Annotated in this window: 231 protein-coding genes, 1 tRNA gene and 1 pseudogene (1 of these 233 only partly in view); 107 read left to right on the forward strand and 126 right to left on the reverse strand. The window is 68.1% G+C overall.

Going from position 1 to position 222672, the window contains the following annotated elements; translation table 11 throughout:
- The first annotated feature begins 122 nt into the window (after window positions 1-122).
- The 3 genes from GT355_RS01910 to GT355_RS01920 are packed head-to-tail and all read left to right on the forward strand — an operon-like array spanning window position 123 to window position 1652.
- Window positions 123-482 carry a 4a-hydroxytetrahydrobiopterin dehydratase gene (locus tag GT355_RS01910; protein WP_160133004.1) on the forward strand — a complete coding sequence of 120 codons (360 nt, stop codon included), beginning with the start codon at window positions 123-125 and terminating at the stop codon, window positions 480-482.
- On the forward strand, window positions 479-679 hold the full coding sequence (locus GT355_RS01915) for a hypothetical protein (protein ID WP_160133006.1): 201 nt from the start codon (window positions 479-481) through the stop codon (window positions 677-679). The genes GT355_RS01910 and GT355_RS01915 overlap by 4 nt, the downstream gene beginning before the upstream one ends.
- Before the next feature lie 49 nt (window positions 680-728).
- Window positions 729-1652 carry a biotin--[acetyl-CoA-carboxylase] ligase gene (locus tag GT355_RS01920; protein ID WP_160133008.1) on the forward strand — a complete coding sequence of 308 codons (924 nt, stop codon included), beginning with the start codon at window positions 729-731 and terminating at the stop codon, window positions 1650-1652.
- 8 nt (window positions 1653-1660) lie between these two features.
- On the opposite strand, the gene GT355_RS01925 is transcribed toward GT355_RS01920, so the two are convergent.
- The 3 genes from GT355_RS01925 to GT355_RS01935 form a co-directional block, all read right to left on the reverse strand.
- Window positions 1661-2110, reverse strand: coding sequence for a universal stress protein (locus GT355_RS01925; protein WP_160133010.1), 450 nt, complete (start codon window positions 2108-2110; stop codon window positions 1661-1663).
- Window positions 2111-2139: 29 nt separating this feature from the next.
- Window positions 2140-3177, reverse strand: coding sequence for an amidohydrolase family protein (locus GT355_RS01930; RefSeq protein ID WP_160133012.1), 1038 nt, complete (start codon window positions 3175-3177; stop codon window positions 2140-2142).
- Between the two features lie 460 nt (window positions 3178-3637).
- Window positions 3638-4864 (reverse strand): HD domain-containing protein, encoded by a 1227-nt coding sequence (locus GT355_RS01935; protein ID WP_160133014.1) that lies wholly within the window; start codon window positions 4862-4864, stop codon window positions 3638-3640.
- A gap of 201 nt (window positions 4865-5065) precedes the next feature.
- Here GT355_RS01935 and GT355_RS01940 point away from each other — a divergent pair, with 201 nt between their 5' ends.
- The 3 genes from GT355_RS01940 (at window position 5066) to GT355_RS01950 (ending at window position 8622) form a co-directional block, all read left to right on the forward strand.
- Window positions 5066-5836: an SDR family NAD(P)-dependent oxidoreductase gene (locus GT355_RS01940; RefSeq protein WP_160133016.1), complete on the forward strand. Its 771-nt coding sequence runs from the start codon at window positions 5066-5068 to the stop codon at window positions 5834-5836.
- The gene (locus tag GT355_RS01945; protein ID WP_160133018.1) at window positions 5836-6831 is read left to right on the forward strand and encodes a TIGR04024 family LLM class F420-dependent oxidoreductase; all 996 of its coding nucleotides are present in this window, start codon (window positions 5836-5838) and stop codon (window positions 6829-6831) included. Before GT355_RS01940 ends, GT355_RS01945 begins: the two co-directional genes overlap by 1 nt.
- Before the next feature lie 168 nt (window positions 6832-6999).
- The gene (locus tag GT355_RS01950) at window positions 7000-8622 is read left to right on the forward strand and encodes a BCCT family transporter (protein ID WP_160133020.1); all 1623 of its coding nucleotides are present in this window, start codon (window positions 7000-7002) and stop codon (window positions 8620-8622) included.
- Between the two features lie 48 nt (window positions 8623-8670).
- On the opposite strand, the gene GT355_RS01955 is transcribed toward GT355_RS01950, so the two are convergent.
- From GT355_RS01955 to GT355_RS01965, 3 genes are read right to left on the reverse strand one after another with little or no spacing between them, the layout of a single operon-like run.
- Entirely contained in the window at window positions 8671-9720 is a 1050-nt protein-coding gene (locus GT355_RS01955; protein WP_160133022.1) for a DNA-methyltransferase, read from the reverse strand.
- A 46-nt stretch (window positions 9721-9766) separates the two neighbouring features.
- Entirely contained in the window at window positions 9767-10306 is a 540-nt protein-coding gene (gene msrA / locus GT355_RS01960) for a peptide-methionine (S)-S-oxide reductase MsrA (RefSeq protein WP_160133024.1), read from the reverse strand.
- 51 nt (window positions 10307-10357) lie between these two features.
- Window positions 10358-11194, reverse strand: coding sequence for an ion transporter (locus GT355_RS01965; protein WP_160133026.1), 837 nt, complete (start codon window positions 11192-11194; stop codon window positions 10358-10360).
- 84 nt (window positions 11195-11278) lie between these two features.
- On the opposite strand from GT355_RS01965, the gene GT355_RS01970 reads away from it, so the two are divergent.
- Together GT355_RS01970 and GT355_RS01975 are read left to right on the forward strand one after the other, a co-directional pair.
- On the forward strand, window positions 11279-12964 hold the full coding sequence (locus GT355_RS01970; protein WP_160133028.1) for a thiamine pyrophosphate-binding protein: 1686 nt from the start codon (window positions 11279-11281) through the stop codon (window positions 12962-12964).
- Window positions 12965-13009: 45 nt separating this feature from the next.
- Window positions 13010-13915 (forward strand): DUF7537 family lipoprotein, encoded by a 906-nt coding sequence (locus GT355_RS01975; RefSeq protein ID WP_160133030.1) that lies wholly within the window; start codon window positions 13010-13012, stop codon window positions 13913-13915.
- 1 nt (window position 13916) lies between these two features.
- Here the strand turns inward: GT355_RS01975 and GT355_RS01980 are convergent, their stop codons facing one another.
- The 5 genes from GT355_RS01980 to GT355_RS02000 all read right to left on the reverse strand — a co-directional run bounded on the left by GT355_RS01980 (window position 13917) and on the right by GT355_RS02000 (window position 18584).
- Entirely contained in the window at window positions 13917-15335 is a 1419-nt protein-coding gene (locus tag GT355_RS01980) for an FAD-binding oxidoreductase (protein WP_160133033.1), read from the reverse strand.
- A gap of 82 nt (window positions 15336-15417) precedes the next feature.
- On the reverse strand, window positions 15418-15822 hold the full coding sequence (locus GT355_RS01985) for a hypothetical protein (protein WP_160133035.1): 405 nt from the start codon (window positions 15820-15822) through the stop codon (window positions 15418-15420).
- Window positions 15823-16007: 185 nt separating this feature from the next.
- Window positions 16008-16799 (reverse strand): ABC transporter permease subunit, encoded by a 792-nt coding sequence (locus tag GT355_RS01990; RefSeq protein WP_160133037.1) that lies wholly within the window; start codon window positions 16797-16799, stop codon window positions 16008-16010.
- Window positions 16796-17581 carry an ABC transporter permease subunit gene (locus GT355_RS01995; protein ID WP_160133039.1) on the reverse strand — a complete coding sequence of 262 codons (786 nt, stop codon included), beginning with the start codon at window positions 17579-17581 and terminating at the stop codon, window positions 16796-16798. Before GT355_RS01995 ends, GT355_RS01990 begins: the two co-directional genes overlap by 4 nt.
- A complete protein-coding gene (locus GT355_RS02000; protein ID WP_160133041.1) occupies window positions 17574-18584 on the reverse strand; it encodes an ABC transporter ATP-binding protein in 1011 nt (336 codons plus the stop codon). Before GT355_RS02000 ends, GT355_RS01995 begins: the two co-directional genes overlap by 8 nt.
- A gap of 105 nt (window positions 18585-18689) precedes the next feature.
- Here GT355_RS02000 and kynU point away from each other — a divergent pair, with 105 nt between their 5' ends.
- Window positions 18690-19961: a kynureninase gene (gene kynU / locus GT355_RS02005; protein WP_160133043.1), complete on the forward strand. Its 1272-nt coding sequence runs from the start codon at window positions 18690-18692 to the stop codon at window positions 19959-19961.
- A 4-nt stretch (window positions 19962-19965) separates the two neighbouring features.
- Here the strand turns inward: kynU and GT355_RS02010 are convergent, their stop codons facing one another.
- Complete coding sequence (locus GT355_RS02010) at window positions 19966-20661, reverse strand: metal-dependent transcriptional regulator (protein WP_160133045.1); 696 nt, start codon at window positions 20659-20661, stop codon at window positions 19966-19968.
- A gap of 75 nt (window positions 20662-20736) precedes the next feature.
- Window positions 20737-21747, reverse strand: coding sequence for a transcription initiation factor IIB (locus GT355_RS02015; RefSeq protein ID WP_160133047.1), 1011 nt, complete (start codon window positions 21745-21747; stop codon window positions 20737-20739).
- Window positions 21748-22067: 320 nt separating this feature from the next.
- Between GT355_RS02015 and GT355_RS17915 the strand changes: the two genes are divergently transcribed.
- Window positions 22068-22241, forward strand: coding sequence for a DUF7838 family putative zinc beta-ribbon protein (locus tag GT355_RS17915; protein ID WP_192927946.1), 174 nt, complete (start codon window positions 22068-22070; stop codon window positions 22239-22241).
- A gap of 133 nt (window positions 22242-22374) precedes the next feature.
- Window positions 22375-24459, forward strand: a complete 2085-nt coding sequence (locus tag GT355_RS02020; RefSeq protein ID WP_160133049.1) for a hypothetical protein — start codon at window positions 22375-22377, stop codon at window positions 24457-24459.
- A 1-nt stretch (window position 24460) separates the two neighbouring features.
- Here the strand turns inward: GT355_RS02020 and GT355_RS17920 are convergent, their stop codons facing one another.
- Entirely contained in the window at window positions 24461-24598 is a 138-nt protein-coding gene (locus GT355_RS17920; protein WP_192927947.1) for a DUF7503 family protein, read from the reverse strand.
- Between the two features lie 260 nt (window positions 24599-24858).
- Window positions 24859-25050: a hypothetical protein gene (locus tag GT355_RS02025; protein WP_120069928.1), complete on the reverse strand. Its 192-nt coding sequence runs from the start codon at window positions 25048-25050 to the stop codon at window positions 24859-24861.
- A gap of 136 nt (window positions 25051-25186) precedes the next feature.
- Here GT355_RS02025 and GT355_RS02030 point away from each other — a divergent pair, with 136 nt between their 5' ends.
- Window positions 25187-25906: a sugar phosphate nucleotidyltransferase gene (locus GT355_RS02030; protein WP_160133051.1), complete on the forward strand. Its 720-nt coding sequence runs from the start codon at window positions 25187-25189 to the stop codon at window positions 25904-25906.
- A 4-nt stretch (window positions 25907-25910) separates the two neighbouring features.
- On the opposite strand, the gene gcvPB is transcribed toward GT355_RS02030, so the two are convergent.
- Both gcvPB and gcvPA read right to left on the reverse strand, forming a co-directional pair.
- Window positions 25911-27323, reverse strand: a complete 1413-nt coding sequence (gene gcvPB, locus GT355_RS02035; RefSeq protein WP_160133053.1) for an aminomethyl-transferring glycine dehydrogenase subunit GcvPB — start codon at window positions 27321-27323, stop codon at window positions 25911-25913.
- A gap of 115 nt (window positions 27324-27438) precedes the next feature.
- Window positions 27439-28785 (reverse strand): aminomethyl-transferring glycine dehydrogenase subunit GcvPA, encoded by a 1347-nt coding sequence (gcvPA, locus tag GT355_RS02040; protein WP_160133976.1) that lies wholly within the window; start codon window positions 28783-28785, stop codon window positions 27439-27441.
- 170 nt (window positions 28786-28955) lie between these two features.
- Between gcvPA and GT355_RS02045 the strand changes: the two genes are divergently transcribed.
- Window positions 28956-29309, forward strand: a complete 354-nt coding sequence (locus tag GT355_RS02045) for a nuclear transport factor 2 family protein (RefSeq protein ID WP_160133055.1) — start codon at window positions 28956-28958, stop codon at window positions 29307-29309.
- A gap of 26 nt (window positions 29310-29335) precedes the next feature.
- Here the strand turns inward: GT355_RS02045 and gcvH are convergent, their stop codons facing one another.
- The 3 genes from gcvH to GT355_RS02060 form a co-directional block, all read right to left on the reverse strand.
- Window positions 29336-29719: a glycine cleavage system protein GcvH gene (gene gcvH / locus GT355_RS02050; protein ID WP_160133057.1), complete on the reverse strand. Its 384-nt coding sequence runs from the start codon at window positions 29717-29719 to the stop codon at window positions 29336-29338.
- Window positions 29716-30804: a glycine cleavage system aminomethyltransferase GcvT gene (gcvT, locus tag GT355_RS02055; RefSeq protein ID WP_160133059.1), complete on the reverse strand. Its 1089-nt coding sequence runs from the start codon at window positions 30802-30804 to the stop codon at window positions 29716-29718. The genes gcvH and gcvT overlap by 4 nt, the downstream gene beginning before the upstream one ends.
- Window positions 30805-31213: 409 nt before the next feature.
- Complete coding sequence (locus GT355_RS02060; RefSeq protein ID WP_160133060.1) at window positions 31214-32653, reverse strand: lipase maturation factor family protein; 1440 nt, start codon at window positions 32651-32653, stop codon at window positions 31214-31216.
- Window positions 32654-32754: 101 nt separating this feature from the next.
- Between GT355_RS02060 and GT355_RS02065 the strand changes: the two genes are divergently transcribed.
- Window positions 32755-33543 carry an inositol monophosphatase family protein gene (locus tag GT355_RS02065; RefSeq protein WP_160133062.1) on the forward strand — a complete coding sequence of 263 codons (789 nt, stop codon included), beginning with the start codon at window positions 32755-32757 and terminating at the stop codon, window positions 33541-33543.
- Window positions 33544-33583: 40 nt separating this feature from the next.
- Here GT355_RS02065 and GT355_RS02070 read toward each other — a convergent pair whose 3' ends face one another.
- From GT355_RS02070 to GT355_RS02080, 3 genes are all read right to left on the reverse strand, one after another.
- A complete protein-coding gene (locus tag GT355_RS02070; RefSeq protein WP_160133064.1) occupies window positions 33584-33811 on the reverse strand; it encodes a hypothetical protein in 228 nt (75 codons plus the stop codon).
- An 81-nt stretch (window positions 33812-33892) separates the two neighbouring features.
- Entirely contained in the window at window positions 33893-35443 is a 1551-nt protein-coding gene (locus GT355_RS02075) for a S8 family peptidase (protein WP_160133066.1), read from the reverse strand.
- 197 nt (window positions 35444-35640) lie between these two features.
- On the reverse strand, window positions 35641-37236 hold the full coding sequence (locus tag GT355_RS02080) for a S8 family serine peptidase (RefSeq protein WP_160133068.1): 1596 nt from the start codon (window positions 37234-37236) through the stop codon (window positions 35641-35643).
- Window positions 37237-37498: 262 nt separating this feature from the next.
- Between GT355_RS02080 and GT355_RS02085 the strand changes: the two genes are divergently transcribed.
- The 4 genes from GT355_RS02085 to GT355_RS02100 are packed head-to-tail and all read left to right on the forward strand — an operon-like array spanning window position 37499 to window position 41018.
- Window positions 37499-37945 carry an NYN domain-containing protein gene (locus GT355_RS02085; protein WP_120069956.1) on the forward strand — a complete coding sequence of 149 codons (447 nt, stop codon included), beginning with the start codon at window positions 37499-37501 and terminating at the stop codon, window positions 37943-37945.
- Window positions 37946-37983: 38 nt separating this feature from the next.
- Window positions 37984-38817 (forward strand): TatD family hydrolase, encoded by an 834-nt coding sequence (locus GT355_RS02090; RefSeq protein ID WP_160133070.1) that lies wholly within the window; start codon window positions 37984-37986, stop codon window positions 38815-38817.
- Window positions 38818-38854: 37 nt separating this feature from the next.
- The gene (locus GT355_RS02095) at window positions 38855-39439 is read left to right on the forward strand and encodes a DUF2150 family protein (protein ID WP_007692146.1); all 585 of its coding nucleotides are present in this window, start codon (window positions 38855-38857) and stop codon (window positions 39437-39439) included.
- A 37-nt stretch (window positions 39440-39476) separates the two neighbouring features.
- The gene (locus GT355_RS02100; RefSeq protein ID WP_160133072.1) at window positions 39477-41018 is read left to right on the forward strand and encodes a Kelch repeat-containing protein; all 1542 of its coding nucleotides are present in this window, start codon (window positions 39477-39479) and stop codon (window positions 41016-41018) included.
- A gap of 52 nt (window positions 41019-41070) precedes the next feature.
- On the opposite strand, the gene surE is transcribed toward GT355_RS02100, so the two are convergent.
- Complete coding sequence (gene surE / locus GT355_RS02105) at window positions 41071-41862, reverse strand: 5'/3'-nucleotidase SurE (RefSeq protein WP_160133074.1); 792 nt, start codon at window positions 41860-41862, stop codon at window positions 41071-41073.
- Window positions 41863-42041: 179 nt separating this feature from the next.
- Here surE and GT355_RS02110 point away from each other — a divergent pair, with 179 nt between their 5' ends.
- From GT355_RS02110 to GT355_RS02125, 4 genes are read left to right on the forward strand one after another with little or no spacing between them, the layout of a single operon-like run.
- Complete coding sequence (locus tag GT355_RS02110; RefSeq protein WP_160133076.1) at window positions 42042-43076, forward strand: NAD(P)/FAD-dependent oxidoreductase; 1035 nt, start codon at window positions 42042-42044, stop codon at window positions 43074-43076.
- Between the two features lie 37 nt (window positions 43077-43113).
- Window positions 43114-44091 carry a flap endonuclease-1 gene (gene fen, locus GT355_RS02115; protein ID WP_160133078.1) on the forward strand — a complete coding sequence of 326 codons (978 nt, stop codon included), beginning with the start codon at window positions 43114-43116 and terminating at the stop codon, window positions 44089-44091.
- Between the two features lie 31 nt (window positions 44092-44122).
- Window positions 44123-44365, forward strand: a complete 243-nt coding sequence (locus GT355_RS02120) for a BolA family protein (protein WP_120069972.1) — start codon at window positions 44123-44125, stop codon at window positions 44363-44365.
- Window positions 44366-44424: 59 nt separating this feature from the next.
- Window positions 44425-45837: a class II fumarate hydratase gene (locus GT355_RS02125; protein ID WP_160133080.1), complete on the forward strand. Its 1413-nt coding sequence runs from the start codon at window positions 44425-44427 to the stop codon at window positions 45835-45837.
- Window positions 45838-46168: 331 nt separating this feature from the next.
- Here GT355_RS02125 and GT355_RS02130 read toward each other — a convergent pair whose 3' ends face one another.
- Window positions 46169-47032 (reverse strand): SDR family NAD(P)-dependent oxidoreductase, encoded by an 864-nt coding sequence (locus tag GT355_RS02130; RefSeq protein ID WP_160133082.1) that lies wholly within the window; start codon window positions 47030-47032, stop codon window positions 46169-46171.
- A 76-nt stretch (window positions 47033-47108) separates the two neighbouring features.
- Between GT355_RS02130 and ahbB the strand changes: the two genes are divergently transcribed.
- Complete coding sequence (gene ahbB, locus GT355_RS02135) at window positions 47109-48149, forward strand: siroheme decarboxylase subunit beta (RefSeq protein WP_160133084.1); 1041 nt, start codon at window positions 47109-47111, stop codon at window positions 48147-48149.
- A gap of 141 nt (window positions 48150-48290) precedes the next feature.
- Here ahbB and GT355_RS02140 read toward each other — a convergent pair whose 3' ends face one another.
- Together GT355_RS02140 and GT355_RS02145 are read right to left on the reverse strand one after the other, a co-directional pair.
- A complete protein-coding gene (locus tag GT355_RS02140; protein ID WP_160133086.1) occupies window positions 48291-48536 on the reverse strand; it encodes a hypothetical protein in 246 nt (81 codons plus the stop codon).
- A gap of 136 nt (window positions 48537-48672) precedes the next feature.
- On the reverse strand, window positions 48673-49863 hold the full coding sequence (locus tag GT355_RS02145) for a threonine synthase (protein ID WP_160133088.1): 1191 nt from the start codon (window positions 49861-49863) through the stop codon (window positions 48673-48675).
- A 434-nt stretch (window positions 49864-50297) separates the two neighbouring features.
- On the opposite strand from GT355_RS02145, the gene GT355_RS02150 reads away from it, so the two are divergent.
- Window positions 50298-51551, forward strand: a complete 1254-nt coding sequence (locus GT355_RS02150) for an NAD(P)/FAD-dependent oxidoreductase (RefSeq protein WP_160133090.1) — start codon at window positions 50298-50300, stop codon at window positions 51549-51551.
- Window positions 51552-51895: 344 nt separating this feature from the next.
- Here GT355_RS02150 and GT355_RS02155 read toward each other — a convergent pair whose 3' ends face one another.
- Window positions 51896-52528 carry a nitroreductase family protein gene (locus GT355_RS02155; RefSeq protein WP_160133092.1) on the reverse strand — a complete coding sequence of 211 codons (633 nt, stop codon included), beginning with the start codon at window positions 52526-52528 and terminating at the stop codon, window positions 51896-51898.
- 96 nt (window positions 52529-52624) lie between these two features.
- Between GT355_RS02155 and gatE the strand changes: the two genes are divergently transcribed.
- Window positions 52625-54499: a Glu-tRNA(Gln) amidotransferase subunit GatE gene (gene gatE, locus GT355_RS02160; RefSeq protein ID WP_160133094.1), complete on the forward strand. Its 1875-nt coding sequence runs from the start codon at window positions 52625-52627 to the stop codon at window positions 54497-54499.
- Here the strand turns inward: gatE and GT355_RS02165 are convergent, their stop codons facing one another.
- Window positions 54500-55336: a phosphatase PAP2 family protein gene (locus tag GT355_RS02165; RefSeq protein ID WP_160133096.1), complete on the reverse strand. Its 837-nt coding sequence runs from the start codon at window positions 55334-55336 to the stop codon at window positions 54500-54502.
- Between the two features lie 120 nt (window positions 55337-55456).
- On the opposite strand from GT355_RS02165, the gene GT355_RS02170 reads away from it, so the two are divergent.
- Window positions 55457-56038, forward strand: coding sequence for a J domain-containing protein (locus GT355_RS02170; RefSeq protein ID WP_160133098.1), 582 nt, complete (start codon window positions 55457-55459; stop codon window positions 56036-56038).
- Window positions 56039-56056: 18 nt separating this feature from the next.
- Here GT355_RS02170 and GT355_RS02175 read toward each other — a convergent pair whose 3' ends face one another.
- On the reverse strand, window positions 56057-56473 hold the full coding sequence (locus GT355_RS02175; protein WP_160133100.1) for a hypothetical protein: 417 nt from the start codon (window positions 56471-56473) through the stop codon (window positions 56057-56059).
- Window positions 56474-56585: 112 nt separating this feature from the next.
- On the opposite strand from GT355_RS02175, the gene GT355_RS02180 reads away from it, so the two are divergent.
- Window positions 56586-57248 carry a helix-turn-helix domain-containing protein gene (locus tag GT355_RS02180; RefSeq protein ID WP_160133102.1) on the forward strand — a complete coding sequence of 221 codons (663 nt, stop codon included), beginning with the start codon at window positions 56586-56588 and terminating at the stop codon, window positions 57246-57248.
- Between the two features lie 42 nt (window positions 57249-57290).
- On the opposite strand, the gene GT355_RS02185 is transcribed toward GT355_RS02180, so the two are convergent.
- Window positions 57291-57680: a type IV pilin domain-containing protein gene (locus GT355_RS02185; protein WP_160133104.1), complete on the reverse strand. Its 390-nt coding sequence runs from the start codon at window positions 57678-57680 to the stop codon at window positions 57291-57293.
- A gap of 263 nt (window positions 57681-57943) precedes the next feature.
- Here GT355_RS02185 and mbhE point away from each other — a divergent pair, with 263 nt between their 5' ends.
- From mbhE to GT355_RS02225, 8 genes are read left to right on the forward strand one after another with little or no spacing between them, the layout of a single operon-like run.
- A complete protein-coding gene (gene mbhE, locus GT355_RS02190; protein ID WP_160133106.1) occupies window positions 57944-60403 on the forward strand; it encodes a hydrogen gas-evolving membrane-bound hydrogenase subunit E in 2460 nt (819 codons plus the stop codon).
- Complete coding sequence (locus tag GT355_RS02195; protein ID WP_160133108.1) at window positions 60400-60873, forward strand: MnhB domain-containing protein; 474 nt, start codon at window positions 60400-60402, stop codon at window positions 60871-60873. The genes mbhE and GT355_RS02195 overlap by 4 nt, the downstream gene beginning before the upstream one ends.
- A complete protein-coding gene (locus tag GT355_RS02200; protein WP_160133110.1) occupies window positions 60870-61223 on the forward strand; it encodes a sodium:proton antiporter in 354 nt (117 codons plus the stop codon). The genes GT355_RS02195 and GT355_RS02200 overlap by 4 nt, the downstream gene beginning before the upstream one ends.
- Complete coding sequence (locus GT355_RS02205) at window positions 61224-62807, forward strand: complex I subunit 5 family protein (RefSeq protein WP_160133113.1); 1584 nt, start codon at window positions 61224-61226, stop codon at window positions 62805-62807. It begins immediately after the preceding gene.
- Window positions 62804-63361, forward strand: coding sequence for a Na+/H+ antiporter subunit E (locus tag GT355_RS02210; RefSeq protein WP_160133115.1), 558 nt, complete (start codon window positions 62804-62806; stop codon window positions 63359-63361). Before GT355_RS02205 ends, GT355_RS02210 begins: the two co-directional genes overlap by 4 nt.
- A complete protein-coding gene (locus tag GT355_RS02215) occupies window positions 63342-63641 on the forward strand; it encodes an MrpF/PhaF family protein (protein ID WP_160133117.1) in 300 nt (99 codons plus the stop codon). The genes GT355_RS02210 and GT355_RS02215 overlap by 20 nt, the downstream gene beginning before the upstream one ends.
- Entirely contained in the window at window positions 63638-64009 is a 372-nt protein-coding gene (mnhG, locus tag GT355_RS02220; protein ID WP_120070020.1) for a monovalent cation/H(+) antiporter subunit G, read from the forward strand. Before GT355_RS02215 ends, mnhG begins: the two co-directional genes overlap by 4 nt.
- Window positions 64006-65778: a flippase activity-associated protein Agl23 gene (locus GT355_RS02225; RefSeq protein ID WP_160133119.1), complete on the forward strand. Its 1773-nt coding sequence runs from the start codon at window positions 64006-64008 to the stop codon at window positions 65776-65778. The genes mnhG and GT355_RS02225 overlap by 4 nt, the downstream gene beginning before the upstream one ends.
- 1 nt (window position 65779) lies before the next feature.
- Here the strand turns inward: GT355_RS02225 and GT355_RS02230 are convergent, their stop codons facing one another.
- Window positions 65780-66124, reverse strand: a complete 345-nt coding sequence (locus tag GT355_RS02230; RefSeq protein WP_160133121.1) for a winged helix-turn-helix domain-containing protein — start codon at window positions 66122-66124, stop codon at window positions 65780-65782.
- A gap of 100 nt (window positions 66125-66224) precedes the next feature.
- On the opposite strand from GT355_RS02230, the gene GT355_RS02235 reads away from it, so the two are divergent.
- Window positions 66225-66500 (forward strand): hypothetical protein, encoded by a 276-nt coding sequence (locus tag GT355_RS02235; protein WP_160133123.1) that lies wholly within the window; start codon window positions 66225-66227, stop codon window positions 66498-66500.
- 8 nt (window positions 66501-66508) lie between these two features.
- Here the strand turns inward: GT355_RS02235 and coaBC are convergent, their stop codons facing one another.
- Both coaBC and GT355_RS02245 read right to left on the reverse strand, forming a co-directional pair.
- On the reverse strand, window positions 66509-67666 hold the full coding sequence (gene coaBC / locus GT355_RS02240) for a bifunctional phosphopantothenoylcysteine decarboxylase/phosphopantothenate--cysteine ligase CoaBC (protein WP_160133125.1): 1158 nt from the start codon (window positions 67664-67666) through the stop codon (window positions 66509-66511).
- Window positions 67667-68287: 621 nt separating this feature from the next.
- Window positions 68288-69691 (reverse strand): NosD domain-containing protein, encoded by a 1404-nt coding sequence (locus tag GT355_RS02245; RefSeq protein WP_160133127.1) that lies wholly within the window; start codon window positions 69689-69691, stop codon window positions 68288-68290.
- Window positions 69692-69802: 111 nt separating this feature from the next.
- Here GT355_RS02245 and GT355_RS02250 point away from each other — a divergent pair, with 111 nt between their 5' ends.
- Window positions 69803-70315 carry an SRPBCC family protein gene (locus GT355_RS02250; protein ID WP_160133129.1) on the forward strand — a complete coding sequence of 171 codons (513 nt, stop codon included), beginning with the start codon at window positions 69803-69805 and terminating at the stop codon, window positions 70313-70315.
- Between the two features lie 2 nt (window positions 70316-70317).
- Here the strand turns inward: GT355_RS02250 and GT355_RS02255 are convergent, their stop codons facing one another.
- Entirely contained in the window at window positions 70318-71487 is a 1170-nt protein-coding gene (locus tag GT355_RS02255; RefSeq protein WP_160133131.1) for a sodium:calcium antiporter, read from the reverse strand.
- 52 nt (window positions 71488-71539) lie between these two features.
- Window positions 71540-72673, reverse strand: coding sequence for a sodium:calcium antiporter (locus GT355_RS02260; RefSeq protein WP_160133133.1), 1134 nt, complete (start codon window positions 72671-72673; stop codon window positions 71540-71542).
- An 82-nt stretch (window positions 72674-72755) separates the two neighbouring features.
- Between GT355_RS02260 and GT355_RS02265 the strand changes: the two genes are divergently transcribed.
- Window positions 72756-74105: a D-aminoacyl-tRNA deacylase gene (locus tag GT355_RS02265; protein ID WP_160133135.1), complete on the forward strand. Its 1350-nt coding sequence runs from the start codon at window positions 72756-72758 to the stop codon at window positions 74103-74105.
- 56 nt (window positions 74106-74161) lie between these two features.
- The gene (gene ftsZ / locus GT355_RS02270) at window positions 74162-75289 is read left to right on the forward strand and encodes a cell division protein FtsZ (RefSeq protein WP_160133137.1); all 1128 of its coding nucleotides are present in this window, start codon (window positions 74162-74164) and stop codon (window positions 75287-75289) included.
- Between the two features lie 100 nt (window positions 75290-75389).
- On the opposite strand, the gene GT355_RS02275 is transcribed toward ftsZ, so the two are convergent.
- Entirely contained in the window at window positions 75390-76886 is a 1497-nt protein-coding gene (locus GT355_RS02275) for a NosD domain-containing protein (protein ID WP_240145689.1), read from the reverse strand.
- A gap of 122 nt (window positions 76887-77008) precedes the next feature.
- Here GT355_RS02275 and GT355_RS02280 point away from each other — a divergent pair, with 122 nt between their 5' ends.
- Window positions 77009-77182, forward strand: a complete 174-nt coding sequence (locus GT355_RS02280) for a protein translocase SEC61 complex subunit gamma (RefSeq protein WP_007692286.1) — start codon at window positions 77009-77011, stop codon at window positions 77180-77182.
- 1 nt (window position 77183) lies between these two features.
- Window positions 77184-77621 carry a transcription elongation factor Spt5 gene (locus GT355_RS02285; RefSeq protein ID WP_120070043.1) on the forward strand — a complete coding sequence of 146 codons (438 nt, stop codon included), beginning with the start codon at window positions 77184-77186 and terminating at the stop codon, window positions 77619-77621.
- A gap of 26 nt (window positions 77622-77647) precedes the next feature.
- On the opposite strand, the gene GT355_RS02290 is transcribed toward GT355_RS02285, so the two are convergent.
- A complete protein-coding gene (locus GT355_RS02290) occupies window positions 77648-78316 on the reverse strand; it encodes an Ig-like domain-containing protein (protein WP_240145690.1) in 669 nt (222 codons plus the stop codon).
- Between the two features lie 111 nt (window positions 78317-78427).
- Between GT355_RS02290 and GT355_RS02295 the strand changes: the two genes are divergently transcribed.
- Window positions 78428-79189 (forward strand): PHP-associated domain-containing protein, encoded by a 762-nt coding sequence (locus tag GT355_RS02295; RefSeq protein WP_240145691.1) that lies wholly within the window; start codon window positions 78428-78430, stop codon window positions 79187-79189.
- 9 nt (window positions 79190-79198) lie between these two features.
- Here GT355_RS02295 and ppc read toward each other — a convergent pair whose 3' ends face one another.
- The 7 genes from ppc to GT355_RS02330 all read right to left on the reverse strand — a co-directional run bounded on the left by ppc (window position 79199) and on the right by GT355_RS02330 (window position 87065).
- Window positions 79199-81922 (reverse strand): phosphoenolpyruvate carboxylase, encoded by a 2724-nt coding sequence (ppc, locus tag GT355_RS02300; RefSeq protein ID WP_160133140.1) that lies wholly within the window; start codon window positions 81920-81922, stop codon window positions 79199-79201.
- A 42-nt stretch (window positions 81923-81964) separates the two neighbouring features.
- Entirely contained in the window at window positions 81965-83029 is a 1065-nt protein-coding gene (locus GT355_RS02305) for a PGF-CTERM sorting domain-containing protein (RefSeq protein ID WP_240145692.1), read from the reverse strand.
- A gap of 75 nt (window positions 83030-83104) precedes the next feature.
- On the reverse strand, window positions 83105-83593 hold the full coding sequence (locus GT355_RS02310) for a metal-dependent hydrolase (RefSeq protein ID WP_120070051.1): 489 nt from the start codon (window positions 83591-83593) through the stop codon (window positions 83105-83107).
- A gap of 50 nt (window positions 83594-83643) precedes the next feature.
- Complete coding sequence (locus tag GT355_RS02315) at window positions 83644-84159, reverse strand: CinA family protein (RefSeq protein ID WP_160133142.1); 516 nt, start codon at window positions 84157-84159, stop codon at window positions 83644-83646.
- A 346-nt stretch (window positions 84160-84505) separates the two neighbouring features.
- Window positions 84506-85327: an SDR family oxidoreductase gene (locus GT355_RS02320; protein ID WP_160133144.1), complete on the reverse strand. Its 822-nt coding sequence runs from the start codon at window positions 85325-85327 to the stop codon at window positions 84506-84508.
- Between the two features lie 50 nt (window positions 85328-85377).
- Window positions 85378-86148, reverse strand: coding sequence for an endonuclease V (locus GT355_RS02325; protein WP_160133146.1), 771 nt, complete (start codon window positions 86146-86148; stop codon window positions 85378-85380).
- Window positions 86148-87065, reverse strand: coding sequence for a rhomboid family intramembrane serine protease (locus tag GT355_RS02330; RefSeq protein WP_160133148.1), 918 nt, complete (start codon window positions 87063-87065; stop codon window positions 86148-86150). Before GT355_RS02330 ends, GT355_RS02325 begins: the two co-directional genes overlap by 1 nt.
- A gap of 240 nt (window positions 87066-87305) precedes the next feature.
- On the opposite strand from GT355_RS02330, the gene GT355_RS02335 reads away from it, so the two are divergent.
- Genes GT355_RS02335 through GT355_RS02345 form a run of 3 tightly spaced genes read left to right on the forward strand, consistent with a single transcriptional unit; the run spans window position 87306 to window position 89960 of the window.
- The gene (locus GT355_RS02335; RefSeq protein WP_160133150.1) at window positions 87306-87749 is read left to right on the forward strand and encodes a DUF5788 family protein; all 444 of its coding nucleotides are present in this window, start codon (window positions 87306-87308) and stop codon (window positions 87747-87749) included.
- 13 nt (window positions 87750-87762) lie between these two features.
- Window positions 87763-89505 (forward strand): DNA polymerase/3'-5' exonuclease PolX, encoded by a 1743-nt coding sequence (gene polX / locus GT355_RS02340; RefSeq protein ID WP_160133152.1) that lies wholly within the window; start codon window positions 87763-87765, stop codon window positions 89503-89505.
- Window positions 89502-89960 carry a Mut7-C RNAse domain-containing protein gene (locus tag GT355_RS02345; RefSeq protein WP_160133154.1) on the forward strand — a complete coding sequence of 153 codons (459 nt, stop codon included), beginning with the start codon at window positions 89502-89504 and terminating at the stop codon, window positions 89958-89960. Before polX ends, GT355_RS02345 begins: the two co-directional genes overlap by 4 nt.
- On the opposite strand, the gene GT355_RS02350 is transcribed toward GT355_RS02345, so the two are convergent.
- The 6 genes from GT355_RS02350 to GT355_RS02375 form a co-directional block, all read right to left on the reverse strand.
- A complete protein-coding gene (locus GT355_RS02350; protein ID WP_160133156.1) occupies window positions 89957-90343 on the reverse strand; it encodes a rhodanese-like domain-containing protein in 387 nt (128 codons plus the stop codon). The two genes, GT355_RS02345 and GT355_RS02350, sit on opposite strands and share 4 nt — an antisense overlap.
- 84 nt (window positions 90344-90427) lie before the next feature.
- Window positions 90428-90655: a hypothetical protein gene (locus tag GT355_RS02355; protein ID WP_160133158.1), complete on the reverse strand. Its 228-nt coding sequence runs from the start codon at window positions 90653-90655 to the stop codon at window positions 90428-90430.
- Between the two features lie 112 nt (window positions 90656-90767).
- The gene (locus tag GT355_RS02360; protein WP_160133159.1) at window positions 90768-91316 is read right to left on the reverse strand and encodes an NUDIX hydrolase; all 549 of its coding nucleotides are present in this window, start codon (window positions 91314-91316) and stop codon (window positions 90768-90770) included.
- Window positions 91317-91395: 79 nt separating this feature from the next.
- Entirely contained in the window at window positions 91396-91953 is a 558-nt protein-coding gene (locus GT355_RS02365) for a DUF420 domain-containing protein (RefSeq protein WP_120070078.1), read from the reverse strand.
- A 30-nt stretch (window positions 91954-91983) separates the two neighbouring features.
- Window positions 91984-93279: a DNA polymerase IV gene (gene dinB / locus GT355_RS02370; protein ID WP_160133160.1), complete on the reverse strand. Its 1296-nt coding sequence runs from the start codon at window positions 93277-93279 to the stop codon at window positions 91984-91986.
- A 411-nt stretch (window positions 93280-93690) separates the two neighbouring features.
- Window positions 93691-93869, reverse strand: a tRNA-Trp gene (locus GT355_RS02375).
- A 115-nt stretch (window positions 93870-93984) separates the two neighbouring features.
- Here GT355_RS02375 and GT355_RS02380 point away from each other — a divergent pair.
- Window positions 93985-94386 carry a GNAT family N-acetyltransferase gene (locus GT355_RS02380; protein ID WP_160133161.1) on the forward strand — a complete coding sequence of 134 codons (402 nt, stop codon included), beginning with the start codon at window positions 93985-93987 and terminating at the stop codon, window positions 94384-94386.
- 280 nt (window positions 94387-94666) lie between these two features.
- Here the strand turns inward: GT355_RS02380 and GT355_RS02385 are convergent, their stop codons facing one another.
- Window positions 94667-94894: a DUF5795 family protein gene (locus GT355_RS02385; RefSeq protein WP_160133162.1), complete on the reverse strand. Its 228-nt coding sequence runs from the start codon at window positions 94892-94894 to the stop codon at window positions 94667-94669.
- A gap of 32 nt (window positions 94895-94926) precedes the next feature.
- Complete coding sequence (locus GT355_RS02390; RefSeq protein ID WP_160133163.1) at window positions 94927-95766, reverse strand: DUF5794 domain-containing protein; 840 nt, start codon at window positions 95764-95766, stop codon at window positions 94927-94929.
- A 761-nt stretch (window positions 95767-96527) separates the two neighbouring features.
- Here GT355_RS02390 and GT355_RS02395 point away from each other — a divergent pair.
- Window positions 96528-97154, forward strand: a complete 627-nt coding sequence (locus GT355_RS02395; protein WP_160133164.1) for a uracil-DNA glycosylase family protein — start codon at window positions 96528-96530, stop codon at window positions 97152-97154.
- Window positions 97155-97166: 12 nt separating this feature from the next.
- On the opposite strand, the gene GT355_RS02400 is transcribed toward GT355_RS02395, so the two are convergent.
- From GT355_RS02400 to GT355_RS02430, 7 genes are all read right to left on the reverse strand, one after another.
- Window positions 97167-98846: an acetate--CoA ligase gene (locus GT355_RS02400; RefSeq protein WP_160133165.1), complete on the reverse strand. Its 1680-nt coding sequence runs from the start codon at window positions 98844-98846 to the stop codon at window positions 97167-97169.
- A gap of 67 nt (window positions 98847-98913) precedes the next feature.
- Window positions 98914-99561 carry a triose-phosphate isomerase gene (gene tpiA / locus GT355_RS02405; protein WP_160133166.1) on the reverse strand — a complete coding sequence of 216 codons (648 nt, stop codon included), beginning with the start codon at window positions 99559-99561 and terminating at the stop codon, window positions 98914-98916.
- Between the two features lie 67 nt (window positions 99562-99628).
- A complete protein-coding gene (locus GT355_RS02410; protein ID WP_120070107.1) occupies window positions 99629-100156 on the reverse strand; it encodes a multiprotein bridging factor aMBF1 in 528 nt (175 codons plus the stop codon).
- Between the two features lie 50 nt (window positions 100157-100206).
- A complete protein-coding gene (locus tag GT355_RS02415) occupies window positions 100207-100827 on the reverse strand; it encodes a CDP-alcohol phosphatidyltransferase family protein (RefSeq protein WP_160133167.1) in 621 nt (206 codons plus the stop codon).
- A 19-nt stretch (window positions 100828-100846) separates the two neighbouring features.
- A complete protein-coding gene (locus GT355_RS02420; RefSeq protein ID WP_160133168.1) occupies window positions 100847-101386 on the reverse strand; it encodes an adenylate kinase family protein in 540 nt (179 codons plus the stop codon).
- Entirely contained in the window at window positions 101383-102471 is a 1089-nt protein-coding gene (gene hisC, locus GT355_RS02425) for a histidinol-phosphate transaminase (RefSeq protein ID WP_160133169.1), read from the reverse strand. The genes GT355_RS02420 and hisC overlap by 4 nt, the downstream gene beginning before the upstream one ends.
- Before the next feature lie 71 nt (window positions 102472-102542).
- Window positions 102543-103337 carry a creatininase family protein gene (locus GT355_RS02430; protein WP_160133170.1) on the reverse strand — a complete coding sequence of 265 codons (795 nt, stop codon included), beginning with the start codon at window positions 103335-103337 and terminating at the stop codon, window positions 102543-102545.
- Between the two features lie 104 nt (window positions 103338-103441).
- On the opposite strand from GT355_RS02430, the gene GT355_RS02435 reads away from it, so the two are divergent.
- Together GT355_RS02435 and GT355_RS18445 are read left to right on the forward strand one after the other, a co-directional pair.
- Window positions 103442-104548: an aminotransferase class V-fold PLP-dependent enzyme gene (locus tag GT355_RS02435; RefSeq protein ID WP_160133171.1), complete on the forward strand. Its 1107-nt coding sequence runs from the start codon at window positions 103442-103444 to the stop codon at window positions 104546-104548.
- A 57-nt stretch (window positions 104549-104605) separates the two neighbouring features.
- Window positions 104606-104731, forward strand: coding sequence for a hypothetical protein (locus GT355_RS18445; RefSeq protein WP_255409199.1), 126 nt, complete (start codon window positions 104606-104608; stop codon window positions 104729-104731).
- A gap of 20 nt (window positions 104732-104751) precedes the next feature.
- Here the strand turns inward: GT355_RS18445 and GT355_RS02440 are convergent, their stop codons facing one another.
- The 5 genes from GT355_RS02440 to GT355_RS02460 form a co-directional block, all read right to left on the reverse strand.
- The gene (locus GT355_RS02440) at window positions 104752-105522 is read right to left on the reverse strand and encodes a TrmB family transcriptional regulator (protein WP_160133172.1); all 771 of its coding nucleotides are present in this window, start codon (window positions 105520-105522) and stop codon (window positions 104752-104754) included.
- Entirely contained in the window at window positions 105513-107963 is a 2451-nt protein-coding gene (locus GT355_RS02445; protein ID WP_160133173.1) for an efflux RND transporter permease subunit, read from the reverse strand. Before GT355_RS02445 ends, GT355_RS02440 begins: the two co-directional genes overlap by 10 nt.
- Before the next feature lie 10 nt (window positions 107964-107973).
- Window positions 107974-111546, reverse strand: coding sequence for a COG1361 S-layer family protein (locus GT355_RS02450; RefSeq protein WP_160133174.1), 3573 nt, complete (start codon window positions 111544-111546; stop codon window positions 107974-107976).
- A 170-nt stretch (window positions 111547-111716) separates the two neighbouring features.
- Window positions 111717-113564 (reverse strand): DEAD/DEAH box helicase, encoded by a 1848-nt coding sequence (locus tag GT355_RS02455; protein ID WP_160133175.1) that lies wholly within the window; start codon window positions 113562-113564, stop codon window positions 111717-111719.
- Window positions 113565-113628: 64 nt separating this feature from the next.
- Window positions 113629-114003 (reverse strand): VOC family protein, encoded by a 375-nt coding sequence (locus GT355_RS02460; protein WP_160133176.1) that lies wholly within the window; start codon window positions 114001-114003, stop codon window positions 113629-113631.
- Window positions 114004-114141: 138 nt separating this feature from the next.
- Between GT355_RS02460 and GT355_RS02465 the strand changes: the two genes are divergently transcribed.
- The gene (locus GT355_RS02465; RefSeq protein WP_160133177.1) at window positions 114142-114546 is read left to right on the forward strand and encodes a CBS domain-containing protein; all 405 of its coding nucleotides are present in this window, start codon (window positions 114142-114144) and stop codon (window positions 114544-114546) included.
- A gap of 69 nt (window positions 114547-114615) precedes the next feature.
- Complete coding sequence (locus GT355_RS02470) at window positions 114616-115026, forward strand: GIY-YIG nuclease family protein (RefSeq protein WP_160133178.1); 411 nt, start codon at window positions 114616-114618, stop codon at window positions 115024-115026.
- Window positions 115027-115069: 43 nt separating this feature from the next.
- Here GT355_RS02470 and GT355_RS02475 read toward each other — a convergent pair whose 3' ends face one another.
- Window positions 115070-116263 carry an MFS transporter gene (locus GT355_RS02475; RefSeq protein WP_160133179.1) on the reverse strand — a complete coding sequence of 398 codons (1194 nt, stop codon included), beginning with the start codon at window positions 116261-116263 and terminating at the stop codon, window positions 115070-115072.
- A 119-nt stretch (window positions 116264-116382) separates the two neighbouring features.
- On the opposite strand from GT355_RS02475, the gene GT355_RS02480 reads away from it, so the two are divergent.
- The gene (locus GT355_RS02480) at window positions 116383-116886 is read left to right on the forward strand and encodes a gamma carbonic anhydrase family protein (RefSeq protein WP_160133180.1); all 504 of its coding nucleotides are present in this window, start codon (window positions 116383-116385) and stop codon (window positions 116884-116886) included.
- A gap of 6 nt (window positions 116887-116892) precedes the next feature.
- Here GT355_RS02480 and GT355_RS02485 read toward each other — a convergent pair whose 3' ends face one another.
- Window positions 116893-117162: a DUF998 domain-containing protein gene (locus tag GT355_RS02485; RefSeq protein WP_240145693.1), complete on the reverse strand. Its 270-nt coding sequence runs from the start codon at window positions 117160-117162 to the stop codon at window positions 116893-116895.
- Window positions 117163-117259: 97 nt separating this feature from the next.
- Between GT355_RS02485 and GT355_RS02490 the strand changes: the two genes are divergently transcribed.
- A complete protein-coding gene (locus GT355_RS02490) occupies window positions 117260-118201 on the forward strand; it encodes a PLP-dependent cysteine synthase family protein (protein ID WP_160133181.1) in 942 nt (313 codons plus the stop codon).
- A 47-nt stretch (window positions 118202-118248) separates the two neighbouring features.
- Window positions 118249-118542 carry a DUF7969 family protein gene (locus GT355_RS02495; protein ID WP_160133182.1) on the forward strand — a complete coding sequence of 98 codons (294 nt, stop codon included), beginning with the start codon at window positions 118249-118251 and terminating at the stop codon, window positions 118540-118542.
- 21 nt (window positions 118543-118563) lie between these two features.
- Here GT355_RS02495 and GT355_RS02500 read toward each other — a convergent pair whose 3' ends face one another.
- Both GT355_RS02500 and GT355_RS02505 read right to left on the reverse strand, forming a co-directional pair.
- Window positions 118564-119592: an endonuclease/exonuclease/phosphatase family protein gene (locus tag GT355_RS02500; RefSeq protein WP_160133183.1), complete on the reverse strand. Its 1029-nt coding sequence runs from the start codon at window positions 119590-119592 to the stop codon at window positions 118564-118566.
- A gap of 57 nt (window positions 119593-119649) precedes the next feature.
- On the reverse strand, window positions 119650-120489 hold the full coding sequence (locus tag GT355_RS02505) for a DUF502 domain-containing protein (protein ID WP_160133184.1): 840 nt from the start codon (window positions 120487-120489) through the stop codon (window positions 119650-119652).
- A gap of 109 nt (window positions 120490-120598) precedes the next feature.
- Here GT355_RS02505 and GT355_RS02510 point away from each other — a divergent pair, with 109 nt between their 5' ends.
- Entirely contained in the window at window positions 120599-121099 is a 501-nt protein-coding gene (locus GT355_RS02510) for a GNAT family N-acetyltransferase (RefSeq protein WP_160133185.1), read from the forward strand.
- Between the two features lie 335 nt (window positions 121100-121434).
- Here the strand turns inward: GT355_RS02510 and GT355_RS02515 are convergent, their stop codons facing one another.
- The gene (locus GT355_RS02515) at window positions 121435-121959 is read right to left on the reverse strand and encodes an Rrf2 family transcriptional regulator (protein WP_160133186.1); all 525 of its coding nucleotides are present in this window, start codon (window positions 121957-121959) and stop codon (window positions 121435-121437) included.
- A gap of 251 nt (window positions 121960-122210) precedes the next feature.
- Between GT355_RS02515 and rocF the strand changes: the two genes are divergently transcribed.
- Window positions 122211-123107, forward strand: a complete 897-nt coding sequence (gene rocF / locus GT355_RS02520) for an arginase (protein ID WP_160133187.1) — start codon at window positions 122211-122213, stop codon at window positions 123105-123107.
- A 323-nt stretch (window positions 123108-123430) separates the two neighbouring features.
- Here rocF and GT355_RS02525 read toward each other — a convergent pair whose 3' ends face one another.
- From GT355_RS02525 to gdhB, 4 genes are all read right to left on the reverse strand, one after another.
- A complete protein-coding gene (locus tag GT355_RS02525; protein ID WP_160133188.1) occupies window positions 123431-123631 on the reverse strand; it encodes a dodecin in 201 nt (66 codons plus the stop codon).
- A 53-nt stretch (window positions 123632-123684) separates the two neighbouring features.
- Complete coding sequence (locus tag GT355_RS02530) at window positions 123685-124941, reverse strand: Glu/Leu/Phe/Val family dehydrogenase (protein WP_160133189.1); 1257 nt, start codon at window positions 124939-124941, stop codon at window positions 123685-123687.
- 71 nt (window positions 124942-125012) lie between these two features.
- Entirely contained in the window at window positions 125013-125852 is an 840-nt protein-coding gene (locus GT355_RS02535; protein ID WP_192927948.1) for an HpcH/HpaI aldolase/citrate lyase family protein, read from the reverse strand.
- A 39-nt stretch (window positions 125853-125891) separates the two neighbouring features.
- Window positions 125892-127172: a glutamate dehydrogenase GdhB gene (gene gdhB, locus GT355_RS02540; protein ID WP_160133190.1), complete on the reverse strand. Its 1281-nt coding sequence runs from the start codon at window positions 127170-127172 to the stop codon at window positions 125892-125894.
- Window positions 127173-127349: 177 nt separating this feature from the next.
- Between gdhB and GT355_RS02545 the strand changes: the two genes are divergently transcribed.
- Both GT355_RS02545 and GT355_RS02550 read left to right on the forward strand, forming a co-directional pair.
- Complete coding sequence (locus tag GT355_RS02545) at window positions 127350-127802, forward strand: MaoC family dehydratase (protein WP_160133191.1); 453 nt, start codon at window positions 127350-127352, stop codon at window positions 127800-127802.
- A gap of 143 nt (window positions 127803-127945) precedes the next feature.
- Complete coding sequence (locus GT355_RS02550) at window positions 127946-129664, forward strand: beta strand repeat-containing protein (protein ID WP_160133192.1); 1719 nt, start codon at window positions 127946-127948, stop codon at window positions 129662-129664.
- A 122-nt stretch (window positions 129665-129786) separates the two neighbouring features.
- On the opposite strand, the gene GT355_RS02555 is transcribed toward GT355_RS02550, so the two are convergent.
- Window positions 129787-130539 (reverse strand): ribonuclease H-like domain-containing protein, encoded by a 753-nt coding sequence (locus GT355_RS02555; protein WP_160133193.1) that lies wholly within the window; start codon window positions 130537-130539, stop codon window positions 129787-129789.
- 92 nt (window positions 130540-130631) lie between these two features.
- Between GT355_RS02555 and GT355_RS02560 the strand changes: the two genes are divergently transcribed.
- Together GT355_RS02560 and GT355_RS02565 are read left to right on the forward strand one after the other, a co-directional pair.
- Window positions 130632-130904 (forward strand): AbrB/MazE/SpoVT family DNA-binding domain-containing protein, encoded by a 273-nt coding sequence (locus GT355_RS02560; protein WP_120070188.1) that lies wholly within the window; start codon window positions 130632-130634, stop codon window positions 130902-130904.
- Entirely contained in the window at window positions 130901-131323 is a 423-nt protein-coding gene (locus tag GT355_RS02565) for a type II toxin-antitoxin system VapC family toxin (RefSeq protein ID WP_160133194.1), read from the forward strand. Before GT355_RS02560 ends, GT355_RS02565 begins: the two co-directional genes overlap by 4 nt.
- Window positions 131324-131396: 73 nt before the next feature.
- Here GT355_RS02565 and GT355_RS02570 read toward each other — a convergent pair whose 3' ends face one another.
- Genes GT355_RS02570 through GT355_RS02585 form a run of 4 tightly spaced genes read right to left on the reverse strand, consistent with a single transcriptional unit; the run spans window position 131397 to window position 135044 of the window.
- Window positions 131397-133130, reverse strand: a complete 1734-nt coding sequence (locus tag GT355_RS02570) for an acyl-CoA carboxylase subunit beta (RefSeq protein WP_160133195.1) — start codon at window positions 133128-133130, stop codon at window positions 131397-131399.
- Between the two features lie 60 nt (window positions 133131-133190).
- Entirely contained in the window at window positions 133191-133346 is a 156-nt protein-coding gene (locus tag GT355_RS02575) for a hypothetical protein (protein ID WP_160133196.1), read from the reverse strand.
- Between the two features lies 1 nt (window position 133347).
- Window positions 133348-134250, reverse strand: coding sequence for a class 1 fructose-bisphosphatase (locus GT355_RS02580; RefSeq protein ID WP_160133197.1), 903 nt, complete (start codon window positions 134248-134250; stop codon window positions 133348-133350).
- Window positions 134247-135044, reverse strand: coding sequence for a class I fructose-bisphosphate aldolase (locus GT355_RS02585; RefSeq protein WP_120069290.1), 798 nt, complete (start codon window positions 135042-135044; stop codon window positions 134247-134249). Before GT355_RS02585 ends, GT355_RS02580 begins: the two co-directional genes overlap by 4 nt.
- 142 nt (window positions 135045-135186) lie before the next feature.
- Here GT355_RS02585 and GT355_RS02590 point away from each other — a divergent pair, with 142 nt between their 5' ends.
- Window positions 135187-136626 (forward strand): DHH family phosphoesterase, encoded by a 1440-nt coding sequence (locus GT355_RS02590; RefSeq protein WP_160133198.1) that lies wholly within the window; start codon window positions 135187-135189, stop codon window positions 136624-136626.
- Here GT355_RS02590 and GT355_RS02595 read toward each other — a convergent pair.
- The 6 genes from GT355_RS02595 to GT355_RS02615 form a co-directional block, all read right to left on the reverse strand.
- Entirely contained in the window at window positions 136623-136919 is a 297-nt protein-coding gene (locus GT355_RS02595) for a PRC-barrel domain-containing protein (RefSeq protein ID WP_160133199.1), read from the reverse strand. The two genes, GT355_RS02590 and GT355_RS02595, sit on opposite strands and share 4 nt — an antisense overlap.
- Window positions 136920-137261: 342 nt before the next feature.
- A complete protein-coding gene (locus GT355_RS02600; RefSeq protein ID WP_160133200.1) occupies window positions 137262-137645 on the reverse strand; it encodes a PIN domain-containing protein in 384 nt (127 codons plus the stop codon).
- A gap of 5 nt (window positions 137646-137650) precedes the next feature.
- On the reverse strand, window positions 137651-138088 hold the full coding sequence (locus tag GT355_RS02605) for a hypothetical protein (protein WP_160133201.1): 438 nt from the start codon (window positions 138086-138088) through the stop codon (window positions 137651-137653).
- Window positions 138085-138366: a helix-turn-helix domain-containing protein gene (locus GT355_RS02610; protein ID WP_160133202.1), complete on the reverse strand. Its 282-nt coding sequence runs from the start codon at window positions 138364-138366 to the stop codon at window positions 138085-138087. The genes GT355_RS02605 and GT355_RS02610 overlap by 4 nt, the downstream gene beginning before the upstream one ends.
- A 115-nt stretch (window positions 138367-138481) precedes the next feature.
- The gene (locus GT355_RS17925) at window positions 138482-138646 is read right to left on the reverse strand and encodes an HEWD family protein (RefSeq protein ID WP_192927949.1); all 165 of its coding nucleotides are present in this window, start codon (window positions 138644-138646) and stop codon (window positions 138482-138484) included.
- A 97-nt stretch (window positions 138647-138743) separates the two neighbouring features.
- Complete coding sequence (locus GT355_RS02615; protein ID WP_160133203.1) at window positions 138744-140348, reverse strand: catalase; 1605 nt, start codon at window positions 140346-140348, stop codon at window positions 138744-138746.
- Window positions 140349-140572: 224 nt separating this feature from the next.
- Here GT355_RS02615 and GT355_RS02620 point away from each other — a divergent pair, with 224 nt between their 5' ends.
- From GT355_RS02620 to GT355_RS02630, 3 genes are all read left to right on the forward strand, one after another.
- On the forward strand, window positions 140573-141127 hold the full coding sequence (locus GT355_RS02620; RefSeq protein ID WP_160133980.1) for a class I SAM-dependent methyltransferase: 555 nt from the start codon (window positions 140573-140575) through the stop codon (window positions 141125-141127).
- Between the two features lie 94 nt (window positions 141128-141221).
- Complete coding sequence (locus GT355_RS02625) at window positions 141222-141812, forward strand: class I SAM-dependent methyltransferase (protein ID WP_160133204.1); 591 nt, start codon at window positions 141222-141224, stop codon at window positions 141810-141812.
- 66 nt (window positions 141813-141878) lie between these two features.
- Window positions 141879-142658: an SDR family NAD(P)-dependent oxidoreductase gene (locus tag GT355_RS02630; protein ID WP_160133205.1), complete on the forward strand. Its 780-nt coding sequence runs from the start codon at window positions 141879-141881 to the stop codon at window positions 142656-142658.
- Window positions 142659-142664: 6 nt separating this feature from the next.
- On the opposite strand, the gene GT355_RS02635 is transcribed toward GT355_RS02630, so the two are convergent.
- Complete coding sequence (locus GT355_RS02635) at window positions 142665-143522, reverse strand: alpha/beta hydrolase (RefSeq protein WP_160133206.1); 858 nt, start codon at window positions 143520-143522, stop codon at window positions 142665-142667.
- Window positions 143523-143591: 69 nt separating this feature from the next.
- Window positions 143592-144047: a DUF7992 family protein gene (locus tag GT355_RS02640; RefSeq protein WP_160133207.1), complete on the reverse strand. Its 456-nt coding sequence runs from the start codon at window positions 144045-144047 to the stop codon at window positions 143592-143594.
- A 102-nt stretch (window positions 144048-144149) separates the two neighbouring features.
- Between GT355_RS02640 and GT355_RS02645 the strand changes: the two genes are divergently transcribed.
- The 3 genes from GT355_RS02645 (at window position 144150) to GT355_RS02655 (ending at window position 146612) form a co-directional block, all read left to right on the forward strand.
- Complete coding sequence (locus tag GT355_RS02645) at window positions 144150-144920, forward strand: NAD(+)/NADH kinase (protein WP_160133208.1); 771 nt, start codon at window positions 144150-144152, stop codon at window positions 144918-144920.
- 23 nt (window positions 144921-144943) lie between these two features.
- Window positions 144944-145393 carry a DUF7313 family protein gene (locus tag GT355_RS02650; RefSeq protein WP_160133209.1) on the forward strand — a complete coding sequence of 150 codons (450 nt, stop codon included), beginning with the start codon at window positions 144944-144946 and terminating at the stop codon, window positions 145391-145393.
- A 325-nt stretch (window positions 145394-145718) separates the two neighbouring features.
- A complete protein-coding gene (locus GT355_RS02655) occupies window positions 145719-146612 on the forward strand; it encodes an NAD+ synthase (protein WP_160133210.1) in 894 nt (297 codons plus the stop codon).
- Window positions 146613-146621: 9 nt separating this feature from the next.
- Here GT355_RS02655 and GT355_RS02660 read toward each other — a convergent pair whose 3' ends face one another.
- Genes GT355_RS02660 through GT355_RS02695 form a run of 8 tightly spaced genes read right to left on the reverse strand, consistent with a single transcriptional unit; the run spans window position 146622 to window position 151647 of the window.
- Window positions 146622-146894, reverse strand: a complete 273-nt coding sequence (locus GT355_RS02660) for a DUF7314 family protein (protein WP_160133211.1) — start codon at window positions 146892-146894, stop codon at window positions 146622-146624.
- A complete protein-coding gene (locus tag GT355_RS02665) occupies window positions 146887-147228 on the reverse strand; it encodes a DUF7315 family membrane protein (RefSeq protein ID WP_160133212.1) in 342 nt (113 codons plus the stop codon). Before GT355_RS02665 ends, GT355_RS02660 begins: the two co-directional genes overlap by 8 nt.
- Window positions 147229-147232: 4 nt before the next feature.
- Complete coding sequence (locus tag GT355_RS02670) at window positions 147233-148054, reverse strand: cytochrome bc complex cytochrome b subunit (protein WP_192927950.1); 822 nt, start codon at window positions 148052-148054, stop codon at window positions 147233-147235.
- Window positions 148054-148848: a cytochrome b gene (locus GT355_RS02675; RefSeq protein WP_120069321.1), complete on the reverse strand. Its 795-nt coding sequence runs from the start codon at window positions 148846-148848 to the stop codon at window positions 148054-148056. Before GT355_RS02675 ends, GT355_RS02670 begins: the two co-directional genes overlap by 1 nt.
- The gene (locus GT355_RS02680) at window positions 148845-149753 is read right to left on the reverse strand and encodes a ubiquinol-cytochrome c reductase iron-sulfur subunit (protein ID WP_192927951.1); all 909 of its coding nucleotides are present in this window, start codon (window positions 149751-149753) and stop codon (window positions 148845-148847) included. The genes GT355_RS02675 and GT355_RS02680 overlap by 4 nt, the downstream gene beginning before the upstream one ends.
- A gap of 2 nt (window positions 149754-149755) precedes the next feature.
- On the reverse strand, window positions 149756-150145 hold the full coding sequence (locus GT355_RS02685; RefSeq protein WP_160133213.1) for a DUF7318 family protein: 390 nt from the start codon (window positions 150143-150145) through the stop codon (window positions 149756-149758).
- A gap of 1 nt (window position 150146) precedes the next feature.
- Complete coding sequence (locus tag GT355_RS02690; protein ID WP_120069326.1) at window positions 150147-150707, reverse strand: plastocyanin/azurin family copper-binding protein; 561 nt, start codon at window positions 150705-150707, stop codon at window positions 150147-150149.
- A gap of 58 nt (window positions 150708-150765) precedes the next feature.
- Entirely contained in the window at window positions 150766-151647 is an 882-nt protein-coding gene (locus GT355_RS02695; RefSeq protein WP_160133214.1) for a DUF7319 domain-containing protein, read from the reverse strand.
- 87 nt (window positions 151648-151734) lie between these two features.
- On the opposite strand from GT355_RS02695, the gene GT355_RS02700 reads away from it, so the two are divergent.
- Window positions 151735-152220 carry a DUF7321 family protein gene (locus GT355_RS02700; protein ID WP_160133215.1) on the forward strand — a complete coding sequence of 162 codons (486 nt, stop codon included), beginning with the start codon at window positions 151735-151737 and terminating at the stop codon, window positions 152218-152220.
- Between the two features lie 191 nt (window positions 152221-152411).
- Here GT355_RS02700 and nth read toward each other — a convergent pair whose 3' ends face one another.
- From nth to GT355_RS02715, 3 genes are read right to left on the reverse strand one after another with little or no spacing between them, the layout of a single operon-like run.
- A complete protein-coding gene (nth, locus tag GT355_RS02705; RefSeq protein WP_160133216.1) occupies window positions 152412-153095 on the reverse strand; it encodes an endonuclease III in 684 nt (227 codons plus the stop codon).
- Window positions 153096-153143: 48 nt separating this feature from the next.
- Window positions 153144-153761 carry a DJ-1/PfpI family protein gene (locus GT355_RS02710; protein ID WP_160133217.1) on the reverse strand — a complete coding sequence of 206 codons (618 nt, stop codon included), beginning with the start codon at window positions 153759-153761 and terminating at the stop codon, window positions 153144-153146.
- 42 nt (window positions 153762-153803) lie between these two features.
- Window positions 153804-155375 (reverse strand): SLC13 family permease, encoded by a 1572-nt coding sequence (locus GT355_RS02715; protein WP_160133218.1) that lies wholly within the window; start codon window positions 155373-155375, stop codon window positions 153804-153806.
- A gap of 95 nt (window positions 155376-155470) precedes the next feature.
- On the opposite strand from GT355_RS02715, the gene mvaD reads away from it, so the two are divergent.
- Window positions 155471-156442, forward strand: a complete 972-nt coding sequence (gene mvaD, locus GT355_RS02720) for a phosphomevalonate decarboxylase MvaD (protein WP_160133219.1) — start codon at window positions 155471-155473, stop codon at window positions 156440-156442.
- Between the two features lie 255 nt (window positions 156443-156697).
- On the opposite strand, the gene GT355_RS02725 is transcribed toward mvaD, so the two are convergent.
- Both GT355_RS02725 and GT355_RS02730 read right to left on the reverse strand, forming a co-directional pair.
- On the reverse strand, window positions 156698-156880 hold the full coding sequence (locus GT355_RS02725) for a hypothetical protein (RefSeq protein WP_160133220.1): 183 nt from the start codon (window positions 156878-156880) through the stop codon (window positions 156698-156700).
- Between the two features lie 75 nt (window positions 156881-156955).
- Complete coding sequence (locus GT355_RS02730) at window positions 156956-159181, reverse strand: CDC48 family AAA ATPase (RefSeq protein WP_160133221.1); 2226 nt, start codon at window positions 159179-159181, stop codon at window positions 156956-156958.
- Between the two features lie 113 nt (window positions 159182-159294).
- On the opposite strand from GT355_RS02730, the gene larC reads away from it, so the two are divergent.
- Complete coding sequence (larC, locus tag GT355_RS02735; RefSeq protein WP_160133222.1) at window positions 159295-160638, forward strand: nickel pincer cofactor biosynthesis protein LarC; 1344 nt, start codon at window positions 159295-159297, stop codon at window positions 160636-160638.
- Here the strand turns inward: larC and GT355_RS02740 are convergent.
- Window positions 160635-161264, reverse strand: a complete 630-nt coding sequence (locus tag GT355_RS02740) for an NUDIX hydrolase N-terminal domain-containing protein (RefSeq protein WP_160133223.1) — start codon at window positions 161262-161264, stop codon at window positions 160635-160637. The genes larC and GT355_RS02740 overlap by 4 nt on opposite strands.
- Window positions 161261-162019, reverse strand: coding sequence for a hypothetical protein (locus GT355_RS02745; protein WP_160133224.1), 759 nt, complete (start codon window positions 162017-162019; stop codon window positions 161261-161263). The genes GT355_RS02740 and GT355_RS02745 overlap by 4 nt, the downstream gene beginning before the upstream one ends.
- 56 nt (window positions 162020-162075) lie before the next feature.
- On the opposite strand from GT355_RS02745, the gene radB reads away from it, so the two are divergent.
- The gene (gene radB / locus GT355_RS02750; RefSeq protein ID WP_160133225.1) at window positions 162076-162771 is read left to right on the forward strand and encodes a DNA repair and recombination protein RadB; all 696 of its coding nucleotides are present in this window, start codon (window positions 162076-162078) and stop codon (window positions 162769-162771) included.
- Here radB and coxB read toward each other — a convergent pair whose 3' ends face one another.
- The gene (gene coxB / locus GT355_RS02755; protein ID WP_120069356.1) at window positions 162772-163659 is read right to left on the reverse strand and encodes a cytochrome c oxidase subunit II; all 888 of its coding nucleotides are present in this window, start codon (window positions 163657-163659) and stop codon (window positions 162772-162774) included.
- A 112-nt stretch (window positions 163660-163771) separates the two neighbouring features.
- Here coxB and GT355_RS02760 point away from each other — a divergent pair, with 112 nt between their 5' ends.
- The 7 genes from GT355_RS02760 to GT355_RS02790 all read left to right on the forward strand — a co-directional run bounded on the left by GT355_RS02760 (window position 163772) and on the right by GT355_RS02790 (window position 170096).
- A complete protein-coding gene (locus GT355_RS02760) occupies window positions 163772-165238 on the forward strand; it encodes a heme o synthase (RefSeq protein ID WP_160133226.1) in 1467 nt (488 codons plus the stop codon).
- Window positions 165235-165909: a DUF7546 family protein gene (locus tag GT355_RS02765; protein WP_120069361.1), complete on the forward strand. Its 675-nt coding sequence runs from the start codon at window positions 165235-165237 to the stop codon at window positions 165907-165909. The genes GT355_RS02760 and GT355_RS02765 overlap by 4 nt, the downstream gene beginning before the upstream one ends.
- A 39-nt stretch (window positions 165910-165948) precedes the next feature.
- Window positions 165949-166182 (forward strand): Rdx family protein, encoded by a 234-nt coding sequence (locus GT355_RS02770; RefSeq protein WP_160133227.1) that lies wholly within the window; start codon window positions 165949-165951, stop codon window positions 166180-166182.
- Window positions 166183-166258: 76 nt separating this feature from the next.
- Window positions 166259-167203: an ABC transporter ATP-binding protein gene (locus tag GT355_RS02775; RefSeq protein ID WP_160133228.1), complete on the forward strand. Its 945-nt coding sequence runs from the start codon at window positions 166259-166261 to the stop codon at window positions 167201-167203.
- Window positions 167200-167946, forward strand: a complete 747-nt coding sequence (locus tag GT355_RS02780; protein ID WP_160133229.1) for an ABC transporter permease — start codon at window positions 167200-167202, stop codon at window positions 167944-167946. The genes GT355_RS02775 and GT355_RS02780 overlap by 4 nt, the downstream gene beginning before the upstream one ends.
- Window positions 167947-167976: 30 nt before the next feature.
- Complete coding sequence (locus tag GT355_RS02785; RefSeq protein ID WP_160133230.1) at window positions 167977-168792, forward strand: class I SAM-dependent methyltransferase; 816 nt, start codon at window positions 167977-167979, stop codon at window positions 168790-168792.
- 29 nt (window positions 168793-168821) lie between these two features.
- On the forward strand, window positions 168822-170096 hold the full coding sequence (locus GT355_RS02790; RefSeq protein WP_160133231.1) for an FAD-dependent monooxygenase: 1275 nt from the start codon (window positions 168822-168824) through the stop codon (window positions 170094-170096).
- 13 nt (window positions 170097-170109) lie between these two features.
- On the opposite strand, the gene GT355_RS02795 is transcribed toward GT355_RS02790, so the two are convergent.
- A complete protein-coding gene (locus GT355_RS02795; protein ID WP_120069383.1) occupies window positions 170110-170718 on the reverse strand; it encodes a DUF420 domain-containing protein in 609 nt (202 codons plus the stop codon).
- Between the two features lie 138 nt (window positions 170719-170856).
- Between GT355_RS02795 and GT355_RS02800 the strand changes: the two genes are divergently transcribed.
- From GT355_RS02800 to thsA, 7 genes are all read left to right on the forward strand, one after another.
- The gene (locus tag GT355_RS02800) at window positions 170857-171312 is read left to right on the forward strand and encodes a DUF7979 domain-containing protein (RefSeq protein ID WP_240145694.1); all 456 of its coding nucleotides are present in this window, start codon (window positions 170857-170859) and stop codon (window positions 171310-171312) included.
- Between the two features lie 60 nt (window positions 171313-171372).
- Window positions 171373-171789 (forward strand): cobalamin B12-binding domain-containing protein, encoded by a 417-nt coding sequence (locus tag GT355_RS02805; RefSeq protein WP_160133232.1) that lies wholly within the window; start codon window positions 171373-171375, stop codon window positions 171787-171789.
- Window positions 171786-172877, forward strand: a complete 1092-nt coding sequence (gene meaB / locus GT355_RS02810; protein ID WP_160133233.1) for a methylmalonyl Co-A mutase-associated GTPase MeaB — start codon at window positions 171786-171788, stop codon at window positions 172875-172877. Before GT355_RS02805 ends, meaB begins: the two co-directional genes overlap by 4 nt.
- A 93-nt stretch (window positions 172878-172970) precedes the next feature.
- Window positions 172971-174299 carry an aminotransferase class III-fold pyridoxal phosphate-dependent enzyme gene (locus GT355_RS02815; protein WP_160133234.1) on the forward strand — a complete coding sequence of 443 codons (1329 nt, stop codon included), beginning with the start codon at window positions 172971-172973 and terminating at the stop codon, window positions 174297-174299.
- Between the two features lie 111 nt (window positions 174300-174410).
- Window positions 174411-174992: a pyridoxamine 5'-phosphate oxidase family protein gene (locus GT355_RS02820; RefSeq protein ID WP_160133235.1), complete on the forward strand. Its 582-nt coding sequence runs from the start codon at window positions 174411-174413 to the stop codon at window positions 174990-174992.
- 66 nt (window positions 174993-175058) lie between these two features.
- Entirely contained in the window at window positions 175059-176051 is a 993-nt protein-coding gene (locus GT355_RS02825; RefSeq protein ID WP_160133236.1) for a glycosyltransferase family 2 protein, read from the forward strand.
- Window positions 176052-176186: 135 nt separating this feature from the next.
- Window positions 176187-177752 carry a thermosome subunit alpha gene (gene thsA / locus GT355_RS02830; protein ID WP_192927978.1) on the forward strand — a complete coding sequence of 522 codons (1566 nt, stop codon included), beginning with the start codon at window positions 176187-176189 and terminating at the stop codon, window positions 177750-177752.
- Window positions 177753-177782: 30 nt separating this feature from the next.
- Here the strand turns inward: thsA and GT355_RS02835 are convergent, their stop codons facing one another.
- Genes GT355_RS02835 through GT355_RS02845 form a run of 3 tightly spaced genes read right to left on the reverse strand, consistent with a single transcriptional unit; the run spans window position 177783 to window position 179712 of the window.
- Window positions 177783-178394, reverse strand: a complete 612-nt coding sequence (locus tag GT355_RS02835; RefSeq protein ID WP_160133237.1) for a trimeric intracellular cation channel family protein — start codon at window positions 178392-178394, stop codon at window positions 177783-177785.
- Window positions 178394-179158, reverse strand: a complete 765-nt coding sequence (locus GT355_RS02840; protein WP_160133238.1) for an SAM hydrolase/SAM-dependent halogenase family protein — start codon at window positions 179156-179158, stop codon at window positions 178394-178396. The genes GT355_RS02835 and GT355_RS02840 overlap by 1 nt, the downstream gene beginning before the upstream one ends.
- 2 nt (window positions 179159-179160) lie before the next feature.
- Window positions 179161-179712: a nicotinamide-nucleotide adenylyltransferase gene (locus tag GT355_RS02845; RefSeq protein ID WP_160133239.1), complete on the reverse strand. Its 552-nt coding sequence runs from the start codon at window positions 179710-179712 to the stop codon at window positions 179161-179163.
- Between the two features lie 167 nt (window positions 179713-179879).
- On the opposite strand from GT355_RS02845, the gene lonB reads away from it, so the two are divergent.
- Window positions 179880-181916, forward strand: coding sequence for an ATP-dependent protease LonB (gene lonB, locus GT355_RS02850; RefSeq protein WP_120069412.1), 2037 nt, complete (start codon window positions 179880-179882; stop codon window positions 181914-181916).
- 44 nt (window positions 181917-181960) lie between these two features.
- On the opposite strand, the gene GT355_RS02855 is transcribed toward lonB, so the two are convergent.
- The 4 genes from GT355_RS02855 to GT355_RS02870 form a co-directional block, all read right to left on the reverse strand.
- Window positions 181961-183202: a CaiB/BaiF CoA transferase family protein gene (locus GT355_RS02855; protein ID WP_160133240.1), complete on the reverse strand. Its 1242-nt coding sequence runs from the start codon at window positions 183200-183202 to the stop codon at window positions 181961-181963.
- Between the two features lie 177 nt (window positions 183203-183379).
- Window positions 183380-184297, reverse strand: a complete 918-nt coding sequence (locus GT355_RS02860; RefSeq protein ID WP_240145695.1) for an ABC transporter ATP-binding protein — start codon at window positions 184295-184297, stop codon at window positions 183380-183382.
- Window positions 184298-184434: 137 nt separating this feature from the next.
- A complete protein-coding gene (locus GT355_RS02865) occupies window positions 184435-185586 on the reverse strand; it encodes a FecCD family ABC transporter permease (protein WP_160133242.1) in 1152 nt (383 codons plus the stop codon).
- Window positions 185587-185597: 11 nt separating this feature from the next.
- Window positions 185598-186809: an ABC transporter substrate-binding protein gene (locus GT355_RS02870; protein ID WP_160133243.1), complete on the reverse strand. Its 1212-nt coding sequence runs from the start codon at window positions 186807-186809 to the stop codon at window positions 185598-185600.
- A gap of 245 nt (window positions 186810-187054) precedes the next feature.
- On the opposite strand from GT355_RS02870, the gene dpsA reads away from it, so the two are divergent.
- Entirely contained in the window at window positions 187055-187612 is a 558-nt protein-coding gene (gene dpsA / locus GT355_RS02875) for a DNA starvation/stationary phase protection protein DpsA (protein ID WP_120069426.1), read from the forward strand.
- Between the two features lie 61 nt (window positions 187613-187673).
- On the opposite strand, the gene GT355_RS02880 is transcribed toward dpsA, so the two are convergent.
- The 3 genes from GT355_RS02880 to GT355_RS02890 form a co-directional block, all read right to left on the reverse strand.
- Window positions 187674-187853, reverse strand: a complete 180-nt coding sequence (locus GT355_RS02880; protein ID WP_160133244.1) for a hypothetical protein — start codon at window positions 187851-187853, stop codon at window positions 187674-187676.
- 80 nt (window positions 187854-187933) lie between these two features.
- Window positions 187934-189367, reverse strand: a complete 1434-nt coding sequence (locus GT355_RS02885) for an MATE family efflux transporter (RefSeq protein WP_160133245.1) — start codon at window positions 189365-189367, stop codon at window positions 187934-187936.
- Between the two features lie 515 nt (window positions 189368-189882).
- Complete coding sequence (locus tag GT355_RS02890) at window positions 189883-190344, reverse strand: MGMT family protein (RefSeq protein WP_160133246.1); 462 nt, start codon at window positions 190342-190344, stop codon at window positions 189883-189885.
- A 94-nt stretch (window positions 190345-190438) separates the two neighbouring features.
- On the opposite strand from GT355_RS02890, the gene trpC reads away from it, so the two are divergent.
- The 4 genes from trpC to GT355_RS02910 are packed head-to-tail and all read left to right on the forward strand — an operon-like array spanning window position 190439 to window position 194173.
- The gene (trpC, locus tag GT355_RS02895) at window positions 190439-191197 is read left to right on the forward strand and encodes an indole-3-glycerol phosphate synthase (RefSeq protein ID WP_160133247.1); all 759 of its coding nucleotides are present in this window, start codon (window positions 190439-190441) and stop codon (window positions 191195-191197) included.
- Window positions 191198-191226: 29 nt separating this feature from the next.
- Window positions 191227-192465 (forward strand): tryptophan synthase subunit beta, encoded by a 1239-nt coding sequence (gene trpB, locus GT355_RS02900; RefSeq protein WP_160133248.1) that lies wholly within the window; start codon window positions 191227-191229, stop codon window positions 192463-192465.
- Window positions 192462-193355, forward strand: coding sequence for a tryptophan synthase subunit alpha (gene trpA, locus GT355_RS02905; RefSeq protein ID WP_160133249.1), 894 nt, complete (start codon window positions 192462-192464; stop codon window positions 193353-193355). The genes trpB and trpA overlap by 4 nt, the downstream gene beginning before the upstream one ends.
- 23 nt (window positions 193356-193378) lie before the next feature.
- Complete coding sequence (locus GT355_RS02910) at window positions 193379-194173, forward strand: 2-amino-3,7-dideoxy-D-threo-hept-6-ulosonate synthase (protein ID WP_160133250.1); 795 nt, start codon at window positions 193379-193381, stop codon at window positions 194171-194173.
- Here GT355_RS02910 and GT355_RS02915 read toward each other — a convergent pair whose 3' ends face one another.
- Both GT355_RS02915 and GT355_RS02920 read right to left on the reverse strand, forming a co-directional pair.
- Complete coding sequence (locus GT355_RS02915; protein ID WP_158589350.1) at window positions 194174-194347, reverse strand: hypothetical protein; 174 nt, start codon at window positions 194345-194347, stop codon at window positions 194174-194176. It lies immediately after the preceding gene.
- Window positions 194348-194414: 67 nt separating this feature from the next.
- Window positions 194415-195071, reverse strand: coding sequence for an HAD family hydrolase (locus GT355_RS02920; protein WP_160133251.1), 657 nt, complete (start codon window positions 195069-195071; stop codon window positions 194415-194417).
- An 81-nt stretch (window positions 195072-195152) separates the two neighbouring features.
- Here GT355_RS02920 and GT355_RS02925 point away from each other — a divergent pair, with 81 nt between their 5' ends.
- Window positions 195153-196340, forward strand: a complete 1188-nt coding sequence (locus GT355_RS02925; protein WP_160133252.1) for a 3-dehydroquinate synthase II — start codon at window positions 195153-195155, stop codon at window positions 196338-196340.
- 1 nt (window position 196341) lies between these two features.
- Here GT355_RS02925 and rimI read toward each other — a convergent pair whose 3' ends face one another.
- Entirely contained in the window at window positions 196342-196806 is a 465-nt protein-coding gene (rimI, locus tag GT355_RS02930) for a ribosomal protein S18-alanine N-acetyltransferase (RefSeq protein WP_160133253.1), read from the reverse strand.
- Between the two features lie 42 nt (window positions 196807-196848).
- The gene (locus tag GT355_RS02935) at window positions 196849-197166 is read right to left on the reverse strand and encodes a cupin domain-containing protein (protein ID WP_160133254.1); all 318 of its coding nucleotides are present in this window, start codon (window positions 197164-197166) and stop codon (window positions 196849-196851) included.
- Between the two features lie 105 nt (window positions 197167-197271).
- Here GT355_RS02935 and GT355_RS02940 point away from each other — a divergent pair, with 105 nt between their 5' ends.
- Window positions 197272-198237: an aldo/keto reductase gene (locus tag GT355_RS02940; protein WP_160133255.1), complete on the forward strand. Its 966-nt coding sequence runs from the start codon at window positions 197272-197274 to the stop codon at window positions 198235-198237.
- Window positions 198238-198275: 38 nt separating this feature from the next.
- Here the strand turns inward: GT355_RS02940 and GT355_RS02945 are convergent, their stop codons facing one another.
- The 3 genes from GT355_RS02945 to GT355_RS02955 all read right to left on the reverse strand — a co-directional run bounded on the left by GT355_RS02945 (window position 198276) and on the right by GT355_RS02955 (window position 200658).
- Window positions 198276-199358 (reverse strand): hypothetical protein, encoded by a 1083-nt coding sequence (locus GT355_RS02945; RefSeq protein WP_160133256.1) that lies wholly within the window; start codon window positions 199356-199358, stop codon window positions 198276-198278.
- A gap of 72 nt (window positions 199359-199430) precedes the next feature.
- Window positions 199431-200333, reverse strand: a complete 903-nt coding sequence (locus GT355_RS02950; RefSeq protein ID WP_160133257.1) for a ferritin-like domain-containing protein — start codon at window positions 200331-200333, stop codon at window positions 199431-199433.
- A 73-nt stretch (window positions 200334-200406) separates the two neighbouring features.
- Window positions 200407-200658, reverse strand: a complete 252-nt coding sequence (locus GT355_RS02955) for a hypothetical protein (RefSeq protein ID WP_160133258.1) — start codon at window positions 200656-200658, stop codon at window positions 200407-200409.
- 85 nt (window positions 200659-200743) lie between these two features.
- Between GT355_RS02955 and GT355_RS02960 the strand changes: the two genes are divergently transcribed.
- Window positions 200744-201154, forward strand: a complete 411-nt coding sequence (locus GT355_RS02960; protein WP_160133259.1) for a hypothetical protein — start codon at window positions 200744-200746, stop codon at window positions 201152-201154.
- Between the two features lie 120 nt (window positions 201155-201274).
- On the opposite strand, the gene GT355_RS02965 is transcribed toward GT355_RS02960, so the two are convergent.
- Entirely contained in the window at window positions 201275-202402 is a 1128-nt protein-coding gene (locus GT355_RS02965) for an NAD(P)/FAD-dependent oxidoreductase (RefSeq protein WP_160133260.1), read from the reverse strand.
- A gap of 133 nt (window positions 202403-202535) precedes the next feature.
- On the opposite strand from GT355_RS02965, the gene cofD reads away from it, so the two are divergent.
- From cofD to GT355_RS03000, 7 genes and pseudogenes are all read left to right on the forward strand, one after another.
- Window positions 202536-203537, forward strand: coding sequence for a 2-phospho-L-lactate transferase (cofD, locus tag GT355_RS02970; RefSeq protein ID WP_160133261.1), 1002 nt, complete (start codon window positions 202536-202538; stop codon window positions 203535-203537).
- Entirely contained in the window at window positions 203537-204319 is a 783-nt protein-coding gene (locus tag GT355_RS02975; protein ID WP_160133262.1) for a tRNA-dihydrouridine synthase, read from the forward strand. The genes cofD and GT355_RS02975 overlap by 1 nt, the downstream gene beginning before the upstream one ends.
- The gene (locus GT355_RS02980) at window positions 204316-205152 is read left to right on the forward strand and encodes a triphosphoribosyl-dephospho-CoA synthase (protein ID WP_160133263.1); all 837 of its coding nucleotides are present in this window, start codon (window positions 204316-204318) and stop codon (window positions 205150-205152) included. Before GT355_RS02975 ends, GT355_RS02980 begins: the two co-directional genes overlap by 4 nt.
- A complete protein-coding gene (locus GT355_RS02985) occupies window positions 205149-205733 on the forward strand; it encodes a DUF447 domain-containing protein (RefSeq protein ID WP_120069473.1) in 585 nt (194 codons plus the stop codon). The genes GT355_RS02980 and GT355_RS02985 overlap by 4 nt, the downstream gene beginning before the upstream one ends.
- Window positions 205734-205780: 47 nt before the next feature.
- Window positions 205781-205975 (forward strand): 30S ribosomal protein S17e, encoded by a 195-nt coding sequence (locus GT355_RS02990; protein WP_007692526.1) that lies wholly within the window; start codon window positions 205781-205783, stop codon window positions 205973-205975.
- A 68-nt stretch (window positions 205976-206043) separates the two neighbouring features.
- Window positions 206044-207078 carry an aspartate-semialdehyde dehydrogenase gene (gene asd, locus GT355_RS02995; RefSeq protein WP_160133264.1) on the forward strand — a complete coding sequence of 345 codons (1035 nt, stop codon included), beginning with the start codon at window positions 206044-206046 and terminating at the stop codon, window positions 207076-207078.
- Window positions 207079-207231: 153 nt separating this feature from the next.
- Window positions 207232-208184, forward strand: a pseudogene (locus GT355_RS03000) (AEC family transporter).
- Window positions 208185-208225: 41 nt separating this feature from the next.
- Here GT355_RS03000 and GT355_RS03005 read toward each other — a convergent pair.
- A complete protein-coding gene (locus GT355_RS03005; RefSeq protein WP_160133265.1) occupies window positions 208226-209182 on the reverse strand; it encodes a D-2-hydroxyacid dehydrogenase in 957 nt (318 codons plus the stop codon).
- A 120-nt stretch (window positions 209183-209302) separates the two neighbouring features.
- Between GT355_RS03005 and GT355_RS03010 the strand changes: the two genes are divergently transcribed.
- Entirely contained in the window at window positions 209303-210649 is a 1347-nt protein-coding gene (locus tag GT355_RS03010; RefSeq protein WP_160133266.1) for an NAD(P)/FAD-dependent oxidoreductase, read from the forward strand.
- Window positions 210650-210697: 48 nt separating this feature from the next.
- Here GT355_RS03010 and GT355_RS03015 read toward each other — a convergent pair whose 3' ends face one another.
- A complete protein-coding gene (locus tag GT355_RS03015; protein WP_160133267.1) occupies window positions 210698-211957 on the reverse strand; it encodes an RNA-guided endonuclease InsQ/TnpB family protein in 1260 nt (419 codons plus the stop codon).
- Window positions 211958-212565: 608 nt separating this feature from the next.
- Here GT355_RS03015 and GT355_RS03020 point away from each other — a divergent pair.
- The gene (locus tag GT355_RS03020) at window positions 212566-214026 is read left to right on the forward strand and encodes a ribonuclease H-like domain-containing protein (protein ID WP_160133268.1); all 1461 of its coding nucleotides are present in this window, start codon (window positions 212566-212568) and stop codon (window positions 214024-214026) included.
- Window positions 214027-214073: 47 nt separating this feature from the next.
- On the opposite strand, the gene GT355_RS03025 is transcribed toward GT355_RS03020, so the two are convergent.
- Entirely contained in the window at window positions 214074-214283 is a 210-nt protein-coding gene (locus GT355_RS03025) for a hypothetical protein (RefSeq protein WP_160133269.1), read from the reverse strand.
- A 319-nt stretch (window positions 214284-214602) separates the two neighbouring features.
- On the opposite strand from GT355_RS03025, the gene GT355_RS03030 reads away from it, so the two are divergent.
- The 4 genes from GT355_RS03030 (at window position 214603) to GT355_RS03045 (ending at window position 220257) form a co-directional block, all read left to right on the forward strand.
- The gene (locus GT355_RS03030) at window positions 214603-216936 is read left to right on the forward strand and encodes a DEAD/DEAH box helicase (RefSeq protein WP_160133270.1); all 2334 of its coding nucleotides are present in this window, start codon (window positions 214603-214605) and stop codon (window positions 216934-216936) included.
- Window positions 216937-217077: 141 nt separating this feature from the next.
- The gene (locus GT355_RS03035; RefSeq protein ID WP_160133271.1) at window positions 217078-217350 is read left to right on the forward strand and encodes a hypothetical protein; all 273 of its coding nucleotides are present in this window, start codon (window positions 217078-217080) and stop codon (window positions 217348-217350) included.
- A 101-nt stretch (window positions 217351-217451) separates the two neighbouring features.
- Window positions 217452-217619: a DUF1931 domain-containing protein gene (locus GT355_RS03040; protein ID WP_160133272.1), complete on the forward strand. Its 168-nt coding sequence runs from the start codon at window positions 217452-217454 to the stop codon at window positions 217617-217619.
- 364 nt (window positions 217620-217983) lie between these two features.
- Complete coding sequence (locus tag GT355_RS03045) at window positions 217984-220257, forward strand: DUF11 domain-containing protein (RefSeq protein WP_240145698.1); 2274 nt, start codon at window positions 217984-217986, stop codon at window positions 220255-220257.
- A gap of 177 nt (window positions 220258-220434) precedes the next feature.
- Here GT355_RS03045 and GT355_RS03050 read toward each other — a convergent pair whose 3' ends face one another.
- Window positions 220435-222672, reverse strand: the 3' portion of a protein-coding gene (locus GT355_RS03050; protein ID WP_205250425.1) for a PAS domain S-box protein. 816 nt of this gene lie beyond the right edge of the window; only the last 2238 of its 3054 coding nucleotides appear in the window; the start codon falls outside the window, past its right edge; it ends in the stop codon at window positions 220435-220437.

Consider the following 222672-nt stretch of genomic DNA (forward strand, 5'->3'; position numbering starts at 1 on the left):
TGAGGCCGCAGGCCGAACGAGCGGCCTTTTTAGTCCAGGTTTTTCAAGGAGCGGTGCGCGAAGCGCACCCGACGCAGAAAAAAGTGGGAGAGTACAAGTCGATCGCTGGCCAATCCTCCGGTATGGCCGAACCCGAACTCGCCGAACGCGAATGTGTCGCCTGCACCAGCGACGACGACCCGCTGACGGGCGCTGAGCTCGCGGAACTCGCCGAGGGGATCGACGGGGACGTCTGGGACGTCGTGGACGACCACCACCTCGAAGGCACCTACGAGTTCGCGGACTTCCGCGATGCGCTCGAGTTCACCTACGAGGTGGGCGAGCTCGCCGAGGCGGAGTGGCACCACCCCGACATCCACCTCTCGTACGGCGAGGTCGTCGTCGAGATGTGGACTCACAAGATCGACGGCCTCTTCGAGACCGACTTCGTCATGGCCGCCCGGATGGACCGGATCCACGACGACTACGAACCCGGGAAATGACGGACAGAAGCCTCGAACGGTGGCACGACGCCGCCACCGTCGGTATCGGGATCGCGGTCGGCATCGGTCTCCGACGGTGGAAGGGCGACGCGTTCGAGTCGAACCTCAGAACGCAACTCGCGATGCAGGTCGGTCTCGCCATCGGCTACTTCCTCGTCGCCGACCAGTCGACGGACGAACCGGACGCCGTCGAATGAGCCCTGCCGTCGCTCATCGCCATCAGTGTCGACCACGATATCGATCCATATGAACGAGACTCGCTACCGGATCCTCGACGCTATCGCGGAGGAACCAGTCTCGGGCCCGGAGCTCGCGGCCTCCCTCGGGGTCTCGCGCACGGCCGTCTGGAAACACATCGAGGCGCTCCGCGAGGCCGGCTTTTCCATCGAGAGCGACGGCGGTTATCGACTGACCGGAGTTCCGGAGTACGGCGGGCCCGCGATCGAGCTCGGGCTCGATGCACCCTTCACGGTCGAGTACCACGACAGCCTGCCGAGCACCAACGCCCGCGCACGTGAACTCGCCGAAGCGGGCGAGACCGACCGCGTCGTGGTCGCGAACGAACAGACCGGCGGTCGCGGCCGGCTCGACAGGGAGTGGGCCTCGCCGCCGGGCGGGATATGGTGTAGCGTGCTCTGCCGGCCCGCCCTCCCGCCGGCCCACGTTCCAGTCCTCACCCTCGCGGCGGCGGTCGCGGCCGTCGAGACCGCCCGCGAGGCCGGCGTCGATGCCGGTATCAAGTGGCCGAACGACGTTCTCGTCCCCACAGAAGACGGCGAGGAGAAACTCGTCGGCATCCTGACCGAGATGGAGGGCGAGGCCGACCGGGTCTCGTGGGTGGTCGTCGGTATCGGGGTCAACGTCCGGTCCGAGGGCCTCCCCGCGGGCGGAACCGGACTGCTGGCTCACACCGACGACCTCGACCGCCGAGCCTTCGTCCAGCGCCTCCTCGAACGGTTCGACGCGCTCCGAGGGGAACCGGAGACGGTGCTCTCGATGTGGCGCGAGCACGCGCTCACCCTCGGCAAGCGTGTTCGTATCGAGACGCCCGGCGGGGAGGTCGTCGGCGAGGCGGTCGACGTCGAGTTCCCCGGCAGCCTCGTGGTCGAGACCGACGAGGGAACACGGCGGGTTCACGCGGGCGACTGCGAACACCTCCGACCAGTCTGATCCCAGGATCAGTCGTCGTCGTCCACGTCCTCGCGCTCGACACGAACCGTGAGCACGGGCACCGACGAGGTGCGGACGACGCGTTCGGCGACGCTCCCGAGCAGCAGACGGTCGATGCCGCCGCGGCCGTGGGTCCCCATCACGACGAGGTCACAGCCCTCGCGCTCGGCGTACTCGACGATCCGCTTGCTCGGTGCGCCCTCGACCAGCACGCGCTCGACCGTCACGCCGCTCGCGAGCTCCTCGACGCGGTCGAGCGCTCCCTCGCCCTGGTCGTTCAGCATCGTCCCCAGTCCCTCGATCGCCGAGTCGGCCGGCAGGCTGGCGTAGCCGGCGGTGTTGACGACGTAGATCGCGTGGAGCTCGGCGTCGTGGACCCGCGCGAGTTCGACGGCGTGCTCGACCACGGGGTCGACTTCCGGCGAGCCGTCGGTCGGAACGAGGATACGGTCGTACATGACTCCCTCTCCTCTTCGCGGCCCGCGGCCTAATCGTTCCCGGTGGTTCGTCCGGGCAACACGACGCGCTCGATATCGGCGACGCCCGCGCGCCGGACCACCCCTCGAACCGGGTCCTGAACGCCCGCGAGGTTGTTCGAATCGCCGTCGAGCACGCAGAGCCGTGCCTCGCGTCCGGGTTCGACGACGCCCGCATCGAGCCCGAGGAGGTCGGCTCCGTTGCGCGTCGCCATCCGGAGCACGTCGCGCGCCCGGCAGTCGGTGAGCTTCGCGGTGAACTCCATCTCGCGGAACATCGAGGGCGAATCCAGCATCGCGTTGTCGGTCCCGAGCGCCACCGTCGTTTGGTCGGCGAGGCGTTCGATGGGCGGGAATCCCACGCCCGTCACGAGGTTCGAGCGGGGGCAGACCGCGACCGGGATGTCCTCCGCCGCGAGCCGGTCGAGGTGGTGGGACTCGGCGTAGACCATGTGCACGAGGAAGTCGGGGTCGAGCGCGAGCGCGGGCTCGATGTCGGTCGCGTCGCGCTCGCCGGCGTGGATCCCGAACAGCTTGTCCGCCTCGCGGGTCGCCGCCCGCTCGTCCTCGAAGTCGGCGTCGCGCGCGCCGCTCGCGCCGAACCCGTCCGCCGCCGCCATCGCCTCGACGGTCTCGCGACCGAGGACCGTCGCGTCGATGGCCGAGTCCGCGAGCGCGTCCTCGATGGCCCGGACCCCCTCGACACCGCCCTCGCGGAACTCACAGAACGCGCCGGTCCCCGACTCGACCATGAAGTCGATGGTGCGTTCCATCCCCGCGACGAGGTCCTCGCGGCTCGCCGCCCGGAGCAGGCGGTGTTTCAGGCCGTCGGGCGGCGCGACCAACTCGTCGAGGCTCAGCCCGCCGCCGGCCTCCTTCGCGATCGAGTCGCCGATGTGGGTGTGGGCGTTGACGAACGCCGGGAAGACGATCCGCGAGGAATCCGTCGCTGCCTCCTCGACCACCTCGATCCGGCCGTCCTCGACCACGACGCGTCCCTCGATCGGGTCGAAGTCGTAACCCGCGAGTATCGTGCCCTCGATCTCCATGGTCGGGGTCGGTGGCGAGTCGCCTTGAATGGCTCCGTCGATGGACGAGTCGTGTGTCTCGATTGTGGTTGAAACGGTCGGCGCGCGGCCTCCGCGCCGCCCGAGGGGCGGCGCGAAACGCCCGTGCGAGGGATGAGCACCGGAGTGAGCGAACGGAGTCGTTCGAGACGGCGAAGCCGTCTCGTGATGACGAAAGACGCGAAGCGTCTTTCGAACCACGAGCGAACGAGGAGCGCAGTCGGCTGGGGAGGCGTGTGGCCGTCGCGGAACGGTGGCGGAGCGGGAGAGTGAGGAGTTGTACCGTGAGTGAGGCCAAAGGCCGAACGAGCGGCTCTTTTTAGTCCACCGGAAGACGCGAAGCGTCTTCCGAGCCTTGCTTCGTTGCACTCAGCAAGACAGGTTTTCCTTCGTCGGGTTGGCTCGCCTCGCTCGCCAACCACTCCTCGAAAAAAGTGGGTCGCTATTCCCCGGCGAACTCGTCGAGCGTGGTGTGGACTCCGGGCCGGACGTCCGAGACCAGTGCGCCGTCGATGTCGAGCCCGAGGACGGCGGCGGCGGCGTTGCCGACGCGCTCGGCCGCGTCGTGGGGAGCGTAGACCCCGAGCCGCCACTGGTCGCGCTGGATGGCGTCGAGCGCCTCGACGAGCGTCGACTGCCGACCCAGGGGGCGGATCTCGCCGCTCACCACCACCCGCGAGGAGGACTCGGTCATGCCGGGTCGCGAGGGCACGTCGAGGATCACGTCGTCGGCCTCGACCGCGGCCCGGTCGGCGATGGTGCGTTCGCGCTCGCGGATGGTGTCGTGGTCGGCGTCCACGAGGTCGTCGGGGGTGTCCCGGAGTTCGGCCCACACCGCGCGTTTGTAGAGGTCGCGCCGGTCGAGGCGGGCGGCGTCGGCGGCGGTCGCTTCGTGCTCTCTGAGCGCCACGATGAGGTCGGCGTCGTCCATCCGTCGGAGGTCGTCGGCGGCGAGCCCGTCGTCGAGCAGGCGCTCGGCCGCGCGCCGGAGCATCGCCTTCCCGATGCGGGCGACCGGGTGGCTGTAGACCACCGGGTTCATCAGCGCGCGCGCGACCAGCAGCGACTCCGCGGTCTGGACGTTCCCCTCGTCGAGCACGAGTTCGCCGTCGAGATACCGGAGTTCGCGCACGAGACGGTCGTGGTCGATGGTGCCGTAGGGAACCCCGGTGTGGTGGGCGTCGCGCACGAGGTAGTCCATCCGATCGATGTCGAGTTCGCCCGAGACCAGCTGGCCGAGTTGGCCCTCGCCCGCGACGAGGCCCGCGATCCGCTTCGGGTCGAGGTCGTGCGATTCGAGGATCGCGGCGACCTCGCCGCCCGCGAGGAGTTCCTCGACGTCGTCGTGCTCCGCGCCCGTGTGGCGGTAGACCAGGGTTTCGAGGTTGTGGCTGTAGGGGCTGTGGCCGACGTCGTGGAGCAGCGCGGCGGCTCGGACCCGTTCGGCTTCCCGCCCTTCGATCCCGAGGTGACCGAGCGCGCGGTCGGCGAGGTGGTACACCCCCAGACTGTGCTCGAAGCGGGTGTGGTTCGCCGAGGGGTAGACGAGGTCGACGGTCCCGAGCTGGCGGACGCGTCGGAGGCGCTGGACGAGGGCGGTGTCGAGCAGGTCGCGCGCCACCCCCCCGACCTCGATGTGGCCGTGGACGCTGTCCTTGATGGTCTTCATTGGGCTCCCTTCGGCGCGTTCGGTCAAGTAGTTTCACTTCCCTGTAGTGAATCGGGTCCATCGGCGCTCGTCGCGATGGCCCACGATCTGTTACCGACGGTAAACACATCGATGGTTCAGGACAACGTCGATCACGATGGGGTTTATTAGCGCGCCATCGGTAACGGTCGATGTGATGGAACCCACCACGCGGAGGCGGCGATGACGACCGACCAGTTCAGCGTCGCGGGCGACGTCGCGGTCGTGACGGGTGCGTCGAGCGGTATCGGGCGAGCCATTGCCGAGCGCTTCGCCGAGGACGGGGCGGACGTCGTGGTCTGTTCGCGCGAACAGGCGAACGTCGACCCCGTGGCCGAGGGGATCGAGGAGTCGGGGGGATCGGCGCTCGCGGTCGAGTGCGACGTCCGCGACCGCGACGCCGTCGAGGCGCTGGTCGAGGCAACAGTAGCGGAATTCGGCGGGATCGATTGCCTCCTCAATAACGCCGGCGCGAGCTTCATGGCGAACTTCGAGGGCATCAGTGAGAACGGCTGGAAGACCATCGTCGACATCAACCTCCATGGGACCTACCACTGCACCCAGGCCGCCGGCGAGGTGATGCGCGAGAACGACGGCGGGACCATCGTCAACTTCGCGAGCGTCGCGGGCCAGGACGGCGCGCCGTTCATGAGTCACTACGCCGCGGCGAAGGCGGGGATCATCAACCTCACCTCGACCCTCGGTTACGAGTGGGCGAGCGACGGGGTCCGGGTGAACTGCATCGCGCCGGGGTTCGTCGCCACGCCGGGCGTCGCGAGCCAGATGGGTGTCACGGCCGACGAGATCGATCGGGATACCGTCGACCGGAAGATCGGAACGCCCGCGGAGATCGCCGACGTCGCGCAGTTCCTCGCCAGCCCCGCCTCGTCGTACCTCACCGGCGAGACGGTCACCGCCCGTGGCGTCCCAGACATCATGGAATCGCCCGAGTGATGGCGTGCGAGGTCTTCCTGCCGGTGGCGGCCCAGCCCAGCGTCGACGCGCTCTGCGAGCAGGCCGAACGCGCCGAGGGGCTCGGCTACGACCGGGTGTGGCTCCCCGAGACGTGGGGCCGGGACGCCGTGACGGTGCTAACGAGCATCGCCCACCGCACCAGCGAGATCGGGATCGGGACCTCGATCGTGCCGGTCTACTCGCGCTCGCCCGCGCTGATCGGGCAGACCGCCGCCACGTTGCAGGAGGTCTCGGACGGTCGTTTTCGACTCGGCCTCGGTCCGTCGGGCCCCATCGTGGTCGAGAACTGGCACGGCGTCGACTACGGCAACCCCCTCAGGCGAACCCGCGAGACCGTCGAGGTCGTCAAGCGGGTTCTCTCGGGCGAGGCGGTCAGCTACGATGGCGAGTACTTCGACCTCGCGGGCTTCCGGCTGCGGTGTGAGCCACCCGAACCCCGTCCACCCGTCGATGCAGCCGGGATGGGCCCCAAGAGCGTCGAGCTCGCGGGTCGGTTCGCCGACGGCTGGCACGCGCTCCTCCTCACGCGGGACGGGCTCCGCGACCGACTCGACGACCTCCGGCGCGGGGCCGACCTCGCGGGTCGGGATCCCGACGAAATTCGCGTCACGCTCTCGCTGACCTGCGCCGCGCTCGACGACCCCGACCGGGCGCGCGAGTCGGTCCGCCAGCACCTCGCTTTCTACGTCGGCGGGATGGGCACCTTCTACCGCGACAGCCTCGCGCGCTCCGGCCACGAGGCGACCGCGAACGAGGTCTACGAGAACTGGCAGGCCGGCGACCGCGAAGCCGCGACCGCGGCCATCGACGACGGCCTCCTGGACTCGCTCGCGGTCGCGGGCACGCCCGAGACGGCGCGCGACCGCCTCGAATCGTTCGCCGCCATCGACGGTGTGGATCGGGTCGCGGTGTCGTTCCCGCGCGACGCGAGCCTCGCGGAGATCGAAGCGACTATGGCGGCGCTCGCGCCCTGAGACGCCGATTTCGACATCACAGGGTTTACCCGTCGGAGTACGTTTAGCCGGGGCACCCGTGGCTTGGACACCGGTCGTCTCGACGACAGCGACGATGGATCGGCGCACAATCGACATTCGTGCCGAGAGGCGCTCTGGCGGCGACGGTCTCGCCGTCGGGGCGATCTGATGGGGATCGCGTACGCGTTCGGGCTCGACGACGCCGACTGGAGCGAGATCGGGCTGTTCTTCGTCACGATCTGCGCGCTGGTCGCGCTGGTCGTCGTCGGTATCCTGAACCCGCCGCTGTTGAGCAACACCCTGACCGGCACCTACGACTGGGTGATGCACTACTTCGGCTGGTGGTTCATGGCGCTCGGGGGCGTCCTGCTCGTCTTCGGGCTGTTCATGACCCTCTCCAGATACGGAACGATCCGTATCGGCGGCGAGGACGCCGACCCCGAGTTCGGTTTCTACTCCTGGATCGCGATGGTGTTCACCGTCGGGTTCGGGAGTTCGATCATCGTCTGGGGGGTGGGCGAACCGATCCAGATCGTCAACAGCCCGCCGTCGACGCTGCCGGTCGGCGGCACCACGATCAAACCCCTCTCGCTCGCGTTCATGTTCCTCCACGAGTCGTTCCCGGGGATGGCGATGTGGTACATCCCGGTGGCGCTCTCGTTCGCGCTGATGGTCTACACCGGCTCGGTCTCGGAGTACAAACTCAGCTCGATGCTCGACGTGGCGCTCGACCGCGAGGACTACGGCTGGCTCTACTGGCTCGTCGACCTCTCGGCGCTGGTCGCGATGGTCGGCGGGATCGCCACCACGCTCGGGTTCACCGCCCAGCAGCTCTCGACCATCCTGGACGTGGTCTACGGGCTCCAGGCCACCGCGCTGACCTACGGCCTCCTTCTCGCCATCGGCCTCGTCTTCCTCGCGGACGTCTGGCTCGGGCTCAGAAGCGGGATCCAGAACGCCGCCCGGGTGACGATCGTGTTGATGGTGCTCGCGGCAGCCATGCTGTTCGTAGTCGGTCCCACGCTGTTCACGCTCAACATCTGGATCGACGCCACCGGGATCTGGCTCAACAACCTGCCGCGACTCATGTTCTTCACCGCGCCCACGAGCGGCGGCGACTGGCCTCAGCAGTGGACCAGCTTCTGGTGGGGCTGGTGGGCGGCTTGGGGGCTGTTCGTCGGGAGCTTCGTCGCGCGCGTCTCGAAGGGACGCACCATCCGCGAGACCTTCTTCGCGTTGGTGGTCGTGCCCTCGGGGCTCGTCTGGGTCCAGCACGCCATCATCGGCGGCTGGGTGCTCTCGCCCGAGTACTTCGGCCCCGTCAGCACCGCGCTCTCGAACGGCGACATCCCGGCCGCGGTCGCGACCGCCATCTCGATCACGCCCTACGGCAACGTTTTGGGGCTGTTGCTCGTGCTCGTGATGGTCGGCTACATCCTCACGACGCTGGACTCGGCGGTCTTCATGCTCTCGGCGATCACCCTCGGCACCGAGGACCCCAACGCACGCAATCGCGCGTGGTGGGGCGTGCTACTCGCGTTCCTCGGCGTCATGACCCTCAACCTCCCGTCGTTCAGCGCGATGCAGTCGTTCTCGCCGGTGATGGCGCTGCCCTTCTCGCTCTACTTCCTCGTCCTGCTCTACGCGAGCTACGTCACCGCCCGCGACTACTACCACGAACACCTCATGGGTCCGGACGAGGAGCCGTTCTTCACGGTGAGCCACCGACCGGACCCGGAAGCCAGCGAGACGACCGGCGGCAACCGGGCCGCGGGCGAGAACGACGACTGACCCGCGGTCTTCGCTCGAACTGAAGCGCTGTTTTTCCCGTGCCGTGGCTCAGGAGTCGGTCGTGGCCGGTTCGTGAACCGCTCGGTAGCCCCCGTCGATCGCCTCGACCCGGTCGACGGTTCGCAGCGCCATCGAGCGCTCCTGCTTGGTCGTCACGGGAAAGTCGTAGCGTTCGGCCTCGTAGTCGAACCCCTTGCCCGTCGCCCGTCTTCGCTCGACGAACGCGCGGTGGGCGTCGAGTCGGTCGCCGACGACCCGCCGGGAGAGGGCGGGAACGTCCGCGACCCGGTCGTCGAACCCCTCGACGAGGCCGGCATCGAGCTCGTAACCCACCGAGCTCCGCCCGGCGACCATCGCGGCGAGACCCGTGGTGCCGGTGCCCCAGAACGGGTCGAGCACGGTGTCGTCGTAGACGGAGTACATGTTGATCAGCCGGTAGGGGATCGCGAAGGGATAGGCCGCCGAGCGCTCCCGCGAGTCGTCCCGATCGAGTGTCTGGCGCTCGCCCCGGACGTCGGTCCAGAGGTCCGAGAACCAGCGGTTGCGCTCCTCCCAGAAGTAGGCCGCCTCGTAGCGGCGGTCGGCGTGGGGTTCGAACCCGCGCCGTGTCGCGCCGTTCCGGAAGACCAGGATGTACTCGTGTTCGAGGGTGGCGTAGGCGTTCGGCGGGAGCATTCCGCTGCCCATGAACTTCGCGCCGGCGTTGGTCGGTTTCCGCCAGAGGATCTCGGGCAGCGGGTCGAAGCCGAGTTCCTCGAAGGCGTCGATAATTCGGGAGTGGTTCTGATAGACGCGAAAGCTCCCGTCCAGGGTGCGGGTCGCGTCGCCGACGTTGACGCAGGCGATGCCGCCGTCGACGAGCACGCGGGCCACCTCGCGCCACACCCCGTCGAGGAGGGCGTGCATCGCCTCGAACGCGCCGCGACCGTCGGCCGCCGCGAGCCGGTCGTCGATCTCGGGGTCGAGCTCGGCGAAGGTGTCGTCCCAGAGTTCGATCATGGGGTACGGCGGCGAGGTCACGACGAGTTCGACGCTGTCGTCGGCGACCGCGTCGAGATCCCTCGCATCCCCAACGACGATGCGGTGGCTGGTTTCCACTACCCGAGACAGACGGCGCGCTCGCAAGAAAGCCCCGATGGAGAACTCAGGCGGTGATCTCGCCGAACTTCTCCCTCACTTTCTCGATCTTCGGCTGGGCGTGGAACGAGCAGTAGGCGTCGCCGGGGTGCTTCGCGTAGTAGTTCTGGTGCTCCTCCTCGGCACGGTAGAAGGTGTCGAGCGGTTCGACCTCCGTCACGACGTCGTCCTCGTAGCCGCCGTCGCTGTCGAGCGCCTCGACGTAGGCCTCCGCGGTCTCCTGCTGGGCCTCGTCGTGGGTGAAGACCGCCGAGCGGTACTGGGTTCCCACGTCGGGGCCCTGCTTGTTGAGCTGGGTCGGGTCGTGGACGGTGAAGAAGACCTCCAGGAGGCGCTCGTAGGTGATCGTGTCGGGGTCGTACTCGACCTGGACGACCTCCGCGTGGCCGGTGTTCCCCGAGCAGACCTCCCGATAGGTCGGGTCTTCGGTGTGGCCGCCGGCGTAGCCGGAGGTTACGTCCTCGACGCCGTCGAGCTCTTCGAGTGCGGCCTCGGTACACCAGAAGCAGCCGCCGGCGAGCGTCGCGCGGTCCGTGTTTGATGCCATACCCGGAGTAGGGAGCGCAGCAACGAAAGCCCGTTGCTCGTGTGGACGGGTTCAATCCTCGTGGTGCGGCGGGCGGTTCGGATCACGCGCACCCAGCCGTTCCCCGCAGTGCGGGCAAGTCATAGGAGTCGCCTCGCGGTCTTCGAGGAAGCCCGAGGCGAGGATGCTCGCCGGCAGCGCGAAGAAGGCGACCCCGCCGACCATCGTGAGACCCGCCAGCGCCTTCCCGAGCGGGGTAACTGGAACCACGTCGCCGTAGCCGACGGTCGTCAGCGTCGCGATCCCCCACCAGAGGGCGGCCGGGATGCTCGAGAAGGCCTCGGGCTGGGCGTCGTGTTCGGCGTAGTAGAGCAGGCTCGACGCGATCACCAGCAGGACCGTCGCGCCCGAGAGCGCGATCGAGAGGTCCTCGCGTTTGGCCCAGATGACCCGTTCGAGCGTCTGCATCCGGCTCGAATACCGGGTGAGGCGGGTCAGTCGGAGGAGCCAGATCGGCCGCATGAGGAACAACAGGTCGACGTTCCCGAGGGCGGCCGCGAGGTAGAACGGGGCGATGGCGAGCAGGTCGATGAGCGGGTACGGCCGGGCCATGTAGCGCAATCGCCCGATCACCGGCCGGGTGTAGGTCTCGCCCGCGGTGGCCGCCCAGACCCGCGCGACGTACTCGACGGTGAAGGCCGCGATCGAGAACAGCGCGAACGCCTCGAAGAGGTGGCCGTACTGGGCGTCGAGCGACCCGACGGTTTCGAGCATCACCAGGAGTGCGTTCAGGACGATCAGCGCCATCACACACCAGTCGACCAGCTGTCTGGGGGTGCCGCCCTCGCCGGTCGCGAGCAACGTGGCGAGACGGTGCTTCGGTGGCGGGTCGTCCGTCGTGTCGTGCATACCCGATCCTCGACCAGGGGGACCAAAAATCGACGTGGGCCGGCGCTACAACACTTATGCCGACGGCCGGAGTGTGTGTGAGGGATGACCGATCCGACTCGGACGGGGGCCGAACTGTTCGTCGAGGCGCTCGCCGACTACGGCGTCGAGCACGTCTTCGGCAACCCCGGGACCACCGAGCTCCCGGTGGTGCACGCCATCGCCGACAGCGACATCGAGTATATTCTAGGACTCCACGAGGACATCGCGGTCGGGATGGCCGGCGGGTACGCCCAGACACGGCGCTATCACGCACACCACGACGATTCCGTGACGCCGCTGGGGGTGGCGAACCTCCATCTCGCACCCGGCCTCGCCCACGGTCTCGGCAACCTCTACGCCGCGAAGGTCGCCGGCGCGCCGCTGCTCGTGACCACCGGCAACCACAGCACGGACTTCCGCCACGAGGAACCCATTCTCTCCGGGAACCTCCTCCGGATGACCCGCCAGTTCTGTAAGAGTAGTCACGAAGTGCTCGACGTGGCCGCGCTCCCGACGATGATCCGGCGGGCCGTCAGAACGGCACTCACGCCGCCGACGGGCCCCGTCTTTCTCGGGCTGCCGCTCGATACGATGCTCGCCGAGACCGACGCGGCCCCCGAACGCCTCGGCCCGATCCCGACCGCCGGGAGCGGTGACCCAGTCGAACTCGACCGCGCCGCCGACCTTCTCGTCGCGGCGGATTCACCCGTGCTGGTCGTCGGCGACCACGTCGCGCGCGCCGGCGGGGTCGAGGCGGCCGTGAGGTTCGCCGAGGCCGCCGGGACCCGCGTTCACAGCGAGATCCTCGCCAGTGAGACCGACTTCCCCGGCGACCACGACCAGTGGGTCTCGCCGATCCCACCCAACGAGGACCTCGCGGCGACACTGTTGAGCGCCGACACAGTGGTTTTCGCGGGCTGTTCGACCAACACCACGCTGACACGCCACGAGCGCGAGCTCGTCGACGACGACACGACCTGCATCCACCTCACCGACGCGCCCCACGAACTCGGGAAGAACCAACCGGCCGACGCCGCCGTTCTCGGCGACCCCGGGGCGGTCTTGGACGAACTCGCGGACCGGGTTCGCGACCGGCTCGACGAGGGAACCAGGACCGAGCGCCTCGACGCGGTGGCCGCGACGAAGGAGATGGTCGCGGGGCAGATAGCGGGGATCGGCACCGGCGACGAGGAGAGCCCACACGCCTCGAAGGCCGAGCTCGTGGACGCGCTCTACGAGGCCGCCCCCGACGCCTTCATCGTCGACGAGGGGATCACCGCGAAGTACGCGATGCTCGCCCGCTGGCCGCTCGGGCCCGAACAGTACATCTCCAACAAGGGCGGCGGCCTCGGCTACGGCCTGCCCGCCTCCGTGGGCGCGGCGCTGGCCGAGTCCCTCCGGGACGAACCCCGGGACGTCATGGGGTTCGTTGGCGACGGCTCGTATCTCTACTACCCCCACAGCCTCTACACCGCTGCGCGCTACGACCTCGATCTCACCGTCGTGATCCCCGACAACCGCAACTATCGAATCCTGAAGGACAACACCCTCGACCTGCTCGGTGGCGACGAGACCGACTACGACTGGACCGACATGGAGTTCGCGCCACCGGTGGATATCCCGACGAACGCCGAGAGCCACGGCGCACGCGGGGAGCTGGTCGAGTCACCCGAGGATATCGCCGCCGCCGTCACGAGCGCGCTCGACCGGGACGGCCCGGATGTGCTCGACGTGCTGGTTCACGACTGAGACCACCACAACGCACATATCGCTGGTTTGCCGAGATGTGAACGAATGGCCCGTTCGGTTCCGGTTCTGGTCCTCGTGCTGGCGCTCGTTCTCGCGGGCTGCAACGGCTTCGTCTCCGATGACGACACCCCCACGGAGACGGTCACGCCGGTCGCGGTGCCCACCGACGAGCCAACGCCGACGCCGACCCCACAGCTCGCCCCCGGTCTCGACGAAACGGGCGTCACCGACCCCGTCGAGCTCGGCGAGGCCCACGCCGCCGTGCTCGACAACCGCTCGTTCACGGTCCACAGCGAGACGACGGTCCGCTTCGCCAACGGCAGCATCTACCGACACGACGAGCGGATCGGACGGTTCGCGGCGAACCGAAGTCGGTACCACGTCTCGTCGAACGGCTCCGGGTCGGTACCGATTCGCAACGCCTCGTGGTACAGCGTCGAAGCCTGGTCGGACGGGTCGCAGGTCCTCACCGCACAGCGGATCGACGGGGACACGTCCTACGACACGCAACGCGGTCTCGACGGGAGCCCGGCATCGGTTCGCGAGGGCTACAACGGGTTCTTCCGGTTCGAACCGGGGACCGGACAGGCGGTCTACACGGTGTTCGGCGCGACCGAGACCCGGTTCGTCGGCGAGACGCGTCGAAACGGGGATCGGTTCTATCAGGTCACGGCGACCGACGTGACGAACCCGGACGCGTTCGCCGACGGGGGCGTCGAGGAGCTCCGGTATCCCTCGCTTCGCGCGCTGATCGCGCCCACTGGCCTCGTTCGCGAGTACCGCCTCGATTACACCGCGACGCTCGACGGCTCGGGGGCCCCGAACGAGACGGGGCGAACGGTCCACGTCGACCGCTGGGTGAGCTACACCGACATCGGGACCACAACGGTCGAGCGCCCGTCGTGGTACGACGAAGCCGTCGCGAATGCCTCGACGACCACGGAATCATAGTCTACTCGGGTGGGTCGACCCACAGCCGCTCGCCGTCGAGGGTCTCGGGGAAGATCTTCCCCGGGTTGAGGGTGTCCGTTGGGTCGAGCGCGTGCTTGACCGTGCGCATCGCCTCGACGCCCGCCTCGCCGTGTTCGGCCACGAGGTACTTGCGCTTTCCCTGGCCGACGCCGTGTTCGCCGGTCGAGGTGCCGCCGAGTTCGATCGCGCGCTCGACGATGGCGTCCGAGACCGCCGTGCCCGCCGCGCGTTCGTCCGGGTCGTCGAGGTCCACGAGCACGTTGTAGTGGACGTTGCCGTCGCCCGCGTGCCCGAAACACAGCACGTCGAGGCCGTGCGCCGCGGCCTCGTCCTTCGCGAACCGAACCATCGCCGGGTAGTCGCTGATGGGGACGGTGACGTCGCCGGGTTTGACGGGTCGGCGCGGCGGGTCGTAGGCGACCATCGCTGGGGCGAGGTCGCGGCGGGCCTGCCAGAGCCGCTCCATCGCCTCGCCCGCGCCGACCTCGAACCCCGTCGCGCCGCACCGTTCGAACACCTCGCGGCAGGTCTCGACCTCGGTCCCGACACCGTGGTTCGCGTGGAATTCGAGGAAAACCAGCGGCGATTCGGGGAGATCGGTACCGGAGTAGGCGTTGGCGACCGCGGCGCTCAGCGGGTCGAGGAGTTCGATCGTGGCGACGTCGACCCCCGCTTGCATCGTCGCCGAGACCGCCTCGGCCGCGGCGTCGAGGTCGTCGAACGTCGCCCGCCCGCCGCGGACCTGTTTCGGTCGGCGGGCGAGCTCGAACGTGATCCGTGTCACCACACCGAGCGTGCCCTCGCTTCCGACGAGGAGGTCGGTCAGATTGTAGCCGCTGGAGGTCTTCTTCGCCCGACTCCCGGTCTCGATGACGGTCCCGTCAGCGAGCACGGCTTCGAGCCCGAGCACCCAGTCGTGGACCTCGCCGTACTTCACGGTCTTCGCCCCACTGGCGTCGTTCGCCACCATCCCGCCGACCGTCGAGATGTCGGCGGACTGCGGGAGCGGCGGGAGGAAGAGGTCCGCTTCGTCGACCGCGTCGTTTACGGCGGAGCCGAACACGCCCGGCTCGACGTCGACCTGAAAGTCCGCGGGGTGGACGTCGAGCACCGAGTCCATCCGCGTGAGGTCCATGCTCACGCCGCGATGGGCCGGCAGCGCGTTACCTTCGAGCCCCGTGCCCGCCGCGTAGGGCGTCACCGGAACGCCTCGCCGGGTGGCGGCCGCGAGCACCGCGCTGACTTCCTCGGTGGCCTCGGGCCAGCAGACCGCGTCGGGCATGACGTCCTCGCCGGGCGGCGTTCCCCAGTCGGCGGCGTGGTCGCCGCGCTCGTCGTCGCCGAACGAGACCCGGTCGTCCGGGAGGTGGTCGGTCAGAAACGAACACTCGTGAGTCATGCCGGTCGTCCGTCCGCCGCGGGCATAAACCTCAAGGGAGAGGTGGCGGGCGGACACCGCTCGAAACGGGCTCGGACCGTGCTCATCCCCCGAGTAACCACCGCCGGAGACGCACGAGCGCGCCACCCCGCGCCGTCGTTCGGGTCGTGAGCTCGTCGACCGCCGCCTGCACCCGTTCGACCGGGTCGGTGTCGAACACCTCGTCGGCGAGCCGGGCGAGGAGCCACTCGGTCGCCTCGACGGCGTCGGCGAGGTCGTCGTAGGAGCCCACCCTGAAGTCGTGGGTGACGGGACCGCGGTCGGCCAGGCGCATCGAGAGGTGGAGGCGGAAGACGTCCGGGCCATCCGACCCTCGCTCGCCGAGCCGAACCTCGATGGTGGTCGTCTCGGACGGCCGGTACCGATAGCGATGCCAGCGCATCCCGCCGGCCTCCAACGTCGCCGGCGTCGCCCACCCTGCCGGCGGCTCGACCCGATCGTCGACCATACCGGAGGGAACACGGCCCGTCCTTATCAAACCGATTCCCCGGTCCCCGGATGCAGCCTCGGCGACCGCGACGGGGACCACCGACGCCGATGGCTCCGACGACTGACGGGATCGTCCGATCCCAGTTTGGGTCCGTCCATACCCGGTAACCGTGCTTTCCGGTTCTGGATCGAACAGTCTCTCTCCTATCCGATGTCCATCCGTTCGAACCGAACCCGACTGGCGAGCACCAGCGCCGCCGTGATGCCGAGGAGGACCAGCGCGCCAGCGAGGTCGTAGGTCCCGCCGACCAGGATCGCGTTCGGGTCGAAGTACGCCATCGGCGCGAGGGTGCCGAGCCACGAGACGTCGGAACCCACTACGAGCGATTCGAGGAGGTAGAGACCGAACAGTGTCCCGACCGCGGCGTTGCGCGCGGTCTCGACCCGGTCGAAGACCACCGAACACCCCAGTCCGATCGCCCCACAGCAGAGCAGATACGGGATCGAGAGCAGGTGGAGCGCCGCGAGGTCGGCGACCGCGACCGGCTCCTCGACCAGCCACGACCCGGCGACGAGCACCACGGGAACCACCACGCTGGCGACGAGGACGGGAACGAGCAACGAGAGGAACTTCTCGACGAGCACGCGTGAGCGCGGGACCGGAGCCGCGAGCAGCGTCTCCATCCGGTGGGTGTCGACGTCGCCCGCGACCGACTCGGCGGCGCTGTAGGCCAGGTAGATCCCGAAGAAGAGCCCCCAGAACAGGGTGTAGTACTCGCCGGCGAGCAACCCCTCGACGCTCGTGAGGCTTTCGAGACCGAAGGCCGCCCGGAACTGCGGCGGGAGCGCGTCCGCGAGGCTCTGGACCTCGCTTCCGGCGACGATCTGCGGTGCGAGCGCGAGGAAGACCAGCCCCAGCAGCGAGAACGCGGCGCTGACGCCGAGCGCGCCTCGAACCCGGTGACGAGCCTCGTAGCGCAGGATCTCGAAGGTCATCCCAGATCCATCCTCCGGAAGCGGAGCTGACTCGCGACGACGAGCACGAGGGTAGCGGCGAGCAGGACCGCTGCGCCCCCGAGGTCGTAGGTGCCGTCGAGCAGGATCGCGCTCGGGTCGAAGTAGTGCATCGGTGTGAACCGTTCGACGACCGCGTAGTCGGTGCCGGTGACCAGGGTCCGGGCGAGGAAGGCCACCACGAGCGCGCCGACGGCTCCGCGCTGGGCGAGGCGCTCCTCGGGCAGGAACACCGAGAACGCGAGCCCGATCGCCGCACAGCACAGTAGATATGGAACGGCGAGGACGTGCAGTGCGATCAGGTTCTGGGTGTTCACGGGGTCGTCGATGAGCCAGCCACCGACGTATATCACCACGGGTGTGACCGCGTTGACCGCGAGGATCGGGACGAGGATCGAGGCGAACGACTCGGCGACGACCCGTGCCCGGGAGACCGGCGTGGCGAGGAGGGTGTCCAGCCGCCCGCTCTCGACCCCGCCCGCGACGAGTGAAGCCGTAGTGTAGGCGAGGTAGAGCCCGAGCACCAGCACCCAGCCGAACTGGTAGAGCTCGACCGACAGCAGCCCGGCGAGGCTGTCGAGGCTCTCGATCCCGAAGCCGACGACCAGCTGGTCGGGATAGCTCTCCAGGATGGCGTCGAGGTCGACGTTCGTGAACGAGGGCGTGAGCGCCACGAACATCGTGCCGTAGAAACACGCCGCGGCGGTGATCGCGCCCGCCACGACGAGCCGGCGTTCGCCTTCGTAGCGTGCGACCTCAAGCATCTCCCTCACCGCCGTTCGGTGGCTCGACCTCGCCGTAGAACCGCATGAAGACGTCTTCGAGCGGTGCGTCGCCGATGTCGAGGTCGAGGACGTCGTAGCCAACGAGCCGATCGAGGAGCGCGTTGTAGTCGCCGGTGTAGGTGAACCGGACGGTGGTTCCTGTGCGACCGCCCGACGACTCTGCTTGGCCGTCGCCTTCGACATCGGCTTCACTTGTTCGTCCCCCGTCGGCCGACGCCCCCGTCACCGACCGGTCCGTGCCGACGACCTCGACGTCGTGGGCTCCATCGAGCGCGAACGCCGCCGGGTCGACGGACTCGCTCACCCGGACCGAGACCCGCTTGCCGCCGCGGTCGAGCAGGGTCTCGACCGTTTCGAGTTCGACGAGGGTCCCGTTCCGGATGATCCCCACGCGGTCGCAGATCTTCTGGACCTCGCTCAGGACGTGCGAGGAGAAGAAGAACGTCACGCCGCGGGCCTGCTCGTCGCGGACGAACTCGTAGAAGCGCTCCTGCATCAGCGGGTCGAGCCCCGACGTCGGCTCGTCCATGACGACGAGGTCGGGGTCGTGCATGAACGCGAGCACGATCGCGAGTTTGCGCTTGTTGCCCGTCGAGTACTCGCCGATCTTCCGCTCCATCGGCGGGTCGAACAGCTCCAACAGTTCCTCGCTCCGCTGGTCGCCCTTGAGTGAGGCCTGATATCGGAGGAACCGCTCGCCGGTGACGCGCTCGTCGAAGCCCATCTCCGCCGGGACGTAGCCGAGGTGGCGTTTGGCCTCGATCATCGCGGCCTCGTCGGTCACGTCGTGGCCGAGCACGGTCGCGCTCCCGCCCGTCGGCGATTGAAACCCCATCAGCGTCCGGATGGTGGTGGTCTTGCCCGCGCCGTTCGGGCCGAGAAATCCGAAGACCTCACCCTCGCGCACCGAGAACGAGAGGTCCTCGATCCCACGGGTCTCGCCGTAGTACTTCGTCAACCCCTCGGTTCGTAGTGCGGCCATAACGACACCCGATGGAACTACGCCGGAAAATTGCATGAAGCTGTCGGGACCCCTGCACGCGAACGGGAGCGAAAGAATCCTGTCGGTCGCGGTGGGAGGGTACGCATGACGGGGTTCGACGCGACGCGAGCCGCCGCCCGGGAGCGCGACGAGGCCGACCCGATCGCCGGGTTCGCCGACCGGTTCTCGCTCCCCGACCGGCTCTACTTCGACGGGAACTCGCTCGGGCCCGCCTCCGAGGACGCCCACCGGACGCTCGATCGCGTGGTCGAGGAGTGGCGCGAGCTCGGGATCGGGGGCTGGACCGACGCCGACCCGCCGTGGTTTCAATACGGTGAATTCCTCGGCGACCGGCTCGCGCCGCTGGTGGGTGCGGGTAGCGAGGAGGTCGTCGCCGCGAACGCCACCACGGTCAACATCCACACCCTCGTCGGGACGTTCCTCGATACCCGCGACGATCCAGTCGTGCTGATCGACGAGCTCAACTTCCCGACCGACGGCTACGCCGTCCGGGCACAGCTCCGCCAACGTGGGCTCGACCCCGAGACCCACCTCGTGGTGGTCGAGAGCGACGACGGGCGCACCATCGACGAGGCGCGCGTGGTCGCCGCGCTCGAAGCGAGGGATATCGACCTGGTCTTCCTGCCCTCCGTGCTCTACCGGAGCGGCCAGTTGCTCGATATCGAACGGCTCACCGCGGCCGCCCACCGCCACGACGCGCTCGTCGGCTTCGACCTCGCGCACTCCATCGGGGTCGTCCCCCACGATCTGTCAGCTCACGGCGTCGACTTCGCGGTGTGGTGTTCGTACAAGTACCTCAATGCGGGGCCGGGAGCCATCGCGGGTCTCTACGTCGACCGGGAGCACTTCGGGACGCCGCCGGCGCTCGCGGGCTGGTGGGGTCACGAGAAGGAGACGCAGTTCGAGATGAACCCTCGATTCACGCCCGCCGGGACCGCGGGCGCGTGGCAGGTCGGCACCGTCCCGATGCTGAGCGCCGCGCCGCTCGAAGGCGCGCTCGACCTCGTCCACGAGGCCGGGATCGACGCGATCCGTGAGAAGTCGCTCGCGCTCACCGACTACCTGATCGCGCTGGTCGATACCCGCCTCGACGACGAGTTCACCGTCGGCACGCCGCGCGAGCCGTCGCGCCGCGGCGGGCACGTCGCGCTCGAACACCCCGACGCCCGCGGGGTCGTCGCCGCGCTCGGTGCCCGCGACGCGGTGGTTGACTTCCGACCGCCGGATGTCGTCCGTGTCTGCCCCGCACCGCTGTACACGAGCTACACGGACGTCTGGCGGTTCGTCGACGTGCTCGAAGCCATCGTCGCGTCGGGTGCGCACACGGACGCCGACGTCGATGGCGAGGTGACGTAGCGCCTCACTCCAGAACGGTCATCCCGTCCCCGGCGGGTTCGACGTCGGTCGGACGAACCCGGACCGCGGCGGCGATCTCGGCGGGGAGCGACACCGTCTCCTCGCGTCCCTCGGGCAGCACGGTCACCATCCCGAACGGTGCGACCTCGCGGACTTCGAGCTCTGTCTCGGGTGTGAGGCCGGCGTCCGAGAGGTACGCCAGGATCTCGGGGTCGGTGTCGGCGACCTGGGTCACGACGGCGTGCTCGCCCTCGCCGTACTCCGAGAGCGGGTCGTCGTCGGCCCCGGTGTGTTCGAGGTCCGCGGTGGGGATCGGTGCGCCGTGTGGGTCGGCGGTCGGGTCGCCGAGCACCGCCGCGAGTTCGGTTTCGAGCCGCTCGCTGATGTGGTGTTCGAGGGTGTCGGCCTCGTCGTGGACCTCCGTCCAGTCGTAGCCCAGATGCTCGGCGAGGAAGAGTTCGAGCAGTCGGTGGTGGCGGATGGTTTCGAGCGCGATCAGGTCGCCCTCCTCGGTGAGGCGGACGCCCTTGTACTCCTCGCGCTCGACCAGCCCGTGGCCTTCGAGGCGCTTCATCGTCGCCGTCACGGTCGGCGGCGTGACGTCGAGCGCGTCCGCGATGGCCGACGTCGGCACCGGCTCGTCGCCGTCGGCGAGCTGATAGACCGTTTTGAGGTAGTCCTCGGCCGTCGCGCTCGGCATACCTGTTCTACCTCATCGACCTACAAAATCGTTGCGTCGGCCCTCGATCTCGGCCTCGGGACCGCTGGAAGAAGTTTAAGCGCAGGCGGTAGGGGTGTGCTGGGCGTCGGTCTCGCCGGCCACGTCCATGAGCTCGTGGTAGCGGTTCCGGATCGTGACGTTGCTGACCTCCGCGACCTCGCTGACCTCGTCCTGGGTGAGCTTGCGGTTGGTGAGGATGCCGGCGGCGTAGAGCGCCGCCCCCGCGAGTCCGACGGGACTCTTCCCGGAGTGGATCGCCTGCTCCTCGGCGGTGGTGAGGAGTTCGCGTGCGCGTCGCTCGGTCTCCTCGTCCACGTCGAGGTCGGAGGCGAACCGCGAGAGGTACTGCTGGGGTTTCGGCGGGGCGATCTGGAGGTCGAGCTCCTGGTTGATGTAGCGGTAGGCCCGCTTGAACTCCATCTCGTCGACCCGCGAGACCGCGCCGACCTCCTCGACGCTTCGCGGGAGCCCCATCTGCCGGATCCCGGCGTAGAGCGCGCTGGTCGAGACGCCCTCGATCGAGCGCCCGGGCAGGAGGTTCTCCGAGAGCGCGCGACGGTAGATCACCGAGGCGGTCTCGCGAACGTCCTTCGGGACGCCGAGTGCGCTCGCCATCCGGTCGATCTCGCCGAGGGCCTGTTTGAGGTTGCGCTCCTTCGAGTTCCGGGTCCGGAACCGTTCGTCCCAGGTCCGGAGGCGCTGCATCTGCTGGCGCTTGCGCGAGCTCAGGGCGTTGCCGTAGGCGTCCTTGTTCTGCCAGCCGATCTGACTGGAGAGCCCCTTGTCGTGCATCATCTTCGTGGTGGGCGCGCCGGTGCGCTTCTTCTCGTTGCGCTCGGCGGCGTCGAACGCCCGCCACTCGGGCCCGTGGTCGATCTCGTTCTCGTCGACCACGAGACCGCACTCGGTACAGACGGTCTCGCCGTGTTCCGTATCGGAGACGAGCCGGCCACCACACTCCGGACAGACCTGTTCGGTCTCGTCGGTCGTGGTCTCCTCGACCGTCCCCTGGGTCGTTCGTTCGTTCGATTCGTGCGCTCGGATGCGTGTCGTGTTACCTTCCAATATCGTGTGGGTGAGCGGATGCTCGAATGGTGATGTTCGCTGGCGGTACAACGGGGGGTTTCTACAGTGTACGGTACGGGACTGAGCTATTTAAGGGATCCGGCCGTTTGCCGCCCGAAATCGGTATCGAGACGAGGTGAGACGACGATATCGGGTGTCGCGTCGACGGAAAAAGATCGGTACACGAACGGCGGCGACAGACCGGCGTGCGTTCCGCCGGTCTACGGGGGGCGCGAGCGTTTCCACGGCGCTCGTCGACCGGTCCGTCCGAATCCTGCGGAAACCAGTAGGTTGAGGTTCGGTCGGCGTCGAGCGGGTGTATGAGCCTCGAACGCGAGCACGACTGTCCCGACTGTGGCGAGCGACGGCAGTTCTATCGCGCCGCGAGCACGACGCTCCACCTCGGCGAGAAAGTGAAGTGGCGCTGTCCAGACTGTGGCTACGCGTTCGTCACCATCGGCGACGACATCAGCTCCGCGCCGGACCCGGCCTAACGACCGCCGACACCGAGTCACCCCGGCGACGAGCACGGCTCGCGGTCGGTAACAGATCTTTTTATACGCTGAGCACCAACGCCCGCCCAACGATGTACACGTGTGGTGTGGACGTACGTGCGGACGACGAGGAATGATACGGCCCTCGTTCGAACCCGTCGATACCGGCATCGCGGTCATGGACCCGATAGAGCGCCACCAGTACACGCTCTCGACGCCAACGCCGGTCACACCCGACCCCGCCGAGACGGAACCGTTCCGGTTCCCGGTCGAGACCGCCGTCTCGATCCAGACCAGCGCGTTCTCGCTGCCGAGCGTCGTCACGATACACGTTCGCGACGGGAACGGTACCCCGGTCCGGACGGCCGAACACTTCGCGGACGAGCACCTGCCCGAAGGGACCTACGGTATCGAACTGAACACGCCGGTGAAGCTCTACCTCATGGTCGAGGGGTCGGTGGACCTGACCGCCGACGCCGAACGGATGTCGATCGAGTTCGGCGAGGAAGTCGACGTACTGGTGGGCGCGCGCTCACACCACGACCGGCCGGCGGCGACGGTGACGACGACGTCGGACCCGGAGCACATGATGCAAGCGATTTCGACGTTCGGCTCGGCACTCAAGACGACCTCGCCCGAGCGCTCGTATCCCACGCTTCGAGGCCACCCGCCCACGGTCGAACTCGGCGAGGAACTCGACCTCGCGGGGCTCGAACCGCCCGACACCGGCGTGATGATCGAGGTACCCCCCGACCTCCGGTCGGTGTTCGTGGTCGCGCCGCTGGCGTACTACCTCGGTGCGCGGGTGGTTCCGGGCGACCCGCCCCGAATCCGGACCGAGACGGGGTTCGACTACTCCTTGGACGGTCCCGCCGGCTTCGAGACCACCGTCGAACGCACCCTCAAGCGCGCCTTCTTCCTCGACTGTCTCACCAGAACGGAGGGGTTGTACCCCGTGGCGCTCCACGAGCGGTCGGCGCTGGAGTCGACGCTAGGGCTCGATTTCGGGGCGCTCTACGACCGTCCGCTGGCGGCCCGGCTCGAAGCCGCCCTCGATATCCCTTTCGAGACCATCGAACCACACCTTCCCCAGTGGAAGCTCACCGCCCACGTCGAGCCCACGCCCGACAGCGTCGAGATGCTCCCCTTCCTCGTCGACGACCTCGCCGTCGTTCGCTGTAGCGAGACGGAGGCGACCGCGGACCAAGCCGAACCCGTTCCGGCCGACGGCCGGACGACCGACCGTTCCGGCGTGGTCGGCGCGTTCACCCGGAGCACGAGCCGTGGCGAACCGGCTCGGCACACCGCCCGAACGCGGTTCGTGAAACCCGACGCCGGCACGTCGCTCGAACAGACGTGGGTCGGCGACGGCACGCCGCTGGGTGCGAGCAAGGCCACGGTCGAGGCCTACCGGAACCGCCTCGACCGCACGCCGACCGAGGGCGACATCACCGTGCGGGTGGTCTGTAACGACCCCGCGATGGACGAGGAGCGGGGCTTGGTCGATACGATCTACGGCGACCGCGACCTCCCGTTCGACGTCGCCGTCGAGCGCGACCTCACCATCCGCGAGCTCCGGGACCTCCTCGCGGAACGGACCGACTTCCTCCACTACGTCGGCCACGTGGACGACGGCGGCTTCGAGTGCGTCGACGGCACCCTCGACGCCGCGACGCTGGATTCGGTCGGGGTCGACGCCTTCCTGCTCAACGCCTGCCAGTCCTACGAACAGGGGATGAGCCTGATCCGGAAGGGCTCCATCGGCGGCATCGTCACCCTCGCCGACGTGCTCAACGCCGAGGCCGTCACGATGGGGAAGACGCTCGCGGGGCTGCTCAACGCCGGCTTCCCGCTGCGCGCCGCGCTCGAAGTCGCCCGTGACGAGAGCATCATGGGCGAGGAGTACCTCGTCGTCGGCGACGGCGGCTTCGCGCTGGCTCAACCGGCCGGGAGCTTCCCGAACCTCTGTCGCATCGAACGGACCGGCGAGACGTTCACCGTCGACTATACCATCTTCTTGACCTCCAGACAGGGGATCGGGAGCCTGGTCGTTCCCTTCTTCAGGGAGAACGACCAGTACTACATCTCCTCCGGGCTCGTACAGACGTTCACGGTCACGGAGGAGGACCTCCAGGCGTTTCTGGAACTGGAGGACGCCCCCGTCCGGGTCGGGAGCGAGCTGCGCTGGAGCCAGCGGCTGGACCTCGATACGCTCTGACCTACGGGCCGCTGATACCGCCGTTGTTGCCGGCGGCCACGGGCCCGACCTGCGTCAGGAGGACCATCAGACCGAACAGCGCCGAGAGGGTTCTGGGGTGGTTCTGCAGGTACGTCCGGAGTTCGTCGGTGTCGGACATGACGTCCTACCCAAGACACGCCACCGATATGAATATTTTCGAAGATATCCTAGATCAACAATTTAGGTCTAATTCGTTGAATAGACGGCACAAAACCACTGAATCAACTCGTGGCGTAGAAAATGCATGAGGGAAAAGGGATGGCTGATAAACGACGTAAGTTGGAACGATATCGAGCGCTCAACGGACGTTCGAGCCGGCGGCTCGTGGGAGAGGCGTGGCTCGACCGTGGACGGTTTTCGAGAACGGTGTTCCGAGGGCTACGAGAGCTCTGTTTCCAGGTCGTCCCAGCAGTCGGGACACACCTGCTGGTCGACGCAGTACCGCCTGATCTGGGTTTCCTCCGCCGTGATCTGCTTCGACGACCGGGTGGTGTCCTCGACCTCGAGCACGACCCGATGACGGGGGCGGCCATCCGGAAGCGGTTCCTCACAGAGTGGACACGGCTTCATTTCATGGTGTTTCGCGTGATACGTACATAAACCTATTCACCCATCCCGAGGGATAGAGTGACGTACGGCACCGCCAAGCAGCGGTTTCGGGGACACCCACCCCAACGGTTTTGGCCCCCGGTCGACAGACCGAACCGTGAAGGGCGTCGTGCTCGCCGCCGGCGAGGGAACCCGCCTCCGACCGCTCACCGCCGCAACACCGAAGGGACTGCTCGACGTCGGCGGCAGGCCGATCCTCACCCGCTGTTTCGAGCGGCTGGTCGACCTCGGAGTGACGGAGCTGGTCGTGGTCGTCGGCTACGAGGGCGACCGGATCCGCGAGCGCTACGGCGAGGCGTTCGCCGGGGTCCCCATCAGCTACGCCGTCCAGCAGGAACGCGACGGGATGGCACACGCCCTCCTCGCCGCCGAGGACCACCTCGACGGGCCGTTCGTGCTGATGGACGGCGACGGCGTCGTCTCGTGCGACCTCCGACGGCTGGTCGAGCGCCACCGCGACCCGGCCGTGGACGGGACGGTCCTCGTCGAGGAGGTCCCCGCGAGCGCGGCGCGCGAGAAGATGGTCTGCGTCCTCGACGAGAACGACGAACTCGTCGGCTGGGAGAACAAACCCGAGGAGCCGGCCGACCCGAGCCTCGTGGCCGCGAGCGTCCAAACCGCGACACCGGCGCTCCTCGACGCCTGTCGGGCGGTCGAGCGCTCGCCGCGCGGCGAGTTCGAGATGAGCGACGCCATCGGCCACCGGATCGCCGACGGCGCACGGATCGTCGGGATTCGGTGTGATGGCTGGCTGGTCAACGTCAACACGCCCGCCGACCTCGCGCGGGCGAACGAACTGGTTTGCGAGCGGGACTGAAGGGTTACTCGTCGAGCGCCTGCCAGGACAGCCGTGGATTCCGGGCGGCGCTCGCCTGGTCGATCCGCCGTGCCGCCGTTCGTTCAGGGGCGGCTTCGAGGGCGTCGTCGCCGTCGGCCGCGGCTTGGTCGAACGCCCGCGCGAGGTGGTCGAGCGAATCGCGGGTCTCGGCCTCGGTGGGTTCGGTCATCAGCGCCTCGTCGACGGCCTCGGGCCACTTCGTGGTCGGCGGGTGAACCCCGTAATCCAGCATCCGCCGTGCGACGTCGGCGGCATCGCGGCCGGCGCTCGCGACGAACTCGTGGTGGAACGGCGAGAAAGGGATCTCGTAGTCGATCCGGCTCGCGAGGTAGTTCGCGTTCAGCACCGCTTTCGCGCTCGCGTCGGCGAGCCCCGCGTCGCCGAGCCGGGCGATGTAGGCGTAGGTCTTGATCAACACGAGCCAGTTGCCGGCGAAGCCGTGGACCTTACCGACCGTCCGCTCGGGTTCGACGGTCTCGTAGCCCGAATCGGTCTTCCGAACCTGTGGAGTCGGGAGGAACGGCGCGAGTTCCTCGACGACGCCGACCGGTCCGGCACCCGGGCCGCCGCCGCCGTGGGGCGTCGCGAACGTCTTGTGGACGTTGTAGTGCATCACGTCGAAGCCCATGTCGCCCGGTCTGGCGCGACCGAGCAGCGCGTTGAGGTTCGCGCCGTCGTAGTAGAGCAGTCCACCGGCCTCGTGGACGACCTCGGCGACCTCCTCGATGTCGCGTTCGAACAGTCCCAAGGTGTTGGGGTTGGTGAGCATCAGCGCCGCGGTGTCCTCGCCCACCGCCGCCCGGAGCGCCTCGACGTCGACCCGCCCGTCCTCGGCGTTCGGGAGTTCGACCACGTCGTAGCCCGCGAGCGCGGCGCTCGCGAAGTTCGTGCCGTGGGCGCTCTCGGGCACGATGATCTCGCTTCGCTCCTCGCCGTGGTGTTCGTGGTAGGCCTTCGCCACGAGGATCCCCGTGAACTCGCCGGCCGCCCCGGCCGGCGGCTGGAGGGTGACGCTCTCCATTCCGCCGATCGCCGCGAGATACTCCTGGAGTCGATAGCGGAGTTCGAGGTTGCCCTGCACCGTCCCCTCCGACCGGTCGGGGTGGGTCCCGGCACCGGGGAGGGCGGCGACGTCCTCGGTGAACGCCGGGTTGTACTTCATGGTACAGCTCCCGAGCGGGATCGGCCCGCTCTCGACGCCGTAGCTCATCTGCGACAAACGAGTATAGTGGCGCGCGAGTTCGGGTTCGGCGAGGTCGGGGAGGTCGAGCCCGTCCCGCGTGAGGTCGTCGGGCAGCGGGGAGTCCTCGACCGCGACCTCGGTCGAGCGCTTCTCGGCGAGGAGGGGTTCGTAGCGGTCGTCGTCCTCGGTCCACCGTGCCTGGTCGTAGTTCACGCGAGACACCTCCGGTGTCGAGCAGCGCGGAACCGTCGGTTCCGCGGACTATGTGAGCGGCGGCTACGCCGCCGCGAGCAGACGTGAGTAGAGAGCGGCTTCGCCGCGACCGTGGTCATGCGACCACCTCCAGCGCCTCGGCCAGCTCGTCGGCGTGCTCGACGTTCGTCTCGGTGACACAGACCTGGACCAGGTGGTCGTCGATCGCGTGGACCGCGAACCCCCGTTCTTCGAGGTCGGTTCGAACATCGGAAGCCGGGCGGTTGGTTCGCGCCGCGAACTCCCGGATGTGGTGGCGGTCGTGGACCGGCGCGGTGATTCCCTCGATACCGTCGAGCCGTTCGGCGAGGTCGCGCGCGTGTCGCACACAGTCCTCGGCGAGGTTCACCAGCCCGTCGGGACCGAGCCACGCGGCGTGCATCGCGGCCCGGAGCGCGACCCACGCCTGGTTGGTGCAGATGTTCGAAGTCGCGCGTTCGCGCCGGATGTGTTGTTCGCGCGTCTGGAGGGTGAGGGTGTAGGCCCGTCTCCCGCTCCGATCCTCGCTCGCGCCGACGAGTCGTCCGGGGACCTGGCGGAGGAAGTCCTCGCGGCAGGCGAACAGCCCGAGGCCCATCCCGCCGCTGGTCCCGAGGCCGAGCGCCGCGTCGCCGACCACCACGTCCGCTCCGACCGCCGCGGGTTCGGAGAGGAGGGCGAGCGCGACCGCGTCCGAGCCGAGACAGAACACCGCATCGTCGTCGGCCGCGAGGTCGCCGATGGTCGAGAGCTCCTCCTCGATGGTCCCTCGTACAGTGGGGTTCTCGGCGTAGACCATCGCACAGTCCTCGTCGAGCGACTCCGCGAGCGCGTCGATATCGACGTTGCCGTCGTCCATCGGATAGGATTCGACGACCGCGTCGGTCCCGGTGAGGTAGTTCTCGAGTACCTCTCGCCGGCCCGACTGGAGCTGTTCGGGGACCAGGATCCGCGTGCCCGACACCGACCGCGAGCGGAGCGCGAGCGTCGCGGCCTCGCCGAGCGCGCTCGCGGCGTCGTACATCGAGCAGTTCGCTATCGCCAACCCCGTCAGTTCGACCAGCATCGACTGGTACTCGAAGAGCGCCTGGAGGAACCCCTGGGCGACCTCGGGTTGGTACTGGGTGTACGACGAGAGGAACTCGGACCGGTCCGAGAGGTGGTCGACCATCGAGGGGACGTAGTGGTCGTAGTGGCCCCGACCGAGGAATTCGGTGAGGTCGTCGTTCCCGTCGAGCAGCGACGCCAGCTCGCCTCGAAGCTCGCGTTCGCCGCGTGGTTCGATCCCGAGGTCGCCCTCGAAGCGGACCGCTTCGGGGATGTCGAACAGGGCTTCCTCGCTCTCGACGCCGACGGCGTCCAGCATCGCCGCCGTCTCCTCGGCGGTCTGTGGAGCGAACGGACTCCCGGTTTCGGCAGCCGGACCGCGTCGGTCGTGACTCATCGGCGAGAACACCCACCAGTGGCGTGAGACGGCATTGGTAGACCCTTCGTGGGTGGGCATATCAGACCGTCGTTCGAGGCGGGTCGACCCTCCCGAACGAACAGTTAAGACCGTGGCGAGCCATCGTTCCGCCCCGCTCCCGAGGCCGAGCGGGGGAGAACCCTGAGACCATGAGCACGACCGAAGACGTTCTCGACCACCACTTGGAAGCGTTCGGCGACCAGGACATCGAGGCCACGATGGCGGACTACGCCGACGACGCCGTCGTCATCACCCACGGCGACGTTCACCACGGGCGCGAGGCGATCGCTGACTGGTTCGAGACCGAGCTGTTCACCGAGTTCGAACAGCCAGACGTAACGTTCGATCTGACCGAGAAGACCGTCGAGGGCGAGTACGCCTACATCACCTGGGAGGCCGACACGCCGGACACCGATTACGAGTTCGCGACCGACACGTTCGTGGTCCGGGACGGGAAGATCGTCGCCCAGACGCTCGGCGTGAAGGCCACGTCGAAGCACTGAGATCGATGAAGCCCGACTAGGGCTACCTACTCGATCTGGTCGCGGTAGGCCTCGGCGTCCAGCAGGTCGTCGAACTCGCTCCCGTCGTCGAGGTCGACTTCGAGGAGCCAGCCGTCGCCGTAGGGGTCGTCGTTGAGGAGCTCCGGCGCGTCGAAGACGTCGTCGTTGACCGCCGAGACGGTGCCCGAGACCGGTGCGTAGAGGTCCGAGACCGCCTTGATCGACTCCACCACGCCGAACTCCTCGTCGTGTGCGACCGCGTCGCCTGCCTCGGGGAGTTCGACGAAGACGATGTCGCCGAGTTCGTCCTGGGCAAACGCGGAGATACCGATACGGGCGGTCTCCCCGTCCTTTCGCGCCCATTCGTGACTCTCCAGGTAGTGCCGGTCCTCGGGAACTTCGAAACTCATCGTTGGTAGAACGGGAGCGGCCTGATACGTGCGTCTTTCGGCTCGCCGCGGATCTCGACCCCCACCTCGGTCCCCGGCTCGGCGAACTCGCTCGGGACGTAGCCCATCCCGAGCGGGATCCCGAGTGTCGGACTCATCGTGCCGCTCGTGACCGTTCCAACGGTTTCGCCCTCTGCGCTGATCTCGTAGCCGTGGCGCGGGATGCCGCGCTCTTCGAGTTCGAAGCCCACGAACCGTTCTTCGGGGCCCGACTCCGCGACCGCCGCGAGCGCGTCCCGACCCACGAACTCGGTGTCGAGGTCGACCGCGAAGCTCACGCCCGCCTCGACGGGGTTCCGGGGGTTCGTCTCGGCGTCGAAATCCTGGCCGGAGAGCAGGAAGCCCGCCTCGATCCGGAGGGTGTCGCGCGCGCCGAGGCCGCAGGGCTGGCAGTCGAGGGCGTTCCAGACCGCCGCCGCCTCGTCCCACGGCGCGAGGAGTTCGAAGCCGTCCTCGCCCGTGTAGCCCGTGCGCGCGACGAGACACTCGACACCGTCGAGGCTCGTGGCCCCCGCCGAGAACCGCCCGAGGTCGGCGATATCGCCCTCGACCGCTTTCCCGAGGAGGTCCACCGCCTCCGGCCCCTGAACCGCCACCATCGCGTAGTCGGTCGTCCGGTTCTCGACGGTGGCGTCCAACCCCCACTCGTCGCGGTGGTCGACCCATCGGTCCTCCATCTCCTCGTCGTGACCCGCGTTCGGGATGAACAGGAAGTCGGCGTCGTGCTCGGCGGGGAGCCGATAGACGACCGTATCGTCGAGGATCGTTCCTTCGGTGTCGGTGATCATCGCGTACTGGGCTTTGCCCGGGTCGAGGCTCGCCACGTCGTTGGTGGTGAGCCGATTCAGGAGCTCGACGGCGTCGGGCCCCGACACCTCGATCTGGCCCATGTGCGAGACGTCGAACTTGCCGGCCGCCTCACGGACGGCCGCGTGTTCGGTGCGGATGGAGTCGAACTCGACGGGCATTGCCCAACCGCCGAACTCGGTGGTCTTCGCGCCACTGGCGGCGTGTTCGTCGCCCAACGGTGGGTCACGGAGGTCCATGTCGAGGCCGTCGTGCCGCGCGACCTAATCGTTTCCACTTCCACTTTTTTCCTCGTCCCCGTTCGCTCGCTCGTTCCACTCGCTCACTCAGGGTCCTCGCAAAAACCTGTTCTGTCGAGTGAAGCGAGACAGAGCTTGGAAGAGCGCAGCTCTTCCAGCGGACTAAAAAGGCTGCTCGCTCCCTCGCTCCGCTCGGTCACTCGCAGTACAATCACTACATCCCCGCCACCGCTCCCGCAACGCGCCACACGCCTCCCCAGCCGACTGCGCTCCTCGCTCGTTTCACTCCCTGCGGTGCTCATCCCTCGCACAGTGTTCGCGAGCGGTGCTCGCTGTCGCTCGTCACCGCTCGCAAGCGCGCGCCGACCACACCCGGACTGACGAGATGCCACCGCGACTTGAACCTTGGTCAGAACACCCGGGAGCGGCGCGTCCCCCGCGAGGCAGTATCGTAGTACTCGTTGACGAACTCGCGTCGCCACCAGTCGCCGGTCTCGCGCTTCTCGGCGCGCGAGGTGAACTCGTAGCGGTAGCGCCGAACCCGGATTCTGCTGGGCGGTTCGTCGGGGAACGGGTCGTGTGCCAGCAGCGATTCGACCTGGTCGTTGCCGTCGAGGAGCTTCTCGACGAAGCGTGGGAACCACTCGCGACGCGGGCGCGCGCTCATCGCCGCGAACCAGAGCTGCCAGTCGAGCCGAAGGTGGTAGGGAGCCCACTGCGGCGGCCGCTTCCCCGGATCCGTGGGTTTGCCTTTGAACTCGTAGGTCCGCCACTCGGGGTCCTCGCCTTCGTCGCGTGTTCCCTCGATGACGAGCTCGTAGCGCTCCCTCGTTATCGACCCGAACGCGCCGTAGGTGTTCACCAAGTGGAGCGGGTCGAAGCTCCGGTTCATCGACTGCGAACTCGATATCAGGTTCCGAACCGGCCAGTAGCTCAGGACGACGACCAGCAGGAGCAATCCGTAAATCACGACCTGGTGTGGCGTCCCGACGGGTACGGTAGCCGGGGTGGTGAATCCCCCAAGTCCCTCGAAGAGCGCGTCGTCGAAGGTCGAGAGCGCGAGCACGATGGTGAGGGCGTTGAGCCACGCGAAGTTCCCCGAGACCATCAGCCAGGCCTGATAGACGATGGTCAGCAGGCCAGCCAGCGCGGCGACCCACGCGAACGGTCGCGGCGCGAAGTAGAAGAAGGGGACCACGAGTTCGATGACGTGATGCACCCCGATGCTGGCTCGGTGGAGCGGTTTCGGGAGCTTGTCGAAGGACCAGCTCAGCGGGTTCGGCATCGGCTGGGTCTCGTAGTGATAGAACATACACGTGAAGTCCCGCCAGCAGGGGTCCCCACGAAGTTTGATGAGGCCCGCGCCGAACATCACCCGGAAGAGCACCCACCGGAGCAACCAGACAACGATGTCGGGCGGGGCGGTGTGCATCCCACCGAGGAAGACCGCGAGGAAGCCCGTTTCGAGCAGCAGCGACTCCCAGCCGAACCCGTAGAACGTCCGGCCGGCGTTCACGAAGGAGAGGTAGAGCAGCCAGAGCGCACCCCAGACGACCATCGAGAACGGGGTACCGAACGCGTCCGCGAGTCCCGTAACGGCGAGGGTCGAGAGGCCGACGCCGGCCCACGCACACACCTTGAGAGCCCGATCGCTCGCGTCGAGCTGGAAGAGGCCGGGCGCGTCGCGAACGGCCACCCGGTCGAGGAAGTCGGCGGCGGGGAGGATACCGTCCTCGCCGTGGAGCGCCGGGTACTGGTTGACGGCGACGAGGAACGCGACGAGGTAGACCAGCCCGAGGGCACGCCGGAAGCAAAAGCGGACGAGCCAGTAGTCGCCGAGGTCGAGCATCGGGCCGGCGTTCGCCAGCGAGGGATAAAACTGGCCGGGACCGTGGACCGCGGGCGAGCCACAACCGACGGTTTTTGCCCGCGTGCGGCCGAGCGGGTTGTATGACCGATACGGACCGACGGGCCGACCTCGCGGTGCGGGCGGCGGAAGCCGGCGCGGCCCTCGCGCTCGACTCGTTTCGCGGGGAGCTCTCGGTCGAGACCAAGACCGGCAAGACCGACCTCGTCACCGCGACCGACCGCGCGGCTCAGGACCGCGTCATCGAGACCATCCGTGAGGGGTTCCCGGACGATGCGATCGTCGGTGAGGAGGACGACGCGCTGAAACGAGTCCCCGACGAGGGACCGTCGTGGGTCATCGACCCCATCGACGGCACGAGCAACTTCGTTCGTGGGCTCCGGATCTGGGGGACGAGCGTGACGGCGGTCCTCGACGGCGAACCGGTCGCCGCGGCGACGGTGTTGCCCGCGCTCTCCGACACCTACGTTGCCGACGGCTCGGGAACGCGGCTCAACGGCGACCCAGTGCACGTCAGCGACCGTGAGGACCCGGAGACGTTCGCGGTCGTCCCGATCCTGCTCGGCGAGCGCCGGCTCGAGGACTACACCGCCACTATTGGGGCGCTCGCGAGCCGGTTCGGCGACATCCGGCGATTCGGCTGTTCACACGCCACGCTCGCGGCGGTCGCGGGTGGCTCGCTGGAGGCCGCGGTCGCGACCGCCGGGATGAGCCCGTGGGATACGGTCGGCGGCGCGCACATGATCCGCCAGGCCGGCGGCACCGTGACCGACCTCGCGGGCGAGCGGTGGCGGCACGACAGCGACGGCCTCGTGGCCTCGAACGGCGCGGCCCACGAGGAACTGCTCGCGGCCGTCGGTCGCGAAGAGTAAGCATCGTCGTCGGTCGCGAGCGGTCGGTTCGCCCGCGCGGTCAGCTGTTGTGGGGCTGTTCGTCGCGGTGGTTGTCGGGGTTCTCGGCCTCGCGGGCGGCCGCCTCGCGCTGTTCGGATTCGATTTCGACCTCTCCCTCGGCGGCCTCCTCCTGTTTCCGTTCGGCTTCGGCCTCGCGGGCTTCCTCCGCCTCGTCGGTCTCCTGTTCGGCCTCCTCCTTCTCCTTCGCGAGCGTCACGTCGCGTTCGTGGGGGTCGTCCTCGGACATACCCGCCCGTTGGGCCATCGCGACTATCAACCGTCCGCTTGCCTGTGATGGGCGACCGGCTGGAGAACCGTTACGCGGGATCTACGCCGACTCGGTGATCGTGAGGGTGTACGCGCCGGAGCCGTGGTACGAATCGACGCTGACCTGCACCGCGGTCGAGTCGTCGGGGTCGTCGATAGTGAGCGTCTCGTCGTCGTCGATCGACCGCGAGGTGTAGTCGTGGTTCCCCGGGCTAGCGGTCCGGGTCGTGCCGGTGTTCACGTAGACGTCGAAGTCGCTATCGCTCGGGCCGTCGAGTTCGATCCGTAACGTGCTCGGCGAATCGTACGTCCACGACCACGTGTGGTCGTTGGCGTCGCGGTAGCCCGAGAGGGAGCCGCCGAACGAGTCCATCGTGGATTCGCTGCCGGTCCCCGGTTCCGTGGTGAGGGCGTTGCCGGCGTCGACTCGCCCCGAGCCCTGTTCGGTATCCGCGAGCCCGACGTCGACGGCGGTGTTCTTGAGGTGGTCTCGAAGTTCGGCGTTGGTGAGGTCCCACTTCGCGAGCGCGAGCCCCGCCGTGCCGGCGACCACGGGCGTCGCCATCGAGGTCCCCGAGATAGAATCGTAAGGGATCCCGGGTTCCGACCACGTCGAGAGGAGGTTGGTGCCGGGCGCGGCGAGCTCGACCGAATCGCCGTACTGGGAGTACGACGCCAATGACTCGTCGGGGTCGAGCGCCGACACCGCGAGCGATTCGGAGTATCCAGCAGGATAAGAGACGCCCTCGATACCGTCGTTGCCCGCTGCGGCCACTACCAATGCGCCTTCATCGGTGGCGTAGGACACCGCGTTCTTCATGGTCTGAGTGTACCCGCCACCACCGAGTGAGAGGTTGATGACGTCCGCGCCCTGGTCGGCAGCCCACTGGATCCCGTCGGAGATATCGCTGGTCGAGCCTCTCCCGTCCTCGGCCAATGCACGGCCCGCGATGACCGTCGAGTTGCCAATGCCCGTCACTCCGGTCTCGTTGTCGACGCTCGCAGCTGCGATACCCGTAACGTGAGTCCCGTGAACCTCCTCGGAGAGGCTGTCGGGGTAAGGGTCCGAGTCCCCGTCGGCGAAGTCCTCGCCGGGGTCCGCGGCCACGTTGTCTTCGAGGTCCGGGTGGTCGTACTTGATCCCCTCGTCGATCACGGCGATGGTGACGTCCGAACTCCCGAGGGTCTCGTCCCAGGCCGTCGGGGCGTCGACCTGCTGGTCGGCGTACTGGTCGTCGTAGCGTGGGTCGTTCGGCCGGTAGAGCGCCTCGTAAGTGGCGTTGGGCTCGGCGTACATGATGTAGTCCTCCTTCGTGACGGCCTCGATGAAGTTCGTGCGAGCGGCCGTCGTGGCCTCGTCCGGGAACTTCACCGCGACGTAGCTCAGCTCCTCGTTCTCGTGGACGACTTCGGCGTTACCGGGCACGGACCGTTCGACGGCGGTCCGTATCCCGCCCTCGGCCTCCGAGACCCCGACGAGGATCTCGTCTTCCTTCGGTCCCGACTGACGACCGGGCGCTGCCGAGGCGACCCCACCGAAACCACCGATCAGTGCCCCGGCACCGAGGGCTTTCAAGAACGTTCGCCGACCGTGTCCAGATCGTTCGGCCATCGAGGATCGGTTCCCGCCTCTTCGAGTTAACCGTTTTCTAAGGAGATATGAAGTATATCTCTTCGCCCCGTGAAAGGATGGTTCCGTGGCGGATCGACGATCTGCAACTTCAGTCGTGGTTCGAACCTCGCTGGAGTCGAGGACGACCCATACACCGCCACGGTACGCGGATAGGTCGAGAGTTCGGCGGACGAGACCTATGTCGACTCGGTGATCGTGAGGGTGTAATCGCCGGCACCGCTGTAGGAGTCGACGTCGATCTGGAGCGCTGTCGACGCGTCGGGACCGTCGATGGTGACCGTCTCGTCGCTGCCCGGCGAGCGGGAGGTGTAATCGTAGTTCCTCGGTCCGGCGGCCGAGTTCGTGCCGGTGTTGAGGTAGAGGTCGAAGTCGGTCCCGCTCGGACCGTCGAGTTCGACCGTTACCGTGCTCGGCGCATCGTAGGTCCACGACCAGGTGTAGTCGTCGTAGTCCGCCGACCCCGAGAGGGAGCCGCCGATGGATTCGGTGGTCGACTCGCCATCACCCCCGCCGCCGCCACCGTCACCACCGTCGCCGCCGTCACCGGCATCCGCGGGGTCGGTCGTGACGGCGTTGCCGGCGTCGACCCGTCCCGAACCCTGCTCGGGCTCCGAGAGCCCAACGTCGACGGCGGTGTTCTTGAGGTGGCTCCGGAGTTCGGTGTTGGTGAGGTCCCACTTCGCGAGCGTGAGTCCGGCCGTGCCAGCGACCACGGGGGTTGCCATCGAAGTTCCCGAGATCGCGTTGTAGGGGGTGCCGGGCTCGGGCCACGTCGAGAGGACGTTGGTGCCGGGCGCGGCGAGTTCGACCGCGTCGCCGTACTGGGAGTACGACGCCAGCGATTCGTCGGGGTCGAGCGCCGACACCGCGAGCGATTCGGAGTACCCGGCAGGATAGGAGACACCCTCGGTTCCGTCGTTGCCCGCGGCCGCCACCACCAACGAACCCTGGCCGGTGGCGTAGGAGACCGCGTTCTTCATGGTCTGGGTGTAGCCACCGCCACCCAGCGAGAGGTTGATGACGTCGGCACCCTGGTCGGCCGCCCACTGGATGCCGTCGGCGATGTCGCTGGTCGAGCCTCGCCCGTCCTCGCTCAGCGCGCGCCCCGAGATGACGGTGGAGTTGCCGATACCCGTCACCCCGGTCCCGTTGTCGACGTCCGCGGCCGCGATGCCCGCGACGTGGGTGCCGTGGATCTCCTCGGAGAGACTGTCGGGAGAGGGGTCGGCGTCCCCGTCGACGAAGTCCTTGCCCGGGTCCGCGGCCACGTTGCCTTCGAGGTCCGGATGGTCGTACTTCACCCCCTGGTCGACCACCGCGACGGTGACGTCGGAGCTCCCGAGGGTCTCGTCCCAGGCCGTCGGGGCGTCGACCTGCTGGTCGGCGTACTGGTCGTCGTAGCGCGGGTCGTTCGGCCGGTAGAGCGCCTCGTAGGTCGTGTTCTCCTCGGCGTACTTGACGTGGTCCTCCTTCGTGACCGCCTCGATGAAGTTCGTTCGGGCGACCGCAGCGGCCCGAGCCGGGAACTTCACCGCGACGTAGCTCAACGCCTCGTTCTCGTGGACGACTTCGGCGTTGCCGGGAACCGACCGTTCGACGGCGGTTCGCATCCCGTCCTCGGCCTCCGAAACCCCGACGAGGACCTCCCCCTCCTTCGGTCCGGGTTCGCGCCCCGGCGTCGCCGACGCGACGCCACCGAGACCGCTGAGCAGTGTGCCGGCACCGATGGCTTTCAGAAACCGTCGTCGACCGCGATTGGGTCGTTCGACCATTGTTCCACCCCAGCCGATGGACGTGTCGGTGTTAAATATTACTTAGAATTTTCTAAATAATACTCTGAACGGAGGGAAACTAGCGGGCCGAAGAACGGTTCGGCGAGGCTGCGGCCGTGGCAGTGCGGTTCCGATAAGGTCGTCGAGGGCGGCGCGCGAACTGGGTGAGGGGGACCGACTGCTGGAACCGATGGCGCAGATCCGGTGACGGACGCGGGCGAACACCGGCACGGCTTTGAGCGGGGGGCAGCGATCGCGTGCAATGCTCGACTCCCTTCGGGAGGCGGTGTCGACGGGCGAGCGCGAGCCATCGGTCGGGCTGTTCGTCGACGGCCCGAACGTCCTCCGGAACGAGTTCGACGTCGACCTCGACGACGTTCGTGCCGCCGCGCTGGAGATGGGGACCCTCGCGATCACCCGACTCTACCTCGACGAGCACGCAACGCCCGGACTCATCCAGGCCGCCGAGGCGCGCGGGTTCGAGGTCCGAGTGACGAGCGGCGACGTCGACGTCAAACTCGCGGTCGACGCCACCGCCGCGATCGACGACCTCGACGTGCTCGCGGTGGCCTCACGGGACACGGACTTCAAGCCCGTGATCGAACACGCCGCCCGCCGAGGGGTGGCGACGTTCGTCATCGCGCCGGGCGAACACGGGCGCTCGGACGCGCTCCGAAACGCCGCCCACGACGCGGTCACGCTCGGCTGAAGGGAAATCGACTTCTCCGCGCCGACGGTGGGTCACGTATGAATCCCGATACCCCGATCCTCGACAACCACCTCCACCTCGACCCCGACCACGGGCAGGGTCTCGACGCGGTGGCGGACTTCGCGAACGTCGGTGGCACCCACCTCCTCGTGGTCAACAAACCCTCGTGGACGCTCGGTGTCGAGGTCGAGGATGCCGACGATTTTCGAGCGGCGTTCGAGACCACCATCGAGGTGGTCGAGGAGGCCACCGAGGTTCTCGACGGACGCGCGTGGCCCGTCCTGGGTGTGCATCCGGGGCTCGTGACCCACCTCACGGACCGCGGCTTCTCCCCGGAAGCGGCGGGCGAGCTGATGCAGGCCGGCCTCGATGTCGCCGCCGAGTACGTTTCATCTGGGGCGGCGCTCGCACTGAAGTCCGGCCGGCCCCACTACGAGGTCAGCGATGAGGTCTGGGACGCCTCGAACGCAGTGCTCCGGCACGCGCTCGCGCTCGGGGCGGACCACGAGTGTGCGGTCCAGCTCCACACCGAGGCCACCGACGATCTCACCGAGGTCGCCGAGTGGGCCGAGGAGCGCGGGCTGCCGGCGCATCGCGTGGTGAAACACTACGCGGACGGGCGACTCGCCGGCCCGATGCCGAGCGTGATGAGCGAGAAGGACCGGTTGGAGACCGCGGCCGAGGCGGGCGCACCGTTCCTGATGGAGACGGACTTCATCGACGACCCCGACCGGCCGGGAGCGGTTCTGGGGCCGAAGACGGTGCCGCGACGGGTGCGATGGCTGCTCGAAAACGGCCACGACGAGGCCGTGCGACGTGCCCACGTCGAGACGCCGGCACAGGTGTACGGCATTGACACGGGCTCGGGCTAACGAAAAGGCCTATCAACAGCAACGCGTTCGTGGAGGTATGAGCGAACCCCCAGTGGCGTACTACACCGACGAACGCTGGCAGAACTGGCTCGACCGCCTGCGCGAGGCCGAGCTCGACCCCGAGGACGAGGACGCCGCGCGCCTGCTCTGGAACCTCCAGGAGGACGCCGCGATCGCGGTCACGAAGGTCATCGCCGACTACGACGACGGCGAACTCGACGACGAGGCCGCGATCGCCGAGCTCGCCGACATCCGGGAGATCGTGCTCTCGGAGGTCGAGATCGAGGACGAGGAGACGCTCCTGCTGGTCGACGGGGTCCAGACCTCCCTCGTCTGCGTGTTCTACGCCGCCGAACTCTACGTCGCCGAGGGGGTCGACGAGAACCCGATCGACGAACGGCTCAGCGCCGCGAGCGCCGCCGAGGAGCGCGAGGCGTTCGACGACGCGCTCGAACACTGTGCGCAGGCGGGAACCCGGATCATCGACGGCGCGGCGCTCGAACCCGAGACGGTCGAGGAGATCGGCTACGGGCCGGTCGCCGAGTGGCTCAACGGCCTCGGCAGCCTCGAAAGCGCCTTCGCCGACCCCGAGTTCATCGAGGAAGACGAAGAGGCCGCGTAGTCCCCCGAACCCCTCTCGACAACCCCGACGACTCGCCATGAACGACGACCAACCCCCGCAGTGGTCCCGCCGAACCGCCCTCCGAGCCCTCACCATCGGGAGCCTCGCTGCAGCCGCCGGCTGTCAGTTCGGGACCAACGACGACGGCTCCGGGAACGGAACGAACACGACTCGCTCGGCACCGACGGGGACACAGTCCGAGCGCACCGACGCGGGCGGGACGACGGCCGTCCAGGAACAGACCATCATCTCCGGGTCGCCGGCGGCGACGGCCGGCCGACGAGCCGCCACGACCGACGGGCGACCGTCGTCCACCACCGGGTCGGCGACGACCGCTCCGCGAACCGCGTCGTCCACGTCGTCCGCGCCGCGGACCGAAACTTCGTCGACGACCACCGGGACCCCGACCGCGACGGCCACCGAAAGTGCAACGGGGACCGAAACCGCGACGACTGCCGAGACTGCGACGGCTACCGAGACCGCGACCGCCGAACCGACCGCCACCGAGACCGCGACGTCGGCCCCGGAACCCTCTGACGGTTCGTCCGGCGAGTGGCGCGAGCAAGCGCCCCTGCCGGTCGTGGGCAGCGACGCGGGTGGCGGCGTGCTCGACGGCAAACTCCACTTCTTTGGGGGGATCGAGACCGCGGTCGAACTCAACGCGACCGCGCACGCGTTCGTCTACGACCCCGCGGCGGGTTCGGAGGGGGCGTGGGAACGCCTGCCCGACCTCCCACGGGCGCTCTGGGGGCTCTGCGGTGTGGCGACCGACGACGCGGTCTACAGCTTCGGCGGCGCGCCCGACAACAGCCCCTACAGTTCGGGTTCGCCGAGCGACGCTATCTTCCGTTATCGACCGGATGAGGGCTGGACGGATCTCACCGAGTCGGCGGGCGTGCGGTGTCCCTACCCCAACTGGGTGATGGGCGGGCTCTACAACCCCCAGGATGGGCTCATCTACTGCGTGGGCGGCGGCACCGGCGACCACGACGCCGACACCGCCTCCGACCACGGTCTCGACGGCGAGGGGGTCCCCGGCACCTACGACGAGCGCCGTCTCTGGACGTTCGACCCCGAAGTCGAGCGGGTGGCCGACCCCGACCTCGCCCGGATGCCCGAGGCCAAACGCTGGCCGACGGTCGCGCTGTTCGAGGTCGATGGGACCCAGTACCTCCACGCCATCGGCGGTCTCCGCGGAACCACCGGCCCAACGGACTCGAACTTCCGCTACGACATCGCGGCGGGCGAGTGGGAGTCCGCGACCCCGACGCCGATGGCGGGCACCTACGCGACCCACTCGAACCCCGTGATCGACGGTCGGGCGTACCTCACCCACGGGATGTTCTGGCAGGGCGAGTCGACCATCGACCGCTACAAACCCATCGCCCACCGCTACGACCCCGCGAGCGACACGTTCGAGACCGACCTCCCGGAGCCGACCCACCTCCGCGGCGGGGCGGTCTCGGGCGTGATCGACGGGACGCTCTACGTCGTCGGCGGCCACCTCAAGCGCTTCGGCGAGGACGACCTCCACGACTGCGTGGCGCACAACGAGGCCTACACGCCGGCGCGCGAGTGACGTCGGATCGGCACGAAGGGCGAGCCGCCCGCCGTCGTTTCGAGACCTCCTTCTACTCGCGGGCGTCGCCGTAGGTCCCGGCGAGCGAGTCGAGCGCGTCGTGACGGTGGGTGGTGTGCGGCGCGGTCAGCGGCGAGACGCTGACCCGGCCCTCCACGATCGCTCGACGGTCGCTACCCTCCGGGTCGGGGATGTCGCCGTCGGCCATCAGGCCCCAGATCCGGTCCCTGAAGACGATCGCGTCGTCCTCGTGTTCGGCCCCCATCTCGTAGACGTCGGAGGGATGGGTCACGGTCATCGACGGTGGGCTGTCGTCGCATCGCTCGGGGATCGGCGCGTTGACGTTGAGGTAGTCGGCCTCCTCGAAGACCCCGGAATCGAGCGCGCCGTCGACGAGGTGGGCCGTGGCGCGGACGGCCTCCGCGTACTCGCTCTCGCGGGCGGCGTACTCGTGGAAGTCGAGGTCCTGTCCAGGGATGTAGAGCGAGACCGCGATCGCGGGCGTCTCGAAGAAGGTCGCCTCGACGGCGGCGCTGATCGTCCCCGACCGCCCGAGGACGTACTCGCCGAGGTTCGCGCCCTGATTACAGCCCGAGACCACGAGGTCAACGTCCGGACAGAGGGTGCCGAGTCCGCAGACCACGCAGTCGGCGGGGGTGCCCTCGACGGCGTAGCCGAGGTCGTGTTCCGTGACGGTGACCTGCTGGGAGAGGGTTCGGCCGACGGCGCTCTGGTCCTCCGCGGGCGCGACCACCGTGACGTCGGCGATCTCGGTGAGCGCGTCGGCGAGCACCCGGATCCCCGTGCTCTCGATGCCGTCGTCGTTCGTCAGGAGCACGTCCATGGGTCGTCTGCGATGGGGGGTCGCAAAAACACACCGTTAGCGGCCACGCCAACCATCGATAGCCGACTCCCCAACCGTGATGTGGCTCGTGGCCGATGCGGGCGTATGCAACGTTCCCGGGGCCGCGAGGCGGGATTTCGAGCCGTCCCATCGACGGGCACCGACGGTCGGAGGGGTCCATGACCGAGGTCGCGATAGTGGGCGCGGGCGCGGCGGGTGCGGCGGCGGCGTACGCACTCGACGAGGCGGCGACCGTCACGGTCTTCGAGAAGAGTACTGGTGTGTGTGGGCGGGCCGCGACACGCCACGAGGCCGACTGTCACTACGACTACGGCGCGAACTACTTCAAGGACGAGGACCCGGCCGTGACGGAGATCGTCACCGAGGTACTGGATGCCGACGGGCTCGTCGACATCGAGGACCCGGTCTGGACGTTCGATGGAGAGGGAACCATCAGCGAGGGCCGGGACTCGGACGAGCGGAAGTGGGCCTACCGCGAGGGGATCGACCGGCTCGCGGCCCGACTGTTCGACGAAACGGACGCGACCGTCGAGTTCCGAACCAGAATCGAGACCATCGCGCGCGAGGGCGAACACTGGCGACTCACGGACACCGACGACGAGGACCTGGGGACCTTCGACGCCGTCCTCCTCACCCCGCCCGCCCCGCAGACCGCGACCCTCCTTCGCGAGGCCGAGTGGGACGCGAGCCTCCGGACGGAGCTCGCCGAGGCCATCGGGCGGGTTCCCGATCGAACCACCCTCACGGCCGTGTTGCACTACCCCTTCGAGGTCGATCCGCCGTACTACGCGCTGGTGAACACCGAGGGCGAGCACGACATCGGCTGGCTCTCGCGTGAGGAGTGCAAGCCGGGCCACGTCCCGGACGGCGAGTCGTTGCTGATCGTCCAGATGGCCCCCGGTTGGTCGACCGAGCGCTACGCCGAGTCCACCGAACAGATCGCGGACGCGGCGGCCGACGCCACCGCCGACCTGCTCGACGACGACCGGCTCGCGGAGCCCGACTGGGTGGATTCGCAGGGCTGGCGGCTCGCCCAACCGGACGACGGCGTGGACGAGGACGTCCTCGACCGAGCAGCGGACCACGACCTCTTCTTCGCGGGCGACTGGGTGGCCGGCGAGGGACGGGTCCACCTCGCACTTCGGAGCGGGCTCGATACGGGCGAACGGATGGCGGCCCGGTTGGGCGCGTGACGGGGGATTCAAGCGCGGTCTCGTTCTATCGGGCGTAATGGGAAACGCAGACCTCCGCCAGCTCGCCGCCATCGAACCGGTCGGGTTCTCGGAACTCGCCGGCGCGACGGTGGCCATCGACGCCCACAACTGGCTCTATCGCTACCTCACGACCACCGTCAAGTGGACCAGCGACTCGGTCTACACGACCGCTGCGGGCGAGGAGGTCGCGAACCTAATGGGCGTCGTTCAGGGGCTCCCCAAGTTCTTCGAACACGACATCACCCCGGTGTTCGTCTTCGACGGCGGCGTGACGGAGCTCAAGACCGACGAGATCGAACAGCGGCGCGCCGAGCGCGAGCAGGTCGAGGAACGCGCGGCGGAGGCCCGCGAGGCCGGAAACGCCATCGAGGCCGCCCGGCTCGAATCCCGCACCCAGCGCCTCACGGACACGATCCACGAGACCACCCGCGAACTCCTCTCGTTGCTCGACGTGCCAGTGATCGAAGCCCCCGCCGAGGGCGAGGCCCAGGCCGCCCACATGGCCCGCTCCAATACCGTGGACTACGCCGGTAGCGAGGACTACGATACGCTCCTGTTCGGGTCGCCACGAACCCTCCGGAAGCTCACCTCCAGCGGCGACCCCGAGTGCATGGATTTCGAGGCCACGCTCGCCGAGCACGACCTCACGTGGGAGGGCCTCGTGGACGTCGGCATCCTCTGCGGAACCGACTTCAACGAGGGCGTCTCGGGGGTCGGGCCGAAGACCGCCGTCAAGCTGATCCGCGAACACGGCGACCTCTGGGCCGCGCTCGAAGCCGAGGACGAGTACGTCGAGAACGCCGACCTCGTTCGCGAACTCTTCTTGAACCCCGACGTGACCGACGTCGCGTTCGATTCCGACATCTCGCCGGACCTCTCGGCGGCCCGGTCCTACGTCACCGACGAGTGGGAGATCCCCGAGGGCGAGGTCGACCGGGGTTTCGAGCGGATCGAGGAGTCGGTCGTCCAGTCGGGCCTCGACCGCTGGACGTGAGGGTTTTAGGCCCGGCGCGCTCCCGATCCCTATGGACACGTCCGAAGTCGAGCGACTCATCGAGGAGGGTATCGAGGACGCGGAGGCCACCGTTCGGGGCGCGCGTGCGGTCGAGGACGACCACCTCGCGGCGACGGTTGTCTCGCCCGCCTTCGAGGGCGAGACGCTCGTCGCCCAGCATCAGATGGTCTACGACGCGCTCGGCGAGCACATGACCACCGACATCCACGCGCTCGAGATCCAGACCTACACGCCCGAGGAGTACGACGAGTAGGACGAGTCCGAGTCGCCGGTTCCAGTGGGTTTAACCATCCCGCCCGACAGCGGCGAGATATGAGCAACGAGGACTATCGCACCGAATCGGACAGCCTCGGCGAGATGGCGGTCCCGGCCGACGCCTACTGGGGCGCACAGACCCAGCGCGCGGTCGAGAACTTCCCGATCTCCGGGTTCACCTTCAGCCGACGGTTCATCAGCGCGCTCGGCGTCGTGAAGAAGGCCGCCGCGCAGGCCAACGGCGAACTCGGGCTGGTCGAGGCGGAGACCGCCGAGGCGATCGCCGACGCCGCCGACGAGGTCATCGCGGGCGAGCACGACGGCCAGTTCCCGGTCGACGTCTTCCAGACCGGCTCCGGGACCTCGACCAACATGAACGCCAACGAGGTCATCGCGAACCGCGCGAGCGAGATCGTCGGCGACGAGGTCGGATCTCAGGCTGTCCACCCCAACGACGACGTCAACTTCGGCCAGTCCTCGAACGACGTGATCCCCACGGCGATGCACATCGCCACGCTCGAAGCCATCGAACGGGATCTGGTCCCGGCGCTCGAAACCCTCCGGGCCTCGCTCGGCGAGCGCGAGGCGGAGTTCGACACGGTCGTGAAGACGGGTCGAACCCACCTCCAGGACGCCACTCCCGTCCGACTGGGCCAGGAGTTCGGCGGCTACCGCAGCCAGATCGACAAGGGCATCTCGCGGGTGAGCCGCACCACGCGGAACCTCTCGGAGCTCGCGCTCGGCGGGACCGCCGTCGGCACGGGCCTCAACACCCACCCCGACTTCCCCGAACTCGCGGCCGAGTACATCTCGAACGAAACGGGACTCCCCTTCGAGGAGGCCGTCGACCACTTCGAGGCCCAGGCCGCCCACGACGCGATGGCCGAGGCCCACGGCGCGCTCAGGACGGTCTCGGGTTCGCTGAACAAGATCGCGAACGACCTCCGGCTGCTCGCCTCGGGGCCTCGCAACGGCCTCGGCGAGATCGACCAGCCCGAGAACCAACCGGGGTCGTCGATCATGCCCGGCAAGATCAACCCCGTCGTCGCCGAGTCGGTGAACCAGGTCCACGCCCAGGTCGTCGGCAACGATGCCACGGTCTCGACCGGCGCGGCGGGCGGCCAGATCGACTTGAACCTCTACAAACCCGTCATCGCCTACAACACCCTCGAATCCATCTCGCTGCTCGCCAACGCAAGCGAGACGTTCGCGGAGAAGTTCGTCGACAAACTCGACGCCAACCGCGAGCGGTGTGAAACCCAGGTCGAACAGAGCATGGCGCTCGCCACGGCGCTCAACGCCCACATCGGCTACGACGACGCGAGCAAGGTGGCGAAACAGGCGCTCGCCGAGGACAAGACCATCCGCGAGGTCGTCGTCGGCGAGGGCTACCTCGACGAGGACGAGGCCGACGAGGTGCTCGACGCCCACGCGATGACCGAGCGCGGGATCCCCGGTCGCGAGGAGTAAGGGATTAGATGGGTTTCGAACGGCGATCAACAATTTGAGGTCCGGACAGTCGGCGATCAACCGGAATTTGTGACGAGAGCTGGTTCGTCTACGGCGAATCCCGACGCAACTGAGAGACCGCCACCGCTCCGCCCCGCACCGGCCACACACCTCCCCAGCCGACTGCGCTCCTCGCTCCCGTTGGTCGCTGCGGTGCTCATCCCTCGCACAGTGTTCGCGCTGGATGCTCACTTTGTTCCCATCCAGCGCGAGCGCGCGCCAACCGCACCGCACCGCCACAGCATCCGCACCGAACCGCGCCGCCGGACGGAACGGCAGCGGCGCGCTCGATTCAGGGCCAGTCGGGGTCGACGCCGACCATCGCGGCGCTCTGGGTCCAGAGGCGCTCGCGGAGCCGTTCGTCGTTGGCGCGCGGGTCCGGCTCGGTGGGTCGGGTGCCCTCGTAGTAGGCCCCTGAACGGGTCGCGGCGGCGGGCGCGACGGCGGCGTAGACCAGCCCGTCGGCCCCGTCCTCGACCGAGGTACCGACCCTGGGAAGGCGGGCCGCGAGACGGGTGCCGGTCCGAACCCGGAGCGAGGCGTCGCGGTAGAGCCCGCTTCCGGGGACGAATCCGGGGTGTACGGCGCTCGCGGTCACGCCCTTGCCGAGTCGTGCGGCGAGTTCGGTCGTGAAGAGCACGTTCGCGAGCTTCGAGCGGGCGTAGGCGTCGAGCGCGTCGTAGCCCGAATCCAGCCGGAGGTCGTCGAAGTCGATCTCCCCGCGGCGATGCAGGGTCGAGGCGGTCGTGACCACCCGCGCGGGCGCGCTCGCGGCGAGTAGGGGAAGCAAGTCGTGGGTCAGCCGGTACGGCGCGAGGTGGTTGACCGCGAACGAGCGCTCGTGACCGTCGTCGGTGAGCCGGCGCTCGCCCGGCGAGCACGCCGCGTTGTTCACCAGCACGTCGAGCCGGTCGTAGCGATCGCGCACGGCGTCGGCGAGCGCCGCCACGGTCTCGGTTTCGGCGAGGTCCGCCCGGAAGAACGCGCCCTCGCCACCCACCTCTTCGACCTCCTCGACGGTGCGTCGGCCGCGTTCGGCGTCGCGACCCGTCACCGCGACGCGCCAGCCCATGCTCCCGAGTCGACGCGCCACCGCCCGCCCGATACCGCTGGTCGCGCCGGTGACGAGCGCCACCCGTTCCGGATCCGTGTTCATGTCGACGGGGGGTGCGCGCGGCGGATAAGCGCCCGGAACCGATAGACCGTAGTTTCCCCGGACCGTAGACGGCGCAATGAGTTCGCTGGCGGACGACTGGCGGGCCGACCTCGACCCCGTCGACGTCCGACTGATCGACGAGTACCAGAGCGGCTTCCCGGTTCGCGAACGGCCGTTTCGGGCGGTGGGCGCGGAGCTGGGCGTGAGCGAGGACGAGGCGCTCGCCCGCGTCACGCGTCTGCGCGAGGCGGGCATCTTCCGACGGTTCGGCGCGGTGTTGAACCCCCCCGTGATCGGGTCGTCGGCGCTCGCCGCGGTCCAAGCCCCCACCGAACGATTCGACGAAGTGGCGGCGGTCGTCAACGAGTACCGCCAGGTCAACCACAACTACCGTCGCGACCACGACTGGAATCTCTGGTTCGTCGTCACCGCGGGCACGCGCGAGACCCGCGACGCGATCCTCGCCGAGATCGAGGAGCGAACTGGCTGTCCCGTGCTCGCGCTCCCGATGCTCACGGACTTCTACATCGATCTGGAGTTCCCCGTCGTGAACGCCGACCGCTTCGCCCGCGAGTCGGCCGTCGGACAGGATGCGGTCGAGGCGACCCGGATGAGCGAGTCCGCGGCGGGCGACCTCTCGGCACTCGACGCGAAGCTCCTGCTCGCGATTCAGGAGGGGTTCCCGCTGACGACGACGCCCTACCGCGACATCGCGACCGAGATCGACGCGCCGGTCGCGGACGTGCTCTCGGCGATCGAGCGACTCCTCGAAACGGGCTGTCTCAAGCGGGTTGGCTGCGTGGTGAACCACGTCGCGACGGGGTTCGACGCCAACTGCATGGTCGTCTGGGACGTCCCCGACGACGAACTCGATGCCAGGGGAACGGAGGTCGGCGCGCTCCCCGCGGTGACGCTCTGCTATCACCGGCCGCGCCGCCCGGAGCTCGACTGGCCCTACAACCTCTTCACGATGATCCACGGCCGCGACCCCGAGGCCGTGGCCGAACAGATCGACCTGCTCGAACGGGAATACCTCCCCTACGACCACGAACGCCTTCGCTCGACGGCGACCCTGAAACAGACCGGCGCGCGCTACGACGAACTCCTCGGCGCGTAATCCGATTTCTGCCGACAGCTCCTCCCTCGCCGGGAGCCGCGCGAACCGTCGTCGGTCTCGGCCCACACGACTCGCTCATCACGGATTACATCGATCCCTGTCGACGGTGTCGTATCGAAAAACGACCGATTCGGCTCCGCTCTACAGGTTTCGGAGACGAACGTGCTCGTCGCTGACCGTCTCCACGTCGTCATGGCGGAGTTCGTGCGTCTCGTCGTCGTCGCTCCAGCCGAGCGCCAATTTGACCGTGTCGAGGACGCCCGAGTCGCTCCCGCTCGTGTCGACGAGCGCGGTGTCGTCCCGAACGTCGTCGACGGTCCCGACGCGATTGCCGTCGTGGTCGACGACCGAGAGACCGCGGTCGTCGTCGGTGAAGTCCCGTGCCATCGCTATCGATCGTCGACGGCCGTGGGGAACTACGTTGGCCACGCGAGGGCAAGCTACCGAGGGGCACGCGTAGGAACCCCACAGCTTGTCGCGGTCGTGAACGCCGATTTCGGGGGCGTTCTCCAGTTCTACGATTCTACAGTCCCTTGCCCATCAGGTGGCTCCGGAGGATGTCGTCCTCCTTGTTGCCGGTCGCCGTATTCATCAGGACCACCGTGTCGTCCTCACCGAACTCGCCTTCCTCGGCGAGCTTCCACGCGCCGCTCGCCGCCGCCGCACACGTCGCGCCCATCTCCAAGCCCGTGTGCTGGGCCACCGTGATCGCGCTGTCGAGGATCTCGTCGTCCGGCGTGGCGACCGCACCGCCGTCGGACTCGCGGAGCGCATCGAGGATCAGCGGGCTCGCGCCCGGGTCGGGGATCTCGATCCCGCCACAGATCGTGTCGGGGACGTCCCACGTCTCGTGCCGGTCCGACCCGTCCGCCCACGCCTCGACGATGGGGGCACAGCCGCTCGACTGGGCGGCGTACATCGCGGGCAGCTCGTCGATGAGGCCCAACTCGTGGAACTCTTTGGCCCCTTTGTGCATCCCGACGAGCCCGACCCCGCCGCCGGTCGGGTAGACGATGCTATCGGGGACCTCCCAGTCGAGCTGTTCGACGATCTCGTAGAGCATCGTCTTCTTGCCCTCGTGGCGATACGGTGTGCTGAACGAACTCGTCGAGTACCAGTCCTCGTCCGCCATCGCGTCGGTGCAGGCCGCTGCGGCGTCGGTGAATCGCCCTTCAACGACGGTCATATCCCCACCGTGGACGTTGATCATCGCCTTGTTGACGAAGCTCGCGCGCGAGGGGACGAAGACGTGCGAGTCGAGCCCCGTACGGGCGGCGTAGGCTGCGGCCGACTGGCCCGCGTTGCCGGCGGAGGCGAGCGCGACGTCGCTCGCGCCGTGCTGGACCGCCGCCGAGACCGCGAGCGCGTGGCCGCGGTCCTTGAAGCTCCCCGTGGGGTTCCGACCCTCGTCCTTCACGACGACGCGCCCGACGCCGAGCTCGTCGGCGAGTTCGGGACACTCGACCAGCGGGGTGGTGCCCTCGTCCATCGTGACCGCCGCATCCCGAGGGAACGGCAGGAGGTCCTCGTAGCGCCACATGCCGTCGAACGGCCGGGATTCCAGGTCCGCGCGCGAGAGATCGACCACGTCGAGGTCGTAGGTCGGGTTCAGTATCCCGCCGCAGTCGGGACAGCCGTGGGTCGCCGTCGCCGCGTCGAGGTCCTGTCCGCAGTCGGTGCAGACGAGGCCGGTGAACGCCGCCGTGGTTTCCATGCCCGGCCTTCCGCGGCGAACGACTAATCGCTTCCCGTCCCGGCGACGAGGACCCCCAAGAATCCCCATCGACCGCCAGCGGTCGTGGCGCGGTTGCAGTTCGGTACGGTTGTGGTGTGGCTGCGGTACGGTTGCGGTCGGAGCGGTTGGTGCGCGCTCGCGGTCGTGTGCGAACGAAGTGAGCACCGACCGCGAACACTGTGCGAGGGATGAGCACCGGAGCGACCAACGGGAGCGAGGAGCGCAGTCGGCTGGGGAGGCGTGTGGCCGAAGCGGGGCGGAGCGGTGGCGGTCTCTCAGTTGCGTCGGGATTCGCCATAGACGAATCAGTCACCGATGCAACCCAACGCTTCAGTCGCCCGCGTGAACCGAAGCGCGTCACATGAGGCTTCGAGTATGCCAGCGGTTTTGCCCCTCCCACCACGAATTCGTCCATGAACGTCATCGTGGTCAGCGGCGGGCTCGCGGGGTTGGTGGCGGCGCGCCACCTCGCGGCCGGCGGGCTGGACGTCGAACTCATCGAGCGCCACGACACCGCCGGTGGGCGGGTCCGAAGCCGCACCGTGGACGGCTACACCCTCGACCGCGGGTTCCAGGTGTTGTTCACCGCCTATCCCGGGGTGCGACGCGAACTCGACCTCGCATCCCTCGACCTCCGGGCGTTCACCCCCGGCGCGACGCTCGCGCGTCCCGGCTCCACGCGCCCCCTCGCGGATCCTCGGCGCGACCCGCGGTCGCTCCCCGCGACCGTGGCGGCTCCCGACGCGACCCTCGGCGACAAACTCCGCGTCGTCCGACTCTGGCGTGCGCTCGCCGACCGCCGGGAGAGCGAGGCGTTCGCCGGTCCGGACCAGTCAGTCGCCGACTACCTCGACGAGTGGGGCTTCTCGGAGCGGTTCGTCGAGTCGTTCTTCGCGCCCTTCTACGGCGGCATCACGCTCGACCGCGACCTCTCGACCTCGGCGGCGGTGTTCGAGTACACCTTCCGGATGCTCGCGGCGGGCGACATCGCGGTACCCGCGAACGGGATGGGCGCGGTCACGACCCAGCTCGCCGACGGCGCACGGGCCGCTGGTGTGAACCTCTCCCTCGGGACGACCGTCGAATCGGTCGAGGCCACCGACGACGGTGCGCGGGTCGAGCTCGGGACCGAAACCCGCGAGGCCGACGCGGTCGTGGTCGCCACCGACCCGCCGGCGGCTCGCGACCTCACCGGTGTCGAGTCGATTCCCACCGACGCGCGCGGCTGTGTGACCCAGTACCTCTCGTATCCCTCGGACCAGCGGCTCCCCACCGGCGGAAAGCTCCTGCTCAACGCCGCCGGCGACGAACCGAACCACGTCGCTCCGCTCTCGAACGTGGCCCCCGAGTACGCACCCTCGGGTCGGGACCTCCTCAGCGCGACGTTCCTCGGGACGTCCGATGAAAGCGACGACGCCCTCGCGAACCGCGTCCGCCGGGCGCTCGCGTCGTGGTACCCCGACCGTCGCTTCGACCTCTCGCCGGTCGCCACCGATAGGATCGAGTTCGCGCAGTTCGCCCAGCCGCCGGGGTTCTATCGGGGGCTTCCAGCGGCCGACGCGCCCGATGGCCCGGTCTTCCTCGCGGGTGACTACACCGACTGGTCGTCGATCCACGGCGCGATAACGAGCGGGCGGACCGCGGCGCGTACGGTACTCGATCTCTAAGGAGGAGCTGACCTGCTTCGTTTGCTTTGTGCCTTCGAACAGTTGTCTGGATCAGCCACGATACGAGTGCTGCGGCAATACCCGATTCAAACGAGAACCGCCCCGCACCGCCACCGCCCCGCATCAGCCACGAGCCTCCCCAACCGACTGCGCTCCTCGTTCGCGTCGCTCACGGGTCACTTCGTTCCCCGTTCGCAATCGAGGTTCTCCTTTCAGTCGAACCTCGCACCGCTCACTCCGGTGCTCATCCCTCGCACAGTGTCCGCGACCGGCCCTCACTATCGTTCGGACCGGTCGCGAGCGCGCGCCGACCGCTCCGATCGTTCTCGATTCGTTTTCGCGGTTCAGTCCGCATCGGGTGTGAAATCGCCCTCGAAGACGACTTCGTCCAGCGGTTTCCGGTCGTTCGGGTGTTCGTCCGCGTCGTCCGAATCGTCGTGGATACCGACGGCGACCATCACTTCCACGTCGTACTCCTCGTCGAGGTCGAAGCGGTCGGCGGCGGCCTCGTGGTCGAACCCGCCCATCGCGTGGACCGCGAGCCCGCGGCGCGAGCCTTCGAGCGCGAAGTTCTCCCAGGCGGCACCGGCGTCGAAGGAGTGACTCGCGACCGGCGCGCCGTTGTGGTCGAAGGTGGTCTTCGAGAGGATCACCACGAGCGCGCCCGCGTCGGCCGCCCACTCCTGGTTGTGGTCGTTCACGAGCGCCAGGAAGTCGTCCCAGGCCTCGTCGTCGCGGGCGGCGTAGACGAACCGCCAGTGCTGGTTGTTGTACGAGGAGGGGGCCCACCGCGCGGCCTCGAAGAGGGCCATGAGGTCGGCCTCCGCGACCGGTTCGCCGGTCATCGCGCGCGGCGACCACCGGTTGACGAACAGCGGGTCCACGTCGTAGCTCGGGTCGCGGTGTGCCTCGACTTCCGGGCGAAGGTCGTCAACGGTCGACTCGTCGGGTGTCGCCGTGGTTTCGCTTCGCTCCATTGATCGAAGCTGGGTACGTCGTTCCGACGAACAAACCTACCGGATGGTGGACGCGAACCGCGACGGTTTTTGGTCGTCCGCGCCGCAGGGCCCACAATGAGCACGTCGCCGTTCGACTACGACGAGCTGGGTCTCGTCGCCGGCCTCGAGATCCACCAGCAGCTCGACACCGACTCGAAGCTGTTCTGTGGCTGTCCGACCGACCGGCGCGAGCCAGAGGAATCCACCCACACCTTCGAACGTTTCCTCCACCCGACCAGCAGCGAGCTCGGCGAGGTCGACGTCGCGGCGCTCGAAGAGGCCGCCGCCGAACGTGAGTTCGAGTATCTGGGCTTCGATTCGACCTGCCTCGTGGAGGCCGACGAGGAACCGCCCGGCCGGCTCGACGACGAGGCGGTCGAGGTGGTCCTCGAGATCGCCGCCCTGCTCGACATGAATCCTGTAGACCAGGCCCACGTGATGCGGAAGATCGTCGTCGACGGCTCGAACACGTCGGGATTCCAGCGCTCGGCGCTCGTCGCGGGCGACGGCGCGATCAGCACGGACGACGGGCCGGTCTCGATCGTCGACATGGAACTCGAAGAGGAGAGCGCCGCGCGCGTCGAGGAGACCGACTCGGGCGTGCGCTACGCGCTCGATAGGTTGGGGATCCCGCTCGTCGAGATCGGCACGGGGCCCGACATCCGCTCGCCCGAGCAGGCAAAGGAGGCCGCCCAGCGGATCGGGATGCTCCTGCGCTCCACTGGAAAGGTCAAGCGCGGCCTCGGCACCATCCGCCAGGACGTCAACGTCTCGATCGCCGACGGCGCGCGGGTCGAGCTCAAGGGCGTCCAGCGCCTCGACGACATCGACGACATCGTCGAGAACGAGGTCCGCCGCCAGGTCGAACTCGTCGCGGTCCGCGACGAACTCGAAAGTCGAAACGCTGGCGTGAGCGACCCCGTCGACGTCACCGAGGTCTTCGCCGACACCGACAGCGGCGTGGTCGGCGGCGCGCTCTCGGGCGATGGCCGCGCGATGGCGGTCCGACTCGATGGTTTCGACGGGCTCGTCGGTCGCGAGCTCCAGGACGACCGTCGGCTCGGCACCGAGTTCGCCGACCACGCCAAACACCACGGCGTCGGCGGGATCTTCCACACCGACGAGCTCCCGGCCTACGGCGTGACGGGCGAGGAGGTCACAGCGCTCGAAGACGCGGTCGACGCGGGCGAGGAGGACGCCGTGGCGATGGTGGCCGCCGACCCCCGCAGCGCGACCGCGGCCATCGACGCCGTGGCCGACCGGGCGCGAACCGCGCTTTCGGGCGTCCCCGAGGAGACACGCGACGTCACACCCGACGGCACCTCGCGTTACCTCCGACCGCTCCCCGGCGCGGCCCGGATGTACCCCGAGACCGACGTGCCACCCGTCGAACTCGACTTCGAGGGTATCGAGACCCCGGAACTCCTCACCGAGAAGGTCGAGCGCTATCAGTCGGAACTCGACCTCGATCCCGGCCTCGCGCGTCAGGTCGCCTACGGCCGGCGGATGCCGCTGTTCGAGGCGGCCGTCGAGCGCGGTATCGACCCGACGCTCGCGGCGGGCACGGTGGAGAGCACCGCGACCGAACTCCGGCGCGACGGGGTCCCGGTCGACGACGTGAGCGACGAGCGGTTCCTCGATCTGTTCGACCTCTACCGGGAGGGCGAGGTCACGACGGAGGCCATCGACGACCTCCTCGTCGTGCTCGCCGAGAACCCTGAGCGCTCGGCCGCGGCGGCCGCGGAGCAGGAAGGACTCGGGAGCGCCGGTGACGACGAGGTCCGGCAGGCCGTCGTCGAAGTCGTCGAACGGAACGAAGAACAGGTGCGAGAACAGGGGATGGGCGCGTTCTCGGGACTCATGGGCGAGTGCATGGGCGCGCTCGGCGGTCGCGCGGAGGGCGACGAGGTGAGCGAGCTGTTGCGTGAGGAGATCGGGAAACGAAGCTGATCACTCCGTCTCGCGGTCGGGGCTCAACACCTTCGGGCGCAGGCCGAAGAAATCCGGGACGGGAAGTACGCGTTCGGGGTCGACCCGCCGGGAGATGACGTAGGCGACGCCGACGAGCACGAGCGCGAACGCGGCGTCGACGAACCAGTGGATGCCGAGGTAGAACGTCGAGAACACGACGGTCGCGGCGAGTCCGGTGGCGAAGACGGTGTAGCGCCGGCTCGCTTTCCTGGCGTAGAGCACCGCGAGCGCGGCGAGCCCGGTGTGGAGGCTCGGGAGCGCCTTCACCATCGTGTCGGTGGCGAACATCCCCGCGGTGATGACCGGGTCGACCCCGAACGCGAGCGGTCTGACCTCTGCGGGGGCGTAGAGCGACGGGATGCCGACCGGGACGAAGATGAAAAAGGGCACTGCGAGCGAGACGAGCGTGAGGTAGCCGAGGGCGTAGCGTCTGGATTCGTGCTCGTCGTGGGCCTTCACCTTGAAATAAGTGAAGAGCACGATGGTCGGGAGCCCGATGAGGTATATCGCGACGAAGAACGCCGTGAGCGCCGGGTTCGCGATGGTCTGGACGTTCGCGACCAGCGAGCCCTCGACCTCGTAGATGACCCAGGTGAACGTCCCCGGGGCGTGGAACTGGTGGGCGACCTCGTTGACGCCCGCCGTCACGAGCCACGCGACCCCGAGGTACTTCCAGTCGGTGCGCACGAGCTCCTTGGCGAACGCGACCGGCCGGCGGTCGGGGAGGAACACCGCCGCACAGCCGACGAGCGCGAGGATCGACCCGGTGGCGACGAGCAGCGTGTACGCCATCGCCGGTGGAACCGCAGGGACCATTGGGAGACCACTACGACCGATAGCGCACAAAGCCGTTGTGATACGACCCCATACGGAGCTCACAACGGTTCCGGGACCGACCGGCGGGGGGCTTATTAGCCGCCGTCGGCTATCGACCGCGTGTTTCACGAGGTGGTCGGCTCGCAGCCCGAGTGGGTCGTCACCGCCGGCCTCGGCGTCGCGGCGTTCGTCGCGGTCGCCTGCGTGTTCGTCGCCGGCGCGCGGCTGTTCCCCGACCCGCCGAACCGCTCACGCCACGTGAGCGGCGAGGAGAAACGCCGTCGCGAGATCCGCACCTACCTCGGGGCCGTCGACCAGCCGTTCGTCGAGGACCACTCGCTCGACGGCCTACAGGTCGACTTCTACTTCCCCGACCACGACGTCGCGGTGACGTTCGACCCCCGAACGTACTACCGGCTCCAACGAACGCCGACCACCGCCGTGCTCGTCGAACACGAACTCCCCGGATCCCACCTCGGCGCGCGCTTGCCCTTCGACGTCCCCACGCTCGGCGGGCCGGTCGACGACCCCACGACCGCCGCCTTCGCCGTGCTGGGACTCCCGGTCGAGGCCAGCCTCGCGGACGTCAGAGCGGCCTACCGGGAGAAGGTGAAGGAGGCCCACCCCGACCACGGCGGCGACCGCGACGAGTTCCGCCGGGTTCGCGAGGCCTACACCACCGCGAAGGAACACGCCGGCTGAGGTAGTAGCTGCTACGCGTTACTCGAAGACCTCGACCACCGCGTGTTCGAACAGGAGGAAGACGTTGTAGAGACACGTGGTCTGGAAACCGACGAGCACGAACGGGACGGGTTCGGGGAGCCCGACGCGTTCGACGAGCACGACCAGGGCGTAGCTCACGACGAGGTTGCCGCCGGTGGCGAGGATGTGGACCATCGAGGCCGCCGCGACCCCCTGCCCCTCGCGCTCGCGTTCGGTGAGCACGCCGCCGAACGCCACCGCCGTCAGGACGGCGATGGCGGCGAGCGCACCGCCGACGTAGAGGGCGATCTCGAAGGCATCGGGCGTGCCGAACTCGTGGATCAACAGCGCACCTGCCCCCCAGATCGCCAGCGTGTAGCCGTACGCCTTCGACTCGGCGACGAGGTTGTGGGCGAGACGCTGGGACGGCTCCATTCGACACCGTGTTCGCGCGCTCGGTCGAAAAACGACCCGGTCGTCGGTCCCCGACCACCGCCCCGCGTTGGCAACACGAGGATTATACTATCGGGTGGAGTAGCCGACGCCGATGAGCACGATCGCCGAAGTCAGTCTCCCGGGGGCGGAGTTCGCCCTCCACGAAACGCTCGAAGCCCACCCGGACGTCGAGTTCGAGATCGAGCGTATGGTCGCCCACGAGACCGACCGCGTGATGCCGTTCGTCTGGGCCACCAGCGAGCGTGTCGACCGGGAGACCCTCGACGAGGCGATGGCCGACGACCCGAGCGTCGACAACGTGACGCGACTCGCCGCCTACGACGGGGAGTGGTTCTACCGGATGGAGTGGGTCACCGACATCCGGGTGGTGCTCCACGTCCTGCTCGAACAGGGGGCCACGGTCCTGAACGCCAGTGGCCGCGACGACGAGTGGAAGCTCCGGATCCTCTTCCCCGACCGCGACTCGCTCTCGGCGACCTACGACTACTGCACCGAGGAGGCGCTCACGCTCACGGTCAACCGGATCCACGAACTCGACGGCGAACACCGCGACGAGTACGGGCTCACCGAGACCCAACACGAGACCCTGGTCGCGGCCGTCGAGGCGGGCTACTTCGACATCCCACAGAAGGCGACCCTCGACGAGCTCGCCGACGAGATCGGCATCACCCACCAGGCGCTCTCCGAACGCCTCCACCGGGGCCACAAGACCCTGATCGAGAACGCGCTTATCATCGGTCGGATGGGACGGTGAGCGCCGCGGTGACGGCGGCGCTGGACCGTCGTGGTCGATCCGTTACTCGCCGCCACCGCCGTCGAGGCTGGTTCGCCAGATGACCGAGGACTGGCCGTCGCCGGTGTAGATCACCCTCTCCGCACCCGTGTCGCTCAGTTCGGCGACTTCGGTGCCGGCCGTGATCTCGCCGGTGGCGCTGGAGGAGGCGACGCCGTCGCCCTCGACCGCGATGTTCTCGCCGTCGAGCGTGTCGCCGCCGCTCATCACCAGCGTTCCGTCTTGGACGCTGAAACTCGCCTGTGGCGTCGTCTGTTGCTCGCCGCCGAGCCCCAGCACGAACGCCCCGATAACGGCCGCGAGTATCACCACGACCGCGACCATCAACACGACGCCGATCACCGGACTGACACCGCGCGTCGCTTCGCCGAACCGCTTGTGTATTCCGTTCATATTCACGTGTTGTCGTAAACCCACCAGCGAGGGGTTCGACGAGCGCACGGCACGACCGCGCCCCGGCCCCGAACTGGTGCGTTGCCGTCGGTGGTTCCGTTATCCGATATAAACGTTCAGAACGTATACCGACGATATAGCTCGCTTCGGCGAACGATCTCCTTGATTCATCGAGCGCGGACACCGAACTGATCGATCGCCCGTGGCCGATCCCCCGCGAGGATTTTGAGAACGGTTAAGTCGGGGGGAAAGCGATTACTAACGTGTTCTCCGTGGCGCTCCCGACGGCGGTCGCCGGTGGTGTTCCGACGGTGGTCGGGCGTCCCGGATCCGGTGGCATCGCACTCACGCTGGCCCAGACGGGGACGGATCCCAGTAGCATGGCGCTGTTCGCGGCGCTCGGGCTCCCGTTCCTCGCCGCGCTCCTCGCGCCGCTCGTCTACCGTGCGCTCGGCGAGCGGACGGCGTGGTTCGCCGCGCTGGTCGCGCTGGTCTCCTTTGGACTGGTCGCGAGCCAGTACGGCACCCAGGGACCCGTCACGCTCCCGTGGATCCCGACGCTCGGGATCTCGCTCACGCTCTACCTCGACGGTCTTTCCCTCCTGATCTCGCTGCTCGCGAGCGGCGTCGGCGTTCTGATCTTCACCTACTCGGCGGGCTACATGCACGACGAACCCGGCAAAGCCCGCTACTACGCCACCCTGCTCGCGTTCATGGGCTCGATGCTCGGCGTCGCGCTCGCCTCCGACCTCATCGCGCTGTTCGTCTTCTGGGAACTCACCTCGATCACCTCCTTCGGCCTCGTCGGCCACTACCGCGACTCCGAGAGCGCCCAGTCCGCAGCCCGCCAGGCGCTCATCGTCACGGTCTCGGGTGGGCTCTTCATGCTCGTCGGCTTCATCCTGCTCGCGTACGCCTCCGAGGTCGCCTTCGGCGCTCCCACCTTCACCCTCATCGGCGGCCCGGACTCGATGATCGCGAACGCCGAGGCGATGCGGACCGCCCTCCGCAATACGGGACTGTTCCTCCCGGTGCTCGGGCTCGTCGCGCTCGGTGCGGCCGCCAAATCCGCCCAGGTCCCGCTCCACTTCTGGCTCCCGAGCGCGATGGAGGCTCCAACCCCAGTCTCGGCCTTCCTCCACTCCGCGACGATGGTGAAGGCCGGTGTCTTCCTCGTCGGCCGGACCCGCCCGCTGCTCACCGGCGAGGAGTGGATGGTGCTCTTCGCGAGCCTCGGCCTGCTCACCATGACCGTCACCGCGATCCGCGCGCTCGGCGCGACCGACATCAAGGAGCTCCTCGCCTACTCGACGGCCTCCCACCTCGGGCTGATCACCGCCGGCTTCGGCTTTACGAACCAGCTCGGGGCCGAGACCGGTGCGTTCCACATCCTGAATCACGCGCTGTTCAAGGCCACCCTCTTCCTCGTCGCCGGGATCATCGCCCACGAGGCGGGGACCCGCGCGCTCGACGAGCTCGGCGGCCTCCGGCACGACCTCCCGCTGGTCGGCGTGATCACCGCCATCGCGGCGCTCGGGATGGCCGGCGTCCCGCCGTTCAACGGCTTCTACTCCAAGGAACTCCTCTACGAGGCGGCCTACGAGACCGCCCACGAACTCGGCGGGCTCGCGTGGGCCTTCCCGGTGGTCGCCGTCGTCGGCAGCGTCTTCACCTTCCTCTACTCCATTCGCTTCCTCTGGCTGTTCATGGGCGAGAAGCCCGATTCGCTCGGTGCGGTTCACTCGCCCTCCTACGCGCTGGTCGCGCCGCCGGCCGTCCTCGCCGGGCTCGCGATGGTCGTCGGGATCGACCCCCAGCTCGCCGTCGACACCATCGTCCAGTCGGCCTTCGCGAGCACCGTCGCGGGCGAGGCCCACTCGATGAGCGTCTACCTCCCGACCTACCTCTCGCCGGCGGTCGCGATGAGCGCGGTCACCATCGCCGCGGGGATCGCCCTCTCGCCGTTCTACGACCGCCTCGCCGACGGCGTCCGGCGGCTCTCGCAGGGGCCGGCGACCGCGACGTGGTGGTACGACGGTGCGGTCGTCGGGCTCGAACGCGTGAGCGCGGTCTCGCTCCCGCGCCTCCAGACGGGGCGGTTCAGAACCGCCGCGGTGTGGCTGCTCGGGTCGACGGTGCTCCTCGTGCTCGCGGGCTACGTCGCGGCCGGGGTCTCGCTCCCCGCCTTCACCGGCCTCTCGGTCACGGCTCCCGTGGTGGTCATCCTCGCGGTGGCGGTGCTCGCGGCGGCGGCGATCGGCATCGCCCCCTCGCACATCGCGGGCGTGCTCACGCTCTCCATCCTCGGGTTCATGGTGGCGCTCTTCTTCGTGCTGTCGAGCGCGCCGGACCTCGCGCTCACCCAGTTGGTGGTCGAGACCCTCGTGCTGGTGATATTCCTCCTCGTGCTCGACAAGCTCCCGGCGTTCTACGGCGAGGCGACCCGAAGCAACGTGGTCCGCGACGTGGTGCTCGCCGCCGGCGTCGGGCTCACGGTCTGTCTCACGGTGCTGGTGGCGACCGCGCCGAGCCCCGATACGATCGCGGGCTTCTTCGTCGAGACCGCGCCGCTGCCCGAGGGCGGCGGTGGCGGGAACATCGTCAACGTGATCCTCGTCGACTTCAGAGCCCTCGATACGTTGGGCGAGATATCGGTGGTCGCGATGGCGGCGATCTCGGTCGTCACTCTCATCGCGATGCGGGGTCGGGGTGAGTCGTCGTGAGCGCCCGCGACGCGACCGTGATCGCCCGGACCGTCAGCCGGATCGTCTTCCCGTTGATACTGCTGACGGCGTTCGCGCTCCTCCTCCAGGGCCACAACCGGCCGGGCGGCGGGTTCATCGCGGGCGTGCTCACCGCGGTGGCCTTCGCCCTCCTCATGATCATCTACGGCTTCGATTACATCGAGAGCGAACTCCTCGGTCGTGAAACCGACGGTGCGGTCGCCGCCGCCTTCACGATCGTCACGGACAACAGCCTCGTCTTCGCGCTCGGCCTCGCCCTCGCCGTCGGGAGCGGCCTCGTCGCGATGGTCTTCGGGCTCCCCTTCCTCACCCAGACGGTCGTCTTCCTCCACGACCTCCCGGTCTACCACGAACTCGAACTCGCGAGCGCGTTCGTCTTCGACCTGGGGGTCTACCTCGTGGTCGTCGGCGCGCTGCTCACGGTGCTCACGGTGGTGGGTGCGGAATGACCCAGTTCGTACTCGCGGCCGTCCTCGGCCTTCTGTTCGCGTTCGGCACCTTCCTCGTGCTCCGACGCGACATCCTCCGGGTGGTCTGGGGCGTGGTGATATACTCCCAGGCCGCGAACGTCTACCTCATCACGATGGGTGGGCTCTCGGGCGTCGCGCCGATCATCTCGGGCCACGCCGTCGAGAACCCGGACACCGTCACCGACCCGCTGGTCCAGGCGCTGGTGCTCACCGCCATCGTGATCAGCTTCGGTACCACCGCGTTCGCGCTCGTGCTGACCTACCGGATCCACGAGGAGCACGGCACGATCGACCTCCAGAAACTCGGCGAGACGGGCGGTGAGAGCTGAATGGTGACCCAGATAGTGATCGCGCCGCTGCTGGTCGCGCTCGTCACGGCGGTCGTCTCGCTGTTCGTTCGTCGGTTCCCGCGCGCCCGCACCGCCGTCAGCCTCGCGGGTGCGCTCGCCTACCTCGTAAGCGTCGTCGTGCTCGCCGAGCGGGTCGCGAGCCAGTCGATACTGACGTACCAGCTCTCGGCGTGGCGTGCGCCCTTCGGCATCACGCTCGTCGCCGACGCGCTCTCGGTCTTCATGCTCGCCATCACCGCGGTCGTCTCGCTGGCGGCGGTGGTCTTCTCGGTCGGCTTCATGAGCGAGCACGCCCAGCGGGTCTCGTATCACCCGCTCTATCACCTCCTCGTGGCCGGCGTCACCGGCGCGTTCCTCACGGGTGACCTCTTCAACCTCTTCGTCTGGTTCGAGGTCCTGTTGCTGTCGAGCTACGTCCTCGTGGTGTTTTACTCGGGACCGGAGCACACCCGTGCCGGGCTGACTTACACCGTGCTCAACCTCCTCGGGAGCGCGCTGATGCTGGTCGCCATCGGCGGCCTCTACGCCACGGTCGGGACCCTCAACATGGCCGACATGGCGCGTCGGCTCGCCAACCCCGCCCAGTACGGCATCGACCCCGTCCCCGTGCTCGGGATCACCGTGTTGCTGTTCTGCGTGTTCGCGCTCAAGATCGGCGTGGTGCCCTTCCAGTTCTGGGTGCCGGCGGCCTACCGCGCCGCGCCCGCGCCGGTCGCGGCGATGCTCGCGGGCGTGGTCAAGAAGGTCGGCATCTACGCGGTGATCCGGCTCTACTTCACCGTCTTCGCCGCCGCGCGCCTCCCGGACGGCCTCGGGCTTCCCGGCTTCGTCGGGAACTCCTATCTCTCCTTCCTCGGCCCCGTCCTCTTCGCGGTGGCGGCCGCGAGCATCCTCTTCGGGGGGATCGCCGCGGTGAGTCGTGACGACTTCGACGGCGTGCTCGCCTACTCGAGCATCGGCCAGATCGGGTTCGTGGTGCTCCCGCTCGCGGTCGCCGCCACCGTCCCGAGCGTCAGGGCGCTCGGGATCGCCGCCGCGCTGGTCTACGCGCTCAATCACGCGCTCGCGAAGGCCATGCTGTTCTTCGCGAGCGGGACGGTCGGCGACGCGGTCGGGACGGTGCGTTTCGCCGAACTCGGCGGCCTCGCGAAGCGCACCCCGCTGTTCGCCATCGCGGTCCTGGTGGGGATGCTCTCGCTCATCGGTATCCCGCCGTTGATCGGCTTCTTCGGCAAGTTCCTCGTCTTCCAGACCACCGCCCACGCCGGCGCGGCCGGCGAGCCGGGTGCGGCGTTCGCGCTCGCGCTCTCGGTGGTCGGCGCGATACTCACGGTGGCCTACTTCACGCGCGCCTGGAACCGTGGGTTCTGGGGTGCGGCGACCGCTCCCGTCGAGCACGGGAGCTACTCGTCGGTGCTGGTGGGTGTCGTGGTGGTGCTCGCGGCGTCGCTGGTCGTCGTCGGGGTCGGCTTCGACCCGGTCTGGCGTGCGGCGAACGCCGCCGCCGACGCCACCCTCGCCCGTGGCCAGTACGTCGGCGCGGTGTTCGGGGGTGGCGGATGAAGCGCTGGCCCGTCATCGGCGTCACGCTCGCCGTGCTCTGGCTGTTCGTCCGGGGCGTCGAACTCGGTGTGGACTACGTCCTCGGCGAGTTCGTCATCGGACTCCTGATCGGCCTCCCGATCGCGTTCGTCTTCCGGCGGTTCTACGCCGAGGAGTTCGCGTTCGCGAGCACCGTCCGTGTGCTCCCGGCCGCCATCGCCTACCTCGCGCTGTTCGTCAAGGAACTCATCGTGGCGAACCTCGACGTGGTCTATCGGGTCCTCTCGCCGTCGATGCCGATCGACCCCGACGTGGTGGCGATCCCGCTCCGGGTCGAGACCGACGCCGCGGTGACGACGATCGCGAACTCGATCACCCTGACCCCGGGGACGCTCACGATGGACTACGACGAGGAGTCGAACACGCTCTACGTCCACGGGATCACCGGTAAGAACCGGTCTGGGGTCGTCGAGCCCGTCCGCCGGTGGGAGGACTACGCCCTCGTGATCTTCGACGAGGACGCGAGTCCCGACGACACGCCGCCCCACCCACGAGGTGGTTCGCGTGGCGATTGAAGCGCCCGCGTTCCTCACGACCGTGATACAGGCGGGACTCGTGGTCGCGACCCTCGTGACGCTCGTGGCGGGCTATCGGGTCATCCGCGGGCCGACGACCCCCGACCGGGTGGTGGCGCTCGACACCATCGCCACCAACGTGGTCTCGGTCGCGGTCCTGTTCGCGCTCCTGACGAATCAGGGCTTCTTCGTGAGCGTCAGCCTCGTGCTCGCGATCATCGGGTTCGTGAGCACGATCGCCGTCGCTCGCTACGTCACCGAAGGGGACATCATCGAATGAACACGATCCACGCAGCCATCGTCGCGGTGTTGATCGGTATCGGGTGTTTCTTCCTCGTCGTCGGGACCCTCGGTCTCGTCAGGCTGCCCGACGTCTACAACCGGATGCACGCCACCACGAAGGCGACCACCCTCGGGGCGGCCTCGTTCTTCCTCGCGGGCGTGGTCTACTTCGGGCCCGCGGCACCCGGCGGGGCGGGGCTGATCGCGCTCGTTGGGCTGGTCTTCCTCTTCATCACCGCCCCCACGGGTGCCCACGTCATCTCACAGGCCGCCGAACGGATGGGGGTCGCGTTCGCGGGCGAGGCGACCTGGCCCGACACCGGCGAATCCCGACCCGAATCACCCGGTGAGGAGGACGAGGGGTGAACCGCGACCGACGAACCACCCTCGCGGTCGGGGTCGTCACGTTCCTCGCGCTCGTGGTTCGATTGGTCGAACTCGGCGCGCGGGTCGCCCACCAGGACGAGGCCCGGGTGGCCTACTGGGCCTACCGCTACATGGAGAACGGGGTCTACTGGTATCGACCCGTGGTCCACGGGCCGTTCATCACCATCGTCGACAGCTGGGTGTTCAGTCTGATCGGGGCCTCCGACTTCTCGATGCGGCTCGTGGTCGCGCTGATCGGCGGCCTGCTTCCCCTCGCGGCGCTCCTCTTTCGCCGTCGGCTCCGGGATTCCGAGACCGTAGCGCTCTCGGTCGTGCTCGCCGCCGCCCCGCTGTTCGTCTACTACTCGCGCTTCTACCGCAACGACCTGCTGCTCGCGGGGTTCATGCTCGTCGCGTTCGGCTGTTTCGTCCGGGCGATCGACGACCGGCGGCCGGCCCTCGTCTACCTCGGGGTGGCCTTCTTCGCGCTCGCGTTCACCACGAAGGAGAACGCCGTGATCTACGCGGTGACGTGGGTCGGCGCGACGGCGCTGCTGGTCGACCGACGGCTCCTGATCCATCGGGTCCGCGAGGCGGATATCGGTCCGACGATCGCCGACCTGAGAGGGCGGGTTCGGTACGGGGTTCGGGAGTGGTGGCCCCACGCGGTGTTCTTGTTCGTCGAGTTCCTCGCGATCATCGTCTTCTTCTACGCGCCGCGTGGCGAGGCGGCCGGGGCCCAACCGACGGTCGGCGACACCCTCGCCGACCCCACGCTGCTCGCGGGCCTCGTTCGCGAGGCCACCCTCGGGTCGTGGACCGCCTTCGTCGGCCACTGGGGAGCGGGCAACAGCGGGTCGTACCTCTCGGCGGCGGGGGCGCTCTGGCCCGCACTGCAGACCGGGGCGCTCTTCGTGCTCGTCTTCGCGGTCGTGGGCTTCCTCCTCGATCGCTACACCGGCGAGCGCCCCCGCGACGTCGTAGCCTTCACCTTCTACTGGGGCTTCGCGAGCGCGCTCGGCTATCCCATCGCCGTGGCGAACCCGTTCCCCTGGGAGGTGATCCACGTGGCGGTGCCGCTCGTGGTCCCCGCCGCCGTCGGGGTCGCCGCGGTCGGCCGGGTGGCGCTCCAGGGGCTCCGCGACGCCGGCGGACTCGACGCGCTTCGCGAGGGCTCACCGACGCTGAACCGGGACGCGCTCGCCGGACTCCTCGCTGGTCTCGTGCTGGTGATGGTCGCCGCCCACACCGGGCTCGCGGTCTACGACACCTCCTTCGAGAACGACCAGAACCCCGACAACGAACTGGTCCAGTACGCCCAGTCGTCGAGCGAGATGAAACCGCTGCTCGGCGAACTTCAAGAGGTTATCCGGACGAACGACGGCACCGACGTGCTCTACTACGGCGACAACCCCGATTTCGACGGCGACGAGCTCGCGGGGAACGAGTCCGCCGACGACAGCCCGCCGGCCGACCTCAACTGGTTCCGTCGGCTGCCGCTCTCGTGGTACTTCGAGGCCGACGGCGCGGTGTCGAACAGCACCGACGACGCCGCCGCGTTCGACCGACTGGTCCGGGGCGAGGACCGCCCGCCGATCGTGGTCGCGTTCGGCGAGACGGACTCGTGCGGGGAGTCCTACGCGAACGTGGCCGACATCGAGAGCTCGCTTTCGGGCTACGAGCGCCACGAGGTCCAGCGCTTCTCCTACGACAGCGGCTGTACGATCTCCACGATGGAGATCTACGTCGACGAGAACGCGGTGAACTGAGTCAGTCGAGGTGTCCGTCCCGCTCGAGCAATCGCCGGAGCGCCACGCCTTCGAGTTTCGCGACGTACTCGCCGACGTCGGTGTCGGTGTCGAACCGATACATCGGGCTGTCGCCGACGTCTCGGGTCTGCTCGACGACGCCGAGTTCCCGTAGTTCGTCGATGTGGTCGTAGACGGTGCTGCGGGCGACGCCAGCGAGCCGCGCGATGTCGGTCACGTTGAGATCGGTATCCTCCTCGCCGAGCAGCGCGGCGAGGATCTTCACCCGCGCGCCGGACCCGAACAGATGGGTGAGCGGCGTGTCGTCGGCGTAGGGTTCCGTTTCGGTGTGGAGCTCCGTGGCCATAACACGTGGTTTGCCGTGCAACCTGCTAAGCGTTTTGCTTAGCAAACGGTAGTGTAGCTTGAAACGACACACTCATCCCCGATGGATATGATCGACGGACATGGAGGACTCGGAGATCAGGAACAGGGTCGTCGAGAAGCTGCTCCGAAAGCGGGTTGTCGGGTCGCACAAGAAGCGTGTCGATACCGTCACGAACTGGTTGCCGTCGCATGCACAGGGTCGTGGCGAGCAGCTGATCCGAGAGATGCTCGCGGACCGAAACGCCCCGCTCGAAGCCTACGGCGGGAGTCGGGACAACGTTCGATTGACGAGCGTTTCGGACGCCGTCGAATATCTCAAGGCCCACGACGGAAACGTCCCGTTCGGATTCGATTGATTCGGCCGTCAGTCGAGTTCGGTCACGAGCTCGTCGGCGACCCGCGCGCCGAGGCCCGATTTGTCGCCGTCGTACTCCCTGACGCCGTTCTCGCGAACCACGAGCGCGCGCGTTCGGTCGCTTCCCATCACGCTCGCGTCGTTGGCGACCACGAAGGCGAGGTCGACCCGTGAGAGCGTCTTCCGGGCCGCCGCGACCATCGCCTCGTCGTCGCCGCTCGTCTCCGTCTTGAACCCGACTATCGGGAGGTCCGGGTGGGATTCACGGACCGAATCGAGCACCTTCGGGGTGGGTTCGAGGTCGAGGGTCAGCCCTTCCCGACCCGAGCGGATCTTCTCGGCACTGGCCTCGACGGTGTAGTCGCCGATCGCCGCCGCCGAGACCAGCGCGTCGGCGTTCTCGGCCGCTCCCTCGACGGCAGCTAGCATCTCGGCGGCGCTCTCGACGGGTTCGACGTCGGCGGAGGAGACCTCGGGCCCGTCGTGGACGAGGGTGACGTTCGCGCCGCGGATGTAGCACGCCCGCGCGACGGCCCGCCCCGTTTTTCCCGAGGATCGGTTCGTGAGCGTTCGCACCGGGTCGATGGCCTCCGAGGTGGGGCCGCTGGTGACCACGACGCGCCGACCTGCGAGCGGGTGGTCGTTCGCGGCGCGGGCGGTCGCGAGCGCGATGGCGTCGATCGAAGCGATCTTGGCCTTGCCCTCCTCGATCCGCGGCGGGACGAACGAGACCCCCCACGACTCGACCCGGTCGATGGCCTCGGCCACGCCGGGGTGGTCGTACATCGGCTCGTGCATCGCGGGCGCGACCACGACCGGGAGGCCCGCCCCGAGCGCCGTCGTCGCGGTCGTCGTCACGGGGGTGTCGTCGATCGCGGCCGCCATCTTCCCGACCGTGTTCGCGGTCGCGGGGGCGACCAGGAGGACGTCCGCCCAGCCGTCGCGACCGCAGAGGTCGACGTGTTCGATCCGACCCGTGATCTCCGTCACGACCGGATTCTCGGTCGCGAACTCGACCGCCCACGGGTGGACGATTCCCTGTGCACTCTCGGTCATCACCGCTCGCACCGTGGCCCCGCGCCGCCGGAGCTCGTGGGCGAGTTCCACGGTCTTCACCGCCGCGATCGACCCCGAGACCCCGAGCGCGACGTTCGCTCCTTCGAGCATCACCCGAGTCTCCGGTCGCCGGCGGGTTATACTGTCGGTCGTGACGCGGCGGTGAACAGCCGGTGCGGTGGCGGTTGGGATGATGCGGCGGTGCGATGCGGATGCTGTGGCGCGCGCACGCGGTCGTGCGCGAACGGACGTGAGCGTGCGAGCGCGAATCGGCGTGTGAGGGATGAGCACCGTAGGGAGTGAGCGAAGTGAACGACTGAGGAGCGCAGTCGGCTGGGGAGGCGTGTGGTTATCGCGGGGCGTGGCGGTGCGGAGAAGTGAGCGGCCCTTTTTAGTCCAGGTTTTTGGCGACCAGCGAGGGACCTTCGGTCCCTCGTGCCGTGCGAACGGGCGCTTCGCGCCCGTGAGCAGAGAGTGGTTAGCGAGCACAGCGAGCTAACCCGAGGAGTAAAAAAGTGGGTGCGGGAGGCGTGTGGCCTGTGCGGGGCGGTAGCGGGGCGGCGGCGGTTCTCATTTGTACCGGGCGAGTGGCGGTCGCGGGACGGTAGCGGTGCGGTATCGCCCACAGAATCGGTTAACGAGATAACGTCAATACGAAAACCGATGAGGTTGTCCCGGACTTCCCCAGCAACGCGGGTCGAAAGCCGCGCGTTTCAGTTCGCCGTGTGAGAGTCAGAACCCGCGATTCCGGCCACGACGACGCCGGATCACGACGACCGTCCCGAGCAGGACCAGCGCGACGAGCGCCGCCGCGGCGAAGATGACCTTGGCCCAGCCGACGGTCGAGGAGAGCAGGCCGCCGGCGTCCCCGGTCTCGGGGGCGGCCGTATCAGCTTCCGAACCGTCCGATGCCGCCGTTCCCGGCTCGGCTCCCGGCCGTTCGGTGCTCTCGTCCGCGGCCGTCGACCCGTTGGCTCCCGCGGCGACCCCCGTGGCGTTCGAGCCGACGGACGTGGCCGCCGTCGCGTCGGTGGTGGCCGGTGTCGCCGTGCTCGTGGCGGCGCTCCCCGGAACGGTGGTCATCGTGCGCTGGACCGAGGGTGAGTCGCTGGCCGTCACGTTCGCCGGGCCGCCGTTGCCGCTGTCCGAGAGCGCGCCGAAGACCCCGAACGCCGTGAGGTTGGCCCCCGAGACGGTGCCGCCGTCGCTCGTCGCGCCCGGCACCCGTGACCAGCTTCCCTGGCTCGCGCGCCAGAGGGTGGCCGCACCGCCGCCCGCTCCGTCGTCCATCGTCAACGAGAGCGAGGAGTCACCGGCGGCGGCGAAGGCCTCGACGTAGGCCCCACGGTTCGCGGTGCCGGCGGGGAGCGCGGGCGGGTCGGTGATGGACCTGAACGCCACGTTCTGTGCGGTGAACGAGAGGGTGGCCGTCGAGAGTTCGAGGTTCGAGACCGTGTTCGGCCCGCGGTTACGCATCCCGTAGTAATCCCAGTTCGAGTTGTTGCGCGCGACGCTGTTCCGGACGGTGTTGTTCCCGCTCTCGCGCTCGAAGTGGATCCCCCACTTGTTCTGCACTGCGACAGCGTTTCGGACCGTGTTGTTGTGACTCATCCCGCCGACCGCGATCCCGATCGAGTTGTTGTACGCGGTGGTATCGATGACCCGGCTCTCACCCGATTGTGCGAGCGAGACCCCCGAGATGGTGCCGTTGGCGATGACGTCCCGAACCGTGCTCTCGTCGACACCGAGCAGGAACACCCCGACCGTCCACTCGTTCGCGTGGAGGCGCTCGACGGTGACGTTCGTGACCGGGGTCTGCGCGCCGTCGACCTCGACGCCGTGGCCCGTCCCGGTTCCCGTGACAGAGTGGCCCGCGCCGTCGAGGGTGACGTTTCCGCTCGTGACCTCGATACAGGCCTCGTCCTCGTCCGCGACGTCGCCCGTGACGTTCTCGGTGAGGACGTATCGTCCCGGGGTGTCGATGGTGGTACACGCGTTCACCGGGGTCGCGCCGGCGGGCTGTGCGCCCGCGAGACCGACCGGGGCGACGGCGAGGGCGAGGACGGCGAGCGCCGCGAGAACGACGGCGGCAAGGGTGCTCTGACTGCGGTTCGAACCGGCGGGGAGGGCGTTCATCAGCTACCGCGTCGGTTGTGAGCGAACCCCTATCTATTTCCCGATGTCGGCCGGGTGAGCGAAACCGTCGAACACGGCAACGCTTAGGCCCCCGGCGGTCGTGACTGAGCCGTGAACACCATCGATATCAGCACGGTCGTCTACCTCCCGCCGGAGGAGGTCTACGACGTGCTTATCGACTTTCCGCGGTATCCGCGCTACTCGGAGCACCTGCGTGGGGTCGACCGCCAGGGCGACGGCTCGGCGGGCACGACCTACGACCTCCACTTCGCGTGGTGGAAACTCACCTACACCGCGCGTTCGCGGGTCACCGACACCGACCCGCCCAACCGCATCGACTGGCGGGTCGTGAAGGACATCGACGCCAACGGCCACTGGGCGGTCGAGGAGCGCGAGCCGCCCGAGGGCCGCGAGCACGCCTCGACGGTCCACTTCCGGGTCGAGTACGACACGGACTCGGTGAACCCCTCGAACTTCGACCTCCCCCGACTGGTCTCGCTGTCGTGGGTGGTCGAGAAGGTCAAACCCGTCATCGAGCGCGAGGGCCAGCGGGTCGTCGAACGCGTCGTCGCCGACATCGAGGGCGAGCGCCGACCCGTCGACCTCGACATCGAGACGCGGTAGCCTCAGTGGGTGGGAACGCCCGAGAGCCCGATCACGAAGACGTGATAGAGCACGATACCGATGAAGAGAGCGTAGAACAACCCCCCGACCAGGAACGGGGCGGGGTGCATCGAGTCCGTGGTGTCCCGGCGCGCCCGAACGTAGAGGATCGCGGCGCTCACGAGCGCGAGCACGGCCGAGAGGGCGTTGAGGAAGCCAGTCGTCCCCCACTGGAGGGTGAGGTCCCAGGTGGTGAAGAGGATCCCGAGGGTCACTGGTAGGGTGCCCTGAAACGCCATCGCGCCGGTGATGTTCCCGAGCGCGAGGGTGTCCTTGTCGTCGGCGATCCAGATGATGCTGTTGAACTTCTCGGGGAGTTCCGTGGCGAACGGCGCGAGCAGGAGCGAGAGGATCGCGGCGGGGATCGAGACGACCTGGTTCGAGAAGTAGCTCACCTCGCCGACGAACAGCTGTGCGCCGCCGATGATCACCGCGAGCGCGATCAGGGTCTGGAGCCCGACGGTCCAGCCGGCGGGGTCCTCGCCGCGGCCGTCGTCGTCGGTGGCCGGATCGCCACCGAGGTGCTCGACGACCCGACCGAGATAGAGGGGGTCGAGTTCCTCCTCGCCCTCGACCATGTCGTCGGCGCTGATGGTGCGGTAGAGGTAGAGGCCGTACCAGAAGACCAGGAACGCGCCGATGACGACCGTCGCGATACCGGTGACGAACGCCGCGGCCACCGCGAGCACGTAGCCGACGAAGAAGAAGAAGAGGTCGCGCTGGGTGGACTCGTCGTTGACGTAGAACTCGCTGCCGTGGTCGCGCCGGCCACTGAAGACCAGCACGCTCACCCCGACGAGGAACATCGCGATCGTGGCGAGCAGGAACGGGGCCCCGAGGATCGCGCCCACCCCGATGTCGCTCGCGGACTCGCTGCCCTCGCCCGAGAGGTACGCGCCGAGGATGGCGATCACGGGGATGAGGGTCTCGGGGAGCGCGGTGCCGACCGCCGCGAGGACGCTCCCGGTGGCGCTGTCGCCGAGGCCGAGGTACTGGCCCAACCACTCGACGCCGTTGGTGAAGATCTCCGCGCCGAGCAGGAGGAGGACGAACGAACCGACGAGGAGAATCGTGTTCCCGAGAACCCCGGAGACGAGAGCAAGAGGGAGCCCGGACACGAGCACCGAAGTCATGGCCCCGGCTCTGCTGGGGATCGGTTAAGCGGTTTCGCTTGCGTCCGCGACGCTACACAGTGCTCGCACCGAGTACGAGAACGGCATAGAGCGCGAACGCCACGAACCCGACGTAGAGGACGCCACCGAGCAGGAACGGTGCGGGCCGGAGCTCGCGGCCGTCGGCCGACCGCACCCGGCGGTAGACCAGCCCGGCACTCACGAGCGCGAGCACGGCCGAGAGGGCGTTGAGAAAGCCCGTGGTGCCCCACTGGAGGCTGAGGTCCCACGAGGTGAACAGGATCCCGAGGGTGACGGGGATGGTGCTCTGGAAGACCATCGCGCCGGTGATGTTGCCGAGCGCGAGGGTGTCGCTCCCGCGGGCCATCCAGAGCACGCTGTTGAACGTCTCGGGGAGTTCGGTCGCCAGCGGTGCGAGCAACAACGAGACCACCGCCGCCGGCACCGAGAGCACCGTCTCGGAGAAGAACTCGATCTCGGTCACGAACAGCTGCGCGCCGAGCACGATGAACCCGAGCGCCAGGAGGGTCTGGAGCCCGACGAGGAGCGAGTGGGGGTCGCTGCCGTTGTCGCGTTCGCTCTCGATACCGGCGGCTCCGAGACCCCGCTCGACGATCTTCCCGAGGTAGTGGTCGTCCATATCGTCCCCGTCCACGAGGTCGCCGCTTCGCACGGATCGATGGACGTAGACCGCGTAGAGCCCGACGAGCACGACCGCGATCCCGACTGAAACCAGATGGGAGGGGACGAACGCCGCGGCCACCGCGAGCACGTAGGCGAACAGGAAGACGGAGAGGTCGCGCTCGGTGGACTCGGGGGGATACCGGACCGCCTCGTCGGCCTCCCGGCGACCGGCGAAGAGGTAGGCCGATGCGCCGACGAGGAACATCGCGACCGTGGCGAGCAACAGCGGCGCGCCGAGGATCGCGCCCACGCCGATGTCGTCGGCCGCGCTGCCGCCCTGGAGGATGGCGATCACGGGAATGAGGGTCTCGGGGAGGGCGGTGCCGAGCGCCGCGAGGATCGACCCGGTGGCGCTCTCGGAGATCCCGAGGCGCTGACCGAGCCACTCGACGCCGTTGGTGAAGACCTCGGCACCGACGAGCAGGAGGAGGAACGACCCCACGAGGATCCCCGCCCGGTCGAGCGGCACCGTCGCGGCCGGGAGGGAGGGCGAAGGAAACACGGCCGAATTTCGCGTCCGAGGCGATTAAGCGATCCCATCCACGGATCGCGGGGCTTTAGCCTGCGAGACGGCTGTAGCCGGTATGATCGGTATCGTCGTGAGCCGCGCCGACCGGGCGTCGAGCCACATCGGCGAACACCTCCGCGACCTCGCGGAGTGGACCACCGAGACGGACGACACACGGACCGACGCCGACGGTGGCGGCACCGTCTTTCGCAGACCTGGCTTCGAACTCCGCGAGTTCGACGCGCTCCACCTCGACATCGAGGGAGTCGCCGAAGCGTTCGACGACCCCGACCTCGTCGTGTTCGCCTCGAAACACGCCGGCGACACCGGACGGTTCCTCACGGCCCACCACACCGGGAACTTCGGCCCCGCGGAGTTCGGCGGCGAGGCGAACGCGTTCGCCGAGGCCGCACCGAACGTCCACGCCCGCGTCGTTCGTGCCCTCACTGCGCACGCCCCGGAGAGCTACGACGTCGGGATGGAGTGTACCCACCACGGCCCCACCGATGTGGGCCGGCCCTCGCTGTTCGTCGAGTTGGGAAGTTCGGAAGAGGAGTGGAACGACCCCGCGGGCGCGCGGGCGGTGGCGAAGGCTATCCTCGACCTCGACGGAACGGCCCCACACCGCGAGCGCCAGGTCGTCGGGTTCGGCGGCGGTCACTACGTCCCGCGATTCGAGCGAGTAGTGAGGAAAACCGACTGGGCGGTGGGCCACATCGGTGCGGACTGGGCGTTGGACGCGATGGGTGCCGTCGAGAACCACACCGACGCCGTCGAGCGGGCCTTCGAACGCAGCGGCGCGACCCGAGCCGTCGTCGAGGGGACGAAACCCGACCTTCGGGCGGTCATTGAGGAGCTCGGTTACCGGGTAGTGAGCGAGACGTGGCTCCGCGAGACGACCGGCGTCCCGCTCGCGCTCGTCGAACACGCCGAACGTGAGCTGGGGACCGTCGACGACGGTCTCCGGTTCGGGGAGCCGGCCCGAACGGACGGCGGTGGGTTCACGGACCCAGTGGATCCGGTCGTCGACCGCCTGCCGTCGGAACTGGTGGCCGAAGTCGAGGGTATCGACCGCGAGGGCGCTCGTGAGGTCGTCGAGCGGTACGCGCTCGCGTTCGACACCCACGAGTCGGGCACCCGCCTCGCCGACCGCGTGCTGCTCGCCAGCGGGGACGACCGCGACTCGATCGTCGACGGGTTCGCCGACCTCCTCGAACGGGAGTACGGGTCGGTCGAGCGGCGGAACGGCGACCTCGTCGTCCGTGAGACGGCCTTCGACCCGGCGGCGGCAGCGAAGCTGGGTGTTCCCGAAGGACCGAAGTTCGGGGCGCTCGCCGACGGCGAGGCGGTGACCGTCGACAGCCGGACGATACCGCCCGAGGCGGTCCACACCGAACACGTCCGTCGGCTCGCCCGTCGGGAGTGACATTCACCGGACAGAAGGGGAAAGATAAATAGGCGGCGTCCGTGACTCCGACACAAATGGATTCGATCATCGAGGACGCCATCGAGGAGTCGGACGAGGGCCAGGGGAGCGGGGAGACGCCGGCCGGCGAGAAGCGGGCCGGCACGATGAGCGACGAGGAGCTCGCGGGCGTCGTCGAGGACCTCAGAACGCAGATCACGGTGTTCGGTTGTGGTGGGGCGGGGTCGAACACGGTGACGCGGATGGCCAAGGAGGGGATCCACGGTGCGAAGCTCGTCGCCGCCAACACCGACGCCCAGCACCTCGTCGAGCAGGTCCAGGCCGACACCAAGATCCTGATGGGTCGGGATCGGACCGGGGGTCGCGGCGCGGGCTCGGTCCCCAAGATCGGCGAGGAGGCCGCGCGCGAGACGATCGAGGACATCAAGGGCGCGATCGACGGCTCCGACATGGTGTTCGTCACCACCGGGCTCGGCGGCGGGACCGGGACCGGCTCCGCGCCGGTGGTCGCCGAGGCCGCCCAGGAGGCCGGCGCGCTCACCATCGCCATCGCCACCATCCCGTTCACCGCCGAGGGCGAGCGCCGGCGGGCGAACGCCGACGCGGGCCTCGAACGCCTCCGAGCCGTATCGGACACCGTGATCGTGGTGCCGAACGACCGGCTCCTCGAGTACGCGCCGAACCTCCCGCTCCAGGACGCCTTCACGATCTGTGACCGCGTTCTCATGCGCTCGGTGAAGGGCATGACCGAACTCATCACCAAACCCGGACTGGTCAACGTCGACTTCGCCGACGTTCGCACGGTGATGGAGAACGGCGGCGTCGCGATGATCGGCCTCGGGGAGTCGGACTCGGAGAACAAGGCTCAGGATTCGATTCGCTCGGCGCTTCGTTCACCCCTACTGGACGTGGAGTTCACCGGCGCGAGCTCCGCGCTGGTCAACGTCGTCGGCGGCCCCGACATGAGCGTCGAGGAGGCCGAGGGCGTCGTCGAGGAGATCTACGACCGGATCGACCCCGACGCCCGGATCATCTGGGGCGCGTCGGTCGACGAGAGCTTCTCGGGCAAGATGGAGACCATGATCGTCGTCACGGGCGTCGACTCGCCCCAGATCTACGGCCGTTCGGACCTCGCCGCCGAGACTACCGGTCAGGTCGACACCGACATCGACTACGTCGAATAACCGGACTGGCGAACGGGAGCGCCCATCGGATTTTTGCGTTCATCAATCACGTAGCAGCGACACCGTGGAACCGAGGGTATCGCGAGAAACCCCGGAAGGATTACCGGTCGCGCCGCACCGCCAGCACGGCGGCCACGAGCAGCGCACCCAGACCAGCCACGAGGCCGAAACCCGGGCCGTCGCTCGACGAGGTCGGGCTGGCGTTCGATTCACCCGCACCGGCGCTCGCGTTCGATTCGGTGGCCGCGGCCCGTTCGGTCCCAGCCGCGGTGGTCGAACCCGACGCCGAAACCGCCGTCGTGTCGGCGGTGTCGGCCGTCGAGACCGTCGTCGTCGGAGCCGATGACTCGGTCGGCGTTTCGGTCGCCGTCGTCGCCGTCGCGGTTCGCGTTGTGGTGGACGTTTCCGTTACTGTCGACGTCGCAGTGGGGGTAGCTGTCGGTGCGGCGGTTGCCGTCGGTGTCGCGGTTCGAGTGGCGGTCGTGGTAGCCGTCGGTGTTGCCGTTTCCGTTGCAGTGGCCGTTGGTGTCGGGGTTGTCGCGTCGGTGGCCGCCGAGCCCGAATCGTTCGACGAACCGGTGTCAGTGGCCATGCTGGAGTCGCCGGACGACCCCGAACCGTCCGCGGCACCGAACACCGCGACCGTCGCGGGGTGGGGGACGTCGGTCGCCGAGACAGTGTTCGCGCCGGCGTCGACCGACGAGGCGTCGACCCCCGACCACGAGTCGCCGCCGTCGGTGCTGAAGAGCGCGAGCGAGGTCTCGTCGAGATCGCTGGCGTCGTCGTCGCTGTAGTGGATCGTCAGCGAGAGCTCGGAGCCGTCGCCGTAGTCGGTGGTCCGGACCCCGGTGCCGACGGCTTGCTGGCCCAAGGGGCCGTCACCCGGGACTGGCTCGGCGCGCGCACCGACGTTCGTTCCCGAGAGGTCGACGGTGACCGAGCCCATATCGAGGTTCGAGACGCTGGTATCCGAATCGACGCCGGGGCTGTATCGGTCGGAGTAGAAGTCCCAGAGCGCGTTCCTCGAGGCGGTGTCGTCGGTGAACTCGTTGTGGCGGCTGCCGCGCTCGATGTGGAGACCGTACTTGTTGTCGTTCGCAGCGGTCCCGGTGATGGTGTTCCCGCTCGCCTTCCGGAGTTCGACCCCGAGCGCGTTGCCGGTGGCCGTACTTCCCTTGATAGTCGTGTCGTCCGTCGAGAGGAGCGTGATGCCCTCGGTCGCGCCGGTCGTCGTACTCCCGGCGATCGTCCCGTCCTCGACGTTCTCGAACAGGATACCGCGGGTGAAGCCGGTGGTCTCGACGTTCTTCACGGTGACTCCGGAGAGGGTCGAATCGCCCGAAGCCTCGACGCCGACCCCGGAGCTCCCACCCTCGATCGTGTGTCCGTTCCCGTCGAGGGTGACGTCGCTCGCGGCGATCCGGATACACGTCGAATCGGCCGAGAGGTCGGCGCTCAGGGTGTAGGTTCCGGGCGAGTCTATCGTGGTACACGAATCGACGGCGGTACCGGACTGCGCGCCGACGACGCCCGCACCGACGGACGCCGCCGCGACCACCACGAGCACCGCGAGGAACGTCACGCGACGGTTCGACACACGTCCCGACGACCGTGGAAGGTTCATCGGGCTCGTTTCGAACCAGCTCTTATCAACTTCTCGATACGGGGGTGGAGAGGATGACACAAGATAGATACCCCTCGGGGAAGTAACGCCCGCAAATGGACATCAAATACGACCTCGGGAGCTACACTCGGGTGCTGAAGCTCGCGAGCACGCCATCCTGGGAGGAGTTCTCCCGGATCGCCCTGATCGCCGGGGCGGGTATCGTCCTCATCGGCTTCATCGGGTACGTCATCTTCACCATCATGAACACGCTTCCGGGGCTGTTCTGAAATGGGGATGTACGCCGTCAAGACCACCGCGAGCCAGGAACGCACCGTCGCGGACATGATCATGAACCGCGAGGAGCCGAGCGTTCACGCCGCGCTCGCCCCCGAGTCGCTCACGAGCTACGTCATGGTCGAGGCCGACGACTACGCGATCCTCGAACGCGTGATGGACGAGATCCCCCACGCCCGCAACCTCGTCCCCGGCGAGTCCTCGATCGCCGAGGTCGAACACTTCCTCTCCCCGAAGCCCGACGTCGAGGGGATCGCCGAGAGCGACATCGTCGAACTCATCGCCGGGCCGTTCAAGGGCGAGAAGGCCCAGGTCCAGCGTATCGACGAGGGCAAGGACCAGGTCACCGTCGAGCTCTACGAGGCCACCGTCCCGATTCCGGTCACCGTGCGCGGCGACCAGATCCGCGTGCTCGACAGCGAGGAACGGTAGTCCCTCGAAACGTCGAACGGAACGGCTCACGGAACTCCGAAGAGCGTTGAGCGCGGCCGCCAGTCGTTGATTCGTCGGGCCGTCGTCGAACCGCCCAGGGGATTTTCGTCGGTCAGCGTGACCATCACGCACTCCATCATGGTCGATATTCCCGACCACTCCACCTTCCCGCTCGACCGCACCGCGACGCTCAGACCCTGTTCGTTACAGTCGTCGACGGTGAACTCGATGTGTTCCGGCTCGTCGTTGGCGAGCCCGACGCTGACGAGGTAGTCGCCGGCGGTCGAGATGTCGATACTGACGGAGGCGTCCGATTCGAGCCGGTAGGTCTCCGCGAACGAGGCCGTCCCGGAGCTCCGTCTGCGAACGCTGACAGCGACCGCTCGGGTGGTCTCGGCGTCGTTCCAGACCGTGAAGCCGCCCAACGACTTGCCGCTGCCGATAGTCGCCGTCGTCTGTGGCTCGTTTCGTTCCGAATCGATCCGAACGGGTTCCCATCCCTCCCCATCAGTTCCCGTCGTCGCGGGCGTGCTGGACGGCGCTTGGACGACGGTCGACTCGCTAGATGCCCGATCGCGCGCTGTGGTCGAATCGTTCGGGCTTCCACCACCACTGCCCACGCAGCCAGCGAGGCCCGCGCTCACGCCGAGCGCGAGGAACCCTCGCCGTCCGAGCCGCCCGCCACCGCGGTCCATTCGTCGACCCACTCGATCGTCTGTAATAAACTTTCAGTCGGTAGCGGGCCTTCTCGGGGGCTATCCAAGCGGATCGAAACCCGCTATACGACCGATCGCCGATCTAGGCCAGTGAGTCGCTCCGTCACTCGCGTCGACCCCCACGTGAAGGTGCTCGACGACCGAGTCGTGCGCCGGGCGAAACGGTTCGGGCTCGACGTGCTGGTCTACGCGCCCCACTTCACCCGTCTGGCTGAGATCCAGGAACGGGCCGCGGCGTACACCGACGACGACCTCCTCGTGGTACCGGCGCGCGAACTCTTCACCGGACCGTGGCGAAACCGTCGGCACGTCCTCGCGCTCGGGCTCGACGGCCCGATACCGGATTTCATCACCCTCGACGGCGCGATGGCCGAACTCCGGGCTCAAGACGCCGTGGTGCTGGTCCCCCATCCCGAATTCCTGACCGTGAGCCTCGACGAGGCCGCCATCCGTCGGTATCGCGACGTCGTCGACGCCGTCGAGGTCTACAACCCGAAACACTGGGCGCGACACAACCGCCGAGCGCGTGCGATCGCCCGCGACCTCGACCTCCCCGTCTTCGGGTCGTCGTACGCCCACCGCCACGCCACCGTCGGCGAGGTCTGGACCGAGTTCGATACCGCCGTCGATACCGAAACCGACCTCCTCGCTGCGTTCCGCGAGGCCACACCGCGTCGGGTCCGTCACCGCACCGGACTCGTCCACGAGGTGCGTCGCCGTGCGGAGTTCGCCCACCTCGGCTCCGAGAACAGCGTGAAGAAGTTCGACCGGGTGGTTCTATCGGGAACGGAGGCGACCCATCCTCGACAGCCGGTCTACGAGGGTCGATTCGACGATATCGCGGTCTACTGAGTCGGGGACTCAGCCGGTGGTCTTCATCCCGGCGGCGATCCCCTTCACGGTGAGTCGGAGCGCGCGCTCCTCGGCCTCGGTGCGTTCGTCCTGGCGGAGGAGGTGGATCTGGAGAACGTTCAACGGGTCCACGTAGGGGTTCCGGCGGTCGAGCCCTTCGAGGAGCCAGTCGCGCCGCACGAGCGAGTCGCGGTCGGTGACCGCCGTAACGTGCTCGACGGCGCGCTCGTACTCGTCGCGGATCCGGGGGAAGAACGTCCCCGCGAGCGCTTCGTCCGCCATCCCGGCGTAGCTCTCGGCGACCTCCATCTCGGTGCGTGCGAGCGAGAGCGCGGCGTTGTCGAGGGTCGTTCGGAAGAACGGCCACTCGGCGTACATCTCGCGGAGAACCTCGACGCGCTCGGCGCGGTCGGTGATGGCGGTGCCCGTCGACCCCTCGTCGAGGTACGTTTCGATGCCGGTCCCGAGCGCGTACCATCCAGGCAAGATACAGCGCGCCTGCGTCCACGAGAATACCCACGGGATCGCCCGGAGGTCCTCGACGGTGCGCTCGCCCGACCGCGAGGCCGGCCGCGACCCGAGGTTGAGGTTCTCGATCACCCCGATCGGCGTTGCCTGGCCGAAGAACTCGACGAACCCCTCGCTTTCGAGGAGGTCGCGGTACTCCTCGCGGGCGGCGCTCGCCATCGCGTCCATCGCGTCCGCCCACGCCGCGGGAACGTCCTCCGTCGGCTGCTCGACCGCGTCGTGGCGCGCGAGGAGCTGGGCGTTCAGCATCTGCTCGAGGTTGCGCTCGGCGATCCGCGGGGTGGCGTACTTCTCGGCGATCGCCTCGCCCTGTTCGGTGAACTTGACTTCTCCTGTTACCGTACTGTTCGGCAGCGCGCGCAGCGCCTCGTTCATCGGGCCGCCGCCACGCGAGATCGACCCCCCGCGGCCGTGGAACAGCCGGAGGGAGACATCGTAGTCGGCCACTATCTCGCCGAGACGGCGCTGATTCCGGTGGAGTTCCCAGTTCGCCGCGAGGAACCCGTTCTCCTTGTTCGAGTCGGAGTAGCCCAACATGATCTCCTGGGTACCGCCACGGGCGGCGACCGCCGCCGCGTAGGCCTCGTTCTCGAACAGCGTCCCCATGATCCGGTCCGCACCGGAGAGCGCGGATTCGGTTTCGAGCAGCGGCACCACGTCCAATCCCGAATGATCCGGCAACGAGACCACGCCGGCCTGGTCGGCCAGGAAGAGGACTTCGAGGACGTGGCTCGGCTCCTCGGTCATCGAGATGCAGTAGGTGTCGATGGCGTCGGAGCCGTACTCGCGCTCCCAGCCCGCGAGGCTCGCGAACCGTTCGAGGACCGTCCCCGTCGTGTCGGAGACCCCGTCCCGGTCGTCGACGTCGATCACTGACTCCGCCTGCAGGACCGCGTCGGTGAGGGTTGCGACCCGTTCGTTTTCGTCCATCTCCCCGTACTCGACACCCTGGCGGTCGAGGGTCTCCACCACTGCTGTCGTGTGGTTCTCGCGGTGGTCGCGCAGGTCGAGGCTCGCGAGCTGGAACTCGAAGGTCGCGACCTGGCGGCGCAGCGGGTCGACGTGAGCGGTCGCGACGGTCCCCGCGCCGTTCGCCCGGAGACTGGCCGCGAGCGCGTCGAGGTCGGCGACGAGTTCGTCGGCGTTCTCATATCCACCGGGCCGGACGTCGCCCACCCGGACGAGCCGTTCGCGCATCAGGCGGAGCTGCTGGCGGTAGGGTTCGTTCGGGTAGCGCTCGGCGGCAGTCCCGGCGATCGAGGGAAACCGCTCACGGTCGGCGGCGAGGCGGTCCTCGAAGGTCTCGTCGGTCTCGATCCGGCGGCCGTCCTGGCTCACCACCCCCGAAAGGCGTTTGAGTTCGTCGCGGTAGCGCTCGACCACCACCGAGCGCTGCCGGTCGAGGGTCTCCGTCGTCACTGCGGGCGTGACGTAGGGGTTCCCGTCGGCGTCGCTGCCCGCCCACGACCGGAACTGGAACAACTGGGGGATCGAGACGTCCTCGAACCGTTCGCCGAGCGCTTCCTCGAACTCGGCGTAGACTTCCCCTGTGACGTCGAACAGGGTGTTCTCGAGGTACCACTGGACGTTCCGCGCCTCGTCGCCGGGTTCCGGCCGACGGTCGCGGACCTGGGCGGTCTGCCAGAGGCTCGTGATCTCGGCGTCGATGTCGCGTTTCACCTGCGCTTCCTCGGTGTCCGTGAGGAGGCGCTCGTCGAGGGTTTCGAGGTGGCGCGTCACCGCACGGAGCTTCGATTTCACCGTCTTCCGGCGGGCTTCGGTGGGATGGGCGGTAAAAGTCGGCTCGATCAGGACGTCGTCGAGCAGGGACTCGACGGTTGCGGCGTCGACGTCGGCCGCGGCGAGTTCGTCGACCGCCGCGCCGAGGCTGTCGGCCAGCGAGCCCTCCTGAGAGGCCGACCGGATCGCGCGGATGCGCTCGCGCTCCTCGGCGAGGTTGACGAGTTCGAAGTAGCTCGTGAACGCGCGTGCGACGGCGCTCTCGGTCGCCGGATCGAGGTCCTCCACCGTCTCGCGGAGGGGGTCACGCGAGTCGGCGTCGCCACGCCGGTAGTCGATCGCCGCGGTTCGGAGCCGCTCGACGACCTCGTAGGCGTCTGTCGATGCTTGGTCCTCGATCACGTCACCGAGTAACGCGCCGAGTTCCCGGACGTCTCGCTCCACGGTCCGTCGATGGAGTGTCATGCTACCGCTGGTCACGCCACCGGCAAAATCGTTCGTGTGCGGTCAATTCTGCCGACGAGCGACCAGTGCCATCGCGAGGAGGGCGACGACCGCGACCACGAGGCCGAACCCAGGCCCGTCGCCAGCGGTCGTGGTTTCGGCGGCATCACCCGTCGCGGCGGCCCCGGGTTCGTCGGTCGCGGTCGCCGTCGCGGTCCGGGTCGCCGTCGGCGTGGGTGTCGTGGTCTGGCCGGCGGGGGCGAACGTGCTCGTGTTGCCGAGCGCCGAGACGTTCGCGACCACCACGTTCCGGTCGGTGTTGACGTAGTTCACGCCGGGCACCTGCGACCAGTTGCGTTCGTAGCCCCAGAGCCGGAGGCTGTTCTCGGTGACGTTCGCGTCCGCGACGCTCGCGTCGTCGTACCCGACGATCACCCGAATCGTGGCGTTCTGGCCCGTGCCCGCCATCCCGACGTGCTGGTCGATGGCCGTCCGGTTGGGCAGACCGCCGGGAACGCTCTCGACACCCGTCAGCGCGGCGTTCGTCGCGACGAACGAGAGCGTCGAGGTGTTCGTCTCGAAGCGCTCGGCCGCGACCCCCGAGGAGTTGGTCGTATAGAGGCTCCAGCGGTCGTTGTCGACGGCTGTGACGTTCCGGAGCGCCGTGTTCGGCGCGTCGCGCAGGAGTACGCCGTTCCGGGCGTTCGCGCTTGCGTTCACCGTTTCGAGCGAGCCGTTCGTGACGCCCTGGTAGTAGACGCCCGCGGTCCAGCCCGTCGTCGTGACGTTCCGGACGGTGACGTTCGAGAGCCCGGTCAGGGAGTTGTTGACCTTCACGCCGACGCTCTCGCTGGCGTTCGCCCCGTTGATCGTGTGACCGTTGCCGTCGAAGACCACGTCGTCGGAGAGGATCTGGACGCAGACCGTTCGATTGCTGTCCTCGATGTCGGACGTCAGGGCGTACTCGCCGTCGTTGGCGATCGTGCGACACGAGTCGATGGTCGTCGCGCCGTTCGTGCCGTTCGTGTCGCTCGTCGACTGTGCGCTCGCGAGCCCGCCGACGCCGGCGACCCCCACCGCGACCACGAGGAGACAAACAACGAGACCGACCCGTCTGCCGTGATGCATCGTATCCGCGTCGGATCGCCGGGTCATAATAGCTGTCGGCTCGGGCTCGACGGCCACTGTTCGGGGTCGGGCGGCTCAGAACAGCCCGCTCGCTCGGAGCCCGTAGGCGAGGAGTCGTTGGGGGTACTCGGTGACGAGCGCCGCGGCGACCGCGAGTTCGAGCGCGGTGACGACGAGGATCACCCCGCCCGCGAACCGGCTTCTGGTCGAGACGCCGAACGGGAAGTCGAACTCGCCGCTGTCGAACGGGTAGAAGAGCGCGATCCCGCGTTTCGAACCCAGGAGGTCGAGCGCGTAGTGGGTCGCGACCCCGATCCAGACGTACTGGAGGTTGCCGAAGTAGATCGGATAGACGAAGAAGAGCACCAGAACCGGGAGGTTGTGGAACGTCTTCCGGTGGGTGCCGAAGGCGGTGTCGACGTCGGGAAAGAGCGCCCCGAGGGTGACGGGTACCGCGATGGCGAGGACGGCCCGGACCGTCGTGAGGTCGCCGGCGGGGTAGGTCAGAACCGCGAGCCCGATGCTCAACACCACCGCGTTGAGCACGTGGCCTTTCTTGTTCATCCGTTCGCCTCGAATCGCCCGACGTGGCGGGAATAGTAAATCGTGTCGGGTCAGCTCCGGCGCGAATCGAGCGCGTCGAGGGTCGCGGCGAGCGCGCGCTGCGCGCTCTTCTCCTTGATATCGTCCCGGTCCCCGTCGAAGACGTGGTGTTCGGCGGTCGCCGTCGTCCCGCCCGTGCCCCACGGGCCGGCGTAGGCCACACCGATGTACACCGTCCCGACGGGTTTCTCGTCGGTGCCGCCGTCCGGGCCGGCGATGCCGGTAGTGGAGACGCCCCAGGTGGTGTCGGCGGTGTCGCGCGCGCCACGGGCCATCTCGATGGCCACCTTGGAACTCACCGCGCCGTGGGCGTCGAGGGATTCGCGACTCACGCCCAGCACGCCGCGTTTCGCCCGCGAGGAGTAGGTCACGAGCCCGCGGTCGAAGTAGTCGCTCGACCCCGGCACGTCGGTGAGCTTCGACCCGACGAGGCCGCCGGTACAGGATTCGGCGGTCGCGATGGTCGCGCCGGTCTCGCGGAGCGCGTCGCCGAGTCGGGCTTCGATGGGGTCGTCGGTTGCGGGCATAGAGGGCGAACGAACCCCGGCGGCAATAGCGATCGGGTGCGGAGCGGATGCTGTGGCGGTGTGGCGGTGTGGGTGCTGTGGCGCGCGGCCTCCGCGCCGCCCGTCGGGCGGCGCGAAACGCTCGTGCGAGGGATGAGCGAACGGGCGGAGCGAGTGAGCGAATCGGCTGGGGAGGCGTGTGGCGGTTGCAGTGCAGTGCGAAAGCGGTCAGCATCCGCGCGAACGGAGTGAGAGCGGTTTACCGTGAACGAGCCGCAGGCGAGTGAGTGGCCTTTTTAGTCCAGGTTTTTGCGAGGAGTGGTTGGCGAACGGAGTGAGCCAACCCGACGAGGAAAAAAGTGGGTGGTTAGGTTACGCGCCGAACCAGCCCGTAGAGGGTGTTCTGGACCTCGGCGGGCAGGAAACGGGCGTAGTCGGCGGCGCTCGCGAGCGGGCCGACGGGGTAGCGCGCCGGCGGGTCGGGCGAGACCGCCGCGTCGAGGATCGCGTCGGCGACCTGGTCGGGCTGGACGGTGCCGACGCCGCCGTTGAGGACGGTCCGGGCGTCCTCGAACATCGCGTAGAACGACTCGTAGGCCCCGGTGCGTTCGAGCCCGTCGAGTTCGTCGGCGGCGCGGTCGTCGAAGTCGGTGGCCACGGGACCGGGTGCGACCACGGAGACGTGGATGCCGTAGTCCGAGACCTCGGCTCGGAGGGCGTCGCTGATGGCTTCGAGCGCGAACTTCGAGCCGGCGTAGACCCCGTTGCCGGGCGTGGCGAACCGGCCCGCGGTACTGGAGACGTTCACGATCCGGCCGACGCCGCGGTCGCGCATGTGGGGCAGAACGGCGCGGATCAGGCGGTGAGGGCCGTAGAGGTTGGTCTCGAACTGGTCGTGGACCCGTTCGGTGGGGACGTCCTCCACGGTCCCGAACTGGCCGTAGCCCGCGTTGTTCACGAGACAGTCGATCCGCCCGGTCTCGTCGATGACCCGTTCGACGACCGCCTCGATGGCGTCGGGGTCGGTGACGTCGAGCGGGGCGGTCGCACAGCCCGCCATCTCGAGGTCCGCGACGTCCGATTCGTCGCGCGCGGTCGCGTAGACCGTCCACTCGGCTTCGAGGAACGCCTCGGCGGTCGCGCGGCCGATCCCCGACGAGCAGCCGGTGATGAGAACTGTCTTCGCCATGCAGGCATCTCTCGTCGTGGGTAGTTAACTTCCGGCGTTCCGGGCCGGCCTCACTCCTCGAAGTCCCGTTTGACCTCGCCGGCGTAGGCGTCGGCGAGCCGCGTTGGTTCGGGGAGTTTGTAGCCGTCACAGAGCCGTTCGACGAGGTCCGCCGCGGTCGGCGGGCCGACGCGGTGGCCCGGGCTCACGTAGACCGGGTTGATGGTCCGGCTCCCGGAATCGTACTGGCGGGTCTGGACCGCGTAGCCGATCCGTCCGTCGGTGGTCTCCACACGGTCGTCGGCCGCGATGGCGACCCGCGCGCCTTCGGGGAGGTCGTCGAGCGGGGAGTCGGGGGTCCCGCAGAGCAACCCCTTCGCGACCCCGATGCTCGGCAGGTCGAAAAGGAGTCCAAGATGGGTCGCGAGGCCGGCCTCGCGGTAGTGGATCCGACCGCTACCGTCGAAGACCGCGAGGTCCGGCTCGACGTCGAGGTTCGCGAACGCCGCGACGATCGCGCCCGCCTCCCGAAAGGAGAGCAGACCGGGGATATAGGGGAACTCGCAATCGACGACCGCACTCGCGCGCTCGACGACCTCACCACCGCGGAGGGCGACTATCGCGCCGACCGCGCGGTCGTCGAGGAACGCCTGGTCGACGCCGACGATGGTCGGTGGATCCCCCGAGAGGTTCGTGAGCGTCGGGGTCGCCGAAACCGCCTCGGGATCGAAATCGAACTCGTCGGCGAACTGCGCGGTAGCGGCGACCTCGCGCTGGAGCGCCTCCATTTCATCGCGGGAGTCGGCCGGGTCGGGGAGGAATCGTGGATAGGCGGGTTCCATCAGAACGGCCCACGCCCGCGGCCGGGGCCACCCATGCCGCCGCCGCCACGGCCGCCGCCGCCGAACTGGAGCTGGTTGGGCAGGCGATACTGGTTCTTGACCCGCTGGCCGTAGGCGAGTCCCACCAGCAGTCCGACGAGGTGGGCGGCATCGGCGACGCCGGGGAAGAGCGGGACCCCGAGGATCCCGGAGACCGAGATGAGGACGTAGGCCCCAGTGAGCACCCAGATCGGGACGGGAAGCAGGAAGTAGAGGTAGACACGCAATCCGGGGTTGAGCACCGTGAGCACGCCCATGATCGCGAGCGCGGCACCGCTCGCGCCGAGGGCGGGGGTCGGGTTTCCTTGGAGGATCGCCAGTCCCAGATAGCCCAGCCCGGCGAGGATCCCGCTGCCGAGGAAGAGCAGCGTGAAGTCACGCGACCCGATGTACTCCTCGACCAGCCGGCCGAAGAAGTAGATCACGATGCCGTTGAAGAGGAGATGGGTGAGTCCGGAGTGGGCGAAGACCGAGGTGACCCAGGTCCAGACGTAGAAGGGGTGCTGCGGCGAGACGGTGAACACCGCGTTCCAGAGGCTCGAATTGACGGGGATCCCGATGACCGGGAAGACGAGATACTGGAACCCGAACGTGATGAACATCAGCCCGAGGAAGACGTAGGTCATGTTCCCGCGGAAGTAGCCCATCGGGCCGCCGGTGGCGGTGAGGTCCGAGAACCGTCCGCCCGAGCGCGTACCCGAGTCGTCGGCGCTCCCGTCGAAGCCGCTGTCGAAGATGCCCGACGGGTCGTTCCAGTCGTCGAGCCCCGTGCAGTCGTGGGCCTCCGGGAGCCGGTGTTCGCCGCAGAACGTGCCGCCGCAGTGTCGGCAGTGGTACGGCATGTTCTCGCTTCGCCCACACGCGTCACACGTCGCCATTGGTCGTGATGGGGGTCGATGCCTCAAGTCGGTTTTGGGTTCCCGACCGGAACCGACGGCACGCCGCCCGCTCCGGCAGGTCGACCATCCCGGTGCCCGTCGAAGGGTTGGGACGAGACCCCGCGACCGGCCCGACCGTCGAAACGCCTTTCGCCCGGTGAATCCAACCGCCGAACAGACGATGTTCCCCGAACCGAGACCCGGACGACGGCTCCGCCGTCCGTCGAACGGGGGTCAGCGATGAAGTCCTACGAACGAAAACAGCTCCTCGCGCGGATCGACCGCGAGGGCGCGACGATCGGGGCGTCGATCCCGGAGACCATCACCGTCGAGGGCGAGCCGCTCGAACTCCGGGCGTTCGTCTTCGAGGCGCGCTCGCGCGAGTCGGTCCCCGCCGAGGACCGCGAGGAGATCGATCTGGCCAAGCGAAACCTCCGGCGCGAACGGATCGCCCGGCGCGACAGGATCGAGGCGGGCGACATCAGTCGCGAGCGAGGCGAGGAACTCGCCGAGAGCATCATCGGGATCGACCGCGCGCTCCACGCGCTCTCGGACCTCGGCACCGCCGACATCGAGGCCGAAGCCGAGGCGCAGGAACGCGCCGACCGGAAGCGCTGGGTGTCGTTCCTCCAGCAGGCGCTCGGGAACGAGTCGGGTGGGCAACGGGCTGGAGGCCGCCGATGACCGGGGACAACCGATGAGCCGCAACGACGAGGTCGCCGACCGGTTCGAGGAGTTCGCCGACCGGCTCGAAGCCACGGGAGTGGAGTACAAACCCCAGTCCTACCGCCGAGCGGCCGAGAACATCCGGGCCCATCCCGGAGCGATCGAGTCGCTCGCCGCCGAGGGCCAGGACGCCGTCGAGGCGATCGAGGGCGTGGGCGACGCGCTCTCCTCAAAGGTGGTCGAGTACGTCGAGACGGGCGAGATCGAGGAACTCGAAGAACTCCGAGCGGAACTGCCAGTGGACATGGCGGCGCTGACACGCGTCGAGGGCGTCGGGCCGAAGACGGTGGGCACCCTCTACGAGGAACTCGGGGTCGAGGACCTCGACGACCTCGAAGCCGCCGCGGAGGCGGAACGCATTCAGGAGGTCGGGGGGTTCGGCGCGAAGACCGAGGAGAACATCCTATCGGGGATCGCGTTCGCGCGGCAGGCGAGCCAGCGGTCGTTGCTCGGCGACGCACGGCCGGTCGGCGAGGACCTCAAGGAGTACGTCGTGGGACCGGAGGCCGTGGCGGAGTGTGAACTCGCGGGCTCGCTCCGGCGGTGGCGCGAGACCATCGGCGACGTCGATCTGCTGGTGGCGAGCGAGGACCCCGAACCCGTGATCGAGCGGTTCGTCGACTGGGAGCGCGCCGAGCGCGTCATCGAGTCGGGGACGACGAAGGCGAGCCTCCGGGCCAACGGCGTACGAGTGGACCTTCGCGTGGTGGTCCCCGAGGAGTTCGGCGGCGCGCTCCAGTACTTCACCGGCAGTCGCGACCACAACATCGGGTTTCGGAATCGCGCTATCGACCGGAACCTCAAAGTCAACGAATATGGGGTGTTCGACGTGAGCGAGGTCGAAGACATCGAGGCGGGCCAGCGCGTCGGCGAGCGGGTCGCGGGCGAGACCGAGTCCGGAGTTTACGAGGCGGTCGGCCTCCCGTGGGTCCCGCCCGAACTCCGTGAGGACAGTGGCGAGCTCGCCGCCGCCGCCGACGGCGACCTGCCCGACCTCCTCGACGGGTCCGGGATCCGCGGGGACCTCCACACCCACACCGACGCCTCGGACGGAAAGGCAACCATCGAGGAGATGGTCGCGGAGGCGACGGAGTTCGGTCACGACTACCTCGCGATAACCGACCACGCGAGCGGGCCGGGGGTCGTCGCCGACACCGGCGTCGAGGACGACGACCTCCTCGACCACGCGGACACGATCCGGGAGGTCGGAGAATCAGCCGAGATCGACGTCTTCGCGGGCGTCGAGGCCAACATCGACGCCGAAGGGGGGGTCTCCGTGGAGGACGACGTGCTCGAAACCCTCGACATCGTGGTCGCCTCGCCCCACAGCGGGCTCGACGGCGACGGTACCGAGCGGATCGTCACGGCGATCGAACACCCCGAGGTGGATATCATCGGCCACCCGACCGGGCGCTACCTCAACCAGCGCGCGGGGCTCGACCTCGATTTCGAGGCGGTCGCCGGAGCGGCCGCGGAGAACGGCGTCGCGCTCGAAGTCAACGCGAACCCCCGTCGACTCGACCTCTCGGGCGGGGCGGTCCGGACCGCCATCGAGGCCGGCGCGACGATAGTCGTCGACACCGACGCCCACCGGCCGGCGAGCTACGACCTCGTGCGGTACGGCGTCCACACCGCCCGGCGCGGCTGGGCTGAGACGGACGACGTGCTCAACGCGCGGGGCGTCGAGGGACTGCAGGCGTTTCTCGCCGAGTGAAGCTCCTGCTCGACGCGACGTGCGGCGGACTGCGGGCCTCCCTCCGGCTGTGCGGGCACGACACGGCGTACGCGCTCGACCGCGGTATCGAGGACGACGACCGCCTCCGTGTCCTCGCCCGGCGAGAGGACCGGACGCTCGTGACGCGGGACAGGGAGCTCGCGGCACGAACCGAGCGCTCGGTGTTGCTCACCGCACGCGAGGTGGACGACCAGCTCCGCGAACTCGCCGAAGCCGGGATCCCCCTCGACGTCGCCGACGACCCGGCGTTCTGTGGGCGGTGCAACGGGTCGCTCGACGCGATGGCGGAGACCGACTCTACCCCGGCGTACGCACCCGACCCCGCGGACCAGCGGGTGTGGCGGTGTGTCGACTGTGGGCAGTGCTTCTGGAAGGGGAGTCACTGGCGCGCGATGCGGGACAGGCTCGCGGCCGTCCCGCGCGAGGGCGGTTAAAACGGGGCGTCGCTGGTCGTCGTCTCGTCGCTACTCGTCCCATCGTCGCTCGTTTCGGTGGCTTCGAGGGACCGTTCGTCGTGCCACGCGGTGAGCCCGCCGGCGAGGCTCTCGACGCGGCCCTCGACGGCCGCCGAGGACTGGAGGAGCTGCATCGCCTGGCGGCTGGCGATCCCCTTCGGGCAGACGGTCACGACGCGCTCGGCGTCAGCGAACTCCTCGGCTCGCCGGGGGATCTGGTCGAACGGCACGTTCTCGCTCCCCGGGATGTGGCCGCGGTCGAACGCGCTCGGGGAACGGATGTCGACGACGCGAACCTCGTCGCCGGTTTCGAGCAGGTCGTCGAGCTCCGTGGGCGTGATCTCGTCGTCGTCGGCGTTCACGTCCCGAGTAGCGGTCTCGTGCGAATAAACCCGGTGTTCGGTGCCGGTGTCGATCCCCTCGGCCGCTCGTTCGAGTTCTCGTATTCAGTCACCACCGCCGCCGAACAGCGCTCTGAGGGTTCTTACCAGGTCGAGGAGGTTCTCGAGGGTGTTGTCGATGCTGCGGATGAGGCCGTTCAGCCAATCGAGCTGCAGGACGGTGGCCTCCACACCGGACGCCACGTGGAGCGAAGCGGCTAGTTCGAGGTTCGTGACGGCGACGGCGACCACGACGACGGTCGCCATGCCGACCATCGCGAGAGCGGGGTTCATCTGTCGGGCCTTTCGTCTCGTCCCGTATGTACTTCTCGGCAGCATTCGCCGAGAACGGTGCGAGCGCGCTAGTAGGCGTGCTCGACGGCGCGACCGGAACCGTTCTCGTCCGCTACAGCACCCCCTCCTCGCTCGCCAGCAGCAGTCCCTCGATGGTGGCGTCGTTCGCGGGTTCGGTTCGGGCGACGTCGAGCGCCTCGTCGACCGGGAGCGACGTCACGGTCAGGAACTCGTTCTCGTCGAGGTCGCGGTCGGTCGGTGTGAGGCCCTCGGCGAGCGCCACGGCGCGGCGGTGGCGGAGCACGCCGGTGGCGACCCAGTAGTCCTCGAGCAGTGAGACACCCGAGGGTTCGTAGCCGGTCTCCTCGCGGAGTTCGCGCGCGCCGGCCGTCGTCGCGGACTCGCCGTCCTCGACGATGCCGGCGGGGAGTTCGAGACACTGCTCGCCGATCGCGGGGCGGTACTGGTCGACCATCACCAGCTCGTCGTCGGCGAGCGCCACCACCACGACCGCCGCCGGGAGTTCGGCCCAGTAGTACTTCTTCTCGCTGCCGTCGGGCTGCTCGACCAGGTCGTAGCCCCCGGTGTACCATCCCGTCTCGTACTCGGCGACCGATTCGACGACGCGCCAGTCGTGGGTCGAGTCCGCGGGGTCGTTCATACCGCCCCTCCACCCGCCGAGCGCTAAACGGTGGCGTTCCCGGGGAGGCTATCGACGGTCGAGTTCGAGAGCGAGACCGTCAGTAGACGGCGTAGAGGAGGAGGTAGACCACGATCCCGAGCGTGAACGAGACCAGCCAGAGCGAGGCGGCGACGCGACCCACGCGGGGGTGGTTCGTCGCCGGGAGTTCGGCCACGTCGTGGGTCAGCGCGAGCAGGAGGACGTAGTAGAGCAGCGGGATACAGACGATGGCGAGCAGGATGTGGATCCCGAGGACCGGGAGGTAGACGAACTGATACACCGAGTCGGGGCCGGGGAACGGTGACGGGCCGACGAGCGAGACCCGATAGAGGTAGAGCACGAGGAACGCCACGAACAGCCCGACCGTGACCAGCATCAGGCGTCGGTGTCGGTCGACTGCGCCGCGCCGGATCGCGCGCCAGCCGACGACGATGGTGCCGATGGCGACCGCGCTGAGGACGGCGTTCACGTGTGGAATGGCGGCGATGACCGCCTCGGGCGGGGTCGGGGCGACCGCCTCGAAGACACCGAGGACCGCCCCGAAGACCAGGGCGAGCGATACCACCGAGAGAACACCCGTCACCGCCGGAACATGGTCGCGGGTTCGAAACGCCATGCCGGCACCAGCAGTCGGGAGGATTTGTAGCTACTCATCCCACACGAAATCGCCGAACTCCGTCTGCCCGTCGCGGCGTGTTCGCGACCCGGTCGTGGCTTCGGCGTCCGTCGCGGAAGCGTGGTCGACGCCACCGTCGGCGCGACCGGGTTCGGTCCCTCGGGTCTCGAACCCGTCGAGGCTCGCCTGCTCGCCCGAAGCGAACGAGAGGTTCGAGACCCGAACCCCGAGCTTCCTGACCTCGGCCCCGCGGAACTCGCCGAGGAGGTCGAGCGCGACCTCGCGAACGAGGTCGGCGTCGGCCACGGGCCCCGGCAGCGAGCGCGCGCGGGTGTTGACGTCGAACGGCGGCGTCACGACCTTGATCCCGATGGTTCGATAGAGCGCGTTCTCGCGCTCGGCACGCTCGGCGACGGCGGTCGCGAGCCGCCGTACCCGCTCGCGTTTCGCGTCCACCTCGTCGGTGGCCTCGGTGAACGCCGACTCGCGCGAGAGGCTCTTGGGTCGGCCGACCGGCGTCACCGACCGTGTGTCCTCGCCGCGGGCGAACCGTCGGATCTCCCGGCCGCGCTCGCCGAACTTCGTGTCGAGTTTTCGGAGCGGTGTCGCCGCGAGGTCGCCCGCGGTCTCGATCCCCATCCCGCGGAGCTCGCGTGCCGTCACGGGTCCCACTCCATACACGGTCTCGACGTCGAGCGGCGCGAGGAAGCCCGCGACCTCGCCCGGCGGAATCGGCACGAGACCATCGGGTTTGTCGTGGTCGGCGGCGACCTTCGCCGCGCTCATGTTCGGCGCGACCCCGACGCTCGCGACAACCTCGACTTCGCGCTCGATCCGCTGTTTGACGTGCCGGGCGTAGCCCGCCGCGAGCGTCCGGCCATCGACGCGCTGCCACGAGGTCCGGTCGGTGACGTCGAGCGCCGCCTCGTCGATGCTCACTTCACGGACGACGTCGGCGCAGTCGTGGAGGATCTCCCTGACCTCCTCGCTCACCGACTGGTAGTAGTCCAGGTCGACCGGTCGGTAGTGGCCCACCACTTCGTCCGGGTCCGTCGAGCTCTCGGCGCGCGGGAGGCGTTCGAGCGCGGTCGAGATGGGCTGTGCGCTCTCGATTCCATGTGATCGGGCCTCGTAGCTCGCGGTGGCGACCGCGCCGTGGGTCTCGCCGTCCTCGTAGCCCATCCCGACCACCACGGGTTCGCCGTCGAGCGAGGGCTCGCGGCGGCGCTCGCAGGCGGCGTAGAAGCAATCCATATCGACGTGGAAGACGATCGAAGTATCGCCGTCGGCGACACCCGGCAGGCGCGCCTCCCCACGCTCGGCCATACCGAACCGACGCCGCTCGACACCATGAGCTTTGGCACCCTCGCTTCGTGTGTCACCGTTCGGAACGGTCCCCACCATGTGGCACCGACACAAAACTTATTACGAATAGATAATTACGTTGAATTATGTCTGACGCCGTTTCAGCCCAGTCCCGCCCCTTCCGACGGATCCGCCGTGCGCTCTCGCTGGCCTACACGCCGGAGGAGAGCAACACCGGTCGTATCGAGAAAAGATAGTTCGCGAAACGACGGCATTGCTGGAGGATGGGTTTTCGGTGATGATTCGAGTCGGAAAGAGGGGGTCGGAGGGATTTGAACCACCTGAACGTCGCTCCCGTCGGTCGCTCGTTCCGTCGTTCAAATCCCTCCGCGTTCCATGCTCGCGGCTCGCGGGATTGCTCGCCGCGAGAAGTGGGGTCGGAGGGATTTGAACCCCCGATCGACTGATATCTCCGGTGTGCGCCTCGGTCCTCCAGAGGGTCGTCACGGCGGGTGGTGATCAGCCGCCCGCTCTGTATATCAGTCTGGAGTTTCGTCACCGAGCGCGTTGCCTCTGGAGTCAGTCGCCATGCCTGGCTTGGCCACGACCCCGCAGGCGAAGCCAATGTCGGCGCAGGTAAACCCATTTCGGTCTCTCGCCGGGCGGCGAGCGCGCGAAATCGCCCCACGACGAGCGGCTTATACGCGATTCGGGCGTGCGACCGGCATGGACTACGAACTCACCGAGGAACCCCCGATGCCGCGCGAGTTCGTCGCGCTCCGGCGGGCCGCCGGGATGGGCGGCCGTACCATCGAGGCCGCCGAAGCGGGTCTCGGCAACGAGTGTGTCGCGGTCTCGGTCCGTACGGAGGGTGACCTCGTGGGGATGGGCCGAGTGGTCGGCGACGGCGCGACCGTCTTCCAGGTCGTCGACATCGCGGTCGACCCGGACCACCAGGGCCACGGTCTCGGACGGCGGATCATGGAGCACCTCGGCTCGTGGCTCGACGCCAACGCGCCGCCCTCCGCCTACGTCAACCTCATCGCCAGCGAGCCGGCGTTCTACGAACGGTTCGGGTTCGAGACCTGTGCGCCCACCCTCGTCGGGATGGACCGTCCATCGGAGTGACGAACGTGTTCGGTAGCGACGAGAGCTTCTCGTGGATGGTCTCGGGGTCGTCGGTCTCCCCGAAGTCCACGCCCCGGTGGATCTCGGGTTTCGTGTAGGCCTTCTCGGCGTTCTCGGCCAGAAAGGCGAGTATCAGGTCCTCGTCGGTCTCGTAGTCGCCGACGGAGTCGGTTCGCGGTGTCCTCGTCGGTGTCGAACTCGCCGTCATCCCACTCGCGTTCGGTGATCGGCATGGTCGTTCGCACGTCGGACCATGTCAGTATAACAGAAGGTAGTCCGGTTATTCGCGGTCGGTGTCACTCCACTCGCAGTCCTGGCACTTCTGGCCGGTGACGAACTCCGCGATCGAGGGCATGTAGCCGACTTCGAGGACGTTGCCGCCGCACTCGGGGCAGTCCCGGTCGGCGTCCGCGATGGGTTCGGCGTCCATCACGTCGTCGCCCTCGATGAGTTCGGCGAGGCGTTTGGGGGTGACCATCCGTCCTTCCACGACGCGGTTTTCGGCCATGTGAGGGGCTGAGGGGCTGGGGCCCTAAACCCTTACAGCCACGGCGCGCGGTCGGGGCCCACGTCCGACTCGTCCGCCGCCGGGTCCGCTGAGTCCGCCGCCGTGTCGTCGTCCGAGCGGTCCTCGTCCGGTTCGTCGCGGCTACGGCCGGGATCGAACGCGAGGAGTGTCGTGACCGCGAGGACGGCGAGCGCGAGCGGGGCGTCGCTGGGGACGAGCCCGAGCACCGAGAGGCCGAGCACGCCGAGCGCGACCGCGCTCCCGAAACGGAAGCGGTCGATGTGCACGGTGTCGTGGAGCCACGGGCTGGCGAGCGCGACCGAGAGCGCGAACGCGACCCCGACGGCCGCCGCGAGCGCGCCGCGGGCCACGAGTTCGAGGTCGGGCGTCACGACGAGGTGGGCGTTCGCGGGGTCGACGCTCGCGACCATGCCGAGGCCGACGATCACCGCGGGGCGGGGGAGGTACTCGCCGACCTGCGCGCTCGCGGTCTTGGCCGCGATCGCGAGGATCACCAGCGCGGCGAAGCGCTCGAAGACCGCGAGGTTCAGTAGGCTCTGTATCGTGGGCGCGAGCGCGGTCTCGACCGCCGCGAGGACGATCACGGGTATGCCGACGACGAGCGTGGTCTTGGCTCGTTCGCGGCGCGAGCCGTCCATCTCCGCGAGGACGACCGCGACCGTGGCGCTCCCGCCGAACACCAGCAAGCCGACTTCGAGGATCCCCGTGATGTCGGCGAGCGCACCCGCCAGTACCAGCGCGGGGAAGATCCCGTCGACGAGCGGGAGCGCGAGAACCGTCGCGAGGAGGCGGGCCGCGCCACCGACCTGTCGCTCGAGGCGGAGCGCGACCGGGTGTTGGGAGTGGCTCACGGGGAGCGATGGCCCTGCCCCGGGACCGACGGGTGGTGTGAGTCACGTCGCAAGGAGGCCCGGCCGTGCCAGGAATCCGTGACTCGCGTCGCCATGGTGAAAATAGTGTGTGCAGTGGTGGTAAATTTCGCGAAGGGCTCGGCATCGAAAGTCGTCCGACCGACGCGGCACACACTGAGCGGACTGGCGACGTCCATACACTCACTACCGTTGATACAATCATAAACGTTCTGTGAGACGCGGCCACACGAACCGTGGCGATCGATCACCTCGGTCCTCTCGGTCACCGGCGATCTCGATAGTCCGTCTTCCGGGGCTAGTGCGGTTGCGGTGTGGTGCGGTGCGGTCGGCGGTTAGGGTGGTTGGCGCGCGCTCGCGGTCGTGCGCGAACGGACGTGAGCGCGCGACCGTGGACACTGTGCGAGGGATGAGCACCGGAGTGAGCGACCAACGGGAGCGAACGAGGAGCGCAGTCGGCTGGGGAGGCGTGTGGCCGTCGCGGGGCGGTGTTGTGCGGGGCGGTGGCAGGGCGGAGGGGTTAGTTGTTGTACCGCGAACGAGCGGCGCGAGGTTCGACTGAAAGGAGAACCTCGGATGCGAACGGGGAACGAAGTGACCCGTGAGCGGAGGCCGAGTGAGCGGGCCGACGACCGACCACCGGGAGGGAGGAGGCTTTTGATCCACATTTTGCCAGGGAGGCCGCTTCGCGGCCGACCGTAGCAAAAGGTGGGGGTTTTGTCCCCTCCCGACCCAGACCCGCCGTGGAAAACGTCACCGACCGCACCAGCAACCCGTTCGGGATGCGCCCGCCCTGCGAGCGGTTCGTACCGGGCTACGGCGACGCCAACGCGGACTTCCATCTCGTCGGCGACCATCCGGGTGTTCACGGGGGCGTCGAGACGGAGGTGCCGTTCACGAACGCCGCCGGTCGCCGCCTGCTCGGGGTGCTCGCGAGCGTCGGCCTGCTCGACGACCCCGATTCCGACGCCCCCGAGGTCGAGAACCTGTACTGTTCGTACCTCCACCTCTGTGTGGCCGACGGCGAGCCCTCAGATGATTCGTACATCGACAACGAGCGCTTCTTCGACGCCGAACTCCGCGCTATCGGGGCCCACGTCCTCCTCCCGGTCGGCGAGCGCGCGACGCGGTACGTGGTCCGGAACTACACCGCCCGGACCATCGAGCCGTTCGAGATGGGGGCCCTCCACGCGACCGAGATCCGCGGGAGCGGCTGGCTCGTGATCCCCGTTCGGGACCCGAGCGAGTGGGACGGCGACGAAGCCGAACGACTCCGAGAGGCGCTCGAAACCCTGCTCGCGACCGACTACCGCCGCGAGACCGACCTCGGCCGGTTCCTCCCCGGCGAGGACACTTACTTCGTCCGGTAGTAGGTATGGCGGTCAGTCGGCGGTCGAGTCGCCCTCGGCCGTGCGATCCCGGAGCTCGGTCCGTCGGATCTTGCCGGTCACGGTCTTCGGGAGGTCGTCGACGAACGTCACCTCGCGGGGGTACTCGTGGGCCGAGAGCTCCTCGCGGACGTGGGTCTTGATCCCCTCGGCGAGGTCGTCGCTCGGGTCGTACCCATCGGCGAGCACGACGTAGGCCTTCACGATGTTGCCGCGCTCGGGGTGGGGTTTGGGCACCACGGCGGCCTCGGCCACTGCGGGATGCTCGCCGAGCGAGGATTCGACCTCGAACGGCCCGATGCGGTAGCCCGACGAGAGGATGACGTCGTCCGCGCGGCCCTCGAACCAGAAGTAGCCGTCCTCGTCCTGATGAGCGAGGTCACCCGAGCGATACCACCGCCCGTCCGAACCCTCGACGAAACAGGCCGCGGTCTTCCCGGGGTTGTTCCAGTACTCGGCGAAGAAGCAGGGGAAATCCCCGCGGTGGGCGATCTCGCCCGTCTCGCCGGGCGGGAGTACCTCGCCGGTCTCGGGGTCGACGATGGCGGAGTCGATCCCGGGGAGGGGTTTACCCATGCTCCCCGGCCGGATCTCCATCGTCGGGTAGTTGTTGATCACCATGTTGCCGGTTTCAGTCTGGCCGTAGGTGTCCAGTATCGTGACTCCGAGCGCGTCCTCGGCCCACTCCACGACCCCCGCCGAGAGCGGCTCGCCGATCGAGAGCGCGTGGCGCAGGTCGAGGTCCGCTTCGTCGAGGACGTCCTCGTTGGCCCGGAGCATCCGGTAGGCCGTCGGGACCGAGAACAGTACTGAAATGGGGTACTCGGCGAGGAGGGTAGCCCACTCTTGCGGACTGAACTCGCCCTCGTAGGCGAACTGACTCGTCCCCCAGAACCACGCCCCGAGGGTGTTGATCGGGCCCGTCAGCCAGCCGAGGTCGGCGGTCGACCAGTAGAGGTCGTCGTCCCGGAGGTCGACCGCGTACCGCTGGGTGGCGGCGACCCCCGCGACCCAGCGGTGTCTGTGGAGCACGCCCTTCGCCAGCCCCGTCGTCCCCGAGGTGTAGTACAGCAGTGCGTCGTCCTCGCCACTGGTCCGCACGGGGTCGTACTCGGTGCTCGCGTCGGCCATCGCACGGTCGTAATCGACGTCGCCCTCTTCGACACCCTCGCCGCGATCGACCGTGACGACCGTCTCCACCGTGGGGGCATCGGCGAGCGCGCGCCCGACCGTCTCGCGGTTTTCGGCGGTCGTCACGACCGCCGTCGCCGCACAGTCGACGAGCCGGTAGGCGATCCCCTCCGGCCCGAAGCGCTCGTTGACCCCGCCGAAGACCGCACCGCGTTTGAGGGTCCCGACGAGCGCGACGTAATGGGCGGGGATCCGGGGGAGGTAGGTGAACACCCGGTCGCCGCGCTCGACGCCCTGATCTTCCAACAAGTTCGCGAACCGGTTCGAGCGCTCGGCGAGGTCGTCGAACGTCAGCGTCTCGCGTTCACCCTCGACGCCGGCGTACTCCAGCGCGACCCGGCCCGACCCGTCCGCGTGGCGGTCGCAGACCTCGTGTGCGATGTTGAGTTCGTCGGGGGCGTCCCAGTCGGCGTCGTCGTAGATATCGGTCCACGAGAACGACTCGCGCGCGGCCTCGTAGTCGGGGAGGTTGTGTGTCGCCATCCCCTCGAACTGGGACGGCCCGCTAATTAGGTGTATCTATCATGTCACTCGTACTCCCACCCCCGAATTACGAGAGGGGTTCGACGAGCCTCGAGAGCGCCGCCCGCGGGTCGTCGGCCTTCGCGACGCCGCTCGCGAGCAGGACGCCCTCGGCACCCAGGTCGCCGGCGGCCGTGAGGTCCTCGCCCGTCGAGACTCCCGCGCCGCAGAGCACGTCCACGGCGTCGTCGACCGCTTCGGCGGCCGCGACCGCGTCCTCGACGATGTCCGGGTCGGCCTGGCTCACCGAGACGTCGCCGCCGATGAGTTCGGGCGGTTCGACCGCCACCGCGTCGGGGCCGAGCGCCGCCGCCGCGCCGACCTGCTCGGGGTTGTTGGCACAGACGACGGTTTCGAGGCCCGCCCGTTCGGCCGCCGCCACCGCGCCGTCGACGTCGGCGAGCTTCAGCCGTTTCTCGGAGTGGTTGATCAGCGTGCCGACCGCGCCCGCGTCCGCGACGGCCTCTGCGAGCGCGCTCCCGGTGTGGCTACCGTGTTCCACAGGGGAAACGTGCTGGGCCCACGTTTCGACCCCCGTCTCCGCGACGCGTTCGAGGTGGGCGGTCTGGGGCGCGACCGCGATACGAACGCCCGACTCTTCGGCGACCTCGTGCGCGACGGTGGCGATCTCGACCGGGTCGGCGGCGTAGGCTTTCAGGTTGACGAGAACGAACATACTAGGTGAACCCGTGCCGCCGATAAAGGTGTTTGCCGATACGTCTCTCGGGGAGGTGTTCGCGACCTCAGGAGTCCTTTCGCTGGACCACGTCGCCGAGGGTGTACGCGCCCGTCGAAGCGCCGCCCTCCCACTCGGTGTCGTCGACGCCGCCCTCGGTGAGGGTGATCTCGAGCCGGCGTTCGAGTTTCGACTGGACCGAGTCGCTCGGGAGGCTCGCACCGCGTTCGAGCTTCCGGATGAGGCTCGCCTTCTCGTTGAGCTCCTTCGCGAGCTCCTCCTGACTCAGCCCGGCGCTCTCGCGTGCCGTCCGGATCTGCTCGTCGTAGTCCTGGACGATCTCGTCCATGTCGTCGAACATGTCGCGCCGCCGGCCGCCGCCCGACCCGCCGGCGCTCGTGGTCGAGCCCGACCCGTTCGACCCCGAGGAGCCACCCGAATCGGTCGAGTACTTCGTGGAGGTCCCGCTCGTGGACTGCTGTTCGACCTCGGTGCCGAAGTCCGCACAGTCCCCACAGACGTCGAGCTCCGCGCCCTCTATCTTCACCGTCTTCGGGGAAGATGTCTCCGTACCGCACATCTCACACTGGACCATACCCCGGCAAAGGGAGCCCGCGTGTATAAACCGTCCGTCGCCGCTCCGGTTCACCGATCGGGTGTCGAAAGCGCCGCGAGCGCGTGGTAGCACCGCTGGATCGCGGTGACGTGGCCGACGACCGCGAGCACCGCGAGCAGCGCGCCGACCAGCGTGACCCCCGCCACCGAGAGGTCGACGACCCCCGAAACGAGCGTGACGAGGCCGATCAGCACGAGCCGGTCGGCGCGCCCGAGGAGCCCCCCGTAGACCCGGTCGAGCCCGACGGCCTGGGCCTGGGTACCGAGATACGAGGTCATGAACACACCCGAGACCGCCACGAGCCCCAGTACCGGTCTGTCGACCCCGAGCGCGAGTCCGATCACGAGCACGATGTCCGCGTATCTATCGAGAACGTGGTCGAGGAAGTCGCCGGCGGGCGAGGCGGTGCCGAGCCGCCGGGCGAGCGCACCGTCGAGGAGGTCGAGCGCGCCGTTGAGCCCTACCAGCACCGCTCCTATGAGATACCACCACGAGTCACCGCCGGCGAGCCAGTAGGCGACGGCCGCCACGGCGGCGAGCACGAACGCGATGGCGCTCACGCCGTTCGGGGTCAGCCCCGCTCTCGCGGCGAGGCCGACGAACGGGTTCAGGAGCCGGTCGGCGGTCGAACGGTACTGGTCGAGGGTCATCGGTGGGTCATGGGTGGGCTCAGGGCTGCTCGGCGAGCGAGTCCACGAACGAGACGGTGCCGGCGCTCGGCTCGCGCTCGCCCGCGACGACGCGCTCGATCTCGGTCGCTACCTCCTCGGGGGTTCGATCGGTCGCGTCGATCTCGTAGACCGAATCGAGGCCGTGGCGCTCGACGGCTTCGGCGAGCACCACGTCGAGGGCCTCGCTCTCCCGATTCTCGGCCACGCTGGCGTCGGACTCGCCGCGCTCGGCCAGCCGCGAGCCGAGGTCGTCGGGATGGCACCGGAGCACGACCACTCGGTCGGCCGGGAGGAGGTGTGCGAGGTGCGATTCGACGAGTTCGGTTCCCTCGGGGTCGCGTTCGTCGAGCCACTCCTCGACCGCGTCGAGGTCGGCGACGAGGCTGTCGCGGGTCTCGTCGGTACTGGTGGAAAAGCCCTCCTCGCGGATGACGTCGTTGAGGTGGACCACGTCGAGCGCCTCCTCAGAACCGTCTTCGAGCCGGCGCGTCGCGGTCGTCTTCCCCGTTCCGGGGGTTCCCGTGATAGCGACTCTCATCCCGTGACCTCGTTCAGAACCGAAACGGCGCGCTCGGTCGATTCGCGGGTACCACAGGTCACACGAACGCACTCGGGGAGACCGAAGCTCGAACAGTCCCGGACGATGACGCCCTCGCGTTTGGCGGCCTCGGCGACCGCGCTCGCGTCCTCGACGTCGACCAGCACGAAGTTCCCCGCGCTGGGGTAGGTGTGGGCGTCGAGCTCCGTCGTCATGTACTCGCGCGACCACTCGACGGTTTCAGTAGTTTTTTCGACGTGTTCGCGGTCGTCGAGCGCGGCGAGACCGGCCCGGCAGGCCAGTGAACTCGCCGCGAACGGGGTGTTCACCCGGGTGTAGGCCTCGGCCCACTCCTCAGGAACGACGGCGTACCCCAGACGGATGCCGGCGAGGCCGTAGGCTTTCGAGAAGGTGCGGAGGACGGCGACGTCGTCGCGGGCGTCCCAACCCTCTCGACCCTCCACGAGCGCGAGCGCGCTCGGGGTGTTCGAAAACTCGCCGTAGGCCTCGTCCACGACCACGAGTGTGTCCTCACCGGTCTCCTCGGCGATGCGTTCGATGTCGGCGAGATCCGCTTCCGTACCGGTGGGGTTGTGCGGGCTGGTGAGGTAGACGATCCGCTCGCCGTCGTACGGATCGAGAACATTCTCCGGAGTTTGAGCGAACCCATCGGCCTTTTCGAGCGTGTAGGTTCGGACCTGCCCGTGGTGGTAGCGTGCGGTCATCGCGTAGTAGGCGAAGCCCGGCTCCGAGACCAGCACGGCGTCGCCGGGGTCGAGGAACGCACGCGAGAGATAATCCAGCGCGCCGTCGCCGCCGTTGGCGAGCCAGACCTGGGGTGAGGCGACGTCCCATCGCTCGGCGATCCGTGCCACGAGGTCGGTGTGGACGGACTTCGGGTAGGTGTGGATCGCGCTCGCGGCGTCGCGGATGGCCTCGACGGCGGCCGGGCTCGGTCCGAACGGGTTCTCGTTCGAGGAGAGTTTGACGATCCCCTCGGGGTCGAGCCCGAGTTCGCGGGCGACCTCCTCGCTCCCCCGACCCGCCGCGTAGACGGCGTGGGCCGAGAGGTCGCGTGGCTGCATACCGGACCCAACGGACGGTGGGGTTTAAGCGTGCTCACACGCCCTCGTGCCGCAACCACCCTTCGGTCGCGCTATCGACCGCTTCCGGGCTGCGGGTCGACGTGGGGCTTCGCCATGAGCGCGTCGAGCGGCTGATCGTCTACCCAGTCGATCAGCTGGACCAACTGGTCGGCCGCGGCCTCGAAGAGCTGTTCGCCTTTCTCGGGGGTGGCATCGGTCTGGTCACCGAGCACGCCGCTCTCGGTGTTGTCGATCGCGTCGTAGAACGTCCGCGAGCCGTGGACCACCATCTCGATCTCGGTGAGGTCCGTGACCCCCTCGTCGCGGGCGCGCTCGAACTCCACTTCGTGGACGAGTTCGGGCGCGATATGCTGGATCATCGCGGTCTCCTTGGGACCGCCGTGGGGGCCGTTGTGCTCGAAGAGGTCGTCGACGAGGTCGGGGATCGAGTCGTTCCACATCCATTCGAGCGCGTAGGCGACCCCGTCGTCGCGGAGCCGACGACCGACTTCCCGGAGGTGGACGATGTTGCCCCCGTGGGCATTGACGAAGATTATCCGGTCGATGCCGTGATAGCTGAGGTTTCGCGAGAGGCTCTCGACGTAGTCCCGGAAGGCGGGCGGGTCGACCCACATGGTGCCGTGGAACTGGCGGTGGTGGGGGCTGACCCCGACGTTCACCGTCGGGGTGCAGAGCACCTCGGCACGGTCGGCGGCCTCGCGAGCGAGTGACTCGGCGATCAGGTGGTCGGTGGCGAGCGGGAGGTGCGGGCCGTGCTGTTCGGTCGATCCCAGGGGGACGACCGCGAGCGATTCGTTCGCGACGTACTCCCCGAGGTCGGGCCACGTCTGGTCTGCGAGGTACACGTGGGAAACCGGGGGTGGCGCGCGCATAACGGTATCCACTCCGGCGAGCGGCAGACGGCGCTCGGCAAGCGAACACCTTCATGTAGGGCGGTCCTCGTTCGTCCATGGACCCGCTCGACCTCCGGGAGGAGATGCCGGCGCTCGACGACGTGACCTACCTCAACACCGGTGCGGCGAGCCCCGTGCCGCGTGCCGTCGTCGAGGCCGCGACCGACGAGATCGAATACCAGTCCTACGCCGCCCCCGCCGGCGAGGGGATGTATCCCGCGCTCTTCGACTCGCTCGAAACCTCGCGCGAGGCCGTCGCGGGCTTCCTCGGGGCCGACCTCGACGAGGTCGCGCTCACCAACTCCACCGCCGACGGCATCAGCCGGATCGCGACCGCGCTTCCCTGGCAGGCGGGCGACGTCGTCGTCAGAACCGACTGCGAGCACTCGGCTGGGATCCTCCCGTGGGAGCGGCTCCGGGACGTCTACGGTGTCGAGGTCCGCGTGCTCGAAACTCACGAGGGACGGGTCGACCTCGACGACGCGAAGACGGTCCTCGACGGGGCCGACCTGCTCTGCCTGAGTTCGATCACCTGGAATTACGGCACCCGGTTCTCGGTCGCGGAACTGACCGACATCGCCCACGACGCCGGTGCGCTGACCCTCGTCGACGCCGTCCAGTCGCCGGGCCAGGTCGACCTCGATATCACCGAGTGGGGTGCGGACTTCGCGGTCGGCGCGGGTCACAAGTGGTGCTGTGGGCCGTGGGGCGCGGGCTTCCTCTACGTCGCCGACGACGCGACCGACGCGCTCGAACCCACGCGGGTGGGCTACCGGAGCGTCGCCGCGCCGGACGACGACGCGTTCGAGTTCGCGCCGGGCGTGCGCCGGCTGGAAGTCGGCACGACCTCGCCCGCGCCGCACGCCGGTCTCCGGGCCGCGCTCGACGCCCTCGAATCGATCGGTCTGTCGACCGTCGAGGACCGTATCGAGCGGCTGACCGACCGGCTGAAGGACGGCCTCGACGACGACCGTCTCCTGAGCCCGCGCGAGTACGAGTCCGGCCTCGTGACCATCGCTGACGACGACCCCGAGGCGACCGTCGAGCGCCTCTCGGAGGCGGGGATCGCGATCCGGTCGCTGCCGTCGCCGGCGGCGCTCCGGGCGTCGGTGCACGTCTTCAACACGGCCGACGACGTCGATACGCTGCTCGACGCGCTGTGAGGGGCGGTGTGAACGGATGACGGTAGTGCTAAAAGGATCGCCTTCAACGATTCGGGCATGAACCTCCCGCGATTCACGACGGTCGGTGGAGCGTATCAGTACATGATGCTACTCCTGCTGGTGCTCGCGCTCGCCTTCACGGTCCTCTTCGGCGCGATGTACTACGGCATCCTCTCGTTCTAACCGCCCCGACGGCCACCGATTCAGCCGTCGAAGAACTCGGTCAACCACTCCTCGAACAGCCCGACGAACACCGACGCGAACCCCGTGTTCGCGCTCCAGATCGCGGTCTCGGTACAGTCCTCGGTGCCCTCGCCACGCACGGCCATCAGAACGGTGTCGCCGTCGACGATCAGGATCCGACTGCTCCGGTCGTCGGGCCCCATCTCGGCCAGGGTCGTGACCGAGGGCGTCACCACCCCCTCGATACCCTCGAACCGCTCGCGGACCGCCGGGGTCGTGCTCACGACGATGGCGGTCCCCGGGAAGCCGTCGAGCGCCGCGACGACCTCGTCGGTGACCAGCCGCTCGTCGTCGGTGCCGAACACCACGCGCCGTTCGGCCTCGCTCGCGAGTCGGACCACCCGGTCGGTGATCGCGTCCCGACCGGTGATGGTCCAGACCTCCTCGCGAGCCTCGTCGTCGTCGACGAGCTCGTTCCGAGCGGTTTCGAGGTAGCCGAACGCGCGTTCCTCGGCGTCGTCGATCCGGGCGCGGAGCCGACGCCGTGCCTCGTCGAGGTCGACCGCGCGGTACTGGATCGGTTCGGCGCGTTGGACGTCTATCAGCCCGCGCTTTTCGAGGTTCTCCGCCGCGCCGTAGACCTGCGAACGCGGGACGTCGGTGACGTCGTCGATGTCGCGGGCCGCCCCACGACCGATCCGCTGGAGCGCGACGAACACCTTCGCCTCGTAGCTCGACAGCCCGAGGCGTTTGAGCGCCGCCACCGCGTCGTCGTGGTCGGTCACGTCCACCGCTCCCAGACCACGATCACCGACGGCGTGAGGAGCATCGAGGTGAGGTAGGCGAAGAAGATCGAGAGCGCCACCACCACCCCGAACTGCCCGAGGATCGGCGTGATCGCGAGCGCGAGCACCCCGATGCCGGTGGTGGTGGTGAGCATGCTCCCGGTGAGCGCCCCGCCCGTGCCCCTGACGGTGTCGTCGAGCGCGACGAAGACGTCCTCGCCCGACTCGTGGTACTCGTCGACGAACCGGTGGACGAAGTGCGAGGAGTAGTCCACCCCGAGCCCGATCGCGATCGAGAGGATCGTCGCGGTGAGCGCGTTGAGCGGGATGCCGAACAGCCGCATCGAGCCCGCGAGCAACGCGACCGAGGTCACGATCGGCACGAGGTTCACGAGCCCGAGCGATGGCCGGCCCTCGATGATGAAGTAGATCACCACGAGGAATATCGCCGTGACGATCAGCGCGGCGACGAGGCTCTGGATCGCCGAGACGAAGATCGCGTCCGTCACCCCCTGCAACACGATCGTCTGTCCCGTGGCGGTCGCGTCGAGCCGATATCGGCCGGCGAGGGTTCGGCCGCTGTTCGAGATCTCGTCCTGCGTGGCGTCGCTCTCGATCGAGTAGACGACCTGGGTACTCCGGTAGTCCTCGGTGATGTAGTTCAGCGCTTGCGCTCGGTAAGGCGACTCCAACAGTGCGTCGTAGACTTCGACGAGGTTGTCGTCGGGCACGCCGTCGCCGTCGACGTCGTTCCTGTCCACGAGCGCTGCGAACGACGACGACTGGTTGGCGTAGTCCCGGATGACGGTGACGATGCTGTCGGTGCTCGCCGTCCGCCCGTTCGTCACGACCGGGTCGGGCGGGTTCTCGTTGGCCCGCTGGATGGACTCGAGCGCGGAGTCGGCGCGGAGATCACCTTCCGCGTAGACCGTCACCGAACTCCCCGACGTGGTAGCGAAGTTGTCCTCGAGGTAGTTCGAGGTCTCCGTGACGGTGTAGGTGCCCGGCGCGAACGGCTCCGGCAGCACCTCTATGTAGCCCGGCACCTCCTCCGGCGGCAGGAAGTCGTCCTGGGAGAAGGTGGTGTCGACGCCCGTCGCGTAGCCCCCTGCGACCACCGAGATCACCAGAGTGAAGACGAGCACGGCGTAGGGTGCGCGCCGGGCGGCCGAAACCCCCACCGTGAGCACGCGCCCGAGGAGGGAGCCCTCGGCCCCGAGCGGAGTGAGCCCGAACTCCGGGATGCCGTACCGGACCCGGAGGTGGTCGCCCCAGACCTTCGCGGCGGGGAGGAAGATACCGAAGATCAGGAAGGTGAAGACGATCCCGACCGCCGCCACCAGCCCGAACTGTCGGATCGGCTGGAGGCTGCTGACGCCGTTGGCGGCGAAGCCGACCACGGTGGTGCCGGTGACGATGAAGAAGGCGACGAACAGCTGGTCGGTCGCGGTCCGCATCGACTCGGTGACCGAGTACTCCTGGACTCGCTCCTCGCGGTAGCGGTTGATGGTGTGTATCCCGAAGTCGATCCCCACCGCGAGCAGGAGGGGCGGCACCGCGATCAGCATCTGGGAGAAGGGCAGCCCGGCGAGGCCGGTGAAGCCGAAGGTCCAGATCACCGCGAACACCAGCGAGACCACCCCGAGCAGCAGGTCGATCGGGTCGCGGTAGGCGAAGATCAGGAACACCAGGATCAGGAGCGCCGCCGCGGGCACCACGATGATCAGCGAATCGAAGATGATGTTGGTGAACTCCGCCGAGACGATCCCGCTGCCGAAGACCGTGATGTCGCTGTCGACGCTCCCCGCCATCGTACGTACGCGGGTCTGGTAGCCGGTCAGCGGGCTACTGCCGCTGGTGCCGGCCGACTCCGAGACCCCGCCCGGCACGTCGTGCGTGATGGTGCCGATCGTGGCCGAGGCCGACGCGGACTGCTCGTTGAAGTCGTTGCTGAGGAGGCTCGTGAACCCCTCGTTCTCGGCGGCGGTCCCGATCGCCGAATCGATCTCCGTTGGCGTGGCGTCCTCGATCGCGTCGATCTGGTCGTCGAGGGTCGTGGCCTCCGGGTCGAGCGTCTGCGCGACGATCGTGGCCGCGCTCGACGTCGAAGCGACCCGGAGGTCGGGATCCCCCTCGGCCCGTTGTTGGAGGGTCAACATCGCGAGCAGCTCGTCCTTCGAGAGCACGTTCGAGCCGCGTTGGATCAGTTGGGTGCTACCGTTGGACTCGGAGAACGTCGGCGAGAACTCCTCGTTGACGTTGTCGAGGGCGGTCTGGGCCGGGCTGTCGTCGGTGAACTGGCTCGTCCCCGAACTCGTCGAGATGTTCGTCATCCCGACCGCGAACACCGCCGTCAGCACGACGAACAGGACCACGACCGTCCGGGGTCGTTCGGTGATCCACTCGTCGGCCCAGTCGATGAGGCGCTGGTAGTCGAAGTCGGCCATCAGTGCTGGCTCACCGTCGCGACCAGACGACCCCGATGCCGAGCACGACGAGGAGTGCCGCGAGGCCGATCATCACCGGTGCCGACGACAGCAGGCCGCCGCCGCTCGATTCGGTGGCGTCGACCGGGACGTCGTAGCTCTGTGAGAGCTGGCCAGCGTCGCTCGGCGTGTCGTACTGGAAGTCGACCGAGAGCGGGTACTGCCCCTCGCTCGCGCTCCCGGCGACGCTCACGTCGAAGCTGATCTGTTCGGTCTCACCGGGTGCGAGCCGAGCGATGTAGGCCTCGTCGTTCGAGAGCGAGAGCGGGGTGTCGGCGTAGGCCTTCGCGTTGAGGTTCGTGACGACCGTATCCCGGTTGTTGGTGACGTTGAGCGTCACGGCCTCGGAGGAGCCGATCCCGACGGAGGCGTTGGCGCGCTCGACGATGAACGAGTCGCGCTGGCCGGCGACGTCGACCTGGGTGTCGAGGCTCCCGCTCCGACGGGTGTCACCGTTCTCGTTGTCGTACTCCACGACGAACGAGAGCTGGCGCGCGCCGGATTCGGCGCTATCGGGCACCTCGATCGGGAAGGAGACGTTGGCCGACTCGCCCGGCGCGAGGCTTCCGACGGCTGCCTCGGTCTCCTGGGGGCTCAGCGATTCGCTCTGACTCTCCAACTCGACGACCGCGTTGTCGATGGCCTGTGGGCCCTGGTTCGTGACCTGCGCGGTGACGTTGCCCTCGTCACCGACCCGGAGGGTGCTCTCGACGTTCGAGAGGTCGAAGTTCTGCTCCGGATCCGGCGTCACGCCGACCGTGAACGGCCCGCCGCTCGCCTGGTCGCCGTCGGGGTCGTTGTAGGAGACCGAGGCCTGGAACGGGTAGTCACGGACGTCGGTGGTGTTGGTCGCGGTGGCGTTGAAGCTCACCGTCCGCTGGGCACCCGCCGGCCACTCGCCGACGAACGCCGTCGCGTTCGCGGTCTGGCCGAGCGTGATGTCGCCGGTGAGCGACTGGAGCGAGACGGTCGATTCGGTGGCGTTCTCGCCGTTGTTCTGGAGGGTGAGCGTGATCGGACCCTCGTCGCCGACCTGGACGTTCGAGTCGGTCGAGACCACCTCGAAGTCGTCCTCGCTCTCGCCCGGGGTCACGCCGAAGGCGAACGGTCCCGCCTGGGCCCCGTCGTCCCCCGAATCGGTGTACTGGAGCGAGGCCTGCATCGGGTAGGTCGTGCCCGCGCTGCCCGTCGCGGTCACGTCGAACTCGAAGCTCCGTTCCTCGCCGGTGTCCCAGTCCTCGACGAACTGGGTGGCGTTCGCGGACTCGCCGAACAGCACGCCGCCCGAGAGCGACTGGAACGATACCGTCGCGTCCGTCACGTTCTCGCCGGTGTTGTTCATCACCACCGTGAGGCTGCCCTCCTCGCCGGACTGGACGTCGGTGCTGGTCGAGACCACGTTGAAGTCGTCCTCCTGCTCGTCGATGTCGACCGTCGCCGTCAGCGCCTCGCTCCGGAGCGGGTCGCCGTCCGAGTCGTAGTACTGGACGTAGTACTGGACCTGGCGCTCGCCCGGCTCGGTCGTGTCGTTGACGAGGACGGGGAGCTCGAACGAGCTCGACTCGTCCACGTCGAGGTCGCCGAGGACGTACTCGCTCTGACGCGGCACGATGTCACGGGTGCTGTTGGGAGAGACCGTCAGCACCGCGTCGGTGGCGGCCTTCGGGCCGTCGTTCGTGATCGTGCCCGAGATGGTGCCCGAGGAGCCGACTTCGAGGTCGTCCGACACGCCGTCGAGCGAGAACTCCTGTTGGCTCTCGGGGGTGACGCCGAACGTCGCGGGACCGAGCTGGGCGGCCTCGCCATCGGAATCGTCGTAGGAGACCGAGGCCTGGACCGGGTAGGTGTCGGTGTCGGCGCTCGGGGTCGCCTGCATCGTGACCTCGATGGTTCTCGACTCGCCGGCGTCCCAGTCGCCGACGTAGCGGGTCGCGTTCGCGCTCCGGTCGAACAGCAGGTCGGTCGAGAGCGTCTGGAGATTCACCACCGCGTCGGTCGCGTCCTCGCCGGTGTTCTCGAGGGTGACGCTGACGTTGCCGGTGCCGCCGACGGGGACGTCCGAATCCACGCCAGTCACCGAGAGGTCGTCGCTCGCCTCGTCGACCGTGACCCCGAAGGTCGAACTCGCGGACTGGGCGGCCTCGCCGTCGTCGTCCTCGTAGGAGACCGATGCCTCGACCGGGTAGTCGGCGCTATCGGCACCCGGGGCCGCCTGGACCGAGAGGTCGACCGTCCGGCTCTCGCCCTCCTCCCAGTCGCCGATGTACCGGCTCGTACTCGCCGCCTGGCCGAACAGGAGGTCGCTGGAACCCGACTGGAAGTTCACCACGGCGTCGGTCGCGTCCTCGCCGGTGTTCTCGATCGTCACCGAGACGGTGCCGGGCTCGCCGGTCGAAACGTCCGAATCGACCGAGACGATGTCGAACTCGGCGTCGGGCGAGACCGTGCTCGCCCCGCTTCCGGCCGCAGCCTGGCTACCGCCGGCCGCGCTCGGTGCACCCTGTGCGCTGGCACCCTGGACGCTCTGCCCCTGTGCACCCGTACTTCCCGCCGGGCTCTGTGCCGCCGCGCCTGCCGACTGGGGTGCCCCGCCGGCACTCGCGCCGCTCGGTGCGGCCTGGGACGAGCCACCGGCCGCGGCCGGTGCCGCCCCGCTACTCGCACCCGTGGCCCCCGACGCGGTCGGTGCCGCGCTCGACGACTCGCCCGGAGCACCTTGACTCGCGGCGCTCTGGCTCGCGGCCCCCTCCGGTGCCGCACCGCCGGTCGGGCTCGCGGAACCGCCCGACGCGCCCGCGGCTGCCGCCCCGCTACCCGCTCCGTCGGCGGCCGATGCCGTGCCCGACGACCCGGTCGATGCGTCTTCCGCGGATCCGGTGTCCCCGTCCGCACCGCTCTCGGCCGAGGTCGGTTCGCTCGCCGACGTGTCACCGTCCGTCGTCGCGTCCTCACCGTCGCCCGACTCGGCCTCTGACGAGGACTCGCTGGACTCGCTTTCGCCGGACTCGCTCTCGGACGACGATGTGCCGGACTCGCTCCCGCCATCCTCACTCTCGCTGGATTGGGTTTCGGACGACGTCGCGTCTTCACCGTCGCTCGACTCTGCCTCGGACGACGACTCGTCGGACTCGCTCTCACCGGATTCGGTCTCCGCGGACGTGCCGTCGTCGGACCCGCTCTCGCCCGTCGTTTCGCCCGAGGTTTCGGCGGTCGACGTTCCGTCCGTCGTCTCCGTCGTCGCCGACGTCGAGTTCGACGTGTCGTCGCCCGTCGAGCCGTTCGACGCGCTCGAATCGGTCGACTCGCTCGAATCGGCCGTGTCGGCCGAGCCGTTCGTTTCGGTCGACGCATTGTCGGTGTTCGACGCGCTCGCATCGAGCGCGTCGGTGGCGAACCCCGTCGCGTTGCGCAGCTCCGAGAGCGCCGAGTCGTTCCCCGTGGCGTTCGCGTTGGGGGCCGTGTTCGTTCCGACGACCGCGCCGCCGACGGTCCCCTGCATCACGACGAGGCCGACGAGCACCACCGCGAGAACCGACCGCTTCATCGTTTCCCGACCTGGTCGTCGATCTCACACGTCACAGCCGTTCTCCTCCCGAAACGAGGCGGGGGCTCGAGGCCCACTCCTCGACGATATTGCTCATACTATCTTTCTACTAACAACCCCTCGGTATAGCCCCTTCGATACCGACAAGCCGCGAGGGTCGGTGGGGACCGCTACTCGGTCTCGAACGTCGTCTCGGTGAGCCTGATGCCCTTGCCAGCGAGGTGGCGGAGCTGTTGGCGGGCGAAGTCCTCCTCGCGGGTGCCACGGGTCGCGAGGACGTAGAGCCGCGAGCTCCCCGTGGGACGCATCGTCCGGCCGGCGCGCTGGGAGGCCTGGCGGCGCGACCCGCCGAGGCCGGAGGCGACGACCGCGACCTCGGCGCTCGGGAGGTCGATCCCCTCGTCGCCGACCCGCGAGACGACCAGTCGGGAGCGCTCCCCGCGCCGGAACTCGTCGAACAGCCGTTCGCGTTCGGGGTGGGGGGTGTCGCCGCTGATGAACGGCACCCCCAGCGCCTCGGCGTAGCTCTCGCCCTGATCGAGCCACTCGACGAAGACGAGCGCCTTCGCGTCGGCGTGTTCGGCGAGCAGCGACCGGATGGCGTCGAGCTTCGCGGGGTTCGAGCCCGCGACCCGGCGGCGCTCGTGGCCCGTCACGCTCGCGTACTCGTCGCGGTCGGCCTCCGATCTCCAGGGCACGAACCGGAGTTCGACCTCGGGTTCGGCGACGAAGCCCGCCTCGAAGAGTTTCGCCCAATCTGTACCGATAGGCGGGCCGATGAGGGTGAAGATCTCGGCCCCCTTGTCGTCCTCTCTCACTGGTGTGGCCGAGAGCCCGAGGCGGTGTTTGGCCTGGAGGTCGACGCTCTTGCGATAGACGGCGGCCGGGATGTGGTGGACCTCGTCGTAGACGATCAGACCCCACCGGCGCTCGTCGAAGAGCTTCCGGTGGCGCTCCATCCCGGCGGTGCGGTAGGTCGCGATCGTCACCGGTCGAATGTTTTTCTCGCCGCCGTGGTACTCGCCGATCTGGTCGGGGTCGAGGTCGGTGTGAGTGAGGAGGGCCTCGCGCCACTGGCCGGCGAGTTCGCGGCTCGGCGCGAGGACGAGTGTCTCGCCGCCGACCTCGCGCATCGCGCCCATCGCGGCCACCGTCTTCCCGCTTCCGGGGGGACCCACCAGTACGCCCGCACCCGATTCGAGGAAGCGCTCGACCCAGTCGCGTTGGTAGTCCCGGAGGTCGAGCCCGAGGTCGATGTCGAGGTCGGCCCCGCCGTCGAGGTCGCGGAGGTCCTGGACCGGATAGCCCGCGTCGTAGAGGGTCCGTTTGATCTCGCCCTCCTTCCCCTCGACCACCCAGCTCTCGGTATCCGAGATCGGGGCGTGGAGGTGGTCGGTGTCGAGCTTCTGACGCGCGACGTTGCCCATGAGTTCGGGGCTCTCGGCTTCGAGAACCGTATAGTCGTCCGGGTGGGTAGTGAGCGCGAACCGGCGGGCGCGCCGCCACTGGGACTCGACCCACTTCTCGAGCTTCGGCGCGCGCTCGGGCAGCACGCTCCGCATCGTCCGAACGAGGTCGTCGACGTGGTCGTAGGGGGCCCACCAGACGTCCTCTTCCCTGATCTCGTAGATGTAGGCCCCATCACCCGACGAATCGACGAGCGTGGCGAACTGGGTGAGCTGGGCGCGGGTGAACTGCTCGGGGTGTTCGACCACCAACTCCCGGCGGTCGGGGAAGACGACGACGTGCTCTCGGGAGACGAGGTCGGCGAACTCGCGAGGGTACCAGACTCGGGGGTCGTCGCTTACGTCGAGGCGGTCGAGGTGGCCCGACTCGACGAGCGCATCGAGCGCATCGCTTGCCGCCGTCTGTGACCACTCCCGAACCCGCGCGACCCCGCTCGCGGTCGCCACGGGTCGGCCGAGGGTCTCGAGAACGGCCCGGAATTCGGTCGCCGAGAGGGCGCGGTCGTCGGAGGCGGACGTCCCGTCGGCTGCTTCGTCGTGCTCGTTCGTCACTACGAGAACCGTGTGGGGCCGTCGGCAAACGGCTTGCGGGTGGTGAGCGGCGGGGTCGACGCGGTCAGCCGTCGAGCGGTTGGACGAGTTCGACGACGTGCCCGTCCGGGTCGCGGACGAAGGCCGTGCGCGCCCCGGCGGGGTCGTTGTCGGCGGGTTCCTGGACGACACCGTGGTGGTCGATCTCGGCGAACGCCTCGTCCACGCTCTCGACGGCCACCGCGAGGTGGTCCCAGGCGGTGCCCTGCTCGAACTCGGTCTCGCCGTCGGTCTCCGAGAGCTGGAGTTCGACGCCGTTGTCCGCGGCGACGTAGCGATTGGTGGTCTCGCCGTCCTCGGTCTCGAACGACCACGACTCCTCGAAGCCGAGCTCCTCGACGTAGAACTCGACCGCACGGTCGGCGTCGGCGACGTTGAGGCAGGTGTGGAGCAAGTCCATACCACCACCGTGTCGACCGACCCGCATGAAGCCACCGCTCGCCACCCGGGATAGCGGCCACACGAACCGGGCGACCGGCCTCTCGACAGGTTTCGCCCCGGCGGGAACGTTTATACTGTCCCCGATAGATGAAGGATCATGGACGATATCTTCGTCGGGCGGCTGATGTCGAGCGACCTGCACACGGTGAGCCCGGACACGCTCGTCGAGGAGGCCGCGAACGTGATGCTCGAGGAGGGAATCGGCTCCGTGATGGTCGTCGACGGGAACAACGACCTCCAAGGGATCCTCACGACCACCGACTTCGTCGGGATCGTCGCCGCGAGCAGCCCGAAGGCCGAGACCACGGTCGCGAAGTACATGAGCACGGACGTCATCACCACGACGGTTCAGGACCCGATCACCGAGGTCGCCGATACGATGCTCGAACACGGCTTTCACCACATGCCGGTCGTGAGCGACTCCGACGGCGTCATCGGCATCATCACCACCGCCGACCTGACGTCGTACCTCTCGCACGTCCAGACCCCGAGCCCCTCGTAGTCGCTCCCTTTCCTCCCGTTTCTCCCACTCACACCGGGGACTTACCCTCGCCCACACGCTGATGTCCGCATGGCGAGCGGGACCTACACCCTCCTGATCGAGCTGCCGACGCCGACGACCATCGAGGTCGGTGCGCTCGGCGACCGCGCGTTTTCGCCGGGTTGGTACGCCTACACGGGCAGCGCGCTCGGCCCGGGCGGCTTCGCGCGGGTCGACCGGCACCGCGAGGTCGCCACCGGCGAGCGCGACGTCCGCCACTGGCACATCGACTACCTCCTGGGACACCCCGCGACGGTGCTCGATCGGGCCGTGACGACACCTGTGGATGCCGAGTGTGCCATCGCCCGGGCGGTCCCCGGCGAGCGTATCCCGGACTTCGGTGCCTCGGACTGTGACTGCGAGTCCCATCTGGTGTTTCACGAGGACCGCGACGTGCTCTCGGCGGGTATCGAGGCGGCACATCGGGAACACGAGTGCTGAACGACCGGAACCGACCGGAAGAAAGACGGATTCACGATGGTTCTCAGGCGGACTCCCGGCCGCCGAACAGCACGGCACGCGGGATATCGAGCCGGAGCAGCGCGGGCAGTGCGACCAGGACGATCCCGGCTTCGAGTACCGCGGCGGCGAGAAAGGCCGCGCCGAACCCCAGGCTATCGGCGACCGCGCCGCCGCCGACGGTCCCGACGAGGAACCCGAGGCTCCCGGCGATGTTGAACCCGGCCATCGCGGTGCCCCGGTCGTCGCTCGCGAGGTCGGTGACGAGCGCCATCGTGGCGGGGGCGACCAGCGCGCCCGCCGCGCCGAGCAACACCATCGTCGCGCCCGCGAGCTCGACCGTCGGCGCGAGATACACCCCCAGGATCGTCACGCCGTAACACACCGACCCGACGACCACGGGCACCAGCCGGCCGATCCGGTCGGAGAGCCGGCCTGCGGGATATTGCCCGAGCGCGAACGGCGCGAAGAAGAGCGCGAGCACCAGACCAGCCGCGCCGGCGTCGAGGTCGAAGGCCCGCCGGAAGTAGAGGGTCCCGACGAGCGCGAAGAAGCCCGCCGTGAACCGGTCCGCGAACCCGAAGGCGTACGGCAGACCGAGCGCGGGCCGGTCCCGAAGCCCGTCGAGCGCCGCCCGGATGCCGCGGCGCGTCGTCTCCGGGGCCCGGTCGGTGAGTCGGGTCGCGAGCAGCGCCACGAGACAGAGGAGGCCGGCGGCCACCACGATGGGGACCAGCGGGCCGACCGCCGAGAGCTGACCGCCGAGGGGGGCCCCGAGCGCCGTCCCGGAGCCGATCGCGATCCCCGCCGCACCCATGTTCCGGCCGTGGCCCCCCTCGAGATCCATCAGCATCGTTATCGAGAGCGAGAACGCGGCGATCGTGAAGCTCCCCTCGACGAACCGGAGGACGAGCATCGCGCCGAACCCGATGTCCGTGACCGTCGCGAGCCCGACCAGCGCGAGGTAGCTCGCCACCCCGCCGAGCGCACCCGCGACGATGAACGGCACCCGCCGTCCCGCCGCGTCGCTGGCCGCGCCCCAGACGCCCGCGAACAGCACGAAGCCGGCGTACTCGGCCCCCAGAAACCACGTCCCCGCGTCGAGCGTCGTGGTCGCGCCGAGCGCGCGCACGAGCTCCGGAACCCCCGGATAGAGCGCGACCTGACCGAAGAGGACCGCGAAGACCATCGCGGCCAGCGTCACGCGGTCGGTGTTCATACGTCCCGTTGTGTCGTCGTGGGTAAACCGATTCGGTGTCCGTACGGTCACTGCCTCCCGCCGTCGGTTCGCGGCGTGCCGACACACGGATTTATTCCCGGTCGGACCCGCGTCCGTGCATGGTCATCCGGTCGTTCGAGGGCACTACACCCACCATCCACGAGTCCGCTCGCGTCGACGAGACCGCGGTCGTCATCGGCGACGTCACGATCGAAGCCGAGGCGAGCGTCTGGCCCCACGTCACGCTCCGCGGGGATTCGGGCGCGATCGTGGTCCGCGAGGGCGCGAACGTCCAGGACAACGCGGTCTGTCACGAGGGCTGTGCGATCGGGCCCGGGGCAACCATCGGTCACACCGCCATCGTCCACGCCGCCACCGTGGGCGAGCGCGCGATGGTCGGGATGAGTGCGACGGTCCTCGACGGCGCACACGTCGGCGAGGAGGCGCTCGTGGCCGCCGGAAGCGTCGTCACCGAAGGCACCGAGGTCCCGCCGAGCACCCTCGTCGCCGGCACGCCCGCGGAGGTCAAGACGGAGGTCGAGGACTCGCCGTGGACCCACGCCGGCGAGCACTACGTCGAACTCGCCAAACGCTACGAGCGCTCGTCCGAGCGGGTCGAGTAGCGGACCTCACCACATTCTGACGGCCGTGCCGAGGATCCACGTCGAGACACAGCCGGATCCGACGAGTTCGGGGAGCGCGAGGCCGCCGGGCGTCCCTGCGGCGATCCACACCGCCCAGCCGCCGACGTGGACGGCAGCGAGCGCGAGGCCGAACAGCCCCCAGCGGTGCGCCCCCGTGCGTAGGTCGCCCGCGCCGTAGCAGACGAACGCGACGGTGAACAGGAGAAAGAAGCCGACCGCGACCGTTCCGTGCTGGGGCGGTATTTGCGAGACCACTTCATGCGTGTATCGTTCCCTTGCTACATCTATCGGATTTTCGAAGCTTCCGGCCGGTCCCGTCATCGGTTTAGGCGTCGACAGCCAATCGAATCCAATGGACGATAGCATCCTCGACGCCATCGGATCCCCCCTCGTGCGGGTCGCCTCGCCACCGGGGACGACCGTCGCCGCGAAGGTCGAATCCAAGAACCCCGGCGGGTCGGCGAAGGACCGCCCGGCGGCCGCGATGGTCGAGGCCGCGGAGGCGGAGGGGGTGCTCGAACCCGGCGACCACATCGTCGAGCCGACCAGCGGCAACACCGGCATCGGGCTGGCGGTGGTCGCGGCCGTCCGGGGCTACGACTGCACCATCGTGATGCCCGCCTCGAAGTCCGAGGAGCGCCAGCGGGTCATGGCGGCCTACGGCGCGGAGCTCGAACTCGTCGACGGCGAGATGACCGAGGCGAAAGAGCGCGCCGACGAACTCGAAGAGGAGAAGGGGATGGTCCAACTTCGGCAGTTCGAGAACCCCGCGAACGCACAGTCCCACTACGATACGACCGGCCCGGAGATCCTCGACCAGGTCGGGGACCGGACCGTCGACGCGCTGGTCGCCGCGGTCGGGACGGGGGGAACCATCACCGGCATCGGACGGCGGCTCCGCGAGGCGTTCCCCGAAATGACCGTGGTGGCGGTCGAACCCGAGACCAACGCGGTGCTCTCGACCGGCGAGGCCGGCACCGACGAGTTCGAGGGGATGGGGCCGGGGTTCGTGAGCGACATCCTCGACCGCGACCTCATCGACTCGGTCGAGACCGTCGACCTCGAGGAGAGCGAAGCCGAGTGCCGACGTCTCGCGCGCGAGGAGGGGATCCTGGTCGGCCAGTCGAGCGGCGCGTCGAACCTCGTCGCCCGCCGGGTCGCGAGCCGACTGGCCGACGACGGCTCACCGGCGACCGAACTCCGAACCGACGGCGGGGATGACGAGAAACCGCTCGTCGTCACCGTCTTCTGGGACAGCGGCGAGCGGTACATGTCGACCGGGATGTTCGACTAAACTTCTCCCGACGCGGGAGCTATATGCCACGAGACCCTTCGTCCGGTATGGTCGCCGTTCGGTACACCTGTCCGTGGTGTGATGCGGTCGTCACCCTCGACCGCGACGCCGCGCTCGCCGACAAGTCCGTGACGCCGTTCGCCCTCGACGGCTGGGAGTACGCTGCGCCCTACGACGACTTCGAGGAGAGCGACGGCGTCGAGATCGTCTGTGGCGCAAGCGAGACCAACGGCGAGGGCTGTGGCGAACTGTTCTACCTCAACTTCGTGAAGTACGAGGAGGGTCGGCCGGTCGAGGCGCGAACGACGCCCGCCGACGTCTCGTTCGATTTCCTTCGGTGAAACGACGGGTTGTCCGAGGAATCATGTTTCAAACTCGGAGACGACGGGCGCATGGTCGCTCACGTCGAATCCATTGACATCGGTTTCGATACCGTTCTGAATCTCGCAGGTCTTCACGTCGAACTGGTCGTCAGCGAGGAGATGGTCGAGCCGCTTGTTCGCCGGATTTCCGTTGTGAACGACGTGGGTGTGGTCGTCCATGCTACTCTTCTTGGCACCGTCTTCCGCCGACCAGTACGTATCGCGCATATCCCAGTCCGCGAGTTCCGGGTCGAAGATGTAGCTCTCGGCGTTTTTCCAGCGCTGTGAGAAGGTGAACGGTTCGGAGTCTTCGTTCGATATTCGGTAGCGGTACGGGTTCCCGTAAAACGGCCTGTTCTTTGCTTTGAGCCGGTTGCCGTCGTGAGGGACGATGGTTGGCTCTCCATCTCCGTCGAGGGTTTCCTTGAGTGGCGCATTGAAATCGCCGCCGAGAATCACTCTTTTGTCTGTCTTCTTGTTTTGAAGGAAGACTCTAGCATACATCGTTTCGAGTGCGTTGATCTTCTCTTCCTTCCAGCCGGAGCCATGAACTATCCCGACGTTCCAGAGCTCCAGTCTTCCACTGTCAACGGTTCCGTGATTCGGTAAACGAACGTCCGATACCAGCAGTCCGTCCGGAAAGTTGGTATAGAAGTAGTTGAGCCCAACCGGTTTGCCGCTCCCACTGTTCTTGAGGTCCAGTGGGTTTCGCTCGATCGGCCACCTACTCGCCGTGAGCAGACAGTGTTTGAAGCGGCCGTTGATGTTGTGGTACGGCTGAACATCGAGGCCGAGGAGTTGGCGGTTCCAGTCGCGCGTATGAGTTACGTCGTAACACCACTCTTCTTCGAAGAACTCGATTAGTTCGTCGAAGTGGTCGCTTCTGGTCCAATCGACGGCTTGGAGACAGAACAGGTCCGTCTCATGGTGGTGGTCCCTGAAGAACTGTTTCTGTCGCTCTATTCGGTCCGTCGACACTCCAGCGTCGCCGTTGAGGTTCCACGTCAAGACGGTGAGCTCGTTACCCATCGATGTTCTGTCACGACGCACGTAGCAAGGCTACGTATAGCTTGGCACAGCAAACCTTCAGGAGTCGTCCGTCTCCCGTTCGCTCGTCGACCCCCGCTCCGCCGGCGCGCCGACGAGTCCCTCTTCGAGGTTGGTTCGTTCGGTGTCGTACTGCCCGAGCGCCGCGAGCTCGTCGGCCGAGAGGCCGGTCACGTCGTCGGTTTCGCCGATCGCCACCCCGCTGGTGACGATCGCGCTGACGGCCTGCTCGACGGTTATGTCGACGTCGTAGACCCGGGCGCTCGGGACGTGGACCAGGAAGCCCCCCATCACGGGATTCGGCGCGAGCGGCATGAACAAGGTTCGGAGGTCGTCGTGGTCGGCCGCCTCGTCGATCGTGTCCGGGGGTGTCGCGGTCACGAACGCGAACGAGTAGGTGCCCTCGTTCGGGAACTCGATGAGTTTGACCTCCTGGAAGCTGCTGGTGTCGCTCTCGATCAGGACGTCGCTCATCCGGCGGAAGCTGGTGTAGACCGACCCGACGCCGGGGATGGCCTCCATCGCGGTGTGGAACCACTCCGAGAAGCCGTGCTCCGAGGAGGTGGCGTTCGCGGCGAAGCCCACGACGAGCACCAGCGCCACGAGCGCGAAGACCGTCCCGAACTCGATGAACACCGACCCGAAGGCGGGACCGAGCCCGATCGACCGGGCGAACCCCCGGACGGGTTCGTTGAGTCCGACCATCCCGGCGGCCTCGACCACCGGCGTGAGGACGTTGCTGAGGAAGTTGAGCACGAACCCGAGCACCATCATCGTGATGACGAACGGGATGGTGAGCGCGGCCCCGCTGATGAGCCACTCCCGAACCCGCCCGACGATCCCGGTTTGGGCCGACTCGGTGTCGCGAGAGGTAGACATATCCGTCGAAGACGGGCTTTCCCCGAAAGCGTTCTGCAATCCCATGCCGGGTGGGTCGTGGCCGACTGGGCGGTGGAGTTATGGTCTCCCATGTGCTATTCGGGAGCCAGTGAGCGTCGATGTCACGACCAGTATCGTCGAGTCGGGCAGCGACGAGTACGTCGGTTCGGCGTGGGAGCTGAAAGAGCGCATCCGCGAGCAGGAGGGTGTCCTCAAACAGCGCCGCGGCTTCTTCACCGACGCCTACCGTCGCGCCACCGTCCACCTCCTGTTCGCCGGCGACCACGACGCCGATACGGCCGACGCGCTCATCGGCTTCGCGGCGGTCCGCCGCGACGGCTACGTCCTCTTTCTCGCCATCGACGGCGACCACCGCGGCGAGGGCTTCGGCGGCCGCCTCATCGCCACCGTCGCCGAGGAACACGACACCGTGACCTGTCACGCCCGCGCGACCAACGAGGCCGCCGTCGCGTTCTACAAACACATCGGTTTCGAGGTCGAACGCCACATCGAACACTACTACGAGGACGGCGGCGCGGCCTACTACCTCAAACTCGGTGACCGAACCGGACTCGCCGACCGGCTCTCGGCCTTCGTCCGCGGCCGCTGAGACCACTTTTTTTCTCGTCGGGTTCGCGAGCGCAGTGAGCGAACCACTCCTCGCAAAAACCTGGACTAAAAACCGCCGCTCAGTCGCTTCGCTCGTTCGCGGTACAACGACTAACAATTCCGCAACCGCCCCGCACAGCACCACCTCCGCCGAAGCCCTCGGGTGCGAGGTGCGAGCGAAGCGACGCACCTCGATGCGAACGGGGAGGAACGACCCGTGAGCCGAGCGCTCGCCCTTCATCCACCAGGCCCGCAACCACCACGGGCCGCCGACCGCACCGCGGCCGGCGTTCGTCACTCGTACCGCTCGATCGTCCGAGAAGGTCGTGCGTGTGTTCAGCCTTCGGCCGGGGCTTCCATCCCCTCGGTGTTGATTATCAGGGTGTTGTCGGTGTCGACGGTGCCGTCGACGGTACCCGTGATCGCGAGCTTCGACTTCGGCGTCGGACCGACCGTCACCTTGTCGCCCTCGTGGAAGTCCCGCACCGAGCCCTGGATGTGGATCTCGGCCCGACACTTCTCGGGGTGGTGGACGCTCAGGAGGTTGATCTCCTGGACGATCAACGTCTCGACGCGCTCGCCGTTGTGGCTGAGGGGGACGGACTCCGGTTCGTCCATCTCCTCGATGTCGAGCGCGCTGTAGGCCGCCGCCGTCGGTTTGTAGCCGCCCTTCGGTCCCGGTACCCCTTCGACCAGCTGGAGGGCTTTGAGGCTCTGCATCTGGTTGCGGATCGTCCCCGGGTTCCGGTCGACCATCTCGGCGATCGCCTCGCCCTTGACCGCGGTTTCGCTCTCCCGGTAGAGGTCGACGAGCTCCTGGAGTATCTTCTTCTGGCTGTCCGTGAGTTCGATAGATGACATAAGTCCGTGTTGGTTGCAGGGTCCCTTAAACCCGACGGGTGACCGGATGCGTAATTATCGATGAACAGGGACGAAGGGCTGCTTCTCACGACGGTTTTCGGGTTTCGTGCCCGGGATCTGGACGGGATTCGAATCCCGAACCAAAAATTTGAAGACGAACTTCGGGCGGGCACCCACGCCGGGACGGGAACGACCACCGGATCGGGGTGATGGGGACGACTTTTACCCGGCGGGGGTCGAACGCGAACGACATGGCAATCAGAACCATCGGGGTACCGATGGACCTCGGGGCCGACCGCCGCGGGGTCGACATGGGTCCCTCCGCCCTCCGATACGCGGGCCTCGCCACGGCGCTCGATTCGATCGGGCGGTCGTGTACCGACGCCGGCGACCTCTCGGTCTCCCACGCCGAGGAGCGCGACCCCGAGACCCGCGACCCGCGCGCGAAGTACCTCGACGAGATCGAATCGGTCTGTGGCCGCCTCGCCAACGAGGTCGCCGACGCGGTCGCCACGAACGACCTCCCGCTGGTGCTCGGCGGCGACCACTCGATCGCCATCGGCTCGCTCGTCGGCAGCGCCCGCGACGCCAGCCTCGGTGCGGTCTGGTTCGACGCCCACAGCGACGTCAACACCCCCGAGACCACGCCCTCGGGCAACGTCCACGGGATGCCGCTCGCCGCCGCGCTCGGCTGGGGTTCGTTCGCCGACACGCCCTGGGCCAACGCCCCGACCCTCCGCGAGGAGAACGTCGTCCTCGTCGGGCTCCGAAGCGTCGACGACCCCGAACGCGAGCGCATCCGCGAGTCCGACGTCACCGCCTTCACGATGTCCGACATCGACGAGCGAGGTGTGGTCGACGTCACCGAGGACGCGCTCGACATCGCCACCCGTGGCGTCGACGGGGTCCACGTCAGCCTCGACCTCGACTGGCTCGACCCCCGCCACGCTCCCGGCGTCGGGACGCCCGTGAGGGGTGGCGTGACCTACCGCGAGGCCCACTCCGCGATGGAGACCGTCGCCGAACGCGAGTCCCTGCTCCGCTCGCTCGAAGTCGTCGAGGCCAACCCAATCTTGGACTCCCACAACGAGACCGCCGAACTCGGTGTCGAGCTCGTCGCGAGCGCGCTCGGAAAGCGCGTGCTCTAAGAACCCCCACCTCACGCCCCACCTTTTGCTGCGCTCACTTCGTTCGCTGGCAAAATGTGGATCAAAAGCCTGCGTCACCCCACTCGCTCCGCTCGGGGGTTCCTTGGCCCGCTCGCTCCCTGCGGTCACTCGCGGTACAATTACTAACAACTCCCCGCCGCCACCGCGCAGCACCGCCGAAGCCCTCGGGCGCTCCGCGCCCTCGCCCTTCATCCGCCAGGAACCGCCCGCACCGCGACCGCGGCCGCGCCGCCACCGCAGGCCGCCGTTCGCGCCGCGGCCGCACCGCCGGCCCGGTCGTGCCGGCGGATCTCGTTGGGGGGTTACTCGTCGAGTTCGAACGCGATCTCGACCTCGACCTGGTACTCGCGCTCGCCCGGGTCGCCGATCTCGACCCCGAGGTTCTCCGTCGTCGCCCACTTCACGTCGTTGAGGGTCTCCTCGGCGCGGTCGATCGCGGCGTCGGTCGCGGCCTCGAAGCTCTCCTCGCTGGTACCGATCATCGTGATCTTCTTGTAGACCATCGCGCCCTCGATTGGAGACGTGGGGGCATTAAATATCCGCTCCGCGACGGCCGTCAGGGGAAGTTGCCGGCCTCGTCGTAGGCGTCGATGAGCCGCGAGAGCCCGACGACGTAGGCCGCCGTCCGGAAGCTCGGGAGCCCGCGCTCCTCGTAGGTCCCGACGAGGTCCTCGAACGCCTCGACCATCACCGTCTCGAGCTCGTCGTTGACGCGCTCCTCGCTCCAGTAGAACCGCTGGCGGTTCTGGACCCACTCGAAGTACGACACCGTGACGCCGCCGGCGTTCGCGAGCACGTCGGGGAAGACCGCGACGTCACGGTCACTCAACACGTCGTCGGCCCGCGGCGTGAGCGGCCCGTTCGCGCCCTCCACGATGACCTCGGCCTCGACCTCCTCGGCGAGGTCGCGGTTGATCGCGTTCTCGAGCGCGGCCGGAATGAGGAGGTCGACGTCGAGGGTGAGGAGCTCCTCGTCGGTGAGCTGCTCCTCGACGTCGGGTGCGCCGGTGACGCTCCCGGTCTCGGTCTTGTGGTCCCTGACCGCCTGGGGGTCGAGGCCGTTCGAGTTGTACACTCCACCGCTCGAATCGGAGACCGCCACGATGCTCGCGCCCTCCGCTTCGAGGAGTCGGGCCGCGATCGCGCCGACGTTGCCGTAGCCCTCGACCGCGACCGTCGCGCCGTCGAGGTCGATGTCGAGGTAGTCGAACGCCTCGCGTGCGGTGAGCATCACTGACCGACCCGTGGCCTCGACCCGTCCCTCGCTCCCGCCGGATTCGAGCGCCTTGCCCGTCACGACGCCCGGCGCGGTGGTGTTCTCGAGGGTCTCGTAGGTGTCCTTCAACCAGTTCATCTCGCGCGGGCCGGTGTTGACGTCGGGTGCGGGAATGTCGACGTCGGGCCCGACCACCCGCCGAAGTTCCGCGGCGAACGCCCGCGTGAGCCGCTCGATCTCCCCCTCGGAGAGGTCGTCGGGATCGACCGCGATACCGCCCTTCCCACCGCCGTAGGGGATGTCGACCATCGCGCATTTGTAGGCCATCCAGCCCGAGAGCGCCTTCACCTCGTCACGCGTGACGTTCGGGTGATACCGGAGCCCGCCCTTGTACGGCCCGCGGTCGCCGTTGTACTGCGAGCGGAAGGCCTCGAAGGTAGCGAGCGAGCCGTCGTCGCGTTCTATCGAGAGCGTGGTTTCGAGCACGCGTTCTGGGTGTTTGAACCGGTCGAGAACCCCCGAGGAAACGTCGAGGACCGCGGCGGCGTCGTCTATCTGTTCGTGGAGGCTCTCGAAGGGGTTCACGTCCTCGGACATCTTCTAGTCGATCGTCGAGACGCCTGTTAAGGGCGTCGAATGAATATCATGGTTATAGTATAATGATCTGATTACGCCTCGGCGGCGCGCGCTCGCTCGACCACCCGCTCGGCCTGCGCGATGAGCGGCGCGTCGACCATCTCGCCGTCGACGCGGAACACCCCGCGACCCTCGTCCGCGGCCCGGTCGCGGGCGTCGAGCACGCGTTCGGCCCACTCGACCCGCTCGGGCGTCGGCGTGTAGGCGTCGTTGACGACGGCGACTTGCGCTGGATGGATCACCATCTTGCCGTCGTAGCCGAGCCCCGCCCCAAACGCGGTCTCCTCGGCCAACCCCTCGCCATCCTCGATCGCGGTGAAGACGATGTCGACCGCGTCGACCCCGGCGGCGCTCGCCGCGAGCACGACCCGCTCGCGCGCGTAGAGCACTTCGGTTCCTTCGGGGGTCCGCGTCGCCCCGATGTCGGCGGCGAGGTCCTCGGCCCCGAAACAGACCGCCGTCGTCGGGTCGGCGGCGGCGATCGCCGGAGCCGCCAGTACACCCTCTGCGGTCTCGATCAGCGCGAATATCGGGCGACCGGCGTCGTGCTCGGAGAGCACGTCGGCGACCCGTTCGACGTCCGCCGCGGAGCCGACCTTCGGGCACATCACCGCGTCAAGGCGTGGGTCGCCCCGAAGGACGACGTCGAGGTCCGCCTCGACTCCTTCTGCGGTGACCCGAACGCACACCTCACAGTCCGGATCGAAGTCCGACGTCAGAACGTCGTTGACCGCCTCGCGGGCCTCGGCCATCCGTTCGGGCGCGACCGCGTCCTCCAGGTCGAAGACGACGACGTCCGCCCCGGTCGTCGGGGCCTTGCGGAGCATCTCGGGACGGTCACCCGGCGTGAACAGCACGCTTCGCCTAGCCATGTCGGAGAACAGTGGACGGGTGACGTTAATCTACGGGCTTCAGGGCCAGAGGCCGCGCGCGCCGTGAGCCGCACCGACGCGTCGGAGCCCGACGATGTAGGCGGCCTCGCGCCACGTCGCGCCGTCGTGGGTCTCGAACGCCTCGCGGACGTCGTTCCACGCCGACACCATCTCGTCGTCGAGCTCCTCGTTGACCTCCTCGACCGGCCACGCGCGCCGGTTGATGTCCTGGAGCCACTCGAAGTACGACACCGTGACCCCGCCCGCGTTGGCGAGGATGTCGGGGATCACGGGGATCCCACGTCGGTTGAGGATCTCGTCGCCGTGGGTCGTCGTCGGTCCGTTCGCGCCCTCGACCACGATGTCGGCGCGCACGTCGTCGGCGTTGTCGGCGGTGAGGACGTTGCCGATCGCCGCGGGGATCACCACGTCGACGTCGAGTTCGAGCAATTCGGCGTTCGAGAGCGTATCCGACGCGCCGTCACCCGAGACCATGCCGGGCTGTTCCTCGTGTGAGATCACCGCCTCGGTGTCGAGGCCTGCGGGGTCGTAGATCCCGCCGTCGACGTCCGAGACCGCGACGACGTTCGCGCCGTACGAGTCCAGCAGCCGGGCGGCGTTCGCACCGACGCTCCCGAAGCCCTGGATCGCGACCGTGGTCTCGCCGATGTCGCGGTCGTAGTAGTCGAGCACCTCGCGGGTGATGATCGCCGCGCTCCGACCGGGGGCCTCCTCGCGACCGTAGCTCCCGCCGACGACCGGCGGCTTGCCCGTGACGACGCCGGGGATGGTCTCGCCCTCCTGCATCGAGTAGGCGTCCATGAACCACGCCATCTCGCGGCTCCCGGTGCCCATGTCGGGTGCGGGGATGTCCCGCATCGGGCCGATGACGTTGCGCAGCTCCTCGGCGAACCGGCGGGTGAGCTGTTCGATCTCACCCTCCGAGAGGTCCTTGGGGTCGACCACGATACCCCCCTTCCCGCCGCCGAAGGGGATGTTCATCACCGCACACTTCCAGGTCATCCACATCGAGAGGCCGATGCACTCCTCGGCGGTCACGCCGGGGTGGTAGCGGAGCCCGCCTTTGAACGGCCCGCGCGCGCTGTCGTGCTGGGCGCGATATCCCCTGTAGACCTCGGTCTCGCCGTTCTCGCGTTCGATGGGGACCGAGACTCGATGGACGGACTTCGGGTGTTTGAGCCGTTCGACGGTACCGGGGTCGACGTCGATGTACGCCGCGGCGCGGTCGAGCTGGCGGCGGGCGGTGTCGGCTGCGGTCTCGAACGGTTCGTCGGTTTCGGGTGGGGCTGTCGTGGTCATGCTGGGTCGGGTGCGATGCCCGCCGGTCGGGACCGTTGGTGGGGGTCGACGACCGGCCGGCGTCCGTAGTCCGTATCAGGACTGCAAGGCCATATATATTTTTACAGTGTGGTTGTGTATCATACTACCGCTTCGCACGACCGACGTGCTTTCGTCCTCGGCGCGCCGGGTCTCGCTATGACCGGGCGCTACTACGAGGGGTTCGTCGAGGGCGAGGCCATCGAGCACGACAAACGTCGAACGGTCTCCGAGAGCGACAACCAGCGCTTCTGTGACATGACGATGAACCAGCAGCCCCTCCACCTCGACAGCGAGTTCGCCGCCGACACCGAGTTCGGCGAGCGTCTCGTCAACGGGCTCTACACCCTGAGCCTCGCGGTTGGGCTCACGATCCCCGAAACCAGTGATGGCACCATCGTCGCCAATCTCTCGTACGACGAGGTGGAACACCCTCGACCCGTCTTCCACGGCGACACCATCCACGCGCGCTCGACGGTGGTCGAGAAACGGGAGACCAGCGACGGCGAACGCGGGGTCGTGACGATGCACGTCGAGGCACTGAACCAGGACGAGGAGACCGTCTGCGAGTTCGACCGAACGGTACTCTCGCTGAAACGACCGGCCGAGTGAGTTTCACACGGGTTGACACCAAAAAGAATATACACCGCAGGTGTTTCGTTCACATCGACACCGAACACGGCGACGAGTGCGATTTCGGCCGCCGCAGTCCGCGCTGCCGTACCGCCGTTGCCGTCTCACGGTAGCTATACACAATGACACGAACCAAGGCATATCGGAGCGTGAGTCTCGCGGTGCTGGTGGTGCTGTCGGCCGCGGTCGGTGCGGTCGCCCTCACCGGCCCCGTCGGCGCACAGGAGTCCGGCGAGAACGCCACGAACGCGTCCGACGGGAGCTTCTACAGCCCGTCGGATGACGACCCGCTGAACGTACGGTTCCGTAACTGCTGTGGGACCACCGTCGACTCGGTCGCCGACGGCGTCCTCAACCTCAACGTCGTCTACGGGCTGTTCGACGGGGCCTACGACCTCGACATCTCCGCGTCGGGGCTCAGCGACGACGAAGTCGACGAGATCGTCTTCGACGACGAGAGCAGCGACGCGACCGACCTCGACCGCACCGACATCGTCGGGATGGACTTCAGCGGCGTGCCCGCCGGCGAGTACGAGTTCACGGTGAGCGTGGCCGACGGCGACGGCGAGGCTACGGTCCCGATCGAAGTCACCGGCGACGAGGGCGCGACGAACGAGACGAACGCCTCGGCGGCGAACGAGTCGGTGAGCAACGAAACCGCGAGCAACGAGACGACCGCCAACGCGACCGACGCGTCCGGCAACGCCTCGATAGTGGCGAACCCCGCCACGCCCGGCAACGAGAGCGCGTACCACAACGTCTCGGTCGTGGCCGGTCCCGAGGCGGAGGGGAACCTCTCGTCGGTGACGGTGAACTACGGCGACAGCAACGCCTCGATCGGGCTGGTCGGCGGCAACATCGCGTCGGCCACCCTCGACGGTGACCAGGTCGTGAACAACACCACGACCTCGTCGATCGGCGTCGACGGCCGGAACCTCACGGTTGGCTTCGATGGCACGCTCGACGTCGAGGAGGGTGACCGGGTCACGCTGAACTACACCGGCGTCACCAACCCGACCGAAGCGGGCGAGTACACCGTCGGGGTCGGCGTCAACAACGAGAGCCTCCAGAACACCACCCTCGCGGTTTCGGGGAACGGAAGCGCGAACGCGACGACGGGTGAGACCAACGCAAGCGACGCGAGCAACGCATCGGCCACCAACGCGACGGACACGTCCGGCAACGCCTCGATAGTGGCGAATCCGTCGGCCGCGGGCAACGAGAGCGCGTTCCACAACGTCTCCGTGGTCGCCGGGCCGGACTCCGAGGGCAACCTCTCGTCGGTGACGGTGAACTACGGCGACAGTAACGCCTCGATCGGGCTGGTCGGCGGCAACATCGCGTCGGCCACCCTCGACGGCGACCAGGTCGTGAACAACACCACGACGGCGAGCATCGGTGTCGAGGACCGAAACCTCACGGTCGGGTTCGACGGGACCCTCGACGTCGAGGAGGGCGACCGGGTCACGCTGAACTACACCGGCGTCACCAACCCGCCCGAGTCGGGTGAGTACACCGTTGGTGTCGCCGTCAACAACGGCAGCTTCCAGAACACGACCCTCGCGGTTTCGGAGAACGAAAGCGCGAACGGGACCACCGGCGCGGGAACGACGAGCGCCGGCACGACCGCTGGCGAGACCGGTGCGGGAACCGCCGAAACGACCGCGATGGGCGGCACCAGCGGCGGGGCGGCGACGAGCGGTGATGCAGGAACGAGCGGCGGTGCGGACACGAGCGGCGGTAGCGAACAGGGCACCGAGGCCGGCGGCCCCGGCTTCGGCGTCGTGGTCGCGGTCGTCGCGCTTCTCGCGGCCACGCTGGTCGCCGTGCGCCGGCGCTGAGTTCGGTACTCCGTCTCTGCTCGCGGTTCGTCTCTTCTTCCCTTCTTCCGCTATCCGAACGCGATTACACTGCCGAGCGCCGCCGCTGTCGGGTAGATGGTGGGATCCGATATCGGACGGCTTTATCGGCCGTCACAGGCCGCGACGAACACGTCGTCGTGGAGGCGGTCGGTGACGATGTCGAGGAGGTTCTCGAGGTTCTTCGTGTCGGCACGGTTGTACGAGACGAGGGTGTCGAGCGCGTCCTCGTCCCCGCGTTCGTGGGCGTGCCAGAGTCGCACCGCGTCGCGACCGGAGAGGTCGGGCCGGTCGCGGTCGATGCCGACCTCGCGTTCGATGGCCTTCAGCCCGCCGGTGAGGTCGAGCTGGCGACAGGCGTACAGCAGGTCGAGGTGGGGACGGTCGATGTCGAGGTCGAACGACTGTTCGAGGAACGGCACGTCGAACCGCTTGCCGTTGAACGAGACCAGCAGGTCGGCGGCGCGGAGTTCGGTCGCGAGCGCCGCGCGCGTGAGGTCCTCACCTTGGACGAGGGTGGTGGTCTCGCCGGCGCGGTGGAAGCTCACCGTGGTGACGTCGCTAGAGCGGGCGTCGAGCCCCGTGGTCTCGATGTCGAAAAAGCAGGTCCGCGGGCGGAAGTTCTCGTAGAGCCGCCACCGGCTCCCCGAGGGGAAGGCCTCGTAGAAGAAATCCGCGTCGCCGGCCGCGAGGCGGTCGCGGCCCTGTTCGATGAACTCGCGGATGTTGCGTCCCTGGGCGTCGCCGACCGCGGATTCGTCGAACGCGTCCCAGTGGGTGATCCCCTCGCGCCAGAGCCGGCGTTCGGTCTTCTCGCCGATACCGCGAACCGGGAGGAAGCTGTTCTCGATGCGCACAGGTGGGAGAGACGGTCTGGAAACCTAAACGCTTCTCTCCCGGGACGACCGACGAAAGCGATTAGTCCGTTCCCACCGAAGTGGGATTCGAGATGGCATCGCGTGACGACGAACGAACGATCGACGAGAAGGGCCGGGTCACGATCCCGAAAGCCGTCCGCGAGAGGCTCGGACTCGAACCGGGAGCGAACGTTCGGATCGGCGTCGAGGACGGGCGAATGGTCGTCCGACCGCGGGTGTCGCGCGAGGAGTTCATCGAGACGATGGAGGGGTGTATCACCGAGGAAACCCGCCGGGACGACGCCGAGGAGATGAACCCGATGGACCCGCTCGGACTCGACGACCCGCTCGGACAGGTCGAATGATCTGCATCGACTCGAACGTCTGGATATACTACTTCGATGCAACGACTCCCGAACACGACCGCGTTCGGGCCCCGATGCGGTCGGCGCTCGCGGAGCGATCGGTCTTCGTGAACGCCGTCGTCCCGCTGGAGGTGACTCACTACCTTACCAAGCGACGAACGGGCGACGACTCGTTCGTGGAGCGATTCATCGGACTCGAGACGCTCACCGTCGAAGCGCTCGATCTGAACGCAGTTCGTCGCGCGCACGAACTCCTCACCGAGCATCCCCACCTCGGCATCGGTGGTCGTGATGCGTCGCTCGTGGCGGCGATGGAGCGACGGGGCGTGGACGACCTCTGGACGCACGACACGGGGCTGAAACGTCTCGGTGAACGATTGGAGTGGTTGGTCGTTACCGACCCCGTCGAGGATAGCTGAGGGATGGCCCGGTTTGCCCATCAGTGTTCGACCGATTCCGATAGCGGAGTTTCGCGACGAATTCGTTCGACCGCTACAGCACGGTGCCGTGTTTCTTGTCCGGCAGCGACTTCTCGACGTCCTCGTAGAACGCGAACCGGGCGGCGAGCTCGTCGCGGAGCTCGCTCGGCGGGACGATCTCGTCGATCACCGTCTCGCTCGCCATCCGGTGGACGTCGATGTCCTCGCGGTAGGCCTCGCGGAGCTCGGCCTCGCGTTCGGCGCGTTCCTCGTCGTCCTCGATGTCGTCGAGCCGGTTGCGGTAGACCGCGTTGATCGCCGCCTCGGGCCCCATGATCGCGATCTCGCCGGAGGGGAGGCCGAGGGTCGATTCGGGGTCGTAGGCCGGTCCCGACATGGCGTAGATCCCCGCACCGTAGGCCTTCCTGACGACCACACATTGTTTTGGGACCGTCGCCGACGAGGTGGCGTAGATCATCTTCTTGCCCTCTTCGAGGATCCCCTCCTTCTCGACCCCCGACCCCGCCATGAACCCCGGCGTGTCACAGAGGTAGAGGAGTGGAATATTGTAGGCGTCGCACTTCCAGACGAACTCGGCGGCCTTCTTGGCCGAGTCGGGGAAGATCGCGCCCGCGCGGTGGGCGGGCTGGTTCGCCACGACCCCCACCGGTCGGCCGTCGATACGGCAGAAGGCGGTGACGATCTCGGGGCCGAACTCGGCACCGAGTTCGAGGGTCGAGCCCTGGTCCGCGACGCGCTCGATCACGTCGTGCATGTCGTAGCCCCGGTTCGGCCGTTCGGGCACCACCGAGTCGATGCCGGCCGGCGAGCGTGCGGGCGGGCGAGGGTCGGCGCGTGGCGGCTGCTCGTCCGAGTTGTCCGGGAGGTAGGTGACGAGCTGGGCGACCAGCTCGCGGGCGTGTTCTTCGTCGCGGGCCACCAGATCCGCACTGCCCGATTCGGCCGCGTGGACCTGTGCCCCGCCGAGATCTTGGAGGTCGATTTTCTCGCCGGTGACCATCTCGACCATCCGGGGTGAGGCGATCGCCATCGCGGACATCCCCTCGACCATCACCGTGAAGTCAGCGAAGACGGGGGTGTAGGCCGCGCCCGCGATGCACGGCCCGTAGAGCACGCAGATCTGGGGCACGCGCCCCGAAAGCATCGAGTGGTTGTAGTAGTACTTCCCGATGCCCTCGCGGTTGGCGAAGAAGCCGGTCTGCTGGTCGATCCGGCCACCCGAGGAGTCCATCAGGTAGAGCACCGGTTTGCCGGTCTTCAGTGCGCGCTGTTGCATCCGGAGGAACTTCTCGACGCCCTTGCCGGCCATGCTGCCGGCTTTGACGGTGAAATCGTTCGCCATCACGTGACAGTCCCGGCCCTCGAACTCCGCGGCCCCGGTCAGGAGCCCGTCGGCGGGCAACTGGTCGTCGGCGTCGAACTCGGCGAAGCGGCCGTCCTCGAAGGTCAGGCCACCGTCGAACCACAGGTCGAGCCGGTCGCGGACGAAGAGCTTTCCCTGCTCGTCGAGTCGGTCCTTGTACTTCTCGGGGCCACCACGCTCGATCTCGGCGATCTCCTCGCGGAGGCGTTTCTCGCGTTCGGTCGGGCCGAGGTCTCGCTCCGGGGCCGGCTCGTCCGTTCCGCTGGATGCGTCGGCCGCCGATTCCGGGGGGTCAGCGGTCGCCGCGGGCGTTCCGTCGTCGCCGACGTAGACGTCGACCGACTCGCCAACGTGTTCGGCGAGCGCGCTCCCGATGACGCGCGCTTCCTCGTCGCTCGCCCCGCCGCCGATACGGATGTCCATACTCACCCTGCGCAAGAATTGCGGAAAGCGTTTTCCATGTTCCCGGCGATCGTTCGAGAACTATTCCGCGTCGGTGGGGCCGTCGCCCCGCCGCCGGTCCCTGAGCGCGCGGTAGGCCTCGACCGAGAACGCGACCCCGCCGATCGCGAGCGCCCCGAGCGCCAGCACCCACGGTCCGCGTTGGTCGTCCGCGGTTCGTGCGTCGTGGTCGGCCACGTCACTCACCGTCCGCGAGCGCGTCTTCGAGCCGGTCGATGAGGTCGCGGTTCCCGAGGTAGACGGGTACGCGGTCGTGGAGGTCGTCGGGCTCGACGTCGAGCAAGGAGCGCTCGCCGTCGGAGGAGGCCCCACCCGCCGCCTCCACGATGGCGGCCATCGGGTTGGCCTCGAACTGGAGTCGGAGCTTTCCGTCGGGGTTGGATTCGAGCGCGGGGTAGGCGAATATACCCCCATACGTCAGGACCTGGTTCACGTCGCCGATCATCGCGCCGCCGTAGCGGAGCTTGAGCTCCCCTTCGATCTCGCGGGCGTAGTCGGTGAACGCGGGCGTCCAGTCGGGCACCCGTCCGCCGAAGCCGTAGACCGTCGGTTCCTCGGGGAGTTCGACGCCCTCCGTCGCGACGTGGCGCTCGCCGTCTCGCGGGCGTTGCCCGCTCGACGAATCCGAGGCGCTTCGCGCCTCGCCGTCCTCGATGACGTACTCGGTCGTTTCGCCGTCGACGGCGGCCATCATCGTCGTGATCGGGCCGTAGAGGGTGTAGACCGCGGCCACGAGGTCGTGCCCGCTCGCGGGGAGCGGCGCGTCGTAGACCCCGACGATGGTGCCCATCGAGTTGTTGGGTTTGATGTTCGAGGAGCCGTCGAGCGGGTCGACCGCGACCGCGAGCCCCGAGCCGTCCTCGATGACCTCGTCGCGTTCCTCGCTGGCGTAGCTCCCGATACCGTCGATGGCGAGCAGACGCTCTTCGAGCAACCGGTCGGCGTGGACGTCCGCCGCGAGCTGCGTCTCGCCGCTGGGGTTCTCGCCGTCCTGGTACTCGCGCCGGCCGACCAGTCCCCCCCTGATCTCGGGAGCGGTTTCGGCGAGGGTGTCGAGGACCGCCTCGACGGTGTCGCTCATTCTGACAGCGCGGCGTCGACCGACGCGCCCTCGTGGATGACGGCTCCGAGCGCGTCGAGGATCTGGGTGGGGTTCTCGCGCTGCCAGACGTTCCGGCCGACGGCGAGCCCCGACCCGCCGGCGTCCATCACGGCCTTCACGTCGTTGAGGAACGCCTCGTCGGAGACCTTCGACCCACCGGACATCACGACCTCGATGCCGTTCTCGCCGCCGGCGGCCTGAACGGTGTGCTCCATCGCCTCGCGGCTGCCGGGATACTTGACCTTCGCGACGTCGGCACCGAGTTCGAGCGCCTCGCGGGCGGCGTAGGCGATGGTGTCGCCGCTCGTGTCGTTCTTGAGCCCCTGTCCGCGGGGATACGACCACATCACCATCGGCAGGTCGTGGTCGCGGGCGGCCTCCTGGGCGTCGCGGAACTCCTCGGCCATCGCGATCTCGTTGTTCGACCCGCCGTAGAGGGTGAAGCCGAGCGCGTCGGCTCCGATGTCGGCGGCGTACTCGACCGAGCAGTTCACTGCGCTGTCGGGCTCGCCCATCCAGAGGTTCGAGGTCCCGTTGAGCTTGACGAGCAGGGAGACGTCGTCCTCGTAGGAGGGATAGTAGCCCTCGGCGAGCCCCTTCTGGACCGCGAGCGAGGTGACGGCGTCGTGAGTGGCGGCCTCGAACACCGTCTCCGGGTCCATCCGTTCCGGGAGGTCGGTGAAGTCCGAGGGGCCGTGTTCGAGCCCGTGGTCGTAGGCGAGGATCAGTATGTTGCCGTCGCGTGCGAGCGGCGAGTTCTCGAGCGGAAGCATCGGTCGGACGTCCGCCGAGGACCGACTAATAGTTTGTGTGAGCCCGCCGAATCCACGCCCCTGCTCCGGCCGGAAAAACGATCGGGAGGAACGTCGGGAAACGGATAGGGTATAAGTGTCCCCGTCACAGACGGGACAGATAATGAGCACCGGCATCACGATGGCCTCGATGTCGACCTACGCCATTCTGGGGTGTGGAAGCGTCGGCTACGCCGTCGCCGAGGACCTCGTCGACGAGGGCAAGGACGTCCTCATCATCGACGTCGACGACGGTCGGGTCGAGGCACTTCGTGACCAGGACCTGAACGCCAAGACCGCGGACATCGGCGACGAGGCGGTGCCGGAGGCGGTCGCCGACCGCGACGTCCTCCTGATCCTCTCGACGGACATCGAGGCCAACCGGGCCGCGATCGAGAACGTCCGGGCCGACGGCAGCGAGCAGTTCATCATCGCCCGGGCGTCGGACCCGGTGACCGCCGACGAGCTTCGCGAGGCGGGTGCGGACGCCGTGGTCAACCCCTCGAAGGTGATCGCCGACGCCGCGCTCCGCGCGCTCGAGACTGGGGAACTCGAACACAAGGCCCGCCGGCTCGCCGACGTCCTCGACGACACCGAAGAGCAGCTCGCGATCCTCGCGAACGACAACCCGGGCCCGGACTCGATCGCGAGCGCGGTCGCGCTCCAGGCGATCGCCGAGGCCCGCGGTATCGAAGCCGACATCCTCTACGACGGCGAGATCGGTCACCAGGAGGACCGCGCGTTCGTCAACCTGATCGGGGTCGAACTCCTCGCGCGCGACGCGGTGGAGTTCGATGCGTACGACCGCCTCGCGCTCGTCGACCACGCCCAGTCGATGGAGCGGGCAATCGAACGCCCGATCGACGTGCTGATCGACCACCACGAGCCCGAAGAGGAGTACGAGGCGGCGTTCGTCGACGTCCGTGCCGACGTCTCCTCGACCTCGACGATCCTCACGAAGTACGTCCAGGAGTTCGACCTCAACCTCGACGAGGCGGTCGCGACCGCCCTCCTCTACGGGATCCGGGCCGAGACCCTCGACTTCAAACGCGACACCACGCCCGCGGACCTCACCGCGGCCTCGTACCTCTATCCGTTCGCCGACCACGATACCTTAGAGCAGGTCGAATCGCCCTCGATGAGCCCCGAGACCCTCGACGTGCTCGCCGAAGCCATCAGAAACCGCGAGGTCAAGGGCTCCCACCTCGTCTCGAACGCGGGCTACATCCACGACCGCGACGCGCTCGCACGCGCGGCCCAGCACCTCCTCAATCTGGAGGGGGTGACCACCTCCGCGGTCTTCGCGATCGACGACGAACGGATCACCCTCTCGGCGCGTTCGAAGGACATCCGGATCAACGTCCGGAACGTGCTCGAGGACGCCTTCGAGGAGGTCGGCGAGGCGGTGGGCCACTCCACCGACGCCACGGTCACCATCCCGCTCGGTATCTTCACCGGGCTCGAGACCTCCGACGACAACCGCGAGACGCTGCTTCGGCTCACCGAACAGGCGGTCAGACGAAAGCTCTTCGCCGCGCTCGGCGTCGACGACAACGGGAACTAGGCGGCGGCCTCGGTGTCGCTCTCCTCGTCGGGTTCGCGGAGGCGCTCGATCACGTCGCTCACGAGCACGATGTCGCCCACCGACCGGACCCACCGGAACGGCACGATCACACCGGAAGCACCGCGTGCCCGCCCCGAGAGCGCCTCGCGGTTCAGCCCGCCGACCGCGAGCCCCGTGACGAACTCGGTGTCGAGGTCGAGCCGCACGTCCTCGATCTCGCCGACGTAGGTGCCGTTCGTGGAGTAGACGTCACGGCCGACGAGCGTCCCGATCTCCGTCTGTGTCGCATCCATATCCGGAAGTGCCCCGACGGGAACTTAACTGTTGGCGAGTCGCGGTCATCCATCGATCGCTCGACGGCGTCCCGCTACGACCACTGGGGTTACTTGGCCGGCCTCGCATCGTTCCGGAACGGGCTATGCGTACCATCAGTACAAACGAAACGATATGTGCTGTTTGCGCGTAAAGCGGGGACAGCGGGAATCGGATGTCAGAACTCGGTGATGAACCGGTTCACTCGGTCGTCGGTCAGCCGATTGAAGACCGGTCGCCGTTCCTCGCTCGGCTCTTCAACTCGTTCCACGAAGTCGCTCCGGTCGCTGGTCTTCGATTCGTTTGCGGGGTCCCGTGAGCGGTCAGTAGGTCTCGACTTCGATCCCGCCGACTCGTTCGAACTCACGGACGTTGCGTGTGAGGAGCCGTCGATCGCCGCTCCCGGCGGCTGTCGCGGCGATGAGTGCGTCCACGTCACCGATCTGCTCGCCTGCGGACCGAAGCGCTCGCTGGATTTCGACGGCCTTCTGTGAGATCGGACCCGTGAGGGGATGAACCCTCATCAGGTCTGTTGTTGTGTCGTAGCGGTCGCGCTCGTTCTTCCCTCGGAGGCCTATCCCGACCTCGTAGACGGTGAGTGCCGATAGTCCGACCAACACTTCGTCGTTGTGTAGCTCGTCGAGCTTCGCCTTCGCTTCGGGATCGTTGTCGATGAGATCGATAACGAACGTCGTGTCCAGTATCATTCGTCTCAGCGCTTCTTCGAAAGTTCGTGACGAGTCCGGCCGACTCGTCGATCGAACTGGTCGCGGAACTCACGTGAGCGCTCCCGCAGACGACCGCTCTCCGCCTCGTCGAGCATCCCAACCAGGTCGTAGAGCGGGGTAGTCGATCGGTACGAGGTGTCCCCTTCTTCGAGCCCCATCGCCACGTTGTCTCGGGCTTCGAGAAGATCGCCCGCCGCTTCGGCAGACCTATCCAGCGCCTCCAGAGCCGCTTCGGTGTCCTCGTCGTGGTTCGCTCGAAGCCCCTCTCTTCTCGCTTCCCTAGCGTGTTCACGGGCCGACAGGAGCGCCTCCTGTGCTGTTTCCCCACTTCCAGTGACCCCCGCGGGCGCTAACTCTGCCAGCCACTCCCCCTCCTGGGTCTCCGTGAGTGTTATCCGTTGTTTGTCAGCGTCGGCACTCATGCTCTCACCTCCTGATCCTGTCCATCGGTAGGCTCACCGCTGGCGGGCCACCAAACGACGATCGCCCCACGAACATCGCGTCGTTCGACTTCACCACGGTCGGCCAGTTCGTTTAGCTTCAGACGTGCTGCTTCGCGGCTACAACCGAGCGCGTCCGCGACGTCGCCGGTCGCCATGAACGGGTCCACGGCGTTGGCGAGCACTGCAAGCACCCGATCGGGCGTCACCGTCTCCACGTACCGCCCGTTTTCGTTCCGCTCTCGATCGCCCTGAGCCATGACCGCTCTACGCCGAGAGACGGAATAAGCCTATTGGCGCACTACCAATGGATAGCTTCGTGACCTCCACTCTGTTGTTTCGGGCGGGTAACGGTCCGATGCAAAGAGCGTTTCTTCAGAACGGATTGTACGTGCCGTTGATGTCCCACTCGTGGATACAGTGGGCGTCACCCTCGCGCGCGATCCGCCAGTTGGTCTCCTCGTCGTTCCAGACGTCCTGCCGACCGCACAGCACGCACTCGCGCTCCTGGGGCGGGGAGAGGGGTTCCGGTTCGCTCATACCACCGAATCGGCGGCAGCGGACATTAATCGTACGGGCAGGAGGGCCCGGCGGCGCGATCGGGTCGGGAAACCGGAAGAACGAAGCCGAGGACCGCTCAGTCGTCGTCCTGGGTCGGCGGCTGGGGTTCCGGCTGGTCCTCGACGTCGATGTCGACGAGGTCGTCCACGACCGGGGCATCGGGGATCTCGTCCTCGACCGCGAGGAGTTCGTCGGCGATGATCGATTCGGGCTCGAAGCCGAGCCCCTCCGCGAGGCGGCGGCCGATCCCGGGATCGGCCTTGAACCAGTGGCGGATCTGGCGTTTCTTGATCGCGTCCTCGCTCACGCCGTCCATGTCGCCGACGACGGCCTCGACGAAGCGGTCGCGCTGCTCGTCGTCCATGACCTCCCGGAGCAGGTCGCCGGGCTGTTTGTAGTTGTCAATCCGCTCGCGATGCTGGTATCGGTCGGCATCGCCCGAGACCGTGAGCGGTGGCTTCTCGACCGCGGGCTGCTCGACCGGCCCGCGGAAGGAGTTCGGTTCGTAGTTCGGGCCGGCCCCGTTGTTGTCGTCCATCCGCATCTTCCCGTCCTGATGGTAGTTGTTCGTCTCCGTCTCCTTCGGCCGGTTGACCGGGATGTCCTCGAAGTTGACGCCGAGCCGGTAGCGGTGGGCGTCGTCGTAGGAGGGGATACGACCCTGGAGCATCTTGTCGGGGCTGTGGGCGATCCCGGGGACGACGTGAGCGGGTGAGAAGGCCGCCTGCTCGACCTCCGCGAAGTAGTTGTCGGGGTTCTCGTTGAGCTCCATCTCCCCGACCTCGATCAGCGGGTAGTCGTCGTGGGGCCACACCCGAGTCAGATCGAACGGGTTGATGTCGTACTCCTCGGCCTCCGCCTCGGGCATGACCTGGACTTTGAGCGTCCAGGTGGGGTAGTCGCCTTCCTCGATGGCCTCCCAGAGGTCCTGCTTGTGGTAGTCGGGGTTCTCGCCGGCCTTCTCGATCGCCTCCTCCTCGGTGAAGTTCTCGATACCCTGGTCGGTCTTGAAGTGGAGTTTGACCCAGTAGCGCTCGCCCTCCTCGTTGTAGAAGCTCAGGGTGTGGCTCGAATAGCCGTTCATCTTGCGCCAGGAGGCCGGGATCCCGCGATCCCCGTAGAGCCACGTCACCTGGTGGAGGGACTCGGGCGAGAGCGACCAGAAGTCCCACTGTGGGGTCGGGTCGCTCAGGTCGTTCGCCGGCATCTTCTTCTGGGTGTGGATGAAGTCGGAGAACTTCGAGGGGTCCCGGATGAAGAACACGGGCGTATCGTTGCCCGTCATGTCCCAGTTCCCTTCCTCGGTGTAGAACTTCAGCGCGAACCCGCGCGGGTCGCGAACGGTGTCGGGCGAGCCGCGGGGGCCCGCGACCGTCGAGAAGCGCGCGAACATCGGCGTCTCCTTGCCGACCTCGGAGAACATGTCTGCGATCGTGTAGTCGCTGATATCGTCGTTCGTCACCGTGAAGGTCCCGTAGGCCCCGCCACCCTTCGCGTGGACGACCCGTTCCGGGATGCGCTCCCGGTTGAACTGGGCCATCTTCTCGAAGTAGTGGTAGTCGTCCATCAGCGCCGGCCCGTCCGGACCGGCGGTCCGCGTGTTCTGGTTGTTCGGGACCGCCTCGCCCGAGTTGGTCGTCAGTGCGTCGCGGTCCTCGCCGTCGAAGTCTGCCTCACCCATGTGATGTGTTGGTTCGTCGTCGGACATTTCGAATACCTCTCTCGTCACGTTCGTTGCGGTATCACAAGAACCTGTTTCTCCATTCGATCAACGATTTCCGATGGACGAAAACATACTTGTGTTCCGGTGGCTCCAGGATGGAGCACACGACGGTCGGGAACGCTATCCGACGACCGGTTCCACACGACGACAAGGCTAACCCCGGCGCACGCGTGGTCTCGCGCATGGGCTTTCACACGTTCCCGGTCGAGCGCGCCGACGACCTCGACGACGTCTCGCGGTACGCCTCGCTCTCGGTCGACGAACTGGTGTTCGCGCTCGACCCCGATCCCGAGGCGACGGTCGCGGACCTCGGCAGCGGCGTCGGCTTCTACACCGACGACGTCGCGCCGTTCGTCGGGCGGCTCCACGCGGTCGACGTCCAGCCCGCGATGCACGAGGTCTACCGCGAACGTGGCGTCCCCGCGAACGTCGAACTCGTCACCGCGGGCGTCGACGACCTGCCGTTCGCGGACGACGAGATCGACACCGCGTTCTCGACCATGACCTATCACGAATTTCACAGCGAGGAGGCGCTCGCCGAGGTCGCCCGAGTGCTCCGGCCCGACGGACGGCTCGTGCTCGCCGACTGGACCGCGACCGGCGAGGGGGCCCGCGGCCCGCCGGTCGACGAGCGGTTCAGCACGACGGACGTCGTCGGCCACCTCGAATCCCACGGCCTCACCGTCGAGCGCGCCGACGACCGTCCCGAGACGTTTCTGATCACCGCGCGGGCCTGAGCACGACGGTACGGAGAACCGTTCGTCATCCCCGGTCCAGTGGTCGTCGCGGACGCCGGCATAGCTATCCGTGGATCGAGCCTATCGGGTCGATATGGGAGCAGGAGAAACTGGGTTCGACGACGCGTACGACGGCACGCCACCGTGGGACATCGGCCGCCCACAGCGCGAGATCGTTCGCTTGGCCGAGGCAGGGAAGATAACCGGTGACGTCCTCGACGTGGGCTGCGGAACGGGTGAGAACGCCCTCTGGCTCGCCGACCAGGGCTACACCGTCTGTGGCCTCGATGCGTCCCCACGAGCGATCGAGAAGGCCGAGCGGAAGGCGACCGAGCGCGGGGTCGACGCGACGTTTCTGACTCACGACGCGTTCGATCTCGGGGCCCTCGACCGCCGGTTCGACACGGTGGTCGACTGTGGCCTATTTCACGTGTTCTCCGGCGAGGGGCGCGTGTCGACGTACACCACCGAACTCCACACCGTGCTTCGACCGGGCGGCCGCTGCTACGTGCTGGGATTTACCGGACGCGAACCCGGCCATCAGGGCCCCTCGATGGCGAGGGCGGAGGTCCGGGCGGCGTTCGCTGACGGGAGGGAGATCGATAGCATCGACGAGGTGGCCTTCGAGACCAACTTCGAATCGGGCGAGAGCCCCGCCTGGCTCGCCACGGTCACCCGTCGCTGATCCGCATCGAGCGGGAGCGATCCACGAAGGCGAATCGCTTTGTCGCTGGTGTTCGAGGAGGGAACCATGACCGTCTTCGATGCGTTCAGTCTCGACGGCCGAACGGCGATCGTCACCGGCGGCAACCGCGGCATCGGCCGCGCCATCGCGACCGCGCTCGCGGAGGCCGGCGCGAACGTCGTCGTCGCGAACCGGAACGAGGACTCGGGCGCGGCCGCCGCCGAGGAGATCGCGGCGCGGACAGATGTCGAGACCCTCGCGGTCGAGTGTGACGTCGCCGACGAGGCGTCGGTCGAAGCGATGGTCGAGGCGGCCGTCGAGCGCTTCGGCGACATCGACATCCTGGTGAACAACGCCGGGATCGTCGTCCACGAGGCGATGGAGGCGATGACCCTGGAGGAGTGGTACGCGGTCATCGACACCAACCTCACCGGGACCTTCCTCTGTTCGCGCGCGGTCGGTCGGGAGATGATCGCGGGCGACGGCGGCGTCATCGTGAACGTCTCCTCGATGTCGGCGTTCATCGCCAACCACCCCCAGCGACAGGTCGCCTACAACACCTCGAAGGCCGGGCTGGAGGGGTTCAAGAACCAGCTCGCCTCCGAGTGGGCGGAGTACGGCGTTCGGGTCAACAACCTCGCGCCGGGCTACATCGACACCGACAACGCCGACCAGGCAAGCGACGCGGTCGCGAACGCCGCCGACACCTGGCGCGACGAGATGCTCCACGACGCGATCCCCGCGCCCGAGACGCTCGGTCCGACGGCGGTCTACCTCGCGAGCGACGCCTCGGCCTACATGACCGGCGAGACCGTCGTGCTCGACGGTGGCTACACCGTCCGCTGAGGCCTCTCACTCCTCAATTAGACCGAGTATCGCCGCACAGAGCCGGCTCTCGGGATCGAGGAACCCCTCGATCGCGGAGTAGTGGTCGGCCTCGGGCTGTGGCAACGACCACCCGTCGAGGCCGTGGTCCCGCCACGCGGCCAGGAAGTCCTCGGACTGGCGGCGGAGTTCGGCGGGTTCGTTCTCCCCGTAGGTCACGACCAGCGGCGGCGCGCTGTCGGGGATGTGCCGGATCGGGCTGTGGTCTCTGACCTCGCGCCAGGTGAGTTGGAGCTTCGGTTGGAGCCACGTGTAGGGGAACGGGTCGAGGTCGTAGAGCCCGCTGATCGCACACGCACCCTCGACGACGTCGGCGGGCTTGCCGTAGTCGTCCTCCCAGTCGGTCGTCAGCAGGCAGCCGGTGAGGTGGCCCCCCGCCGAGTGGCCGGAGACGAACAGGCGGTCGGGGTCGCCGCCGTAGGCCGCGATGTTCTCGTGGGTCCAGACGAGCGCCGCGCGGGCCTGGCGTACGACCTCGGAGAACGGAACCGTGGGGCAGAGCGCGTAGTTCATCACGACGGTCGTCACGCCTTCCGAGACGGGGCCTCGGGCGACGAAACTGAAGTCCTCGGCGTGACGGCTGTGCCAGTAGCCGCCGTGGATGAAGAGCAGGACGGGTGCGTTCGACTCCGCTGCGGGGAACACGTCGAGCCGTTCGGGGACCGTGGGACCGAACGAGACGTCGCGGTGGACGTCGAGGTCGGCGCGGGCCCTCCGGCTCTCCTCGACGTAGAAGTCGGCGTAGCGCTCCGCGTCGTCGTTGCGCTCGCCGACGTTGTACTGTGCGTCGAGCTGGTCTTGCGTCTCGAACTCCCGGTAGAGCATGGAACCGCTATCGGGTAGTCGGTGTTCAGTGTTGTGCGGGTTCGGTGTCGCGTGCGCCGAGAACGGTGGTCAGAAGTCGGGGAGGTCGTCGGGAGCCTCGTACTCGGCCTCCCAGTCGATGTAGTCGTTCTTGAGCACGTCACAGACCTCCTGGCCGAGTTCGGTGAGGCCGGCGTTGATCGACGACACCGCGTTCCAGGAGTCGAGGTCGGGGTGGATCTCCCGTTCTTTCCAGTCCTCGGGGAGGCCGGGCGCGTGATAGCCCACGCGGTCGGCGAAGTCGTCCCAGAAGAAATCGAAGCGCTGGACGAGCCCGAGGTCGCGGACGATGGCGAACTCGCGCTCGGTCATCCCGGTCTCGGCGGCCCACGCGGTGAACGCCTCCTCCCACGCCCCCTCTTCGAGGAACGCTTCGAGCTCGTCGCGTCGGTACTCGTCGCCACCCACGTCGGCGTCGTCGTAGGCGTCGGCGTCGACGCCGGATTCGAGGCTCGGCGGTGACGGGGTTTCGACGGCGAGGGACATGGGGGAGGATGGTGGTCGCGCCGAATAAGCGTTCCCCGACCCGCCGGAGAGGGCTGCCCCGAGTCCGCAGTCTTTTGGCCTATCGGCGGTAACGATCGATGAATGACTACCAGCGGGCGGGAGCCGGAGGGGGACCGGCCCAGCGTCGGCGTCGTCGCGCCCGGACGCGAGGCCGGCGGGGTCGTCGACCGGGTTCGCGACGTCGTCGGGGACGTCCTCACCGGGCCCGCGGCCATCGACGCCGAGGCCGTGGTCGCGGTCGGCGACGCCGCGCTCGCGGAACTCGCGGCCGCCGGCGTGTCGATACCCGTACTCCCGGTCGAGACCCGACTCGACTCGCCGGGCGACCCCCTCGAAACCGGGGTCGAGCGGCTCCTCGCTGGGACAGGAGACCTCCGGGAGTACCCGGTGCTCCGGGTCGAAACCCCGGTCGGGGACGGCTACGCCCTCTTCGAGGTGGCCCTCGTGGCCGACGAACCGGCGACCATCTCGGGGTTTTCGGTCGCGACGGCGGCCGGGGCCGACGACGCCGACCCACTCGCCCGGTTCCGGGCCGACGGCGTGACGGTCGCGACACCCGCCGGCAGCCGGGGCTACGCTCGTGCCGCCGGCGGTCCGGTGGTCGCCGCCGGCACCGACGCCGCGGCAGTGGTCCCGGTCGCGCCGTTCTCGACCGACCCCGACCACTGGGTGGTCCCCCTCTCGGCCGTCTCGGTCACCGTCGAACGCGAGGTCGACGTGGCGGTCACCGCCGACGGCCGCCCGCTCGGGACGGTCCCGCCGGGAACCGAGGTCGACCTCGTTCGCGACGGCGTCCTCCGGGTCGTCGCGTCCGGCGGGACCGCCGGGACCGGAAAATCAGAAACCTTCTAAAGGGATCCCGTAGAACGTTCGGTATGATCCCGCTGTCGGTGTTCGGGCCGGTGGATACGCTCCTCGCGGGGAGCGACCATCCGCCGATCGTCTTCGTGCTGGTCGTACTCGCGCTCGCCAACGTCGTCACGCGGGCGGTCGCCCATCGATCGCACGTGAAACAGGCGGACGAGGGCGGCGCGGACGCCATCACGCAGCACCCGGTCCACATCGCGACCACCCTGCTCCTCATCCTCGCCTCGTTCTACCTCGCGACCGTCGAACTTCACTCGGGGATCGTCCTCTCGGTGCTCGTCGTCGGGACCTTCATCGCGGACTTCTTCGAGATCGAAGCCCGTCGGGTCGAGGTCCGCAACGACCGCCCGCTCGGCCGACCGAGCGGGGCCATCGCCGCCTCGGTGCTCATGGTGCTCTACGCCGCCTACATCTCGCTGTTCTTCGTGGTCTCGCCCATCTGGAACGCCGTCATCTGACCCGTCGATTCGCCGTCGACCGATCCTCCCGTCCCAACGCCCGCAGCGACCGCCGTACGGGGCGTCCCGTAGCGCACTTTTGCCGGGGCCGTCACGAGGTGTCGACGGATGAGCCACCTACACGCTCTTCCCCGAACGATATCGGAAGAAATCAGAATATTCTATCTATTTTCGTCGAATTACAACCGAGTACGGCGACCGTATGATTCCTTCGAAGGCTTTTTGCTGTGGCATACGCCAACTACGAAGGTGACGAGTGTAAGATACACAGCGATCTGCCCGGATCCAACGCCTCCGTTCCGGTATCGTGGTCGGGGGGACGGGGATGATTAGCGCGGTCGACCGCCTCCCGACCGCGTCGTTCACGACCGACGAGGCGGGGCTTCGATCGCACGCGGAGCGCATCGAGGCGTTCATCGCCGAGACGGTCGCCGAGGCGGGAGCCGACGGGGTGGTCGTCGGGATGAGCGGCGGGGTCGACTCGACGCTGACCGCGACGCTCGCGGTCGAGGCGCTCGGCTCCGACCGGGTGACGGCGCTCGTGCTCCCCTCGCTCGGAAGCGGCGACCGCCACATCGAGGACGCCGAGGCGGCCGCGGCGGCGCTCGGGCTCGACGCGACCACGGTCGGGATCCGGCCGCTGGTGGACATGTTCGAGGACGTGGTCGCTCCGCAGGTCGGCGACGACACCGACGACCCCGCGCTCGACAACGCCACCGCCCGGCTCCGGATGACGTGTCTCTACTACGCCGCCAACCACCTGGGTCGGCTCGTCGTCGGCACCAGCAACCGGACCGAACTCCTCTGTGGCTACTGCACCAAACACGGCGACGCCGCAGCCGACCTCCGGCCGCTCGCCGGGCTCTACAAGACCGAGGTCCGCGCGCTCGCGAGCCAGGTCGGCGTCCCCTCCCCCATCATCCGGAAACCCTCGACCGCCGACTTCCGACCGGGACAGACCGACGAGGCCGACCTCGGTGCGCCCTACGGTCTGCTCGACATCATCCTCCACGAACTCGTCGACGAGAACCTCGGGATCGAGGGCACCGCCGACGAGCTCGGCCTCGACCCCGAGACCATCGCGGACTACGCCGACCGCCACCTCGACAGCCGTCACAAACGCCGGCAACCGCCGAGCCCCTCGTTCGAGCGGTCGCTGGAGGGCGAGCTGTTCCACGAACTCGAACACACGACGGACCGGTCGGAGACCCGGAGTTGACGGGACCGACTACGACGACTGTCGGTCGCTCCAGGCCGAGCGGGCCTGCCTCGCGGCGGGGATCACGACCCAGAAGGTGAGCGCACCGAAGATCGCGAACCAGAACAGCGCCTCGCGGGTGGTGAGCGCGATCCCGCCGTAGAGGCTCCCGAGGTCTGGCGAGGGGGCGATGAGCTGGGTGGTGCTCTCGAAGCTCTCGGTGTTGTACCAGCTCGAGAGAACCAGCCACCCGAACAGCCCGCCACAGAGCGCGAAGAAACCCTTGGCGAATTCGTCACTCATTCGTGAAGGATTCGTCGCCATCGTCTTGACTGTTTCCCATCCCCGGGGTCCGAAACCGCGTCCCGAGAACGTAGATCCCCGCACCGAACCCGATCAGAGCGAGCCCGAGGAGGGCGAGCACGAGCGAGACCACGCCCTCGGTCGAGACCCCGAGCGAGCTCAGCACGACCGCGAGCGGACCGACCTCGGCGGTGGCGGCGTCGAGGAACCCGAAGCCCGCGATCACGAAGCCGACCGCGAACAGGGTCGAGAAGACGGTGATGGCTTTGTAGACCCGGAGCGGGACCGTGATCTCGCGTGGGCCATCGGAACGGGAGGTGTCGGTTCGGCTCACGACCTCAGCGCGGCGGGCGGAGCCGGTAGTACCGTCGGTTGAGCTCGTACATGTAGCCCTCGCGCATCGTCCGCAACACCGCGTAGGTGATGAATCCCGCCACGAACGGCAGGAGGAACGCGAGGTCGAACAGGAGGTGGCTGTCGATCCACGTCGGGACGAGGTTCTTGACCGCGAGCGCGCTGATCATGATGGCGAACACGACGCCGAACACCCCGACCGACGCCCAGAACGGCTGCTCGACGGGCCGGCGCGCGCTCCCCTTGTTGAGGAAGGGCACGATCGCGATGATCCCGACGACCACGAGGTTCGCGAGCACGCCGAAGGTGGAGTCCTGCATCAGCTTCTGCCCACCGAGCACGGCGAGCTCGGGGTTGAGCGGCCCGAGTTTCAGCAGGCCGAACGACCAGTAGAGATACCAGTCGGGCAGGATGATCGCCGGGGTCGTGCTCGGGTCGGCCGGCGGGGCGATGTGCGGCGGGAGCGCCGCCGCGAGGAAGAAGATCATCCCCACGAAGAAGCTAGTCAACGAGAGGTTGCGGATCATCTCGTGGGGCCAGGTCGGGAAGGCCAACACGTCGCGCTCGACGTAGCTGGAGTCGGTCCGGAGGTCCTGGTCCTCGCGGCGCGAGCGCTCGAAGTACTCGTAGGTCAGCCGGGGCAGGCCCTGGCGGCGCTCCTTGCGCTCGCCCCACGTCGGCGTCTCGTCGTCGGGCGCGACGATCCCCGCGCCGTCGGCCACGGGGTCGGGTCCCGTCTCGGTGGTCGCTTCGTGCTCGTCGTCGGGTCGGTGCTCGGCGTCGTCGGTGGTGCTGTCTCGGGTCATTAGTGTGGCTCCGCGATCCCCTGCATCCAGACGATCCCGATGTGGACGGCGATCAGGCTCGTCACCACGAACGGGAGGAGGAAGACGTGGAGGATGTACATCCGCATCAGGGTGGCCTGGCTCAACGCGAACCCGCCGAACAGGAGCTGGGCGACCCACTCACCAACGAACGGGATGCTCAGGCTCATCTCGACCCCGATCTGGCCCGCCCAGTAGGAGAGCTGGTCCCACGGCAGGAGGTAGCCGGTGTAGCCGAACACCATCGTGAGGCTGATCAGGACGATCCCGAGGATCCAGTTGAGCTCGCGGGGCTCCTTGTACGCCCCGGTGAAGTAGACCCGGAGCATGTGGAGGAAGACCGCGGCGGTCATGACCTGGGCCGACCACCGGTGGAGGCTTCGGAGCATGAACCCGAAGTTGAGGTCGGTCATGATCATCGTGATGGAGGCGTAGGCCGCCGAGGGATCCCCTGCAGTGGCGGGGGCGTAGTAGAACCCGAGCAGCGCGCCCGAGAGCGCCGCGACGATGTAGGCGATGGTCGAGAAGCTCCCGAGCGCGTAGAGGGGATACCAGTACCAGAACTTGTTGTCGAGGTTGTACTGTTCGGTGTGGCTCTTCGGGAGCTGCATGTTGACCTTGTAGTAGAGGTTCTCGAGGATCTCGAGGTAGTCGACGATCCGTAGCCGCTTGTCGAGCCAGAGCAACACCGTGAGGTAGGTCTCCTCGATCGGGGTCAGCTCCTTGCCCTCCATCCAGTCGGCGTGGTCACCCTCGTCGCGGGGTTCGAGGCTCATTCGCCCTCACCCGAACTGGTGCCCTCCGAGCCGCCCTCTTCCTCCTCGCCCACGTCGTCCGGCCGTGGGAGCGCGGTGAACTGGATGCGCTCGATGCTGAAGGGGTCGTAGGCCGACTGGTGACACGGACAGTAAACCTCGTTCGCCGCGCCGAAGCGCGCGCTCTGGTCCGAGGACTTGAACCCGGGGACACAGCAGAAGTGGGTGCACTTGTTGAGCCACGCGATGAACCCGTCCTGGGTGCTCGCGTTCACCCACTGGGCGTTCTCGCCACCCGAGGCGAGCTCCTCGATCCGGGTGCTCCGGAGGACCTGTACCGGGATCGTCTCCTGCGGGGAGAGGTCCTGGGAGCGCCAGGTCGCCATCGCGGGTTTGCCGACGCCGGCGGTCCCGATCTCGTTGTTCCAGGTCTCGTAGTCCTCGAAGTCGCTGACGTTGAGCCGGTCGCCGGCGCTGAGGTCGCTCATCCACTCGTAGCTCGACGACTCCGCCACCCGGAAGAAGTTGTCCTGGTCGGCGTCGGGGACGAGCCCCGGGTAGGTCTGGACCCCACAGTACTGGAACCACTCGCTGGAGTAGGTGTAGCCACCGAGCTGGCTCTGGGCGGTGCTGACCTGCTCGCCGTTGACCGTCCGGGTTCGAACTTCGGGCCAGACGCCCTTCAGGTAGCCCTCGTCGTCGATCTCGATCGGGATCTGGGGCATCGGACGCGGGGCCGGCCCCGCGGTGTTCTCGATCCCGAAGTACTGGGTCGCACCACCGCCCTGTCCGGACGAGGAGGTGGTGAGCTGGATGGCGGAGGCACCCGTGATGCCCGTCGCGCCGAGCGCCGAGGCACCCACGACGCCCTTCACGAACCGCCTGCGTCCCGATTCGGATGGATAGTTGTCTTCGTCGTCTGGCATGGTTATCGCTTGTAGTAGGGGTGGATCGCGCGCTTGATGCTCTCGGTCATCCCCTCGGAGGTCGCGCCGACCCCGTCGACCTGGTCCTCGCGGATGTAGAGGTCCTCCCACTTGCGCCGGCGTTTCTTCACGATCATCACGTCGGGGAGGAACTCCTTGCGGTAGAGCAGGAGGATGAACGCGAGGTCGATGAACACCACCGCGAGCACGCCGCCGAGGAACATGTTGCCGAGCTCGATGGTGCCCCAGCCGTTGATCAGCCCGTAGGCGAACAGCCCGACGAAGACCACTTCGACCAGCGTCAACAGCACGATAGCGATCGCGGCCGCGGTGCTCTCGCGGGCGGGTTCGTAGCGGTGGATGTCGCCGTAGGAGCTTCCGGAGGAGGACATCTCAGTTCCCCCGCTTCGCGTTGGGCGATTCGCCGTACTTCACGAGGAAGAAGGTGTAGACGAGCGAGACCGCCATCATCAGCAGGGTCGCGATCCCGACGAAGTGGGCCTGGATCGGCACTCCCATCTCCTCGGGGTCGACCTCGGTCGCGGCGGCGCTGGCGCTCGCGCCGCCCTCCTGGACGATGACGGTACCGACCATGCCGACCCCCTCGTGGGGCGCACAGTGATAGGGGAACTCGCCGGCCTCCGAAAAGGTGTGACTGAAGGTGATGTCGTCGCCGTCCTCGGGGGGGCCGGAGTTGAACGCGCCGTCGTCGGCGACGACGTTGTGCGCGCCGCCCTCGCCGGTCCACTCCCACGTCACGGTGGTCCCGGGCGCGACGGTGAGTTCCTCGGGGTCGAACGACAACCCCGACCCCGAACCCACCGCCACCGTCTCCGAGCCACCGCCACCCCCGCTTGCGTTGCCGCCGCTCTCTTGGGCGGCGACGGTTCCGGTGGCGGCGGCTGACCCGCCCGCGACGGCGCTCGTTGCCACCAGGAAATCCCGCCTGTTCATACGTGATCGACCACAGGGCCGGGCTCGCATAAGTCCACCGGATACGGATATTCGGTCGCTACGCCGACGGGACCGAGTCGTCGGTTTCCTCGGCGTGGCTCGCGGGGTCGGTACGCGGGTCGTCGGCCCCTGCAGGCCGGTCGGATCTACCGTCCTCGTTGCCGTCCTTGTCCCCGTCGGCCGCCGAAGGCGGTTCGCGGTATCGCGCCGGCAGGAACTCGGGGCGGTCGTCCGAGCCGATCGCGCGGAGTCGGTTGCGGTACTCCTCCGACCGGAATCGGTCCGAGAGCCGTGCGTTCGCGACCTGGAGGAAGAGCAGGAGGGAGAGTCCGACGAAGATCATCCCGGCCACGGGGGCGAAGATGGTTTCGACGGGAACGATCACCCACGCGAGAACGAGCCCCACGCCCGTGAGAAACTGGGCCGCGGCCACGACCTGCAACATCCGGTTGCCGAGTTCGCCGGTTCCCTCGGGGACGTCGTCGGGGTCGGGAAGCAGCTCCCCGTCCGGCGGCGGCGTCGGGATATCGTAGTCGTGCATCGAACACAGCGCGACGGTCGGTTTCACGTCCCGAAGCACGGTCCCTCGTCCCTCGACGCTTCCATCGGGGTGGACCACCGCGTAGCCCTCGTCGGAGTACGCGAGCAGCCCGTCGTCGACGCGTTCGAGCCGGGCGAAGACGTCCCGGTCGGCGATCCGGCTCCGGAGGTCGGCTTCGACCCGACGGAGGAGTCCCTCGCCGGTGATCCACGTCTCGGCGTCGAACGTCGCCTCCCACTCCGCTTCGCTCATCTGGGCCATGTCGCTCGGGCCGAACGAATCGAAGTCGTAGCGCTCGGCGACCTCCTGTCGGAACTCCTCGTCGGTGTCGGCGGCACGAACGTCGGCCTCGTCCGGGTCGTCGGCCCCGCCCGCTGACGGTGGTCGGGAGTCGGCCATCGACTCGCGTAGGTCGCGGGCGGGGTTAGATGTTGCGACCGGGACGGGTTCGGCAAGGCTTTAGCGCCCACGCGGTGGAGGTCGTGTATGCTGGGGCTGACCGACGCGGCGATGGCGACGGTCGCCGCGGTCGCGGTCACGGTCAGCTTTCCGTGCTTTCTCTACGGCGCGTGGATAATGCTCGAAGCCGAAGCCGTCACGTGGAGCGTGCTCACCTACCACCTGAAGTTCATCGCCGTCGGGCTCACGCTCACCACGGTGCCGCTGGTGGGTTGGATGCTCCCCCGCCTCGGCGACCAGCTCGGTGGCGCGTCGGTACTCCACGCCTTCCTCGGGCTCCAGGCCTACGCGATGCTGGCGTTCGGTTTCACGGGGATCGTCCGGATCTTCCGGGCGAAGCGCGAGCACAACCTCTATCACGACTACGACGAGGACGTCCTCCTCTCGGAGATCGGCTCCGAACGGATGGACCACTGGCGGGGGCGGCTCCGGATCGGGGTCTTCGGCTACGTCCTGTTCTGGGTGCTGGCCTACCTCGTCGGTATCGCACGCTACGCGCTCCGATACCTCTGACGACGACGAGGACCGTCACCCCCGCCGCCGCCGAGAACGACGGTCCAGTCGGGAACCGTCGGGTGATGCCACGAGAACGGCTGCAGCCGGACGCTGCGTTCGACTCCGAGAGGTGGGGAACTGAAAATAGCCCTCGACCGTTCACCGAGCTCGAGCGCCGAAACGGGTCGGAACGATCCGAAACGGCGACCTCACCACGCCTCGCCGCTCGCGAGGTCGACGGCCGAGTCGAGCGTCGAGGAGGGACAGATGTCTTCGAGCACGCAGTCCTCACAGTCGGGGTTTCGCGCGGTGCAGGTCGCGCGGCCGTGACTGATGAACAGATGTGTCGAGAGCTGCCAGCGCTCCTCTGGGAACAGATCCATGAGTTCGCGCTCGATCGTCTCGGGTCGGTGTTCCTCTGTGAGTCCGAGCCGGCGCGAAAGGCGCTGGACGTGGGTGTCGACCACCACACCCTCGACGACGTCGTGGGCGTGCTGGAGCACGACGTTCGCGGTCTTCCGACCGACTCCCGGGAGCTCGGTGAGCTCGCCCATCGTGTCGGGCACCTCCCCGTCGTGCTCGTCGACGACCAGCTGGGCCGATTCGCGGATGTAGCTCGCCTTGTTGTTGTAGTACGTGATGGAGTTCAGCGCTTCGGCGAGTTCCTCCTGCGGTGCGTTCGCGAACGCCTCGGGCGAGGGATAGGTCTCGAAGAGGCTCTCGGTGGTCTCGTTCACCCGTTCGTCGGTACACTGCGCCGAGAGGATCACCGCGACGAGGAGTTCGAATCGTGTGGAGAAGTCGAGCGAGATGGTGGTGTCGGGGTACTCGGCTTCGAGCCGGTCGAGCACCGCCGTGGCCTGGGCCTCGCGCGAGTCGAGCGGGGTTCCCATACTCGATAGCTGACCGACCCGAATTTGAGCCGTTCGATCGGAGCGAACCTACGTCGATCGATGTATCTCGTCGCTGCGGTCGTATTCGAGTTCGGTCGCGACGGTCTCGGCGACGTCGGCACCCACCTCCCGCTCGACCAGCCAGAGCGCGAGGTCGATCCCCGACGTGATCCCGCCCGCAGTGAGCACGTCGCCGTCGTCGACCACGCGTGCGTCGACCACGTTCGCGTCGGTCTCACGGAGGTCCGCGAGCGCGCCGTGGTGAGTCGTCGCCGGCCGGCCGTCGAGCAGCCCCGCGGCGGCGAGGATCATCCCGCCGGTACAGACCGCGGCCATCGTCGTGCCGTCGCGGTGGCGGCGGGTGAGCTCGTCGGGGAGCGCTCCCTGGGATTGGGCCCACGCGCCGCGACCCGCGCGGTCGTTCCAGCCGCCACCGGGGACTACCACGAGGTCGGGGTCGGTCCCGTCGAGCGGTCCCTCGGGTTCGACGACGGTGCCGTGGCTCGCCGTCACCTGCCCTCCGGATTCGAGAGTTCGGTGGGCGACGTCGAACCCGGCCCCGTGGTCGGCGGCGGTGGCGAACACCTCGTACGGGCCGATGGCGTCGAGTTCGTCGAAGCCGTCGTAGAGAAGGACGGCGATGGATTCGATCGATGGTGCGTCCATGTCGTCGGATCAACCGACCGGAGCAAAACCGTTGTCGTCGGATCAGAACAGCACGACCGGCCAGACGTAGGTGAAGAGCAACACGAACAGTCCGGTGAGGACTATCGTCATCAGGACGTTGAGTATCAGCCCCGCCCGGAGCATGTGGGACTGGTTCATGTGGCCGCTGCCGAAGACGATGGCGTTCGGCGGGGTCGCGACCGGGAGCGCGAACGCGAAACTCGCCGCGACGGCCCCGCTGACCGCGAGCACGATGCCGGCGGCGGGTTCCGTAACCTCGAGAGTGCCCGCGAGCACGCCACCGAGCCCGATGAGGATCGGGGCGATGATCGTCGCGGTGGCGGTGTTCGAGGTCATCTCGGGGAGGAAGATGATCGAGAGCACGATCACACCGACCACGACGACGATCGGCATCCCGACGAGCGAGCCGAAGACGGTGTCGGCGAACCACTCGGTCGCGCCGGTGGCTTCGAGCGCGTCCGCGAGCGCGATGCCGCCGCCGAAGAGCAGGATGGTCCCCCAGTCGATGTCCACGAGGTCGTCCCAGTCGGCGGTGTCGGCGAGCACCAGCGCCGGGATGGCGTAGAGCCCGACCATCACGTAGTAGAGGATGCCTTCGTGACCCGTGAGCCCGCCGAAGATCGTCGGCCCGCCGTCGGCCCCGAAGATCGTGTTGAAGATTGGGGCCGGGATGAGGCCCTCGAAGAGGAAGCCGAGTCCGCCGAGCACCCACAGCACGGCCGTCACGGTGAAGATTATCGCGACCCGTCGGCCGCGGGTGCTGAGCGCGCCCTCCTCGCGGAGGTACTCGCGGGCCTCCTCGCGCGCGCCGCTGACGTCGGAGACGTCGGGCGGGTAGAGCCGGAACGTGAGGACGTACCAGACGATCGGGAGGGTGATGATCACGACCGGGAGCCCGATGAGGAGCCAGTCGAAGAAGGAGAGCCGGTAGCCGAGGATCGAGTTGAGCTGGGCCGCGACGATGGCGTTCGGCGGGCTCCCGATGAGGGTGCCGACCCCGCCGACACTGGCGGCGTAGGCGGTCCCGAGCAGGGTGGCGATCTGCATGTTCGAGAACGCCTCCCTGTCCTCGCCCTGTTCTTCGATCTCGTCGCGACCGATGACCTGGGCGAGCACCCCGAGCGCGATGGGGGTCATCATCGCCGTGGTCGCGGTGTTCGAGACCCACATCGAGAGGAAGGCCGTGGCGAGCATCACCGCGAGCACCAGCAGTCGGGCGGAGGCACCGAGTCGGGCGATCATCCAGAGCGCGATCCGGCGGTCGATGTCGTACTTCTGGAGCGCGTTCGCCAGCATGAAGCCGGCGATGAAGAGGAAAATAAATGGATCGGCGAAACCCGCGAGCGCGGGGTCGAGCGTGGGGTAGACCCGGAAAGTCGTCAGCAGTGCGGGTATCGAGAGCGCCGTGACGGCGAGCGGGAGCGCGCCCGAGACCCAGAGCACCGCCGCGAAGTAGGTCGTGGCGACGGCGAACTGGCCGCGCAACGAGAGGCCGGCGGGCGAGGGCGCGAGCGCGATCGCCCCCGCGCCGACGATGGCGACCGCGAACAGGACGAGTCGACCGCCGGCCGTGCCGCGTCCGGGGAGATTCATCCTCGGATGCTCCTCGGGCACCTACCTAAAACTGATGGTCGTTTACGACACCTGGGATTCGGGACGTTTATTCGGGCGTCGGCCGCCCTCTCGGTATGAAAGCCACCGCGCGGGCACATCCGATCCAGGGGCTCGTGAAGTACCACGGGATGCGCGACGACGAGCTTCGCCTGCCCTACCACGACTCGATCAGCGTCTGCACCGCGCCGAGCAAGACCACGACGACCGTCGAGTTCGACGAGAACCTCGACGAGGACTCGTTCGTCATCGACGGCGAGACGGTCGACGGGCGGGGTCGTGAACGGGTCGAGAGCGTGGTCTCGCACGTCCGCGACCTCGCGGACCTCGATATACCTGTTCGCTTCGAGAGCGAGAACGACTTCCCCACGAACGTCGGCTTCGGGTCGTCGTCGTCGGGCTTCGCGGCGGCGGCACGGGCGCTCTGTGCCGCGGCCGACCTCGACCTCTCGCTTCCCGAGGTTTCGACGGTCGCCCGGCGCGGGTCGGCCTCGGCGGCGCGGGCGGTCACGGGCGGCTTCTCCGACCTCCACACGGGCCTCAACGATACCGACTGTCGGTCCGAACGGATCGAGAGCGACCTCGAAGACGACCTCCGGATCGTGGGCGCGCTGGTGCCCGCCTACAAGGAGACCGAGGAGGCCCACCGCGAGGCCGCCGAGAGCCACATGTTCGAGGCGCGGCTCGCCCACATCCACGAACAGCTCGCGGAGGTTCGCGACGCCCTCCGGGAGGGGGACTTCGAGCGGACCTTCTCGACCGCCGAACACGACTCGCTCTCGCTCGCCGCGACCACGATGACCGGTCCCGCCGGCTGGGTCTACTGGCAACCCCGAACCCTCGAGATATTCGAGACGGTGCGCGACCTCCGCGAGGAGGGCCTTCCCGTCTACTTCTCGACGGACACCGGCGCGAGCGTCTACGTCAACACCACCGTCGAACACGTCGACCGGGTCGAGGAAGCCGTCGCCGATTGTGGTGTCGAAACCCGCGTCTGGGAGGTCGGCGGGCCGGCGCGCGTGCTCGACGAGTCCGAAGCCCTCCTTTGAAAAAGTCGGTCACGACCCGATTTTGAATGGGGGCGGCGGGACGGCTGATGCGCGCTCGCGATCGGTGCGAACGGCGGATGAAGTGAGCCGTGAGCCGAGCGAACGAGGAGTGCAGTCGGCTGGGGAGACTCGTGGCTGTCGCGGGGCGGTGTGTGATTCTCTGTTATATCGTGGTCCGTCTGGTACGAACCAGTTGTCAGTCTCATCTCTCGTTTCCGCTGGCTCGTGCCCCGATAACTGATCTCGGCTCCTCTACTACCCGTTCGAAGGGTGGTCCCGCCGCTGTTCTTCTTCGATCGCCTGTCGCTTCCCGCGCGTGTACATCAGATAGGCAAGGAGAATAGTCAGCGGAAAGAGTACGACCGCAAGGATCGCGAGCGGCGGAAACGCGAGAAACAGCAGGAACGTCTTCCACGAAACGATAGTGCCGTTCGACATACCGATATCGTACGGCCGCAAGACGAATATGTTTTGCAGAAGCGTAGGAAATTCGGTCGTCCCTCCGTCAGCGGGTTACTGGAAGCCGATCCGGCCGCCGCTCCGACCGCGGCCTGGGTCGCTCGCGCCGCCCTTGAACTCGTCCTCCATCTTGTCGTAGTAATCGAGGATGTCCTCGGTGATCGTCGGACGGACGGATTCGAGCGCCGCGCGGAAGTGGCGCATCTCGACCGTGTCGGCCTCGGGGTCGTCGCGGAGTGCCTGGATCGCGGCCTCGCGCGAGATGGATTCGAGGTCCGAGCCGACGTAGCCGTCGGTGACCTCCGCGATCTCGCGCAGGCTGACGTCGGCCGCGAGCGGGGTGTCCTCGGTGTGGATGGTCAGGATCCGCTCGCGGCCCTCGACGTCGGGCTGGCCCACCATCACGAGCCTATCGAACCGGCCCGAACGGATGAGCGCCGGGTCGATCATGTCGGGTCGGTTGGTGGCGGCGATCACCATCACGTTCTTCATGTCCTCCAACCCGTCGAGCTCGGTGAGGAGCTGGTTCACCACGCGCTCGGAGACGTTCGAGCCGACGTCGCCGCCCCGCGCCGGAGCCAGACTGTCGAGCTCGTCGAAGAAGATCACCGTCGGGGAGACCTGCCGGGCCTTCTTGAACGTCTGGCGGATCGCCTTCTCGGACTCGCCCACCCACTTCGAGAGGAGCTGTGGCCCACGAACCGAGATGAAGTTGGCGTTGGTCTCGTTTGCGACGGCCTTCGCCATCAGGGTCTTCCCGGTTCCGGGTGGCCCGTAGAGCAACACCCCGGCAGGCGGTTCGATCCCGAGCCGCGAGAACCGCTCGGGGTTCGAGAGCGGCCACTCGACGGACTCCTTGATCTCGCCCTTCGCGTCGTCGAGCCCGCCGACGTCGCCCCAGGAGACCTTCGGGAGTTCGACGAGCACCTCGCGCATCGCGCTCGGGTCGACCCCGCCGAGCGCGCCCTCGAAGTCCGCGCGCTTGATTATCATCCGGTCGATGAGGCTCGGCGGGATCGACTCCTCGTCGAGGTCGATCTCCGGGAGGTACCTCCTGAGCGCCTTCATCGCCGACTCCTTCGTCAGGGATTCGATGTCGGCCCCGACGAACCCGTGGGTCTCGTCGGCGAGGTGTGAGAGGTTCACGTCGTCCGAGAGCGGCATCCCGCGGGTGTGGATCTGGAGGATCTCCTCACGACCACGCTCGTCGGGCACGCCGATCTCGATCTCGCGGTCGAATCGACCGGGGCGGCGGAGCGCGGGGTCGACCGAGTCGACCCGGTTGGTGGCGGCGATCACGATGACCTGGCCACGGCTCTCGAGCCCGTCCATCATCGTCAGGAGCTGGGCCACGACCCGGCGCTCGACCTCGCCGGTGACGTCCTCACGTTTGGGCGCGATCGAGTCGAGTTCGTCGATGAAGATGATCGCCGGGGCCTCCTCCGAGGCGTCCTCGAAGATCTCCCGGAGCTGCTGTTCGCTCTCCCCGTAGTACTTCGAGATGATCTCCGGACCCGCTATCGAGAAGAAGCTCGCGGAGGTCTCGTTGGCGACGGCCTTCGCGAGCAGGGTCTTGCCCGTGCCGGGCGGGCCGTGGAGCAGCACACCCTGGGGCGGTTCGATCCCCAGCTTCTGGAAGATCTGGGGGTGTTTCATCGGGAGCTCGACCATCTCGCGGACGCGCTGGATCTCGCTCTGGAGCCCGCCGATGTCCTCGTAGGTGATCCCGCCGCCGGTCTTCTCGAAACCCGAGATCGGCTCCTCGCGAAGTTCGACCTCCGTGTCCTCGGTGACGAGCGCCACGGCGTTCGGCTGGGTCTCGACGGCGATCAGCGGGATCGCCTGACCCGGCGAGCGCATGAACGGGTGGTTGGTCGAACTCATCACGGGCACGATGTCGCGCTCGACGACCGGTCGTTTCAGGATCTGGCGTTTGACCATCCCCGCGGCGTCGCTGCCGAACTGCACCGAGGCGTCCTTCGGCGGCGCGAGCACGAGCTTCTCGGCCTTCTCGGTCTCGGCCTTCCGGATCTCGACGCGTTCGCCGATGCTCACGTCGGCGTTCTGTCTGGTGAAACCGTCGATACGCACGGTGTCGGTGTTCCAGTCCTGTCGATCCGCGCGCCAGACCTTCGCGGCGGTGGTGTCGCCGCCTTCGATCTCGATGATGTCGCCCGGCGAGAGCTTGAGATGCAGCAGGGTGTCGGGGTCGAGGCGGGCGATGCCCCGGCCCGAATCGTTCGGGTAGGCCTTCGCCACCTCCAGTTGGACTTCGTTCATGGTCGGGAGGGGATACCACCCATCGGGTGTTGGCGGAGTTATGCCTTTTGCCTATCCCGGCCCCTCACCCGAGCGACCGGACGGTTTTTCGCCCCCGCCGACCCCCTTCCGATATGCGAACGCTGGCTTTCGACGGGCGGATGGGCGCGAGCGGCGACATGGTCTGTGCGGCGCTGGTCGCCGCGGGCGCGGAGCCCAGCGTGCTGGAGCCCGTCGAAGAGATACTCGACGTCCGCTATCGGGTCGGAACCACGGAGAAGAACGGGATCGCCGCGACGACGGTCGACGTGCTTCTCGATAGCGAGGATCGGAACCAGAACGAGCACGGGCACGACCACTCGCACGACAGCCACGACCATTCTCACGAAGAGCACAGCCACGAGCACTCGCATGGCGACCACGCACACGGCGACCACGACCACACCCACGGCGACCACTCACACGACGGACACACCCACGCGGAGGGCGCGGGTCCGTCCCGGAGCTACGCCGAGGTGGTCGAACTGGTCGAATCGATGGGACTCCCCGCCGGCGTGGAGGCCGACGCGAAGGCGGTCTTCGAGGTCCTCGGGCGGGCGGAGGCCGCGGTCCACGGCACCGACCTCGACGAGACCCACTTCCACGAGGTCGGCGCGGACGACGCGATCGCGGACGTGGTGGGCGCGGCGCTGCTCCTCGCCGACCTCGACGTCGAGCGCGTGGTGACGACCCCGGTCGCGACCGGCGGTGGCGAGGTCGGGATGAGCCACGGGGTCTACCCGATCCCGGCTCCCGCCGTGGTCGAGGTCGCCGAACGTGCGAGTTGGGCGCTCCGCGGCGGGCCGGTCGAGGCCGAACTCCTCACCCCGACGGGCGCGGCGATCCTCGCCCACTTCGCCGACGGCGTCGAACAGCTCCCGACGCTCGACGTCGATGGCTCGGGCTACGGTGCCGGTGACACGGACTTCCCCGAGCATCCCAACGTGCTCCGCGCGCTGGTCGGGGACGGCCAGGGAAGTCTCGTACCCGACGAGATCCGGGTGCTCGAAACCACGCTCGACGACGTCACTCCCGAACTCCTCGGTGGGCTCCACGAGCGCCTGAAGGGGGCGGGCGCGCGCGACGTCTCGGTGTTCCCCACGACGATGAAGAAATCCCGACCCGGCCACCTCGTTCAAGTCATCGTCAAACCCGAGGACGTCGAGCGGGTGGCGCGAGCGCTCGCCGTCGAGACCGGCACCCTCGGCGTTCGCGAGACCGGCGCGCGTCACCGCTGGATCGCCGAGCGCGCCTTCGAAACCGCCGAGATCGAAATCGACGGGACGACTCACGAGGTCACGGTGAAGATCGCCAGCGATACCGAAGGTAGCGTCTACGACGTGAGCGCCGAGTACGACGACGCGGCCGCCGTCGCCGCCGAAACCGGGCTCCCGATTCGAGAAATCATGCGGCGGGCGGAGAACGTGGTTCGGGACTAGTTCTCGCCGCTTCGTTCCCGCCACGCTTGACGCGCGTCGAGTGCTGGCCGGTGGAAGTCGAGCGTCCACTCGGGCACGTCCTCGACCCTCCAATAATCGAGTGCTGCCCCTTCGTTGGACAACTGGAGCGTGCCACCGGTCGCGCGACAGAGGTAGAGTAGCAGTACGTGTCCGTGGGGGTTGAGCGGGTTCGGATCCATGAAGTAGGCGTCGACCACTTCGACCGTCTCCACCGTGAGACCCGTCTCCTCTCGCGTCTCGCGTACCGCCGTTTCGTCCGGCGGTTCGAGCGGCTCGACCGCCCCTCCGGGAATGTCCCACGTTCCGGCGACGTACGTCGAACCCTCGGGACGTTGCATCAGTAGTATGCGTCCCTCGTCGTCGAAGATTGCGGCTTTGACCCCGACGTTCGGCGTGGCGTAGCCGAGGTTCGCCGCGAGCCGCTCTCTAGTCTCCTCGGGTGGCAGCGCGACGGTTTCGGCGTAGTACTCGCTCACGAGTTCGAGCATCCGCTCGTAGCGCTCCCGGTCGTAGGGGTCCTCGACGAAGAACAGCCCCGCTTTCGCCATCACTCGAAGCTCGTCGAGCAATGGCAGGATATCGATCGTCTCCGATTCGTCCGTCATGGCTCCCGATGCTCCGCGAGCGCCTCCTCGATGCTCAACTCGCCGGCGGCCACCCGGCGCGCGAGCACCTCGTCGATCTCCCGATTCGTGGGGGAGCGCTCGCGCGAGCGCGCCTTGATGACGTCGAGTTCGCCCGCCGTGGGTTCGATCGTGCGCTGGGTGACGCGCTCGCCCGCGAGCCGTGCGATGTTGACGGCGGCGAGCACGTCGCCCATCCCACGCGCGCCGGTGCCGAGGTGCGGTGTCGTCCCGGTCTCGTCGACGAGCTCGACGGGCATATCGAGGTCGTCGATCAGCGACGCGCCGACGAGCCGTGCGCCGTCGCCGATCCGCACCACCGGGTCCACCGCGCCCTCGACTTCGTCCTCGATCACCGCGGCGGCGTCGGCGACCGGCACCTGGAACGCCGCGACACAGACCTCGCCCGAGAGCACCGCGATCCCGGGTTTGTTCCCCGGGTCGACGCCGATCACCGTTCGGCCCCCGTCGCGCACGACCGACAGCGCCGCATCGACCCCTCTCCGCGGCGCGTCGGGGTCGGCCCGCACGAGGTCGATATCGGTCGCGTCGTCGGGTCGCGGGTCCTCGCCCGCGCCCGCGATCACGACGCGGGTCCGTTCGGGGAGGTCGTCGCCGGGCTCGACGGTGGTGAAGGTGACCCCGCGGTCGCGGAGTTCGGCGACGACCCCGTGGTAGAGCGCGAAGTCGGTGGTGGCGACGACGATCACGTCCCGCGATCCGACGCCGGAACGCATAAATTCCGACCCTCGCGGACGCGATCACTTTTGGTGGGTGGGGGAGAAGCCCGCCCGTGAGCGACCCGATCCCGACGGGCTGTCCCCCGCTCGACGACCTCCTCGGCGGCGGTCTCCCACGCGGAACCGTCACCCAGGTCTACGGCCCGCCCGCCGCCGGCAAGACCAACCTCGGGCTGTCGGCGGCCATCGAGACCGCCGTGGCCGGCGAGACGAGCTACTACATCGACACCGAGGGGCTCTCGGTCGACCGGTTCGAGCAGCTCGCACGGGCACGCTCCGACGACATCGAGGGGCTCTCGTCGCGGATCGTGATCGCCGAGGCGCTCGACTTCGAGGAACAGGAAGAGGCCGTTCGGGACGCCGAGGAACTCGCCGAGCGGGCCTCGCTGATAGTGCTCGACAGCGCGACCGGCTTCTACCGGCTCGAACGCACCGCGAACGACGACGGCGAGGCGCTCCGGCGGGTCGGCCGCCAGGTCACCCACCTGCTCTCGCTCGCGCGCCGATACGACCTCGCGGTGCTCGTCACGAACCAGGTGTTCGCCGACCCCGAGACGGAATCGGGTCGCCCGCGCGGGCTGGGTGGCAACACCCTCGCCCACCTCACCGGTGTCATCCTCCGATTCGAACGGTTCCGGGCGGGGAACCGCCGGGCGACGCTCGAGAAACACGCGGCGAAACCCGCCGGCGACACCGCTCGGTTCGCGATCACGGGTGCGGGGCTCGAAGCCGTCGAAGAAGAGGCGTGATCAGTTCGCGCGCGCCGGGACCGGTGCGACCGCGATGTCGGATTCCGTCGCGTTGCCGGCCGACGAGTTGCCCGAGGAGCTGTTCCCCGAGGCGTTACCCGACGAACCGCTGTTGAGGCTGTTGCCGCTCTGGCGCTGCTGTTGGAGCCACGACTGGTACTCGTTCTGGGGGAGCACCGTCATGTTGGCGAGCATCCGCGAGTGGCCCGACCCGCAGTACTCCGCACAGTAGAGCTGGAAACTCCCGGTCTGGGAGATGTTGGTCTGGATCGTGTCGTACTGCCCGGGGATGGTGTCCTGTTTCAGCCCGAGCGCCGGGACGTGGACCGCGTGGAGCACGTCGTCGGAGATCACGTGGAGGTAGACCTCGGTGTTCGCGGGGACCACCAGCGTCCCGGAGGAGGTGACGTTGTCGTCGGGATAGTTGAACGTCCAGCCCCACTGGTAGGCCCTGATCTCGACCTGCGCCGCGTCGGGTTCGGTCGGGGCGACCGCGCCCGAGACGTCGGGTTGTGTCACGGCGGGCTGTATCTGCTGTTGGGCCTGCACGCCGTCGTCGGACGGCGCGACGTAGGGGCTTCCCATCACGAGGAAGGAGCCGAGACCGACGAACAGCAGGATGACCGCGGTGGCGACCGTCCACGTGATCTCGAGGCGGCGGTTCTCGCGGGTCGGCGTCGGGTTGTCGTTGTTCCGGTACTTCCAGACGGTGTAGATCAGGATACCCTCGACGAGGATCGTGATCGGGACCGCGACCCAGAGGAGCTTGCCGTTGAGGCCGTTGATGAGCTCCTCGTTGATCGAGGACTGTGCCAGCACCGGCTCGGTCGCGGCGAGAAGAAGCGCGACCGCGAGGGCGGCACAGAGCCCGATGCGCTTTCGGTTCATCTACCGTTGCCTCCGATTGTGGGACATAAATACCTGCTGACTCCCCGCCCGGTGGCCGAAAGCGCGGAGCCTAAGTACGGCCGCAGCGAACCTCGGGTCGAACCATTCCATCGTGACTCTCGAGAGCTCTACCGGCCGCGAACGGGTGACGAACCTGCTCGCCCTCGCCGTCATCGGCGTCTATCTCCTCATCGTCATCGGCGCGACGACGTCGCTCACCAACGCAGCCGGGGCGTGTTCGACGTGGCCGGCCTGCGGCACGAACCTCGACGACACCCGGCTCCTGATCGCGTGGGGCCACCGGATCGCCGCGCTCGTGGTCGGGCTGGTCGTGCTCGCGGCGGTCGTCGTCGCGTGGCGCGCCGAGGTCCCCGGTCGGGCGAAGGCCGCGCTCGCGGTCCCGCTCGTCGGCTACCCGGTCCAGATCGGCATCGGTGCCCTCGCCGCCACCACCACCATCGGCTGGATAACGAACCTCCACCTCCTGTTCGGGATGGCGATCTTCGCCGCCCTCGTCGCCGCGCTCGCCTGGACCCTCGAGACCGTCCCCGAGCGCTCGCCGGTCGATTCGACTCCCGCAGAACCCCCGGAAGCTGCTCCGTCCGCCACCGAACCGCCCGCGACGGCTGCTGAACCGTCCGCGACGACCACCGAATCGACTTCCTCCGGGACCGTTGCCGCCACCGATACGACGACCCGACCGGGAGGGCTCTCGCGACTCAAGACGCTCGCTGGGGCGTACTTCCAGCTGATGAAGCCCCGGCTGATGTGGCTGCTGTGTCTCGTCGCGGCCGCCGGGATGGCGCTCGCGGCCGGTCCCGCGCTCGACGCCGTCACCGTCGTCTCGGTGCTGCTCGGTGGCGTGCTCGCGATCGGCGCGAGCGGCACCTTCAATCACGTCCTCGAACGCGACATCGACCGTCGGATGAACCGGACCGCCGACCGACCGCTCGCCACCGACGAGGTGGGGGTCCGCAACGCCATCGGCTTCGGCGTGGTCCTCGCGGTCGCCTCGCTCGCGATATTCTCGACCGTGAACCTCCTCGCCGCCGCGCTCGGGCTGTGTGCGATCCTCTTCTACAGCGTGATCTACACCCTCGTGCTCAAACCCAACACGGTCCAGAACACGGTCCTCGGGGGAGCTGCGGGCGCGCTGCCGGCGCTCATCGGCTGGGTCGGCGTGACGGGAAAGATCGGCGTGCCGGGTCTCGCGCTCGCGGGCGTGATCTTCCTCTGGACCCCGGCGCACTTCTACAACCTCGCGTTGGCGTACAAGGACGACTACGCGCGCGCCGACTTCCCGATGATGCCGGTCGTGCGCGGTGACCGCCTCACCCGCAAACACATCGTCTGGTATCTCGCGGCCACCCTGCTCGGCGCGAGCGTTCTGTCGGCCGTCACCTCGCTCGGCTGGCTCTATGCGGGCGTGACGGTGGCCTTCGGCGCGCTCTTCCTCTGGGCCGTGGTCGGCCTCCACCGCGAGCAAACCGAACAGGCCGCCTTCCGGGCGTTCCACGCCTCGAACGCTTACCTCGGCGCGCTGCTGTTCGCCATCGTCGTCGACGCCATCCTGCTATGAGCCACTCCCCGTTGGCCCGCGAGCGCCTCGCCCGATTCCGCCCCGAGCGGGGCACGCTCCTCTGGGGTGCAGTGATACTCAACGCCGAACTCCTCGCGGTCCTGCTCTACGTCGCGCAGCCCTCGGTTACACCGACCGCGTTCCAGTACTACGTCTACCCGTTCGTCTGGATCAACGTCGGGCTCTGGGCGCTGTGGCGGACCCGCCCGCGGGCGGCGGACCGCCGTCGGAAGCTCCTCGTCGGGGGGCTCGCCGTGGCCTACTTCGCGGTGCTGGCCTACGCCGGCGGGCTCGTCGGTCCGGGGATGGGTTCGATGGCGACCGGGTTCCGGCTCGCACCCCTCCCGCCCGGACTCGGCCCCGCGCTGGTCTACAGCGGCGCGTCCGTCCAGTTCGCGCTGTTGCCCTACAAGGTCGTGGGCTACGTCGCGCTCGCGTACCTCGTCTACGCGACCGCCCTCGACGTCTCCGGGTCGGCCGTCTCGGGGATCTTGGGACTGTTCTCGTGTGTGAGCTGTACCTGGCCCGTCATCGCCTCGGTCGTCAGCGGCGTCGCGGGCAGCTCATCGGCGGTCGCGGGCGCGGCGCTTACCAGTTCCTACGGGCTCTCGACCGTCGTCTTCGTCGTCACCGTCGGGCTGCTCTACTGGCGGCCGTTCGGTGACCGATAGCGACGACAGGGCTAACCCCGCGGCGCTTCGAGGGGATCCATGACCGACGTCGAGATCGAATACTGTGTCCCGTGTGGCTTCCTCGACCGTGCCGAGGCGATCCAGCACGCCCTCCTCACGAGTTTCGGCGACCGACTGGACAGCGTCGCACTCGTCACCGGCGACCACGGCGTGCTCGAAGTCCGCGTCGACGGCGAAGTGGTTTTCGAGAAGGCGGAGGACGAATACGACGTCGACGGCATCGTTCGCGAGGTTCGTGGTCTCCTACCCTGAGCCACGACCAGTCAGGACGACGACACTCCGCCGGCGGAACGCAACCGCTTAAGCCGCGGCGAGGTTCGGGTTCGACATGCCAGCGGCTCTCATCGCCGACGGCGTTCGTCGGGAGTACGGCGATACCGTGGCGCTCGATGGGGTCTCGCTCTCCATCGATGCCGGCGAGGTGTTCGCGCTCGTCGGGCCGAACGGCGCGGGCAAGACCACCCTGGTCCGTGCCCTGACCGGCACGACCGACGTCGACGGCGACGTCTCGGTGTTCGGCGAACCACCCACCGAGGTGGCGCGGACACGCCTCGGGGTGCTCCCACAGGACTTCTCGCCGGCCGACCGCCTCACCGCACGCGAACTGATCACTTACTACGCGGGGCTCTACGACGACCCGCGCGACGTCGAGACGGTGCTCGACGAGATGGGGCTCGCCGACACCGCCGACACGTGGTACGGCAAGCTCTCGGGCGGCCAGCAGCGCCGGACCTGCGTCGGCGCGACGTTGGTGAACGACCCCGACCTCCTGGTGCTCGACGAGCCGACCACCGGGATCGACCCCGCGGGCCGGCGCGCCCTCTGGGAGCTCCTCGAAGACCTCGCTGCGGGCGGCACCACTATCCTCCTCACCACCCACTACATGGCCGAGGCCGAACGCCTCGCCGACCGAGTCGGCCTCCTCGCCGACGGGCAGGTGGCGGCGGTGGGGACACCCGGCGAGCTCGTCGGCGAGTACGGCGGGGAGACGCGGCTCGAGATCGAGAGCGACGCCGAGCCCGCCGCTCTGGAGTCGACCGACCACCGTGTCGCCTCGCGCGGCGGGCTGTTGGTCGTCGAGGACGTCTCGGCCACCGAGATCGGCGCGGTGGTGGCCGAGCTCGACTGGAACGGGGTCTCCTACGGCGAGCTCGCGTGGCGTCAGCCCGACCTGGAGGACGTCTACCTCGCCGTCACGGGTCAGGCGGTCGGCGGCGGCGGTGACCCCGTCGAGGAGCCGACCAGGGGTCCCGAGGCGGGGGTGGCCCAGTGACCGCGACCGGTCGGGTGCACGCGGAGTTCGCAGCCGCCGGCAAGTCGTTCCTCCGGCGGCGGACCGCGGTGTTCTTCACCTTCTTCTTCCCCGTGCTCCTGATCGTGATCTTCGGCGTGCTCGTCGGCACCCAACCGACGGGCGGCGGGCTGTTCTCGAAGGCACCGGGCTACTACGTCCCGGCGTACCTCGCGGTGGTCGTGCTGCTGACGCCGCTCTCGCGGGTCGGGAGCACGGTCGCGCGGTTCCGCGACGGCAGTCGGTTCGAGAAGCTCGCCACCACGCCGCTGACCCGCCCCGAGTGGCTGCTCGCGCACACCCTCGTCAACGTCGTCGTCATCGGTCTCGCGAGCCTGATCATCCTCGTCCTCGTGGTGTTCGTCACGGGTGCGAACATCTCGCTCTCGCTCGCCGTGATCCCGTTCGTCGCGGTGGCGGTCGCGCTGTTCTGCGGGCTGGGCGCGCTGATCGGCAGTCTCGCGGGCTCGACCGACGGCGTGATAGCCGCGAGCAACGCCATCGGGTTACCCCTCCTCTTCCTCTCGGAGACGTTCATCTCGCCGGACCTCCTCCCCGGCTGGTTCCGGCCGGTCATGAACCTCTCCCCGCTGACGTACTTCGCGCGTGGCGTGCGGAACCTGACCTTCGCCGGCGGGCCGTGGACGTTCGACTTCATGGTGCTCTGCGTCGTCGCGGTCGTCGTCTTCGCGCTCGGGGCCTACGCCCTCCCGGAAACCGACTGAGCTTTCCTCCCGCCGGTGTTTCCCCGTCGAATGGCCGACGAACGAGCCGAAACCAACCGCGAGATGTGGGACGAACTCGCGAGCATCCATCCCGAGACCGACTTCTACGACGTGAGCGGCTTTCTGGCCGGCGAATCGACGCTCCACGAGCCCGAACGCGATCACCTCGGCGACGTCGCGGGCGAGTCGTTGGTCCATCTCCAGTGTCACATCGGTCTCGACACGCTGTCGTGGGCGCGCGAGGGGGCGGACGCCGTCGGGGTCGATTTCGCCCCGGAAGCGGTCGCGGCGGCGCGTGGGATCGCGGAGCAGGCCGCCGTCGACGCCGAGTTCGTGTGCTGTTCGGTCGACGAGGCACCCGAAACCCTCGACCGCGAGTTCGACGTGGTGTTCACGTCCTATGGCGCACTGGTCTGGCTCCCCGATATCGAGGCGTGGGCGCGGACGGTCGCGGCGCTCCTCCGTCCCGGCGGTCGGCTCTGTCTCGCGGAGTTCCACCCCGTGACGGACGTCTTCGACGTGGCGTTCGAACCCGAGCGGTCGTACTTCGATGGGGGAGCCCGCCGATTCGAAGGGACCGGGTCCTACGCCGACCCCGACGCTGCCACCGACCAGAACGTCTCCTACGAGTGGACCCACGGTCTCGGCGAGGTGTGCACCGCACTCGTGAACGCAGGGCTGTCCATCGAACGGGTTTCGGAGTATCCCTACACCTTCTTCGAGCGGTTCGAGGGGATGGTTCGCGACGACCGAGGTCGTTACCGGATCGGCGACGGTCGACCCGAGATCCCGCTGGTCTACGCCATCAGCGCGAACGAACCTCGTCGCGACCGCAAGCAACGCTAAGCCGATCCCCGACGTAGCCTCCGGTTGCTATGCACGGGGGCGACGAACACGAGGTAGACGTGGTGGTGGTCGGCGCGGGACCGGGTGGCGCGGTGCTGAGCTACCTCCTCGCACGCAGCGGTGTCGAGACGCTCCTCTTGGAGCGCCATCGCGACCTCGATCGGGAGTTCCGTGGCTTCGGGTTCCAGCCCGACGCGCTCCGGCTGTTCGACGAGATGGACCTCCTCGACCCGATACTCGACCTCGACCACCGGGAGGTCCGCGTCGGCGAGGTCTCGGTCTACGACCGCTCGTACGAGGTGTTCGACTTCGACGACATCCCCGGCCCCTACGACTTCGCGCTCCTGATGGAACAGCCGCCGCTGCTCGAAGTCATCATCGAGGCGGCGAGCGCGTTCGAGTGCTTCACCTACCGACCGCACACGCCGGTTCGTGACCTCGTCCACGAGGCCGGACGGGTCGTCGGCGTTCGCGCACTCGACCACGAGACCGGCGAGGAGTTCGTGGTGCGGAGCCGGCTGGTCGTCGGTGCCGACGGGCGATTTTCGACGGTTCGAACGGCGGCCGACATCGACCCCGGGCTCCTCGATTCGAGCATCGAACTCCTCTGGTTCAAGCTCCCGGACACCGTCGCTCAGAACGCCGCCCAGTCCCGGCTCAACGAACACGGCCTCCTGCTCTACTTCGGCGTCGGTGGCGGTGAGGTCCAACTCGGCTGGTTCGTCGAGAAGGGTACCTACCCGGAGCTCCGGGCCGAGGGCATCGAGGCGTTCCGTCGGCGGCTCGTCGCGGTCGACCCGAGCCTCGACGCCGTCTTTCCCGAGGCGCTCCCGAGCTTCGAGGACTGTTCGCTGCTCCACATCGAACCCGGACTATCCGAAACGTGGGTTCGGGATGGCCTCCTCCTGCTCGGCGACGCCGCCCACGTCGCCTCGCCGATCGGTGCCCAGGGCAACGCGCTGGCGATCCAGGACGCCGTGGTCGCCCACGCGGTCGTCGCGGAGGCGCTCGACCGTGGCGATGGGCCGCTCTCGACGGGGACGCTTCGGCGGTACGAGCAGCGGCGACGGCCCGCGGTCGAGCGCGTGTTACGTGGGCAGCGACTCGCCGAACGCGGGCTGTCGTGGATCGTTCGGCGCAGCGACGGGCTCCCCGATGCCGTCACGCGCTCGCTTCTACGAACGCTGTTCGCGGTTCCCGCGCGGATCCCGATAGCCCGGCTTCCGTTCGGACGGCGGTTGCTCACGCGGGCGCTGTTCGGTCCAGAGCCGGTACACGTCGACGGGACGCGGTTTCGGGACTGAAAGACGCCGCCCGCTATCTCGGTACCCAGCTATAGACGTGATTCAGCAGGAAGTAGGTCACGACCCCCAAGAACAGGCTCAGCGACCACGAGGCCACCGCGACCCGGCCGACGCGGGCGTGGGCGGTCTCCTCGATCTCGCTCGGGGTGTGGGTGAGACCGACCACGACGGGGTAGATCACGACCGGGACCGCGACCGCCGAGAGCAGGATGTGGATCGCGAGCATCACGAGGTAGGCGGGTCTGACGACCCCCGCGTAGGCGGCGAGGAACTGGCCCTGCTCGATGACGATCTCCTTTTCGAAGCCGCCGCCGACCTTCCAGAGATAGCAGACGAGGAAGACCATGATCAGCCCGAAGGCGGTCAACATCGCGGCGCGGTGTTTCCTGATCTGGCCGGTGCGGATGAAGTAGAAACCGACGAGCAGCGCGGTGAGCGCGCAGGTGTTGATGACCGCGATGAGGTCCGAGAACAGGATGACGGTGTCGTTCCCGATCGGCGGAAAGAGGTTCACGAACCCGGCGAACGTCCCGAGCACGAGCACGTAGCCAATGACCGAGAGCACCGCGGTGGTGAGGAGCGGATGTGACTTCACCGGCCCCTGCGTGCTGACGGTTGCCATTACCGGCGCTCGGGGCGTCCGCCCAATGCGTCTTCTGGTTCCCGCCTCTAGTCTCGAAATCCATCCAGACAATGGAGTTTCTGTTTTTGAGGAGAAGTTGTCGGAAAATATTTACCAACAGCCGATTTCACCCGGGATATGGTTCGGTCGCTCCTCCACAGCTCGTTGCTCGAACGACACTCCGCGCTTCGATTCACACTCATGCTGCTCGGGGTCTGTGTCCTGCTCGCCAGCCTCCCGGCCTGGCTCGGAACCGCCGACTTCGACTACCACTTCTCGTACAACCACCAGATCCAGGACCCGACCTTCGAGCAGGAGCGCGAGACCACGCCGTACGACCAGCTCTCCCCGGAAGAGCGCCAGTACGTCGACGCGGCTCTCGACGGGGAGCGCTTCGACTTCGAGGACGACTCACGGACGATGCCGTCGATCGTCGAACGCGGCGGCACCTACTACGCCTTCGACTCGGGCCGGTCGGTCGACTGGTTGAACCCCGGAAGCTTCGGGCCGGTCCTCGTCGGCCTCGCCGGGTTCTGGCTCGTGTTCGAGGCGGTCCAACACGAACGTGCCCACCTCGGCCCGCACGGGGTCTGACCGGTCGTCGATCCCGAAGCATCGATACACACAAACCGGCGGCGGTCGTAGCGGGTCGGTATGAGTGCAGAGCAGGCCCAGCGCCCGATCCGGTGTCTCGTCGCCAAGGTGGGGCTCGACGGCCACGACCGTGGGGCCCACGTCATCGCGCGCGCGTTCCGGGACGCGGGCTTCGAGGTGGTCTACTCGGGCCTCCACCGCTCGCCCGACGAAGTCGTGCAGGCCGCCGTCCAGGAGGACGTCGACGTCCTCGGGATCTCGATCCTCTCGGGGGCGCACAACACGCTGGTCCCCAAAATTCTGGAGGGGCTCGACGGGTACGGCGCGCTTTCGGATACCCTCGTGATCGTCGGCGGGATCGTCCCCGACAAGGACAAACAGGGCCTCAAGGACCAGGGAGTCTCGGCGATATTCGGACCGGGCGCGTCGATGGAGGAGACCATCGCGTTCGTCCGCGAGAACGCCCCCGAGCGATGACCGACGACGACCTCCTCGCGCGCCTGCTCGACGGCGACCACCGCGCGCTCGCGCGGGCGATCACCACCATCGAGAACCGCGCGCCGGGCCACCGCGACCTCGTCTCGGGCCTCTACGACCACACCGGGAACGCCGAGGTCATCGGCATCACCGGGAGTCCCGGGGCGGGCAAGTCCACCCTGGTCGACAAGGTGGCGAAGACGTACCGCGACCAGGGCCTCACCGTCGGGATCATCGGCATCGACCCCTCCTCGCCGTTCACCGGTGGCGCGGTGCTCGGCGACCGGATCCGGATGGCCTCGAACATCGGCGACATGGACGTCTTCTTCCGGTCGATGAGCGCCCGTGGCAGCCTCGGCGGGGTCTCGATCGCGACCGCCGACGCCGTGAAGGCGCTCGACGCGTTCGGGAAGGACCGGATCATCGTCGAGACCGTCGGTGCGGGCCAGAACGAGGTCGACATCATCAAGACCGCCGACACGGTGACCGTATTACTCCAGCCGGGGAGCGGTGACGACGTCCAGATGCTGAAAGCGGGGATCCTCGAGATCGCCGACGTGTTCGTGGTCAACAAGGCCGACCTCGACGGCGCGAACAGGACGGTGCAGGAACTCTCGGAGATGATCGGGCTCCGGGGGAGCGCCGGGAACGAGTCGACCGCCCGTCACGCGGACCACCACTCGGGCGAGGAGGCGGTCGCGCTCCAGCGGGCCGATAGCGATGCCGAGGCCGAAGACGAGAGCGGCTGGACACCGCCGATAATCGAGACGGTCGCCACCCGTGGGGAAGGGGTCGAGGAGTTCGTCGAGGCGCTCGCCGACCACCGCGCCCACCTCGAATCGACCGGCGAGATCGAGGCCAAGCGTCGTACGCGCTACGCCGAGGAGATCCGGACCCTGCTCCGCGAGGACACCGCCGACCTCCTGGCCGAAGAGATCGACGCCCGCGGGGGTATCGACGACCTCGCCGCGGCGGTCGCGGCGGGCGAGACCGACCCCTACGAGATCGCCGACGACCTCCTCGACCCGATCGCCGAGTACGCCCGGCGGACCCGCGACACGGACACGGCCGAACCGCACCCGGAGTGACGAAACGGAACGTTCTGTCCCGTCGGGTGACATTCGTTGCCTTACGGCCGCTGGAGTAGCATTCATTAAGAACCCCTCGGCCATACCCACGACATGAACCGCGAGACGGCGGAACCGCGGGTGGCAAAAATCCCCGGGGAGCGAGCACGCGAGTGGGTCGAGTACCACACCGAGCGCGCCGCGCCGAGCACCTACGTCTACGATTTCGTCTGGGACCGCACCGCCCCCGCCGAGGGCCCCTTCTGCACCGACGTCGACGGCAACGTCCTCCTCGATTTCACCAGCCACGTCGGGGCCGCACCGCTCGGCTACAACAATCCCCTCGTCCTCGACCCGATGCGCGAGTTCGACCTCGTCGACCCGCTCAAGATCGCGGGCCAGGACTTCTACGTCAGCGGCGGCGGGTCGCCCGAGAACCCCGACCTCCCGGGGCCGACGGGGCTGATGGATCGTCTGCTCGACATCACCTCGCAGTACGGGATGGACAAGGTGTTCCTCTCGAACAGCGGGGCCGAAGCCGTCGAGAACGCGATCAAGATCTGCTACGACCATACGAAAGGAAAGTACGGGATCACCACCGAGGGCGCGTTCCACGGCCGCACGCTCGGCGCGCTCTCGCTCAACCGCTCGAAGTCGGTCTACCGCCGCGACTACCCCGAGATCCCGAGCGTCCACACGATCCCGTTCTGTGACGACCGACACTGCGAGGCCGAGACGTGTTCGTGCGGCTTCTTCGGTGGCGAGACGACCGGCCTCGAACGGATGGTCGGGCCCGGCGGGTTCGTCGACCCCGAGGACGTGGCCTACCTGATCCTCGAACCGATCCAGGGCGAGGGCGGCTATCGCCTCCCGAGCGAGGCGTTCATGGACGAGGTCGCGCGGGTGTGTGAGACCTACGACCTCACGCTGGTCGCCGACGAGATCCAGTCGGGGATGGGGCGAACAGGAGAGATGTGGGCCGCCGACCACTACCCGATCGAGCCCGACGTGATCACCGCCGCGAAGGGACTCAGAGTAGGGGCCACGATCTCCCGCTCGGACGTCTTTCCCGAAGAACGCGGCCGGATCTCCTCGACCTGGGGGGCGGGCGACGTCATCGCCTCGCTCCAGGGCGCGCTCACGCTCGACGCCATCCACGAACACGACCTCCTCCACAACGCGACCGAACGCGGTCGGCAGTTCGTGGAGTATCTCTCGGACGCCGATCCGGAGGGCGTCGTCGACGTTCGCGGCAAGGGCCTCATGCTCGCCGTCGAGTTCGACACCCCCGAGCGCCGCGACGACGTCCTGCAGGCGGCGTTCGAACGCGGTCTGCTGACGCTCGCCTGCGGGCGGAAGGCGCTCCGGATCCTCCCGCCGCTCGACGTGACCCCGCGCGAGATCGACCTCGGCGTGAGCCTGCTGTGCGAGGCGATCGAGTAGGCCCGTCCAGGCGCTGCTCGGCCCCGACCTGTTGCTGCTCGGCCCCGGCCTGTTTCGAATCCCGTCTCCCTCGGTCGTTAGGGCTTTGCTCGTCGCTTGCCTTCCACACACATGAGCGACGACGCCGACGGTCGCCCGGGAAGCGACGGCGAACACGACCTCCAGGAGCGGTTCGGCACGAAGGCCCGCGCGCTCGCGTTCTACGACGGTAGCGTCTCCGACCGGCTCAACGACGTGATGGCGGCGTTCGTCCGCGAGCGGATCATGTTCTTCCTCTCCACGGCGGACGGCGACGGCAACACCGACTGCTCGCCCCGGATCGGCCCGCGGGGGTTCGTGACGGTGCTCGACGACCGCCACCTCGCCTACCCCGAGTTCCGGGGCAACGGGGTCCAGGCCTCGCTCGGCAACATCCACGAGAACCCCCACGCGACGTTCCTCTTCGTCGACTGGTGGGACACGACGGTGGGACTCCACGTCAACGGCCGTGCCACGCTCCACGACGAGGTCGACGGGGCCCACGACCCGACCGACGTGAACCGAACGAAGACGTGGGTCGAACTCGAAGTCGAGGAGGCCTACATCCACTGTGCGAAACACCTCCCACGGCTGTCGATCGAGGAATTCGACCCGCCGTGGGGCACCGACGACCCGAGCGCCAAACGGACCGGCTTCTTCGCCGACGTCGACTGACCCCTCGATACCGGCTGTAGCGGGTAAAACAGGGGTTTTTATAGCGAGACGGGGTATCGGTCGTTCATGCAGCTTTCGGTGGTCGTGCCGACGCTCAACGCTCGGCGACGGCTCGTGGCGTGTCTCGACGCGCTCGCTGCGGTGGCCCCCGAGAGCGAGGTGGTCGTCGTCAACGGCCCGTCGGCCGACGGAACCACCGGTATCGTTCGCGAGCGCGAGGACGTCGACGTGCTGGTCGAGGTCGCCGACCGGAACGTGAACGTGATGCGCAACGCCGGGATCGAACACGCGGACGGCGACCGGATCGCGTTCGTGGGCCAGGGTCGAACGGTCGCCGCGGGCTGGCTCGCCGCGCTCGCCGACGGCTTCACCGGCGACCACGTCCACCCCCGAAATCACACGTTCGCGGAGGGCTACTCGCTCCCCGAACGCTCCTCGATAGGGGCGGTCACGGGTCCCACGTTGCCGACCGAGGGGCCGGCCCCCGAGACCCGCGCCATCGCGGGTCGGGAGGTGACCTACTTCGACGGCTTCAACGTGGCGTTCTCGTGCGAGGCGCTCGACGGGCTCGACGGCTTCGACGAGTACCTCGAAACCGGCGGCTCGCGCGACCTCGCCCACCGGCTCGCCGCCGCCGGCTACGACGTGGCCTGGCGCGACGGCATGGCGGTCCGGCGGGGCGTGAAAGCCCCACAGCGTGGCGACCCGGGAACGCCCGTGCCGCACGCCCTCTCCGACGGCGGGCAGGCCGAGCGCGACTGGTACTGGAAGTACCGGGCGCTCGCCTACCGCCTCGTCAAGAACTACGGGCTCCGACCGACCACGGCACGACGGCTGTTGAGCCACGCCGGCAGCGACGCCGCGGCGGAGCTTCGCGACATCGTCCGCGGAGAGGCGACCCCCTCCGGCTGGGCCGCCACCGGCCGGGACGTGATAACCGGCACCGCCCGGGGGCAAGCGGGAGGCGTCCTCGCCCGGTGGCGCGACCGGGGTCGGCGGAACCCCCGCGGGGTCTCCTCGCGGTCGGACCGCGCGGTGGCGGTCTACGACCGTCGGTGAGGGCGGGGGCTCGCGCCACGCCGTGTCACACCATCCCGTCCACGTCCGGCGCTTTTTCGAGCCGGGTTGAAAAAATTTATATAGAACCGCAAACGACCCACTGGTGAGGATTCCATCATGGCACAGCAACAGCGAATGGGTGGACAGCCCATGTTCATCCTGAGCGAGGACACGCAGCGCACCCGCGGACAGGACGCCCAGAGCTCGAACATCGCCGCCGGGAAGGCGGTCTCGCAGGCCGTACGCACGACGCTCGGTCCACGCGGCATGGACAAGATGCTCGTCTCGGACGCCGGCGACGTCGTCATCACCAACGACGGCGCGACCATCCTCGGCGAGATGGACATCGAGCATCCCGCCGCCCAGATGATCGTCGAAGTCGCCGAGACCCAGGAGGACGAGGTCGGTGACGGGACGACGACGGCGGCCGTGCTCTCCGGTCAGCTGCTCGCGAAGGCCGAGAACCTGCTCGACGACGACGTCCACCCGACGACGATCGTCGAGGGGTACAACGAGGCCGCCGCGCTGGCCAACGAAGCGGTCGAGGGGCTCGTCCTCGACGCCGACGACCTCGACGACGACCGGCTCCGAGCCGTGGCCCGCACCTCGATGACCGGGAAGGGCACCGGCGACGTGAACGCGGAGGCGCTCGCCGAGACGGTCGTGGACGCCGTTCGCCAGGTCGAGGGCGACGACGGCGTCGCGCGAAACGAGATCTCAGTGCGAACCCAGACCGGTGCGGCCTCCAGCGCCACCGAACTCGTCGAGGGCGTCATCAGCGAGGAGGAGCCGGTCCGCGAGGACATGCCGACCAGCGTGGAAGACGCCTCGATCGCCGTGCTCGACGTCGAGTTCGACATCCGTGAGTCGAGCGTCGACGCCGAGTACGACGTCACGAACATCGACCAGCTCAACGCCGCGCTCGACGCCGAAGAGAAACAGTTCAAGCAGTACGCCGAGAAGCTCGCCGACCTCGACGTCGACGTCGCGTTTGTCACCGAGAGCATCGAGGACCGCGCGGCGGCCTCCCTCGCCGAGGAGGGCATCCTCGCCTTCGAATCGGTCGGCGACGACGAGGCGAAGTCCATCACCCAGGTCACCGGCGCGAGCCGCGTCGGCGCGATCGACGACCTCGAAAGCGACGACCTCGGTAACGCCGAGTCGGTCAGCGTCGAGTCCTACGGCGACGACGACCTCGCCTTCGTCGAGGGCGGTGCGGCCGCCGAGTCCGTCACCGTCTTCGCCCGCGGCAGCACCGACCACGTCACCGACGAACTCGAACGCGCGCTCAACGACGGGCTCGACGTCGTGACCGCCGCGCTCGACGCCGGTGGTGTCGTCCCCGGCGGCGGCGCGAGCGAGATCGCGATCGCCGACCACATCCGCGACCGCGCGGCCAGCATCGAGGGCCGCCGCCAGCTCGCGGTCGAGGCGTTCGCCGACGCGATCGACGTCCTCCCGCGCACGCTCGCCGAGAACACCGGGATGGACCCGATCGACGCGCTCGTCGACCTCCGCTCCCGTCACGACAGCGAGGGTCGCGCCGGCATCATCTCCGAGGGTCAGACCGGCCAGGTCACCGACCCCGTCGAGGCCGGCGTCTTCGACCCCGCGGCCGTGAAGTACGAAGCGCTCGAGTCCGCCACCGAGGCCGCGACGATGATCGTCCGGATCGACGACGTGATCTCGGCCGACAACTGACGCGAGCCGAACGACCAACCACGAAATTTTTCACCCGATAGTCGGGAGCCGCCAGTCCCCGCGGAGCGCGAGCACCCGAAGCGCGAACACGACGACGGCACACCCGAGCGTCGCGGAGCCGGTGGCGACGTCGAACCGGGTCGCAATCCAGAACGCCGCCCCACCGACCACGGCGGGCGTCGCGTAGAAATCCTCGTGAAGAACGGCGGGCACGCGTCCGAGGAGGACGTCGGCGAGGCTCCCGCCACCGACCCCCGTGAGCGCCGCGAGGACCACGACACCGAACGCCGAGAGGTCCGCGTCGATGCCGACGAGCGCCCCGGTGGCGGCGAACGCCGCGAGACCGACCGCGTCCGAGAGGGCGACGACCGGGTGGCCCCGGACCCGTCCCCCGAGCAGCCACGCGAGAACGACGGCGATGACCACGCCCGCGAACGCGAGACCCACGTCGGTGGTCGTCCGAAGTGCGACCGGGATCCGGCCGACGAGGGCGTCCCGGACGATACCGCCGCCGAGCGCGGTCAGGGTCCCGAGAACGGTCACGCCGAACAGGTCGAGGTCGGCGTCGACCCCCTTCAGCGCCCCGGCGGCGGCGAACGCGAGCAGCCCCACCGCGTTCATCGCCCCGAACGCGTCGACCATCACACGAACGCGAGCACGACCGGGTCACCCACCCCGACGCCGAACGCCTCCACACCCCGACCTCGATTCACCGCGAGTTCGACGTTCCCGTGACTGCCGACGGTGACGAGCCGGTCGCCGGGCTCGACGTGGGCGTACGACCGTTCGACCCGTACCGACTCGCCGTCGAGTTCGATCTCCTCGCCGAACCGGCCGTCGAGCACGCTCCCCGGAACGTTCGTGATGGCGTTCCCGAAGCCGTCGACCACGAGGATCGCTCCCGTTGCGGTTCCGTCGTCGACCGTCGGCTCGGGGAACGCCAGCGATTCGATCTCGTCGACCGGTTCGTAGCCATCGAGGCTCTCGATGGCGTCGATATCGGCCTCGTGGACCGCCGCCGCGGCGGGTGCGAACACGTCCCGGCCGTGGAAGGTCGCGCTCGCGGCGTCGTCCTCGATCGCGAACGCCTCGAAATCTTCACCCCCTTCGGCGAGCCGTCGGGCGGCGGGAACGAGCACCCCGTTGTCCGGGCCGACGAGGACGTGGTCGCCGGCACGCACCACCAGTGCCGCGCGGTCGGTGCCGACGCCCGGGTCGACCACCACGAGGTGGACGGCGGGCGGGAAGGTCGGGAGTACCTCGCGGAGCCAGAAGGCGGTCGTGCGAACGTCCTGCCGTGGGAAGTCGTGGGCGACGTCGACGAGTCGGGCGTCCGTCCGACCGAGGATCACGCCCTTCATCGCCGCCGGGTAGGGCGAACCGAAGTCCGAACTCAGCGTGATCACGGTTACTCGGGGTCGGTGGAGCCGCTGGGGTTCGGTTGTGCGGCGGCCCCGTCGGTGTCACTCACCCGTTGGATACGCTCGATCCCGTCGATCTCCGCAACGATGTCGACCACGGCGGGCGGCACGAGTTCGCGCCAGCCCTCGTCGACGATCATCCGTTTCCTGATCTCGGAGCCTTCGAGCTTCTCGCGATCGAACATCGGCGACTGCTGGACCTCCATACCGGCCTCCGAGAACAGCTGGACGACGAGCGGGTTGTTCGAGTAGGCGACGTCGAAGGTCGGCGACATGCTCCGGACGTGGGAAACCCAGACCGCGTTCCGATTGAGGTCCTCGATCGGCACCGGATAGATGACGAGGTCCGAGTCGGCGAGCGATTTCGTGATCATCATGATCCGCTCGCCCGCGGTGAAGGGGTCGTGACGGGTGTGGGAGTCGTCGGCGCTCCCGATCCCGAGCACGAGTTCGTCGACCTCCTTCGCGATGTGTTCGACCATCCGATGATGGCCGTCGTGGTAGGGCTGGAATCGACCGATGTAAAAGCCCCGTCTCATATCCGTCCGTGGGACGGCGTGTATTTAAGTCCGTTCAGTCGTCGGTCGGGGCGCGAATCCCGTCGAGCGAGGCTGTCGGGACCGGAGACGGTGGTGTGACGCCGGTCGCCGAGGGGAGAAAGTATATCAGTAAACGTGCCCTCCGATCGCTTGTTAGAGCCAGTCACATGAGTAATGAAATGGACGCCGACGACGCGTTCCCGACCCAGTCGGAAACGGAGTCGGAGTCGGACCCTGAGCCGGAGGACGCGCCGTTCGAGGAGGACCTCGGGAGCGACATCGCCGAGGCGGCGATCATCGAGGAGAACGAGGACGGGCTGCTCGGCGGTCTCGACATCGAGTCGACCGCCGACATCGAGATCCCGGACCGTCTCGTCGACCAGGTGATCGGGCAGGACCACGCCCGCGACGTGGTGTTGAAGGCCGCGAAGCAGCGCCGCCACGTCATGATGATCGGCACGCCCGGGACGGGGAAGTCGATGCTGGCGAAGGCGATGAGCCAGCTCCTCCCGAAGGAGGACCTCCAGGACGTGCTGGTGTATCACAACCCCGACGACGGCAACGCGCCGAAGGTCAGAACCGTTCCGGCCGGGAAGGGCGAACAGATCATCGACGCCCACAAGGAGGAGGCCCAAAAGCGCAACCAGATGCGCCAGTTCTTGATGTGGATCATCATCGCCATCGTGCTGGGCTACTCCTTCCTGATAGCCAACCAGCTCCTGATCGGCGGCGTGCTCGCGGTGCTGATCTACCTCGCCTTCAAGTACAGTTCGCGGAGCACGGACGCGATGATCCCGAACCTCCTGATCAACGCCGCCGAGGACCAGACCGCGCCGTTCGAGGACGCGACGGGTGCCCACGCCGGCGCGCTGCTCGGCGACGTCCGCCACGACCCGTTCCAGTCGGGCGGGATGGAGACGCCGAGCCACGACCGCGTCGAGGCCGGCGCGATCCACAAGGCCAACAAGGGCGTGCTGTTCGTCGACGAGATCAACACGCTCGACATCCGCAACCAGCAGAAGCTGATGACGGCGATCCAGGAGCGGGAGTTCTCGATCACCGGGCAGTCCGAGCGCAGTTCGGGCGCGATGGTCCAGACCGAGCCCGTCCCCACCGACTTCATCATGATCGCGGCGGGGAACCTCGACGCGATGGAGAACATGCACCCCGCGCTGCGCTCGCGGATCAAGGGCTACGGCTACGAGGTCTACATGGACGACACCATCGAGGACGAACCCGAGATGCGCCGGAAGTACTCGCGGTTCGTGGCCCAGGAGGTCGAGAAGGACGGCCGCCTGCCCCACTTCACGCGGAAGGCGGTCGAGGAGGTCATCCTCGAAGCCCGCCGTCGTGCGGGCCGGAAGGGCCACCTCACGCTCAAGATGCGCGACCTCGGTGGGCTCGTCCGGGTCGCGGGCGACATCGCCCGCGCCGAGGACGCCGAGTTCACCACCCGCGACCACGTGCTTCAGGCCAAGCGCCGCTCGCGCTCGATCGAACAGCAGCTCGCGGACACGTTCATGGAGCGCCGGAAGGACTACGAGATGACGGTGGCCCAGGGCGAGGTCGTCGGCCGTATCAACGGCCTCGCCGTGATGGGCGAGGACTCGGGCATCGTCCTGCCCGTGATGGCCGAGGTCACGCCCTCGCAGGGTCCGGGTGGCGTGATCGCCACCGGCCAGCTGAAGGAGATGGCCGAGGAAGCGGTCCAGAACGTCTCGGCGATCATCAAGAAGTTCTCGGACCAGAACATCTCCGAGAAGGACATCCACATCCAGTTCGTCCAGGTGGGTGAGGGCGGCGTCGACGGTGACTCCGCATCCATCACCGTCGCGGCGGCGGTCATCAGCGCGCTCGAAAGCGTCCCGGTCGACCAGAACCTCGCGATGACCGGGTCGCTCTCGGTCCGGGGCGACGTGCTGCCCGTCGGCGGCGTGACGCACAAGATCGAGGCCGCCGCGAAGGCCGGGCTCGAACGCGTCATCATCCCGGCCGCGAACGAACAGGACGTGATGATCGAGGACGAGTACGAGGACCAGATCGAGATCATCCCGGTCTCGCACATCTCGGAAGTCCTCGAAGTCGCCCTCGCCGGTGAGGGCGAGAAGGACGGGCTGGTCGACCGCCTCAAGTCCATCACCGGCAGCGCGCTCGACCGCCAGCCGGTCAACCAGCAGGGCTCCGGCAGCCCGAGCCCGCAGTAGAAGCCCGAACTTTTCGAATCGCCGTTTCGACTTTTCGACCCGTCCTACTCGTCGAGCGGCGCGACGACGTCGGCCTCGACCAGCTCCTCGATAGCTTCATCCTCGTAGCCTGCCTCGTGGAGGAGTTCGCGGGTGTGTTCGCCGAGCCGCGGCGGATACTGACGAATGGTCGTCGGGGTGTTCGAGAAGTGCATCGGGCTGCCCGGCATCTCGACGGAACCCGCGGTCGGATGCTCGATTTCGCGGTGCATCCCTCGGGCCTCGACCTGTGGCGTCTCGAAGATATCGGCCATGTCGTGGACGTCACTCGCGGGCACGTCGTGGTCGTCGAACACCGAGAGGACCTCGTCCGTTCCGTACTCGCCGATCTCGTCGGCCAGCAGGGAGTCGAGCTCCTCGCGATTCGCCACCCGGTCGGCGTTGGTCGAAAAGCGTTCGTGCTCGGCGAGGTCCTCGCGGTCGAGCGCGGTGCAAAAGCGCGCCCAGATAGCTTCGGAGCCGACCGCGACCACGACGTAGCTATCCTGCGTTTCGAACGCCTGGTAGGGCACGATGGTCGGGTGTCTGCTCCCCATCCTGGTCGGCGGGTCGCCGGTCGCGAAGTAGTTCGAGGCCATGTAGGTCATCCAGGCCACCTGCCCGTCGAAGAGGCTGATGTCGACCTTCTGGCCGCCGGAGTTCCCAAGTTCGCGTTCGAGTAGCGCCGCGAGGATGGCCTGGGTGGCGTACATCCCCGCACCGATGTCGGCGAGTGCGACCCCCACTCGGACGGGGGTTCGGCCCTCCTCGCCGGTGATGCTCATCAGCCCACCCTCGGCCTGCATTATGATGTCGTAGGCCGGCCGGTCCGCATCGGGGCCCCACTCGCCGTAGCCCGAGAGCGAGCAGTAGACGAGCTCCGGGTTCACCTCGGCGAGGTCGTCGTAGCCGAGCCCCCAGTCGTCCATCTTCCCCACGCGGAAGTTCTCGACGAGGATGTCGGCCTCGCGCGCGAGCGCCCGGAAGACCTCGCGGCCGTCCGCCGAGGCGAGGTTCAGCGCGATCGAGCGCTTGTTCCGGTTGATGCTCATGTAGTAGGCGCTCTCGTCGCTCTCACCGTAGGACGGCGGTTGCCAGCCCCGGGTCTGGTCGCCGCCGTCGGGGCGTTCGACCTTGACCACCTCCGCCCCGAGGTCGCCGAGCTGCATCGTACAGAACGGCCCCGCGAGCACCCGCGAGGCGTCGAGCACCGTGAGCCCGTCGAGCGGGCCGGTCTCGCCGTCGGCCTCGCGTGCCTCGCCGGTCATCGGTTCGGCCCCCGAAGCGGTGCGTCGAACCGACGCGATGGGGTGCTGTCGAGTGCGGGCCACGTCGAGGTTTCGAGACCGCTGCCGTCGCCGGATCGAACACGGCTGTGCATACGGTCGCGTGGCTGGCCGGCGTGAAAAGTGCACACGTCGTCGGGCTGGTCCCGAGAGCGAGGACTACGTCGAGGGTGTGTTCAGGTCGTTGCCGTCGGCGTCGTGGACCGCGTTGTGGGCGGTGACGCGCGGGCCGCGGTCGGTGTGCTCGACGGTGGCCGCGACCCCGAAGACGTCGTGGAGGAGGTCCTCGGTGATGACCTCATCGGGGGGACCGCGGGCGTAGATCGAGCCGTCGTCGAGCGCGAGCACGTGGTCGGCGTACCGGGCGGCCTGGTCGATGTCGTGGAGCACGAGCACGATCGTGACCTCGGAGTCGGCCTTCAAGGTCTCGATGATCTCCATGACTTCGAGCTGGTGGTGGAGGTCGAGGAAGGTCGTCGGCTCGTCGAGCAGGAGGACGTCGGTGTCCTGGGCGAGCACCATCGCGATCCACGCGAGCTGTTTCTGGCCGCCGGAGAGCCCGCCGACCTCGCGGTCCCTGAGGTGGTCGACGCCCGCGAGGCTGAGCGCGTCCGCGACGGCACACTCGTCCTCGTCGGTCAGCGAATCGAAGAAGCCACGGTGGGGGTACCGACCGTGCAGCACGAGGTCCTCGACCGTGATGCTCGACGGCGAGACGTTCTCCTGTGAGAGCAACCCGAGCTTCCGTGCGAGCTCCTTGGTGTCGAGGGTCTGTATCGCCTGTCCGTCGAGCCTGACGACGCCGTCGTCGGGCGTGAGCTGGTTCGAGAGCCCCCGGAGGAGCGTGCTCTTGCCCGAGCCGTTCGGGCCGACCAGCGCCGTCACGCAGCCCTGGGGGATCGAGACCGACTCGCCGTCGATGACCGGTTCGCCCTCGGGGTAGCCGAGCACGACCTCCTCGCATTCGAGCGTGGTGTCCCGCTCGGCGGGAACGCCGGGTTCGTCCGCGGGTCCCGACGACTCGCTGCGTTCGACGAGCGTACCGCCGTCCGTCCGGAGCGGGTCGTCGTCGGTCATCGGGGCTCGCCCTCCGTCGGTCGCAGTCGTGTGTCGAACGCCGACCACGCGTTCGTCCACCACGAAGCGCTCGCGTCCATATCTGTTTAGGCACTCCTAAAACGCATAAACGTTTTCGTTGGGGCGAGATCCTCCCCTCAGACCTCGCCGATCGAGCCCTGCTTTCGCATCAGGTAGAGGAAGTAGGGCCCGCCGATCAGCCCGGTAACGATCCCGACGGGGATCTGGACGGGGTTGAGCGCGAGGCGCGCGCCGACGTCGGCGGCGACCATCAGTGCCGGGCCGGCGAAGACACAACCGACCATGAGGCGCTTGTAGTCGCTGCCGACGAGGTTACGGACGACGTGAGGAACGATGAGGCCCACGAAGCTCACGATCCCGGCGACCGAGATGCTCGCCGCCGCCGCCAGGATCGCGATGCCGGAGAGCGCGAAGCGGACCCGCTCGACCGACATCCCGAGCGACTTCGCGGTGCGCTCACCCAGTAGTAAGACGTTGAGCTGGCGTGCGCCCGCGAGCGCGAGCACCGTCGCGAGGATCGTCCACGGCAGCGCGATCCGGACCTGTTCCCAGTCGGTGCCCGTGAGCGAGCCCGTGGTCCAGGAGATCGCCTGCTGGACGATCCCGAGGTCGTCGGCGAAGAAGAAGAGGCCGGTCTGGAGCGACTGGAACACCGTGCTGACGATCACGCCCGCGAGGACCAGCCGAACCGGCGAGGTGCCGTTCTGCCAGGCGATCGCGTAGACGATCAGGAAGGCGACCGCGCCACCGAGCGACGCCGTCACCGGCAACAGCGCCGTGAGGCCAGAGAAGACGACGAGCGTGAGGAGGATCGCGAGCCCAGCCCCCGAGGAGACCCCGAGGATGAACGGGCTCGCGAGCTCGTTGCGGGTCACGGCCTGGAAGATCGCCCCCGAGATCGCGAGGTTCGTGCCCACGAACGCCGCGACGAGGACGCGCGGCAGGCGGATGTTCCAGACGATCAGCGCACGCTGGGGGAGGTCGACGGCCGCCGTCGAGAGACCGAGCGCCGAGAAGAGGCCGTTCGCGAGGCCTTCACCGAGCAGGAAGGTCGCGATCACCTGCGGGTGCGTCCAGACGACCGGGTCGAACACCGCCCCCCAGGCTTGGCCGATGGTCATCGAGTACGACCCGAAGCTCACCTGGACCAGCCCCGCGACCGCCACGATCGCGACGCTCGCGAGGATCAGCGAGACCAGCGAGCCGTCGACCCACTCGAACCAGCCTTCGTCCTCGCCGGCGGTCGTCGTCGAACCGCTCCCGGCCATCTACGCTCCCCTCACGACGACCCCGTGACGATGTCGGCCACGCGTTGCCGGTCGAACAGCTGGTCCGAGGCCCCGTAGACCTGCCGGGCGGCGCGCTCGGTCAGCACGAGGTTCGTGATCGGGCCCTGATAGAGCGGGCCGCCGCGGTAGACGTCGCCGTTCTCGACCGCGGTCAGCGCGCTCGCGGTGTCGTTGCTTTCGAGATACGACACCACGGTGTTCTGGAACTGCTTTCGGGTCTTGTCCTCGTGGCCCCGAAGCAGTAGGACGTCGGGGTCGACCTCCAGCAGCGTCTCGAAGTCGACCTCGCTCCGGTCGGCGTGGAAGTCCCGAACGGACGTGTCGGCGAACGCGTCCCGGACTTCGAGGTCGCGCCACTGTTTGAAGCTCGTCCCGGGACTGATGAGGTACGGGGAGAACGTATCCGGTTGGTCGCTTCCCGCCCACATGATCGCCACGGCGGGTTTCTCGCCCGAGGGGACGACCTCGCTCACGTTCGACTGGAAGTCGTCGTGGAGACCGGCGAAGGCCTCGTAGCGTTCGGTCTCCTGGAACACCTGTGAGAGCTTCTCGAACGCCTCGTAGAGCGAGAGGTACGGGTAGTCCTCGTGCCAGTCGTAGCCCCGCGAGAAGATGCTGTTGCCGAAGAAGGGCGCTATCTCCGTCTCGATCTCCTTGATGTCGGTCTGGTTCCAGCCCTTGTACCGGTTCAGGAGGAAGTTGGGGTCGATGACGTGGACGTCGCCGTCGAGCTCGTAGAACAGCTCCTTGCTCACCCCGTCGCTGTAGAGGCTCTGCATCCCGCTCTTGTCAACCGAGACGCCGGGGATCTCGTCGTAGTACTGGGTGTGGTACCGTTCGGTGAGCCAGACCGCCTTCGGGGGCTGCTTGCCGAGCGCGACACCCATGTCGGCCCAGCTTCCGTTGTTGGCGACCCACGTCTCGGGAACGCTGTCGAAGCTTACCGTACCCACGGGCGGCATCGTGGTGCTGTAGGACCCGCCCGATGCGGTTCCCGTTCCGTCGGTGGCCTCCGAGCCCGTTCCCTCGGCCGCGGTGGATCCGGACTCGGTCGCGGCTCCCGCGCCGGTCGTTCCGTCGCTCGCGGCGGTCCCGTCGCCGGCACCAGCGGTGCTCTCGTTGGTTCCGCCGTCGCTCCCGGTACAGCCGGCGAGCAGCCCGCCGGCGACCGCCGTGGTTGCGAGGAATCGTCGTCGTCGCATACGAGTTAGGCCCGCCGAAAGAAGCTAAAGCCTTCCGATTTCGGTCGGCCTAAATCGAAACCCGCTCCGCCCGTGACTTTTCGATCGAGATCGATTGCAACGATCACTCATCCGCTTCGCTCCGCCGGGCGATCCCCCGTGCGATGCCATCGCGTGTTCCGATATGGAAACCGGATTTTCGGGATCCCAAAGAAAACTTCTCGCGAGGGGAATGTTTAAGTGGCTTGTCGTCCTACACTGGGATGATGAGTCTCCAAGAATCCGACTCCCGTCTCCAGCAGGAGTTCGGCACGGTCGACGAATCGCCGGCGACCCGCATCGAGGCCGAGCGCGCCGAACAGGTCATCGACGCGCTCAACGCCGACCTCGCGGCGTCGTACGTGCTCTATCACCAGCTCAAGAAGCACCACTGGAACGTCGAGGGTGCCGAGTTCCTCGAACTCCACCGCTTCTTCGAGGAGGCCTACGAGGACGTCGAGGAGCACGCCGACGCGATCGCCGAACGCGCCCAGGCGCTCGGTGGTGTCCCCGTCGCGGGTCCCGTCAACCTCGACGAGCGGAGCTACGTCGAGTTCGAGGGTGAGGACGTCTACGACGTCCGGACCTCGGTCGCCAACGACATGGTGATGTTCGCCGACATCGTCGAGCGGTTCCGCGACCACATCGAACTCGCCAACAACCTCGGCGACTACACCTCCGAGGAGGTCCTGCGCCACGCGATCACGGACTACGAGGAGTACGCCCACCACCTGGAGCACTACCTCGAAGACGACACCCTCGTGCTCGAAGAAGCGACGCACTGAGGCGTAGTCCACGAAAACTCGTTCTTTTTCGATTCCCTCCGAGAGCTATCAGTCCCGCAGTTCAGCGTTCGAGGTCGACGGCGAGGTCCGTCGCGATCCACCCGTCGGTGTTCCCCGCCTCGACGAAGACGCGACGGCCGGGGCGGGTGGTGTGCACCGAGACGCCGTGGTCGAGCCGCGATCCGCTGTGGTCGTCGGTCGTGGTCGTGTCGGGGCCCAATCGGTGGGAGGGAACGGCCATTACCCGAGTTAGGCAACCCTAAAGTCATAAGCATTTTGGTCGGCCTAATCGGTTCCGGATCGTGGCCCTTGCTCGCATCGTCAGTCGCCGGGCTGGGTCGCGGGACGGTAGTCTCGGGCGATCACCTTCCATCGACCCGTCGAGAAGCGGTAGTAGCTGACCGCGGCGGGCGCGACCATCACGGCGACGACGGCGACCACGAGCCCCGGGAGGCCGAGGTCGGTCGTCGCGCCGAGGTACGCGAGCGGGAGGCCCACGACGTAGCCGAGGACCTGACCGTAGAACGGCCACCGGGTGTCGCCGCTCGCGCGGAGCGGGCCGGTCGCGGTTCGCGAGAGGCCCTTGAAGACGATCCCGACGCAGGTCGCCCTGACGAGCAGCGTGGCGATCGGGAGCGCGTCGCTCGCGGGGTCGCCGACGAACGCGAGCGCGATCGGATCGGCGAGGACGAACACCACCGCCGCGAGCAGGAAGTAGACCGCGACGCCGAAGCGGATCACCTCGGTGCCGTAGGCCTCGGCGGTGTCCTCGTCGCCGGTGCCGAGTTCCTGGCCGACGAGGCTGGAGGAGGCGAGCCCGAAGCCCCAGCCGGGGGTGTTGAGGAGGTCCCGAACGCGCTGGGCGACCACGAACGCCGCCACGACCGTCGTCCCGAACAGCCCGACGATCCAGAGCATGGCGAAGCCGCCGAGTCGCCAGGCGACGTTCTTGCCGATCAGGGGCGTCCCGATCTTCACGAGTTGGCGGGTCGTCTCGCCGTGGAGGTAGGTGCCGAGCGGATCGACGGTGATGGGGAGTTTCCCGACGCCCGGGAGCCAGCCCGCCGTCAGCCCGTAGACGAACGCGATCGTGACGGCGACGTTCGCGAGGACGGTGCCGACCGCCGCGCCGACGACGCCGTAGCCCAGCCAGAATATCAGGGCCGCGTTGACGGCGACGTTCAGGACCGCGCCGGCGGCCCGGACCACCATCGGGGTCCAGGCGTCGTCGGCCCCCACGAGCGCGCGGCTCGCGATCAGGTTGAGGCCCGCGAAGGGGACGCCGAGGCCCATGAGTCGGAGGTAGTTCGCGCCGAGTTCGACCACGCGCGGGTTGTCGCTGAGGAGGCCGAGGAGCTGTGTCGGGAGGAACCAGAACAGCGCGGTGACCGGGACCGTGAGCCCGAGCACGACGAGGATGCTCGACCGGACGGGTTGGCCGACGGGTTCGTCGGCCCCGTAGCGTTGGGAGACGAGTGCGATGGTGCCGCTGGCGAGGCCGCCGCCGAGCGCGAACGCCATCCCCCAGTAGGGGGCGACGAAGCCCACACCTGCGATGGCGGCTGTGCCCACTGCGAGGCCGACCATCGCCGTGTCGGCGGCGTTCTTCGACATCCGTGCGAGGCCCGTGACGATCCGGGGCCACGCGAGGTCGGTGGTTCGGCGCGCGCGTTCGGGCTCGATGAGGTCCGCCCGAACCAGCGCCGTTCCCACCCAGGCGACCACCAGTCGAACCGGATTCGGCACTCGTTCCAAGACTCCTGTGCGTTGCCGTCACGGCATGAAATGGCTTGCGTCATCGGCAGACCGGGCTGGTTTTTCAGCCGATCTAACTACCGAAAACAATCGTGTTGGACCTCCTGCCGCGCGGTGCGGCGCGGCCGCGGCGCGGTTGCGGTGTGGCGGCGCGGCGGTGGCGGTCGCGGTGCGGCCGCGAGGCGGTTGCGGTGCGGTTGCTGGCCTGGCGGATGAAGGGCGAAGCACTCGAACGAGGCCGTAGGCCGAGTGAGTAGCGAACGAAGTGAGCGGGTGCTGAGGGCTTCGGCGGTGCGGTTGTGGTTTGCGGAGGCGGTTAGTGATCGCACCGCGAGCGAGTGAAACAAGCGAGCGGGCCAAGGAACCTCCGAAGGAGGTGACGCAGGCTTTTGATCCACATTTTGCCAGCGTCATCAGAACTGCGAAGCAGTTCTGATTGGCACACAAAATCGCTCCGCGATTTTGGGACGAAGGAGCGACCACAGGGAGCGACTGAGCGCAGCAAAAGGTGGGGGCTAGAGTCCTTCGAGCGATCGCAGCCGCTGTTCGACCTTCGGGGGAGCCGCACTCGGGCCGTCCCGAACGCGGTGGTCGGGGATGATGATCGGGATCGGATTCTCGTCGAGCGCGGTGCGCACGCGGTCACGGTCGTCGTCGTCCTCGGGGTCGAAGCCGGGGATGCGACCCGTGAGCGGCTCGACCGAGGTCTGGGTGCCGTAGGGGAGTTCGCGAACGGCTTCGAGCACCGACCGCTGGTCGGTGGGAACGGTGAGGCCGATCTCGACGTCTCGGAACTCGTCGTGGTCGCCTTCGAGGTACTCGAATATCCGGTCGAGCACCTCGTGCCGGGCGTCGGCCCCGGACGCGAAGTTCCGTGGGAACGACACCGAGACGACGCGGTCGCTCGCCACCCCGACCTGGACGCAGCGGTCGAGATAGTTCGACTCCCGCGCGTAGATTCCGGCGACCTCGCTCATGACGATCATAGGGCCGTGCGGGTCTTTAACATTCTGTCCGCCTCCGTTGGGTGACGCAAGTCTTATGTACAAAACAGTCCATCACTGTACACTAATGAACGAAACCGAGGGAGTGGCCCCCGAGGTCGAATCGATCCTGGCGGCCGCGGCCGAACGCGAGGGCGGCACCGATCGGCTCGCCGTCTCGGCGCGGTCGTTCCCCGCCGCGTTCGCCGCGGCCGAATCCGAGGGTCGCGTGCCGGTGATCGCCGAGGTCAAGCCCACCAGCCCGACGACCGACGGCGAGCGCGACGAGGACCCCGTGGCGCTCGCGAAGTCTATGGTCGCCGGCGGCGCGGCGGCGATCTCGGTGCTCACCGAACCCGACCACTTCGGCGGCTCGCTCGACGCGCTCACGGCCGTTCGCGAGGCGGTTTCGGTGCCGGTGCTCCGGAAGGACTTCGTGCTTCGCGAGGCGCAGCTCGATGCCGTCGCGGCGGACGCCGTCCTCCTGATCGCGCGGTTCGTCGACGACCTCCCGAAACTCGTTGCAGCCGCCCGCGACCGTGGTTTCCAGCCGCTCGTGGAGGTTCACTCCCGCGCCGAACTCGACGCCGCGCTGGCTGCCGATGCGGACTTGATCGGCGTCAACAACCGCGACCTCGCGCGGCTGGAGGTCGACCTCTCGACCTTCGAGGAGCTCGCGCCGCGGGTCCCGGACGACGTGACCCTCGTGGCCGAGAGCGGCATCACGAGCTCGGAGGACGTCCGGCGGATGCGCGAGGCGGGGGCCGATGCCTTGTTGATCGGCACGGCGGTCATGGACGGCGACCCGGAGGCGAACGCTCGGCGACTCACGACGCAAGACCAATGAGTGAGACGAACCGAGGGACGAACAAGCCAATGGCAACGGACGAGAACGGGAAATTCGGGCGGTACGGTGGCCAGTACGTCCCCGAGGCGCTGATGGCGGCGGTCGAGGAACTCGACGACGCCTACCGGCGCTACGTGCTGGAGAACGAGGACGGTTTCGTGGACGAGTTCCGCGAGCGGCTCCGGGACTTCGGGGGCCGACCCACCCCGCTCCAGCACGCCGACCGACTGAGCGAGCGCTCCGGCTTCGACGTCTACCTCAAACGCGAAGACCTCCTCCACGGTGGCGCGCACAAGCTCAACAACGCGCTCGGGCAGTGCCTCCTCGCGAAGTACATGGGCAAAGAGCGGATCGTGGCCGAGACCGGGGCGGGCCAGCACGGCACCGCGACCGCGATGGCCGCGGCTCACCTCGGGATGGAGTGTGAGGTCTACATGGGCGAGCGCGACATCAACCGCCAGCGCCCCAACGTCTTCCGGATGCGGCTCAACGGCGCGACCGTCAATCCGGTGACGACAGGAAGAGGGACCCTGAAGGAAGCCATCAACGAGACGATGCGCGAGTGGGCGACGACTGTGGAGGACACCCACTACGTCATCGGTTCGGTGGTCGGCCCGCATCCCTTCCCGGCGATGGTTCGCGACTTCCAGTCCGTCATCGGCGAGGAAGCCCGTCGGCAGACACAGGAGAAGATCGGTGGGCTGCCCGACAGCGTGGTGGCCTGTGCCGGCGGTGGCTCGAACACGATGGGCGCGTTCGACGCGTTCGTCGAGGACGAGAGCGTCTCGCTGGTCGCGGTCGAGGCGGGCGGCAGCAGCCTCGACGTCGACGAGGAAGCGGGCGTCGCGCCGAACTCGGCCTCGCTCGCCACGGGCCAGGAGGGCGTGCTCCACGGTGCGCGCACGAAACTCCTCCAGGACACTGCGGGTCAGATCCTCGAATCCCACAGCGTGAGTTCGGGGCTCGACTACGCCGGCGTGGGACCCGAACTCGCGAACCTCGTGGACGAGGGACGCGTGACTCCCGTCTCGGTCGACGACGACGCCGCCCTCGAAGGCTTCCACCGGCTCTCCCAGCTGGAGGGGATCATCCCGGCGCTCGAAAGCGCCCACGCGATCGCCTACCTCGACCGTGCCGACCCCGACGACCTCGGGGACAGCGTCGTGGTCAACCTCTCCGGGCGCGGCGACAAGGACCTCGAAAGCGTCGTCGAGGAGACCGAGAAACGCGACATCGGGAACGCGCCCGAGATGGGGGTCTTCGAGTGAGCCGCATCGACGAGGTCTTCGAGGACACCGAGGCCGCGTTCGTCCCGTACCTCGCGGTCGGCGACCCCGACGTCGAATCCAGCGTCGCGTACATCGAGGCGCTCGCGCGCGGCGGGGCCGACGTCATCGAGCTCGGGTTGCCCTTCTCCGAACCGATCGCCGAGGGGCCGACGATCCAGCACGCAGTGGTCAGATCGCTCGACGCCGGGATGACCCCCGAGAAATTCTTCGAGGTGGTCGAACGCCTCGACGTCGACGTGCCGCTGGTCTGTATGACCTACTACAACCTGGTCTATCAGTATGGGCGGCGCGAGGCCCAGCGGGCCTCGGAACGAGCGAGCGGCGACGCCGCGAGCAGCGAGGAACCAGGGCCCGAACCGTTCGTCCGGCGGGCGGCCGAGGCCGGCATCGACGGCTTCGTGATCCCGGATCTGCCCGTCGAGGAGAGCGGTCCCCTCAGAGCGGCGTGCGACGAGCACGGCTGCGACCTCGTCTTCATCGCCGCGCCGACGACCCGCGGGGACCGGCTCACGGCGGCCGTCGAGGAGACCTCGGGCTACCTCTACGTCCAGGCTCGCCTCGGCGTCACGAGCGCCCGCGACGACGTCTCCGACCAGACCACCGAGAGCCTCGATAGGTTGGCGGAGTACGACATCCCGAAGGCGGTCGGGTTCGGGATCAGTTCGGGCGAGATCGCCCGCGAGGTGGTCGCGGCGGGTGCCGACGGCGTGATCGTCGGGAGCGCGCTGGTCGACATCGTCGCCGAGGGACACGAGAGCGGGGAGAGTACCACGGAAGTCGCCGAACGGCTCGAAGCCAAGGCCCGCGAACTCAAGGAGGGCGCACTCGCGGGGGCCACGCAACGTGCGCCGCGACCGGAACGTCCATAACCATCGTGGGACGGAGTGACAGTATGAACACCGGTATTCAGGCACGTCTCGACCGTATCGGCACCGACGGGAAGTTCCTCACCATCCCGATGGACCACGGCCTCACCCTCGGCGCGGTCCGGGGGCTGGTCGACATCGAGTCGACCGTCGACGCGGTGACGCGCGGTGGGGCCGACGCCGTGTTGACCCAGAAAGGGGTCGCCCCTCGTGTGCATCCCAACAAGAACGACGCGGGCTACATCGTCCACCTCAACGGCTCGACCGCCGGCGGCCCGGACGCCAACGACAAACGGATCACCGGGACCGTCGAGGCGGCGGTCAAGGCCGGCGCGGACGCGGTCTCCTTTCACATCAACGTCGGGAGCGAATCCGAGCCCGAGCAGATCACCGACCTCGGCGAACTCACCGAGCGTGCCGACGAGCTCGGGATCCCAGTATTGGCGATGGCCTACGCCCGCGGACCGGGCGTCGACGGGGCCGATCCCGAGCGCCTCAGCCACGCCGTCCGCCTCGCCGAGGAGCTCGGTGCGGACGTCGTCAAAACGGGCTACTCCGGCGACGCCGGGAGCTTCGCCCGCGTCGTCGACGCGACCCGACTGCCCGTGCTGATCGCGGGCGGCGAACCCGCGGGCGACAAAGCGTCACTCGAAGCGGTCCGCGGCGCGATGGACGCGGGCGCGGCGGGCGTCTCGATGGGCCGCACGGTGTTCCAGCACGACGACCCGGAGGCCATGACCCGCGCGGTCTCGGGCGTGGTCCACGACGACCGCACGGCCGAGGAGGCGCTCGACCGGGCCGGCCTCGCGGTCGAAGCGTAACTATCGGTAGATGATGGCGAGTCCGATAGCCGCCGAAACCACACCGTAGGTCAGCGCACCCCACGCGAGCAGGTTCGTCGCGCTCACGAAGACGAACAGACTGGCCACTCCAGCAACCACGATCCCAACGAACAGGATCAGATGACCCGGGAGGCGCTCTAGCAGGCTCGACATGGTTCGTCTGTGCGATGTGACTTCATGAATTTATTCCGGAAGCGGCGTGCACCACGTTCTACGCCGTTCAGAGGAGACCGGGCAGGTCCACGGGCGAGTCGATGGTGTGGTCCGGTCGGATATCACCGACCGATAGGTCCGCCCCGTGTGAAACCCAGACCGACCGGATGCCGAGCGCGTTCGCACCGGCGACGTCCGCGTGGAGGGAGTCGCCGACGTGTACCGTCTCTCGGGGATCGACATCCAGTTCCGAGAGCGCGTGCTCGAACGGTGCGGGGTCGGGTTTGATGCCGCCGGTGTCGGCGAACACCCGGACCTCGAATCGGTCGGCGATGCCGAGCGCGTCGAGCTTCGCGCGCTGGGTCGCCTCGCTGCCGTTCGTGACGAGTCCGAGGGGTGTGTCGACGGCGCTGAGGGCGGCCTCCGCACCGGGAACGAACTCGACGTCGGCGTAGTCGATGGCGCGGTGGTACGAGCGGGCGACCGCCTCGGCGCGTTCGGGGGTCGTATTCGTGCGCTCTGCGGCCGCTTCGAGGCAGTTGGTGTAGAACGCCACGTCGTCCTCGGCGGTCGGCACGTCGTTCACGACCGCGTTCATCTCGCTCGCGGTGGTGTACGGCGTCACGCCGACCTCGTCGAACGCCCCCGAGAGCACCGTCTCCGGCGACCAGCGCCGTCGACAGAGGGTAGCATCCAGGTCGAACAGCACCGCGTCGGGCTCCATTATGCGGATGGTGGGTCGTCGCATCCGAAAACCTTCCGGGGTTTCCGCCACGTTCAAGCCCGACGGCTTCGAGCGCCCCGTATGACACGCACGGTCTGGCTCAAAGCCGACGACTCGGTTGGCGACTGGGAGGAGCGGAAACGACGGATCACGGCGGGGCTCGAAGCCGGCGTCGACTGGGTGCTCTGCGACGAGGCCGACGTCTCGAAGGTCCGCGACCTCGGCGCGGTGTCGGTCGCGGCGTTCGCGAACGGCGGCATCGACACCATCGGGGACGAGGGCGAAGGGCCCGACGCGACGGTTGTCGGGAAGGGCGGCGAGGGCGACGGTACGGCCGACCTGCCACCCGACCTCTCGGGGTCGGCCGACCTCTCGGCGATCCGCCGTGACGACGCCGACGGCGCGTACGTCAGGGTGTTCAACCAGGACTACGAGTCCTTCGCCGAGGCCGCCGCGAGCGAGGCCGACTACACCTTCATCATCGGCGAGGACTGGACCATCATCCCGCTCGAGAACCTGATCGCGCGCATCGGCGAGGAGACCCACCTCGTCGCCGGTGTCGAGACCGCCGACGAGGCCCGAACGGCGTTCGAGACGCTCGAAACCGGCTCCGACGGTGTGCTGCTCGATTCGAGCGACCCCGACGAGATCCGGCGCACGGTCGAGATCCGTGACGAGGCCGAGCGCGAACACCTCGACCTCCAGTGGGCCGAGATCACGGGGATCGAACAGGTCGGGTCCGCGGACCGGGTCTGTGTCGACACCGGGTCCCTGCTCTCGGACGACGAGGGGATGCTCGTGGGCTCGATGAGCCGCGGGCTGTTCTTCGTCCACGCCGAGACCGCCGAATCGCCCTACGTGGCCTCGCGGCCCTTCCGGGTGAACGCCGGCGCGGTCCACGCCTACGTTCGGACACCGGACGGTGGCACCCAGTACCTCTCCGAAGTCAAGAGCGGCGACGAGGTTCAGGTGGTCGACACCGACGGCCGAACCCGCGAGGCGCTGGTCGGGCGAGCGAAGATCGAGCGCCGACCGATGTTCCGGGTGGAGGCGACGGTCGGCGCGACGGTCGACGACGCCGAGAGCGGCGAGATCGACGGCGACCACATCGAGACCCTGCTCCAGAACGCCGAGACGATCAAGGTCGCCACCCCGAACGGGCCGAAGGCGGTGACGGACCTCAAGGTCGGCGACGAGGTCAAGGTCTACCACGAGGAGACGGCGCGCCACTTCGGCGAGGCGGTCGACGAGCGGATCGTCGAGAAGTGAGTCAGTCCCGAACCATGATCAGCGCGTTCTCGCCGTCGGCGTAGTAGCCCGGTGCGGTCTTCCGGTGGACGAAGCCGAACCGTCGGTAGAGCGTCTGTGCGCGCTCGTTGCTCGCGCGGACTTCGAGCTTGACCGAGGTGGCGCGTCGGCCGTCCATGACGTCGAGCGCGCGGGCGAGCAGGGTCGCGCCGACCCCGCGTCCGCGATGGTGGGGGTCGACCGCGAGGTCCTTGACGTGCCCGAGCCGCCGGCCGTGGTTCGGCACGTCGTCGGCGACGATGTAGCCGACCACCTCATCGGTGACGGCCACCAGAAAGCCCGGAGTCCCGAGGAACCGTTCGAACGCGCGGAACGGCCACGGCTGGGGGAAGGAGGCTTTCTCGATCCGGAACACCGAGAGGAGGTCGGCCCGGACGATCTCGCGGGTCCGCACCCCCGGCCCGTCGGCATCGGTCGCCGTCGTCATCGACGGTCGTACGGTACGAGCGTACTTATGGTCACTGCGGGGTCAGGGCGCGCCGCTGATCACGAACTGGGCACCCTCGTCGCCGGTCGTGATCTGCCGTGTGGCACCGGGTGAGACCCGGAGCGCGTCGCCGACGTCCATCGCGACGTCCTCGTCGTCGACGGTGATCGTGGCCGCGCCGTCGACGAGCACGTAGACCTCCTCCTCGCCCTCGTCGGCGTGGTCGTGTTCGAAGCCGTCCCAGTTCGGCTCGGCGTCGAGCACGCTGACGCCGTGCTCCTCACAGCCGAGCGGGTCACGAAGGAAGTGGAGTCCCTGGGTCGACTCGGTCTCCTCGTAGTTGACTTTGGTGTACGACATCGTCGGGACCCACGGGACGGCGAGGGATACGCGTTTGGCTCCCGTATCGAAGTACTAGAAGATTGCCACAAAAGGGCTATTCATCTCCCACTCGAATCGATGCGGATGGAGTACACGACGCTCGGTGACACCGGCATGACGGTCAGCAAGATCTGTCTCGGCTGCATGAGCTTCGGGGAGGGTGGCGACGAGATGTTCGATTGGACCGTCGACGAGGAGCAGGCCACCGAGGTGATCGACCGCGCGATCGATCTCGGGATCAACTTCTTCGATACCGCGAACGTCTACTCCCGCGGCGACAGCGAGCGGATCCTCGGCAACGCGCTCTCGGAGTACGACCGCGACGAACAGGTGGTCGCCACCAAGGTCTGGGGCGAGATGCGCGACGACGACCCCAACTCGGGCGGTCTGTCGCGAAAGACCATCGACCAGGAGCTCGACAACTCCCTCGATAGATTAGGTATGGACACCGTCGACCTCTATCAGATCCACCGCTGGGACGACGACACGCCGATCGAGGAGACCCTTCGCGCGCTCGACGACGCCGTGCGAGGGAACAAAACGCGGTATATCGGCGCGAGCTCGATGTGGGCCCACCAGTTCGCCGACGCACTCCACACCAGCGATTCGCTCGGCCTCGAACGGTTCGTCACGATGCAGAACCACTACAACCTCGTCTATCGGGAGGAGGAACGCGAGATGAACCCGCTGGCGGCGAAGGAGGGCGTGGGAGTGATCCCCTGGAGCCCGCTCGCGGGCGGCTACCTCGCGCGCCCCCACGAACGGGCCGACGAGATGCGCGACATGACGGAGGACCGATACGACACCCCACAGGCCCGCGAGATCAACGAACGCGTTCAGGAGGTCGCCGACGAGGCGGGCGTGAGCATGAGTCAGATCGGCCTCGCGTGGCTGCTCTCGAAGGAGGGCGTGACCGCACCCATCTACGGCACGTCGAGCGTCGAGCACCTCGAAGACGCCGTCGAGGCGGTCGAACTCGACCTCGCCGCGAGCGATATCGAGTACCTCGAAGAACCCTACGAGCCGATGGCGGTCCTCGGCCACGAGTAGCTCCCGTTCGTCACACCGAATTCGGTCGGGGCGGTGAGTCAACCGACCGGTTCGCCGTCCGCGACCACACGGGTGAGCTCGAAGACGGTGTTGCCGTCGGCGTCGGTCGCCTCGATCCGGAGTTCGTAGGTCGAGCCAGCGCCGTCCGGCACGGTGAACCTCGTCTCGCCGGTCGAGTCGCTGCCGCCCGCGTCGAACGACCGCTCGGCGACGGTCCGAGCCTCCCCGTCGGGGTCGGCGACGAGGCCGACGGTGACGCCCGAGAGGTCGTCGTCGGGGTCGGCGACGGTCCAGGCGACGTCGAAGACCGCCACGGTGCCGTTCGACGCGTCGGTGACGTCGAACGACTCGACGACCGGCGAGCGCGACGCCGGGGTCGCGGTCGGGCTCTCGTCTCCATCCCCCGCGGCCGACTCGTCGGCGTCGGTCGGCGTGTCCGCCTCATCGGACGCCGTCGTGTCGGTCGGTGTCTCCGCCCCGCCCGATCCACCGGCCGCATCCGACGCATCCGCTTCGCCTGACGCATCAGCCTCGGTCGGTGTATTCGGCTCGCCTGACGCATCAGCCTCGCCCGATTCGTCCGCCTCGTCCGACGCAGCCGTCGCGGTCGGTGTGTCCGCCTCGTCCGCTGCAGGCGTGTCGGTTGGGGTCCCGGAGTCGGCTGCCGCCGGGGGTTCCGGTGCCGACGGCGCTCCCGACTCCGCTGCGGGCTCCGACGTCGGCGTCGCGGTCGATGTCGCGTTCCCCGTCGTCGTGTTCTGGAGTGCGGTCGCCGTCGTCCGAACCGTGCCGAGGTCGGTCGTTGTGCCTCCGACGGTCGTCCGGGTTCCCGCGGTCGTCGGCTGCTCGGTCGTCCCTCCAGCGGTACTCGTCGTCGGGCCCTCGGCTCCCGCGCCGCCGTCCGTCAGCCCACCGAGGAACGGGAACCCGATGACGAACAGCACCGCGCCGAGCACGACGACGACCACGAGGATGGCGACGACGCTCTCGGCACCGAGGCTCCTGTCGGTCGTCCCGCCCGGCCGCTCGTCACCGAAGACGAACCGGCCGTCGTCGGGCCCCGTTCGGTCGTCGTCGGGTCCCGTTCGGTCGTCGTCGGGCCCCGTTCGGTCGTCGGCCATTATTCGTCTCCTGAGTGTGGGTTCGGTTCGTCAGCGGTGGCCACGGTTGGGTCGGTCGGTCTCACGGTGGACTCAGGGGTACGACCGCTGGAGGACCACCGTTCCGCTCGCGTCGCGCACCGTCATGGTGTCCGCGCCGTTGTCCCAGACCTCGTTCGCCCGACCCCAGTAGCGTTCCGTCGCGGTGTCGGTGCCGCTCCCGGTGTAGAGGGTGACCTGCGCCCCCGGCGCGAGCGAGACGCCCTCCGGGAATGTGTAGGTCGTGCCGGAGCTGTCCGTGACGGTCCAGCCCGAGAGGTCGAGGCCCGCGTCGCCGGTGTTCTCGTAGGTGACGTACTCGTCGTTGAGGTTGTTCGCGTCGGTGCCGTCGGCGTCGGCGCTCAGCCCCGCCACCGAGAGCTCGCCCTCCCCCGAACCGTCGTCGCTTCCGTCGCCGTTCGCGCCCGCGACGAACTGCTTTGCGATCGGGCCCACCTGGTCTTCGCTTCGCGCCGGGTCGAACGCGTTCGGTGCGGGGCGCTGGAGGTTGAGCAGTTGGAAGTAGGTCGCGTGGTTAGCCTCGACGCTGTGGATCGAGAGCGCGGCCGTGAGGACCTCCTCGCTGTCGATCATGGGTGCCGCACCGGCGTAGGCCGAGACGCCGACGGCTTCGATCCGGTCGGCGAGCGCGACGAACCCCTCCATGGAGTCGTAGGGGAACTCGTAGTCGGCGAGTTCGACCGGTGTGCCACCCAGTTGTTCGATCGTCTCGGTAAGCGCGTCGACGTGGGCCTTCTCGTGGTCCCGGACGTCCTCGATCTGCTGGTAGACCGAGTACTGGAGGGTCGGGCGGGCGAAGTAGTTCGCGACCGCCGAACACTCGACCTCGTGTTCCGAGTGGTTGGCGAGGAACTCGTCGTAGAACGCGTACTCGAGGTGTTCGAGTCCCAGCGCGTAGTTCAGTACGTCGACGTCGCTCGGGTCGGGTCCGTCCATACCGACGACAGACAGATGTGGGATAAAAGAGTATGCCAAATTCTCGCCGGAGAACCGGCGAGCGCGTCCCGAGTTATCCGAGGTCGGTCTCCTCACCGTCGACGTAGACCGAGACGTCGCCGTTGGCCTCGAAGCTCGTGATCTCGCCGGTGATGTGGTAGGCGTCGCCGCCACCGCCGAGCCGTCCGTCGACCGTCGAGCCGCTGATGACGTCGATGTCGGGGTCCTCGGTCACGCCGCTGTCGTCGATCGGCGCGCCGTAGCTCTCACCGCGGCGCTCGATCGACCCCGAGACCGTCAGCTGGTAGGTGACCTTGTCCTCCACGGACCCACCGATGAGGACGACGTTGTGCTCCTCCTGCGGAGTGGTCTCCGTCGGGGTCGATGTCTCCGTCGGTGTTGGTGTCGGGGTGTCCGTCGGGGTCGGTGTTGGTGTTGCGGTCGGTGTGGGCGTCGGTGTCGGGGTGTCCGTCGGGGTCGGTGTCGGGGTGTCCGTCGGCGTCGATGTTGCGGTCGGCGTAGCTGTTGGGGTTGGCGTCCCCGTCGCGGTCGACGTTGCAGTGGACGTCGCCGTAGACGTCGTGGTGGCCGTCGCGTTCGAACCGGCGGTCGTCGTCGACGCCGCCGTCGTGGTGTTCGGTGCCGGCGGACTGGTCGGCGAGCCCGTTGCGGTTCCCGTCTCGTTTCCGGACTCACCGGACGTCGGAGCCGGTGTCTGGTCCGCGGGTGCCGACGCGAGCTGTGAGCACCCCGCGAGCAACAGCAGCGCGACACACACGACGGCGATGACGGCTCGTTGCCTCATGCCCCTAACCAGCTAGCTTCTCGACCATAACTCCCCCGATAGGAGAAACGGGCCGTTTCAGCCCCCTATCGAACCGATATCCCTGGTTTCGGCCGAGATCGTGTCGACTCACCGACCCGGTTCGTGCGTCGGTCGGTCAGGGTTCGTCTCGGACCAGCCCGACGGCATTGCTCGGCGCGCCGACCACCGAGAGATACGTCGCGCCGACGGTGCTCTTCAGCGCGTTCGCCGCCGCACCGCGAACGACGCGCGGGCCGACTTGGCCGACCGCGCCGTCGCCGACGCTCACCAGCCACCCGGGCGCGTCGAACCGGAACCGTTCGGGTCGCGGCTCGAAGACGCCGTCGCGGTCGTCCTCGACGATCCGGGTGATGGATTTCGCCACGGTGAGCGCCTCGCGGACCGCCGCCGCGGCGCTCGCGGGCACCGCCGCTCCGTCGGTGTCCGTGACCCGCGCGGCGTCGCCGACCACGAAAGTCCCGTCGCCGAGCTTGAGGGTGTCGGGGATCAGCGGGCGCTCGCCGCCGAGCGCGTCCGGTCCGCGGAGCCCGCCGGTCCAGACCAGCTGGTCGTAGTCGAGCGCCTCGCGGTCCTCGAACTCGACCGCGGTGTCCGTCGCCCGCTCGACGGTCCGTCCCGTCTTCACCACGACCCCACACGATTCGAGCTCGTCGCGGACCGCGGTCTGGAAGTCGGCGTCGAAGTTCGGCGCGACCGCGTCGGCCTGTTCGAGGAGGGTGACCTCACAGCCGAGGGCCTCCTCGTCGGCGAGCGCGGCGAGTTCGCCCGCGACCTGCACCCCCGACAGCCCCGCGCCGCCGACCACGGCCCGGTCTCGGGAGCCGAGGTCGAGGAACTCCTTTCGAATGCGTGCAGCGTCCGGCAGGCGTTTCAAGGGGATGCTGTGCTCCTCGATCCCCGGCAGGTCGTAGTAGGCCGTCTCGGCCCCGAGACAGACCGCGCCGACGTCGTAGTCGAGTGTCGTCTCACCCGCCTCGTCGTCGAGGTGGGCGACGCCCGCCTCGTGGTCGACGTCCGTGACGCGCGCGACGCGGACCTCGGCACGGTCGAGCACGTCGTCGAGGTCCACGGTGATCCGGTCGGCGAGCGCGGGCCGGCGGACCACCCGGTGGAGTTCGTGCTGGACGAGGTGGTCGGGTCGGTCGTTGACCACGACGATGTCGGCCGACGACGGCAGGCTCCGTTCGAGCCGGCGGGCGAGCATCAGCCCGGCGTAGCCGGCACCGAGAACGGCGACGTTCATGCGCGAGGCTTGGTTTCGCAGGGCTAAATCCTTTGAGAATACCGACGCACGAACGGTGCTCCTCGAAGCGGATTCGGGCGGTCGCCGACGCGGGAGCAGAAGGGTTTAGCCCGAAGCCGGTCGAACCCGGGCTATGGTGACGTTTCTCTCCGGCGGCACCGGCACGCCGAAGCTTCTCTCCGGTGCCGATTCGGTTTTCGCCCCCCGCGAGACCACCGTGGTCGCCAACACCGGCGACGACGTCGAACTCGGTGGCCTGCTGGTCTCGCCCGACCTCGATACGGTGCTCTACGACCGCGGCGGCGTGCTCGACCGCGAGCGGTGGTGGGCGGTAGCCGACGACACGACCGCGACCCACGACGAACTCCAGGAACGCTCGGCGGCGGCGGGCTTCGAACCCGGCCCGCGCTACCTCCCTGACGAAAAACAGACCGCGGGGCGCGACCTCGCGCGCTGGCGGCGATTCTCGGGCGTGAGTGAGTTCATGTTGATCGGCGACCGCGACCGCGCCACACACCTCCTTAGAACCAGTCTCCTCGACGAGGGCTACTCGCTCACCGGGACGACCAGTCAACTCGCCGATTCGTACGATCTCGGGCTCGAACTCCTCCCGATGAGCGACGACCCGGTCGCAACGATGATCCACACTCCCCAAGACGAGGTCCACTTTCAGGAGTTCTGGGTGGCCGAAGGCGGTGAGCGCTCGGTCGAGGACGTCGAGTTCCGGGGCGCGGAATCCGCCGATCCCACCGACGCGGTGCTGGAGGCGCTCGCCGGTCCCGTCGTGATCGGCCCGTCGAACCCCGTGACGAGCATCGGGCCGATGCTCGCACTCGACGGCGTTCGGGAGGCGCTCGCCGAGACGACCGTGGTGGCTGTCTCGCCCTTTATCGGTGACGAGGTCTTCTCCGGGCCGGCGGCGAAGCTGATGGAAGCCGTCGGGCTGGAGGCGAGCACCGCGGGGGTCGCCGAGGCCTATCCGTTCTGCGACGCGTTCGTGGTCGACGACGGCGACGACACGCCGCTCGACCGGCCGACGGTGAAGACCGACATCACGATCGACACCCCCGAGGACTCGGCACGGGTCGCACGCGCCGTCGCCGACGCGCTCGAACTCGGGCGGGGGGAGAGCTGATGGTCGACCTCGACTTCGAGCCACGGGTGGCGCTGGCGAGCCTCAGCGGGGAGTCCGACGCGGCGTGGGCGAAACGCGCGGCGGACCACGCCGGCCTGGCGTTCCTCGGCGGGATCGCGATCGACGAGGGCTCGCGGCGGGCGGCCGAACGGCTGGTCGAGCGCGGTCGAAACGAGTTCCTGCCCGAGGACCCGTTCGCGTTCGTCGACCGGCAACTCCGCGCGCTCGACGACGTCCCCCTCGAAGCGGGTGTCAACGTCAGAAGCGCCTCGCGCGCGCCAATCCGGGACGTCGCCGAGCTCTGTGCCGACCACGACGCTATCCTCGAAGTCAACGCCCACTGTCGCCAGCCCGAACTCTGCGCGGCGGGCTGTGGCGAGACGCTCCTCAGAGATGCCCACCGGCTCTGTGAGTACGTCGAGACCGCCGCCGCGACGGGCGCGGTCGTGAGCGTCAAACTCCGCGCGGAGGTGCCTGGCATGTCGCTCCCCGAGACGGCCGGCTGGGTCGCGGCCGCCGGCGCGGACGTCCTCCACGTCGACGCGATGGACTCGGAGGAGGTCGTTCGGGAGATCGCCGACGCCGTCGACGCGTTCGTGCTCGCCAACAACGGCGTTCGCGACGCGGCGACCGTTACGGAGTATCTCGATTACGGTGCGGATGCGGTGAGCGTCGGCCGGCCGAGCGACCGCCCGGCCGTGCTTCGACGCGTTCGCGAGGCGACCGATGCGTGGTTCGCAACCCACGAGACGGACGTGGCGGAGGCGGGGACCGGCGGATGAGGACGACCGCGGAGAACGCCGAACTCGCCCTCCTGCTCGAAGTCACGAGCACGCCGAAACCCGGCAACGTCGACCGGACGCACGACCACGACGACCTCCGCTTCGAGCACTTCGTGGCGGGCGCGGTGGGCGCGAGCCAGGGCCTCCGAATGGCGGCAGCGGGCGACCCAGTAGGAAAATCGTTCGAGCGCGCCGTCGAGGGAATGGCGAACCAGCGCGGCGGCAACACCCAGTTCGGCGCGTTGCTGGTCCTCGTCCCGCTGGTCGCGGCGGCACGCGCGGAGGGCGGGGTCACACCGGAATCGGCGTCGGCGGTCGCCGAGGCCACGACGGTCGAGGACGCGGCGGGGTTCTATCGAGCCTTCGAACACGTCGACGTCGCGGTCGACGACCCGCCCGACGGGATGGACGCGCTCGACGTTCGCCGCGGTGCCGAGGCGGTTCCCACGCTCGAAGACCGCGGGCTGACACTCTCCGACGTGCTCGCGGCGAGCGTCGAGCGCGACGGCCTCGCGCGCGAGTGGGTCTCGCGGTTCCCGCGGAGCTTCGAGACCGCCGAACGGATCGAGTCGAGCGATGGGCCGGTGCCCGACCGGGCCGCTCGGGCGTACCTCGAACTCCTCGCCAGCGAGCCCGACACGTTCGTCGCGACCGTCCACGACGAGGCGACCGCGCGCGAGGTCTGCGAGGCCGCCCGCGCGGTGCTCCGCGGTGAGGCGAGTTCCGAGACCCTCGCCGACCAGCTCGTCGAGGCCGGGGTGAACCCGGGCACGACCGCCGACATCGTCGCCGCCGGGCTGTTCGTCGCGCTCGAACGCGGGCTCGACGTATGACCGGACCCAGGGAGTGGCCGGTCGACCTCGACGGCGTCACCGAATCCGTGGTGGCGACGCGCGGCCCCGGGGGAGCCTGGAACTTCGCGGCGCTCGGGCTCCACGCCGGCGAGCCCGCGACGGCGCGGACTTGGGGTCGCACCCGAACGCGACGCAACTTCGAGCGCGAGGGCAGTGGCATAGTTCAGTTCGTCCACGACCCGGTGGTGTTCACCGAGTGCGCGCTCTCCGTGCTCGAACGCGACTCGCCGGTCCACCCCGCGGCCGCGGCGTGGGCGCGCGTCGACGTCGAGCGGGTCCAGACGGGCGAATCCGGGGACACCGAGTGGGCCGAGTGGGAACTCGTGCCCACGGAGTCGGCGGTCGAATCCCGGACCGTGCCGACCACGAACCGTGGCTACGGGGCGGTCATCGAGGCCACCGTCGCGGCCTCTCGACTCGACGTCTCGGGCTACGATACCGCCGACCTCCAGGATCGGTTGGCGTTCTTCGAGGACGTCGTCGCGACCTGCGGCGGTGAGCGCGAGCGGGCCGCGATGGCGCTGGTGGGCGACCTGTCGGCGTGGGACGGGGCCGACTGAGCGGGCGAGAGCGCGTCGTTTATACGCCGCGCGAAAAAAGTCGGTCCATGGCCATCAAACCCGCCTACATCAAGAAGACGGCGAACGAGCTGCTCGAACGGTATCCCGACGCGTTCTCGACCGACTTCGAGCACAACAAGGAGAGCGTCACCGCGCTCACCAACGTCCAGTCGAAGGGCGTCCGCAACCGGATCGCGGGCTACGTCTCCCGCAAGCGCCAGTCCGAAGCCGCGGCCGCCTGAACCGGTCGGATTCGGCGTGATTTACGCCGACCAGAACCGTTTTCCCCTGGTTTGTCCTACCGCGGGGAATGACAACGCGAGTCGGTATTCTCGGTGCGACTGGAGCCGTCGGCCAGCGCCTCATCCAGCTTCTCGACCCCCATCCCGAGTTCGAGATCGCCTGCGTCACCGCCAGCGACGACAGCGCCGGTCGCCCCTACGGCGAGGCCGCGAACTGGCGGATCGACGTCCCGATGCCCGACGCCGTCGCCGACCTCGACGTGGCTCGAACGGAGCCCGACGCGATCCCGAACGACGTTCCGCTCCTGTTCTCGTCGCTTCCCTCGTCGGTCGGCGAACGTGTCGAACCCCCGCTCTGTGAGGCGGGCTACGTGGTCTCCTCGAACTCATCGAACGACCGGATGGCCGAGGACGTCCCGCTCACGATCCCGGAGGTCAACGGCGACCACCTCGACCTGATCGAGGTCCAGCGCGACTCCCGCGGCTGGGACGGCGCGCTGGTGAAGAACCCCAATTGTTCTACCATCACGGCAGTACCGCCGCTCGCGGCGCTCGCGGAGTTTGGCCTCGAAACCGCCCACGTCGCCACGATGCAGGCGGTCTCCGGCGGGGGTTACTCCGGGGTGACCTCGATGGAGATCATCGACAACGTCCTCCCCCACATCGGCGGCGAGGAGGAGAAGGTCGAGACCGAACCCACCAAACTCCTCGGCGAGTTCGACGGTGCGGCGGTCCAGCGTCACGAAGTGGATATCGCCGCCTCCTGCAACCGCGTCGCGACGGTCGACGGCCACCTCGAAAGCGTCTGGGCCGACACCGCGGAGGACATCACGGCCGACGACGCCGCCCGCGCGATGCGCGAGCTCCCCGCCCTCGACCTCCACAGCTCGCCCGACCAGTTCGTCGAGGTCTTCGAGGAACCCGACCGTCCCCAGCCCCGGCTCGACCGGATGGTCGGCGGCGGGATGAGCGTCGCGGCGGGCGGCCTCCGCGGGACGACGCATGGTGTACAGTTCAACTGCCTCGCCCACAACACCCTCCGTGGCGCGGCGGGCGCGAGCGTGCTGAACGGCGAACTCCTCGTCGAGCGCGGCTGGGTCTGAACGCCCTTCCCGCCGTCGGCCCGTCGTCGTTGTTCCCGAACCAGCATGAGCCGGTCATTGTCGACGGATCCAGACCGTATTTGACGCCGGACCGACCACGACCGATATGACCTCGAACCCCCGCTCGAACGTTCGCGCCACCAGTGGCGCGAGATGAGCGGCGTCGTCGCGCCGTTCACCGACGCGATCCTGCCGATCGTCGCGATCGCCGCCGTCGGCTACCTCCTCGGTCGTCGGACGGGGCTCTCGGTCGAACCGCTCAATACGGTGGCACTCACCTTCTTTTTGCCCGCCCTCGTCTTTCACGGGATCGCCACCACCGACCTGAGCGGCGGGACGGTCGTCAAACTGGTCGGTGGCGTGCTCGCCTACACCTTCGTCCTGATGGGGATCGCCTACGTCGGCGGCCGCGCGCTCGACGTCCCCGAGGCGCTCCTGCCGGCGATCGCCCTCTCCAGTGCCTTCCCGAACTCGGGGTTCGTCGGGATCCCGCTCACGGGCTTCGTCTTCGGCGAGATCGGGCGCACCACCGCGACCCTCTTCCTCACGACCCAGAGCGTGGTGCTCTACACCCTCGGGGTCTACGTCGTCTCCTCGGACGGCGAGAACGCCGCCATGGAGGCGGTTCGCGAGGTCTTCCGGCTCCCGCTGGTCTACGCGGTGATCGCCGCGGCGGCGCTTCGCGCGCTGGGTCTCGTCCCGCCGACCGACGGGACGTTCATGACCACCGTCGACTCGGTGGGGTCGGCGTCGATCCCGTTGATGCTTACGGTTGTGGGGATCCAGCTCGCGGAGGTCGAGCTCGGCGCGCCCGGCGCACCCTCCTCCCGGCGGGGCTCAAACTCGCCGTCGCACCCGTCGTCGGCGCGGCGCTCGCGCTCGCGGTCGGCTTCTCGGACCCACGGGTGAGCAACATCTTCGTCATCGAGTGTGCGACCCCCGCGGCGGTGACACCGCTCGCGCTCATCATCGCCTACGGCGAGACCCCGGAGGAGGGGCTCTCAGCAGCCGAGTTCACGAGTACGGTGATCTTCGTGACCACCATCCTGAGCGTCGTGGTCCTCACCGCGCTCGTCGTCGCGGTTCGGAACGGCTGGCTGTTCTGATCTGAGCCGTGCCGCTTCGTTTCGACCCGCGCGGAACCGTCTCAGAGCACCTGGTTCTTCAGGTCCTCGTACTCACCAGTTTGATCGACCCGCTCGACGTTCTCGGCCACGATGTCCGCGAGGCGTTCGTAGTACATCGGGGTGTTGCCGGTGTTGTGGGGGGTTATGAGGACGTTCTCGAAGTTCCAGAGTTCGTGGTCGACGGGTAGCGGCTCGGGGTCGGTGACGTCGAGCACCGCGCCGCCGATGGCGTTGTCGTGGAGCGCCGCCACCAGCGCGTCGGTGTCGACCACCGGACCGCGCGCGACGTTCACGAGGAACGCCTCGGGCGAGAGCGTGGCGAACTCCTCCTCGCCGATCAGGCCTTCGGTCCCTTCGTTCAGCGGCACCGCGAGCACGACGCTGTCGGTCCGCGCGAGCGCGTCGTGGAGTTCGTCGGTCCCCAGCACCTCGTCCGTCGGGCCGCCCTTCTCGGGCGAGTGACGCACGCCGATGGTGTGGACGTCGAATCCCGAGAGCCGTTCGACGATCGCGTTTCCGATTGCGCCGAGGCCGACGACCGTGACCGTCGATCCGGCGAACTCGCTAGTGGGGTAGGCGCGCCACTCGTTGTGTTGCTGTCGTCGCCAGCCCTCGTAGTGGCGGCGGGTGAGCGAGAGCAGGAAGCCGAGGACGTCCTCGGCGATGTTGGGGCCGTGGACGCCCGAGGCGTTCGTCACCGCGACGCCGTGCTCGTCGAGCGCGTCCATCGGGAGGTGGCCGTAGCCCGCCGAGAAGCCCGCGAACAGCCGAAGGTTCTCGGCGTGGTCGAGCAGCTCCTCGTCGATGACCTGGCCGACCACGATGGGGACGTCCTCGACGAGGTCGCGCTCCTCGGCGGGCGTCGTCGCACACTCGACCTCGTGGTCGGGCAGGCGCTCACGGAGCGCCGTCGCCAAATCGCTGCTCGACAGTCCGTGGATCCCCTTTCGGAGCACGACGATGTCCGGGGCCGTCATTCGCTATCCGCTCCTGTGTCCATGCATGCGCTTCGGCGGCTACGGGTGTATATCCCCCGGAAGTCGAGCGGTCCCGGACACAACGGGTAGACATTTATTCCCGGCCGCGGGCGGATCGGTATGGAGCGGATCGATGTCGCGGTCGTCGGTGGTGGACCCGCCGGAAGCTCGGCGGGGCGAGCCGCGGCCAGGCAGGGAGCCGAGACGGTGGTGCTCGAAAAGGGGGTCCCGCGCGAGGACCGCGACCGACCGGGGCCGGACTCGACCGATGCCGCCGGGATGTTGGACTACTGGGTCGACCTGATGGACCTCCCCGAACCGGTCCCCGACGACGTGATCCTCCGGGAGCTCGACGGCGCGACCTTCGCGGGACCCTCGGAGCGGATCACGATCCGGGAGACGGGCATGAAAAGTTCGTACCCGAACTTCGGGTTCACCTTCCACCGCGCGCGTTTCGACGACTGGCTGCGCGAGCGCTGTGAAGCCGCCGGCGGGGAGTACCGCGTGGGCAAGAGCGTCCGGAACGTCGAGGTCGACCCCCGAGACGGACACGTCCTCACGCTCGCGAACGGCCACGAGATCGAAGCCGAATACCTGATCCTCGCCGACGGGCCACAGCGGACGGTCACGCGCGGTGTCCTCTCGGAGTTCGTTGGCGAGAGTCGGTTGGAGGGGCTCTCCTCGCGCCGCGCGAACCACATCGCCTACCAGGAGTATCGAGAATTTCCGCCCGAACTCTTCCCCGATGACCGGATCGTCTTCTGGTGGGGTGCGATGCCGGGCCACACCGCCTATCCGTGGGTCTTCCCGAACGACGGTAACGTCGCGCGCGTGGGGCTGACGATGCCGATCGGGCTCGACATCGACGAGGTCGAGAACCGCGAGAGCTACCGCCTCCTCGAACCCGACGACGACTCGATCCCGTCGGGCTCGGAGTACATCCGCCGCCTCCTCGAGAGCGAGTACCCCGACTACGACCTCGAGGACTTCCCTCTCGTCGAGGACCGCGGCAAGCGAAAAGGGGTGGAATCCTATCCGATCTCCTCGACGAAGCCGATCGACTCCCCCGTCGGCGCGAAGGTCGCCGTCGCGGGCGGCGCGATGGGGACCACCTCGGCGTTTCACGAGGGCGGCGACCACGTCGCGGTTCGGACGGGCAAGATCGCCGGGTCGCTCGCGGGCGCGGGCGCGCTTTCGGCCTACAACCGCGAGTGGAAACGTGCGGTCGGCGACGAGATCGCCCGAAACGTCGCGATGGCCGACGTGGTCGGCGGGTTCGGGCCCGACGACTGGGACCGGACCTTCGGGGCGGTCGGCCGGATGATGAAGGACGGGACGTACAGCCCGCTGCGGGTACCCCGAGCGGGGCGTGCGGGGCTGTCGGTGTTCGCGAAGTACGAACGCGCTCGGTTCGGCTACCGCAACGGCGGCTACGTCCAGATCGAGGAGTCGGAGTACGCGATATGACATCCTCCCCGCCGTGAAACGGCGGGGTTTCCCTTCCGAGGTGGGAAATTATAGCTCGCAGTCCATCTGTTCACGCGGGAGAAAATCTCCTCGCGCTTTGTCGAACAGTCGGACTGCTGGCTGTGCCATCCAGCCGTTATCCCTATCCTCTCGCCGAGGATTCGGGAGTACCCTTTGTCGAATGTTCTCCGCGCCGTTCGTATCAGCGTTGGCGACCAGTCCACAGTCGTCACAGACGTACAGGCCGCGTTCGACGCGCTGGCTGTCCGCTTTCGTCCCACACACCGAGCAGGTCTTCGACGTGTCCCGTTCGGAGACGGTTTCGACCTCGATTCCTTCGGCTTCGGCTTTGTAGTCGAGCAACGTCGTGAAGCGGTCGAACGCCCACCCGTGGAGGTCCATGTTGCCGTGGTCGCCCCAATTCCGTGGGCCGTTCTCGTCCTCGCGGATACCGCCGAGGTCGCCCACGACGATTGTACCGACCTCGCATTCGACGCACTCCTGTACGATGTGCTTCGACAGCGCGTGCAAGAAGTGCGTGCGCCGGTCGGTGCGCTTCCGGTCGAGACGCTGTGCCTCACGAGAGAACGAATCGTTGCACTTCGCGCGCTCTTTGGCGAAGTAGTATTCGTCCTCTTTGAGTACGCCGCCGGGGTACAACACGGACTCGTCACCGAACGAGACGGCGGCGACGTTGCAGATGCCGAGGTCCACACCCGCCGTTCCGTCACCGGCCGATGTGATCTCGATTTCGTGCTGGCAGACGATGTGCAAGCGCCACTCGCCGTGTTCGAAGACGGCGCGCACCTGCTGGACGTTCTCGATTTCAACGTCCGGGTCGGCGTCGTAGGCACACAGGATGAAATCGGACCAGTGGGCCTTCGTGTTCCGGCCCTTCGACAGTCGGATGTAGCCGTTTCGAGCGTCGTGCTTGAAGCCGTCTTCCTTGAACGTGACCGTCGAGCGCGGGTGTTCGTCGCCGTTCTTGCGGTAGCCAGGCGGGTTCGCGTTCTCGTCCCCAGAGTCTCGGTGGCCGTACCATCCACGAAACGCCTCATCGAGTTCTTCGAGAACTCGCTGACTGGACTGTGCGTTGAGGTCCGCGTAGCGTTCGTGGCTCTTGAGATACGACTTGAGTACCGAGTGGTCGGGAATCTGGCCGCAAGCGTCCCAAACGCGCCCCGCTGTCCACCGGGCGACGTTCCAGAGTTTCGCGGCGGCGAAACCAAGCGTATCAAGCCCGTCTCGCACCTGCCGCTGGTTCCGTATGGAAGCGCGGTGGGTGCGAACAACGGTCTCAATCGCCATGCATAGCCTATTGTGCTACGCCGATATAATTACATGGTGTCCATAGTGAAAGTGAATGCGGAATATCCAGTAGAGCCGTTGGCGGGTGGCCGGTGGTTGCGACCATCCACGGCAAAGCTTACGCGATTCACGCCCGCCCCCCGGCCTACGGCCTCGGCACGGGATTCTCTCGCTGAATTATGATAGCAAAGGGATTTGAGGTGGCGGCGGCAAGGACCCCTGCACGCCGTTGTCCCCGCCCGAGCACGTCCACACGGGCACGATGACGCGCGGCGAACCCCGGCGTGCGATACTGGTTGCGCGTAGCGCAACCCACTGCGAGGCCGGCACGCGCCGGCCGAGGTTGGTCACCGACGACCCGCCCGGCATAGGGTTTTCCGGCCGAGACGGCACACCGCCCGCGATGAGGCCGGTGGTTAGTGTTCCGGGCGACACTCCACTTTCAGTAGCGAACGGCTCGTCGCTCCTCGAACGCGGGAGCCCACGACGTGCTCTCCGCCGCACGTCCGTCGTCGTGTGGGTCACCGTTCCTCCCAGCAGCAGGCGGACCCCATGAGCCACGCTCAAGTCGTTCCCGCCCGAAGACGGAACGAGTCCACACCCCTGCCATGCCCCACGCTCATTCGACGGCGAAACTGCTCGTCATCCCCTCCGTGGTCGCGCTCCAGCTCTCGCCACCGGAGTTCGAGGACGCGCTCTCGTACTTCGAACCGGACGCCCTCCTCGTTCTCGGTCCCCAAGAACACGCCTACACGACGGCTGCCTTCGACCACCTCACCGACGAGTCCGTCCCCGTCGTGTTCGACCCGCTCGACGCCACTCTCCCCGACGACTATCGACCGTGCACGCTGCACGGCGTCGACGTGGTCTTCGCGAACACCACCGCCGACATCGAATCCCTCCACGAGGGCGAGACGGACGGTTCGCTCGACGTCGACACGGAGACCTACGTCGTGAGCGGGCTCCTCGGTCTCGACGTCGATACCGACGCGCTCTCGACCACCCTCACCGGTCGCGCCGACTACCGGAGAGCGCTCTCGCCGAGCGATCGTGACGGGTCGTACACGCATCTCGCCACGAAGATCGAGGCCGGCTACGCCTACACCTGGGACGACCTCCGGGTCCGTGGCATCGGCCTCCCGGACGGGGCTGGGTTGCCGCCGCTGACCTGTTTCACCCTCGATACGGAGGGGCACACGACCGCGGAATCCCTTGATCCCGGCAAGCTGGGACTTCGCGCGGTCCACGGTGTCGGGCCGACGACCGAGGACCGGCTCCGGACGGCGGGGCTCGCCACCACCGACGATATCGCCGCCGCGACCGTCGAGGAGTTGACCGAGATCCGGGGCATCGGCGCGAAGACGGGCGAGCAGATCCGCTCGAACGCGCGGGCGTTCTCGGAGGGTCGGGTCATCCGAACCAGCGAGACGCCGCTTCCGGGTCGGGACCCCGTCTTCGTCGATATCGAGACGGACGGGCTCAACCCCACGATCGCGTGGTTGATCGGGGTTCAGGACGGCATCGACGGCGACTACGTCTCGTTCGTCCAGCCCGACCCGGACGACCCGGGGAAGGCAGCTCGGGAGTTCATGAGCTGGTACACGGCGACCGCAACCGGTCGAACGCTCATCGCGTGGAACGGCTGGAACTTCGACTTTCCCGTCCTCCGAGAGCAGATCACCGCCCACTGTCCGGAGTATCTCGACGCCTGGAAACGCGCCTCGAAACGCGACCCGCTCCGGTGGGCCCGCGACCACGACAACGCCGTGCTCCCCGGTCGGACGAACAAACTCGAACACGTCGCAGGCGCGCTCGGCTGGGAGCACGACGACACGGGTCTCTCGGGGGCCGCAGTCGGGCGCGCCTATCGCCGCTGGATAGAGACCCGCAGTCCGGACGACGAACTCGACTGGGAACGCCACGAGCGCTACTGCGAGGATGACGTTCGCTCGCTCGCGTTCATCTACGAGGCGATGCGCGAGGCGAACCGGCTCGCGGCGACGAACGACGACCGATCCCGGTCAGTCGGCGAGACCACCGAGCAGGGGACCCTCGGGGACGTCTACTGAACGTTCGAGAACGGCTTTCACCGGACCGGTCGGGACGCTATCGGCCGCTATCTGAACTCCCGGGAGTACAACCGAGCGAGCGTGAGCAACGCGACCCCGAGACAGACCAGCCCGGCGAGCAGCCCTATCGGTGGCCCGAGGGTGAGCCCCGCACCGACGAGCGCGACCAGGAATATCAGGAGGTCCAGCTGTGTCCGCGTTTCGAACTCGAACCCCGAACGGTGTCGGTCCGCACCGAACGTCGTGCGCTGCGCCATACCGCGTCGTTTCTCCCGGGAACGCGTTACGTCTTGTGGGCCATCGAAGGAGGCGACGGGACGGGGCGGACGTCGTGACCGAGTTCCCGCTTCCCTCGGAACCGGTGGGCGAATCGAAGTGGATCGACCGATGCTTTATAGCCGAAAATCACCAACGGGTCGTATGACCAGTCGTCGAGCGCTCGGTTTCCGACGGGACACCCATCCCGATATTCCATCGCATCGGCGTGGACACTGCTCCCAGTCGGCGGGCCGTCGCGACCGATGACGCCCGCCGGCCCTCCGCCCACCACGGTCGTCCCGCTATCGGCTCCAGATCATGAGTGACAGCCAGACCCCCGACGCGAGCTCGCTCGCGAAGACCTACCCCCGCTACGCCGGGCAGGTCGCCTACGACCACACCCAGCCCGCCGTCGAGGCCGAGACGGTTCCCGCCGCCGACGTGCTCGAACCCGGTCTCGCGGATCGACTCCCGCACGACCTCTACACCCACCAGGCCGAAGCCCTCTCGCTGCTCGAAGCTGGCGAGAACGTCTGTGTCGCGACGTCGACGTCCTCGGGAAAGACGTTCGTCTACGGGCTGCACATCGCCCGCCAGCACTACCGAGGGGAGGACTCGACGGCACTGCTGGTCTATCCAACGAAAGCGCTCAGCCGCGACCAGAAACAGGCGCTGGATGAACTCTATGCCACTCTAGGATTGGACATCGACGTCGCCGTCTACGACGGGGACACCCCGTCGAACGAACGCCGACGTATCCGCGAGGAGTCGGACGTCGTCATCAGTAACTTCTCCGGGGTGAACGTCTACCTCTCCGACCACGCGCTCTGGAAGGAGTTCTTCTCCCGACTCGACCTCGTCGCGATCGACGAGAGCCACTCCTACACGGGGATCCAGGGGATGCACGTCGCCTGGGTGATCCGCCGTCTCTGGCGGGTGCTCGATCGATACGGCGCGGACCCGCAGGTGACCCTCACCTCGGCGACCATCGGCAACCCGAAGGAGCACGCCGAGTCGCTCACAGCCAAGTCGGTTCAGGTCGTCGACGAGGACGGCTCGCCGCACGGCGACCGCGAGATCGTCTTCTGGGACCCACCCACCGAGATCGACGAGAACGGCGAGGAGGTCAAACGCTCCGCGAACGAGGAGGCCAGCGACGTCCTCGCCCACCTCGCCGACCGGAATCTCCAGACGCTGATGTTCACCCGGTCGCGCAAGCAGACCGAGCTCAACGCGCGCCGGGTTCGGAACGCCGACGAGGACCTCGTCCCGACCGGCGGGCTCGACGTCGAGGCCTACAACGCCGGTCACGGGAAGGACACCCGACGGCGGGCCGAGGACAGACTCAAGAACGGGCGGTTGGACGGGATCGTCTCGACCAACGCCCTCGAACTCGGTATCGACATCGGGAGCGTCGACGCGACGATCCTCACCGGCTACCCGGGAACCCGCCAGTCGTTCTGGCAGCAGGTGGGTCGCTCGGGTCGCGGGCTCTCGGACGCTCTGGGCGTCTTCGTCGCGAACTACGACTCGATCGACCAGTACATCCTCGACCACCCGGAGTACGTCCTCGGTGACACCATCGAGGACGCCGTGGTCGACACCACGAACGACCCCGTCTACGCACGGCACCTCCTCTGTGCCGCCGAGGAGATCCCGCTCACCCACGACGACGGCCGGTGGTTCGGTGACGACCGCCTCGAACGCGCCGTCGAGATGTGGCGTCGCGCCGGGCGGATGGTCGGTCGCCTCGAATCCGGTGTCCAGTACGACGGTCCGCACCGCCCGCAGATGGACATCTCGATGTACGCGACGAAGAGCGAGCAGTTCGAGGTTCGCGTCGCGAACGGCGATATCGACATGGAACCCATCGACAGGGTTCGTGCCTACCGGGACTTCCACGAAGGGGCCGTGCACCTGCACAAAGGAACCGAATACGAGGTCGTCGAGCTGAACGAGGCGGGTGCTCACCCGTACGTGCTCTTAGAACGGACGAACGCGGACTACTACACCCAGACCCTCTCCGAGATCACCATCGGCGACCTCGACCGACAGGACTCGCGTCCCCTCGGGAACGACGTGACCCTCTGCTACGGCGAGGCGACGGTCACCGTCGACTACTACGCCTACAAGAAGGTCGAGTACGGTCGCGGGGACGGTGGCCGCCAGATCCCGACGGGGCTCGACCCGATCGAGATGCGGACCCAGCTCACGTGGGTGGCCTTCCCCGAGGGAACGATGGACGACCTCGACGAGCGACTGGAGCTCGCTGTCGATCCCGAGGTGTTGCTCGGCGGGCTCCACGCCGCCGAACACGGGACGATCGGGATGGCACCGCTCGAACTCCGACTGGACAAGGGCGACCTCGGCGGGCTCAGCCAGTGTCGACACCCGGAGCTCGACGGGCCGGTCTGGTTCGTCTACGACGGTGTCGCCGGTGGACTGGGGTTCAGCCGGGCGATCTTCGACAGCTACGAGACGATCGCGGCGCACACCCGGGACATGATCCGCGAGTGCGACTGCGATGGCGAGGACGGCTGTCCGGCCTGCGTGATGGACAGCAACTGCGGCGACGACAACAGCCCGCTTCATCGGAGTATGGCCGTCGAGCTACTGGAACGAACCCTCGCCGAACGGTCGACTCCCCGCTGAGACGACTCGACCGTCTCCCCACGAAGACATCGCAACCTCCTGTTCGATGCCGTGGTCCTCGTGAGCCGTCCGCCCCTCCGTCCGAGACCCGTCCGACGTCCGTCGGACGTAGGTTCATGTTGCTCGGGACGAACATCACGTATGGGCTGGGAGCGTCGACTACCGCCGATCGCCGAGGACGCTCTCGAACGCCTCTCGGCGGCGGCCGAGGACTCGACCGAGCCGGAGGACGCGGAGAACGGTGAGAGCGGGCGTTCGCACGGGGGGTTCACGAAGGACGAGGCCACGGCGGTTCTCGTGGCCGACGAGGAGTTCACCGAGGCCGACGCGGAACACGCGCTGGAAGTCCTCTTTCAGCGTGGCCACATCTACTACGTCGGGGACGACGTCTACATCACGCCGACCGACGGCTGAGCGCCGCTCGGGGGAGCGCCGAGGAACCGGCGGCGCTCGGTCACTTCCACTTTCAGTCCGCTTCGATAGGGTATACCTTCCCTTCAGTACGAGTTCCAGGCGTGGCAGACCTGATCGTTCAATCGGCCGTCAAGGAACAGCTCGAAGGGATAAACGTCTCCTCGGATTTCTACGATGCGCTCGACGAGGTGGTCGCGGACCAGCTTGACGATGCCGCCCGGCGTGCGGAGGAGAACGACCGAAAGACCGTCCAGCCGCGCGACCTCTGAATCGGCGTCCGGCTCGGTCGGACCACGGCGTCATCGTGGTTCCGGCACGGCGGTGTATTTCACCTACCGAGAGCGGAGTCCGTTCACAGCGGTGCTCCGCTGGGGCTCGATCGACCCCACGGCGAGGAACGACCCCATCGAGCTCCATAATTCTATCTCAGAGCGCGACTCCACTCGGGCGGAGAGAGCTCGCGAGGCACTGCGACCAGCCGATTCGGGAGTTATTACCGAACAATATCAATTGACACAATCATCTTCCGACGAAGATCAATAGAATAAGTCTAGTAATTTTGTATGGGTTATTATTATCTAAGTTTCTAAGTTGGGAAAAGAACTAAGTAGTGATTGATTATGTGTGTTAACGATGGGGAGAAGACTTCCACGACTCGGGATGGGGCCCGTCCTTGTTGCGTGTCTCATCGTCGTTCTCGGCACGACGATGATACCCGCGTTCGCGGCAGGAACTGGCAATCAGGCCGATATGACCGAACAGAACACGACGAACTGCGGTTGCGGGGCCGGTGAGGACAACGACGTGGTCGATATCGACGGCGACAACAACACCGTCGAGATCGTCATCAACGGCGAGACCGGCGAGGTCAGCGACGTCGTCACCGAAGACACCGGTGATGGCGGTGGCTCGGGGGCCGACCCCGCCGATGACGGCGACAGCACCGGAACCGACGAGAGCGCCAGCGTCGATGTCACTGTCGACGACGGCGACGTTCGCGTCAACGGCCAGGACGTCGCGAACGAGGAGAACGACGGGATGAGCAACCAGGAGGCGCGTGACTCCGTCACCCGGATCGTGACCAACGTCGAGGGGACCTCGGTCTCCAACGACGACATCGACCGGATCGTCGACGAGAACGACATCAACGGCGGCGACACCAGCGGTCTCAACGTCGATGCACTGGTCGAGGCGCTCAACGCGGCTGACGACGGCAGTGACGGGGCGGACGGTGCGGACGGGGCGGATGGAACGGACGGCACTGACGGTGCGGACGGGGCGGACGGGGCGGACGGCACTGACGGTGCGGACGGAAGCGACGGCGACGACGGTGCGGACGGAACGGACGGTGCGGATGGGAGCGATGGCGATGACGGCACCGATGGCTCGGACGGAGCGGATGGAGCCGACGGTGCGGATGGAACGGACGGTACTGACGGCTCGGACGATACGGACGGCGCTGACGGGGCGGACGGAAGCGATGGCGATGACGGTACGGACGGTACGGACGGAAGCGATGACGGCTCGGATACCGAGACACCGACCGACGATGGCTCGGACACCGACGACGGGTCTGACACCGACGGCGACGACGGCGACAACAGCCAGACCGTCGGCGACATCGACGACAGCACGCTGTTGCAGATCCTCCTCGACCTGGGCTACCTCGACCTGAGCGAGGTCAATTCCGCGATCGAGAACAACTCGATCGACAACAGCACGATCGTCAACAACGCCGTCAACGGCGACCAGACGCTCAACCTGAACAGCGTATACGTCGACAACAGCGTCACCAACATCGACAACAGCACGACGATCACCCAGATCATCCAGAACTCGACGGTCGGTGACGACTCCGGCAACATCGACACCGGCGACGGCGACGCCGGCGACGGGGACGGAACCACCACGCCTGGGACGACCGACGTCGGTGACGGCGACGGTGCCCCCGACATCAGCGTCTCGAAGAGCACGGACACGGACGAAGTCGAGGTCAGTCTGCTCGACGACGGCGGGGTCCTGCAGGCGAACGAACCCGCGACGTTCACCGTGACGGTCACCAACGACGGGGACGCGACCGCCGACGACGTCGTGGTCAACGACGACGACGTGATCGCCGATATCGCGAACAGCGACATCCTCGACACGACGGTGTTCCTCGTGACGGATTCGAGCACGAGCCAGGGCGACTTCAGTGCCGCCACTGGTGACTTCGAGGTCGGCACGCTCGAACCGGGCGAGACCGCGACGCTGACGTTCGACGCGCTCGCCGTCTCGACGGACGCGGGTCTGCTCGACGGCTCGCTCGCGGACCTCAACGCGACCAACGACGCCGAGCTGACGTCCGTCTCGCCCGAGGACTCGAACGCCGACAACGACGCCGGTAGCGCGACGATCACGCTGGTGAGCGCGCTCGACGATGGGCTGACGGCCGACCAGCTCGCCGCGCTGAACGACGCGTTCACCGACGCGCAAGTCGACGACCTCCAGGCCGAACTCACGACCGACCAGCTCGTGACGCTGCTCGACTCGACGAGCGACCTGGAACTCGCCTCGATCGGCGACGCGCTCAACAACGACGAGACCACGATCGAGGACCTCGGCGACGCGATCGACGGTGACAACCTCGATAGCTTCCTCGGCGGGCTCTCGGGCGGCGGATCGGTCGGCGTCAGCTCGGCCGACGACACGACCGAGAACGCCACCGACGGCGATGCCAACACCAGCGACGACGCCACCGCTGGCTCCGGCACGGCCACTGGCACCGACGGAACGGCCGCCACGGCGAACGCGACCACGGACACGCAGTCCGCGGTCGGCCCGCTCTCGACCGGCGGGTTCGCGGTCGGCGGCGTGACGCTGCTCGGGCTCCTGGGGAGCGTCGTGCTCTTCAGGCAGAACCGGTAACGCCGGCTTCCGCCGGCACCTCGTTTTTCGTTCCCCTCGTTTCGGAGAGCGCCGTCTCCACCTACCGGGGGCGACGGATCGCTCGGCGACTTTCGAGGAAGCCGGACGACGTTCCCGCGACGGTTCCGACGGGGACGGCGACCGGTTGTCGAGACCCGGAGATGGCCGACGACTCGTTCACTGTGGGGTCGGCAACGGAGCCTCCGGCGAGAAGTTCACCTCGAAGCGAGCCCCCGCGGTGCCGTCGGCGACCGTCACCTCCCATCCGTGGGCGTCGGCGAGCGTGTCGACGATCGCCAGCCCGAGCCCGGTCCCGGCCTCGTTCGTGGAGTAGCCACGCTCGAACACCGCCTCGCGTTCCGATTCGGGGATCCCGGAGCCATCGTCGGCGACGTAAAAGCCCGGTGCGTCGTCGAGCGGCCCCACGCGGACCGCCGTGGCGTCGCCGTGTTCGATCGCGTTACGGAACAGGTTCTCGAAGAGGGTCCTGAGACGGTCGTCGTCGGCTTCGGCGGGGTCGAGGTCCTCGACGGTCAGTTCGGTCCCACCGGTCTCGACGGTTCGCCAGGCCTGCTCGGCGGTCGCTTCGACGTCGACCCGGGTCGAGTCGGTCACTATCTGGCCCTGCCGGGCGAACGTGAGACACTCCTCGATCAGGGTGTCCATCCGGTCGAGCGCGTCGGCGATGGGCCGTGTGTGCTCGCTGTCGGTCTCCGTTTCGAGGAGTTCGAGCCGGCCGCTCGCCACGGCCAACGGGCTGCGCAGGTCGTGGCTCAACACGCTCGCGAACGCCTCCAGTTGGTCGCTCTGGCGTTCGAGCAGACGCTTTCGGGCCGCACGTTCGCGCTCGCGTTCCGCGCGTTCGAGGGCGGCCTCCACGGTGGTGGCGAGGAGCCGTGTGAGCGCCTCGTCGGTCTCGTCGAACTCGCCCGGCGTCGTGGTGCCGACGTTCATCACGCCGTACTCGCCAAGCGGGAGGACCATCCCCGATCGGACCGGCGTCTCCGGGCGGCAGTCGTCCGTGTCGTCGGCGTCGTAGCTGTACGCGTCGCCGGTCTCGAAGACCTCCCACGTGCGGCCATCGCCGGGCTCGTAGGTCGGCAACGCCTCGACCGCCGTCCCCTCGTCGTCGGTCAGGGCCGCCGGACGGAGCGTCCCGGTGTCCTCGTCGTATAACCAGAGACTCGCCACGGAGCGGTCGAGCAGGTCCTCGGTCGCGTCCATGGCGATCGACGCCACGGCCGCGGGCCCCTCGGCCCCCATCATCTCTCGCGTCCGGTCGTGGAGGTCGAGGAGCACACGCTCACGGCGTTTCTGGGGTGTGATATCGGTGTAGATGGCGTACTGTGATCCCTCCGGCGACTCCTCGTCCGGTCCGCTGATCGGGACGTTCCGCAACAGGAAGGTCCGGCGGCCAGCGGCCGTGAGCCGTTCGACTTCCGCGTCGAGCGACGCCCCGGACCTGGACGCGGCCACGAGCTGTCTGTGCTTTTCGACCCGGTCGGCGGGGACGATCGTCTCCGTGACCGGGCGGTCGAGGACGCGCTCCGGCTCGTAGCCGAAGACCTGCTCGAAGGCGGGGTTGACCTCCTTCGGGACGAGCACGTTGTCGTCGAGGTCGTGGCGATACACCGGGTCCGGGATGTTCTCGAACAGCGCCGCGAGGGTGTTGCGCTCGCGTTGGAGGTCCCGTTTGTCCTCCCTGCGCTCGGTGATGTCGGTCAGGATCGCGTAGCCGGCGACTCGCCCGTCCTCGGCCGTCTCCGTCATCGAGGCGTTTCGCAACAGGAAGGTCCGTCGCCCGGTCGCGGTCTCGCACTCGACCGCCACGTTGACGAGGTCGCCCGTTCCCGCACGCGCCACGACGTCCTCGTACTCCGCCAGACGATCGGCGGGGACGATCGTTTGGGCGATCCGTTCGCCGACGACCTCGTGCTCGTCGTACCCGAAGACCGACTCGAACGCCGGGTTGACGGCTCGGATCCGCCCCGCTTCGCCCGCCGCTTCGAACTCGTATCGGAACACCGCGTCCGAGACGTTCTCGAACAGCGCACTCAGTCGGTCGCGTTCGCGTTCGAGGGCGCTCTCGTAGCGGTTGCGTTCCGTGACGTCCTGGCCGACGAGGACGGCTCCCCGGAACTCGCCGTCGGAGGGCAGCAGCGAGACGTGGATCCGCAGCACGCGTTCGTCCCGTTCGGGGTGCGTGATGGGGATCGTATACTGACCGGTGGTCCGGTCGGACGACGCCGACAACAGGTCGCGCAACACCGCTCGGTACTTGGAGATGGCGGCCTCGGGCACGATCCCCTCCTCGATCAACGAGACGAACGGGTCGCCGGTGAGCGCCGCGACGGTGTGCCCGACGAGCGCGGTCGCACGTTCGTTACACCACGTGATCGTCCCCTCGGCGTCGAG

Source organism: Halococcus salsus, from assembly GCF_009900715.1.
GTDB classification, from domain to species: Archaea; Halobacteriota; Halobacteria; order Halobacteriales; family Halococcaceae; genus Halococcus; species Halococcus salsus.

Excerpts from the sequence above, each read along its gene's own strand:
- GT355_RS01935 (WP_160133014.1), bottom strand. The coding sequence starts at position 4,864 with ATGAAGACCATCAAGGACAGCGTCCACGGCCACATCGAGGTCGGGGGG.
- GT355_RS02175 (WP_160133100.1), bottom strand. The coding sequence starts at position 56,473 with ATGGAGCCGTCCCAGCGTCTCGCCCACAACCTCGTCGCCGAGTCGAAG.
- GT355_RS02740 (WP_160133223.1), bottom strand. The coding sequence starts at position 161,264 with ATGACGGACGAATCGGAGACGATCGATATCCTGCCATTGCTCGACGAG.
- coaBC (WP_160133125.1), bottom strand. The coding sequence starts at position 67,666 with ATGCTCGAAGGAGCGAACGTCGCGCTCGGGGTCTCGGGGTCGATCGCG.
- GT355_RS02290 (WP_240145690.1), bottom strand. The coding sequence starts at position 78,316 with ATGGACCGCGGTGGCGGGCGGCTCGGACGGCGAGGGTTCCTCGCGCTC.
- GT355_RS02690 (WP_120069326.1), bottom strand. The coding sequence starts at position 150,707 with ATGAACAGGCGGGATTTCCTGGTGGCAACGAGCGCCGTCGCGGGCGGG.
- GT355_RS02870 (WP_160133243.1), bottom strand. The coding sequence starts at position 186,809 with ATGCGACGACGACGATTCCTCGCAACCACGGCGGTCGCCGGCGGGCTG.
- GT355_RS01975 (WP_160133030.1), top strand. The coding sequence starts at position 13,010 with ATGGCCCGTTCGGTTCCGGTTCTGGTCCTCGTGCTGGCGCTCGTTCTC.
- GT355_RS02125 (WP_160133080.1), top strand. The coding sequence starts at position 44,425 with ATGAGCAACGAGGACTATCGCACCGAATCGGACAGCCTCGGCGAGATG.
- GT355_RS02975 (WP_160133262.1), top strand. The coding sequence starts at position 203,537 with ATGGTCGACCTCGACTTCGAGCCACGGGTGGCGCTGGCGAGCCTCAGC.
- coxB (WP_120069356.1), bottom strand. The coding sequence starts at position 163,659 with ATGAACCGAAAGCGCATCGGGCTCTGTGCCGCCCTCGCGGTCGCGCTT.
- GT355_RS02700 (WP_160133215.1), top strand. The coding sequence starts at position 151,735 with ATGCTGGGGCTGACCGACGCGGCGATGGCGACGGTCGCCGCGGTCGCG.
- GT355_RS02505 (WP_160133184.1), bottom strand. The coding sequence starts at position 120,489 with ATGTCTACCTCTCGCGACACCGAGTCGGCCCAAACCGGGATCGTCGGG.
- GT355_RS02805 (WP_160133232.1), top strand. The coding sequence starts at position 171,373 with ATGAGTGCAGAGCAGGCCCAGCGCCCGATCCGGTGTCTCGTCGCCAAG.
- trpC (WP_160133247.1), top strand. The coding sequence starts at position 190,439 with ATGAACGAAACCGAGGGAGTGGCCCCCGAGGTCGAATCGATCCTGGCG.
- GT355_RS02790 (WP_160133231.1), top strand. The coding sequence starts at position 168,822 with ATGCACGGGGGCGACGAACACGAGGTAGACGTGGTGGTGGTCGGCGCG.
- GT355_RS03035 (WP_160133271.1), top strand. The coding sequence starts at position 217,078 with ATGGGCTGGGAGCGTCGACTACCGCCGATCGCCGAGGACGCTCTCGAA.
- gcvH (WP_160133057.1), bottom strand. The coding sequence starts at position 29,719 with ATGAGTTTCGAAGTTCCCGAGGACCGGCACTACCTGGAGAGTCACGAA.
- GT355_RS02205 (WP_160133113.1), top strand. The coding sequence starts at position 61,224 with ATGGTGACCCAGATAGTGATCGCGCCGCTGCTGGTCGCGCTCGTCACG.
- GT355_RS02845 (WP_160133239.1), bottom strand. The coding sequence starts at position 179,712 with ATGAGACGGGGCTTTTACATCGGTCGATTCCAGCCCTACCACGACGGC.
- GT355_RS02355 (WP_160133158.1), bottom strand. The coding sequence starts at position 90,655 with ATGAACCCCGCTCTCGCGATGGTCGGCATGGCGACCGTCGTCGTGGTC.
- GT355_RS02410 (WP_120070107.1), bottom strand. The coding sequence starts at position 100,156 with ATGGTCCAGTGTGAGATGTGCGGTACGGAGACATCTTCCCCGAAGACG.
- GT355_RS02070 (WP_160133064.1), bottom strand. The coding sequence starts at position 33,811 with ATGTCCGAGGACGACCCCCACGAACGCGACGTGACGCTCGCGAAGGAG.
- dinB (WP_160133160.1), bottom strand. The coding sequence starts at position 93,279 with ATGGCCGAGCGTGGGGAGGCGCGCCTGCCGGGTGTCGCCGACGGCGAT.
- GT355_RS02685 (WP_160133213.1), bottom strand. The coding sequence starts at position 150,145 with ATGTCCTCCTCCGGAAGCTCCTACGGCGACATCCACCGCTACGAACCC.
- GT355_RS02620 (WP_160133980.1), top strand. The coding sequence starts at position 140,573 with ATGGGCTTTCACACGTTCCCGGTCGAGCGCGCCGACGACCTCGACGAC.
- GT355_RS02645 (WP_160133208.1), top strand. The coding sequence starts at position 144,150 with ATGACTACCAGCGGGCGGGAGCCGGAGGGGGACCGGCCCAGCGTCGGC.
- GT355_RS02980 (WP_160133263.1), top strand. The coding sequence starts at position 204,316 with ATGAGGACGACCGCGGAGAACGCCGAACTCGCCCTCCTGCTCGAAGTC.
- GT355_RS02800 (WP_240145694.1), top strand. The coding sequence starts at position 170,857 with ATGGTTCGGTCGCTCCTCCACAGCTCGTTGCTCGAACGACACTCCGCG.
- GT355_RS02695 (WP_160133214.1), bottom strand. The coding sequence starts at position 151,647 with ATGGCCGACTCCCGACCACCGTCAGCGGGCGGGGCCGACGACCCGGAC.
- GT355_RS02640 (WP_160133207.1), bottom strand. The coding sequence starts at position 144,047 with ATGTCCCTCGCCGTCGAAACCCCGTCACCGCCGAGCCTCGAATCCGGC.
- GT355_RS02605 (WP_160133201.1), bottom strand. The coding sequence starts at position 138,088 with ATGAGTGCCGACGCTGACAAACAACGGATAACACTCACGGAGACCCAG.
- GT355_RS01940 (WP_160133016.1), top strand. The coding sequence starts at position 5,066 with ATGACGACCGACCAGTTCAGCGTCGCGGGCGACGTCGCGGTCGTGACG.
- GT355_RS01920 (WP_160133008.1), top strand. The coding sequence starts at position 729 with ATGAACGAGACTCGCTACCGGATCCTCGACGCTATCGCGGAGGAACCA.
- dpsA (WP_120069426.1), top strand. The coding sequence starts at position 187,055 with ATGAGTCTCCAAGAATCCGACTCCCGTCTCCAGCAGGAGTTCGGCACG.
- GT355_RS02010 (WP_160133045.1), bottom strand. The coding sequence starts at position 20,661 with ATGCCGAGCGCGACGGCCGAGGACTACCTCAAAACGGTCTATCAGCTC.
- GT355_RS02745 (WP_160133224.1), bottom strand. The coding sequence starts at position 162,019 with ATGCGTTCCGGCGTCGGATCGCGGGACGTGATCGTCGTCGCCACCACC.
- GT355_RS02935 (WP_160133254.1), bottom strand. The coding sequence starts at position 197,166 with ATGTCGTACACCAAAGTCAACTACGAGGAGACCGAGTCGACCCAGGGA.
- GT355_RS02565 (WP_160133194.1), top strand. The coding sequence starts at position 130,901 with ATGATCTGCATCGACTCGAACGTCTGGATATACTACTTCGATGCAACG.
- GT355_RS02235 (WP_160133123.1), top strand. The coding sequence starts at position 66,225 with ATGGAGGACTCGGAGATCAGGAACAGGGTCGTCGAGAAGCTGCTCCGA.
- ahbB (WP_160133084.1), top strand. The coding sequence starts at position 47,109 with ATGAGTTCGCTGGCGGACGACTGGCGGGCCGACCTCGACCCCGTCGAC.
- GT355_RS02600 (WP_160133200.1), bottom strand. The coding sequence starts at position 137,645 with ATGATACTGGACACGACGTTCGTTATCGATCTCATCGACAACGATCCC.
- GT355_RS02335 (WP_160133150.1), top strand. The coding sequence starts at position 87,306 with ATGAAGTCCTACGAACGAAAACAGCTCCTCGCGCGGATCGACCGCGAG.
- GT355_RS01990 (WP_160133037.1), bottom strand. The coding sequence starts at position 16,799 with ATGACCTTCGAGATCCTGCGCTACGAGGCTCGTCACCGGGTTCGAGGC.
- GT355_RS02420 (WP_160133168.1), bottom strand. The coding sequence starts at position 101,386 with ATGAGAGTCGCTATCACGGGAACCCCCGGAACGGGGAAGACGACCGCG.
- GT355_RS02865 (WP_160133242.1), bottom strand. The coding sequence starts at position 185,586 with ATGGCCGGGAGCGGTTCGACGACGACCGCCGGCGAGGACGAAGGCTGG.
- GT355_RS02615 (WP_160133203.1), bottom strand. The coding sequence starts at position 140,348 with ATGGGTGAGGCAGACTTCGACGGCGAGGACCGCGACGCACTGACGACC.
- GT355_RS02445 (WP_160133173.1), bottom strand. The coding sequence starts at position 107,963 with ATGGCCGACTTCGACTACCAGCGCCTCATCGACTGGGCCGACGAGTGG.
- GT355_RS18445 (WP_255409199.1), top strand. The coding sequence starts at position 104,606 with ATGAACCTCCCGCGATTCACGACGGTCGGTGGAGCGTATCAGTACATG.
- GT355_RS02585 (WP_120069290.1), bottom strand. The coding sequence starts at position 135,044 with ATGCTTCCGCTCGAGAACTCGCCGCTCGCACGCGACGGCAACATACTG.
- GT355_RS02775 (WP_160133228.1), top strand. The coding sequence starts at position 166,259 with ATGCCAGCGGCTCTCATCGCCGACGGCGTTCGTCGGGAGTACGGCGAT.
- GT355_RS02560 (WP_120070188.1), top strand. The coding sequence starts at position 130,632 with ATGGCATCGCGTGACGACGAACGAACGATCGACGAGAAGGGCCGGGTC.
- GT355_RS02315 (WP_160133142.1), bottom strand. The coding sequence starts at position 84,159 with ATGCCCGCAACCGACGACCCCATCGAAGCCCGACTCGGCGACGCGCTC.
- GT355_RS02590 (WP_160133198.1), top strand. The coding sequence starts at position 135,187 with ATGAGCACCGGCATCACGATGGCCTCGATGTCGACCTACGCCATTCTG.
- rocF (WP_160133187.1), top strand. The coding sequence starts at position 122,211 with ATGGCAATCAGAACCATCGGGGTACCGATGGACCTCGGGGCCGACCGC.
- lonB (WP_120069412.1), top strand. The coding sequence starts at position 179,880 with ATGAGTAATGAAATGGACGCCGACGACGCGTTCCCGACCCAGTCGGAA.
- GT355_RS17920 (WP_192927947.1), bottom strand. The coding sequence starts at position 24,598 with ATGTCCGACACCGACGAACTCCGGACGTACCTGCAGAACCACCCCAGA.
- GT355_RS02985 (WP_120069473.1), top strand. The coding sequence starts at position 205,149 with ATGACCGGACCCAGGGAGTGGCCGGTCGACCTCGACGGCGTCACCGAA.
- GT355_RS01995 (WP_160133039.1), bottom strand. The coding sequence starts at position 17,581 with ATGCTTGAGGTCGCACGCTACGAAGGCGAACGCCGGCTCGTCGTGGCG.
- kynU (WP_160133043.1), top strand. The coding sequence starts at position 18,690 with ATGACGGGGTTCGACGCGACGCGAGCCGCCGCCCGGGAGCGCGACGAG.
- GT355_RS02085 (WP_120069956.1), top strand. The coding sequence starts at position 37,499 with ATGCTCGACTCCCTTCGGGAGGCGGTGTCGACGGGCGAGCGCGAGCCA.
- GT355_RS02515 (WP_160133186.1), bottom strand. The coding sequence starts at position 121,959 with ATGTCATCTATCGAACTCACGGACAGCCAGAAGAAGATACTCCAGGAG.
- GT355_RS02630 (WP_160133205.1), top strand. The coding sequence starts at position 141,879 with ATGACCGTCTTCGATGCGTTCAGTCTCGACGGCCGAACGGCGATCGTC.
- GT355_RS03045 (WP_240145698.1), top strand. The coding sequence starts at position 217,984 with ATGGGGAGAAGACTTCCACGACTCGGGATGGGGCCCGTCCTTGTTGCG.
- GT355_RS02450 (WP_160133174.1), bottom strand. The coding sequence starts at position 111,546 with ATGAAGCGGTCGGTTCTCGCGGTGGTGCTCGTCGGCCTCGTCGTGATG.
- GT355_RS02130 (WP_160133082.1), bottom strand. The coding sequence starts at position 47,032 with ATGAACACGGATCCGGAACGGGTGGCGCTCGTCACCGGCGCGACCAGC.
- GT355_RS02075 (WP_160133066.1), bottom strand. The coding sequence starts at position 35,443 with ATGGCCGAACGATCTGGACACGGTCGGCGAACGTTCTTGAAAGCCCTC.
- GT355_RS02580 (WP_160133197.1), bottom strand. The coding sequence starts at position 134,250 with ATGAGCGACACCGTCGAGGCGGTCCTCGACACCCTCGCCGAAACCGCT.
- GT355_RS02525 (WP_160133188.1), bottom strand. The coding sequence starts at position 123,631 with ATGGTCTACAAGAAGATCACGATGATCGGTACCAGCGAGGAGAGCTTC.
- GT355_RS02990 (WP_007692526.1), top strand. The coding sequence starts at position 205,781 with ATGGCCATCAAACCCGCCTACATCAAGAAGACGGCGAACGAGCTGCTC.
- GT355_RS02305 (WP_240145692.1), bottom strand. The coding sequence starts at position 83,029 with ATGCATCACGGCAGACGGGTCGGTCTCGTTGTTTGTCTCCTCGTGGTC.
- GT355_RS17925 (WP_192927949.1), bottom strand. The coding sequence starts at position 138,646 with ATGAGCGAACCGGAACCCCTCTCCCCGCCCCAGGAGCGCGAGTGCGTG.
- GT355_RS02265 (WP_160133135.1), top strand. The coding sequence starts at position 72,756 with ATGATCGGTATCGTCGTGAGCCGCGCCGACCGGGCGTCGAGCCACATC.
- gcvT (WP_160133059.1), bottom strand. The coding sequence starts at position 30,804 with ATGGACCTCCGTGACCCACCGTTGGGCGACGAACACGCCGCCAGTGGC.
- GT355_RS02280 (WP_007692286.1), top strand. The coding sequence starts at position 77,009 with ATGGACATCAAATACGACCTCGGGAGCTACACTCGGGTGCTGAAGCTC.
- GT355_RS02670 (WP_192927950.1), bottom strand. The coding sequence starts at position 148,054 with ATGACCCGAGACAGCACCACCGACGACGCCGAGCACCGACCCGACGAC.
- larC (WP_160133222.1), top strand. The coding sequence starts at position 159,295 with ATGCGAACGCTGGCTTTCGACGGGCGGATGGGCGCGAGCGGCGACATG.
- GT355_RS02610 (WP_160133202.1), bottom strand. The coding sequence starts at position 138,366 with ATGGCTCAGGGCGATCGAGAGCGGAACGAAAACGGGCGGTACGTGGAG.
- GT355_RS02730 (WP_160133221.1), bottom strand. The coding sequence starts at position 159,181 with ATGAACGAAGTCCAACTGGAGGTGGCGAAGGCCTACCCGAACGATTCG.
- GT355_RS02185 (WP_160133104.1), bottom strand. The coding sequence starts at position 57,680 with ATGAACGGAATACACAAGCGGTTCGGCGAAGCGACGCGCGGTGTCAGT.
- GT355_RS02950 (WP_160133257.1), bottom strand. The coding sequence starts at position 200,333 with ATGGACGGACCCGACCCGAGCGACGTCGACGTACTGAACTACGCGCTG.
- asd (WP_160133264.1), top strand. The coding sequence starts at position 206,044 with ATGACAACGCGAGTCGGTATTCTCGGTGCGACTGGAGCCGTCGGCCAG.
- GT355_RS02165 (WP_160133096.1), bottom strand. The coding sequence starts at position 55,336 with ATGGTCCCTGCGGTTCCACCGGCGATGGCGTACACGCTGCTCGTCGCC.
- GT355_RS02635 (WP_160133206.1), bottom strand. The coding sequence starts at position 143,522 with ATGCTCTACCGGGAGTTCGAGACGCAAGACCAGCTCGACGCACAGTAC.
- GT355_RS02120 (WP_120069972.1), top strand. The coding sequence starts at position 44,123 with ATGGACACGTCCGAAGTCGAGCGACTCATCGAGGAGGGTATCGAGGAC.
- GT355_RS02200 (WP_160133110.1), top strand. The coding sequence starts at position 60,870 with ATGACCCAGTTCGTACTCGCGGCCGTCCTCGGCCTTCTGTTCGCGTTC.
- GT355_RS02180 (WP_160133102.1), top strand. The coding sequence starts at position 56,586 with ATGAGCACGATCGCCGAAGTCAGTCTCCCGGGGGCGGAGTTCGCCCTC.
- GT355_RS02020 (WP_160133049.1), top strand. The coding sequence starts at position 22,375 with ATGATACGGCCCTCGTTCGAACCCGTCGATACCGGCATCGCGGTCATG.
- GT355_RS01910 (WP_160133004.1), top strand. The coding sequence starts at position 123 with ATGGCCGAACCCGAACTCGCCGAACGCGAATGTGTCGCCTGCACCAGC.
- GT355_RS02910 (WP_160133250.1), top strand. The coding sequence starts at position 193,379 with ATGAACACCGGTATTCAGGCACGTCTCGACCGTATCGGCACCGACGGG.
- mvaD (WP_160133219.1), top strand. The coding sequence starts at position 155,471 with ATGAAAGCCACCGCGCGGGCACATCCGATCCAGGGGCTCGTGAAGTAC.
- GT355_RS02360 (WP_160133159.1), bottom strand. The coding sequence starts at position 91,316 with ATGAACGACCCCGCGGACTCGACCCACGACTGGCGCGTCGTCGAATCG.
- GT355_RS01950 (WP_160133020.1), top strand. The coding sequence starts at position 7,000 with ATGGGGATCGCGTACGCGTTCGGGCTCGACGACGCCGACTGGAGCGAG.
- GT355_RS02680 (WP_192927951.1), bottom strand. The coding sequence starts at position 149,753 with ATGCCAGACGACGAAGACAACTATCCATCCGAATCGGGACGCAGGCGG.
- GT355_RS02925 (WP_160133252.1), top strand. The coding sequence starts at position 195,153 with ATGACACGCACGGTCTGGCTCAAAGCCGACGACTCGGTTGGCGACTGG.
- rimI (WP_160133253.1), bottom strand. The coding sequence starts at position 196,806 with ATGACGACGGCGACCGATGCCGACGGGCCGGGGGTGCGGACCCGCGAG.
- GT355_RS02835 (WP_160133237.1), bottom strand. The coding sequence starts at position 178,394 with ATGGTCGACGCGTTCGGGGCGATGAACGCGGTGGGGCTGCTCGCGTTC.
- ppc (WP_160133140.1), bottom strand. The coding sequence starts at position 81,922 with ATGACACTCCATCGACGGACCGTGGAGCGAGACGTCCGGGAACTCGGC.
- GT355_RS01980 (WP_160133033.1), bottom strand. The coding sequence starts at position 15,335 with ATGACTCACGAGTGTTCGTTTCTGACCGACCACCTCCCGGACGACCGG.
- GT355_RS02855 (WP_160133240.1), bottom strand. The coding sequence starts at position 183,202 with ATGACCGGCGAGGCACGCGAGGCCGACGGCGAGACCGGCCCGCTCGAC.
- GT355_RS03010 (WP_160133266.1), top strand. The coding sequence starts at position 209,303 with ATGGAGCGGATCGATGTCGCGGTCGTCGGTGGTGGACCCGCCGGAAGC.
- GT355_RS02480 (WP_160133180.1), top strand. The coding sequence starts at position 116,383 with ATGGTCATCCGGTCGTTCGAGGGCACTACACCCACCATCCACGAGTCC.
- GT355_RS02210 (WP_160133115.1), top strand. The coding sequence starts at position 62,804 with ATGAAGCGCTGGCCCGTCATCGGCGTCACGCTCGCCGTGCTCTGGCTG.
- gcvPA (WP_160133976.1), bottom strand. The coding sequence starts at position 28,785 with ATGAGTCACGACCGACGCGGTCCGGCTGCCGAAACCGGGAGTCCGTTC.
- GT355_RS02530 (WP_160133189.1), bottom strand. The coding sequence starts at position 124,941 with ATGTCCGAGGACGTGAACCCCTTCGAGAGCCTCCACGAACAGATAGAC.
- GT355_RS02765 (WP_120069361.1), top strand. The coding sequence starts at position 165,235 with ATGAGCCACTCCCCGTTGGCCCGCGAGCGCCTCGCCCGATTCCGCCCC.
- GT355_RS02550 (WP_160133192.1), top strand. The coding sequence starts at position 127,946 with ATGACACGAACCAAGGCATATCGGAGCGTGAGTCTCGCGGTGCTGGTG.
- GT355_RS03005 (WP_160133265.1), bottom strand. The coding sequence starts at position 209,182 with ATGACGGCCCCGGACATCGTCGTGCTCCGAAAGGGGATCCACGGACTG.
- GT355_RS02815 (WP_160133234.1), top strand. The coding sequence starts at position 172,971 with ATGAACCGCGAGACGGCGGAACCGCGGGTGGCAAAAATCCCCGGGGAG.
- GT355_RS02320 (WP_160133144.1), bottom strand. The coding sequence starts at position 85,327 with ATGGCGAAGACAGTTCTCATCACCGGCTGCTCGTCGGGGATCGGCCGC.
- GT355_RS02380 (WP_160133161.1), top strand. The coding sequence starts at position 93,985 with ATGGACTACGAACTCACCGAGGAACCCCCGATGCCGCGCGAGTTCGTC.
- GT355_RS02080 (WP_160133068.1), bottom strand. The coding sequence starts at position 37,236 with ATGGTCGAACGACCCAATCGCGGTCGACGACGGTTTCTGAAAGCCATC.
- GT355_RS03020 (WP_160133268.1), top strand. The coding sequence starts at position 212,566 with ATGCCCCACGCTCATTCGACGGCGAAACTGCTCGTCATCCCCTCCGTG.
- GT355_RS02490 (WP_160133181.1), top strand. The coding sequence starts at position 117,260 with ATGGACGATAGCATCCTCGACGCCATCGGATCCCCCCTCGTGCGGGTC.
- GT355_RS02475 (WP_160133179.1), bottom strand. The coding sequence starts at position 116,263 with ATGAACACCGACCGCGTGACGCTGGCCGCGATGGTCTTCGCGGTCCTC.
- GT355_RS01915 (WP_160133006.1), top strand. The coding sequence starts at position 479 with ATGACGGACAGAAGCCTCGAACGGTGGCACGACGCCGCCACCGTCGGT.
- GT355_RS02230 (WP_160133121.1), bottom strand. The coding sequence starts at position 66,124 with ATGGCCACGGAGCTCCACACCGAAACGGAACCCTACGCCGACGACACG.
- GT355_RS02100 (WP_160133072.1), top strand. The coding sequence starts at position 39,477 with ATGAACGACGACCAACCCCCGCAGTGGTCCCGCCGAACCGCCCTCCGA.
- gatE (WP_160133094.1), top strand. The coding sequence starts at position 52,625 with ATGAGCACGTCGCCGTTCGACTACGACGAGCTGGGTCTCGTCGCCGGC.
- GT355_RS02385 (WP_160133162.1), bottom strand. The coding sequence starts at position 94,894 with ATGGCCGAAAACCGCGTCGTGGAAGGACGGATGGTCACCCCCAAACGC.
- GT355_RS03015 (WP_160133267.1), bottom strand. The coding sequence starts at position 211,957 with ATGGCGATTGAGACCGTTGTTCGCACCCACCGCGCTTCCATACGGAAC.
- GT355_RS03030 (WP_160133270.1), top strand. The coding sequence starts at position 214,603 with ATGAGTGACAGCCAGACCCCCGACGCGAGCTCGCTCGCGAAGACCTAC.
- GT355_RS02110 (WP_160133076.1), top strand. The coding sequence starts at position 42,042 with ATGACCGAGGTCGCGATAGTGGGCGCGGGCGCGGCGGGTGCGGCGGCG.
- GT355_RS02945 (WP_160133256.1), bottom strand. The coding sequence starts at position 199,358 with ATGGCCGACGACCGAACGGGGCCCGACGACGACCGAACGGGACCCGAC.
- GT355_RS02255 (WP_160133131.1), bottom strand. The coding sequence starts at position 71,487 with ATGACTTCGGTGCTCGTGTCCGGGCTCCCTCTTGCTCTCGTCTCCGGG.
- GT355_RS02495 (WP_160133182.1), top strand. The coding sequence starts at position 118,249 with ATGGTCGCCGTTCGGTACACCTGTCCGTGGTGTGATGCGGTCGTCACC.
- GT355_RS02045 (WP_160133055.1), top strand. The coding sequence starts at position 28,956 with ATGAGCACGACCGAAGACGTTCTCGACCACCACTTGGAAGCGTTCGGC.
- hisC (WP_160133169.1), bottom strand. The coding sequence starts at position 102,471 with ATGCAGCCACGCGACCTCTCGGCCCACGCCGTCTACGCGGCGGGTCGG.
- GT355_RS02920 (WP_160133251.1), bottom strand. The coding sequence starts at position 195,071 with ATGGAGCCCGACGCGGTGCTGTTCGACCTGGATGCTACCCTCTGTCGA.
- cofD (WP_160133261.1), top strand. The coding sequence starts at position 202,536 with ATGGTGACGTTTCTCTCCGGCGGCACCGGCACGCCGAAGCTTCTCTCC.
- GT355_RS02795 (WP_120069383.1), bottom strand. The coding sequence starts at position 170,718 with ATGGCAACCGTCAGCACGCAGGGGCCGGTGAAGTCACATCCGCTCCTC.
- GT355_RS02065 (WP_160133062.1), top strand. The coding sequence starts at position 32,755 with ATGACCGATACGGACCGACGGGCCGACCTCGCGGTGCGGGCGGCGGAA.
- meaB (WP_160133233.1), top strand. The coding sequence starts at position 171,786 with ATGACCGACGACGACCTCCTCGCGCGCCTGCTCGACGGCGACCACCGC.
- GT355_RS02570 (WP_160133195.1), bottom strand. The coding sequence starts at position 133,130 with ATGGACATCCGTATCGGCGGCGGGGCGAGCGACGAGGAAGCGCGCGTC.
- GT355_RS02545 (WP_160133191.1), top strand. The coding sequence starts at position 127,350 with ATGACCGGGCGCTACTACGAGGGGTTCGTCGAGGGCGAGGCCATCGAG.
- GT355_RS02470 (WP_160133178.1), top strand. The coding sequence starts at position 114,616 with ATGGCGAGCGGGACCTACACCCTCCTGATCGAGCTGCCGACGCCGACG.
- GT355_RS02000 (WP_160133041.1), bottom strand. The coding sequence starts at position 18,584 with ATGGCCGCACTACGAACCGAGGGGTTGACGAAGTACTACGGCGAGACC.
- GT355_RS02655 (WP_160133210.1), top strand. The coding sequence starts at position 145,719 with ATGATTAGCGCGGTCGACCGCCTCCCGACCGCGTCGTTCACGACCGAC.
- GT355_RS02770 (WP_160133227.1), top strand. The coding sequence starts at position 165,949 with ATGACCGACGTCGAGATCGAATACTGTGTCCCGTGTGGCTTCCTCGAC.
- GT355_RS02140 (WP_160133086.1), bottom strand. The coding sequence starts at position 48,536 with ATGGCACGGGACTTCACCGACGACGACCGCGGTCTCTCGGTCGTCGAC.
- GT355_RS02915 (WP_158589350.1), bottom strand. The coding sequence starts at position 194,347 with ATGTCGAGCCTGCTAGAGCGCCTCCCGGGTCATCTGATCCTGTTCGTT.
- fen (WP_160133078.1), top strand. The coding sequence starts at position 43,114 with ATGGGAAACGCAGACCTCCGCCAGCTCGCCGCCATCGAACCGGTCGGG.
- surE (WP_160133074.1), bottom strand. The coding sequence starts at position 41,862 with ATGGACGTGCTCCTGACGAACGACGACGGCATCGAGAGCACGGGGATC.
- GT355_RS02060 (WP_160133060.1), bottom strand. The coding sequence starts at position 32,653 with ATGCTCGACCTCGGCGACTACTGGCTCGTCCGCTTTTGCTTCCGGCGT.
- GT355_RS02415 (WP_160133167.1), bottom strand. The coding sequence starts at position 100,827 with ATGACCCTCGACCAGTACCGTTCGACCGCCGACCGGCTCCTGAACCCG.
- GT355_RS02310 (WP_120070051.1), bottom strand. The coding sequence starts at position 83,593 with ATGAACAAGAAAGGCCACGTGCTCAACGCGGTGGTGTTGAGCATCGGG.
- GT355_RS02245 (WP_160133127.1), bottom strand. The coding sequence starts at position 69,691 with ATGAACGCCCTCCCCGCCGGTTCGAACCGCAGTCAGAGCACCCTTGCC.
- GT355_RS02500 (WP_160133183.1), bottom strand. The coding sequence starts at position 119,592 with ATGGGTAACGAGCTCACCGTCTTGACGTGGAACCTCAACGGCGACGCT.
- GT355_RS01930 (WP_160133012.1), bottom strand. The coding sequence starts at position 3,177 with ATGGAGATCGAGGGCACGATACTCGCGGGTTACGACTTCGACCCGATC.
- GT355_RS02880 (WP_160133244.1), bottom strand. The coding sequence starts at position 187,853 with ATGGCCGTTCCCTCCCACCGATTGGGCCCCGACACGACCACGACCGAC.
- GT355_RS02965 (WP_160133260.1), bottom strand. The coding sequence starts at position 202,402 with ATGAACGTCGCCGTTCTCGGTGCCGGCTACGCCGGGCTGATGCTCGCC.
- GT355_RS02330 (WP_160133148.1), bottom strand. The coding sequence starts at position 87,065 with ATGGCGACGTGTGACGCGTGTGGGCGAAGCGAGAACATGCCGTACCAC.
- GT355_RS02460 (WP_160133176.1), bottom strand. The coding sequence starts at position 114,003 with ATGGACTTGCTCCACACCTGCCTCAACGTCGCCGACGCCGACCGTGCG.
- GT355_RS01925 (WP_160133010.1), bottom strand. The coding sequence starts at position 2,110 with ATGTACGACCGTATCCTCGTTCCGACCGACGGCTCGCCGGAAGTCGAC.
- GT355_RS02535 (WP_192927948.1), bottom strand. The coding sequence starts at position 125,852 with ATGGCTAGGCGAAGCGTGCTGTTCACGCCGGGTGACCGTCCCGAGATG.
- tpiA (WP_160133166.1), bottom strand. The coding sequence starts at position 99,561 with ATGTTCGTTCTCGTCAACCTGAAAGCCTACGCCGCCGACCCGGTCGAG.
- GT355_RS01945 (WP_160133018.1), top strand. The coding sequence starts at position 5,836 with ATGGCGTGCGAGGTCTTCCTGCCGGTGGCGGCCCAGCCCAGCGTCGAC.
- mnhG (WP_120070020.1), top strand. The coding sequence starts at position 63,638 with ATGAACACGATCCACGCAGCCATCGTCGCGGTGTTGATCGGTATCGGG.
- GT355_RS01970 (WP_160133028.1), top strand. The coding sequence starts at position 11,279 with ATGACCGATCCGACTCGGACGGGGGCCGAACTGTTCGTCGAGGCGCTC.
- GT355_RS17915 (WP_192927946.1), top strand. The coding sequence starts at position 22,068 with ATGAGCCTCGAACGCGAGCACGACTGTCCCGACTGTGGCGAGCGACGG.
- ftsZ (WP_160133137.1), top strand. The coding sequence starts at position 74,162 with ATGGATTCGATCATCGAGGACGCCATCGAGGAGTCGGACGAGGGCCAG.
- GT355_RS02150 (WP_160133090.1), top strand. The coding sequence starts at position 50,298 with ATGAACGTCATCGTGGTCAGCGGCGGGCTCGCGGGGTTGGTGGCGGCG.
- GT355_RS02325 (WP_160133146.1), bottom strand. The coding sequence starts at position 86,148 with ATGGAACCCGCCTATCCACGATTCCTCCCCGACCCGGCCGACTCCCGC.
- GT355_RS02710 (WP_160133217.1), bottom strand. The coding sequence starts at position 153,761 with ATGGACGCACCATCGATCGAATCCATCGCCGTCCTTCTCTACGACGGC.
- GT355_RS02400 (WP_160133165.1), bottom strand. The coding sequence starts at position 98,846 with ATGGCGACACACAACCTCCCCGACTACGAGGCCGCGCGCGAGTCGTTC.
- GT355_RS01985 (WP_160133035.1), bottom strand. The coding sequence starts at position 15,822 with ATGGTCGACGATCGGGTCGAGCCGCCGGCAGGGTGGGCGACGCCGGCG.
- GT355_RS02285 (WP_120070043.1), top strand. The coding sequence starts at position 77,184 with ATGGGGATGTACGCCGTCAAGACCACCGCGAGCCAGGAACGCACCGTC.
- GT355_RS02435 (WP_160133171.1), top strand. The coding sequence starts at position 103,442 with ATGGACCCGCTCGACCTCCGGGAGGAGATGCCGGCGCTCGACGACGTG.
- gdhB (WP_160133190.1), bottom strand. The coding sequence starts at position 127,172 with ATGACCACGACAGCCCCACCCGAAACCGACGAACCGTTCGAGACCGCA.
- GT355_RS02095 (WP_007692146.1), top strand. The coding sequence starts at position 38,855 with ATGAGCGAACCCCCAGTGGCGTACTACACCGACGAACGCTGGCAGAAC.
- GT355_RS02725 (WP_160133220.1), bottom strand. The coding sequence starts at position 156,880 with ATGTCGAACGGCACTATCGTTTCGTGGAAGACGTTCCTGCTGTTTCTC.
- GT355_RS02860 (WP_240145695.1), bottom strand. The coding sequence starts at position 184,297 with ATGACCGACGACGACCCGCTCCGGACGGACGGCGGTACGCTCGTCGAA.
- GT355_RS02675 (WP_120069321.1), bottom strand. The coding sequence starts at position 148,848 with ATGAGCCTCGAACCCCGCGACGAGGGTGACCACGCCGACTGGATGGAG.
- nth (WP_160133216.1), bottom strand. The coding sequence starts at position 153,095 with ATGGGAACCCCGCTCGACTCGCGCGAGGCCCAGGCCACGGCGGTGCTC.
- GT355_RS02650 (WP_160133209.1), top strand. The coding sequence starts at position 144,944 with ATGATCCCGCTGTCGGTGTTCGGGCCGGTGGATACGCTCCTCGCGGGG.
- GT355_RS02155 (WP_160133092.1), bottom strand. The coding sequence starts at position 52,528 with ATGGAGCGAAGCGAAACCACGGCGACACCCGACGAGTCGACCGTTGAC.
- GT355_RS01965 (WP_160133026.1), bottom strand. The coding sequence starts at position 11,194 with ATGCACGACACGACGGACGACCCGCCACCGAAGCACCGTCTCGCCACG.
- GT355_RS02825 (WP_160133236.1), top strand. The coding sequence starts at position 175,059 with ATGCAGCTTTCGGTGGTCGTGCCGACGCTCAACGCTCGGCGACGGCTC.
- GT355_RS02785 (WP_160133230.1), top strand. The coding sequence starts at position 167,977 with ATGGCCGACGAACGAGCCGAAACCAACCGCGAGATGTGGGACGAACTC.
- GT355_RS02595 (WP_160133199.1), bottom strand. The coding sequence starts at position 136,919 with ATGGATGCGACACAGACGGAGATCGGGACGCTCGTCGGCCGTGACGTC.
- msrA (WP_160133024.1), bottom strand. The coding sequence starts at position 10,306 with ATGGCATCAAACACGGACCGCGCGACGCTCGCCGGCGGCTGCTTCTGG.
- GT355_RS02365 (WP_120070078.1), bottom strand. The coding sequence starts at position 91,953 with ATGGCGTTTCGAACCCGCGACCATGTTCCGGCGGTGACGGGTGTTCTC.
- GT355_RS03025 (WP_160133269.1), bottom strand. The coding sequence starts at position 214,283 with ATGGCGCAGCGCACGACGTTCGGTGCGGACCGACACCGTTCGGGGTTC.
- GT355_RS02625 (WP_160133204.1), top strand. The coding sequence starts at position 141,222 with ATGGGAGCAGGAGAAACTGGGTTCGACGACGCGTACGACGGCACGCCA.
- GT355_RS02660 (WP_160133211.1), bottom strand. The coding sequence starts at position 146,894 with ATGAGTGACGAATTCGCCAAGGGTTTCTTCGCGCTCTGTGGCGGGCTG.
- GT355_RS02715 (WP_160133218.1), bottom strand. The coding sequence starts at position 155,375 with ATGAATCTCCCCGGACGCGGCACGGCCGGCGGTCGACTCGTCCTGTTC.
- thsA (WP_192927978.1), top strand. The coding sequence starts at position 176,187 with ATGGGTGGACAGCCCATGTTCATCCTGAGCGAGGACACGCAGCGCACC.
- trpB (WP_160133248.1), top strand. The coding sequence starts at position 191,227 with ATGGCAACGGACGAGAACGGGAAATTCGGGCGGTACGGTGGCCAGTAC.
- GT355_RS02025 (WP_120069928.1), bottom strand. The coding sequence starts at position 25,050 with ATGAAGCCGTGTCCACTCTGTGAGGAACCGCTTCCGGATGGCCGCCCC.
- GT355_RS02890 (WP_160133246.1), bottom strand. The coding sequence starts at position 190,344 with ATGAGCGAGGTCGCCGGAATCTACGCGCGGGAGTCGAACTATCTCGAC.
- GT355_RS02465 (WP_160133177.1), top strand. The coding sequence starts at position 114,142 with ATGGACGATATCTTCGTCGGGCGGCTGATGTCGAGCGACCTGCACACG.
- polX (WP_160133152.1), top strand. The coding sequence starts at position 87,763 with ATGAGCCGCAACGACGAGGTCGCCGACCGGTTCGAGGAGTTCGCCGAC.
- GT355_RS02090 (WP_160133070.1), top strand. The coding sequence starts at position 37,984 with ATGAATCCCGATACCCCGATCCTCGACAACCACCTCCACCTCGACCCC.
- GT355_RS02940 (WP_160133255.1), top strand. The coding sequence starts at position 197,272 with ATGGAGTACACGACGCTCGGTGACACCGGCATGACGGTCAGCAAGATC.
- GT355_RS02820 (WP_160133235.1), top strand. The coding sequence starts at position 174,411 with ATGAGCGACGACGCCGACGGTCGCCCGGGAAGCGACGGCGAACACGAC.
- GT355_RS02145 (WP_160133088.1), bottom strand. The coding sequence starts at position 49,863 with ATGGAAACCACGGCGGCGTTCACCGGCCTCGTCTGCACCGACTGCGGA.